The following is a 230,686-nucleotide window of genomic DNA, read 5'->3' on the forward strand; positions in this document are numbered from 1 at the left end:
GAAATCACCTCGCTGTCCGGCGAATACTTCTTCGAGCTGGACGAGCAGGCGACCGCGCGACTCACCGCACTCGCCGCCTCGCTCGGCGTCACGCCGAATACCGTGCTGCAGGTCGCCTGGGGCATTTTGATCGGCCGGATGACCAGCCGTGACGATGTGCTGTTCGGTACCACCGTGTCCGGCCGTCCGGCACAGCTGTCCGGCGTCGAGTCGATGGTCGGCCTGTTCATCAATACCGTTCCGGTGCGGGTGCGCTTCGATCCGTCGGAATCGGTGGAGCAGTTGCTCACCCGGACCCAGGGCGAGCAGGCGGATCTGCTCGATCACCACTATGTCGGCCTGGCCGACATCCAGTCCGCCGCCGGCATCGGCGGTCTGTTCGACACCCTGGTGGTATTCGAGTCCTACCCGGTCGATGCCGAGGGCATCCGGGCGCAGGCCGCCGATATCGATGGCATGGCCGTGGTCGATATGCAGGCCGCCGACGCCACGCACTATCCGCTGACGCTGATCGCGCAGCTGGACTCCCAGCTGCGGGTGCGCGCGGGCTACCTGCGCGACCTGTTCGACGAGCAGACGGTGCGCCGCATCGCCGACCGCCTGGTGCGGGTGCTCACCGCGATCACCACCGAACCCGCCGCGGTCGTCGGCGATATCGAACTGCTCGACACCACCGAGCGCGAGCTCGTGGTGTCCGATTGGAACGACACCGCACACGACGTGGACGCTGCCGCAACGCTGGTCTCGATGTTCGAGGCCCAGCTCGCCGCGACTCCCGACGCGACCGCGCTGACGTTCGAGGGGACCAGTCTGACCTACGCCGAGTTCGGCACCCGGGTCTACAGCCTGGCGCGCTGGCTCATCGAACGCGGTGTCGGCCCGGAATCGTATGTGGCCCTCGGCATGCGGCGCTCCATCGATCTGGTGGTCGGCATGTACGCGGTGGCCGTGGCCGGTGGCGCGTACGTGCCGCTGGATCCGGATCATCCGGCCGAGCGCACGGAATACATTCTCGCCACCGCCGATCCGGTCTGCGTGCTGACCTCCGGTGACGATCTGAAGATCGACACCGCCCAGGTGCGCATCGATCTGCTCGACCTGTTCGGGCTCTCGGACCAGCCGGTGACCGAGGCGGAACGGCGTGCGCCGCTGCGCCCGTCGAATACCGCGTACGTGATCTTCACCTCGGGTTCGACCGGTCGTCCGAAGGGTGTGGCGGTCAGCCATGCCGCGATCGTGAACCGGCTGGTGTGGATGCAGTCGGCCTACGGGCTGACCGGCGCCGACGCTGTACTGCAGAAGACGCCCGCCACCTTCGACGTTTCGGTGTGGGAGTTCTTCTGGCCGTTGCAGATCGGTGCGCGGCTGGTCATCGCGAAGCCGGACGGGCACCGCGACCCGGCCTACCTCGCCGAGATCATTACCGCGGAGCGGGTCACCGTCACCCACTTCGTGCCGTCCATGCTGTCGGTCTTCGTGGCCGATGCGGCGGCGGCGCGGTGTGATTCGCTGCGACTGGTATTCGCCTCCGGTGAGGCGCTGCCGCCCAAGCCCGCGCATCGCCTGCGCGAGCTGACCGGTGCGGCGCTGCACAACCTGTACGGCCCGACCGAGGCCGCGGTCGACGTCACCTTCCACGAGGTGGTCGCGACCGATACCGACACCGTGCCGATCGGTGCGCCGGTCTTCAATACCCAGGTCTACGTGCTCGATTCGCGGCTGCGTCCGGTGCCGGTCGGTGTCGCGGGTGAGCTGTACCTCGCGGGCACTCAGTTGGCGCGCGGCTATGTCGCGCGTCCGGATCTGACCAGCGATCGGTTCGTCGCGAACCCGTTCGCCGCCGATGGCGCGCGCATGTACCGCACCGGCGACCTGGTGGCCTGGACCGCCGACGGTGAGCTGGATTACCTGGGCCGCACCGACTTCCAGGTGAAGCTGCGCGGTCTGCGCATCGAACTCGGCGAGATCGAGCAGGCGCTCACCGCGCTGGACGAGGTCGCCCAGGCCGTCGTCGTGGTGCGCGGCGATCAGCACACCGGCGACCAGCTCGTCGCGTATGTCATCGCGACGCCGAACCTGCGGCTGGATATCGAGACGGTGCGCGAGGACCTGGCGCGGCAGTTGCCCGCGTACATGGTCCCGTCCGTGGTCATCGTGCTCGACGCCTTCCCGCTCAACGCCTCCGGCAAGCTGGATCGAAAGGCACTGCCCGCACCGGTGTTCGAGGCCGCGGTATTCCGCGCGCCGACCACGCCGATCGAGGAGATCATCGCGGCCACCTACGCCGATGTGCTCGGCCTGGAACGCGTCGGCCTCGACGACGATTTCTTCGCACTCGGCGGCAACTCGCTCAGCGCCACCCAGGTCGCCGCCCGGCTCTCGGCCGCACTGGATACCGATCTCGGGGTTCGCGAACTGTTCGAGGCGTCCTCGGTGGCCGCGCTCGCGGCCCGCGCGGAGTCCCGTGCCGGTGCCGGTGCGCGCATGGCCCTGGTGCCGCAGCAGCGCCCCGAGCGGGTGCCGCTGTCGCTGGCCCAGCAGCGCATGTGGTTCCTCAACCGCTTCGATCCGGAATCGGCCGTGGACAATATCCCGGCCGCGGTGCGGCTGTCGGGTCTGCTCGACCGGCAGGCACTGCAGATCGCGGTCGCCGATGTGCTGGCCCGCCACGAATCGCTGCGCACCTTCTACCCGGAGTACGACGGCACCGCCTACCAGCAGACCGTCTCCACCGCCCGGGTGATCCCGGATCTGACGCCCATCGATGTCACCGAAGCCGAACTGCCGCAGCGCGTTGCGGAGGTCATCCTGACCGGCTTCGACGTCACCGCCGAAGTTCCGTTCCGGGCCAAGCTCTTCGAGATCAGCCCGACCGAACATGTGCTCGCCCTGGTGGTGCACCACATTTCGGCCGACGGCTTCTCGATGGGTCCGCTCACCCGTGACGTGATGACGGCCTATGCCGCGCGCGTCGAGGGCGGCGAACCTTCCTGGCGTCCGCTCGACGTGCAGTACGCCGACTTCGCGCTGTGGCAGCGGTCGGTGCTCGGTGCCGAATCCGATCCGGAATCGGTGATCTCGGCGCAGATCGAATTCTGGTCCGAGACTTTGCGCGGCCTGCCCGAACAGCTCGACCTGCCTGCCGACCGGCCGCGTCCGGCGGTGGCATCGGGTCGCGGTGCGACGCACGTCTTCGAGATCGATGCCGAAACCCACGGCAAGCTCGCCGAACTCGCGCGCACCAGGGGCACGACGCTGTTCATGGTCGCGCACACCGCGCTGGCCGTGCTGCTGTCGCGTTTGTCCGGCGAGGAAGACATCGCGATCGGTACGCCGATCGCGGGACGTGGTGAGCGCGCGCTCGACGATCTGATCGGCATGTTCGTCAACACCCTGGTGTTGCGGACCCCGATCGACGGCGCGGCCACCTTCACCGAACTACTGCGCACCGTGCGCGCCATCGATATCGGCGCGTTCGGCCATGCCGACCTGCCGTTCGAGCGGCTGGTGGAGATCCTGAACCCCGCCCGTTCGCAGGCGCGGCACCCGCTGTTCCAGGTGATGCTGTCGTTCCAGAACACCGGCCAGAACAGCCTGGAACTGCCCGGACTCACCGTCAGCGGCGTCGAACTGCCGATCGATGTGGCCAAGTTCGATCTGCAGCTGGTGCTCTCGGAGCAGACCGCGACCCCGATCAGTACCTCGAACGGTGCGGGCGCCACCATGGTCGCGCCTTCGGGCATCGCGGGCGAATTGATCTACGCCACCGATCTTTTCGACGCCGACACCATGGCGGCGTTCGGACAGCGGTTCAACCGGCTGCTGCAAGCCGTCGCGGCCGAACCGGATCGGGCCATCGGCGATATCGACCTGCTCGATGCGTCCGAAGCCGAACTGGCACTGCGTGGCTGCAACGACACCGAGCGTGATCTCGGTACGGTCGGCACGCTGGTCGACGAATTCGCGGCGCAGGCGGCGGCGACGCCGGATGCGGTCGCGATCGTGGACCCGACCGGTGCCGCACTGACTTACGCCGAATTCGGTGCCCGCGTGCACCGGTTGGCGCGTCGCCTCATCGCGGACGGTGTCGGCCCGGAGAGCCTGGTGGCCCTCGGTCTTCGGCGTTCCGTCGACCTCGTGGTCGCGGCCTACGCCGTGCAGGAGGCCGGTGGCGGTTATGTGCCGCTCGACCTCGATCAGCCCGCGGAGCGGATCGGGTATGTGCTCGATTCGGCCGCGCCGGTTTGTGTGCTGACCACCGCGCGTGACGACTTCGACGGCACCGGTCTGCCCACGATCGTCATCGATGACCTGGATCTGTCCGAGTACTCGGACGAGCCGGTCACCGATGCGGAGCGGATCGCGCCGCTGCGGCCGAGCAACCCGGCGTACGTCATCTTCACCTCCGGTTCGACCGGTCGGCCGAAGGGTGTGGCCGTGCCGCACGCGGCTGTCGTCAAGCAGATCCGTTGGATCACCGGTCAATACGGCATCGGTGTCGATGATGTCGTGCTGTTCAAGACCCCTGCCACCTTCGACGTGTCGGTGTGGGAACTGTTCGGCCCGCTGAGCACCGGTGGCCGGATCGTGGTGGCCGGCCCGGACGGCCATCGCGACCCGCAGTACTTGGCCGATGTGATCGCGGCCGAGCGGGTCACCATGACCTCGTTCGTGCCTTCGATGCTGAGCGTCTTCGCGAGCAGCGTCGACGCGGCGGTCGGTAGCGACGCGCTTGCATCGCTGCGCGCACTGCTCATCGCCGGTGAGGCATTCACCGCCGATGCCGCGAACGCCATCCGACGGGTCAGCTCGGCCGAGCTCTACAACCTGTACGGCCCGACCGAATTCACCGTCCACGCGACCCACGGCCCGGTGGCCGACAAGGTCGAGGGCGCGGTGCCGATCGGCCTGCCGGTGTGGAATTCGCAGGCATACGTACTGGATTCGCGCCTGCACCCGGTCGCACCGGGTGTCGCGGGTGAGTTGTATCTGGCCGGTGCGCAGTTGGCGCGCGGCTACTTCGGCCGCACGGATCTGACCGCGGATCGCTTCGTGGCCAACCCGTTCGGCGCACCGGGCGCTCGCATGTACCGCACCGGTGACCTGGTGACCCGGGCCGCCGACGGTTCGATCGTCTACCTCGGCCGCACCGACTTCCAGGTGAAGCTGCGCGGTCTGCGCATCGAGCTCGGTGAGATCGAAACCGCCCTCACCGCACACGATTCGGTGGCACAGGCCGTGGCGCTGGTGCGTTCGGATGCCAGGACCGGCGATCAGCTGGTCGGCTATGTGGTACCCGCGAACGGCGCCACCGTCGACATCGACGCGCTGCGCACCCACCTGACCGCGCAGCTGCCGTCGTACATGGTTCCCGCGGCGCTCATGGTGCTCGAAGCCATGCCGCTCAACCCCAACGGCAAGCTCGACCGCCGCGCGCTGCCCGAACCCGCCTTCGAGGCCAAGGAATTCCGCGCTCCGTCGACCCCGATCGAAGAGATCGTGGCCGACACCTTCGCCGAGGTGCTCGGTCTGTCGACCGCGGACGGCGCGCGCCCGGTCGGCCTGGACGACGACTTCTTCGACCTCGGCGGTAACTCGCTGATCGCCACCCAGGTGGTCGCTCGCCTGGGCGCGGCACTCGACACCCGCATTCCGGTGCGGCTGCTGTTCGAGGCGCCGAATGTCGCCGCGCTCGCCGCCCGGATGGAGGGGCAGCAGGGCAACGGCGGACGCCGGGAACTGACGGCCGGACCGCGGCCGGAACAGATTCCGCTCTCGCTGGCCCAGCAGCGGATGTGGTTCCTCAACCGCTTCGACAACCAGACCGCGGTCAACAACATCCCGCTGGCGGTCCGGCTCACCGGCGCACTCGACACCGATGCGCTGCGCATGGCCGTCGCCGACGTGATGGACCGGCACGAGGTGCTGCGCACCGTCTACCCGGAGACCGCCGACGGTCACGGTGTGCAGGTCGTGCTGCCAACCGGTCAGGTCCACCTCGACCTGACCCCGCTGGTGGTGTCCGAGACCGATATTCGTGACCGCATCAGCGAACTGGTGCTGACCGGCTTCGACGTGACCGCCGAAGTTCCGGTGCGCGCCAAGCTGTTCCGGCTCGAGTCGCCGATGGACGGCTCGCTGCCCGATACCCACGTGCTGGTCTTCGTGGTGCATCACATCTCCGGTGACGGCTGGTCGGTGCGTCCGCTGGCCCGCGATGTGATGGTCGCCTACGCGGCCCGCACCCGCGGCGAATCGCCCGCCTGGGCGCCGCTGGCGGTGCAGTACGCCGACTTCGCGCTCTGGCAGCGCGACACCCTCGGCTCCGAGGACGATCCGGAATCGCTGATCGCCCAGCAGGTCGCCTACTGGTCGCGGAATCTGGCCGGACTGCCCGATCAGCTGGATCTGCCGTCGGATCGTTCGCGCCCTGCCGTCGCGTCCAACCGCGGTGACGTCTACGAATTCGGCATCGACGCGCAGTTGCTGACCGAGCTCAACGCACTGGCCCGCGCGAACGGCGCGAGCCTGTTCATGGTGGTGCACGCGGCCTTCGCGGCACTGCTCGCACGCCTGTCCGGCAGCGACGATATCGCCATCGGCACCGCGGTCGCGGGTCGTGGTGAGGCCGTGCTCGACGACGCGATCGGCATGTTCGTCAATACGCTCGTGCTGCGCACGCCGGTCGATTCCGGCGCGTCCTTCGCCGACTTGGTCGCGCGGGCACGCGAAACCGATCTGGCCGCCTTCGGCCACGCCGACCTGCCGTTCGAGCGGCTGGTCGACATCCTCAACCCGGCCCGTTCGCAGGCGCGGCATCCGCTGTTCCAGGTGATGCTGTCGTTCCAGAACACCGGTGAGGCATCGTTCGAACTGCCCGGTCTCGAGGTGGCAGGTGTGCCGCTCGACGTGGTGACCGCGAAGTTCGATCTGCACCTGAACCTGGCCGACCGTATCGACGCGGCCGGGAACGCGGACGGCATGACCGCCGAATTCGCCTACGCGACGGATATGTTCGACGCGAAGACAATCGCCGGTGTCGCCACGCGCCTCATCCGCCTGCTGCAGGCAGTGGTCGCGGATCCGGCGGTCGCGGTCGGTGACGTCGATCTGCTCGATGCCGCCGAGCGCGCCAAGGTGCTCGAAAAGTGGAACGAGACGGCCTATGTCGTCGATGCCCAGGCCACCTTGGTCTCGATGTTCGAGGAGCAGGCGGTCCGGAGCCCGAAGTCGACCGCGCTGACGTTCGAGGGGACGAGTCTGTCCTACGGGGAGTTCACCGCCCGGGTGAATCGCCTTGCCCGGTACCTGGTTTCGCTGGGTGTCGGACCCGATTCGATGGTCGCGCTCGGCATGCGCCGATCCTTCGAGCTGGTGATCGGCATGTACGCGGTGAGCGTGGCCGGTGGCGCGTATGTGCCGCTGGATCCGGATCATCCGGCCGACCGCACCCGGTATGTGCTCGACACCGCGCAGCCGGTCTGCGTGCTGACCACCGCGGCCGACGAGTTCGACGCGGGCTCGACGCCGACGCTCGAGATCGAGGCACTGGATCTATCGGCATACTCCGACGAACCGCTGATCGATGCGGAACGCCTTGCGCCGCTGCGGCCTTCGAATACCGCGTACGTGATCTTCACCTCGGGTTCGACCGGTCGTCCGAAGGGTGTGGCGGTCAGCCATGCCGCGATCGTCAACCGTTTGGTCTGGATGCAGGCCGAATACGGGCTGGATCGCGGCGATGTGGTGCTGCAGAAGACGCCCGCCACCTTCGACGTATCGGTATGGGAATTCTGGTGGCCGCTGCAGGTCGGCGCGCGGCTGGTCATCGCGAAGCCGGACGGCCATCGCGATCCGGCCTACCTGGTCCAGACGATTGCCGAGGAGCAGGTCACCACGGTGCACTTCGTGCCGTCCATGCTGTCGGTCTTCGTGGCCGACGACCGGGCGGGCGAATGCTTCGACCTGCGCAATGTCTTCGCCTCCGGTGAGGCGCTGCCCGCGGTCACCGCACAGCGGTTGCGCGAGCTGACCGGTGTCTGGTTGCACAACCTGTACGGCCCGACCGAGGCCGCCGTCGACGTCACCTATCACGAGGTCACCGATGCCGATACGGTGTCGGTCCCGATCGGTGCGCCGGTCTTCAACACCCAGGTATATGTGCTGGATTCGCGCCTGCACCCGGTTCCGGTCGGTGTCGCCGGTGAGCTGTACCTCGCGGGCGAGCAGCTGGCGCGCGGCTATGTGGCGCGTCCGGATCTGACCGCGGATCGCTTCGTGGCCAACCCGTTCGGCACCGGCGCGCGCATGTACCGCACCGGTGACCTGGTCACCTGGACCGCCGACGGTGAGCTGGAATACCTGGGCCGCACCGACTTCCAGGTGAAGCTGCGCGGTCTGCGCATCGAGCTCGGCGAGATCGAATCGGCGCTCACCGCGCTGGGGACGATCGCGCAGGCGGCCGTGGTGGTCCGCTCCGACGACCGCCTCGGTGATCAGCTGGTCGCGTATGTGATCGCGGCGGCGGATCGTTCGATCGATATCGACCAGGTGCGCGCCGAACTCGCGGGCGAGCTGCCCGCGTACATGGTGCCGACCGCCTTCGTCGTACTGGATGCGTTCCCGCTCAACGCTTCCGGCAAGCTGGATCGCAAGGCGCTGCCCGCGCCGGTATTCGAAACGAAGGTCTTCCGCGCACCGTCCACCCCGATCGAGGAGATCGTGGCGGGCGTTTACTGCGACGTGCTGGGGTTGGCGCGTGCCGGCCTGGACGACGATTTCTTCGAACTCGGCGGCAACTCGCTGCTGGCCACCCAGGTGACCGCGCGCATCGGCGCGGCACTGGATACCCAACTCGCGGTCCGCGATCTGTTCGAGGCCTCGACGGTCGCCGCGCTGGCGGCCAAGGCCGAACACAATGCCGGATCCGGCCGCACCCGGCCGCGGCTGGTCGCGGGGGAGCGCCCGGCCCGGGTGCCGCTCTCGCCCGCACAGCAGCGGTACTGGTTCCTCAACCAGTTCGATACCACCACCTCGGCCGTGGACAACATCCCGCTCGCGGTGCGGTTGTCCGGTGCGCTGGATGTGGCGGCGCTGGAGACGGCGCTCGGCGATGTGTTCGCCCGGCACGAGGTACTGCGCACCACCTACCCGAGTTCGGCCAGTGGCCCGCATCAGGTGATCCTGCCCGCCGATCAGGCCGTGCCGGAGCTGACCGTCACCGATATCTCGGAATCGGACCTGGTCGGCGCGGTGATCGAATTCGCGCTCACCACCTTCGACGTCACCGTGCAGGTGCCGCTGAAGGTGGGCCTGTTCCGGCTCGCCGAACAGGAACACGTGCTGGCGTTCACGGTGCACCATGTCGCGGCCGACGGTTCGTCGATGGGTCCGCTGGCCCGCGACGTCATGGCGGCGTATGTGGCACGGGCCCAGGGGGAGATCCCGCAGTGGCAGCCGCTGCCGGTGCAGTACGCCGACTACGCGCTGTGGCAGCGTGCGGTGCTCGGCTCCGAAGAGGATCCGGAATCGCTTGCGGCACAGCAGGTCGCCTACTGGCAGTCCGCGCTCGCGGGCATGCCCGATCAGCTGGAGTTGCCAGCCGACCGGCCGCGCCCGCGCGCGCAGTCGTTCCAGGGCAAGGCGATTCGCTTCGAGATCGCACCGGACAAGCACGCCAAATTGCACGAGCTGGCGCGGGCCAACAACGCCTCACTGTTCATGGTCACGCATGCGGCGCTGGCCGTACTGCTCTCGCGACTGTCGGGTACCGACGACATCGCGGTCGGCACCCCGATCGCGGGTCGCGGTGAACGCGAACTCGACGATCTGATCGGTATGTTCGTCAACACCTTGGTGTTCCGGACCATCATCGAGCCCGGTGACACCTTCGCCGACCTGCTCGCCGATGTGCGCGAACGGGACCTCGAGGCATTCGCGAATGCCGATGTGCCGTTCGAGCGGCTGGTCGAGGTGCTCAACCCGGAGCGTTCGACGGCGCGCAATCCGCTGTTCCAGGTCGGACTCTCGTTCCAGAACCTCGCCGAGACCACCTTCACGCTGCCCGGCCTTTCGGTCAGCGCGGTGAACTTCGATTCGCAGCTGGCCAAGACCGATCTGCACGTCACGCTGTACGACCGCTACGCCGAGGACGGCACGCCCGCCCAGATCGTCGCCGAATTCGGTTACGCCACCGACCTGTTCGACGAGTCGACGGTGCAGGGCTTCGCCGACCGCTTCGTGCTGGTGCTCGATGCCGTATTGGCTGATGCCGGTGTGCGGGTCGGCGAGATCGATCTGCTCTCGCCCACCGAGAACGCGCGAATTCTGCGTGCCTGGAACGACACCGCGCACTCGCTCGACATCGACGCCTCGACCACGTTGGTGTCGCTGCTGGACGCCACGGTGGCGGCGAGCCCGGATGCGGTGGCGCTGCTGGCCGAGGACGCGACGCTCACCTACGCCGAGTTGGACGGCCGGGCCAACCGCCTGGCGCGTCACCTGATCACGCTCGGTGTCGGCGCGGAGGACCGAGTGGCGCTGGCCATTCGGCGCTCGGTGGATCTCGTGGTCGCGATGTACGCGGTGGCGAAGTCGGGTGCGGCGTATGTGCCGATCGATCCCGATCAGCCCGCCGAGCGCACCGACTACATCCTGAGCACCGCGGCACCGGTCTGCGTGCTGACCACCGGCCGCGATGGTTTCGACAGCACCGTGACCGATGTGGTGTCGATCGACGAGCTGGATCTATCCGGCGTCGCGGACGCTCCGATCTCCGACGGCGACCGGCTGCGGCCGCTGGCGGCGGCGAATACCGCGTATGTGATCTTCACGTCGGGCTCCACCGGCCAGCCGAAGGGCGTGGCGGTGCCGCATGCGGCGATCGTCAACCAGTTGCTGTGGAAGACAGCCGAATTCGGCCTCGCCGCCGATGACGCGGTGCTGCTCAAGACCGCGGCGACCTTCGACCTGTCGGTCTGGGAATTCTGGTCGGCCGCCGTCTGCGGTGGCCGGTTGGTCATCGCCGATGCCGATGGTCACCGCGATCCCGCGTACCTCAACGAGTTGATGCGCTCCACCGGCGTCACGACACTGCACGTGGTGCCGTCGATGCTGGACGCGCTGCTCACCGAATCCGGTCGCCGCCTGCCGCAGTCGCTGCGGCGGGTGCTGGCGATCGGTGAGGCGTTGCCCGCGACGACCGCGCAGCGGTTCCGGCGGGACAACGCGGCCGAGCTGTTCAACCTCTACGGCCCCACCGAGGCCGCGGTGTCGATCACCGCGCACACCGTCACCGATGCCGACAACGTGTCGGTGCCGATCGGTGCTCCGGAGTGGAACAGCCAGGTGTACGTGCTGGATTCGCGGCTGCGTCCGGTACCGGTCGGTGTCTCCGGTGAGCTGTATCTGGCCGGTGCGCAGTTGGCGCGCGGCTACTTCGGGCGCGTCGACCTGACCGCGGATCGCTTCGTGGCCAACCCGTTCGGCGCAGGCGAGCGCATGTACCGCACCGGTGACCTGGTGGCCTGGAACAGCGAGGGCGGGCTGGAGTATCGCGGCCGCACCGACTTCCAGGTGAAGATCCGCGGTTTCCGGATCGAGCTCGGTGAGATCGAGGCGGCCCTGCTGCGCCAGCCCGAGGTCGCGGCCACCGCGGTGCTCGCACACACCGACCCGAACCTGGGCGACCGGCTGGTCGCTTACGTGGTGCCCGAAGCCGATGAGCTCGACAACACGCGGCTGCAATCGGCGTTGGCCGCCGAGCTGCCGTCCTACATGGTGCCGTCGGTCTTCCTCACCCTCGATGCGCTGCCGTTGAACGCGAACGGCAAGCTGGATCGAAAGGCATTGCCGGAGCCCACCTTCGAGAAGGCGGTCTTCCGCGCGCCGGTCACCCCGATCGAGGAGATCGTCGCGAACACCTTCGCCGAGGTGCTGCACCTCGGTTCCGGAGCGCAGGCGCAGCGGCTCGGCCTGGATGACGACTTCTTCGCGTGGGGCGGCAACTCGCTGCTCGCGACACAGGTCGCGGCGCGCCTCGGCGCGGCGCTGAACACCCGCGTCCCGGTGCGACTGCTGTTCGAGGCGCCGACCGTCGGCGCACTCGCCATCCGGGTCGAACAGCAGGCCGACGGGCGCGGACGGCACGCCCTGGTCGCCGGTCCGCGGCCGGAACATATTCCGCTGTCGCTGGCGCAGCAGCGGATGTGGTTCCTCAACCGCTTCGATACCCAGTCCGCCGCCTACAACGTCCCGATCGCGGTGCGGCTGACCGGCGCGCTCGACGTGGACGCACTGCGCGCCGCGATCGCGGATCTGGTGCGCAGGCACGAGGTCCTGCGCACCATCTACCCGGAGACCGAGTCGGGTGCGGTGCAACTGATTCTGCCGGTGGGACAGGCGATTCCGGAGCTGGACGTCCGGACGGTCACACCGGATCAGGTCGAAACCGCTGTGGTCGAGTTGATTTCGGCGCCGTTCGACGTGACCGCCGAGGTGCCGGTGCGAGTGCGGTTGTTCGAGATCGACACCGAAAGTTCGGCTCCCGAATACGTGATCGCGATGGTCGTGCACCATATCGCCGGTGACGGCTCCTCGATGGGACCGCTGACGCGTGATCTGATGACCGCGTACGCGGCGCGCTCGGCGGGTGTCGCACCCAACTGGGCGCCGCTGGAGGTCCAGTACGCGGACTACAGCATCTGGCAGCGCGAACTGCTCGGCAGCGAGGACGATCCGGAATCGCTGATGTCCAAGCAGGTCGCCTACTGGCGAACCGCGCTGGCCGATCTGCCGGAGCAGCTGGACCTGCCCGCGGATCGTCCGCGGCCCGCGGTGCAGTCCTTCGCGGGTGGCACCGTCGAGGTGCGCATCGACGCCGACACCCACCGCGGTCTCGGCGGGGTGGCGCAGGCCGAGGGCGCGACGCTGTTCATGATCGTGCACACGGCGCTGGCCGTCCTGTTGTCCAGGCTGTCCGGCACGGACGACATCGCGATCGGTACGCCGATGGCGGGCCGCGGTGAGGCGGCGCTGAACGACCTGATCGGTACGTTCATCAATACCTTGGTGTTCCGTACCCGGCTGGATCCGGCCGAGCCGTTCGCGGATCTGCTCGGGCGGCAGCGGGAAACCGACATCCAGGCGTTCGCCAATGCCGATGTGCCGTTCGAGCGGTTGGTCGAGGTGCTGAACCCGGCGCGGTCGCAGGCGCGGCATCCGCTGTTCCAGGTGGGTCTGTCGTTCCAGAACCTGGCCCAGACCACCCTGGAATTGCCGGATCTCACGGTCTCGGGCGTGGACTTCGACACCCGCATCTCCCAGTTCGATCTGCATCTGATTCTCAGCGACCTGTACGACGAGTCCGGGGCTCCCGCGGGCATCGCAGGCATATTCACCTACGCCACCGATCTTTTCGACCGGAGCACGGTCGAAGGGTTCGCGGACCGGTTCACCAGGCTGCTCGGCGAGATCATCAACGCGCCGCGCGCGGCGGTGGGCGATCTCGAGCTGCTCACGTCGGTGGAGCGGGAACGGATGCTCGACGGCTGGAACGCCACCGCGCATCCGGTGCAGCCCGAACTGCTGCTCGACGGATACCGGCGCGCCGTCGCGGCGCACCCGGATGCCGTCGCGGTGGTGTTCGAGGGCGCCGAACTTACCTACCGGGAATTCGACGAGCGGGTGAACAAGCTTGCCCGCCTGTTGATTTCGCAAGGTGTCGGTGCCGAGTCGCTGGTCGGCCTCGCCGTTCGACGGTCGCTGGATCTGGTCGTCGGCATGTACGCGATCGTGACGGCCGGTGGCGCGTATGTGCCGTTGGATCCGGATCATCCGGCGGAGCGGATCGCACACATCCTGGACACCGCCCAGCCCGCGTGCGTGGTCACTACCGCGGCCGACGCGGTGCCGGTCCCCGCGGACATCCCGGTGCTCGAACTGGATTCGCTGGAGCTGGACGGGTTCTCCTCCGCTCCGATCGAACCCGGTGAGCTGCTGCGCCCGGTCACCCGGGACAACCCGGCTTACGTCATCTTCACCTCGGGTTCGACCGGTCGTCCGAAGGGCGTCGCGGTATCGCACGAGGCGATCAACAACCAGATCGAGTGGATGCTCGCCGAGTACCCGCTCGGCTCGGCCGACGTGTACTTCCAGAAGACCGCCACCACGTTCGACGTGTCGCTGTGGGGCTACTTCATGCCACTGCGCGCGGGCGCGAAACTGGTGGTCGCCACCCACGACGGCCATCGTGACCCGGCCTACGTGGCGGAAGCGATTGCCGCGCACGGGGTTACCGTCACCGACTTCGTGCCGTCCATGCTGACGGTGTTCGCCGCACAGTTGGCGGCGGGCTCGCTGCCGACGCTGCGGGACGTGTTCGTGATCGGTGAGGCGCTGCCGCCGGAAACTGTGACGGCGTGGCGGTCCGTTTCGGACGCGGTACTGCACAACCTGTACGGGCCGACGGAGGCCGCGGTATCGGTGACCTACTGGCCCGCGCGCGAGACGGATGTGCGGACCGTGCCGATCGGCTTGCCGCAGTGGAACACCCAGGTATTCGTGCTGGATTCGCGGCTGCGGCCGGTGCCCGCCGGCGTGGCCGGTGAGCTGTACCTCGCCGGTGATCAGCTGGCCCGCGGTTACGTGGCGCGGCCGGATCTGACCTCGGATCGCTTCGTGGCCAACCCGTTCGCGCCCGGTGCGCGGATGTACCGCACCGGCGACCTCGTGGTCTGGCGCGAACCTGCGGATGCGGGCTATCGCCTCGAATACCTGGGTCGCACCGACTTCCAGGTGAAGTTCCGCGGCCAGCGGATCGAGCTCGGCGAGATCGAGACGGCGCTGCTCGCCCATGCCGCGGTGAGCCAGGCGGTGGCGCTGGTGGCCGCGTCGGCGCTGGGCGACCAGTTGGTCGCCTACGTGGTTCCCGCGCCGGGTCAGTCCATCGACCAGCCGACACTGCTGGCCGAGGTCTCGGATGTGCTTCCGGCCTACATGGTTCCGGCCGCCATCGTGGTGCTCGATGCCTTCCCGCTGAATTCCAGCGGCAAGCTCGACCGCAAGGCACTGCCCGAACCGACCTTCACCACGCGCGAATTCCGTGCCCCGGCAACGCCGGTGGAGGAGATCGTGGCGGGCGTCTTCAGTGACGTGCTCGGTATCGAGCGCGTGGGCGCCGACGACGACTTCTTCGCACTCGGCGGCAACTCGCTGGTCGCCACCCAGGTGGTCGGGCGCCTGAGCGCCGCGATCGGCGGCAGGGTGCCGGTGCGCGCGCTGTTCGAGGCGCCGACCGTGGCGGCCCTGGCGGTGAAGCTGGAGCAGCTGTCCGGGGTGGGCGAGCGGCGGCCGCTGGTCGCCGGTCCGCGACCGGATCCGGTGCCGTTGTCGCTGGCCCAGCAGCGCATGTGGTTCCTGAACCGCTTCGACACCGAGTCGGCGGCCTACAACCTGCCCATCGCGGTCCGGTTGACCGGTGCGCTGGATGTCGACGCGCTGCGCGCGGCCATGGCGGATCTGGTCGGCAGGCACGAGATTCTGCGGACGGTGTACCCGGAGACCGCGGGCGCCCCGGCACAGGTGATTCTGCCGGTGGCGCAGGCTGTTCCGGCATTGGAGCTGCGGCCGATCGCGGCCGCGGAACTCGAATCCACGGTGATCGCCGTGATGGCGGCGCCGTTCGACGTCACCGCCGAGGTGCCGGTCCGTATCGAGCTGTTCCAGGTGACCGACGCCCCGGGCGCTGTGTCGTCGGATCGCTCCGCAGGCTCCGCTCCTGCCCTGAACGAGTTCGTGCTGGTGCTCGTGGTGCACCACATCGCGGGTGACGGTTCGTCGATGGGCCCGCTGACCCGGGATCTGATGACGGCGTACGCCGCCCGCTCGGTCGGCGAATCGCCCACGTGGACGCCGCTGCCGGTGCAGTACGCGGACTACTCCATCTGGCAGCGCGAGCTGCTTGGCAGCGAGGATGATCCGGAGTCGTTGGCGGCCAAGCAGATCGCCTACTGGCAGTCGGCGTTGGCGGATGTGCCGGATCAGCTGGATCTGCCGTCGGATCGCCCGCGTCCCGCGGTGCAGTCCTTCACCGGCGGCAAGGTCGAGCTGAGCATCGACGCCGAAACGCATCGTGCGCTGGTCGGTCTGGCCAGGGCCGAGGGTGCGACGCTGTTCATGGTGGTGCACACCGCCTTCGCGGTAATGCTCTCGCGGCTCTCCGGAACCGATGACATCGCGATCGGCACACCGATGGCAGGCCGCGGTGAGGCCGTGCTCGACGACCTGATCGGCATGTTCGTCAACACCCTGGTGTTCCGTACCCAGCTGGAGCGCGGCGAGGCGTTCACCGATCTGCTCGGGCGTCAGCGCGAAACGGATATCCAGGCGTTCGCGCATGCGGATGTGCCGTTCGAGCGGTTGGTCGAGGTGCTGAACCCGGTGCGGTCGCAGGCGCGTCATCCGCTGTTCCAGGTGGGCCTGTCGTTCCAGAACCTGGCGCGGACCACGCTGGAACTGCCCGGGCTCACGGTGGCCGGATTCGATATCGACACCCAGCTCTCGCAGTTCGATCTGCATCTGATCGTGGCGGACAGCTACGACGAGGACGGGACTCCCTCGGGTATCGGCGGGTACTTCACCTACGCCACCGATCTGTTCGACGCGGATACCGTCCGTGGCTTCGCCGATCGCTTCGCACGTGTGCTCGCCGAGATCATCGCGGCGCCGCGCTCGGCTGTCGGCGATCTCGAGATCATGGCCGCGGACGAACGCCGCGAACTGGTCTCCGACCGCAATGCCACAGCGCACCAGGTGGATTCGTCCGCGACGCTGGCCTCGCTGCTGGATCGGACCGTGGCAGCCACGCCGGATGCGGTGGCGCTGGTCGGCGACGACGGTACCGCCGTTACCTACGGCGAGCTCGGCTCCCGGGTGAATCGTCTTGCGCGGCACCTGATTTCGCTGGGCGTCGGGCCGGAGGCGCGGGTGGCGCTCGCGCTGCGCCGCTCGGTGGACCTGGTGGTCGCGATGTACGCGGTGACCCAGGCCGGTGGCGCGTACGTGCCGCTGGATCCGGATCAGGCGGGTGAGCGGACCGACTACATTCTCGAAACCGCTCGGCCGCTGTGTGTGGTGACCAACGCCGACACCGATTTCCAGACCTCGGTGACCGATGTCGTCCGGATGGACGCACTCGCGGACGTCACGGACGCGCCGATCGCCGACGCGGAGCGGATCGCGCCATTGCGCGCGGCGAATACGGCGTACGTGATCTTCACGTCGGGTTCGACAGGTCGCCCCAAGGGTGTCGCGGTGCCGCATGCGGCGATCGTCAACCAGTTGCTCTGGAAGACGGCCGAATTCGGCCTCGGCGCCGAGGATGCGGTGCTGCTCAAGACGGCCGCGACCTTCGACCTCTCGGTGTGGGAGTTCTGGTCTGCGGCGGTTTCCGGTGGCCGACTGGTCATCGCGTCCGCAGACGGACATCGCGATCCGTCCTACCTCAACACGCTGATGCGCGATACCGCCGTCACCACCCTGCATGTGGTGCCGTCGATGTTGGATGCCCTGCTGATCGAATCGGACGGACAGCTGCCCGAGTCGTTGCGCCGGGTGCTCGCCATCGGTGAGGCGCTGCCCGCCGCGACGGCGCAGCGGTTCCGGGAGTCGAACGCGGCCGGTCTGTTCAACCTCTACGGTCCGACCGAGGCCGCGGTCTCGATCACCAACCACGAGGTGACAGATGCGGACACCGTCTCGGTGTCGATCGGTGCGCCGGAGTGGAACAGTCGTGTCTACGTGCTGGATTCGCGGTTGCGTCCGGTGCCGGTGGGTGTGTCGGGTGAGTTGTATTTGGCCGGTGCGCAATTGGCGCGTGGCTACTTCGGTCGGGTCGATCTGACCGCGGAGCGGTTCGTGGCCGATCCGTTCGAATCCGGCGCTCGGATGTACCGCACCGGTGACCTGGTGGCCTGGAATGCGCATGGTGAGCTGGAGTACCGCGGCCGCACCGACTTCCAGGTGAAGATCCGCGGTTTCCGTATCGAGCTCGGCGAGATCGAGGCGGCGCTGCTGCGCCAGACCGCGATCGCGTCGGCCGCGGTGCTCGCGCATACCGATCCGGCACTGGGTGACCGCTTGGTCGCCTATGTGGTTCCGACAACCGGCGAATTCGACAAGAGTGCGGTGCAGTCGGCGTTGGCCGCCGAGTTGCCGTCGTACATGGTGCCGAGCGCCTTCTTGGCGCTGGACGCCCTGCCGCTCAATGCGAACGGCAAGCTGGATCGAAACGCCTTGCCGCAGCCCACCTTCGAACATGCCGCCTTCCGCGCGCCGGTTTCCCCGGTCGAGCAGATCGTGGCCGGTGTGTTCGCCGATGTGCTCGGCATCGAACGGATCGGCGCCGACGACGACTTCTTCGCACTCGGCGGTAACAGCATCCTGTCGATCCAGCTGGTATCGCGGGCGAAGGCGCAGGGCGTGGTGTTCTCCGTGCGCGACGTCTTCGACCAGCGCAGCGTCGCCGGACTCGCCGCGATCGCGTCCTCGGCCGCGGATCTGCGGCAGGCGACCATGGCCGAGTTGCCCGGTGGTGGGATCGGCGAGATCCCGCTGCTGCCCGGTATCGCGGCGGTATTGGCGAACGACACTGCGTACCAGCGCTTCTCCTACGAGGCGGCGGTGGCATTGCCGAGCGAACTCGACGGGGACCGGCTGCGTGCGGCGATCGCCGCCCTGGTCGACCGGCACGATGCGCTGCGCACTCGGTTGCGCAGGGTCGACGAGGCCTGGGAGTTCGAAGCGCTCGAGCGCGGTGCCATCGATATCGATGCGCTGGTGCACGAGGTCGCCTTCGATGCCGCCCTCGACGACGACTACGGCTATGACGAACTCATGCGCCTGGCCGACAACGAACGCGCCGCCGCCGCGGATCGCCTCGATCCGGCCAACGGTGTGATGGCGCAGTTCGTGCGCTGCACCGCCGACCGGCTCGACGGCGGCAACTTCATGCTCGTCGTGGTGCACGGCTTCGCGGCCGATCCGAAGTCCCTCGGCATCCTGACCGGCGATCTGCTCGATCTGATCGCCGACGACCAGGTCGCCCTGCCCGAGGTCGGTACCTCGCTGCGGCGTTGGGCCTACGGCCTGACCGAGCAGACGAGCGACCGCGCCGCCGAACTGCCGTTCTGGCAGGAGGTTTCGGCCACACCCGATCCGCTGCTCGGCGCGCGGGCCTTCGATTCGGCGTTGGATACCGTCGCCACCACGCGACGGGTCCGCATCGAGGTGCCGACGGAGATCTCCGAGGTCCTGCTCACCACGGTCCCGGCGCGGTTCCACGGCGGCGTGCCGGACGGGCTGCTGTCGGCATTGGCCATGGCGCTGGTGCGCTGGCGCGGTGCGGAGCACGGATCGGATGTACTGATCCGGCTCGACGGAGACGGCCGGGCGACGGTCGACGGTGCCGAATTGTCGCGCACCGTGGGCGCTTTCACCGCCGTCTATCCGGCCCGGCTCGCGCTGAGCGGGATCGACCTGGCCGATGCGTTCGACGGCGGCGCTGCCGCCGGTTCGATCATCAAGTCGGTGAAGGAACAGCTGCTCGCGGTGCCCGATCAGGGCGTCGGCCACGGGCTGCTGAATCTGCCGCAGGCCGGTCAGGTCGGCTTCCGATACCAGGAAGCGGCGATCAAGACCGAGCGGGATGCCACCATGCCCGCGAACGGTGCGCTCGATATCGCCGTCACCGTCGGCGACGAGGACGACGGTCCGCGGTTGCTCGCCACCTTCGAGTTCCCGGTCGGGCTGCTGTCCCCGGAGCAGGTGCAGGAGTTGGCGGAGCTGTGGGTTGCCGCGCTGACCGCGCTGGCGAAGCACGCGCAGCGACCGGATGCCGGTGGTCATACGCCGTCGGATCTGCCGCTGGTGCAGGTCGGCCAGGCCGATATCGATCTGTGGGAGCAGACCTACCCGGGCCTCGACGATGTCTGGCCGGTCTCGCCGCTGCAGTCCGGTCTGCTCTTCCACGCGCTGATGACCACGGCCACCGTGGACGTCTACACCATGCAGGCCGTGGTGCAGCTGGCCGGAGCGGTCGATGTGGCGCGGTTGCACGCGGCGGCGCAGGCGATCCTGGACCGATACCCGAACCTGCGCACCGCATTCGTCACCGATTCCACCGGTCAGGTCCGCCAGGTCGTGCTCGATCGGATCGAAGTGCCCTGGCGCATCGAGGATCTCACCGATGTGCCGGAGGCGGAGCGGGCCGACGAACTGCGTCGCCGGATCGATGCCGACCATGCGGACCGCTTCGACATGTCCAGCCCGCCGCTGGTGCGCTACACGCTGTTGCGCACCGCGGCCGAGGAATGGACGCTGGCGATCACCACGCACCACGTGCTGATCGACGGCTGGTCGATGCCGCTGCTGATGCGGGATCTGCTGGTGCTCTATGCGACGCGTGGTGATCAGTCGGCACTGCCGCAGGTCTCCTCCTACCGCGACTTCCTGGACTGGCTCGCCACTCGCGATCAGGACGCGTCGCTGCGGGTCTGGGCCGATGCCTTCGACGGTGCGACCGAACCGACCGAATTGGCGCCGCCGGCGCGGACGGCCGAGACCTACGAGACCGCGAAACTGATCACCGAGATCGACGCCGACCGCACCCGTCAGCTGACCAAGCACTGCGCCGAACTGGGCATCACGGTCAACACCCTGGTGCAGGCGGCGTGGGGCATCCTGCTCGGCAGGCTCACCGGCCGCGCCGATGTGGTCTTCGGCGCCACGGTATCGGGTCGGCCCGCCGAGCTGCCCGGCGTGGAATCGATGGTCGGTCTGTTCATCAACACGCTCCCGGTCCGGGTGCGCATCGATGACCGCGCGACCATCGACGATCAGCTCGAGCGGTTGCAGCGCGACCAGACCGAGCTACTCGACCACCACTACGTCGGCCTGTCCGATATCCAGCGGGCCGCCGGAATCGCCTCGCACTTCGACACCCTGCTGGTGTTCGAGTCCTACCCGATCGATCGGGAGGCGATCGCCGCGGCGAGTTCGATCGACGGCATGTCGGTGACCGGTGTCGGCATGGAAAGTGCGACGCACTATCCGCTCACCCTGCAGGTGACCGCGGAGTCCACCCTCGAATTCACCTTCGAGTACCTGCTCAGCCGGTTCACCGCCGAAGAGGTGGAAACCTTGTCCACCAGGCTGCTCCGGGTGCTGGACGCACTGCTCGGCGATCCGGCCGGACTGGTCGGCGATATCGATATCCTCGATGCCGGTGAGCGGGCCCGCCTGCTCGTCGAATCCGGTATCGCGGCAACGGCACCCGCACCGGAACCGGTGGGCCGGGTCGGTGCGCGCACGGTGTCGCGGGTGCTCGCCGAGGTGGTCGAGGCCGATCCCGAGGCGCCCGCGCTGCTGGTGGACGGCGACGAAATCGCCTACCACGTCCTGGATCGCCGTTCCTCGCAGCTGGCCCGGGTGCTCATCGCACACGGCGCCGGACCCGGCGATGTGGTGGCACTTGCGCTGCCGCGTTCGGTGGATGCGGTGGTCGCGGTCTGGGCCATCCAGAAGGCCGGCGCTGCCTGCCTGTTCGCCGGTGATCTGTCCGCCGCCGAAATGGCCACCGCCGGAGCCGGTTTCGGTATCACGCTGGAACCGACCGACGGCCCGATCAACTGGCTGGTCCCGAGCGATCCGGCGGTCCAGGCCGAACTGGTCGCCGCCCCATCGCACCCGGTCTCCTACGCCGATCGGGTCCGCCCGCTCGCCGAGGAACACCCGGCCTTCGTAGTCCTCACAGCCGACGGCGCCGTACGCGCCTTCAGCCAGACCGAGGCACTCGAACAGGCCGAGCAGGTCCGCTCGGAGTACGACATCGATTACGAGTCGACGACCTTCACCACCGCCATCTCGGGTCGAGCCGCACTCCTCGAATCCCTGGCCGCGGCAACCGCCGGCGCCCTCTCGGTGCTCCCCAGCGCGGACGATATCGCCGATGATCTGGCCGACGGCGAGGTCACCCACTGGTTCGTCACGGTGGGCGAGGAGACAGACGCGGCGGACGAGGATGTGCGAATCGTGATCGTCGAATAGCCGAGACCGCCCCGCGCGGTAAGCGAAGCAAGAGCCCCGCACCTCGAAAGATGACGGTGCGGGGCTCTTGCCTTTCCGCTTCTACAGTTGGCCAGTTCCGTCTCGATGCACAGCTGTTGTCAGCTTCGAGGAAATCCGAGGTCGGATTCTCCTAGGAACGTGTACTCGCCTCCGTCGGCCTCGAGCAGACGACCGGCGAAGACCATTGCCTCGATCAGGGCCTGTACCGCATCCACCCCGAAGATGGCCCGGGTCAACGGCTCCGCCTCCATGCCTTCGATCCGAACGGTGCATGAGTAGGAACCGCTCTCGGACGGCTCCGGCTTCCCGAACGTGACGACCACTGGATCGTCACCCTTGCGGAGTTCGCGGGTCGCGATCGGCTCCCCGAGCTCCCAGGTCATTGCCATCGCCGCATCCTATCCAGCTGCGCCGAGCGCGGCAGGCGTGTCTGGTCCGTAGTTCTCCGGTCGGATGGGATCCGACACACATCCGCACGGCGGCGGGACCTTCCCGGTGAGACAGTCCGCATACCACTGGTTCGCAGCTCGCATGCAGACGGCCGACTTGCGCTTATTGCATTCCGGCACAAGGTAGTTGTAGTAATGGGCGTCGCAGGCGGCTTTGTCTACGCCGTCGACCTGCACGACACCATTTGTGCAGTGGGGCACCGTGAGCGGTGCAGCGGGCGCGCTCGGAGTGGAGAGCAGACCGGCCGATAGGCCGATACCGAGAATGACCAAGGACCGGATAACTGATTCGGGTCGAGGCACGTTCCTTGTGTCCGGTCGCCCGATCGCAGACCGTGAGACGCTGGGCCAGATGACGATGGAGACCTACGAAACCGCTATCGAGGTTCCGAAGGCAGAAAGGACGTTCTACGGTGCAACTGCTTCGCGACAATCCGTGGCCTGACCTATTCGGGCGGTGCCAACGGGAAGCGTTTCACCTCGAGGTCAGAGACACCTACGCGGTTCCCAACGAGTCGGAAGCGTTACGCCGGTTTCTCGATGGAGAGCCGGACGACAATGCTTGGTTCGAGCCTTGGGGAGAGTTGGTACGAGCTACGGTCGGCCGTGGTGTGGCTGTGACCCGGGTCCGGGTTGTGTCAGTGCCCCATGTCGATTATCAAAGGTGGTTACTCGCGCTTACGGCACTGAATGCCGAAGCGGGCGAGGACATTCGGTACTTGCCCCGGCAAATCGCTAGAGACGTGCCCGCCGATGATTTCTGGCTGTTGGATGACGAACGGGTGGTGTTCAACCTCGTCGACGAGAACGGACGTGCGGCCGCGGCGTCGGCTCTGACCACCGACCCGCGGATTGTCGACCTGTGCCGACAGGTGAAAGAGCGCGTGTGGCAGCTAGCTACGCCGTACGCCGAGTACGCGGTAGACATCCGGAGGTGAGTAACGGCATTCATGAGGCCCGGCAGGCGCTCGGGCAGCGGCTTCGGGAGATCCGACGAAGGTCGGGAATCTCAGGTCGTGAGCTTGCGCGCCTGTCTGGCTGGCATGAAACGAAGGTCTCCAAGATCGAGTACGGCAGAGTAAAGCCGTCAGACGCGGATATTCGTGCCTACTGCGCTCATACCGGCGCAGGTGACCAACTCGAAGATCTGTTGGCCACAGTCCACAACATCGATGCTGCGTACATGGAATACCGGCGGCAGCACGCAGCGGGACTCAAACGGGGACAGCAGAAGTCGGTCAGGCTCGCTGAGCGCTCGAAACTGATGAGGATCTATCAGCCGGTCGTTATTCCCGGCATTCTTCAGACTGCCGAGTACGCCGAAGCCATCTTGAGGCATTCAGTCGATTTCTATCGGCTACCCGACGACATAGACGAAGCGGTATCGAAGCGGCTCGAACGTCAGCAATACCTGTACAGAGGCGAACGGCGCTTTCACATCCTGATCGCCGAACAAGCTTTGTACACCTCGGTCGGCACCGACGCGGTAATGATTGGGCAGTTGGACCGGCTCATGGCCGTGATCGGCCTGTCTCGGGTTCGGCTTGGCATCATTCCGGCGCAAGCTGGCCCGCCGATGCAAACGACGAACTTCGTAATGTTCGATTCGCGCATGGTCACGGTCGAAGGCATCACAGCCGAGCTGACGATTACCCAACCGCGAGAGGTTGCGATCTACGGCCGGGCGTTCGATGTGCTGGCCGGCCAATCGGTTGTTGGTGAGGCAGCCCGGAAACTCGTCCGGAAGGCGCTCGAAAGCCGGGCTGAATAGCCGTCTGACGGACTTTCGGCCTATCCAGCTGGCCGTGGCAACGGCTATCGCTCGCTTGCGGATCAGGCGGTGGTCGAGACCCGGTTGAATATCCGCCCCGCCATATCTGCGCCCACGATCCGGCCGCGTTCGTCGCGGGTGAAGAAACCGCGCTGACCTTGCAGACCGCCACTGGTGACAATGTATTCGTCGCGGTTGCCGGGTAGCAGCCCGAGACCGGCCGCCGGAAGGTTCGGGGGGAGTTCGATTTCCGAGGCCGCGCGGACCTCTGGTTTGATCCCGCAGGCGACCGTCAGCCCGGTCTCGTCGGTGCCGATCGTGAGTGTCATGGCGTCGATTTCGTAGTCGCCGATGATCTTCTCGGCCCGCGCCGGGTCGAAGGGGAGCGGTTCGGGATCCTGATCGATCAGCCCGAGGTAATGCTCCAGCGCCCACCGCACCACGGCCTGGTTGAATTGGATGCCGTCGTCGGGGCCCGCATTGCACATGACGGTGATGGCGAAATTCCGTTCCGGCACGGTAACGAGTTCGCCGAATTGGCCGTTCGAAGAGCCGCCGTGGCTCACGACTCGCACACCGTCCGCATCGCGCAGGAACCAGCAGATACCGAAGGCATGGCCGAGGGAGCTGCCACGCAACTCGACGGTTTGCTCCTTCATCCGCACCAGCACCTCGGCGGGCAATACCCGTTCACCGCTTTCGGCCCGGCCGTCACCGAGTTGGAAACGCGCCCAACGCAACTGGTCGGCCACCGAAGATACGATGCCGCCACCTGGATTGTTGGCCCGCGTGTCCTTCCACTCGCGTGCCACCGTCAGCGCACCGTCGGCACCGCGATTGTGTCCGACCGCGAAGCGCCGAGTCATGATCTCGCTCGACAGATAACGACTGCGCGACAGCCCGATCGGGTCGAGCAGCAACTGAGCGACCGCCTTCTCGAAGGTCAGCCCCGTCACCTTCTTGATGACCCGCCGGAGCAGGTTGTACCCCGCCTGCGAGTAGGACGCGCGAGCACCGACCGGCCCGATCAGGTCCAACTCGTTTAGTCGCGCCACGTACTCGGCCAGCGCGTCGTCCCCGTCCCCGGTCTCGACGATCAGCCGAATCCCCAGCCCCGCAGTGTGATTGAGCAGATTCAACACCGTCATCTCCGCAGCGGCCGCCTCGTCGCCGAGCGCCAACTCCGGCACATACCGCCGCACGGGTGCATCCAACTCGACCTTGCCCTCCGCGACCAGCCGCATCACCGCCGTCGCGGTAAACGTCTTACTCACCGACCCCAACACGAACATCGTGTCCCGATCCACCGGCACCGGATTCTCGATACTCGTCACCCCATGCGCCGCGAAAACCTCCCGCCCATCAACCCAAACCCCCACCGCAGCCCCCGGCACCCCGAACTTCGCCGCCATCTCCGCAACGAATCCCCCCAGCTCAACCTCAGACATGGCCCAACCCTTTCCGTACTGTCCGCCACCCGGGGACGTCCCCCGTGCGGCCTGCCGGAACCATGCCCACCCCCACTGACACGCCGCTGACATGAGCTGCTCGGGCTAGACTCGGACGGACTGAGCGGACGTCGTTCGCTTCCGTTCGACGAGGTTGGAGGTGGTTCCAATGGCAATGCCCGCTCCTCGGTCCGATCATTGGACGGCCGCGGACCTCGATCACATTCCTGAAGACGGATTACGGTACGAGGTGCTGAATGGCCAGCTCGTCGTGAACGCTGCTCCCAAGCCACGGCATCAGTGGCTCATCAAATGGTTGACGCGCGCTCTCGACGACGTACTGCCTCCTGGATACGTCGTGCTAGAAGGCGTGGGCGTGCTGATCGGCGACGACGAGCCCATTCCCGACCTGATGGTGGCGGTCGGCCCGATCGACTGGGACAACCGCGGGGTTCCTGCTGAACAGGTGGAACTCGTAGTCGAAGTTGTCTCCAAATCGACGACGATGCAGGACCGCATGGTCAAGCCCGTGCTCTACGCCGCCGCCAAAATCCCCAACTACTGGCGCGTCGAGATCAACCCGTTCAAAGGCCAGCTCGCCGACGAAAAGTTGCCGGTCCTGTTCGCGCACGCCCTTGGGTCGGAAGACGCCTACGAACGGACGCACCGGGTGGCGGCCGGAGACACCGCCACCCTGCGCAGTCCCTTCGAATTCACCGTGGATCCGGCGTCATTGATGCCCTGAGCCGGACTTATCGCGGGTAGGCACGTGGGCGAGCAGTTCATCGACCGACCATTGGTCATCGGCGTGCACCCCGAGTTTGCCGGCGAGCACACGTCCGTCCGGCGCGATGAGGAAGTCGCCGGGGAGCCCTAGGCGCCCGCCTTCGGGTTCCGCTGGGGGAGCGGGCTTTTCCTTGCGGAGGACGGCCATGGTCGCGGTGGTGACGCCGCGGATTATGGTGGGCCAGGCGCGGGGGTCGAGGAGTGCGCGGGGCTTGGCTTCGATGCCGAATTCGCGGTAGAGGGTTCGGGTCGGGTCGGCGATGAGGTCGAAGGGGAGGTCGCCTTCGTATTTGCGCAATTCGGCTGCGTTGGAATGGAATACGACGACCTCGCGGATATCGGCGGCGCGGATTTCGGCGTGCCGCACCGCGAACGAGCGCAGGTGCAGGTTGCAGATCGGGCAGCCGGCGAAGCGGCGGAACTGTAGGTGGATCAGGCAATCCGGGTCCGGAATCCGAATTGTGCTGTCGGCGATGGTGACCAGTTCTCGGGCGGGCACCGTGGTCGGCATTGACATGGAAACTCCCTTCGTAGGTGTACGACGTACGCCTACGACAAGTATGCGCGTACCTTGTACGCTGTCAACCCGTGCCCCGCCCTCGCTCGCTGACCGGCCCCGCCATCGCGGCGGCCGCCGTCGCGGTGCTCGACCGCGACGGTCTGTCCGGCCTCACCATGCGCGCGGTCGCGAAGGAACTCCGCATCGCCACCATGGGCCTTTACCGCTACGTCGCCGACCGCGACGAACTCGAGCTGCTGGTCGTCGACCATCTCCTGGCCGATATCGACCTCACGCCACCGACCGACCCGGACTGGCGCGACCGCATCGCGGCCCTACTCGACCGCATGCGCACGACGGTATCCACCCACCCGGCCACGATCCCGCTGGTCGTGCGCCACCGTCAGTCCGCACCCAACAGCCTGCGCTGGATCGAGGCGATGCTGACCATCCTCACCGATGCGGGCTTTACCGGCATCGGCCGAGTCCTGGCCCAACGCACCCTGATGGCCTTCCTGCTCGGCCACCTCCAGAACGAGCACTACGGCCCACTCTCCGGCGCGGGCACCGCCGCGATGACCCGACTCGCCCCGGCCGACTATCCGGTACTCGTCGAAACCGCCACCGACGCCCGAAATGTCGATGCCGAGACGGAATTCCGCCTCGGCATCGAAATCGTCTTGCGCGGCTTGGTCCCGTAACTAGTCGGTAAGCCCCGGAATGGACATGGTCTCACCCATGATGCGGTGACCCGCATCGTTCAAATGCAGACCGTCACCGCTGTCCAGATCGGGTCGGATGAAGTCGGGATCATTCGGATCCTCGACGGCGGCAGCCACATCGAATACGGCATCGAAAATGGTTGTGGTGCGGAGCCATTCGTTGACATCACGGCGCACCACCCGGCCTTCGGCGACATTGAGATCTGGATAGATGACACCGGCGAACGGCCCGATGGTGTTGGCGTACACCGCAAGTCCCGCCGCACGGGCACGTCCGGCCAATTCGGTGAAACCGGTGATGAGCGCCTCGGCAGACGATGTGCTGTTGTCGAGGATCAGATCGTTGATACCGAAGTTCAGGACAACATGGGTGACGCCGGGAACTTCGAGCACATCGCGGTCGAAACGGGCCAGTCCGTGTTCGCCGATCTGGTCGGTCAGCAATCGGGTCCCGCCGATGCCCTGATTGACAACCCAACCGCTGGTGAGACGTTCGTTGAGGACGTCGACAGAGCGATGGTTCGCGCCGAGGGTGGACCCGACGCCTTCGAACCAGGAGTCACCGAACGCGACAACGATCGGGCCATTCGTCGAGGTGAGCACGTCGACACCGGTCACATAGAAGCGCGAGGTGGTCTCCTCGGCTTCGGATAGCGCGATCGCGGCGACCTGATCACCGGCGGCCACGAAACTGGATTCCACCGGCAGATGCGAGAAGGGTGCCAGGCCAGTCTCTTTCGGCAAGTAGATACTCAGCACCAGATCCGTACCCGCCGTCGACGCGAAATCGACCGGGTCGCTGACGATATCGCCCCCCGCCGGAATGATCACTTGCGCCCGGCCGTCGAAACGCAGCTCGGTATCGGTCTCCGCGACGATCTCCGCCCCGGCCTTGCGCACCGCGATCCGTGCCGCGCCGATGGTCACCGGCGTCGCACCATAGCGGTTCGTCAGCCGCACCCGCAGCTGCTCGCCGCCCCCGACCAGGTGCAACACCTGACGCACCGTCTCATCGACGAAGCCGCGCGGCTCGGCCAAACGGATCCGCTCGGTGGGGTCGACCAGTGTGGAACGGAAGCCCGCGACCCAGCGCGAAGAGGTAGTCATCGAAATCTCCATTTAGTTGCGGTGAGGAATATTGCGCTGACAACAATCTAGCGCATATGTTCCGCATGTCAACTATCCGCATAGCAAGTATCTCGGCTAAGCTCGCCACCGTGGACGCAGAACTCTTCGACGATCCCAGGCTCACCACCATGGGCCTGCTCTACGAGGCGTACGACGGCCTGACCCGAAAACTGGAACCGACCTGGAAGAAGCACGGTCTGTCCGGCCTCGACGTCAACGCGCTGATGCGCCTGAGCCGTTCACCGGAGTGTCGCCTGCGTATGACCGATCTCGCCGCCCAGACCAGCCTGTCCACCAGCGGCGTCACCCGACTGGTCGACCGCCTGCAGCGCAACGGCTTCGTGCGCCGCGAGCTCGACTCGGTCGACCGCCGCAGCTCCTACGCGGTCCTCACCGCCGCCGGCGCGACCCGCTTGGCCCGCGTACTCCCGGATTACCTGGAGGTCATCGAGCGCTGGTTCACCGGCCTGTTGCCCCCCGACCAACTCGATGCCTTCGTCGGCGGTCTGCGCACGATTCGCGATCAGGTGAGTCCGGAAGCCACTGCGCGCGAACCCGACTGAGCACCACCCGCCGTGTGACCGCTACTCGATCGCTGTGGTAAGGCGATTTGTGAGTTCGCGGACGTGTGCGATCAGTTCGGGGGGTTCGTGGATTCGGCAGTCGAAGCCGAAAGTCGCTATGTAGACGGCGAGTTCGTCCAGGGAGTTGGAACCGGTGCGGAGTAGGCAGGTCCGATCATCGATGGCCTCGATGACGCCCACGGTCGGGGCGATGCGTTCTGCGGCGACCTGGGCGGGTACGTGCAGGGTGACGCGGGCGACATAGCGGTAGGGGGAAGTCGTCGTGCCGCTGGTGATGTAGTGGGCTAGGTCGGTTTCGGGTGGCTCGCGCGGGGTGAAGCGAGGGCCGGTCGGAATGCGGGGGTGCAGGCGGTCGACGCGATAGGTACGCCAGTCCGCGCGGTCGATATCCCAGCCGATGAGGTACCAGTGTCGACCGGTGTGTGCCAGGCGATGCGGTTCGGCGGTGCGCAATGATGTTGTGCCGCTGTGGGTTCGGTAGTCGAAGCGCAGACGGTGATTGTCGCGGATGGCACCGGCGAGGGCGGTCAGCACATCGGGATCGACGGTGGGGCCTGCGGAAGGCACTGTGACAGTGACCGATTGGAGCAGGCTGACGCGATGCCGCAGCCTCGACGGCAGCACCTGCTCGAGTTTGGTGAGCGCGCGCAAAGAGCTGTCCGCGATGCCCGCGATGGTGCCGCCCGCCGCGGTGCGCAGCCCGACGGCAACGGCCACCGCCTCATCGTCGTCGAGCAGCAGCGGCGGCAGTTTCGCCCCCGCCCCGAGGCGGTACCCCGCCACACCGGCGGTCGCGTCGACCGGATAGCCGAGGTTGCGCAACTTATCGATATCGCGGCGCACCGTGCGCACATCGACGTCGAGGCGTTCGGCGAGTTCGGTGCCGGTCCAGTCGCGAGGAGTCTGCAACAGTGACAGCAATCGCAGCAGGCGCGCGGAGGTCTCCAACATGGCTGAAAGTCTGCCGCAAACCTAGGGCCGAAGCTGTCCTAGGTGGCCAATAGTGTGGTTTTCATGAGCACAGAAATCACCCCGTTCCGCATCGAAATCCCCCAGCAGCAGCTCGATGACCTGCGCAATCGTCTCGACCACGCGCGCTGGCCCGCCCCGCTGCCCGGCGATGGCTGGGACACCGGCGTGCCGACCACCTGGCTGCGCGAACTGGTCGACTACTGGCGCACCGGCTACGACTGGCGCGCCGCCGAGGCCCAGCTCAACACCTATCCGCAATTCACCACCGAGATCGACGGACAGCGCATCCACTTCCTGCACGTCCGTTCGCCCGAGCCCGATGCCCTCCCGCTGATGTTGACGCACGGCTGGCCCGGTTCGGTCGTCGAATTCCTCGACGTCATCGGACCGCTCACCGACCCGCGCGCCCACGGCGGCGATCCCGCCGACGCCTTCCACCTGGTCATTCCATCGCTGCCGGGATTCGGCTTCTCCGGACCTGTCAGCGACGACGGCTGGACCTTCGAGCGGATCGGCGCGGCATGGGTCGAACTCATGCGCAGGCTGGGCTACGAACGCTACGGCACTCAGGGCGGCGATCTCGGCGCATCCGTCAGCCCGCAGGTGGGACGCACCGCGCCGGACCGTGTTGTCGGAGTGCATTGCAATGGTGGCCCCGCCCCGATCCCACCGACACATCAACTGTCCGAAGAAGAGTTGGCGAGCATGACCGATCTCGAACGCGACCGGATCCGGCGCATACAGGCGTTCATGCGGGAGGAGTTCGGCTACATCGCCATCCAGTCCACTCGACCGCAGACTCTGGCGTACGGACTGGTGGATTCGCCGATCGGCCAGCTCGCCTGGATTATGGACAAGTTCCGCGAGTGGACCTATCCGCGAAATGTGGACCCGGACAAGGTCATCGACCGAGATCGGCTACTGACCAATGTGATGCTGTACTGGCTCAACGGCACCGCGGGCTCGGCTGCCTACGTCGGTTATGCACAGCGCGGCGGCTGGGGCACGACCAACGCGAACTCCGGTGTGCCGACCGCGGCCCTGGTTTTCGCCCACGACATCGTCATTCGTCGTTACTCCGAGACCGAGAACACCATCACCCGCTGGACCGATGTGGATCGCGGCGGACACTTCGCGGCGCTGGAGGAACCGGTACTGCTGACCGGCGATATTCGCGAATTCTTCCGCGAACTGCGCTGAAAACATGGGCCTGTTCCGGCATGTCGCGGCCGGAGCAGGCTCACAATCAATGGCAGCACGACGGTGGCAATGCAGAGGTGAGCGCCATGAGTGAGCCGAGACGGATTACTCAGCAACATCGGGAAGACTTCTGGCGGAGCTGCGGCTGGTCACCGGGTCTGCCGGAGGCCGAACGACACCATATCGAGGAACTCTGGGATGACGAGTCCATCGATATGGCAGAGCTCTTCGGCTGGTAATGCGATCAGGCGGTGAGTTCACCGGCCTGCCGCCAGGAGTCGCGTTCGGCGGCAAAGGCTTCGGCCTGTACCGCGCGGAATTCGTCTATGGATTCGGCATTGTCGGCCAGGAACTCGCGATAGTCGGCGAGCGCGAACTCACCGTCCTCGGCCCGCACCTGGACCTTGCCCGCCGCGAAATCGGCGCGCAGGTCGAGGAGCTCATCGGCCTCGACCGGATACCAGTGGATCCGGTCGAAATAGCGCAGCAGCCAGGGGGATTCGTCGCTCACGGTGCCGGGGTGACGGTGGTTCCAGACTTGGGTCGTGCGGCCCACGAATTGGTAGCCGCCGGGACCTTCCATCCCGTAGATGCACAGATAAGCACCGCCGATGCCGACGGCATTCTCAGGAGTCCAGGTGCGGGCCGGGTTGTACTTCGTGGTGACGAGCCGGTGGCGTGGGTCGGTCGGGGTGGCGACCGGTGCGCCGAGATAGACGTCGCCGAGACCGAGGACCAGATATTCGGCCCCGAAGACGGTGTCGTAGACCTCCTGTACCGACGCCAATCCGTTCATGCGCCGGATGAATTCGATATTCCACGGGCACCAGGGTGCGTCCGCGCGCACGCCGTGCATATAGCGGGTGATCGCCTCCCGCGTGGCCGGATCGTCCCAGGACAGCGGCAGGTGCACGGTGCGGCTCGGCACCACGAGCTGGTCGGAACCTGGGATGTGCTGTTCGGCCTCGGTGAGCAGATCGAGCAGCGTGGAGACCGGCATGACCGCCGGATCGACTCGGATCTGCAGAGAACGGACACCCGGCGTCAGCTCCGTCACGCCGCGCACACCGACCTCGAGCAGGTGCTGGTGCAAGGCGTGCACGCGGGCGCGCAGACCGAGATCCAGTGTCATGGAGCCGTATTCGACGAGTACGCCGTCGTCTCCCTGACGGCGGTAGGTCACCCCGGTCTCGTCGTCGGCATCGGTGCGGCGCAGTACACCGTCATCGCCGTCGCCGCCGGGGGAGAGCACCGTGGGCCACGCGGCGCGCCGGGCCGGGCCGAGTTCGCGCACCGAGGCGGCGCGATCGCTGCGGATCGGGACGAAGCGCACGGCATCGCCCGGCGCGAGCTGACCGAGTTTCCATCGGTCGGCGGCGACCACCGTCACCGGGCAGACGAAGCCGCCGAGGCTGGGTCCGTCGGGGCCGAGCAGGATCGGCGTATCACCGGTGAAGTCGAGCGCCCCAACCGAATACGGGGTGTCGTGGATATTGGACGGGTGCAGTCCGGCTTCGCCGCCATCGGTCCTGGCCCATTCGGGTTTCGGGCCGATCAGTCGTACGCCGGTGCGATCGGAATTGAAATGCACCTCGTAGTCGGTGCCGACGATCGTGTCGAAGTCATCGCGGGTGAAGAACTCCGGTGCGCCGTGCGGACCTTCGGTGACGGCCAATTCCCACCGCCGGGTGAGGACGGGCTGCTCCTCCATCGGCACCGCCGCCGCCACCCGGCCCTGATGCGTGCCCAGCGGCAGCATTTCACCGGCACGCAGCGCATTGCCCGCGCTGCCGCCGAATTTGCCGAGCGTGAATGTGGCTGTGCTGCCCAGATATCCGGGTAGTTGAATACCGCCTGCGATCAGCACATAGCAGCGCATGCCCGGTCCGCGCACCGGACCGATATCGAGCGTTCCATCCGCTGGAACCAACACCGTTCGCCACTGCTGTACACGGATACCGTTCACGGTGACATCGGTCGGCGCACCGGTGACGCACACCCAGGTCGGCGCGGAAAACTTCAGCGCGGGACCGCCGAGGGTGCACTCGAGGCCCGCGGCGCCCTCGGAGTTGCCGAGTACGCGGTTGCCGAGCCGGAACGACAGATCATCCATCGGTCCCGAAGGCGGAACTCCGATATGCCAGTATCCGATCCGTCCCGGCCAATCCTGCACGGTCGTCAGCATCCCCGGCCGCAGCACTTCGATCCGCGACGTGGTGTCGCCGATAACTTCGAGGTCGCTCCGGCCGACCGAATCGGCCGATTCCAGCCTGCCGTTCGTGTTGTCGTCGGCGGATCCCGCAGCGGCGGAGATGATCTCAGACGCGTCGGCCGTGTCGACGCTGATGTTCGCCCGGAACTGTCCAGGTGTGCCATCCGCGACGATCGAATGCTCGTCGATCGGCAGGGTCGACGACCCGGCCGGCTTCGCAGCACCGGTCGCGGACAAGCCGGTCGCGATCATCGGGTCACCACCATCCGCACGGGCGTGGGATCGAAGCCGTTGCAGGGGTTATTGATCTGCGGGCAATTCGACACCAGCACCAACGTGTCGATCTCGGCGCGCAGCGTGACTTTCTTTCCCGGAGCCGACAATCCGTCGACAATGCCGAGGGTGCCGTCGGCCTCGACCGGAACATTCATGAACCAGTTGATATTCGACACCAGATCACGTTTGCCCAGTCCCCATTTCAGTGCCTCGGTGAGGAAGTTCTCGACACAGGCGTGCTGGTGGCGGGTGTGATGGCCGTAGCGCAGCGTATTGGACTCCTGGGAGCAGGCCCCCGCGATGGTGTCGTGGTTGCCGACGTCGTCGGCGAGCACGGTCATGAGCGCGGTGCCCGCATCGGTGCGCAGCACACTGCCCGTCCCGATGAAGATATTGCGCTGTGCGGTGATGGTGGCCTGCGCGCTGTAGCGGTCGGTGTGGTCGGCCGCCGAGTACAGCAGGCAGTCCACCGCCTGATTGCCGTGCAGGTCGATGATTTCGAGCTGGTCACCCGTGCGGACCACGGTCGACCATGGCGCGCAGGCGGGCACGGTTTCGTCGCGCACAATGGTGCGGGTCGGTGCCGAGATCATGCTCCTACCTCCAGAGTCGCGGCCGTCCAGGCCTGTTCGGTGTTCTGCACGGCCCGCAGATACTCCGGATCGGAATTGTGCTGCACGGCAAGCTCTTCCGGTGCGGACCAGGCGACGATGTCGAGATCCGTCGCCGGCCGGTCGTCCAGCGGGTGTGCGGTGTCGGCGACGAGCAGCACCACCGGCAGGTGGATGAGCAGGTCGACCGAGGAGCCCGCGCCCGCACTACCGGTGGCGGTCAGCGCACCATCGGATTCGACGCGGACGCCGCGGAAGAAGGAAACGGTCGGCCCGATATCCCGTGGTTGGAGTCCTTGCTTCGCACCCGCGAGCCGCAGCAGCGCGCGGCCTTCGGGAGTCGGGCCGCACAGGGTGTCGTGCCGACCTGACGTGTCGGCGACCACGGTGGCCAGCACCCGCCCCTGATCCGAGAGCAGTGGATGTCCGGCACTCAGATATGCCTGCCACGGCACCTTCACGGTATCGGCGACATTGAGCCGCTCCCACGGTGCGTCGGCCCGCAGCAGCAAGAGGTGCGCGCATGCGGCACCGGCGGGGTCGCGCAAGCGCAGCCTGGTCCCGCGACCGAGTACGGCACTTGCATATCCACCGGCCGGAATACGTTGGGCGTAAGTGATTTTCGATGCGGCGACACCGTCCGGCAACTGCGGCCCCGAGATGGTTGCTGCGGCCGCTTGCGACCTCGCATGTGCGCGCGCTCCGGTAGTGGAGGCTGTGCTGGTCATCGTTGTCCCTTTCGGTGCGGGTGCGTTCGTGCTACCGAACTCTTGTGCCGCGAAAGTGCTCCGCGAGTGCTCGATACGTTTCGAGGACCGGGTTCGGCGCGATCGGCTGCTGTTGGGCGAGTCCGTGTGTGCAACTCGGTCGGATGCTGCGCGGTGGCGGTCGTCGAGGCCGCCACCGCGCACCCGGTCAGGCCGGCTGGGCAGCGGGTTCGAGACTTTCGGTACTCGGACCGGCATTGACGATGCGATGCACGACAACTCCGACAGCGACCACGATCACCACGAAAAGCGGTGCGGCCCAGAGCATCCACCAGCCGCCGCCATTCGGCGTGTAGACTTCGGCACGCGGCCAGGCCAGATTCACCGCCATCGCGACGCCCCAGACGACGGCGAGTGCGTTGATCGGAATTCCGAAGCGCCCCAGGCTGAACAGTCCGACAGCGCCACTGTCCCAACCCCGGATCCGCCGCATCAGCAGCGGCACCGTGACCAGCAGATACGCCAGATAGAGCGTCACGATGCAGACACTGGCCAGGGTGGCGAAGATCGCCGCATTGCCGAGATTGAGCACCAGCAGCCCGATGCCGAGCACGCCGATGATCACCGCGGGTAGCACTGGTGTGCCGAAGCGCGGATGCACCACGGCCAGGCGACGGGCGAAGGGCAACTTGCCGTCTCGCGCCATCGAGAACATCAGCCGTGACCCTGCGGTCTGAATTGCCAAGGTGCACACCGTAATCGCCACCGCGACGCAGCCGAGTAGTACCTTGCCGGCCGGGCTGTCCAGCTTCGAGGTGAGCACATAGGCCAGGCCCTCGGTGCCCAACGAACCGTCATCCAGACTCGGCGCCGCCATCAACGCACCGAGCAGCAGCAGTCCACCGCCGAGTGCGGAGACCGAGAGCGCGGTCAGAATGGTGCGCGGCGCGACCCGGCGTGGATTCTTGGTCTCCTCGGAAAGCTCTCCGGCGGAATCGAATCCGACCATCACATAGGCTGCCATCAGACCGGAGACGAGGAATGCCGCCCAATACGGCCCGGGTGCGGCCTGATCGGTTTGCAGTACCACGCCCGGTCCACGCTCGGTGTGGGTGAAGAACAGCGCGATTATCGCCAGCACGCCGATGATCTCCACGGTGACGCCGATCGAATTGATCCGCGCCATCAGATCGATGCCGATCACATTGATCACCGTGGTGAGCACCAGCAGGATGCTGCCGAGCAGTACCGCATTGGTGGCGCCGGAGGTCGAGGTGAGCGCGGTGTCGTCGCCGACGATCTGGAATCCGCTCCAGATCGATGGCAGCACCACCTGTAGCGCGATCGCGGCGGCAGCGGCCGTGACGATCTGCGCGATGACCATCATCCACCCGGCGAACCAGCCGACGACCTCGCCGCCGAGTCGACGCGACCACTGGTAGATACAGCCCGAAATCGGGTAGCGCGCAGCCAGTTCGGCGAAGTTCAGCGCGACCAGGAACTGTCCGGCGAACACGATCGGCCAGGTCCAGAAGAATGCGGCACCACCGAACGAATAGCCGAAGCCGAAGAACTGGAAGATCGTGGTGAGAATCGAGACGAAGGAGAATCCGGCCGCGAATGAGGCGTACCGGCCGAGTTTGCGGTGTAGCACCGGCTGATAACCGAAGCCGGCCAGGTCGGCATTGTCCTGGTCGGCGGGCGGTGGGAGGACGGGGGCGGGGGAATCGACTCTGGTGGCCATGGGGGTTCCTTCGCGAGCGGCCAATACCTATCGCATGACAGTTTTGCGGTCGCGATCGCGCTTTCGGTGTCCCTCGTGTATCGCTTCCGGGAACGCCGGTAACTTCTGCGTTGCCTGGATTTCTATCGAGTGACAGAAATCTCACAACTGGGCAATCGTGCTGGAAACATCAGACCGGTCCGATCGCTATGGCGGCGGTCGGCCGGATCGGACGCGGTGTCAGAATGGCGTCGTGGCAAATCTCGGTCCCGGCCGTCCCCGTCTCGACCAGCGCCCCCGGCGTGGTCGGACGCCACGCGCGGAGATCCTCGACGCCGCCGGAGAATTGTTCACCACCAATGGTTACGCCAATACCTCGACGCGGACGGTCGCCGATGCGGTCGGTATCCGGCAGGCCTCGCTCTACCACCACTTCGCGTCCAAAGACGACATCCTCGACGCACTGCTCGCCGAAACCATCGCAGGCCCCTTGGATCTCGCCGAACGCATACGTGAGGTGCCGGAGCCTTCGCACACCCGGTTGTACGCGCTGGCCTGGTTCGACGTGCGCCAGCTGTGCGCGTCGCATTGGAATCTCGGTGCGCTCTACCTACTTCCGGAATTACGCACCGAACGCTTCGCCGCCTTTCGATTGCGCCGCGACGAATTGCGCAGGCACTACGAAACTTTGGCCGCGGCAGTCGCTGCCGAGGCGGACGTGCCTGGGGCCGAGGCCCTGCCGTTCCGGCTCGTGGAGACGGTGATCAACATCCGCTCCGACGAGGGCAGCGCACCCGCCCACGCCGAACGCACCATTCCCGACGCGATCATGCGCATGCTCGGCTGGCGCGGCGATCTGGACGGCCTCCGCGCCGATGCCACCGAACTCATCCAGCGTTTGGCCTGAACCGCCTGCACGCCACGACTTTCCCTCGACGGCCACCCATTCCATCCCTCAGTCCTAGACCAGGTCGACGCTCTGGTCGAGGAAGATCGACGGGTCGGTCGGCCGCGGCAGGCGGCCCTAGCCTTTACCGCGTGTGGCTTTGAATTCGAAACCCCAGTTGTACATCCGCGCGATTTCGCGCACACCGCCGCCCGGATGCCCCGAGGGCGGCCGGACGAAGGTGCCGTCGCGACGAACGATCAACTCGCCGTTGATATTCTCGATATGGGCGAGGATCACATCGCGCGAGTTGTCCTGGCAGCCGCCGATGATCATTTCGATCGGCGGCGAGTTCAGCGGATACAGCGTCGCGGTGGACTGCACGCCCTGGAAGTTGTTCGCACCCTCGTAGATCGAGGCGAAGACCAGAATCCGGCGGAACTGCGCGGTGTAGTCGAGATTGATATCGAGATTCTCACCGGTCGCGCTGCTGCCGGTCCGGTCGTCCTGATCGAGCCGGATGAACGGCGGGCGATCCAGCGCGCCGAACGAACGGTCCAGGGCACGAACGGATCCGATCCGGCCGTCGGCCAGTTCGAAGAAACAGCACAGATCGAGGTCGAGGGCGTTGGCGCGCTTGCGGCCGAACAGACCACCGCCGCCGGTCTGCGCGGTGACCCAATTCAGGTTGACCCGCATGGTGCCCGAGGTCGCACCATGCTTGGTCAGCGAGACCGTCGGCGCGTCCTTCGTCAGCGAAACCTTGCTGAGATCGACCGGCGCGCCGGCAGTTGGGGCGAATTGGTTGGATGCGGTCGGCGGCGCATAGGGCTGCGATGGTTGGTTCGGCGGCGCATAAGGCTGCGGTTGCTGGTCGGGCGGCGCATAGGGCTGCGGCGTTTGGTTCGGTGGAAAAGGGTTCTGCGCGTATGGCTGCGGCGTCGGGCTCGCCGGATACGGCTGCGCCGGATTCGGCGGATATCCGGGCGGTGCCGCGGGCGGATACTGCGGATACTGCGGAGACGTCGCGGACTGCTGCGCCGGCGAAGGCGTGTGCTGTTGTGACGCGGGCGTGTGCTGCTGCGTCGGAGGCGTCGGGTGAGCCGGTTGCGCCTGACCCGCAGACGCCTGCCCAGCCCCAGGATCATCAACCGAAATCCCGAAATCGGTAGCCAGCCCGGCCAACCCGGTCGCATACCCCTGACCGACCGCCCGGAACTTCCACGCCCCCTGCCGTCGATACAACTCCCCGAGCACGAACGCGGTCTCGGTGCTCGCCCCCGTGCTGTCGAATCGCGCCGCCTCCGCGCCGCTCACCGCATCGAGCACCCGCACATAAAGCCCTTGGAACTGCCCGAATGTGCCACCATCCGCGGATGCCGCGATCACAATCGTGTCGATCTGCGATTCGACCTGTGCCAGATTCACCGACAACGTGTCGATGACCGTCGGTCCCGGTCGCTTCCCTTCGTGCCGCACCGCGCCGGACGGATGACTCGGCTGGTTGTAGAAGACGAAGTCGTTATCCGACCGCACCTTCCCGGAGACGAGTAACAGCGCGGACGCATCGGCATCCGGAACCCCTGGACCTGACTGCCACCCCAGCTCGACGCGGACTGAAGACATCGGCACCGCAACATTGGCGCCCTTCATCATCGACACATCTGCCAAGGTATACGACCTGGGCGCGCCCTGTCTCGGTCACCGCGGGCCTCGGCTATCAGCGGGTGGGCGGCGCGATCTGCCAATGTTGTTGCAGCGCACCGGCGATCTCCGGCAGCACGGTGACCGGCACGCGCTTGCGTCGCAACATGGCCCGAATCTCGTTGACCTGCTCGCGTTTGCGCATGTCGTACGCCCCGGCGACGGGCCGCCGCACCGGCGGGATGGACAGCAGCACCAGTTCGCCGTGCCGCTCGTCGCCGCCGATCAGATCCAGTGCCAGCGACCAGCGGGCCCGCTCGTCGAGTGCGAACCGTCCGGCCACCACTCGCTCCCAGTCGATACTGGATTCCCGCCACGGCGTGCGCTGGTAGATCGCCCCTTCGGTGAGCACGACGACGTCTCGCCCGAACAGCGCTACCAGCAGCGCGATTCCGGCGACCGCACCGGCCAGCAGACCGGTGAAGATCCGGTTGGCCCCGAATCCGGTCACGATCGCACCGCAAACCAGCACGGTGACCGCGATCCCGAGTATCCCGTACAGCATTGCCCGCCCGGTCGGAACCACACCCGCGCGCACCATCGTCATCTCGACCTCCTGCATACCGCACCCCAACCTAGCCGGTCGGTTTGCTGCCGGCTTCCCGATGCGGGCGGGTCCCAGATATCAGGACGCCAGTGCGACGGCCGCCTCGCCGGTGTAGACGAGGAACTGCAGACTCTGCTGGAAGTAGAGCTGCACCGATTGCGCGTCATGGGTCTGGTAGCCGATGGACAGGTCCTGGCCCAGTTGCAGATCGAAATCGCCGCCGCGCGTGGTCAGTACGAAAGCACCATCGATGGCCGGGGCCCAGATGATCTCGCCCTCCGGGATGAGGCGTTCGATATGGGTGCGGATCGGGTGGCCGTGATCGGAGGTCTCGCTGACCGCCGTGTACAGGTCAGCGCTCAACAGCACCGAATACGGACCGTCGACGCCCGCCAACCGTAGCGCGCTCAGCGCCTGCGCGACGGACTCCGGCACCAGTCGCGGATCGCTGGGCAGCGTAATCGGCGCATTGGACGAACTCGCCCGAATACCGGTGATATTCGCCGCCTGATAGCCCTCGAAGATGGCCCGGTCCTCGGCGAACGCGATCTTGCGCGCGGCCTCTTTCACCGCATCCAGATCGGTGTCCTGCGCGCCGCGCTCGACATCGTCGAGCTCCTCGCGCGACAACGTGAACGGCACCCGCAATTCGACCAGCGGCGCGACCACTCGCTGCCGAGCCTGCACCCCCTCATCCGGTGCGGTGATGACGGTGGTGCGGCCGAGGCCGACCGCGGAGTAGTCGGTGCCGTGCGGCCCGGACAGGTCGACCACCCGGCGACCGGCGATATGACGTTTGAAGGTACGCGTGGCCTCTTGCTCGATGGCTGTCCATGCCTCGGCGGTGATCGGCGCGAGTTCGCGATGGAGGTTGTTCATGATTGCATGCTCCTTTTCAACGTGCCGATACCCAGAGAACCGTTACCGCCAACACGATTCGGCGATAAAGATTCCGCGAGCGCTGTCGTGGCGACCTCGGGTGCGTCGGGGAGGTCGTCGAAGAAGTCGAGGGGCGGTGCGAAGAACAGCGTGCCGGTCACCGCGATGGAGAAGTCCAGGATCCGGTCATAGGCCGCCTCCTCGGTTCCGATGAACATTCGGGTGAGCATGGTTTCGGTGATGCTCGGCGTGGCCGCGTAGGCGACGTAATAGGTGCCGAATTCGCCGTCCTTGACGCTGCCGAAGGGCATATTGGCGCGCAGGATCTTTCGCTCGGTGCCGTCGTCGTCGGTGACGGTGTTCACCGCGACATGCGAATTCGCGGGCTTGTCCGCATCGGAGAGCTCGAAATCGTCGAGTTTGGTGCGTCCGATCACCCGCTCCTGCTCCTCGATCGACAGCGCCCGCCACTCGGCCATGGGGTGCAGGTACTTCTGCACGATGACATAACTGCCGCCCGTGAAGTCCGGATCCTCATCGCCGACGAAGGCCGCGCTGAAGGCCGCTGAGCCTTCCGGGTTCTCCGTGCCGTCCACGAAGCCGAGCAGATCGCGCTGTTCGAAGTACCGGAACCCGACGGTCTGATCGACGATGGTGACCGCGCCGTCGAGCCGGTCACCGATCGTCATCGCCAATTCGAAGCAGGCGTCCTGGAATTCGGATTTGATGTGGAAGAGCAGATCGCCCGGCGTGGTCGGCGCGCTGTGGTGCTCGCCGACGAATTCGGGCAGCACATGCAGTTCGGCCGGTCGTGGGCCCGCGAAGAGGCGATCCCACGCCTCGGACCCGATCGATGCGACGCAGGTCAGCCCGGCGCCGGGCAGCCGGAAGCCGACCGAACGACGTAACCCGGGGAGATCGGCGAGCAGGTCGCGCACCGCCGCTTCGCCACCTTCGTCGATTGTGGCGACGAGGAAGATGGCGGCCGGTGTGAGCGGTTCGAGGATCGGCTGCGGCTCACCCATGCGCTCCACCCTAGAGGGCGGCTCCGACAAACCGGCCACGCGGTGCGGCCCCGTCGGCTCCTACTTGGCCACTGTCAGCAGGAATGCGACATCGTCCACGGCCTTGACGCTGTGCCGTGCCTTGGGCACGACCAGCAGGTCGCCGGCCGACCCCTTCCACTCGTTGGTGCCGCTGATCAAGGTCAGTGTGCCGCTGAGCACCAGCAGCGTGGACTCGCCTGCATTATCGTGTTCGGCCAGGCTCTGTCCCGCCGACAGACCGACCACGGTCTGCCGCAGTGCATTGGCATGACCGCCGTAGATGGTTTGCGAACTGCGCCCGCTCGTGGCGGTGCTGGCCAACTTGAGCTGTTGGCGCGCGACCGCAGTCAGCGATTTCTTGTCCATGGACCACCTTCCGCAGATGCAATCAGCCGGATCAGGGCTGGTGACACGGGCTGATATCCAGGAGTATGCCCGAATGGCGGGTGATGTGTGTCCGGTTTGGTCGCCGTGGCGGTATGCGGCGTGTTCGCTGCCGATCGGTGCTCGAAAGTCGAACTACTTGCGGGTGTAGCGACGAATCCGGAAGCGCAGGCCGGTCTTCGATTCGTGCCACGGGTCGGTGTCGTCGGCGTGCCATTCGGGGCCGATGGTGGGTGCGTAGGCGTCGCCGTCGACGGCGGTGTCCACCTCGGTGACGAGCAGGTCGGTCGCGAAATCCATTGCGGCTCGGTAGATTTCGCCGCCGCCGATGATCCAGACGTCCTCCGGCGCGGTCACGCCCATAGCTTCGGACAGCGATGCGGCGCGTTCGGCACCCGTCCCCGACCAGTCCGGCTGCCTGGTCACCACGATATTGCGGCGACCGTCGAGCGGGCGGAATCGAGGCGGCAGGGAATCCCAGGTGCGCCGGCCCATGATGACCGGATGACCCATGGTGACGGCCTTGAAATTCGCCATATCCTCGGGCACACGCCAGGGGATGGTGTTCTCGAAGCCGATCACCCCGTCCGGAGTCTGCGCCCAGATCAGACCGATGGTGCGCTCGCGCCCTGCTGTCGCCCGACCACCACCCCCCACCGAATCGCTATGCGATGCTGCGCTCATACCGCAACCGGCGCCTTGATCGCCGGATGGTGTTGGTAGCCGACCACTTCCACATCTTCGTAGACGTAATCGAACAGTGTGGGTGCCGGCCGCAGGTTCAATGTGGGGAACGGGTAGGGCTGCCTGGTCAGCTGCTCGGTGACCTGCGCGACATGGTTGTCGTAGATATGGCAGTCGCCGCCGGTCCAGATGAATTCACCGGGTTCCAGCTCGGTCTGCTGCGCGACCATGTGCGTGAGCAGGGCATAGCTGGCGATATTGAACGGCACGCCGAGGAAAAGGTCCGCGCTGCGCTGGTAGAGCTGGCAGGACAGCTTGCCGTCGGCCACATAGAACTGGAAGAACGCGTGGCACGGCGCCAATGCCATCTTGTCGAGGTCGGCCACATTCCAGGCCGAGACGACGATGCGCCGGGAATCCGGATTGGTGCGCAGGGTGTGCAGTACTTCGGCGATCTGGTCGATGTGGGTGCCGTTGGGAGTGGGCCATGATCGCCACTGCACGCCATAGACCGGACCGAGTTCGCCGTGGCGATCCGCCCACTCGTCCCAGATGGAGACGCCGTGTTCGTGCAGCCAGGCCACATTCGAATCGCCGCGCAGGAACCACAGCAATTCGTAGACGATCGACTTCAGATGCACCTTTTTGGTGGTGATCAGCGGAAAGCCCGCGGCGAGGTCGTAACGCAGCTGATGGCCGAAGACGCTGCGGGTGCCGGTGCCGGTGCGATCCGCCTTCGCGGTGCCGGACTCCAGGACCAAGCGAAGCAGGTCCTCGTACTGGGTATCAGCATTGTTGGCCACGCCTGGCGAGCTTACCCATGTCGTGCCTGGCAAGCTCGAGCCATGCGCAAGCTCTACGTGATCGGCATCGGTGCCGGGGATCCGGACCAGGTGACGGTCCAGGCGATCAAGGCAATGCGGCAGGTCGAGGTGTTCTTCGTGATCGGCAAGGGGGCCGAGAAACAGGAACTGGTCGACGTGCGCACGTCGATCCTCACCGAACACCTCGATCACCCGTATCGCATCGTGGAGATCGCCGATCCGCCGCGTGACCGGAATCCCGCCGACTATCAGGGCGTCGTCGCGGATTGGCACGATCGCCGTTCGGCGCTGCTGGAGCATGAGTTCGCGCAGGTCGCCGGTGTCGGCGGCATCCTCGTCTGGGGCGATCCCTCGCTCTACGACAGCACGCTGCGCATGATCGAGCGGGTGCTCGCTCGCGGTGCCGAGAGCTTCGATTACGAGGTGATTCCTGGCGTCACCAGCGTGCAGGCCTTGGCCGCTCGGCATCGGATGGTGCTGCATCGCATCGGCGAGCCGGTGCACATCACCACCGGGCGTCGGTTGCGCGAGGACGGACTCAGCGGCTCGACCCTGGTGATGCTGGACGGTGACTGTTCGTTCACGGAGGTGCCCGGCGACGACGTGCACATCTGGTGGGGCGCGTATCTGGGGATGCCCGACGAGACGCTGATCGAAGGACCGCTGCGTGCGGTCGAGCGGGAGATCGTCGAGCGGCGCACTCGGTTACGTGCCGAAAAGGATTGGATCATGGACGTTTACCTCCTGCGTCCGGGCTCCTGATGCGAGACGGCCTTCACGGTGGCGAGCACGGGTGTGGTCTCCAAGGTGTGAATGGCCTCGAATGCGCCGAGGCGTTGGATGAGGTAGTGGTGTAAGGCCTCGGGGTCCGAGCACATGGCTTGGGCGACAAGGTTTGTCGGGCCGGTCGTGGCGGCGACGAAAGCGAGTTCTTCGTGCTCGGCGAGCGCGGTCGCGATGCGGTCGAGCTGGGATGGTGCCACCGACATCCACAGCAGCGCTTGGGTGGTGGCGCCGAAGCGCGTGTCGTCGAGTTCGACATCGAAGAAGATCGCCTGTGCCGCTTGTAGTTCCGTGAGCCGTCGCGTGACGGTGGCCGGTGACCAGCCGGTCGCCGTGGCGAGCTGGGACAAGGTAGCTCGGCCGTCTTGTTGCAGGGCGTTCAGTAGCGCGGCATCGGTGTCTGCGAGGCCACGCCGGGGTGTGGACCCGGATCGTTTCGGCTCCAGTTGTTTTCGTTGTTGTTCGCTCAGTGCGGTGATGTGGCCGCGCCATGCGGTAGGTCCGCCGAGATAGGTGTGCAGAACGTAGTGCGCGGAGACGGCGGTAATGCCCGCGGCACGGGGGAGGTCCCGCAGCAGTATCGAGCGCGCGGCGTCACCGCGCGGAATATTCACTACCAGAAGGATTTCCGTGCCGCCGGAGATGAGTTTGACCCATGACGTGTCGGGGCGGCGAGCCAGCGAGTTCGCGAGGTTCTGGCCGCTGGCCGTGGTAGTGGTGAGGCGCACCAGCCACTGGGTATGTGCGGTGTGGCTCGGATCCGCGAGGCCGACCACCCGCAGTCCGGCGGTGGCGCGTAAGCGTTGGTAGCGGCGGGTGACGGTCTGGGTCGAGACGTCCAGGACCGCCGCGATCTTGCTGAACGGTGCGCGGCCATCGATGTGCATGGCATGGATCAGGCCGCGGTCAACGTCATCGAGCATGGAAATATCTTTCACATTTGCGCTTGATATGGAAGGTATTCGCTGATCCTCGTCGGTTGATGGTGCACTTCGGCGCGTCTGCCGAAGGTGGACTTTGCCCCGGGCTGCTCGGCCCGGCAGACGAAGGAGAAGTCGATGATTCTGGTGACCGGAGCGACCGGAACCGTAGGCCGCGAGTTGGTCGGTCAGTTGCTCGCGCAGGGCGTTCCGATGCGGGCGGTGACCCGGCGGCCCGAACTCGCCGGCCTGCCCGACAGCATCGAGGTGGTACGCGCGGACCTGGGCGATCCCGACAGCCTCACCGATGCGTTGTGTGGTGTCGATCGGGTGTTCTTGTTGTCCAGCGGCCCCGAAATCCCAACGCACGACGCGAATCTCGCGCAAGCCGCAGCCCGTGCGGGCGTTGGGCACATCGTCAAGATGTCATCCGGCCGCACCGGTGACGACACCGCGACCGATCCGATTCCCACCTGGCACCGCGCCGGAGAACAGGCGGTCCGCGACAGCGGAGTCCCGTGGACCATGGTGCGCCCCTTGGGATTCATGGCCAACGCGCTGCACTGGGCCGGTTCGATTCGCGATCACGGAGCGGTCTACGCCCCGTTCGGCCAGGGGCGTATCGCCGTCGTCGACCCGCACGATATCGCCGCCGTCGTCGCGAAGGCACTCACCACCGACGGCCGCGAGGGCGAGATCTACACGCTGAGCGGCCCGCAGCCGCTGTCCCCCGGCGAGCAGACCGAAATCCTCGCCGACGTCTTGGGCCGCCCGCTGCGATATATCGAAGTGGAACCCGCCGCCGCCCGCCAGTCCATCATCGACCACGGCGTCCCCGACGAGATGGCCGAGGCGATCATGGCCCTACGCGCCACCGCCTTGGAGGCCTTCACCTCGGTCGTACACCCCACCGTCGAGCGCATCACCGGAACCCCACCCCGGACTTTCCGCACCTGGGCCGAACAGCACCGCGCCCACTTTGCCCCAGCGGATGCCTATCGCCCGCCCTCGCGCGCAGACTAGCCCCCACTCCGGGTGCTCGCCGAGCGTAGTCATATGCCGGTCGAGTTCGGCGTGGGCGACCACCATTCGACCTTCGACGGAACTACCCGAGCCCAAGGCTCGAGACGGCAGAAGCTATTTGCACGCGGCCCTAGCGTTCCCGTTCCCGTTCCCGTTCCCGTTCCCGTTCCCGTTCCCGTTCCCGCTGCCGCTGCCGCTGCCTGGCGGCCGCTGCTGGCTGCGTCGGGCGCTCCGCGATCAAGATCAGGTGGAATCTGTGCAGGCATCGCCCGAGAAGCCCCCGCCACCAGTGCCACCTGATCTTGATCCACTTGCGTGCGTGAAACTGCGCTGATGTCGGTGGGTCCGGGTAGCCTGAGGATCGTGCCTGAGCTACCGGAAGTGGAGGCGTTGGCGCAGTTCCTGCGGGAGCACGCGGTCGGCGCTGTAGTGGGGCGTGTCGATGTGGCGGCCTTGAGTGCGGTCAAGACGTTTGATCCGCCGGTTACGGCACTGTCCGGGCGCGATGTGACCGGGGCGGGCCGGTGGGGGAAATTTCTCGGGCTGGAGTGCGACGGGCTCTGGTTGATCACCCATCTGTCGCGCGGCGGGTGGTTGCGGTGGATCGATGAGCCGAGCCAGACGCCACCCAAACCGGGCGGCAAGAGCCCGCTCGCGCTGCGGGTGCACTTCTTCACCCCGGAGGGCATGACGCCCGCTTTCGACCTGACCGAGGCGGGCACCAAGAAACGGCTTGCGGTGTATATCGTCGACGATCCGAAACTCGTGCCCGGCATCTCGCGCCTCGGCCCGGACGCACTCGAGGTGACCGAAGAGCAATTCGGCGAAATCCTGCACGCCGCATCGCAACGCATCAAGACCGCGATCGTCGACCAGTCCCTGCTCGCCGGAATCGGCAATGCCTACTCCGACGAGATTCTGCACACCGCGAAGATCTCACCCTTCGCTAACACCAAAACCATGTCGGTGGAGACCATTTCGGTGCTGTACGAGGCCATGCGTTCGGTGCTTACCGACGCTGTGCAGCGCTCGGTCGGCCAGGACGCGGCCCGCCTCAAGGGTGAAAAGCGTTCCGGTATGCGGGTACACGCCCGCACCGGCATGCCGTGCCCGGTGTGCGGCGACACCGTCCGCGAGGTCTCCTACGCCGAGCGCTCCTTCCAGTACTGCCCGACGTGCCAGACCGGTGGAAAGGTACTCGCGGACCGCCGCATGTCGCGCCTACTGAAGTAGTTCAGATCAATGTCGGCACCCGGATCCCTTGCCAGGCAATACGTTTGGCTTTGTCCGGATCATTCTCCAACCGGGTGATCTCGTCGATGATCAGCGTTGTCCGCCGGTCTTCGGTATAGGCGGGCCACGAGGGCAGTGGTCGCCCGGTCCGCGCGAATGCCAGCCAATTGTCCTGGAACTGTCGAGTGACCGCCTGCATCCCGCGCCGCCCGCCCGCCGCGGTGAAGGCCCGGCCGATCGGCGAATTGGCGGCACCGAATACCGGAATCAGCTCCGTGGCATGGGTCGCGCCGATCCCCGCCAGACGCAGTGCACGCGGGGCGAAGTCGTAACGGTAAGCATAAGTCGGTGCATAGCGGCTGTGGCCCGCCGCCACGGTGACAGACGGCCGCCAGAAAACATAATCCCCACCGGCACGAACGGCGATCTTCGCATCCGGATAGCCCGGATAGGCTGCTACGACGCGGGATTCGAGTTCCGCGCCACCGTCACGAGTAAGCAGAGCATGCAGGCGTCCCGGAGTGGTCGGCAGTTCATCGGCGAACTTCGCGAACAATGTGCCTTCATCGCGATTGGTGCCGATGATGAGCGGAACCTTGTGTGCGGCACCGCTGGTGATCGCATCGATCGGTGACTGCGGCAGGTAGTCGCCGTCCACGATCGGCGCGATCGGGAAAAGTCCGCGACGCTCCCGCAGCACCTTATTGCTGGTCTTGTCGACCGCGTGCCGAATGTCGTTGGCACCGGCCGTGATCAGCGCCTTCGCGGCGGTATCGGGTGTGGCGCCGAGCGCGTCTATACATCGTCGGGCGAACGCGCGCCCATCCTCGGCGCTCATACCCCAATCCGCGGGCGGACTCTGTGCGATGCCGCGATGGAACAGTCCCTCGGCGGCCGGTGTGGCCATTAGCGCGAGTACCGCATGGGCACCAGCGGATTCGCCGAAAATGGTGACATTGCCGGGATCTCCGCCGAACGCCGCGATATTGCGCTGCACCCACTCCAGCGCCGCGACCTGATCGCGCAGCCCCAGGTTGCTTGCGAAAGGTCGCTCAGGCGTGCTGAATTCACCGAAATCGACATAGCCGAACGCGCCGAGCCGGTAGTTCAGCGACACCACGATCACATCGCCGCCGACCACCAGTCGCGCACCGGAATACAGGCCGAGCGCCGAGGTGCCGGTCAGATATCCGCCGCCGTGAATAAACACCATGACCGGCCGGGGTGTCGACGATGGTTCGATCGGTGCGACGACATTGAGTGTCAGAGCGTCTTCACTGGTCGGCTGATACCGGCGCGGCCCGATCCTGGCACCGGACCGATGCTGCATCGCGGCGAACCCGAATGCGGTGGCCTCGCGGACACCGGTCCATGGCCGCACCGGCTGCGGTGCGCGAAATCGCAGGTCGCCGACCGGTGGGGCGGCATAGGGCAGGGAGCGCCAGCGCAGGACGCGACGGCCGCGGTAACCGCGGACAACTCCGTCGGCGGTCGTGATATCGGACATCTTTCCGATGGTAACTACGAGCGGTGGGCCTCCAACAGACGCAACCAGAGCTCGCTCACCGTCGGATAGGCTGGCACTGCGTGCCATAGCGTCGCCAGTGGCACCTTGCCGACCACGGCGACGGTCGCCGCGTGGATCAGCTCGCCGACCTCCGGCCCGACGAAAGTGGCCCCGAGCAGCGTGTCGGTGGCGGTATCGATAACGATCTTCGCCCGCCCCGCGTAATCGTCGCGTGCCAGCGCGGATCCGGCGACCGCGATATCGAGCTCCACGGTTTCCACCGCATAGCCCGCTTTACGCGCCGCCGCCTCGGTCTGCCCGACCGACGCGACTTCCGGGGCGGTGAATACCACCTGCGGCACCTGCCCGTGGTCGGCCGTCGCCGCGTATCGCGCATCCGCCAGCGCGCGCCCCTCGGCCCGCGCGGCAATGACATCACCACACACCCTGGCGTGGTACTTCCCCATATGTGTAAGCGCCGCGCGGTGATTCACATCGCCGACCGCATAGAGCCAGTCGCCGTCGACGCCGCGCACCGTCAACCGGTCGTCCACCTCGACATAGCCGTCCGCCAGCCCGACCGAGCCCAGTCCGAGCTCCGCCGTCGCCGGTCCGCGCCCGGCGGCGACCAAGATCTCGTCGGCCTCGATCTCGCCTTCGTCGGTCTCGACGGTCACCACACCGCCGTGAATCCAGCCCTCGCCGGAGTCCTTCGCATCGGCGCGCACCACCCGTGTGGGTTGGGTGCCGAACAGAACCCGAACACCGGCATCGGACAGCGCAGCAGCAACGCGTTCCCCCGCGAACGGTTCGGTATTGCCCAGCAACGCATTGCCGCGGACAAGCATGGTGATCTCACTCGCGCCGAGCGCGGCAAGCCAGGTAGCAGCCTCACACGCGACCACACCACCGCCGATGATCACCACCCGGCGCGGAATTTCGTGCAGATTGGTCGCATCCCGGGAAATCCACGGCAGCGCATCGCGCAATCCGGGCACATCGGGAACCGCGGCCTTGGTGCCCGTGGCCAGCACCACCGCGTGGCGGGCACGCAGCCGTCGGCCGCCGACCTCGACCAGTCGCTCGCCCGCGAGCCGTCCCGTCCCGCGGACCACCTCGATGCGATTGTCGTTGGCCCAATCGACCTGCGAACTGTCGTCGTGCTTGTGCGTGAAGGAATCGCGCCGCTTCAAGACCGCGTCGACATCGAGCCCGCTCGCGGTGATTCCGGCCATCGCCTCGGCGCCGGACAGCACGTGAGCCGGTCGCAGCAGCGCCTTACTCGGCATACATGCCCAATACGAACATTCACCGCCGACAAGTTCCCGTTCCACGATCACGGCGGTGCGCTCGCTGCCCGCGATGGCGTAGGCGGCGGCGTTCTCGCCCGCCGGCCCACCACCGATCACGATGACGTCGTATTCGGCGGCGGAATCGGAGGTCACTGGAGATAACCCTCGACCTGACGGGCCGGATTCTCCTGCGCCTCCTCGGGCGTGGCCCCGGCGTCGATGCGCGCGCGGCGCTGCCGCAGCAGATCCCAGGCCTGATCGAGCATTACTTCGAGTGCGGCGAGCTGCTGCCGCTCGGTTACCGGATCGACCGCACCCGCCGTCGCCCTGGACCGCAAATCATGCTCGCGATCGACCAGATTTTTGATACGCGCCAGGATGTCCTGTTCGGTCATGGGGACCATGCTACGACCGCGTCGGCGCGGTCACGGTCCTTCGGGAATCGGCCCGGGGCTGATTCGGCGCCGGAGCGGCGGGTTCCGCGACATATTTCTTGCTCGCGACGGCGTCCAACGCGGCGTGCTGGATCGTCAGAAGCCCTACGGTACGTCGCCACGTCCACGTCACGCTCGAAGTACATGGCTCCGGTCAAGTCGCGATCGCCCAACTGTGCCATGCCGCGCGTTGCGGTGCGGTGTCGTCCGCGGCCGACGGCTCCCACTTCGTGCCATATCGCCACCACCGCCGACGGATTCGACCGCCCGGGTCGGGAGGTGGTTCATCGACTGCACGGGCGCGATCGCCGCCATCGAAGACGGACTTGGCCGGGCATGCAACGCGGAGTATTCCAGCAGTTCGGGGTGGAGCAGGTTCATGCAAAAGTCGTTGGTCGACGATCCCCGGGTTCGCGATGAGACGCCCGGCGGCGACTGCTTGTGGTTCGCGCCGAGGACGCACGGATCACCAGATGGCCAGGTATGCGGCGTTGGGCGCTAGGGCTGCGTAAGGCATTCTCCAGCAATCGGGATCGCGGTACGCAGTTCGGTCCAGCTCAGTGCCGTGTAGCCGAGGGCGATGCCGAAGGTGTGTGGACCGACCGCCGATGCGAGTGGATGTTGTTGCGCCACAAGGTGATGGCGGGACAGTCCGTCCAGCGCCACACCGCGTGTTCGGCCCACGGCCACGGCACGGCGTTCGGCTTCGGCCGAATTCAGTGGCACTACTACGTGTGAACCGGCATCGTCGCCGAGTACTTCGAGTCCGCGGCGGCGAAGCTCGTCCACCACCAGGGTTCGGCGTGGGGGTACTGCGCGGCGCAGGCGGCGCAGGTGTCTGGCGAGGTCGCCGTGCTCCGCGAATGCGGCGAGTACTCGCTGCCCCGCGGGGCTCGGGCCGGTACCGGTTCGTTCGCGGTGCGCGACAACGGCTTCGGTGATATCCGGGGCAGCGACGAGCCAGCCGATCCCCAAAGTCGGCGAGAGGATCTTGCTCGTGGTGCCGAGATGGATGACGACGTCCGGAGCCATTGCGGCCAGCAGCGGCAAAGGAGCAGTGTCGTAACGTAATTCGCCGTCGTAGTCGTCCTCGATGATGAGTAGGCCGGCGCGCCTGGCGAATTCGACGAGTTGGACGCGCCGTGCGGCTTGCATGCGCGTGCCGAGTGGGAATTGATGTGCCGGAGTGCAATACACGGCCTTGATGCCGTGGGGCAGTCGGTCGACTCGCAGGCCGTCGGTATCGATCGGCACCGGTAGTACCCGGACACCGGCGGCGACGAATGCGCCCGCGGCACGCTGATAGCCCGGATCTTCCATGGCAATGGCGTCGCCGGGCCGCAGTAGAGCGGCCGCGAGTTCGCCTACGGCCGAACTGGTTCCGGCCGTAGCGAGCACCACGGACTTGCTGCCCGCACCGAGGCCGCGGTGGCGCAGCAGGTGTTCGGCGATGGCCGCGCGGTATTCCGGTTCGCCGCCGCGATTCTTGCGGATGATGGGGGAGTCGTCGGCGGCCGCGCGCCAGGCTCGTCGCCAGGCTGCCTGGTCGAGGGCCTCGATGCAGGGCGCACCTGGCCCGAGATCTAGGAGGTCCGGCGCGTGCTCGGCGGTGCTGTGCGTGCTCGGTCGTGCGGGCGGTTCGGCTGGGGCGGTGGTCAGGTAGGTGCCCGAGCCGCGCCGGCCCGCGATCCAGCCCTCGGCGTGCAATTGGTCGTAGGCCGCGGCGACCACCGTGCGGCTCACGCCGAGGCGCTGGGCCAGCGCTCGCGACGAGGGAAGTCGATCGTCCGCGCGCAGGAGTCCGTTGCTCGCCGCGGCGCGCAAGCCCTCCGCGACTTGAACCGATAATGGCTGCTCAGCCTCGCGGTCGAGGACGAGCGGAAGTTCATCCAGCATCGCGCACCTCCCGAATTGGACTGTTCGAATTTCCATGAATTGGCTATTTCAGAATGCCACTTCCGGTTCCACGCTAGAGGCATGACGAACTCTCGGCCGCCGCTTTCGCCTACCCCACGTACCACCTTGACACGTTCCAAGGAGCGTGGCCGGACCGACCGTGCCGAACTGGACGCGGTCCTCGACGCGGGCCTGGTCTGCCACCTCGGCGTGCTGCTCGGCGACAGTCCGGTGGTGCTCCCGACCGTCTACGGCCGCGACGGCGACGCGCTGTACCTGCACGGCTCGACCGGAGCCGGAAACCTGCGGGCAGCACTGACCGGCGATATCTCCATCGCCGTCACCCTGGTCGACGGCATCGTCTACGCCCGCTCGGCCATGCACTTCTCTGCCAACTTCCGCTCGGCCGTAGTGCGCGGCCGCGCCGTCGAACTCACCGATCCCGATGAGCGCATGCACGCGCTGCGGGTCATCGTCGAACACTCCGCCCCGGGTGCGTGGGATCGCGTGCGGCAGCCGAACAAAAAGGAAATGGCCGCCACCATGGTCCTCTCGCTCGACCTGACCGAGGCGTCGGTGAAGGTCCGAACCGGCGGCCCCAAGGACGATGCCGCCGATATCGAAACCGGCGGAGTCTGGGCAGGTGTCCTGCCCATGCGTCGGGTTTGGGACGCTCCGATCTCCTCGGACGATCTGGAGCCGGGCATCGAGGTACCACAGGACGTACTCGATCGAACCGATATCGTCCCCGCCCGCTGACCCGACCGGCGCAGCGAAGTCGGCGCGAACCGGAATTGACGATGAACGTGAGATCGATTGTCGGACAGTCGGTTACCACGATTCGATCAGCGGGACGTCGGGCTTGTGCCGCTGCCATTCCTGGGTGAGGCGACCGAGTCGATCCGGGGCGGCGATGCCGCGCACGCCTGCGATCTTGTCGTCACGAATCTCCAGGATCACGACGCCCAGAACCCGGTCGTCGAGGGTGGCGAGCATGGCAGGGCAGCCGTTGACCACGACGGCATGGATCGAGGGCGAGCCACCGGCGAGTCTCCGCTTGGCCGGAGACGGTTTGAAGCCGGCCCGCACCGCGCTCGCGATCCGCTCCGGGGTCGAGTACCGGATCAGCTTCTCGGCCAGTCCCAGTCCGGCGCCGTCGGAGATGCCGGTCGCATCGTCGGTCAGCAGCGCCACGAGCCGTTCGGTCCGGCCAGAGGAGGCGGCATCGACGAACGCCTCGACGATTCGACGCGCCGAGGCACGGTCGATGTCATTGCCGTTGCCGGCGGCGGCAATTCGACGCCGCGCGCGGTGGATGTGTTGCTGACTCCCGGACTCGGTGATGCCGAGAATCTCGGCGATCTCGGCGTGGCTGTACGCAAAGGCCTCGCGCAGCACGTAAGCGGCCCGTTCGACCGGCGACAGCCGCTCCATGAGGGTCAGCACCGCCAGCGTCACCGATTCGCGCTGCTCGACGGTATCGGCCGGGCCGAGCATCGGATCGCCGTCGAGGAGCGGTTCGGGCATCCAGGTGCCGACCGCGCGTTCGCGCCGCACCTTCGCTGAACGGAGCCGGTCGAGCGCCAGGTTGGTGACGATCTTGGTCAGCCATGCCTCGGGCACCTCGACGTACCCCCGGTCGGCGGCCTGCCACCGCAGGAACGCGTCCTGCACCGTGTCCTCGGCATCGGCGGCCGAGCCGAGCAGACGGTATGCGAGCGAGGCCAGTCGATTCCGGCTGGCCTCGAAACGCGCCACGGTGGCAGTGTCCATGAGCGCGACTCTATGCGGCGACCACGTCGCGCGAACGCTCTCCGGTGGTGGCCGAGCGGTACCTGTGACTCGGCATTCCGAAGGTCGGGTGGCTCAGGCTCCAAGCGGAAGTGTCCAGGATTGCCTTCTTGACGCGCGCGGCCGTGCGGCCACACAGGGCCCACGACTTCGATCGCGCGTCACCGTCGACCAGTTGGAAGATCGCGTCCTTGCGGCCGAGGCTGATGTGGTTGCCGACATACGACAGCGACGTCGTCGAGATCTTGCGCCCGGTCAGGTCTCCGATGATCGCGGCAGTCGCCTGCATGCTGGTGAATCCCGCGGAAGCACACGACATCGGCAATGGCCGGCCGTTCTCGCCGATGACGAAGGCGCTGTCACCGGCAACGTAGACATCCGGGTGCGAGACCGACCGCATCTGACGGTCGACCGTGATCTGGCCGTTGGCTTCCACCTCGAGGCCGCTGGCGGCGGCAATCGGATGGACCGCGAAGCCGGCGGCCCACACGGTCGCGTCGGCGGCGAAAACGGTGCCGTCGGCGGCGAGTGCCGCTGCCTGCTCGACGCGCTCGATGGTGGTGTGCTCATGGACCGTGATACCGAACCGGTCGAAGGTACGCAGCAGGTGACGGCGGGCCTTCGTGCCCAGCCAGCCGCCCAGTTCGCCGCTGGTGGCGAGGCTGACCCGAAGTCCTGGACGGGATTCGGCGAGCTCGGTGGCGGCCTCGATCGCGGTCAGATTGCCCCCGACTACCAGCACCTGCCCGTCCTCGCCCAGCTCGTCCAGGCGTGCGCGCAGGCGCAGCGCGGACGGCCGCGCGGCCACGTGGAAGGCATGCTTTTCGACGCCCGGGACGCCGTGGTCGGCGGCGGTGCTGCCGAGCGCGTAGAGCAGGGTGTCGTATTCGAGCCGGTCGATGCCCTCGCCGTCGGCGAGTGTGACAGTCCGGTGCTCGGCGTCCACGTTGGTCACCCGCGCCAGCCGTAACCGGATGCCGGTGCCCGCGAACACCTCCGCCAGCGGCCGGTGGCGCAGATCCTGCCCGGCGGCGAGCTGATGCAGGCGCAGCCGCTCGACGAAATCGGATTCGGCGTTGACGACGGTGATCTCGAAGTCGTCGCGGTGGAGTTGGCGCGCCAGGTATCCAGCGGAGAAGGCTCCGGCGTATCCGGCCCCGAGGACGACGATGCGGTGCTTCATGATTCGCTCCTGTCTGGTTCGCGTGCTTCCTGAACGAGACAGCCCCCGAATTCCTGACAGCATTGTTCAGTGACGTGGATCACCGATGCCCACGGTGGCGCAGGCGCCGTCCACGGCCGCGCGCCGGAGTTCGTCCTTTGGCACGTCGGCGAACTGGATCGTGCAGTCCTGGAGGCCGCCGAAGGCGATCACGGCGCGGGTGGCCTGCTCCAGTGTGGGTTCGGGGCCGCACAACAGCTTCACCAGCCGCCCGCGCCAGGCCCGCACCAAGTCGATCAGGCCGAGGTCGGCGAGGGTGGTCAGCTCGGCGAGCATGAGCACGATGTCTTTGCGGTGGCGGTAGTGGAAGTCGAAATAGCCCTCCAGCAGGGCGCGGGGCTCGACATCGGTCAGCGCCTCCTGTCCCGCCAGGAACGCCTCTTCCTCGTCGATGATCGGCTGCACGATGCTGCGGACCAGTTCCTCGCGTGAGGAGAAGTGGTAGTAGAGCGCCGGTTTGGTGATGCCGAGCCGGTCGGCGATCTCCTGCAGGCCGGTCCGATGCACACCCTGCTGCGCGAAGAGCTCGCGGGCGACATCTTGGATCCGCTGCTTGGTGTCGGAGGGACGAGGCATGCCGCGAGCGTATCTTACTTAACGATAGGTAAGTAATAATGCTACGCTTACTTATCGTTAAGTAAGGAGAAATGCTCATGCGAATTCTCATCTCCGGCGCCAGCGTCGCCGGTCCGGTGCTGGCGTACTGGCTCACCAGGCACGGCTTCTCCGTCACCGTTGTCGAGCGTGCGTCGGCTCTGCGCAAGACCGGCGGTCACGCGGTCGACCTGTTCCGGCCCGCGATGGACATCTCGGAGAAGATGGGCGTGCTCTCACGCGTCGAGGAGCGGGCCACCGGCACGAAACGGATGACCCTCTACCCGGAGGGCGCACGGCGTCCCGTCGGGGTGGACCTCTCCAAGATCTTCGGCGCAACCTCCGACCGGCACGTCGAGATCATGCGTGACGACCTCAGCGAGATCTACTACGAAGCCGCGCGCGATGACGTCGAGTACCTCTTCGGCGACTCGATCACCGCGATCTCACCCGAGGGCGAGGTGCGGTTCGAGAACGCCGCGCCGCGCCGCTTCGACCTCGTCGTCGGCGCGGACGGGCTGCACTCCAACGTGCGCCGCCTCGTGTTCGGTGACGAGTCCCGCTTCAGCGCCTTCATCGGGGCCTACCTAGGGGTGCTGACCCTGCCCAACGGTTTCGGTCTCGACGGCGAGCTGCGCATCCACGTCGGCGTCGGCCGTACTGCCGGCATGTACGGCGCGCGGCACCTCGGTGAAGCGCGGGCTTTGTTCCTGTTCCGCAGCGACCGCGAGCTCGAGTACCACCACCGTGACGTGCCGCGGCAGAAGGACTTGCTGCGCAATGCGTTCGGCGGCATGCACGCCGACGTGGACCGCTGGCTCGACGAGCTCGACCGCACCCCGGCCTTCTACTTCGACTCGATCACCCAACTGCGCATGGACACCTGGTCGCGGGGGCGGGTGACACTCGTCGGCGACGCGGGCTACTGCCCCGGCCCGGCCGTTGGCGGCAGCACCACGCTGGCCGTCGTCGGCGCGTACGTCCTCGCCGGAGAGTTGGCGCGGGCGGGCCGCAACCACGAGCGCGCCTTCCCCGCCTACGAGCGAGCGATGGCGGAACACATACGCGGCAGCCACGCGGTCGCGCTGAGCGCGGCCAAGACCCTGATCCCCACATCCCGCCTCGGCGTGTCGGGACTGGTCCAGGGCAGCCGCCTGATTTCCGCCCTGCCCCCGGGGCTCAGCCGCGCTTTCATCCGCCTCACCACCAAGAGCGCCCGCCTCTACAACTCGATGACCGTCGAGGACTACCGAGGGCCGGCGGTCACCAGAGTGTGATCGGGAGGCCGAGGGCGGTTGCGGTTTCGTGTGCCAGGGTGCGGAGGGTTTCGGGGGTGTCGATGTGGGCGGGGGCGAGGCTGACGACGGCGAGGGTGTAGTTGTCCGCGATGCGGCAGAGATAGCCGGATAGTCGGGTGCGGGGGAGACGGTCGGCGGTAAGGCCAGGGTGGATGGCGCGGGCTGCGACGCCGGTGCAGCGATGTGGGCCGAGGGTGAGCAGGGAGTCGGGGAGCGTTCCGATGTTGGAGCACAGGATGTCTCGTTCACCGGCGCCCCTGGACAAGGCGTAGGCCCAGCGATCCGGAATCACCTGCAGCAGTTCCTCCGGCATCCCGCCGGGGCTGGACATGCGCCGCTCGTAGGCGATTCGGGCTTTCTCGCGAATGGCGGCCGGAGTATCGCTGCGCTCGATGGTGATCTCGGTCATCGCGAGGTCGTTGTCGACGCGCGGCTCGTCGCGGGTGTCGACCGGAAGGCTGGCATCGATCGTCTCACCGGGAAATCCACTGGCCCACAACATCTTCGCGATCAGCGCGATGAATAAGCTATTGGCCGTACCGCGCTGCGCCACAGCCGCTGCCTCCCAGTCGGCAGCGGGACACCGCAGTACGACGCTGAGTGTCGGCACGCTGTAAACCCCGCGTCCAGTGATCGACCCGCGTTCACGGGTAGATAGCCCGTGTTCGCGAATCGACCGGCCGGGACGTTCGGGGATTCCGTGGCGAAGCGCACGAAACGTGCCGCGCACAACAATCGACCACTGCCGCCGAGCATCGGACCAATCCGATGCCGGACCGGGGGTTTCCCGGCGCAGCGAGGCATTCACTCGCGCGCCGGACCGGTCTGCTTCTCCTGCAGTGGATGCCGGCTGGTCGTTCCCGTCGCAGCGATTTGCTTCTGGCGCAGCGGATGTCGCCTCGAGAGCGGTAGGCGTCATCGGCTCGCTCGTGCTCGACCGCCCCGGTGTGCCTGCGACCATTCGTATCGTGTCCGAGTAATTCGCCTCTGGCGCAGCAGAGTTCGTTGCTGGCGTGCTGATAGCACCGTCTGTCGACAGCGTCGACCTCATGCCCGACCCAGTATCCGGGGAACGCATTGCCTGCGCCGAGGATGTGACCAGGCACGGGCCGCCCAGCGCATCATCGACCGCGAGCACAAGCGCTCTCCCGTCGGCAAGCGCATGCGAACAGGTCAGCGACACGATCGATCCGCCGTCATCCAGGGCGGCGGTCGACAATCGCCAACCCGGACCGTATTCGGGATCGAGGTTCGCGCCCTGCTCATCGGCCCACTCGAGCAGGTCCCGGGTAGCGATGGTGCCGTCGGTGAACTCGAGCCGATACGCCCGAGTGTTCCCCCGCCAACTGCGACGCGCACCCGGAACCGAAGGCCGAATCACTCTGCGCCCCAACGGCCCGACCCGCAGCGCCGCGTGCACCTGCCGCAGTAGCTCAGGATCGACGCGATCGGCCGTGCGCCACAAACCCTGGAGCGCGATCGGGGTGCCGAGTCCGCGATGCGTGCGCAGGAAGATCTCGTCGACGACGCTCAACCGTTGGGCGGCGGCCATTGTCAGGAGCGCGCTCCGTGACGGCCCGCACCGGCGGCGAACCGTTGCGCGCCGTCCAGGGCTCCGTCGGCCAGCGCCTTCAGGCCGTGTCGGTACTCGTTGAGCAGTGCGGCCTCTTCGTCCATACCGTCCTGCTCCAGCAGGGACATGCGGTCCGAGCGCAGGCAGGTCTGCGGCAGTGCGGCTAGTTCGGCGGCGAGTTGTTCTGCGGCACTGCGGGATTCGCCATTCGGCACCACCCGATTGATCAGCCCGATCTGCAATGCCTCCGTCGCGGCGACGGCACGACCGGTGAGCACCATATCCATCGCGCGCCCGGTGCCGATGATGCGCGGCAACCGAATCGTGCCGCCATCGATCAGCGGCACACCCCAGCGGCGACAGAACACGCCGAAGGTGCTGTCCTGCTCGGCAACTCGCATATCGCACCACAGCGCCAACTCCAGTCCGCCCGCGACCGCGTATCCGGAAATCGCGGCGATCACCGGTTTGGACAGCCGCATTCGGGTCGGACCCATCGGACCGTCACCGTCCTCGGTGACCCGATTGGAGCGCTCGGTGCCGAGCGCCTTCAGGTCCGCGCCCGCGCAGAAGGTGCCGCCGTCGCCCCACAGCACGGCGACCGCCGCATCCGGATCGGCATCGAATTCGCGGAATGCGTCGACCAGGGCCGCGGCGGTCGGACCGTCGACGGCGTTGCGTGCCTGGGGGCGGTGCAGGATCACGGTGGTCACGGGCCCGTTGCGTTCGATTCGCACAGTCACGAGGACGACCATACGCCGTCGGAAGTACCCTTGTGTGAAGAAATGAATTTGTGCTTCACTTCTTGTATGGCCTACCGCAGAACCCCTGCCGTGCAGGCCCGCCTCGATGCCCAGGCGGGCCTGATCGTGCAGGCAGCGACCAAGGTGCTGTCCCACGCGGGCTATGCCGGACTGTCCATGGCGGCCGTCGCCGCCGAGGCGGGCGTGGCCACCGGAACGGTCTACAAGAACTTCGGCGGCAAGGCCGACCTGGTGAGCGCGGTGTTCCGGAAGGTGGTCGCGCACGAAGTGGCCGCAGTGGTTACCGCAAGCGCCTCGGGAACGGCCGTCGAGCGGGTGACCGCGGCAGTGGAAACCTTCGCGGGCCGGGCGCTGAAGAATCCGAAACTCGCCTACGTCCTGCTCGTCGAACCCGTCGATACCGTGGTCGATGCCGAGCGTCTGCGCTTCCGTCGCGCGTTTGCCGAGGCCTTCGAATCCGCTGTCGCGGAGGGTGTTTCGCGCGGCGAATTGCCCGCGCAGGATGCCAAGACCAGCGCGGCCGCGCTGGTCGGCGCGATCGGCGAGGTCCTGGTCGGCCCACTGGCCGATGCCCCGCACGGCGAATCCGTTGTGCCCGAACTCATCAGTTTCGCGTTACGCGCACTCGGTGTGCGCGATGAATCCGACTCAGGAGTATCCGATGCCGACGCATGAAGTCTTCAACCAGGTTCCCGACATCGTGCCCTTCGATGTCGCGCAGAACCCGGCCCTGCTCGAGGGACTGCACCGCGAGGGCGCGAGCTGGGCCGAACCCGAAGTGCGTGAACTCGGCAGGCTCGCAGGCGGATTCGAAGCGCAGGAGTGGGGCCGCCTCGCCAACGAATACCCGCCCGTCCTGCATACGCACGACCGCTACGGCAACCGCATCGATGAGGTCGAATTCCATCCGTACTGGCACGAGCTGATGAAAGTCGCTGTCGCGCACGGACTCCACGGCTCGCCCTGGCTTGACGACCGGCCCGGCGCCCATACCGCCCGGGCGGCCAAGTTCTACACCTGGGGTGTCGCCGACCCCGGGCATATGTGTCCGATCTCGATGACCTACGCCGTCGTGCCCGCGTTGCGCCACAATGCGGAACTCGCGGCCCGATACGAACCGCTACTCGGTTCCCGCACTTACGATTTCGGCCTGCGCGAACCGTCGACCAAGGCCGGTCTCATCGCGGGCATGTCGATGACCGAGAAGCAGGGCGGCTCCGATGTCCGCGCCAACACCACCACCGCCACAGCGCAACCCGACGGCAGCTACCGCATCGTCGGCCATAAGTGGTTCACCTCGGCGCCCATGTCGGATATGTTCCTCACCCTGGCCCAGGCGCCCGGCGGTCTGTCCTGCTTCCTGCTGCCGCGCGTCCTTCCGGACGACACCCGCAACCCCATCCGGATCCAACGCCTCAAGGACAAGCTCGGCAACAAGTCGAACGCGTCCTCGGAGATCGAATACGAGAACGCCACCGGCTGGCTGGTCGGCGCGGAAGGGGCCGGCGTCAAAACCATCATCGAAATGGTCAATATGACCCGCCTGGACTGCGTCGTCGGCTCCGCCACCGGCATGCGCGTCGGCGCCGTCTACGCCGCGCATCACGCGCGGCACCGAGAAGCGTTCGGGGCCAAGCTGATCGACCAACCCGCGATGCGCAATGTGCTCGCCGACCTGGTGATCGAATCCGATGCCGCCACCACGGTCATGATGCGCCTGGCCGGTGCGACCGACCGTGCGAGCACCGACCCCGCTGAGGCCGCGCTGCGCCGAATCGCCTTGGCGGTCACCAAGTATTGGGTCTGCAAGCGTGCTCCCGCGCATGCGGCCGAGGCCCTGGAATGCTTCGGCGGCAACGGTTATGCCGAGGAATCCGGTATGCCGCGCCTCTACCGTGAGGCCCCGCTCATGTCCATCTGGGAAGGCTCCGGCAATGTGGCGGCGCTGGATGCCTTGCGCGCCATGGGCCGCCAGCCCGAAACGGTGGAGGCCTTCTTCAACGAAGTCTCGCTGGCCTCTGGTGCCGACCCCCGACTCGACGATGCCATCGCCCGCCTCGGCAAGGAACTGTCCGACCTCGACGAAATCGAATACCGCGCCCGCCGCGTCGTCGAACTCATGGCCCTGGTCCTACAGGGCGCGCAACTCGTCCGGCACGGCCACCCCGCTGTCGCCGACGCCTTCTGCGCCACCCGCCTCGGCGACGACTGGGGCATCGCGTTCGGCACCCTCCCCACCGGCGTGAACACCACCGACATCATCGCCCGCGCCCTCACCTGACCCGGTTGTTCGCGGGCATCCCGTGTCGGCGCCGACGAGGGGTTTTGTGCAGGCACCCAGTTCAGCGCGCTACGGCTGCACGCGCCCACCTCGGCGCGCCGTGCGTGCTCGGGTCCCTTGCGTCAGCGCGCGAGCGAATCAGGTTGGGCGCGCCACTGTCGAGGTGAAAGATCGTTGTTGCGCCGGAATAAGCGTGTGAAGTAGCCCGCGTCCGGGATCCCGACCCGCCGGGCGATCTCACCGACCGGCAGATCCGTCTCGGCCAGCAACCGCCGCGCCTCGGTCATTCGACGCTCGGTGATCCACGCCTGCACCGTGCGTCCGGTGCGGCGTCGCACCACGGTGGTCAGATGTCCCGGCGTCATGCCGACCGCATCTGCTACATCGCGTAGCGACAGCGGTGCGGTGTGCCGCTGGTCGATCAGGTCGAACACCTCGGCGAGCAGCGGTTCGCCGCTGCGCCGCAGATCGCCCACCACATCGGCGGCCAGCCGCGCGAGGTCGATGAGCAGCAGTGTCAGATGTGCCGACGCCGCCTGCCGATATCCCTCCTGCCGCTGCGTCAGCTCGGCATCGATGGCGGCAATCGCATTGTCCCACAACGGTCTTCGTTCAACTGGGACAGTCAACTCCAGCACCCCACCCGAATGCTCGTGCAGGAATGGAAACAGCAACGGATGCGCCCGCCACGCGGGCCATGGCGCGCGTCCGGCATCGCCGAGTGTCGCGGGATCGAAGAACACCCCGACCGCGCCTTCGAACTCATGCGGTGGTGCCGCCTCGATCACCTGACCTGCCGCGACGACGTACACCACACCGGCGGACCGGACGTAGAGCAATACCGGAAAGTTGTGAATATGCGGGCGGTGCCCGAGTTCGGCATGACGATCGAAGCGCAGCAGCGACACCGGCGGCGTCACCTGATCACTGCGATAGTCGTACACCGGAACACCACGACGGTGCCGCACCACCCGGGTAGCCTCGGTCATGACACCGAAAATAGTCCAAATTCGGCCGATAATCACCCAATTATCGAGCTGGATCTGCGAGCACCATAAGAATCATGACCAAAGATCATCCACATTCGGTACTCAGAGCCATGGGCAACCAGCACGACTACCTGCCCGCAGCTGGTCGCGACGCACTGCTGCCCGCCTACGATCTGCTCACCCGCCTGCTCGGCATGTACAAACTCCACGAAACCCTCGTCGCGCAAGCCGAACTCGAACCCGGTCAGCAGATACTGGAAATCGGCTGTGGCACAGGAAATCTCACCTTGCGGGCCAAGCGAACCCAACCTGCGGCAGAAGTTATCGGCTCCGATCCCGACCCGCTCGCACTCGCCCGTGCTGAGCGAAAGGCGAACGGCCTGAGCGGAATCCGCTTCGAACGCGCCTACGCGCAGGAATTGCCCTATCCGGACAAAGAATTCGACCGCATCCTGTCATCGATGATGCTGCACCACCTCGAAACCGACATCAAAACCGCCGCACTGGCCGAGGCGCTGCGCGTCCTGCGCCCCGGCGGCAGCCTGCACATCCTCGATATCGGCGGCGAGGTGACCCCGGACGATGGCCTGATGGCCCGGCTGCTGCTGCACAACCACCATGCCCATGACAACCTCGGCGACGGCATCCCCCAACTCCTGCGCACCGTCGGCTTCGACTGCACCGTGGTGGCCTCCCAGCGCCACCGTCGCCTCGGTCGTGTCACCTTCTATCGCGGTACCCGCCCGAACTAGCCGACGCGCTGTAGCACCCGCTCGACCAGTGCCGTATCGCAATGCTCGATCACCTCGGTGAGCCGACCATGCGCGATCCGGAAGATGAAACAGTAGGTCTGCTCGTAAGGCTCGCCGCCGGTGGTGATGCCGTGGCCGCGGACCTGGGCGACGACGCGGTCGTCTTCGGCGATCACGAAGTCGGCCACGCTGCGGTAATCGGCGAACTGGGTCATCAGCGGCCGCAGGAGTTCGTCCAGCACAACCGTTTTCGGTTCCCAGGTGCGCGACCACGACCAGTTCCCCGGAAAGATCCAGCGGAAGTCCTCGGCCATGGCCTCGCCCATCGCTCGAGTATTGCCCTGGGACATCTGCTCGAAGATGTCCTCGATCAGTTTCTTGTTCGCTGCTGCACTCATACATCCGACGCTAGGTATCGCCGAGATATGCGACAAGCGAGAGTCACGCATATTTGATATGAGTAATCAGCATGGGTGAGTTCACGATCGTCGGATTGCGCGTAGTTCGGGAGGCCGCACGCAGCGGTTCGTTCTCGACGGCCGCGGAGAATCTGGGCTATACGCAGTCGGCGGTGTCCCGGCAGATCGCCCTGATGGAGCAGGCGGCGGGCCGGGCATTGTTCGAACGGCACGCGCGCGGCGTACAGACCACCGAGGCGGGACGGATTGTGCTGCGGCATGCCGAAACGGTGCTCGGCGGGCTCGGCTCCGCGCGGCAAGAACTCGACGAACTCACCGTGCGCCCGCCCGCCACACTCCGAGTCGGCGCATTCTCGACTGCCATGGCCGCACTGGTGCCAAGGGCCATTGCCGCCACCGCATCCCGACTCGCGCGAGTACCGCTACGCGAAGGGACCAGTCCGCGATTGGTATCCGCCGTCGCACGCGGTCGGCTGGATCTGGCGGTGGTGACCGAGACGCGGAACCTGCCCGCGGATACCGCGATCGAGCCACTACTGGACGACCCGCTGCTCATCGCCGTCCCGCCGGACCATGCGCTCGCGGGCCACGCCAGCGTCACGCCCGCGCAGCTGCGCGGGGAACGCTGGATCGCCGGCAGCACCGAGGTGAGCAGCACCCTGCTCGGCGCATGGCGCGACGCCACCTGGGAACCGGAGATCGCCTTCGTCGCCCGCGACTGGTTCGCCAAGCTCGGTCTGGTCGCGGCGGGTATGGGTAGCACCGTGGTACCCGGAATCGCGGTGCCGGTCCTGCCGCCGGGCATCGCACTGGTCCGCGTCGACCATCCCGCAGCGGTTCGCACGACGTGCGTCGTCTATCGAAGTGGTGACTCCCCGAGACAGATCTTCATCGAGGCACTGCGCGACGTCGCCGCCGACCTCGCCACCGAAGTCCGGCAGCGACTTCGATAGCCGACTTGTATAGCCACGCGCCCAAATTCGCAGCGGACCGACTCATGCTGAGTACTGTGATTTTGATGACACGGACTTCCGTCGAAATGCCGTTGCGCTCGCTGGTCGAGCACCTTCGGATCCGGGCGGCGGGGTGCGACCGACGGTACGTGCTCGGCATCGCCGGTCCGCCGGGTGCGGGTAAATCCACGCTCTCCAAGGCCATTCGCGACGATCTGAACAACCGGTCCGGTGCCCGAATCGCCGAGATCGCGCCGATGGACGGTTTCCACCTGCCCAACGCCGTACTGCGCGCGACGGCCAATCTGGAGCGCAAGGGCGAACCGCACACCTTCGACGTGGCCGCCTTCGTGGAAACCCTGCGCCGCCTGCGCGATACCCCACTCGGCGAGCCGGTGCCGTGGCCGACCTTCGACCGGGCCATCGAGGAACCGACTCCGGCCGGTGTCGTCTTCGATCGGCACGAGATCGCCATCACCGAGGGCAACTACCTGCTGCTGTCCGAGGGCGCCTGGTCGGGCGTCCGCGAATTCCTCGACGAGGTCTGGTACCTGGACGTGGCCCGCGAGGTGCTCGAACAACGCCTGCTGCGCCGCCACATTCGCGGCGGCCGCACCCCTGACGCCGCGAAAATCAAGGTGTACGACAGCGATCTACCCAATGCCGATCTGATCGCCGATACCAGGCACGGAGCCGACCTCGTTCTGCGTCAGCGCGGCGGCCGCTACTACGCCGCCGAGGGGTGATGTGCGCCCCGTCGCCGAATCACGCTGGAGGTGACATGATCTCGCTCGACAAATCGTGTCGAGGCAGCCGGGAGCAAGCGGAATGTGGGAGTACGAATACAGCGCGGAGACTGCGGTCGCGCCGGAGGCGCTGTGGCGGTGCTGGTCGGATGTGGAGTCCTGGCCCGAATGGAACGAGGGGCTCGACGAGATCGAAATCGACGGCCCGTTCGAGGTCGGCACTTCGTTCACCATGACGCTCCCCGGCGGCGATGCCGTGCGCATGCGCCTGGTGGAGATCGAAGCCGGCGAACTGTTCACCGATGAAATGGACGGTGGCGATTTCACCGTCGTCACCGAGCACCGCCTGGAGCCGGTGGGCGAGGGGTGGACCCGCGTCGTCTACCGGACCGAGATCATCGGCGACGCCGCCGATACCGTCGGCCCCGAAATCGGTCCGGAGATCACCGCCGACTTCCCGGATGTCGTCGCCGCCCTGATCAAGACGGCGCAGGCGCTGGGCTGAGGCTCAGCGGTTGTCGCGATACCAGCCGATCAGGGCGTCGGTGGACGAGTCCCCTTGCGACTGCGGCTCTTCCGGAGACGTCAGCAAGGGGGCCAGCGCGAGCGCCTGCTGCTTGCCGAGTTCCACACCCCACTGGTCGAAGCTGTCGATGCCCCAGATGGTGCCCTCGACGAATACCTGATGCTCGTAGAGCGCGATCAACTGGCCGACCACCGAGGGGGTGAGCTGCGGCGCGAGAATGGTGGTGCTCGGCCGATTGCCCGGCATCACCTTGTGCGGCACCACCTTCGGATCGGTGCCCTCGGCCGCGATCTCGTCGGCAGTCTTGCCGAAGGCGAGCACCTTGGTCTGCGCGAACAGGTTGCTCATCAGGATGTCGTGCATGCTGCCGGTGCCGTCGATGGTTGGCAGATCGGCGGTGGGCTGGGCGAATCCGATGAAATCGGCCGGGATCAGCCGGGTGCCCTGGTGCAGCAGCTGGTAGAAGGCGTGCTGGCCGTTGGTTCCCGGTTCGCCCCAGAAGATTTCGCCGGTCGAGGTGGTCACCGGGGTGCCGTCGGCGCGCACCGATTTGCCGTTGGACTCCATGGTCAGCTGCTGCAGATAGGCCGGAAAGCGCGACAGATCGTTCGAATAGGGCAGCACCGCACGCGATTCCGCGCCGAAGAAGTTCGAGTACCAGACGCCGAGCAGGCCGAGCAGTACCGGACCGTTGCGGTCCAGCGGCTCGGTCGCGAAATGCCGGTCGACGGCGTGCATTCCGGCCAGGAATTCGGCGAAGCGCTCCTTGCCGATCGTCGCCATCACCGAAAGACCGATGGCCGAATCCACCGAATACCGACCGCCGACCCAATCCCAGAAGCCGAACATATTCGCGGTGTCGATGCCGAATTCGGCGACCCGCTCGGCATTCGTCGAGACGGCCACGAAATGCTTCGCGACGGCATCCTCGCCGAGCGCGGCGACCAGCCAGCGCCGGGCGGCGGTGGCATTGGTCAGCGTCTCCAGCGTCGAAAACGTCTTGGAGGCAACAATGAACAGCGTGCCGGCCGGATCGAGTCCGTCGAGTTTCGCGAGCAGATCGGCCGGGTCGACATTCGAGACGAATCGGGCGCCGATCCCGGCATCGGCATAGTGCCGCAGCGCGCGGTGCACCATATCCGGGCCGAGATCCGAACCGCCGATGCCGATATTCACCACGGTCTTGATGCGCTCGCCGGTCGCGCCGCGCCACGCACCCGAGCGCACCGCGTCGGTGAATTCGCCCATCCGCCGCAGCACCTCGTGCACCTCGGCACCCGCATCCACGCCGTCCACGATGACCGATTCGCCCTCGGGCAGGCGCAGCGCGATATGTTCGACCGCCCGGTCCTCCGAGGTGTTGATGTGGTCGCCGCGGAACATCGCGTCGCGCCGTTGGGCCACCCCGGCCTCATCCGCCAATTCGACCAGCAGATGCAGGGTTTCCCGAGTGACGCGGTGCTTGCTGTAGTCGATGTGCAGGTCCCCGACCTGGACGATCAGCTCGCGGCCGCGGTCGGGATCCTCGACGAAGTATTCACGCAGGTGTCGTCCGGCGACGGCGCCATGGTGCTCGTGCAGTTTCCGCCAGGCCGCCGATGCGGTGATGTCGCTGCTCACGTCCGCGAGGTTACAAGCACTCGATCGGACGCGCAGGGAGGGACCGCATACTTTCGCCGATGTTGTCCTGACGGCTACCCCGTGGCGATCAGTCGCGTGTCGCTCGGACGGGGGTGCAGCCGCTCGCATAGGCCGGCGAATTTCGGATCGATGAGTCGAGGGTGATGCGCGAGCGCGCGGCTTAGGCTGGGGTACATGGTGTCCGAACGCGAAGTACTCCAATCCGTGCCGACGCAGCTGTGGATCGGCGGTCCCGTCGACGCCACCGGGGGCGGCACCTTCCCCGTGCACAATCCGGCCGACGGGCAGGTGCTGGCCGAAGTCGCCGACGCCACGCCGGAAGATGCCGTGCGCGCGCTCGACGCGGCCGTCGCGGTGCAGGCCGAATGGGCGGCGACACCGTCGCGGGAGCGCGGCGAGATCCTGCGCCGGGTTTTCGACCAGCTGACCGCGCGCGCCGAGGAATTCGCGCTGCTGATGACGCTGGAGATGGGCAAGGCGCTGCCGGAAAGCCGCAACGAGGTGCGCTACGGCGCCGAATTCTTCCGCTGGTTCAGTGAGGAGGCGGTGCGGGCGCACGGACGCTACTTGCACGCGCCGTCCGGCACCGGACGGATCATGGTGCACAAGCAGCCGGTCGGGCCGTGTCTGGCCATCACGCCGTGGAACTTCCCGCTCGCCATGGGCACCCGCAAGATCGGACCAGCGCTGGCCGCGGGCTGCACGATGATCGTCAAGCCCGCATCGGCAACCCCGCTGACCATGCTGGCGCTGGCCGAATTGTGCAGTGCGGCGGGGTTGCCGGACGGGGTGCTCTCGGTGATCACCTCCAGCCGTTCCGGCGCTGTCACCCAGCCGCTGCTCGACGATCCACGCCTGCGCAAGCTCACCTTCACCGGGTCCACCGAGGTCGGCAAGAAGCTGGTGGAGAAGTCGGCGAACGGGCTGCTGCGCACCTCGATGGAGCTCGGCGGCAACGCACCGTTCGTGGTTTTCGACGATGCCGATATCGACGCCGCCGTACAGGGCGCGATGCTGGCCAAACTGCGCAATGGCGGCGAGGCGTGCACCGCGGCCAACCGCTTCCACGTGCAGAACGGCGTGCTCGAGGAGTTCACCACCAAACTCGTCGAGGCGATGTCGAATACGGTCACCCTCGGGCCGGGCACCGATCCGAACACCACACTCGGCCCGCTGATCAACGAGGAGCAGCTCGATACCGTCAGCGAACTTGTCGATGACGCGGTGGCGGTCGGTGCGCAGGTCCGCCTCGGTGGCAAGGCGCCCGGCGGCCCCGGCTGGTTCTATCCCGCGACCATCCTCAGCGAGGTACCCGCGAATGCTCGGATCTTGCGCGAGGAGGTCTTCGGCCCCGTCGCCCCCATCGTCGGCTTCGACACCGAGGAGGAGGGCCTCGCCGCCGCCAACAACACCGAATTCGGCCTGGTGAGCTACGTCTACACCCGCGATCTCGACCGTGCCCTGCGCATCGCCGAGGGCATCGAATCCGGCATGGTCGGCATCAACCGCGGCGTAATTTCCGATCCCGCAGCACCTTTCGGTGGCGTCAAGGCCTCCGGCTTCGGCCGCGAAGGCGGTATCGAGGGTATCGAGGAGTACTTGTCCACCAAGTACATCGCGCTGACCTGACCCGCAGACATGAAACGACCGCCCCGGGGTGAAATACACCCGGGGCGGCCTTGTGGAAGGCGGCGATCTCGCGAACGCCGCGTGGTCCGATCGGTCCGCTTTTGGCGGCCGGAGACTGTCAGTGGCCGAGTCGGCCGCGACCGAGGCGCAGCAGCAGCATGGCGAGAGTGTGGCCCTCCTGGCCGAGTTCGCTGAAGCGCTCGAGCACCTTCATCTCACGACTGTGTACGAGGCGGGGGCCGCCGGAGGCCATGCGCGTGCGACCGATGATCCGGGAGATCTCGGAGCGGCGCTTGACGGCGGCCAGGATTTCCGCGTCGAGCTGGTCGATCTCCTTGCGGAGCTTGTCGATCTCGGCCTCGGTGTGGGGCAGAGCCGAATCGGACCCGGTCGTGGCGGGGGTGCTCATCATTCATCTCCTCGTGTCAGAACATGGATCGGCCGGTGAGCCGAGCTCGTTACCGATCGGTTCTTTCACCGTGTAAAACAAACCTGGTAGGTCTTGCAATCCTCCCCCAGGCAGCGCGCTCAGGTACAAAGCCCGCGATCACGATATCCGGCCGTCAGCCGAATCGGATACTTCGCGGCGGGAGCGCAGGTCATGTGGGCCAGTGTGCCACGGGGCCGAAGCAATGCAAAACACCTCATTTTGTGAATCTCCCGAGTAAGGCTTGCACGTTGCGACGCCCGTGTCGACCCGGGGCGGTTCACCTGCCGTTCGCTGAATGGACACCGATGTCGACGGGGACTTCATCTCTGTCGGTGCCCGCCGGTAGCGTGGATGGGCGATGGACATCACGGTGGCTCCCAAGACGCAGGCCGGGCGGACTCGGCACCAGGATTCAGCCCAGAAACCGCAGGTCGACGCTGCTCGCACCGAGGAGATGGGCGAGTCCGCCGTGCCCACCGCTACGGGGGTCCCGCATCCGGCCGTCGATGATGCGTCGCGGCGTGTCGTGGACGACAAGCACCGTGTCGAACAAGAAAAGCGTCGCGCCGAACGTGAGCAACGTCGCGCGGAGGAGGCCGAGCGGCTGCTCGACGGTCTCAATCCGCAGCAGCGCGCCGCGGTCGTGCACACCGGTGCGCCGCTGCTGATCGTCGCGGGCGCGGGTTCGGGCAAGACCGCCGTGCTCACCCGGCGCATCGCCTACTTGCTGGCTGCTCGTGGCGTAACCCCTGGTCAGGTCCTGGCCATCACCTTCACCAATAAGGCCGCCGCCGAAATGCGCGAGCGGGTGAGCGGGCTGGTCGGCCCGCGCGCGAACAACATGTGGGTCTCGACCTTCCACTCCAGCTGCGTCCGCATCCTGCGCATGCAGGCCGCGCTGCTGCCCGGCCTGAATTCCAATTTCTCCATCTACGACGCCGACGATTCCCGGCGGTTGCTCACCATGATCAGCCGCGACTTCGATATCGACGTCAAGAAATATTCGGCGCGGCTGCTGGCCACTGCCATCTCGAATTTGAAGAACGAGCTCATCGGGCCGGAGCAGGCCACCGCCGATGCCGAAACCGACGAAACCGAACTGCCCGGACTCGTCGCCCGCGTGTACACCGAATATCAGCGCCGGTTGCGTTCGGCGAACGCACTCGACTTCGACGATCTGATCGGTGAAACGGTGGCGCTGCTGCAGAACCATCCGCAGGTCGCCGAGTACTACCGTCGCCGGTTCCGGCATGTGCTGGTCGACGAGTACCAGGACACCAACCACGCCCAATACATCCTGGTTCGCGAGTTGGTCGGGCATCACGCGCAAGAGCAGGCCGAAGACGCGGTCGAGCCGAGCGAACTGTGCGTTGTCGGCGACGCGGACCAGTCCATCTACGCCTTCCGCGGCGCGACCATCCGCAATATCGAGGAATTCGAACGCGACTTCCCGGATGCGGAAACCATTCTGCTCGAACAGAACTACCGCTCCACCCAGAACATTCTGTCTGCCGCCAACGCGGTGATATCGCGCAATGAGAAGCGCCGGGACAAGCGGCTGTGGACCGATTCCGGTGAGGGCGATCTGCTCACCGGCTACGTCGCCGACAACGAGCACGACGAGGCCTCGTTCGTGGCGCGCGAGATCGACCGGCTGGTGGACGCGGGCGATGCCAACTACAGCGATGTCGCGGTCTTCTACCGCACCAACAACAACTCCCGCGCGTTGGAAGAAATCTTCATTCGCATGGGACTGCCCTACAAGGTGGTCGGCGGCGTGCGCTTCTACGAGCGCAAGGAGGTGCGCGATATCGTCGCGTATCTGCGCGTGCTCGACAATCCGGAGGACACGGTGAGCCTGCGCCGCATCCTCAACACCCCGCGCCGCGGCATCGGCGACCGGGCCGAGGCCTGCGTGGCAGTGCATGCCGAACAGCGCGGCCTCGGTTTCGCCGAGGCACTGCGCGATGCGGCCGATGGCAAAGTGGCACTGCTCAATACGCGGGCGCAGCGCGCGATCGCCGGATTCCTCGACCTGCTCGAAGAGGTGCGGGCGGCCGGTGCACAGCCGGATCAGGACTTCCCCGACCTCGGCAACATGGTCGAGGCGGTACTCGACCGCACCGGCTACCGGGCCGAGTTGGAGGGTTCCGACGATCCCCAGGACGGTGCCCGGCTCGACAACCTCAACGAATTGGTGAGCGTCGCACGGGAATTCAGCTCCGAGGCCTACAACAACGCCGAAGCCGCCCGGGAAGAGGGACTGGTGCCCGAGGTGGCCGAGGGGGAACCAGACCCTGGCTCGCTCGCCGCCTTCCTCGAACGCGTATCGCTGGTGGCCGATAGCGATCAGCTGCCCGAGGAGGGCACCGGCGTGGTCACCATGATGACGCTGCACACCGCCAAGGGCCTGGAATTCCCGGTGGTCTTCGTGACCGGTTGGGAGGACGGGCAGTTCCCGCATATGCGCGCCCTCGGCGATCCGACCGAACTGGCCGAGGAACGCCGCCTCGCCTACGTCGGCATCACCCGGGCGCGGCAACGGCTCTATGTCACCCGCGCGGTGGTGCGCTCCGGCTGGGGGCAGCCGGTCTCGAATCCGGAATCCCGATTCCTGCAAGAGATTCCGGCCCACCTCGTCGACTGGCAGCGGTTGGAGCCGAAGGGTTCGCCACTCACTCGCGGCATCCGCCGCCGCGGCGACGACGACGGCCTGGAACACGACTGGACCCGCGACGGCTGGAATCAGCCGCGACCGGGCGTCAGCGACCGCGCCCCACGCCGCCCCGCACCCGGCGGTGCAAGCCGCAACAATGCCAATCTCGTACTGGCGGTTGGCGATCGAGTCAGCGACGACAAGTACGGCCTCGGCCGAGTGGTCGCCGCCGAAGGCTTCGGCCCCTTGGCGACCGTCACCATCGACTTCGGCACCGCGGGCAAGATCCGCCTCATCCCGCAATACAGCCGCACCCTGGTCAAGCTCTGATAGGGGCCTTGGACCCCTGATCTATCGACGATGCTGTCGGTAGCGTGCGCGACATGGAAACCGTCGCGCAATACCTGCTGTGGTTGCTTCCGATGCTGTGGCTCGGCATGGTGCTGGCCATCTCGTTCCTGGAAGCGCCGCTGAAGTTCCGGGCGCCGGGCATCACCGTGCCACTCGGCCTCGGCATCGGACGGCTGGTATTCCGGGCGCTGAATATCGTGGAGACCGTCCTCGCCGCCCTGTTGATCGTGGCGAGCTTGGTCGTCGCACCCAGCGGTGCCGTTCGGATCTGGCTCGGCATCGCCGCCGCGATCCTCGCAATCCAACTCCTCGCGGTCCGGCCACTGCTGACCCGCCGCTCGGACCGCGTGCTCGCGGGCGCAGAGGTCCCGCGCTCGCACGCTCACTATTGGTATGTGGGGTTGGAGGTAGTCAAGGTCGTGGGTTTGATCGGACTGGCAATCGCTGCCGCGCCGTAGGCCTGACTTCAGTGCCGGCTCGTTCTGCGTCGGAGCGGGCAGATAGGTGGGTGGTGTCGGGCGGGGATACGAGGTGACTGCCGTTGGTGGCATCGAAGCACAGCCTTTGGCTGGACCACTCCGGGTCGCCTAAACCAGCGGCGACTACCACGCCAACGAGCACCAAAATGCGACAGCGCCAACACCCCCATCGCCACAGCGCCTCCTCCACCAGCTGGTCAGATGTTCACTATGCGCTGGTGGAGTGGTCTCTCGACCGATGCCGCCCTCAGCGCATGGTGAACATCTGACCAATGCCAGATCTGGGTCTCGAGGGGGGCCAGCGGGAGTGGGGGCACAATGCTGGGTGGACCGGCCATCTCATCGAGGGGGCTCGGCGCTTGCTGGTGAGTCTCTGGGGTGAGGGGTTCGGGGCTGTTGGTGCGGGGTCAGTCGCGTTCTTGGCCGAGGCTGATGCCGCGGGTGGCGAGCCAGGGGAGGGGGTCGATGCGGTCGGTGCCGTTGAGCCAGACTTCGAAGTGGCAGTGTGGGCCGGTGGATTCGCCGCGGTTGCCGACAGTGGCGATCTCGTCGCCCGCGATGACGTGCTCGCCCACCGAGACCAGTGCGGTATTGATGTGGCCGTACACCGTGACGGTGCCGTCGTCGCCGCGCATCCGTACCCACATGCCGAAACCCGCTGCCGGGCCGGCGTCGATAACGGTGCCGTCCTCGACCGCGTAGATCGGTGTGCCGATGGGTGCGGCGACGTCGACACCGGGATGCAGCACGCCCCAGCGCTCGCCGTATCCGGAAGTGAATGTGCCCGAAGCGAACTTCGTGAACAGCGGCCGCAGCTTCGCCTCCACCTCCGCCGCCAAGTCCTGCGCGAACTTATCGCCGTTCTCCAGCACATCGGAGAACTGCCCGAGGTTCGTCGGAGTGGCCGTGTCGAGCAACTCCGGTGTCGTCGGCAGGTCACCGCTCACCGGCTCCAACGCCTGCTGCTGCCCGACGGCCTCCAATTCCGCTGTCTGCGGCGACTTTTCACTACCCGCCGCCAAATTCTGCCCCGCAGCCACAATCGCCCCCGCCGCCACCGCGATAACGGCCGCTCGCCCCTTCAACGCCCGCGGCGGCGCGGGCACCCGATGCGCACCACCCCGCCGCTTCCGCCGCCCGGCCGAATCGGCAGGAGCACCCGCCCGCCCCTCGACATCCCGAGCACCGCCCACACCCCCGAAATCGCTACCACCCCGAGCCCCACCGCGATTCCGCAAAGCGTCGTCGCGCCGAGCGCCATCGCGATGCTGGAGCGCGATCCCATCCCGGTCCACGCCCTCATCGAGGCCGCCATCGAATCCGCGCCAGTCTGCGTTGCCCGCACTGTAAAGCAGACTGGCGCCGTAATCGTGGTTTGCGTCGTAGTACTGGTCTGCATCGTGTTCTTGGCGGACGCCGGCACTCAGGCTTGTCTCCTGACTCCCGCCTACGCCTTCGCCCTGGCTTTCGCCGTGGTGCTGGATAGCGCGGCCGTTCCAGTCCAGGCTCTTATCGCGGTCGCCGTGGAGCTGGTGCCAGCCGCGATTACCCACGCCGTGGTCCAGGCTGTTGCCGTACTCCGGGCTTGGGTCGCACTCGCTCGTGCCGTGTTCCTGGCGTGTGCTGTGGTCTTGGCGTGTGCTGTGATGTTGGCGTGCGCTGTGGTGTTGGCTTGTGCCGTCGCTCTGGCTTGTGCCGTCGCCGATCCAGTTCAAGCCCTGATCGTGGTCGCCGACGGGCTCGCGCCAGCCGCCGTTGCCCATGCCGTTGTCCAGGCTGGTGCCGTGGTACTGGCCTACGTGACCCGGACTTGCGCTGTGATCTTGGCCTGCCCCGTAATTCCGGTAGGCGCCACCGTTCCAGGTCAAATTCTGATCGTGGCCGTCGCCGAGCTCGTGCCAGCTGCCGTTGCCCGTGCTGTAGATCAGGCTGTCGCTGTAATCCTGGTTGGTGCCGTAGCCCTGGCTTGTGGCGTAATCCTGGATAGCGGCGCCGGGCCAGTCGATGCTTTCATCGGGGTCCTCGCCGAACACACGCCCGCCGACGCCCGCGCTGTGGCCATACTCCTGGCTTGCGCCGTAGCCCTGGCGCATGCGCTCGCTCTGGCTTTTGCCGGGGTCCTCGGTCGCGCGGCCGTACCAGCCCAGACCTTGTTCGCCGTCGCCGGGGAACCCGTGCCAGTCGGCATTGCCCGTGCTGTAGATCAGGCTGTCGCCGTAATCGTGGCCTGCGTTGTAGTCCTGCCCTGCGGCGTGATCCTGGCTTGCGCGGTATTCCTGGACAGCGCCGTGATCCTGTATGGCGTCGTCGTTCCAGTCCAGGTTTTCATCGCGGCCGTCGCCGAACTGGTGCCGGCTTCCGTTGCTCGTGCTGTAGATCAGGCTGTCGCCGTAATCGTGGTTTGCGTCGTAGTTCTGGCCTGCGTTGTGGTTCGGCCTTGTGCCGTCGCTCTGGCTTGCGTCGTGATCCTGTATGGCGTCGCGGTTCCAGTCCAGGTTTTCATCGCGGCCGTCGCCGAACTGGTGCCGACTTCCGTTGCCCGCGCTGTAAAGCGGGCTATCACCATAATTTTGGTTTGTGTCGTTGATCTGGCCGACGCCCTGATCCTGGTCTGTGCTGTAGTCCTGCCCAGCGTGATACTGGCTGCCGCTGTAGCTCTGCCACGCGCGGTCCTGCCACGCGGCGGAGTTCCGTCCCCCGCTGTAGCTCTGAATAACACTGTCGAACGCTGAATCCGCTTGCGACCATTGATCATTCAGCTGCCAGGATTCGACGTCGTTCGACTGCCCTGAGGATTGCCAAGAATTATCTAGATAATGCTGAACCGGTACTCTTCGCTCATCGGAGCCCGATAGCCACTCTCGCGTCATCGCGGTAACCGCATCACATCACTGGCGCGCCCGAATTGTCCTGAATGCGAGAAAGGTTCGAAAGTTCCTGGTCTTCGGGTGTCGTGGACAGCGCTCGGGGTGTTGGTAACGCGCATGGAGATGTCTATCCTCCGGTCACAACTACGGAAGGGAAACGGGTCCATCGACGGTAACGAATCGATAGCGGTACCGCAACCAGTCGTTCGATGAATCCTATTGCTGCACTTTGAATTCGGCTCCGAGCGCGCAGGGATACACCGACTCCGAAGAGAGTCCCTTGCCCGGAAAATGAATCAGTCGCGCTGCGGGCCCAAGCTGATGCCGCGTGTCGCCAACCACGGCAGCGGATCGACCTTGTCGACACCGTTCAACCACACTTCGAAATGGCAGTGCGGGCCGGTGGAGAAACCACGGTTGCCGATGGTGGCGATCTGATCACCGGCCAGCACGCGCTGACCCTGCGACACCGTCGCGGTGTCGATGTGGCCGTAGATGGTGACGGTGCCGTCATCGTGCAGCAGTCGCACCCACATACCGAATCCGGATGCCGGACCTGCCTCGATCACGGTGGCGTCGGCGACGGCGTAGATCGGCGTGCCGATCGGGCCCGCGATATCGACGCCGAGATGCTGTACCCCCCAGCGGGCGCCGAATCCGGAGGTGAAATTGCCTGCCGCGAATTTGGTGAACAGCGGGCGGAGTTTCGAGGCCTCCTGCGCCGCCAGATCGTCGGCGAACTTCTGCCCCTTTTGCAGCATGTCGCCGAACTGACCGAGATTGGTCGGCGCCGAAACACTGAGCACCTGAGGCGAATCCGGCGAAGTATTCGGATCGGCCACGCTGACCGACTGCGCCGCGATTTCGTGAATCTGTCCGGCGGCCTCGTAATCGACGGCCTGCGAAGGCTGTTCGGGCGAGGCAAAGGCGGCCTGTCCGGCGGCGACCACCGCACCCGCGGCGACGGCGACGACCGCGGCGCGGCCCTTGAGCGAGGTCGGGGGCGCGGGCATCCGATGCGCGCCACCATTACCGCGGTTCGCCCGGCGGCCCGGGATCACAGTGGGCCGGGCCGACCCTTCCGGATCCTCGGATTCCCAGGAAGAGTCGCTGCCATCCCACGATTCGCCATCCCAGGACTCGTCGGCGTCCCAGGCCCCGTCCGCCTCCGGCGTCCATGATGCCTCGGAGTCGGCGTGCCAGGTCTCGTTGTCCTCGGGAGTCCAGGAATCTTCGGACGCCCACGCACCGCCATCGGCCCAGGAATCGCCCTGCGTCCAAGCCTGCGACTGTCCCCACGAATCGACTTGTGGCGACGCGGCCTGCGCCTGCCCCCAAGCGGAATCGGATTGTGCCCAAGAATCGTTCGCACTCAACGAGCTGTCCTCGTGTCCGCCGGTCGCATATCGATGCCCACCGGCACGCCGCGACGAAGTCCCGAAGGGATCTATCGCAGCATTGGAATGTCCACCGAATCCCTCGTCGTCATCGGATCGGTAACGATGTCCGGAGCGAGCGCGATTTTCGGTTGCGAAGGTCGAGCGATGGTTCATCGGTGGTGCCACATCATCATCATCGAGCGAGAGATCACGGTGTCGAACTGCCTGGTCATAGGCGTTAAGGAACGGCTCTCCGTCTGCGGAGTGCTGTGCTGCGTCAAGCTTGCCGTCCTCCTAGTCGTGACCGTGTTGTGACATCGACCGCATTGACGGTAACGAAACGATTGCGCGGTCCGCAAGCGCTACGTGCGATCCGTCCAAACATGTGAGATTGATCACGGTAACGCACCGGAATATCTCACTGCGATCGGGGCACGCGGGTGAGGCAGCGCGACGACGAGCCGTAGTAGAAGGCCGCCGGTCAACCGGTTCGGCGGCTCTACCTGCCGCGCCATCAGCAACCTACTGGCGAGTAGCCTTGGCCAGGCGTTTTCCCGCCCTGGGCAGCACCCCGTGACCTGCGCCACTTAGGATGAACGTGGCCGTTTGGCCCTCCATGTGACTGGTTAAAGTCCGACCCGACCCGCTTCCGACGTCGGGCCGCCAACAAAGACGTTGTCATCACAACGCAGACGAGACGGTGAGTACATGGATCTCTTCGAATATCAGGCGAAGGAGCTCTTCGTTAAGCACGGAGTGCCTTCGTCCGAGGGCCGCGTCACGGACACGGCCGAGGACGCCCGCGCCATCGCGGCGGAAATCGGCAAGCCGGTGATGATCAAGGCCCAGGTGAAGGCCGGTGGCCGCGGCAAGGCGGGTGGCGTCAAGTTCGCCGCCACTCCGGACGACGCGCTCACGCACGCGCAGAACATCATCGGCCTGGATATCAAGGGCCACATCACCAAGAAGATCCTTGTCGCCGAAGCCAAGGACATCGCGGAGGAGTACTACATCTCCTTCCTCCTGGACCGCTCCAACCGCACCTACCTGGCCATGTGCTCGGTCGAAGGCGGTATGGAGATCGAAGAGGTCGCCGCGACCAAGCCCGAGCGCCTCGCCAAGGTGCCCGTCGACGCCGTCAAGGGTGTCGACCTCGCGTTCGCCCGCTCGATCGCCGAGCAGGGCCACCTGCCCGCCGACGTGCTCGACGCCGCGGCCGTGACCATCCAGAAGCTCTGGGAGGTGTTCATCGGCGAGGACGCCACCCTGGTAGAGGTCAACCCGCTGGTGCGGACCCCCGACAACGAGATCCTCGCGCTCGACGGCAAGGTCACCCTGGACGAGAACGCCGAATTCCGCCACGCGGACCACGAGGCCTTCGCGGACAAGGATGCGACCGATCCGCTGGAGCTCAAGGCCAAGGAGAACGACCTCAACTACGTCAAGCTCGACGGTGAAGTCGGCATCATCGGCAACGGTGCGGGTCTGGTCATGTCCACCCTCGACGTGGTCGCCTACGCCGGCGAGAACCACAGCGGCGTCAAGCCCGCCAACTTCCTCGACATCGGTGGTGGCGCCTCGGCCGAGGTCATGGCCGCCGGCCTCGATGTCATCCTGGGTGATGCCCAGGTCAAGAGCGTGTTCGTCAATGTTTTCGGTGGTATCACCGCCTGTGACGCGGTCGCCAACGGCATCGTGAAGGCGCTGGAAATCCTTGGTGCCGAGGCGAACAAGCCGCTGGTCGTCCGTCTCGACGGCAACAAGGTGGACGAGGGTCGCAAGATTCTCGTCGATGCCGCGCATCCGCTGATCACACTTGCGCAGACAATGGACGAAGGCGCCGACAAGGCCGCCGAACTGGCAGCGGCCAAGTAAGGAAACCGGAAATGTCTATCTTCCTCAACAAGGATTCCAAGGTCATCGTCCAGGGCATCACCGGCGGTGAGGGCACCAAGCACACCGCCCTGATGCTCAAGGCCGGCACCCAGGTCGTGGGCGGCGTCAACGCGCGCAAGGCGGGCACCACCGTCGCGCACACCGACAAGGACGGCAACGCGGTCGAGCTGCCGGTGTTCGGCACTGTCGAAGAGGCCATCAAGGCGACCGGCGCTGACGTGTCCATCGCCTTCGTGCCGCCGAAGTTCTCGAAGGACGCCATCATCGAGGCCATCGACGCGGAGATCCCGCTGCTCGTGGTCATCACCGAGGGCATTCCGGTGCAGGACACCGCGTACGCGTGGGCCTACAACGTGGAGAAGGGCAACAAGACCCGGATCATCGGCCCGAACTGCCCGGGCATCATCACTCCCGGCGAGTCGTTGGTCGGCATCACCCCGGCCAACATCACCGGCAAGGGCCCGGTCGGCCTGGTGTCGAAGTCCGGCACCCTGACCTACCAGATGATGTACGAGCTGCGTGACTTCGGCTTCTCCACCGCCATCGGCATCGGCGGCGACCCGGTCATCGGCACCACCCACATCGACGCCATCGAGGCGTTCGAGAAGGATCCCGAGACCAAGCTGATCGTGATGATCGGTGAGATCGGCGGCGACGCCGAGGAGCGGGCCGCGGCCTACATCAAGGCCAATGTCACCAAGCCGGTCGTCGGCTACGTCGCGGGCTTCACCGCTCCCGAGGGCAAGACCATGGGCCACGCGGGCGCCATCGTGTCCGGTTCGGCCGGTACCGCCCAGGCGAAGAAGGATGCGCTCGAGGCCGCCGGTGTGAAGGTCGGCAAGACGCCGTCCGAGACCGCCGCGCTGGCGCGGGAGATCCTGGAGAAGGCAAGCGTCACCGCCTGATTCGCTGATCGAACGAAGGCCGCCATCCCGATTGGGGTGGCGGCCTTCGGCGTTGTATCAGAAGAAGTGGACTACCGAAGCGATTCCGAAAACGAGGCTGTACGCCGCGAACGGCAACAGTGAATTCGATTTGAAGTAGCGCTCCAGGAAGCGGACCGCCAGATACGCCGCGCCGCCCGCGACGATTGATCCGACCAGTACCTGGCCGAGGATTCCGTCGCCCTGCGGACCGGCCAGCGTCGGCAGCTTCAGTACGCCGGCCGCCAGAATGACCGGAGTGGCAAGCAGGAAGGCGAATTTCGCCGCGTCCTCGTGGTCCAAACCGCGCAGCAGGCCGCCGACCATTGTCATGCCGGAGCGGCTGATGCCCGCGAACAGTGCGCCTGCCTGCGAGACACCGATGATCAACGCGTCCTTGACCGATAGATCGCCGAGGCCGGTCGGCTCCTCCGCCGTCGCGACGAAATATCCCTCTTCGATGGCCTTGGCCCGTGCCTCGGACTCGGCGAAGCGGCGGCCGTAGTCGGACAGCGTCGGCTGGCTGCGGCGACGCATCACCTCACCGGTGACCAGCACGACTCCGTTCAACGTCAGAAATAGGCCCGCCGCAAGGGGTTTCGCGAACAACGTGCGCAACGGATGTTCCAGCAGCAACCCGAGAACGCCGACCGGCACGGTCGCCAGGGCCACCAGCCACGCCAGGCGCTGTGTCGAGGTTTCGATCCGGCGGGTGCGCAGTGTGGTCAGGAAGCCGGCCACGATCTCGACCCAGTCGCGCCAATAGAACACCAGCAGCGCGATCGCGGTCGCCACGTGCAGTCCGACCACGAAGGCGAGATACGGTGTGCCGGAATCGGAATCGCCCTGGGTGACCAGATCGCTCCAGGACCCACCCAGCCACGCGGGCACCAAAACGGAATGACCCAGGCTGGAAATCGGGAACAGTTCGGTTATGCCTTGCAGTGCGCCGATCACAACGGCTTGGGTGTAGGTGAGCATCGCCTGACAGCTTGGCACGCCCGACCCACCACGACACCGCCCTGAAACAGACCTGTGTCCGTTTTGGAATGCTTGTCGCCGTTGGGATCTCACGGCCTATACAGCGATCGAGCAGTGCCCGGGCGACCGGGTGTGCGCGGACAAAGCGGCGCTGCCATGCTGTGAGGCGTGGACGTGCTGGTGCTGGGCCCAGTGCAGTTGTGGGCGGGCGAGGAGAGTGTCGGCATCGATCGGCCGTTGGAGCGGGCCGTGCTGGTGCGGTTGGCGTTGGCGAACGGCGTGCCGGTTCCGGATGGGCGGCTGGCCGAGGATCTGTGGGGTGCGGACGTCGAGCGGCCGGTGCAGCGGTTGCGGGTGGTGGTTTCGCGGCTGCGGACGGCGCTCGGGGCACATGCGGAGGTCATCGGACGGACGCCTGCCGGATATCACGCGAGCACGAGGGCATCGGATCTGGTGGCCGCGGAGGCGGCGGGGCAGCGGCTATATGCCGCGCGTCGGGCTGGTGACCATGCCGTTGTCGCGGCGGCCGCGCGAGAGGCGCTGGGGTTGTGGCGTGGCGCCGCGCTGGCCGATCTGCGCAGTGTTCCGTATGCGGCGGCCGAGGGGGACCGGCTCGACGATTGGCGGCTGTCGCTGACCGTGGCGGGGCTGGAGGCCAATCTGGAATTGGGCGCGGCCGGGGAGGTCGTCACCGAACTGACCGGCCTTGTGGCGCGTTATCCGCTGCATGAGCCGCTCTCGGGTCTGCTGGCATTGGCGCTGTATCGCACAGGGCGACAAGCGGACGCACTCGACCGCCTGGCCCGCCTGCGCCGGAATCTCGCCGAGGAACTCGGCGTCGACCCGGCACCGGAGACGGCAGCGCTGGAGCTGCGCATCCTCGACCACGATCCGACCCTGCGTCCCGCGAATGCCGCGCCGATCCCCACACGCGCCGTCGCCACCGACCCGGTAACCGCCGTACCCCACCCCGACCCGGTCGTCTCGGCCCCGGCGACCAGTTTCATCGGCCGCGGCCGCGAATTCGACACCCTCGGCACCCGCCTCACCGAACCCGGCCTGACCACCCTGGTGGGCGTAGCAGGCAGCGGAAAGTCCCGCCTCGCAGCCGAACTCGCCCGCGCTGCCGCCAACACCGGACGCCTGGTCGCCTTCGTCGAACTGGCACCCCTGGCCAGAGCCGAGGACGTGCTGCCCGCAGTCCTCGCAGTACTCGAGACAAATGGCCTGACCGAAGACATCCCGATCGACCCCGACAACCTATTGCCGGGAATCGTTGCGGCGCTGGGTACTTCGGGAGCCACAGATGATTCCAGTGCTCGCGGGGATACAGCCGCGCCAGTCTTGTTGATCCTCGACAATGCCGAGCATCTGATCGAACCCGTTGCTGAATTGGCCACTGCCGCAGCCGGTTCCAGCATCTTGATCACTTCGCAGCGAGCGCTGGGAGTGGCCGGCGAGTCGGTCTATCCGCTGGGTCCGCTGGAACGTGGCAATGGTGTCGCACTGTTCACCGAACGTGCCGGATTGCACGGTTTGGTCACTGTCGATGAGCGAGCGGAACTGGTACGGATCTGCGCTGGGGTGGATTGGCTGCCACTGGGGATCGAGTTGGCCGCAGGTCTCACTCGCACGCTCACGATTTCGCAACTCGCGCAGCGTATCGATGACCGGGTGCGGCTGTTGGTCGGCGGGGCGCGCGATGCCGGGGCAGGGCGGCATACGAGTCTGCGGCTGGCCCTGGACTGGAGTTATGAACTGCTGGCCGAGCGGGAGCGGGCGGTCCTGCGCAGGCTCGGGGTATTCGCGGGTGGGTGCACGCTGGAGGCGGCCGAAGCTGTCACGCCCGCAGCGGATCTCGAAGGCGGCGATATCGCGCCCGCGCTCGCGGACCTGGTCAACCGAAGCTTGGTGACGGTTCAGAACTACGGTGCGACAAGACGATTCGTACTCTTGGAGACGGTCCGCGACTACGCACTCGCACAACTGGCGCGAACCGACGAGACCGATCCGCTGCGCGCCCGGCACGTGGCCTGGTGTCTCGATCTGGTGCGCGCCATCGGCGAGCCCGACGATTTCGCAACGGCCGAATCCGTGTCCGCGGTCTTCGCCGAATGGCCGAATATTCTCGCCGCACTCGAAAACGCATCCGGAACACCGAGAGCCGCCGCGGGTTTACGACTCGCCATCGCAATGCACGTCCCCTGGCTGGCCAGGGCCTGGTTCCGCGAGGCGCGACGCCACTACGGCGCACTGATCGAGTCACTGCCCGCCGGCACTTCGCAGGCCGAATTGGCGCAGGCGCTGAGCCATTACGGCTTCCACACCCTGATGACCGGCGACTTCGATTCCGCCGCAGCACAATTGGCCAGAGCAAGTGAACTCGCCGCGCCGCTCGACGACATCGAACTCGCCCAGACCGTGCGCTACTACCAGGGCATCGTCGATATCGAACGCGCCAGACTCCCGGAGGCGGTGCAGCGCCTGCGCGATGGGGAGCGGCTGGCGGTGCGCGTCACGCAGGCCTCATCCTTCGCCGACGCACTCGGCACCGCGCTGTTGTATTCGGGTGACGCGGCAGGCGCTCTCGCCGCCTACCAGCGCTCCACCGAGGTCGACCGCGCCAATGACGATGAGCACAGCCTGTCTCGCGGCCTGAGCAATCAGGCCAAGGCACTGCTCGATCTGGGCCGCACCGAGGACGCATTGGCGATGGTCGAAGAATCCGACCGCTATGCCCGCCGCCTCGACGATCGACAGATCCTGCCGCTCAACGACCTCACCCGTGCCGCGGTCGCGTTGGCTGCCGGACAACTCGACGCGGCCGAATCCTATTGCCGCGCCGCCCTGGCCCACGAAGAGGAGGCCGGTCTGGCCCGGCTCGAACTCGCCGACGTCCTCATCGCCAAGGGCGAATTCGACGAGGCCGCAGGACTGCTCGCGGAGCACGACGCGGCGGCGCCCGGCGGTGTCCCGGCACTCGCGGCCCGCGCGATCGAAGTCGCGCTGCGGCGCGGCCGAGGCGACCCGGACGGCGAGTTGGCCGAGCGCACCCGGTCCGCCTACCTGGCCAGTGGCTTCGGGTGGCAGCGCTACCTCAAAAGACTCGAAAAACCGAGCACTACCTCGTGAAATGCGGATGAAATCGCGCTGAGACGGCGGCACTGGACTCTGGTCATCGCCAACGAGACCAACCAGAGACAAGGCGCAGACAATGACCACCAATCGCATCCGCCCCGCCCGCATCGCGGCCGTCGCCGCCCTCACCGTCGCCGGCTTCATCGGCGGCATCGCCCCCGCCGTCGCAGGCCCGTTCGGCACCGGGTCGGCCCAGGCCCAACCGGGCAACCTCGGCCCTTTCGAATACGAACACCAGTGCCTCGCCCGCGGCAACGAGGGCATTCGGACCGGCGAATGGCAGGACTTCGACTGCGTCGGCAGTTACGGCGCCTGGTACGTCGTGCCCCGCTAGTCACTTGGGGCGCACTGGAGGGGATTCGGCCCGGAGCAGCTTGCTCCTGGCCGAAGTGCGTTCCCATCGGAGGTGGTAGCGCAGAATTGTTATCGGTCGGCGCAGATCTACAAAGGACCAGCGTATACGCCGTTTTCAGGTCGCCCGGCCAGTTGGTGAAGGGTGACCCGGACAGGCGAGTGCAGTAGCGTCAGGTAGAGATCCAGCCGTTCAGACGACGTACGACTCGACCTAGGAGACGACCACCATGTCATACCCGACCGGGGGCTCCGGGTACAACGCACCCGCGACGCCGCCCGCACCTTCCAGCTCTGGCCAATCGGCTGGTACCGGCACCGAGTCCACCGCGAAGGGCCTGCCGTACTTCTTGGTGGTCGGCGTCGCCGCGCTCGGTGTGATCAACTTCCTGCTCGGCTTCCTCCCGTTCTTCGGTCAGAAGCCGCGGGAAGTGCGAGGTGTGACGGTCGAAGGTAATGACACGCTCAGCCTCTTCCAGTACTTCGGCGCGGCGGGACTGCTGGCCATCCTGCTGCTCGGCGGCCTGCTCGCCGGACTTTCGTTGCTGCCCAAGCAGAATTGGACCGGCGCCGCGGCCGCGGCATCGGCCGCCGGTTTCCTCGGCACGCTGTTCCTGTCCTTCACCACGCCCGACGATCTGAACGTCGAGCTGAAGTGGGGCGCGTACGTGCTGCTATTCCTCGCGCTCGTGCAGACGGCCGTCGCCGTCGTCGCCGTGCTCTTCGAATCCGGCGTCCTGACCCCGCCCGCACCCAAGCCCGCCACCCCGCAGGCCCCGCCGAGCGGTTTCGGCTCCGGCGGTTACGGGCAGCAGGGAGCGTTCGGACAGGGGCAGCCCTCGGCCTTCGGGCAGGGGCAGCCGAGCCAGTATGGTCAGGGGCAGCCTGGGCAGTTCGGCCAGAGTCAGCCGGGTCAGTTCGGCCAGGGCGCCCCGCAGTACCAGTCGCAGCAGCCCTACGGTCAGAGTCAGCCGAGCCAGCCGACCTACGGTCAGGGCCAGCAGCCGTCCTACGGCCAGCAGCCGCCCGCCTATGGCCAGCAGCCCGGATACGGTGCGGCGCAGCAGGGTTCGCCCTACGGTTCGTCGCCCGCCGCGCAGCCGCGCCCGGATGAGAGTGCCACCCAGCACTTCGGGACCCCGCAGTCCGGACAGCAGTACGGCACACCGGGTTTCGGTCAGGGCCAGCAGGGACAGCAGGGGCAGCAGAACCAGCCGTTCGGCGGTGAATCCGGTTCGGACCCGTCCTCGGACGCCACCCACGCATTCCGTCCGGACGAGAACAAGTAGTTCGTCGGCTCTCCCGGCGCGCGCCACAGAACGGGTCGGCGCGCCTGACCCGTTCGCGCCGGGGGAGCTGCCACGCTGAATTTCCATGAGCTCCTCGAGATCTTCTCTTGTTCGCCGGACCGCCGAGTCCCGCGGCGCGCCGGAACGTTCGGCGCGGAGCAACCGATCGACGCCGCGCACCTCCGCCGACGTTTTCGACGAGGCCGGATTTCTATCGTTGACCCCCGAGCGTGCCCGCGTGCTGCTCCTGGTCGCGGCCCGGCCGACGACCTACGCGCTCGTCGCCGTCGTCGTCCTGATGCTGGCCGCCCTACTGTCCTCGGGCAGTAACCTGGCCGGCACCTCGGGTGCGATCGCCGCGGGTTGGCTTGCGGCACACCAGGTTCCGCTGGTGATCGGCAAAACCTCACTCGAACTCCTACCGCTGCTGCCGACCGGACTGCTGGTCTGGGCGACCGGTCGCGATTGCGCCCGCGCGGTCGAGCCGGACAGTTCGCGCGCGGATCTCGGCTGGATCGTCGGTGCGGCGCTGTCCGGACCGCTGCTGGTCACCGCCGTCTGTCTGGCGGTCGCCGAGGACGCCTCCGGTGTCGTGGCATTGCAGCCGCCGAATACGCTGGCCGCCTTCGGCTGGGTCGGCGCCGTGCATCTGATCGCCGCGGTCGGTGGCATCGCGAGCCGCAGTCGGCGTCGGCTGTTCACCCTGCTGCGGTTGCCGGACTGGGCTGTCGCGGGCGCATTCGGCGCGGGTCGAACAGTCCTGCGCCTGCTGACCTGCGCCACCGCGGTCGTCATCGTGTCCTTCCTCGCGCACTGGTCGCGTATCGGTGACACCTTTCACACCGCGGGCAATGCGGCGGGTGTGCTCGGGCTGATCCTGCTCTCGCTGGCATATCTGCCGAATGTGGTGATCGCGACGGTCGGTGTGCTCGTCGGCTCCGGCGCGCAGTTCGGGGATGCGTCGATCGGTGTGTTTTCCGTTGTCGGCGGCCCGATTCCGGCCGTTCCGCTCATGGCGGCGGTGCCGACCGGTCCCGCCGAAGGCTGGTGGCCGGTGCTGCTGTTGCTTCCGGCCGCGGTGGGTGTGCTCGGCGGGCTCGATATCGGCCGGACCTCCCACGACCGCGCGGCCGCGCCGTGGGCGACGCTGACCTCAGCCGGGGTGGCGACCGTGACGTTGGTACTGCTCGGCGTGGTGGCGGGCGGCGATCTCGGAACGTTCGGGCAGTTCGGGCTCGACCTGCCGATCTTCGCGGTGGTGGCCTTCGGCTGGTTGGCGGTAACCGGATATGTGGGTCTGGTGTTCGCGCGTTGGGTCGTCGTTCCCATCGGCGCGCCGGTGACCGGGTACGACGACGAGTACACGGATTACGAAGACGACTACTACGACGACGACTACTACGAAGACCGCGATCACTACGACGATCATTACGAGGACGAGCACTACGACGAATACGACGACTACGACGACGAATACGCCGGTCCCGAGTTCGAAGTGGAACTCGACGGCGAGTTGGTCGACGAGCAGCCCGCCATCGCCACGTCGGGCGCCGCGGGCAGCAATACCTTCCCCGACATCGTCGATGCCGAAGTGGTCGAGGCGGACCTGCCGGAAAGTGACCGGATGGACGGTCGTTAGGCTCTACCTGGCGATGTAACACCGCCTCCGCCCTTTCGACCGACATGCAGGAGTAGACCGCTGAGCTTGCCCACCCCGCCGGCTCCGCCGGCTGCCGACCCCCAGCCGTCCTCGAATGCCCCGTGGGTGCCATCAGCGACCCCGGCAACCGTCGTCGTGCTGGCCTCTGGCACCGGTTCCCTGCTGCGCGCCCTGATCGAGGCCGCCGCCGCTCCGGAGTATCCGGCGACCGTCGTCGCCGTCGGCGTGGACCGTGTCTGCCAGGCCACCGAACACGCGGCCGCCGCGGGGATTCCGGCCTTCCGGATGGCCGTGCAGGATTTCCCGGATCGCGCCGCCTGGGATGTCGCGCTGGCCGATGCGGTCGCCGCCTATGAACCCGATCTGGTGGTCTCGGCCGGATTCATGAAGATCCTCGGCCCGGTCTTCCTGGCTCGCTACGGCGGCCGGATCATCAATACCCACCCCGCGCTGCTGCCCGCATTCCCGGGCGCGCACGGGGTCCGCGACGCACTCGCCTACGGGGTGAAGGTCACCGGTTCGACCGTGCACCTGGTCGATTCCGGCATCGATACCGGGCCGATCCTGGCCCAGGAGGCGGTGCCGGTGCTCGACGATGACGACGAGGCCACGCTGCACGAGCGCATCAAGGTTGTCGAGCGACGGTTGCTGGCGGAGGTTGTCGCCGCCGTCGCCACCAGAGGCATTGTCTCCGACGGACGAAAGGCAGTAATTCCAGATGAGCGGGTACTTCGGTGAGTGAGCGTAAGGGGATTCACAGGGCGCTGATCAGCGTCTACGACAAGACGGGGCTGATCGAGCTCGCGACCGGACTGAACGCCGCCGGTATCGAACTGGTTTCGACCGGTTCGACGGCGGGCAAGATCGCCGACGCCGGCATCCCGGTGACCAAGGTCGAGGATCTGACCGGGTTCCCGGAGACCCTGGACGGCCGGGTCAAGACCCTGCACCCGCGGGTGCACGCGGGCATCCTCGCCGATACCCGCAAGGCCGAACACGTCGACCAGTTGGTCGAGCTCGGCGTCGAGGCCTTCCAGCTCGTGGTGGTGAATCTGTACCCGTTCACTCAGACCGTGGCCAGCGGTGCGAGCAATGACGAATGCGTCGAGCAGATCGATATCGGCGGTCCGTCCATGGTGCGCGCGGCCGCCAAGAACCATCCGTCGGTCGCTGTGGTCGTCGACAGTGGCGACTACGACGACGTACTCGCCGCGGTGCAGGCGGGCGGCTTCACACTGCCCGAGCGGACCGCGTTGGCGGCCAAGGCTTTCCAGCACACCGCAAGCTATGACGTCGCGGTCGCGAGCTGGATGACCAGCGTGCTCGCCCCGGCTGGCGAATCGAATGATGCTGCCGCACAGCAGTTCCCGAGCTGGATCGGCGGATCCTGGGAGCGCGCCTCGGTGCTGCGCTACGGCGAGAACCCGCATCAGGCCGCCGCGCTGTACACCCAGAACGACGGCAGCAGGGGCCTCGCGCAGGCAAAGCAGTTGCACGGCAAGGAAATGTCGTACAACAACTACACCGATGCCGACGCCGCTTGGCGCGCCGCCTACGACCATTCGGCACCGGCGGTCGCGATCATCAAGCACGCCAACCCCTGTGGCATCGCGATCGGCGCGGATCTCGCCGAGGCGCACCGCAAGGCACACGCGTGCGATCCGGTGAGCGCCTACGGCGGTGTGATCGCGGCCAACGGTGAGATCACCGTGGAGATGGCCGAACAGGTCGCCGATATCTTCACCGAGGTGATCGTCGCGCCGTCGTATGCCGACGGCGCCGTGGAGGTGTTGCAGCGCAAGAAGAACGTGCGCATCCTGGTCGCCGAGCCGCCGCGGCGCGCCGGTGCGGAACTGCGCCCGATCAGCGGCGGCGCCCTGCTGCAGAGCCGCGACATCCTCGACGCCCCCGGCGACAACCCGCAGAACTGGACCCTGGTGGCGGGTGCAGCGGCCGATGCGGAAACCCTCGCCGATCTCGAATTCGCCTGGCGCGCCTGCCGTGCCGTGAAGTCCAATGCGATCCTGCTCGCCCACGACGGCGCCTCGGTCGGCGTCGGCATGGGCCAGGTGAACCGGGTCGATGCGGTGGGTCTCGCCGTGCAGCGCGCCGGTGACCGCGCAAAGGGTTCGGTTGCCGCATCGGATGCGTTCTTCCCGTTCTCCGACGGCCCGCAGCAGCTCATCCAGGCCGGTATCCGGGCCATCGTGCAGCCCGGCGGCTCGGTCCGCGACCAGGACACCATCGACCTGGCCCGTGAAGCGGGAGTCACCCTCTACCTGACGGGGTCTCGCCACTTCGCGCATTGAGTTATCTCTGAAGAGGGCGGGAGCCACCGGCTCCCGCCCTCTTTGCGTGTCTAGCGGCAATGATGTTGTGGCACAGTCGGGTTCGTCCGGCGGGCCGGCCGCCATCGGCAATGTTCCCGCACCACCGGCCTACGAGTTCTGGGAACCAACACTTTTCGTGGACGGCACCGGCTGACTCCGGACCAGAATGCGAGCAATCTCGGCTCCGGTCTGTACGTATGGTGCGACGACCCGACCGCGCAAACTCCGGCCCGGGCGTCATGGCGCAAAAGACCTGGGGTCCAGCCAAACCCGCAACCTACCTGGAATTCGCCGCCCTCGCGGACGTAGTCGCCGAACCCGGCTAGACCGCGCTGAGAACCTGTCGGCTGCCGAGTGGAGCCTGCAACGGCACCTCGAGGGTACCGAAAACCGCGATCATGGTGCACATTCGGCCGACGGCATCGGCGCGCGTACCGGAGCGCAGTTCCACGGTGACCGTCGAATCGGTCTCGGTTACCCCGGCATCCACGCCGTAGCACTCCGGCGACCCGGTCTCGAAGTTGACCGCGATCCGATCATCGGCCACCCGTGACCAGGATGTGAACGGAATCGGATGTGCGCCGACGATCGTCGGATCGGCGACGAACATCCGGCCCGCGTCGGCGGGTGTACCTTCGGTCGGCGTACTCTTCGCCGCACTCGTTGTCGTTGTCTTCCCTTGTGTCCCACCGTTATCGGAGCCACCGCATGCGGTGACGGCGAGGCCGACGAACAATGCGACGGCGACTGCGGCGGGCCGAACTCGCGACATCCGATACATACCGACCACCCTAATCCACGCGTCGAAGCATCGAGACGAACCGGTCCAGCAAACCAGGAGAACGATTGTGTCAGTTTGTGCGACAAGATGATAGAGCGATGAAGCCCACACAGTGAACATTCGGCTAAGCCTGCGCGTAATACCTCCGCGCCGCTCGCGGGCACAGTACATTCGGGGGCCGATGCGCGCCCACCAGCACGCATCGAGTCGGAATGCTTGGCACAGTAAACCTTCGAAAGGAAGAACGTGGGCGACACGCTGCGCGTAGGTGAAGAACTCGGGCTCGGCCAGACTCTGGTCGGCGGTGCGTACACCCTGACCCTGCAGCCCGATGGCAATCTGGTGCTGTCGGAACCGGATGGAAATGTCGTGTGGTCCACCCTGACTCACGATCAAGGTGTCGAGCGGGCCGTCCTGCAGGACGACGGCAACTTCGTGCTCTACAAGGGGGACGGCGCCGCCTGGGCCACCGAAACCAATGGCCGGGAAGCGGATCGGCTGACCGTGCAGGCCGACCGCAATGTGGTGCTGTACGGCACGGATGGCAGCGCGCTGTGGGCGTCGGACACCCAGACCGACAACCCGCTGCCCGCCCCGGAGCCGGAGCCGGTCGCCGAGCAGGCTGTCGCGCCCGCCGCCGAAGAGGTCGCGCCCCCGCCGCCTGCCGCCCAGACCTACACGGTCGAGCCGGGCGACACCCTGTGGGCGATCGCCGAGCGCTTCTACGGCGACGGCAATCGCTACCAGGAGATCGCCGACGCCAGCGGCATCGACAACCCGGATGCCATCAACCCCGGCCAGGTGCTCACCATCCCGTGACGTGCTGACGACGAAGGGCCCCGGCTTCGGCTTCGGGGCCCTTCCACGTCGGTGTCTACCGACTGGTGAACGGCAGAAGTGCCATCTCGCGTGCGTTCTTCACCGCGACGGCGACTTGGCGTTGCTGCTGCGGTGTGAGCCCGGTGACCCGGCGGCTGCGGATCTTGCCCCGGTCGGAGATGAAGGTGCGCAGCAGGTTGATGTCCTTGTAATCGACCGTCTCGACGCCCGCCGCGATCAGCGGGTTCTTCTTCGGGCGACGGGCCTGCTCGGCGCGAACCTTCTTCGAGGGTGCTCGCTTGACTGCCATGTGACGGTTTCCTTCTCGAGATCAGTGGTTGTCTACCAGCTCGATTTGTGCACACCGGGGAGTTCACCCCGATGGGCCATCTCGCGTACACGTACGCGGGAGAGTCCGAACTTCCGGAGATGACCGCGCGGTCGTCCGTCCGCGGCGTCCCGATTGCGCAATCGTACCGGACTGGCATCGCGGGGCAGCCGCTGTAGCGCCGACTGTGCCGCTGCGCGGGCTTCCTCGGAGGTAGTCGGCTTGCGGATCAGTTGCTTGAGCTCAGCGCGCCGCACCGCATGGCGGGCGACGATCTGCTTGCGCTGTTCGTTGCGGGCGATCTTCGACTTCTTGGCCATCAGCGCTCCTCGCGGAACTCGACGTGGCCGCGCACCACCGGATCGTATTTGCGCAACACCATGCGGTCCGGATCGTTGCGCCGGTTCTTTCGCGTGACGTACGTATATCCCGTTCCCGCAGTGGATTTCAACTTGATGATCGGCCGGATCTCGGTCGATTTCGAGGCCATGGTGCTCCTGTCAGATCTTGTCGCCGCGGGCTCGGCTGTGTCTTTTCGACCGCTTCGCTTCGCTCCCGCGGATGCGGGCGACGACCGCCTCGATCCCGTCCCGGTCGATGGTCTTGATGCCCTTGGCGGAGACGTTCAGCGTGATGCGCCGGTCCTCGCTGGGCAGGTAGTAGGTCTTGCGCTGGATATTGGGGTTCCAGCGCCGGCTGGTCCGCTTGTGCGAGTGCGATACGGACTTGCCGAATCCCGGCTTGCGCCCGGTGACCTGGCAGTGGGTCGACATGCGGACTCCTTCCAGTATTTGACAATCATTTTCGACAACGACTGTTAGACAATGTACCGTTGCCTGACAGCAAATGAAAATCGTTATCGAAAGGAGTGCTGCGTGGAACCCGCCCTACTCCCACCCGGGAGGCAGTCCGACCGGAGAACGCCCGTCGTTGTGCTCGCCGGATGCTCCGGCGCGGCCGCGGCGGGTCTGGCACGACTGGCCACCGCCCTGCGTGAGACACCGGGCACCGTCACCATCCGCCACGACCTGAGCGGACTCGGCGAGGGCATCGTGCATCGCACGGTGCGCGTCGGCGAGCAGGAGACCTCGACCGTGCTCGAATTGGCGCACGGCTGCATCTCCTGCACCCTGCGCGTCGATCTGCTGCCGCTGCTGTGCGCGCTCGCCGCCCGTGAATCGGTGGATCGTATTGTGCTGGAACTGGATCCGGCCTTCGAGGCGGAAGCGGTGTGTCAGGCGATCGAGAATATCGTCGTCACCGGCGTGGTCGGACGTGTCGACGGCCCGGCCGGCCGCGACGTGCGAGTCGAGGCCGTGCTCACCTGTGTGGACGCGCGAACCTGGTTGGCCGATGCCACCGGCGAGGACACCCTCGCCGAGCGCGGAACGGCGACCGCCGACGACGACCGGACCGTGGCCCAGGTGGCGGTCGGTCAGGTCGATTTCGCGGATGCCGTTGTGGCACAGGGCAGTACCGGCGATCCAATCGATCGGGCGCGGCTCGCCGCGGTGCTGTCCCGGCTCGTGCCCGATGCGCCGGTGGCCTGGATCGACGATATCGATCTGCTCGACTCCGCCGATGTCGAGGCATTGCTCGCACGTATTCCGGCCCATTCGCGGCGCGGCCGCGTCTTCGATGCCCATGCGCCGCTGTTGCGCGGCCAGCCGCCGCTCGGCGCCGAATACGGTGTCGCCCTTGTCGAATTCGCCGCGAGCCGCCCGTTCCATCCGGCCCGCCTGCACGAAGCCCTCGACGTACTCTTCGACGGCGTCGTGACCGCACGTGGACGGATCTGGCTGGCCACCCAGCCCAACGAGGTGGTGTGGCTGGAATCGGCGGGCGGCGGATTGCGCGTCGGCGGCGCGGGACCGTGGCTGGCCGCCATGAGTCCGAGCGAGCTGGAACAGGCCGATCCCATGCGCCGGGCCATGGCCGCGCTGCGCTGGGACGAGCAGTTCGGCGACCGCGATATTTCGCTGGTCATCCTGGTCCATGACGCGGACCCGGCCGAGATCCGGCAGGCCCTGCACTGGGCGCTGGTCGAGGACGACGAACTGCGCCTGGTCGAACGCGCACCCGAGCGGGTCGCGCGGTGGGAGGACCCCTTCGGCGAATGGCATGCCGACCCCTGCGAACCTACCGGCCTGCCGATCGACGGCCAGGCGAAAAGCCCGAGAGGAGAGGCGAAATGAAGACCGGCATACATCCGGACTACCACCCTGTGGTGTTCGAGGATTCGAGTACCGGAAAGCGGTTCCTGACCAGGTCCACCGCCATCAGCGCGCGCACCGTCGAGTGGGAAGACGGCAACACCTACCCGCTGCTGGTCGTGGACGTCACCTCCGACTCGCACCCGTTCTGGACCGGCGCGCACCGTGTGCTGGATACCCAGGGCCGGGTGGAGAAGTTCGAGCGCAAATACGGCAGGCGGGCCTCGTCCCGGCCCTCACGAGGGGAGGGCTGATATGGCGGTGCCCAAGCGCAGGATGTCGCGGTCGAATACCCGCAGCCGTCGCTCGCGGTGGAAGGCGACCCCGCCGGACCTGGTGCCGGTCAGTGTCGGCGGGGTCGTACACCAGGTGCCGCGCCGTTTGGTGCAGGCGGTGCGGCGTGGGCTCATCGATCCGGAACGGATCTGATCCACGTTTACGGTCATGCGAACTCCTTCGCACGAACCGGTATGTGCAAGCTGACGATAACTCGCATGCTGCTGGCACGGCACGGGTCGATGGTCGATCGACCGGAATGGCTCGATGTCGGTCTCGGATCGGAACCACTCGAGAATTTGGCAATCCAATAGCTACTCGAGTCGATCATGTCACCTGGAAGTTTTCCCTGTCTATGATTGCGACGCGGTAGCTCATTGATCAATTACGTACTGTGAGTTGGTTTTTCGTGTCCGTAAAAGTCCTGGCGCAGTGATGATTTCGTGCTCTCGCGCCGGTACCCTCATCCGAGAGGGCGGGTTCTCGGAACCCCCGGTTCACCGGATCTCCGGGAACCCGCTCATCGCCAAACTTCCGGCCTCTCTGCCGATTTCCCCACTTCCCGGCCACCGGGCAGACCTGGCAAGTCCGGCAGTAGGGACTCCAGCCGGGCCAGTTGCTCACCCACGAAGTCGGCCGGACCCTCGATCAGCGAGAGCGGCCACGGCCAATGCGGACCGTCCAACCGCTTCACCTCTTCCACCAGATCAGCTGTGGTGGCTTCGAGTTCGCTGATCTCCGTGCGCAATTCGCCGACTTGCGTACGCAAATCGGCGGATTCGTCCTCCAGCTCCTTGATCCGCTGTAGGGCCGCTGCCACACCGTCCACCAGCGTGCGATAGCGGCCCTCCGCATCGGTACCGAGTTGCGGCCAACCGGACAGCTCCGGACCACGCAGCTGGATCTGGATATCGCGCAGCACTGCCTCTTGTTCCGGCGTCACGTCCGGTTCCTCCTGTACGAAGTCCCACTGACCGAAATCGATTGTCTCGGCTTCGTTTACATCGCAGAGCACGCCACCGACGACCACCTGCCGCAATGTCTGATGGATATTGCGCCTGGTCTCCACATTGGTGCCCGACCAGGCATCGGTCTGCCACGACCAAGCCGCGACGCCCGCGTCCAACGCCCGGCTGATCGACCAGAACCCGCCGTAGATACCCACATTCGCGGCGCCGAGCACGGTGGCCGCGCCTTCGAGATAGGCGTTGATCGCCACCTGATCCTGCGGTGTCGAATCGAAATCCGCGGAGAAGTAGATCGGCCGATCCGACCGCCCGCCACAGCGCAGCACCTGCGCCAAACCCGAACGGGCATCGACGATTCCGGCGCTGTAGCCGTCCAGCATCCTGGCCGCCGTGGTCTCCCAGTTCGACACGATGGAGATGCCGTTCGCCCGCAGGTCGTCGGCCTCGACCGGGGTCAACTGCTTGCCGGGCAGGGTCGGACCGCCCTCCGAGAGGTAGCGCACGACGAAATCGAAACCGGCCGCTCGTATGGCCGCGCCGCCGGGACGGCCCGCCGCGTAGTCCAGCCCCAAACGCATATCTCTCACTGTAGGGGGTGTCGTGGGCCGAAATCGGCGGCATTGCCGAACCCGCCGTCGATGCCGGGCATGCCATCGGTCTGGACCACCTACTTCGCGGTCACCGACGCCGATGCCACCGCGGCGAAGATGCGGGCGGGCGGTGAGGTGATCGTGCCGAGCCCCCGCCTGCAGAACCGAGGGCGTCGGTGGCATAGCCGACGAGTCGGGGAGATGCCCTCACCCAAGGCCTGACCAGCGAGCTCGAATCGCCTCAGCGCACCGACTGGAGGTCGGACCGGAGCCGGTCCGACCGCAGCTCGGACCGGCGCTTGGCCTCGAGTGCCGCCGCCGTCTCGCGCCGGTCCGGTGCGATGAGCACCGCGCTGATCGGGACCGTCAGCGCGAGCGATCCGACGACGAACATCGGGAAGACGAATTCGAACAGCGTGAGTCCGTCCGGAGCCTTCGCGGTGGTATCGATGTTCGGGTCGATGGCCGCGACCCCGGCGTAATACATGCCCGCCACACCGACGGCGAACAGCAGCACTGTGGCCGCCCGCGCGAGCAGACCGTGCAGCGCTTGGAAGGACCACAGCGTGGCGACACCGGTGAGCACCGCGACCGCCATCGCGACCGCCGCGAGCCACGGGGAGATATCGATCGAACCCTGGATGCGAATGGACCCGAGCCCCAGATACAGGGTGAGACCGATGCCGAATCCCATGACCAGCCCGCCCGGGATGAGCCGGGCCAGTTGCAGCCGACGGCCGATGATGATCAGCGCGACGAATACCGCGACGAACGAGGTCACCATCGCCGCGACTATCTTGCCGCCGTCGAAGCGCGCCGCGGTACCCGAAATGTCCAGGCCGAGCAGCGCGACCGAGGTCGACAACCAGACCCCGACGCCGCCGAGCGCCACTGCGGCCGAGGTCACCCACGCCAACCGGAACCGCGACGATCGCGCCGCGTGTAGTACGCAGGCCAGCCCGACCACGGCGCCGAGCACCGAAACACCGAAGGAGAGTGCGGCGACCCAGTACCCCATGGCGAACTGGTCCACCACTGCGCCGTTGTCCGCCGCGGCGAACAACCGGACGTCATGCATGTCGAGCGGATCCTTCCAATTCGAGCGCCTTCAGTTGGGCGATCGCGTATTCGGTGACGGCCGCCAGCGCCTGGCGGACCTCCATGGCATTGCGCGCGTCGATATCCACGATGGGCACTCCCTCACGCACCGAAAGCGCCTCGCGCAGTTCGGCGATCGGGAAGCGGGGTGCGTCCGGGAAGCGGTTGACCGCGATCAGGAACGGCAGCTTGCGCGCCTCGAAGAAGTCGACGGCGGCGAAGCTGTCTTCCAGCCGTCGGGTGTCGATGAGCACCACCGCGCCGATGGCGCCGCGGATCAGGTCGTCCCACATGAACCAGAAGCGGCGCTGGCCCGGCGTGCCGAACAGGTAGAGCACCAGGTTGCCCGGCAGGATGATGCGGCCGAAATCCATTGCGACCGTGGTGGTTTCCTTGTCCGGGGTATCGGCGAGATCGTCGATGCCGTCGGAAAAGCGGGTCACCATGGCCTCGGTGCGTAGGGGAACGATCTCCGATACCGCGCCGACGAAGGTCGTCTTACCCGCCCCGAAGCCGCCCGCGACCACGATCTTGGTCGAGGCGACGCGGGTGTCGGCATCGGCGGGTCCGGTATTGCCGGATCCGGAGTTGCCGGGCTGCCCGTAATTTCCGCCTTGCCTATAGGGCACGGAGTCCACGCAAAGTCCTCTCCATAAGGGAACGGCGCTCGTCGAAGCTCGCCTCGTCGGTCAGTGTCGAATGCACGCGCAGCGCGCCGTCGACGACGAGGTCACCGACCATGACCCGGACCATGCCGAGCGGTCGATCCAGGTGGGCGGCGATCTCGGCGACCGACAGCCGGTGCGTACCCAGCCGCAGGATCTCGGTGCGCAGATCGCCCGCCGGCCAATCGAGATGCGCAGTGTACGACAGGGTTTCGATAACCGCTTCGAGCGGTAGGTCGACCGCGGGTTCGGTACGCCCGGAGGTCAGGGCATACGGTCTGACGCGGGTGGTCGGCCGGTTCGGTCCGTGGCCGAATGGACTCGACATCGTTGGATCAGACGGCTGTCCGGGCGGTGGCCGTGACCACCGTGCCCACACGGTCGACCAGCAGGGCCATTTCGTAGCCGATCCGACCGATATCGTGCGACTTGTTGGCGAGCACGGCCAGGTGCGACCCGTTGCCGACGCTCATCACCAACAGGTAGCCGCGCTGCATCTCCACGATCGACTGCATCACCTTGCCGCCGTCGAACAGCGATGCCGCTCCGGTGGCGAGGCTCGCCAGACCCGCGGTGACCGCGGAGAGCTGTTCGGCGCGGTCCGCGGGTAGATTCGGGCTGGTCGCCTGCAGCAGGCCGTCCGCCGTCACCAGCACCGCGTGCGACACTCCGGGCACATCTTTGGTGAAGCGGGCAACCAGCCAGTTGAGGTTCTCGTCCGTGGTGCTGTTCGGGTTGGTCATACAAGCCCTCCGTCGTTGTACTGCGCTTCGGCCCGCCCGCTGCGGACCCCACTGAGATGCCTGGTCAAGTTGTTCCGGATCTCCTCCGGATCGCGAACGCCGGGTTCCTCGACCGGCGCGAGGCCGCCGGGCACCAATTGCGCTCCGGGCCTGCGGATCGGCAGTCCGCCGACGGTGCGCGCCTCGGCGGTCGGATGGCTGGCCTGCTCGGCGGCCGTCCAGCCCGCATCGGCAGGGGAGGTCCATGCCGAGGGTGATGGTTGTGCCGTGGCAGGCTCGACCAACCACTCCGAGACCATCCGCTGATAGATCGGGGTGGGCGATTCGCCCTGCACCGGCTGTAGTCGGGTCGAGGTGTTGGTCGCGGCGTCGGCCGAGACCGGCTGTAGTCGGGTCGAGGTCGACTCGGGTTCCGTTGCGGCGGTGGGCGTTCTGGTCGGCAGCGGCGGCCGCAGGACGGCGGTCTGATATGGCTCGGCAGGCTCGCGGGTGACGATCGGGTGCGATCCGGTGTCCACCGGCTCGTCGGGATGTTCGGCCCACAGATCGGTGACCGCACCGAGGGGCACCTGCGGTTCCACGTCGACGACCGAATTCGGCCCGGTGACAGGCTCATCCGTCGGGGTCGGCGGCCCGAACGGCGCGATGCGGGACCGGTCTTCCTCGCCGCGGCGGCTGCTCGGACTCTCCGCGAATACGTCGACCGAGGTTTCGGTGTGATCATCGCCGGGTATCGGTACATCAGGCGCGTCGGCGACGCGCATGGTCGGACGACGTTGTGGCAGACCGGAACTGGTGACCGCGAACCGCGACGGTTCACGCTGTGGCAGGCTCGGCACCGGTACCAAAGTGCGCGGCGGCTGTTGTTGTGAGGGCGCGGGCAACGCGGCCATGACCTGCGCTTCGATGGCCCGCTGGTTCGGATCGGTCGCATCGAGCGGGGGCGCGACCAGTGCACCGGGCAGGTGCACGCTCGCGGTGATGCCGGGCTGCTGCGCCATGGTCGAGGTGCGGCGCAGGCTCACCGTGATGGTGTGCCGCTTGGCGAGGCGGCCGACGACGAAAAGGCCCATGCGGCGGGCGGTTTCGACGGTGACCTCACCACCGGAGGCCAGCCGGTCGTTGGTGAGCTGCAGATCCTCGAGTGACATGCCGAGGCCGCGGTCGGTGATCTCGATCAGGTAGCCGCCGTCGACCGCGCGCGCCACCATCACCGCGACCGGTGTGGTCGGCGGGGAGTACCGAAGCGCGTTATCGATCAGCTCGGCCAGCAGATGTTCGATATCGACAGCGGGTTCACCAGCGACGATGCCGTCGGGCACCGCGCCGATCTCGACCCGCTGGTAGTCCTCCACCTGGGAGACCGCACTCCAGAGCATGTCCGATAGCGGCACCGGATGTAGTTGACCGCGGCGCAGCGCGGTACCGGCGAGCACCAGCAGGTTGTCGCCGTTGCGGCGCATGCGGGTGGCGAGGTGGTCGAGGCGGAACAGGCTCTGTAGCCGCTCGGCATTGTCCTCGTCGTGTTCGAGATCCTCGATCAGCGACAACTGCTGTTCGACGAGGGATTGACTACGGCGGGAAAGGGTTTCGAACATATTCCCGATCTGCAGTCGCAGTCGGGCCTGATCGGCGGCGAGATTGAGCGCCTGCTCGTGGATTTCGTCGACGGCGCGGGCCAGCTGGCCGACCTCGTCGGTGGTGTGCACGCCGACCGGGGTGATCTCCGGGGTAGCGCCACCGCTGCGCACCACCGCGAGTTCGTCGGGCAGCTTGACGTGCGCGACCTCGAGCGCGTCGCGGCGCAGCCTGCGCACCGGGACGACCAGGGTGCGCGCGACGGCGAGGGCCAGCGCAAGGCCGGCCAGCAGCATGCCGATGACGATCGTGGTCTCGCGCAGCGCACCGGTCTGTGCCTCGGTGGTCCGATGCGCCAGCGCCTTATCGATGGTGTCGGCGAGGGAATTGGTGGTCTTCTCGTAGGTGTCCGAGCTGACCTGTAGTGAATCCAGTACGGCCGGATTCGTTGTCGGATCCCCGCCGTTCTGACTGAACGCGCCGAGGCGGACGCCGACCGCGTCCAGCAGTGGCCGCATATTCGGCGCATTGTCCAGCAGGATGATGCCGTAGGTATTGACCATGGTCATCTCGGCGCCGGCCGAGATGAGCACCTTCGCGCGCACGCTCGGATTGCGGCCGGCATCGGGGGAGCCGATCATCATGCGCTGCTGGGTGAGTACCCGCCGGGCGTTCTGGATCGCGCCGATCTGCAGGAAGTAGCGCTGGATGATGAGGTCCTCGACCGAGGGCGACAGCGCAAACGCATTGCCGATGCGAACCGCGATCTCGTCGGCCTGCTCACCGACCATCATCGGCGATCCGTTGCGCAGGCTATTGCGCATGGTGGTGCCGGTGGCGACGGCAGAGGCCAATTCGGAGGTGACCCGGGTACTCACCTTGGTGGTGCGCATTCCGGCCTCGAGATCGGCGAGCGCCTGATCGAATTTCGTCAATGCCGCGTCGGTCGCCGGATCCGCGGTGTTACCCCAGGAGGCGGTCGCCGCGACCGCGAGTTGTTCGGTGGCCGTGCCGAACTTGACGATCGGGCGAATGATGATGACCTGTTCGGTCGCCGCGTCCAACTGGGACATGGTGCGCAGTTCGTTGTTGATGCGGAGCACGGCGAAGACGGTGGCCAGCAGCACGGGCAGGACCAGCACGATGCCAACCTTGCGAGTGACCGACCAGTTGGACAGACTGAATTGCCAGGACCGCGGTGCAGCTTCCATCCGCTTCCGTTGCCTCCGCTTCACGAGCTTGCACGTGTGCCCCCGGATGGCGCGTGGCTGTTCGGTTTTGATTCAACCCGCTGAGAACCAACTAGAGGTCTTCTTTTTACCGCAGGGAACATACCGCGCAGAGTGACTAACGGCAATCTGGGGCAGTCACTCTGTAATTCACTCGAATATGGCTACTCAGAACGGCTTTCGTCGCCCAAAACGGTTGCCGGATTCCGTCGAGATCTGTACGTGATCACAAACCTGCTGGTCGCTCGTCCAGCCCCTAGTGGGCGGCATCGATGCTGGCGCGGCGTGTCGGGTGGCGCCCTCTCAGTCGACTCTCAGTCGATGCGGTCAAACTGGGGGCATGCGCATTCTGGTAGTCGACGACGATCGTGCCGTCCGGGAATCGCTGCGCCGGTCACTGACCTTCAACGGCTACTCCGTCGATCTCGCGGTCGATGGAGTGGACGCACTGGAGAAAGCAACTGTGCAGCGACCGGACGCACTCGTGCTCGATGTGATGATGCCCCGGATGGATGGGCTCGAAGTTTGCCGACGCTTGCGCAGCACCGGAGACGATCTGCCGATTCTGGTTTTGACGGCGCGGGATTCGGTTTCCGAACGGGTAGCCGGACTCGATGCCGGTGCCGATGACTATTTGCCGAAACCTTTCGCACTAGAGGAATTGCTGGCCCGATTGCGCGCGTTGCTGCGTCGCCGGGCCACCGATCCCGGCGAGGTTTCCGAGACCATGACGTTTGCCGATCTGTCGCTGGATCCGGTGACCCGCGAGGTGACCCGAGGCGACCGCTCGATCAGCCTGACCCGCACCGAGTTCTCACTGCTGGAAATGCTGATGGCCAATCCGCGCCGGGTGCTGACCCGCAGCCGCATTCTCGAGGAAGTCTGGGGCTACGACTTCCCGACCTCCGGTAATGCGCTCGAGGTCTATATCGGCTACCTGCGCCGCAAGACCGAGGCCGAGGGCGAGGCCCGGCTCATCCACACGGTGCGCGGTGTCGGCTACGTGCTGCGCGAAACACCCCCGTAGGCGAGTCGACACCCCATGGCCAGAACCAATCCCAAGCGGCAGGTGGTCGCCGCGCTCGGCGCATATCCCTCGGAACCGCCGGATATGCGCCCGCCCATGCCCCTGACCAGGTCGGTCTCCCTGCGCTGGCGGGTCACCCTGCTCGCCGCCTCGGTGGTCGCCATCGCCGTGGCCGTCACCTCCATCGCCGCCTATGCCATGGTGGCCCGCGCACTGAACGCCGATGTGGACGCACAGCTCCGGGCGCGCGCGAACACCATGATCAACAATAATTTCGACAGTTTGGGTTTCCAGTCGATCGTGCTGGCCGGCCTGTACTCCAATGATGTCGGAGTGGCGTTGATATACGCGAAAGACAAGGCGTATATGCCGCCGCAGCAAACGATTCCGCCGGTCGGCGCCCAGGAACTCGCGGTCGCGAACGGTGAGCTGCCCTCGTCACTGCGCACCGTGAGTAATCAGCGGGTGCTCGCCATGCCGACGCATTCCGGCGCGACGCTGGTCATCTCGCAGCGACTGCAACCGACCCGCGAGGTATTGGACCGGCTCGCTTGGTTGCTGTTCGTCGTGGGCGGTTGTGGTGTTGTGCTGGCAGCGGCAGCGGGCACCGCGGTCGGTCGCACCGGGCTGCGCCCGATCGGACGGCTCACCGCGGCGACCGAACGGGTCGCCCGCACCGATGATCTGACACCGATTCCGGTAACGGGTGACGATGAACTCGCCAGGCTCACAGAGAGCTTCAACACAATGTTGCGCGCGCTCGCCGAATCGCGCGATAGGCAACGCCGATTGGTCGCCGACGCCGGACATGAATTGCGCACGCCGCTGACTTCGCTGCGCACCAATATGGAATTGCTGATCGCCTCCAGTCGCCCTGGCGCACCGCAGATTCCGGAACAGGACATGGCCGAACTGCGCGCGGATGTGATGGCTCAGATCGAAGAATTGTCGACGTTGGTCGGCGATCTCGTCGATCTGGCCCGCGAGGACGCACCCGAAACCGTTTACGAGCGAGTGGATCTCGGCGAGGTGGCCGAGCGCGCGCTCGAGCGGGCCCGGCGTCGCCGCGGTTCCATCGAGTTCGCCGCGCAGCTGCAGCCCTGGTTCGTATACGGCCACGAGGCGGGCCTGGAGCGGGCGATTCTGAATGTCCTCGACAATGCCGCGAAGTGGAGTCCGGCGGGCGTGCAGGTGAAGGTCACCATGCGGGAGACCGGTCGCGGCTTGCTCGAGCTCGATGTCGACGACGCCGGACCGGGGATCCCCGCCGCCGAGCGCGAGCTGGTGTTCGACCGTTTCTATCGGACCACGGCGTCGCGTTCCATGCCGGGCTCGGGGCTCGGCCTGGCGATCGTCAAACAGGTGGTGACCAAGCACGGCGGCACGATCACCATCGAGACCTCCGAGCGCGGCGGTGCCTTGGTCCGGATCGTGCTGCCGGGTGCGGCGAGCATGCTCGACGGCGTGGTCGACTCCGTAACCGATTGACGCCGTTGGAGACTAAGGTGATAGCTGGGCCTTACCTGGTCCGTCCGCAATACTCGGAAAACTGAAAGCAGCGTCTCAGTCCGCTCTCAGTCGTCGTCGCCAAGCTGGTCGAAGACGTAAGGAGAAAAATGACCGAGGATTCCAAGGAAGGCTTGACGCCGCAGCCGGATAACGCCGCGTCCGGTCCGCATCCGACCCAGGAGATCCCGGTCGCACCACCGGGCCAGACCTACGCGCAACCCGGATACGGGTCTCCGGCACCGTCACCGCGTCCGACGATCTGGCAGCAACGCATGCCGCCCAACCCGACTCAGCAATTCCCCGGTCCCGAAGCGGGTCCGGAATACGCTCAGCAATTCCCGGGTCCCGAGGCGGGGCCGGAATACGCTCAGCCGCCCTACGCCCCGCCCATCCCGCCCGGCGGGCCGTATCCCGGCGCCGTATTCGCCGCCGAGCCGCAGCCCGAACCGGCACGCCGCCCGGTCCGCACCGGTCTCGTCGTCGGCGCGGTCGCGCTCGCACTCGTCAGCGGTGGTGTCGGTGGCGCGGTCGGCTCGCTGGTCACCCGCTCCGATAACGGCCACGCCACGGTCACCAATGCCCTGGACGCGCCCAAGCCCAATGTCAGCAATGTCGCCAACGCACCGGCCGGCTCCACCCAGGCGGTGGCGCAGAAGGTGCTGCCGAGCGTGGTGATGATCAAGGTCGCCAGCAATCGCGCACAGGGCGAGGGCTCCGGCGTGGTGCTGTCCTCGGACGGTCTGATCCTCACCAATAACCATGTCGCCTCCGGCGGTGGCGCCAACGCCAAGATGGAGGTCGCCTTCGCCGACGGCACCACCGCACCGGCCACCCTGGTCGGCGCCGATCCGGTCTCCGATCTGGCCGTGATCAAGGTGCAGGGCAAGGACGGACTGACCCCGATCGAACTGGGCAGCTCGTCGAATCTCGCGGTGGGCCAGCCGGTCATCGCCATCGGCTCGCCGCTCGGGCTGGCGGGCACGGTGACCACGGGCATCGTCTCGGCGCTCAACCGTCCGGTCTCCACCAACGGTGAGGGCACCCCGAGCCAGGTGCAGCCGGTCATCGATGCGATCCAGACCGACGCCGCGATCAACCCGGGCAACTCCGGTGGCGCGCTGGTCGACGCCAACGGCAAGCTCATCGGCATCAATACCGCCATCGCCAGCCTCGGCGGCAGCGAGGCGACCGGTCAGCAGAGCGGTTCCATCGGCCTGGGCTTCGCCATCCCGGTCGATCAGGCCCGCCGGGTCGCCGACGAACTCATCAAGACCGGTCACGCCACCTACGCCCAGATCGGCATCAAACTGCGCCCGCAGGACACCGCCGCACGGGTGCTCGAGGCGACCCCGGACGGTCCGGCCGCCAAGGCGGGTATTCCGGCCAGCGCCATCATCACCAAGGTCGACAGCCGGACCATCGACTCGGGCGACGCACTCATCGCCGCCGTCCGTTCCCATCAGCCAGGAGACAAGGTGAAGGTCACCTACACCGATGAACAAGGCAACAACCCCAAGACAGTCGACGTGACGCTGTCCGGTGCGGCCGCCGACGGTGGCCGATGATGCGGGTCCTGCCCGGCGGATTGTCGGCACGACCGGGAGCCGACGCCCACCTCGTCGATCTGGACGCTACGGTTACCAACATGGAAATCGATGCTCCTGTCGCGGGGCGTGCTCTGGTGGTGGTCGTCGACGATCGAACGGCGCATGGAGGTGTGGATTCGCTCGGGCCGCTGGTCACCGAGCTGCTCACCGAGGCGGGTTTCCTGGTGGACGCTTCGGTATCGGTGCAGGCCGACGAGGTCGAGATCCGCAATGCGCTCAACACCGCGGTGATCGGCGGTGTCGACCTGGTCATCTCCGTCGGCGGCACCGGCATGTCCCCGCGCGATGTCACGCCCGAGGCCACCTCGCAGGTGCTCGACCGGGAATTGACCGGGATCAGCGAGGCGCTGCGTTCCTCGGGCCGGGTCGCCGGTTCGCTCGACGCCGGTCTCTCGCGCGGTCTGGCCGGCATCTCGGGCAGCACATTGGTGGTGAACCTGCCGGGCAGCCGGGCCGCGGTCCGCGATGGCATGGCAACCCTCGGTCCGCTCGCCAGCCGAGTGATCGGCGAGCTGTCCGGATTGGCGGAATAAATTACCGCCGCGGACTCCTCCGACGACCCTCGTCCGGCGACACGCCGGGCGAGGGACGCGGCGCGTCTGGCAAAAATTTTCGGTGAGGTCCTCCCGGAGACAACCGGCGATGAGCGCGGCGACGAGACCGAATCGTTATCCGACGACTGGCTCCGGTCGCAGGTTCCTCCCCATCACGGCTCGTGACTCATCTACGGTCCAGCCACGTACCATCGCTCGCGATCGCGCCTTCATCCATTGCGAATTCCTCACGCTGAAGTTTGCTTGACCTTCAAGTACGATGCTGTCCCGTAGTTACCATCGGCATCGTTGCGACTGCGGCCACCCTTTGTGGTCGTTTGGGTGGCGCTTATTTCCTGTTTATGCACGTCAAGCAATATGAGCATTTGAGACGGTGTGATCTAGATCACGTTGATCTTAATGAAAACTTACGTTGCCAGACCGTTACTGGTCGGTTTAATCTCGCCACGAGCCACCCACGCTGCTGGACCTCGCGGGCCCGGGTGCGGCACGTACGTTTGTCGACTCGGCGGAACCCGGCTCGGTTCCGATGCCAGCACTGACCGTTGCGCCGAAATAACAGTCGGTTACATACCGGCAACAATCGGGGCACAAACTGAGCTGGGCCTGAGAGGACCAACGTCCAGCCTCGATGGTCGAGGTTGACTGTTAGAACCTGATGAGGGGAAGTATGAGCGAGAACCGCACCAACGGTCTGCGCCGCGGTGCCCGGATCGCGGGCGTCGGCGCTGCCGCGGCCGTGGCCATGGGCCTGCTTTCGACCGGTGCTGCCAATGCCGATACCTTCGTGCCGTTGCCGGACGGCCAGAAGGGCGGCCCCGATGTGACGCTCACCCGTACTGGTGAGCATGCCCTGATTTCGCCTTCGTTGGCGGCCAACGGTGCCGGCCGTGTGGTCTGGGTTTCGGGCAACGCCGTTGCGGATGTGAACGTTACGCCGGAAGGCACTGTCGGCCCGAACAACGGCGCCTCGGGCGCCCCGGGCACCAACAACTCCTCGACCCATGGCGCATCGCAGCTGAGCACCGGCTACATCGTCGGCTGCCAGGTCAGCATCGCCAGCGACGCCATCTCGGCCGGTCTCTCCGGCGGTATCAACCTCTCGGGCGGTTCGCTCGGCGGTTCGATCGGCCTCAACCTCGGCCCCGGCGAGGTCAAGTTCGTGCAGATCGACTACAAGGACATTCTGAAGCCGGGTCGTTACTCGGTCGAGTACCAGGATGCCGAGATCGAGATCCAGGGCTGCGCTGGCTACGCCCAGGCGCGTGCCTACACCGTCGTCGAGATCATCGGTGACCACTACTCGAAGACCACCCTCTACGGGCAGCCGTTCAGCATCGGCTGACGTCGGTCAATCCACGAATATTCTTCTCGCTCAAGCGAATCAACCCTCGAGGGATTATCAGCATGATCAACCGTAAGAACGTGGCACGGGTGGCCGGTGTCGGCGCCGCTGCCACTGTCGCTCTTGGCCTGTTCTCCACCGGCGCCGCGAACGCCGATACCTTTGTGCCGCTGCCGGGTGGCTCGATCACCAAGACGCTGTCCGACGGCACCGTGGTCACCATCAGCCTGACCGGCGAATCCGCCAACATCAACCCGTCCATGGGCTCGACCCCGCTGCACCGCAACGCGTGGGTTTCGGGTAGCGCTCAGGTCTCCGTATCCGGTGACGGCGGCGGCTCTATCTTCCCGGGCTACACCGTCGGCTGCCAGGTGAACATCTCCGGTGGCGGCGCCACCGGTGGTGTCGAGGGCACCGCGGACTGGAGCGGCGACACCGTCACCGGTGGTGTCGGCGCGACCAGCGGCGCCAACCTCACCCTTGGCCCCGGCCAGTCGCAGTCGTTCTACGTGCTCGACCTCGAGCAGGCCGACGACTTCGGCAACGAGGCGCACAAGAAGCGCAACAAGTTCAAGAACGGCAGCGGCTCGGTCACCTGGGCCGATGAGACCATCGGTCTGACCGGCTGCGCCGGTTACGCCCAGGCTCGTGCCTTCGTCAGCGTCGAGGTGGAGACCGACAACGTCATCACCTGGACCACGCTGTGGGGCCAGCCGTTCAGCCTCGGCTGATCGACAGGGGCAGCGCACCCTGAAAACGCAAGCGGGCTCGTCGCATTCGCGGCGGGCCCGTTTTCGTTGCGAAACCCCCTGGTGCCCAGCCAAATTCGCAGATCGTAGCGGATCGAGCGGTAACATGTGCGAAATCTCACAGGAATACGGCGCAAACAACTAATATTGGGCGCACCCAAGATCGTCCACCGACGAGATTGTCGGCAAACCGCTTGATGGCCAATGTCTTTCCAGCGAGCGGTGTCCGCATGAAAGGGTTTTCGTCCTCGGTACCCCGAGGCCGACCGCTAGAATCCGATGAGGGGAAGTATGAGCAAGAACCGCACCAGCGGTCTGCGTCGAGGTGTCCGCGTCGCGGGTGCCGTTGTCGCCGCCGCTGCTGGGATGGGCCTGCTTTCGACCGGCGCTGCCAACGCCGACGTTTTTGTGCCGTTGCCGGACGGCCAGAAGCTGGGCCCGGGCGTGACCGTCAGCCGGACGGGTGAACACGCCTTGATTTCACCATCGTTGGCCGCGAATGGCGCGGGCCGAGTCGTGTGGGTCTCGGGTAACGCCAATGCCGATGTTTCCGTCACACCCGAGGGCACCATCGGCCCGAACAACGGCGCCTCCGGGGCGCCGGGTACCAATAACTCCTCGACGCACGGCGCTTCGCAGCTGAGCACCGGCTATATCGTCGGCTGCCAGGTGAGCATCGCCGATAACGCGATCTCGGCCGGGGTTTCCGGCGGTATCAACCTCTCGGGCGGTTCGCTCGGCGGTTCGATCGGCCTGAACCTCGGCCCGGGCGATGTCAAGTTCGTTCAGATCGATTACAAGGACATTCTGAAGCCGGGTCGCTACTCGGTCGAGTATCAGGATGCGGAGATCGAGATCCAGGGCTGCGCGGGCTACGCCCAGGCGCGTGCCTACACCGTCGTCGAGATCATCGGCGACAACTACTCCAAGGTCACCCTGTACGGAGCGCCGTTCAGCATCGGCTGACCGCGGTGGGATCTGTCGAATCTCTACTCGCCGAATCGAATTCATCGAACTCAATCGCTAGGGGTAGTACCAATCATGATCGATCGTAAGTTTGTGGCGCGCGTGGCCGGGCTCGGCGGCGCCGCCGCGCTGGCTCTCGGCCTGTTGTCCACCGGTGCGGCGAATGCCGACACCTTCATTCCGTTACCGGGCGGTCAAATCGTCAAAACGCTTTCCGACGGAACGGTTCTCACCATTCGGCTGGTGGGCGAATCGGCCAATATCAGTCCGTCCATGGGCGCGACACCTGTGCACCGCAATGCGTGGGTGTCAGGTAGCGCGCAGGTCGATGTGACCGACGGCTGGAACGGCGCGATCTTCCCGGGCTATATCGTTGCCTGCCAAGTGAATATCGACGGCGGCGGCGTCGACGGCGGCGTCACCGGTGGTCTGGACTGGAGCGACAGCCAGAACGTCAAGCCGAAGGTGAGCGCCAATAGCGGTGCCAACCTGAGTCTCGGTCCCGGCCAAGCGCAGTCGTTCTACGTGCTCGACCTCGAGCAGGCCGACGACTTCGGCAACGAGGCGCACAAGAAGCGCAACAAGTTCAAGGGCGGCAGCGGCTCGGTCACCTGGGCCGATGAGACCATCGGTCTCAGCGGTTGTGGTGGCTACGCGCAGGCGCGTGCCTTTGTCAGCGTCGAGGTGGAGACGGACAACGTCATCACCTGGACGACGTTGTGGGGTCAGCCGTTCAGTCTCGGCTGAGTCTCCGCTCGAAATGTGAACGGGCCCGTCGCATGTGCGACGGGCCCGTTTGCCTTGTGGCGCAGGCAATTACCGTATGTGATTGTGGCGCAATCGAATTCCTGACCATGTTGTCGGGCAGGGGGAATCGATTCAGAATTCGTGGCGTCCACCTGCGCTGCGCTGGCTGTCGGAGAGCAGGTCGCGGATCTCGATCAGCACCTCGGAATCGCTGAGCTTGGTGTCCGGGGTGGTGCCGAACCGCTTCTTCGCATGCAGTGCGGGCAGCACCAGCACGAAGTACAGCACCGCCGCGATGACCACGAAGTTGATGGCCGCGGTGATCAGCGGACCCACCTGCACGAAGGTCGCCGGTTTGTCGGCAATCAACTGGAAACCGAGGCCGAGGTCGTCCCGTTCGCCAAAGATGGCGAGAATCGGGTTGATGATGCCATTGGTGAAGGCGGTGACGATCGCGACGAACGCGGTACCGATCACCACGGCTACTGCCAGGTCGACGACGTTTCCGCGGAGTAGGAAATCCTTGAAACCCTTGAGCATTGCCGATATCTCCTCTTCGGGTGGGAGCTGACTCGTTGTGCTCGGCGGTTCGGGCTGCCGTACCGACCGATGCTAGTTGACCTTGATGGCAAATTCTCGGCGAACTGCGGTCAATGAAAAACCACGGTCAGCGCGGTGCGCAGCGAGGCGGCAGCAACCGCGGTGGCGTGCTCGGCGTCCATCGCGACCAGCACCACGCGCTCGGGCGCGCCGCGCCGGTCACCGGGACCGGATACCAGTACGACCGCCGCGTCGATTGCGAGCAGCCGGGCCGGCCGGGTGCCGGGACCGCTCTGCTCCTCGGCCCCGATGACATCCACCCGGTCACCCGCCCGCAGGATCTCCGCGACCGCGGAATCGGCTGGCCGGATGGGCACGATGCGGGCATCGCCCGCGCCGGTGGCGACCGCCGCCAGTCGCGGTCCGACGATGCGCAGATCGGTAAATACCTCGCCGGTGCGCATCCCGCCGGTCAGCGTCGCGCCGACCAAAACGGCGATATCGGCGACCGCGCCCGCGGGCAGTGCGGCGGATTCGCGAGGTGTCGAGCGCAGATCGGTCGGCTCGAGCAGATGGCCCGGTGGCAGATCGCGTCCGGCGACCACGACCTCGGTGCGTGCATTGCTGGGATCGCCGCGCAGGAAAAGGATGATCGCGAGTGCGGTGAGTGCTGCCGCCAGCAGACGTCGGGCGAGTAGCGCATCCGCCCAGGGGGGTCTGTTCCAACTCGCGCTATTCCAGATCGCCGAACGCAACGAGTCGCCGCGACCGAGGTCGGCGAAGGATCGGGTCTTGCCCGACGGAATGATGCCCAGGGGAGCCATGCCCGGAGCCTATGGTCACCGGTACTGCGACTCGCCCGGGAAAGGCGTGCCCTGTGGATAACGACAGCCCTGGGGATAACTCCCACAGGGCTGCTTCTATCAGGGCGAACTCAGCTGGCGACGGCCGTGCTGGTCGTGCTGGTGCTGCTGGACGAACCGGAATCCGAACTCGACGCCGAGCTGCCCGCACCGCTGTCCGACTTCGCGGGCTCGCTGGCGGTCGAGGAGCCGCCGCGGCTGTCGGTGCGGTAGAAACCGCTGCCCTTGAACACGATGCCGACCGAGTTGAAGAGCTTGCGCAGCTTGCCCGAGCACTCCGAGCAGACGCTCAGCGCCTCATCGGTGAAGGACTGAACGATGTCGAAGCGGTTGTCACACTGGGTGCACGCATATGAATAAGTTGGCACAGCATCCTCCGCAGGGTTCGTCAATCTGGCACTCTACAGCCGACAGTGCCAACACCGCTAATCGGCATTTCATTCCGCATCCTCATCGCCACCCAATCGATGCAGTCCGCCGTGCGGGGTGAGGGCCCAGCCCATGCGCAGATCGTGCGGTTCCTCGGGGAGCCGGTCGAGCAGTTCGTCGTCGCGGACCACTGCGATCAGCCGCGCCGTCGACCGGGCCGCGGGCAAGGTCCGGTCGTAGTACCCGGCGCCGCGGCCGAGCCGAACACCGCGTCGGTCCACCGCCAGCGCGGGAACCAGGATCAGCTCCGCCAGCGCGATCGCGTCGGTGAGCACCTCGCCGACGGGTTCCAGCAGTCCGAATCCGGCGCGCCGCAGGTCATCGATGCCGGTGAACTCGGCCCATTGCAGCGGTCCCGGCGGTCCGGTGACCGGCAGCAGCACCCGCGCGCCTGCCGTACGCAGCGCCGTCAGCATCGCCGTCGATCCGGGTTCCCCGCGTACCGGCACATACGCGCACACCCATTCGGGGACGTCCAGCTCGGCGACACTGTGGGCCAGCTCACGCGCCTCGTTTTCCCGGTCGGCGCCGGTCATCGCGGCCCGTCGCGCACCTATTTCGGCCCGCCAGGCATGTTTGTCGCGCTCGCCGGGCATCTCCACGGTGATCACCTTAAGCTCACCGGGACCCGAGTCGGCGTGATGGCCGCTTCGGGCCGGTGACGGATGGATAGGGTAGGCGTATGACAGCAAAGGCCGGACAATCCGCGAATGGCGCGGTCGTGTCGTGTTTCCGCACGGCCGTCGTGCCCGCGGCCGGACTCGGGACGCGGTTCCTGCCCGCGACCAAGACCGTGCCCAAGGAGTTGCTGCCGGTGGTGGACACCCCTGGCATCGAACTGGTCGCCTCGGAAGCCGCCGATTCCGGTGCGGAGCGGCTGGTCATCGTGACCTCGCCGGGTAAAGACGGCGTGGTCGCACACTTCGTCGAGGACTTGGTGCTGGAGGGCACGCTCGCCGAGCGCGGCAAGTTCCAGCTGTTGGAGAAGGTGCGCAAGGCGCCCGCGCTGCTGGATGTCACCTCGGTGGTCCAGGATGAGCCGCTCGGCCTCGGCCACGCCGTCGCCCAGGCCGAGGGCGCCCTCGATGACGACGAGGACGCCATCGCCGTACTCCTGCCCGACGATCTGGTGCTGCCGTGCGGCGTGCTCGATGTGATGAGCCGGGTCCGGCGCAAGCGCGGCGGAACTGTGTTGTGCGCCATCGACGTTCCCAAGGATCAGGTCAGCGCCTACGGTGTCTTCGACGTCGCGCCGGTCCCCGATGCGGTGAACCCGAATGTGCTGCGGGTCAACGGAATGGTGGAGAAACCCGCGCTCGCCGACGCGCCGTCGACCTACGCGGCCGCGGGCCGATATCTGTTGGACCGCGCCATCTTCGACGCACTGCGCCGGATCGAACCGGGCACCGGCGGCGAGCTACAACTCACCGACGCGATCGCACTGCTCATCGAGGAGGGCCATCCGGTCCATGTGGTGGTCCACCGTGGGTCGCGCCACGATTTGGGCAACCCGGGCGGTTATCTTCGTGCTGCGGTCGATTTCGCATTGGAACGAGAGGAATACGGCCCGGCCCTGCGGGAGTGGCTGCAGCATCGGCTCAGTGCGGACTGGGACCCACAGCTGACGACCTACGACTGATAGGCGCGGGCGTCGGGTTTCGCCGATAGTGGACCGTCGGGTACGAATGATGGTTCATCTGCGGTGTGAGCGACGGCTCGGAGGCGGCAGCTTGCGTAACCTCGCAGAGCCGCCGGAACACCGCGGATCGGGCAGAGCCGCGCGGGTTCGCTTGCGCGGTCGCGGAATCGGGTCGGTGCGGAGAGATCAGGAAGGGCTGGATGCGCTCGGTTGAGGATCAGCAGATCAAGGTGACGGCTGCGGCGGTCGCGCCCCGGCCGGTCCGGGTCGCGATCTCCGAGGCGCAAGGCCTGCTGTGTGCCGAGGATGTGGTCACCGAGCGGCCGCTGCCCGGCTTCGATCAGGCCGCGATCGACGGATATGCGGTGCGCAGCGTCGATGTGTCCGCCGCGGGCACCGATATCCGCGACGAGGACGGCGAACTCGTCGATCTGACGCTGCCGGTGGTCGGCGAGGTGGTCGCGGGTTCCAAGCAGCCGATCCGATTGCAGCCGCGCCAGACCGTGCGGGTCGACACCGGTGCGCCGCTGCCGACGCTGGCCGATGCCGTGCTGCCCTTGGATTTCACCGATGGTGGCCGGGCCCGGATCAAGGTGTACGAGCCGGTGCGCTCCGGTGACTATGTCCGGCGCATCGGTGACGATGTGCAGCCCGGCGATGTCGCGGTGCGTGCGGGCACCATCATCGGTGCGCCGCAGGTCGGCCTGCTCGCCGCGGTCGGCCAGGACAAGGTGCTGGTGCATCCGCGCCCGCGGCTGTCGGTGATCTCGGTGGGTGGCGAGTTGATCGACATCGACCGGACACCGGGGCCGGGACAGGTCTACGACGTGAATTCCTATGCGCTGGCCGCCGCCGCGCGCGACGCGGGCGCGGATGTGAACCGGGTCGGCATCGTGAGTTCGGATCCGCGGCGGCTGCGCGATGTTGTGGAGGGCCAGCTGGTTCGCTCCGAGGTCGTGGTGATCGCGGGCGCCATCGGCGGGTGGGCATCGGAGCAGGTCCGCGAGGCGCTCGAGGGGCTCGGTGAACTCGAAATCGCAAGGGTCGCCATGCATCCCGGCTCCGTGCAGGGTTTCGGTCGGCTCGGGCGCGATGAGGTACCGACTTTTTTGCTGCCGTCGAATCCCGTTGGCGCACTGGTGGTTTTCGAGGTCATGGTGCGACCGTTGATCCGAATCGCGTTGGGGCGCAGACATCCCATGCGCCGGATTATCCGAGCCAGAACGATCACCCCGATCACTTCCATGGCCGGACGCAAGGGCTATTTGCGCGCGCAACTCATGCGCGACGAGGCCACCGGCGACTACCTGGTGCAGCCGCTGGGCGGCGGCACGGGCGGTTCGTCGCATCTGCTCGCCACGCTGGCCGAGGCGAACAGTCTGATCGTGATCGACCCGGACGACACCGAGATCAGGACCGGTGACGAGGTCCGGGTCGCATTTCTCGCACAGCGTGGCTGAGGCGTGGAGACGATGAATGTGTTCCGGGTCACGCAGCATCCCGGCTGGCCCGCGCATCTGGGACCGCTGCACGTCGCGGCCGGGGAGGTGACATTGCGTCCGGTGCGGTTGCGCGATGCGGCGGCATGGAGCCGGATCCGGTTGCGCGACAGGGCGCATCTGGAGCCGTGGGAGCCGACCGGGCGCGGTGCCTGGGAGGCACGCAACCACGTGTCGAACTGGCCGTCGCTGTGGTCGAGTCTGAAGGCCGAGGCCAGGCGCGGTGCGATGATTCCGCTCGTGATCGAGGTCGACGGTGCGTTCAGCGGTCAGTTGACCGTCGGCAATATCGTGCGCGGTGCATTGCGTTCGGCGTGGATCGGCTATTGGGTGGCCAAGGATTTGGGCGGTCAGGGTGTGGCGACGGCCGCGTTGGCGCTCGGGCTCGACCACTGCTTCGGGCCGGTCGGATTACATCGGGTCGAGGCGACCGTGCGGCCGGAAAACCTGGCCAGTCAAGCGGTTCTGCGCAATGTGGGGTTCCGCGAGGAGGGGCTGCTGAAGCGGTACCTCGATGTGGACGGGGCCTGGCGCGATCACCTACTGGTCGGCATCACCGTCGAGGAGGTGGCGGGGACCGTCGTCGATCGACTGGTGCGCGATGGCCGGGCCACACTGCCCTGAAATACCGGTACGTCCGTGCTGTTTTCGACGCGCCCGGCCGACCTCGGCGCGCGGCGAAAATGGTGGAACTGTGACAGGTGTGGCGTATGTGCACGGCGCGCCTGACCGAACTTGGTGCGCCACGGAATTAACCTACGGACGTCGGAGGTGCGTCCCGCGCCACCGGCAAATCAGCCTGTGAGGCAGTGCCGAATACGCCTCACGGCGACCGGACGTTCCGTCCGTCCGAGGCGTTTTGCGGCGAGCGAACGCACCGCGACGGGGCGCGGTGCGACCCGGTCGAAAGGCCGAGCGGACGATGCGGCGGGGACGGAGGTGCAGAGGCGAGATGCCGAATTCGATCCTATGGATCGGCCTGGTCGTGCTCTGGGTCTTTGTGCTGTTCCCGATCCTCGCCGACCGGCACCCCAGGATCAGGCAGACGACCGACGCGGCGTTGGCGACCCGCGTATTGCACCGCGGAGGTTCCAAGCGGCGCACGAAGAGTGGCCCGGCCGCGGGACATGACAGTGATCCGGATTACCGCCCGACCCGAGTGCAGAGAAAGCTTTCCCACAGCGATGATGCGGAGGACCGGATGACCCCACCGGCCGACGAGCAGGTCACCGAGGACGACAATCCCGCGGACAGCCCGCCCGAAGCCGAGTCGGCGGTATCCGATGCCGAAATCGAGGACACGGACGACGAATTCGACGGTGCGGATAGTGAATTCGAGGACGAAGCCGACGAACTCGACGCCGCCGATTCCGATGATGCCGAAATCGCAACGGCCCGAACGGCTGCGAAGCAACCGGCGACCGCCGATGATGACCGGGTGGCTTTAGCGCACACCGAATCGACCGGTGCCCGAATCCCCCCGGCCCGGACGGCGGCGCCCGCCCGATTCGATGAATCCGACTCCGACGACTCGGATTTCGTGCCGACCCGGCGCGGCCGCGGCGGCTTCGACCCGGAGGCCGACGCCATCGCGCGCGCGGCCCGCTACACCTTCCGTCAGCGCGCGGTGCTCGGCCTCGTCCTGGCCGCCCTCGCCTTCGGTGGACTCTCGGTGGCGCTGAGCCCGATGTTCTGGTGGGGCTGCGGCGGCTCCGCGCTAGTCCTGGTGACCTACCTGGCGTACCTGCGCAAGCAGGTCCGCATGGAGGAGGAAATCCGCCGCCGTCGGCTGGCCCGCCTGGCCCGCAGCCGCGGCGAGCACATCGAGGCCGAACGCGAGGCCGAGCAGCGCGCCCAACAGCGCGTCATGGACCGCGACACCGCCCGCGCTCTGCGCCGCCGCTCCGCCCTCATCGAGGTGGACGACGAGGACCCCTCGTTCGACCACCTGGAGGCCTTCGACCCCGCCACCGCCCGCGCCCTGCGCCGCGGCACCGGCGACATGCGCCGCGCCGCAGGCGCCTGACCCATCCGCCCAGGTCACCTACACGATTCGGAGTCTGCCCACCCCGCCTGATACAGTGTCACAGCGCGGTTCCCCGGAGCCGCACGGGGCTATAGCGCAGTTGGTAGCGCGTCTCGTTCGCATCGAGAAGGTCAGGGGTTCGATTCCCCTTAGCTCCACAATTTGATATGAATAGTGCTGTTGACCAGGGGTTTTGGCATTCCTGTTCATGAGGACAACTACGGTCGGCTTCGAATATCTCCTGGTCAGCGCCTTTTTCCTGTTCTAGTTGGCCCGCCAAGGTGTGTTTCGTTCCCACTCGGTGTTGATTAAGTCGGAAGGCACTCTTTCATTACCGCGCCGGCGAGCCATGCTCGTCGCGAGTGGGTCTCACTGGGTGGTCATGGATTGAGGTCAGAGCCGAGCCTGCCCGTGTGTGTCGCGGGTGCGGACGCCATATTCGCGCAGCCGGTTCAACACGGTGGTCGGGTCGACGGCAAAGTGTTTCCCGACTCGTGCCAGGGACCAACCGGAACGGTAGAGGTGGATCGCCTCGTCGGTCTGGTCGGGGGATAGGCCGCATCGGCACGTCGTGCCGATGCAGGATGGCGCTGATGGTGCGGCGGTCGACACCGAACTGGTTGCTTAGTTCGTAAGTCGTTGCGCCAGAGACATAGTCGTGTATCAGCATTTGGATGTGGTCCTGATCGAGTTGTCGTGCCCACTTCGGCGTGGAGCGGCGGGCTGGCGAGGGTGAACTCTCGCCACCGATCGCGGTGCGGTCGTCATGACGACGTGGCTTGTCGGCCATCTGTTCTCGCGCCAGTTCGACGAGCACCTTCGCGATCTTGCGGGCATCGGGCGGATCATGACGGACTCCATGAACCGCAAGTTCGCCCCGCCCGGTAAGGGAAGTACAGGCGCAGGTCCGAGCTGCAGTGCACGCGGGAGGTTCCCGAGAACCTGCCGAGGTAGGCGGCTGAGGCCAGCCGCAACACGAGGTCGTCACCGGCGAAGGCGACGTCGATGTCTGCTGAAGTACTCATGCATAACGATGCCTTCCAGAACCACGATGTCCGCCAAGGACCGCCAGTATCCGCCCAGGGCGGGGCATTTCAGTGCGTGTGTCGACGGGATCAGTTCGAATCCGAGGGCCAGCTCTGGCCAGAACACAGCGCACATTCGGTCCCCACGGCGCGGTGAAGATTCTTTCGACCGCGGCGATGAGTTTTCCGGACCGCCCTCGTCCTTACTGGTGAACGCGCCACCAACCCGGCGCTACCGACCCAGAAGGAACAAGAAAATGACCGCCATCACCGCCACCCAGACCACCGCCGCCGTCCGCCCCGGCAAGATTCGCAACCGCGTCCTGTGGACCCTGCAGATCGTGCTCGGCCTGTTCTTCATTATCGCCTCCGGCGGCCCGAAGCTCGTCATCCCGCAGACTCTGATGGAAAACAACGCCACTGCCTTCTCGATCCCGTTGGCGCTGCTGGTCTTCATCGGTCTCGCCGAGGTCGCGGGCGGCATCGGACTGATGGTGCCGCGCCTGGCCGCGGCCGCCGCAATCGGTCTGGCGATCGTCACCTTCCTCGCCGCGGGCTTCAACGCCTTCTTGGCCGGCACCCCGGAGTTGGCTCCCTTCCCGCTGGCGCTCACCGCGATCTTCGCCTGGATCGCCTACGAGCGTCGGGCCTCGATCACCGCCCGCCGCGCGCTGATCAAGCGATGACCTGCGCATGACGTCCGGCTACCGGCGGCACCGAGCCGCCGGTAGCCGCGTTGTGCGTTACGGGGACGGTTAGGTCGGGTTGGTCGGGCTGTCTCATCGGAGTCGCGGGGCGGGCTGTACCGGGTCGGGCCGCCCGCCCCGCGTCCCTCCGAGTCATGTGATGACAGTGTTCTTTCCCCGGCGGACGGTTTGGTGCCCCAGTCCGACGCGCGGGCCTGTGTCGTGCCCAGGCGAATCTTCTTATCGCGCGTCCCGCACGCTCATGTGAGCCAATACAGGATGTTCAGCGCGGCAGTCGATCTCGCGTCTGTTCGACCGATATGCGGCATTATCGTGCTCCTCTGCCGTACCGTCACCGCCTGGCCCTCGCAGAGGGGTGAAGTTGCCGGACGTGGCCTGCGCTCGCTCAGGTGACCCGTGCGGCCACCAGGGTCTCGAAGGTGTAGGGCCGCAGGCCATCGGTACGGCCGGCGAAGTACCGCTGCTGGAGGTCTGCACGTGCGGGATGGTCCACGACCTTCAGCCCGCACCGGCTGATCAGCCTCTCGATCTCGGATACCGGCCAGCCAGGTTGAAGAGGCTCGCCGACAGAAGCCGCGATCGGCGTGTAGATACGGGCGAATTCCGTCCCCACGTCGTCGAGCGCACAGTCCTCGGCCCGGTAGGAGAACACCACCTCGGACCCGGGAGCAGCCGCCGCGATCGTGCGCAACCCCGACTCGATCGCCGGTGCCGTCAGATAGGGGGCGACGCCCGTCCAGCAGAACATCGCTGGCCGCGCCCAGTCGAACCCGGCCGGGCCCAGAGCATCCTGAACCGGTCCGGCCTCGAAATCAGCCGGCACGAATACCTGCGAGTCGCTGAGCGGCAGGCCGAGCTCCTCGACCCGCTCGAGCTTCCATGCCTGGGAGGCAGGGTGATCAACCTCGAACACCTTGAGCGAGCCGAGCAGATCCGGCCGCCGCCACGCGAACGAGTCAAGCCCCGCGCCAAGAATCACGTACTGCGTGAAGGCGCCAGCGGCCAGCCGGTCCTCGGCGTACCGGCTGCGGGTGCAGACAGCCGCGCGGGATTCGCGACGGACCGGGCCGGGGAACAGCGGATCGAACTGGTCTCGCAGCTGCTGCCATACCGGGCCGACAAGCGCCAGGGCCAGCACATCGTCCAGTACCCACGGCGACGCCGTCTCCAGGCGAAACAATCCACGCGACACGGCCGCAAACATCGCCGTCCTGCTCGGCGCGCTTTCCATGCATTCCTCCTCGCCGGCCAGAACCCAGCATGCCGACCACGCTCGTCCACTCTGCGCACTTCACAGGATGCGCCTGAAGCGCCCTGACGGCCATAGCCAGATCGCCTGGCCGCCACGATCTCTCACCATCGGGATACTCCAAAACGGCCATGCACGCCAGCATCACAACCGCCTGCACACCACCACATCCGGGACGCCACCAGGACCCCCGAGGCCCTCCGACTCGACCCCGCATGAATAAACAGACATAACGCGACTATGCCGCCTCGAGGCCAGCCCGCATAGAACGCTGGATTGCTGCCAGCGATCCGATCACCGGAAGCGAGACGCCCGCTCCTGGGCAGAAGCGGACCTTCATGACCGCGCGATAGGCGGCATTACCGACATCGTCCCGGCTGCTCCCTACAGGTCTGTTTACATCGAGGTTGCAGCGGCGCGACCCCCGTTTGCCAGGGAACCGTACATCGCGGTTGTTAGATCAGCTCTTGCGGAAGCGCCAAGGACGGGACAAGTGTGGTGCTGCCGCCGCGGCCAGCCCCACAGATTGGCAAGAAGCCAGCACGACGAGCGATACATCCGCGTGGCGGACAAGCTCCATGAAGCCTGCCGCGGAGAGGGTGCCGTCATTGGTGTGGATCGCGCCCGCCGAATCAATGTTTGGCGCCGTCAGTTGGACGATGTCGAACTTCTGATTGAGCAAGCCTTCTCGGATGCCTTGGGCAGAAGCTGATCTTGTGGTGATGGAGCTTCGAGGGAAATTATCCGTGACGATCCGCGCGTCCTCTGCGAGGAAGCGAGAATCGAAGCTGGAGATGAAGAACCCAGGTCGGCCAATTCGCTGAAACACCTCGATTTGTTGTGAGTCTCTCGGTGCGCTGCTGGGTGGGTCCTGCGGTGCAGTTTGACCGTGCCCATAGAGCGAGTGGGGCCGCCAGATCGCCATTCCGGCGACCAATAGCACCAAGAACAGAACCAGCGCAACCATGCCGATGACAACGAAGGTTCGATCAGCACCATCGGTCGATCCGGCTACAACCGCAAGGATGCCTTCAACTGCAAGGATGACCAGCGCAAAGAATCCCAAAGGTGTGCGCACGGCGTTGATGATCCCAGCGCGACCATCTCGGTAGTCGGCGGAAGGTATAGCAGACGTATCCGCTGGGGGCATAGTGCAACCCCTACGTTCCGTCCTTGAATCTTGTTGTGCCTTAGTGATGCCGATGAAATTCTGCACCATTATCGGCAAAGGCGGATGTCTCGCGTAGCAAGCGGTCTCGGCCGCGGGCCAGTCGGGCCGTTGCCCGGGCTCCCGTCCAGCGGCGTTGCGGCGTGCCAGCGGTCGGTCGAATTCTTCTCGATGCTGTTGTGCAGGATCAGATTTGGAGTGTCGGTCCGAAGGCCGACGCACTGTTCGCGCATCGTGGGACAGTCCGCCGACTAGACTTCGCCGTGTGCCACGCTGCCGTTCGCTCCTCCGTGCCGGCATCACATGAGAGCCGTTGTGTATGACCGCTACGGCGGTCCCGAGATGCTGTCGATCGCGGAAATCCCGGTGCCTTCCCCTGGGCCGAAACAGGTGCTCGTCCAGGTGCACGCGACGTCGATCAACCTCTCCGATTGGGAGACGCTGTTGGGGACGCCGCTGTATTCGCGTATCGGCGGGCTCCGGGCACCCAGACGCCCGGTTCTCGGATCCGATATCGCCGGACGGGTCGAGGCCGTCGGCTCCCAGGTCACTCTGTTCGCGCCGGGTGACGAGGTCTACGGCGACAATCTCACGCTCAAAGGCGGTTTCGCGGAATATGCCGTGGCTCCCGAATCAGCGCTGGCCCGCAAACCGGCGTCGCTGAGCTTCACCGAGGCATCGGCCCTGCCACAGGCGGGGGCGATCGCACTGCAGGGCACGGCCGATATCACCGCCGGTATGTCGGTGTTGATCAACGGTGCGGGCGGGGGCTCGGGAGCGTTCGCGATCCAGTTGGCCAAGAGCGCGGGAGCGCACGTGACCGGGGTGGACAACGCAGCCAAACTGGCGTTCATGCGCACGCTCGGTGCCGACGAGGTCATCGACTATCGCACCGAGGACTTCACCCGGACCGGACCGTACGACCGGGTATTGGACCTCGTCGCCCACCGATCGGTCTTCGCCTATCGCAGGTCGGTCGCACGCGGCGGCCGCTACCGCTGCGTCGGCGGCACCACCCGCGCGTTGCTGCGGATGACGACGGTCGGCGTGGTCGCCGGGATGGTGACCGGCCGCAGGCTCGGGGTCCTCGCGGTGAAGGAAGGGCCCGCGCACTTCACCCCCCTCGCGGAGTCGTGTGTCGCGGGCCGGATCGATATCCACATCGACCGCAGTTTCCCTCTCGACGAGACGGCGGCCGCGCTGGCCCATGTCGGTGCGGGGCGTGCCCTCGGCAAAGTGGTGGTCGAGATCCGCTAATCGGCATGAGCGTGCGTGCGAGGAAGCGGTGGAGGCCCGCTGGGGTGATTCCCTGCCGTCACGTTTCGTGAACACCTCCGAACCGGTGTAGGTGACGACACGCCAGCAGGATTGACGAACAACCTGACGTCACAGTTCGCGGACGAAGTCACCCATGTTTTGTGTCCTGCCGAAGGTGCGTACCTGTGACGCTCGACTTACGCCCGCGGTCGTCCTTGGGCATCCCTCGTAGAGATCCCACGTTCGCGGAGCTTGTTCAGGACGGTCATGCCGTCTACACCCAGGTGCCGACCGACTCGGGTAAGCGACCATCCCTGACCGTAGAGGTGGATGGCATCATCAATTTGGTCGGTGGTCAGGCCACGGCGGCGCATCGGTACGTGATGCCGATGAAGGATCTCGCCGACCGTTCGCCGCTCGATACCGAACTGGGTACCCAATTCATACACCGTCGCTCCAATCTCGTAGCCAGCGATCAACTTCCGAATCTGGGCAGCGTCGAGCTGGCGTGCCCGCTTAGGTTTGGACCGGGCAGGAGTCGACGGCATGGGCGCACTGGGATCCGGAAGTTTCCGGACCAGCGACTGCAACGCTTTTACCTGGCGTTTCGTGTTGTAGTAGCTTCCCCCAAGCTCCACCGAGTTCGCCATTGTGTACACCCAGAGGCGGACAGTTTCCCTATGCCGGATCCCTAGCATCGCCGCGACCACACCCCTGGCGACGCAGGCCTTCGACGAGCACTCCGACACGAGTTCGGCATGCTGCTCGATCACCTGCGGGTCATCCGGCGGTACGCACAACCGAATTCGGTGGCGTTGATCGATGAAAGGGGCGCGCTGACCTACCGCGAGCTCGACGACCAGTCGAACGCGCTGGCCTCCGCTTTGACCGCGACCGGCGCTAGCGGCGCCGGTAGGGTTCCTGCCTCGAGCCCTTTCGCTCGACAACCCACGCCGCGACTTGCGCTCGCGATACGAATCCGAGTTTGGTTAGCACGACAGTTGTATTTCGTTGTGCTGCATGGTGGTTGATTCTGCGACAGCTTTGTCGCTGATGTTGGATGATGTTGTGGCCGAGGACGTTTCGGTGTGGCGGGCGGGTTTCGATGAGGTGTTCGCGAGGGTGGCGGGGGTGTTCTATCGTGCGGACCCTGCTCGCGCGCCGAAGCCTCGACGATCCCTCCATCACTGCTCCCGCGATGCTAAGCGTTCACCAGTCGGCGAACCGCGGCAGCGACTTGCTCGGGTCGCTCGGCGGGGATGATGTGCTCGGAGGCGGCGTCCTCGTATTGCCCGCCGACCTGTTCGGCGTATCTGTGCTGGTATTCGCGCATGAGGTCGAGATTGCGAGCCTGGTAGCGGGCGGCATGGATCGCCGAGATGACGATGACGCCGGATTTCGGCGGTTCTGGTGGGCGGCGGCGGAATTCGTCGATCGCTTCCGGTGTCGGGTCGAGGAGGACGAGCCCAGCTGGCGACAGCGTTTCGGCGGCGCGACGGACGATCAGCCCACCCATGCTGTGGCCTACCAGGATCACCCGCCCCGGCGTGAGCGCCTGGACCAATGCCACCAGGGTGGCCGCCATGTCGTCGTTGTTCTGCGGTTCGGCGGCGCTGGCACTGCGGCCGCGACCGGCCCTGTCGTAGGCGACGGTGTGCGCGATGTCCCCAATCTCTGGTCCATCGGCCGTCAGGGTGTTCGGGTTGTGAAGCGTTGGGCCCACAAACGAAAGGCGAGTGCTCGGGTAGAGCACTCGCCTTTTTGATTTTGTGACGACTCGTAGGGGCCTACGCGGCGACGGTAGCGAGGCGGAGGTGATCCTCGATATCGGCGGGTGAGCCGGTGTAGTGGAGAGTGCGCAGACCGAGGCGGGCGGCGGCTTGGCAGTTGTCGGCACGGTCGTCGACGAACAGGACGCGGCCGGGATCGCGAACTCCGGTCGCGGCGAGTGCGTTTCGGTAGGTGTCGGGGTGGGGTTTGTTCATGCCGAGCCGGGCCGAGTAGAGGGCTTCGGTCATCAGCGGGCGCCAGTCGGAGGCGTCGAGGGCGTCGCCGACCGGATGGGGTGCGTTGGAGAGCAGCACCATCGGCAGATCTGCCCGCCGGACATGGTGGAGCAGTGCGACGACGCGGTCGTCGGTCCTGGTCCACATCGCGGTATCGACGCCACGCAACCGGGTGAGCAGTTCCGGGTCCGGGCGATGGCCGAGCACGACGGTCCAGAAGTCCGCGTCGTCGAACTCGCCGGAATCGTAGGGTTCGCGGGCGCTCCAGAAGGCAGTTTGGAAAAGCCCGAGCTGGTCCGCGTGCCATCCGGCGAGTTCGGCGAGCCCGCTCCACATAGGAACAGTGGGCTGCAGGCCGATGACTCCGTTGTAGTCGAAGATGATCGCGTCGAGTTCCACGGGCTGGTGAGGTAGTGCAGTTACCACCGGTTCTCCAAGGCTTGATGGGACGGGACAGCCACGCCCGCGATGAGCAGGGGTGGGCAGCATGAGGAGGGCGGTGTCGTCGCGGTGCGATGAGTGAAAGCTCTATCGCTGCCGCCGACGACCTCGCCGTAGCGAGTGGCCGCGAATCGGCTGCGTGGGTGTGATGATTCCCGCCTGCTTCCATGACGAAAGAGGCGCACAAACTGTGGATCGAAGGAAGGTTTCGCGAGTCGAAGGCTGGAGGTGAGGCGCGACGTTGCGCGAACAAGCCAAAACCTACCAAGGGGTACGGCGCGGTACCACTCGGAGCGGGTCTTGGTGATCCGCTCCACAAAGTGATGTCCGAAGGTCTCACCGGCGTCGTAGCCGAGATCACCGGCAGCCGTATGTCGATTCGCTCGGCGCCGGAGAAGTGCTGTTGCTCATGGATTTACGCTGCTGCTCCGACGCACCGAGCTGTCGGTCGCCGCTGCTGACCGCGGGCATCAGCAGCGGGCCCCGATGGGCGCGGACTGGCTTCGGCGAGGATCAGCCCAGTCGGGCGCACAGCAGCCAGGCGGGTACCGACTTGCGGCCACTGGGTTCGTCGCGGATGCCCTCGAATCGGAACCTCGGGCCGTCGGCCGGGCCGAAGTCGCCGACCGGCAGGTTGCCATGGATTCGTGCCGGCCTGATCTCATCGACCACCCAGTACTTCTCCACTGCCTCGCGGAGCTCGTCGGCGGTGACCGGCGCCGGCCCTGGCACGGGTACTTCGGGCAGGGCGGTCCGGTCGAACACCAGCGCGAAGTAAGACGCGCCCGGCGCGGCGGCGCGCACGATCGACTGCTGGTAGCCCGCCCGCGCCTCGACCGGGATCGAGTGGAACAGCGTGCTGTCGACGATCGTGTCGAAGCGACCGTCGTAGCCGGTGAAGGAGGTGACGTCGGCGACCTCGAAGGCGGCGTTGGCCAGGCCGCGCCTGGTCGCCTCGGCGCGGGCCAGCTCGATCGCGGTCGGCGACAGATCCAGCCCCACGGTGGTGTAGCCCCGCTCGGCCAGATACAGCGAGATCGCCGCCTCCCCGCATCCGACATCGAGGACATCGCCATGGAATTTGCCCTGCTCGATCAGCGTGGCGAGTTCCGGCTGGGGCTCCCCGATACTCCACGGCGGTTTGACGCCCGGCCCGAACGGGCCACCCGTGCCTCGGTAGACGGCTTCGAACTCGAAATCATCCGGCCCAGTCATAGCATATGAGTATCAGTGACCTTGCTGTCTGTCAATGTCGTCTATGACTGCGCCACTACCAACGCCCTACTCGAAATGCTGGGCTGCCGAGTTCATCGGCATGCCAGCGCATGAGCACCGCTCACCAATTTCGTACCTGACAGAATGCGTTCATGAACGATGCGTCCTCGGCTGCTCCGACGATTGTCTGCGGAGGACGGGTGCGCGCCCAGTCCGAGGCGCATCACGCGCTGGATGTCTTGCGTCGGCATTCGTTTCGAATGGGATTGCGCGTGGTGATCGCGTCGCGGTGATGTTGCGCAACGACATCGAGTTTCTCGAAGTCTCTCTTGCAATTGCTGCCTGTGGGGCCAATCCTGTTCCCATCAATACCGGCTGGCGGGCCGGCGAGGTTGCGCATGTCCTCGAAGACAGCGGTGCTCGCGTCGTTCTCGCGCATACCGAGTTCATCGGCATCATCGAGAAGGCTTGTGCGGCAGCCGGGGTGGGGCCGGTGATTGTCGAGGTCGCTATGCCGACTGAAATGCTCGAGGAAGCTGGGCTCGATGCGGGGTCGGCGCAGCCCACCGGTCGGTACAGCACGTGCAACGGTGTAGCGGCGACGGCTCCCGACCGATCATTCGGTCGAGAGCCGCAGCCGTGTGTTTACACCAATTCGGGGACGCGGAGGTGGGCGATGGCCAACTCGCACTCGCACATGTCGACCACCTGCATACCGGCTTGGCGGGTGATTCGCTCGCGCAGGGCGGTTGCGTCTTCGCGGTTGCGTTCCATGGCGTCGGCGGTATCGAAGGTGACGCAGGAGACGCCACGGCCGGATGCGCGCTCGACGAGGAGGCTCGCGCTGCAGAACCCCTCGAGGGATTCCATTTCGGGTAGGGCCTGGGATTTGTAGGTCTCGATCGCAGCGTCCTGTCGATCCGGGTTCGTCTTGATCCAGACAACGCGGGCGCAGGCGCCCTGCTGTGCGCGGTGGTCACGATGTAGGGCGGCGATTTCCCATTGCTCGATCTGGGTGCCACCGCTGCCGAATGCCGCGGCCGCGCGATCTCGGATGGGGCGAACGCGGTCGGCGCTGCCGGTCATCGCATCCTCGGTTTCCCATGAGGTAGTGACGATGCACCGGCCGGACTGGCGATCGACCAGCAACGATAGTCCGACACACCCGCGTATGTCTTCCAAAGCCGGCATTACCTCGTCACGTACGTGCGCAATCCCGGCATCGATAGCGGAGGGTTGCGCCTGAATAGTGGTAGAACGTGCATACACGAGCGACTCCCTCGGTGTTCAGGGCAGCGCCCCGGTGGCGCCACCGACATGTTCACACTGCCCCGCTGCGGCGCTCATGGCAATAGGCTCAGCACACTTCGCGCAACGTTTGTTGAGGCCCGGAGACCGCCGCTGTGGCTTCCGGAGTTTGCGGTGGCTGGATGGGGGGTACTTCCGGCGCTGAACGAATTCCGGGCAATCGGCGGCCGTGGCAGTCAGTGAAACTGTCCGGCAAGAGGAATTATTATGCGGGACAAGCAGTTCGACCACATCACCACGCATCGACAGTTCGAGAGCGACGAATGGGGCAGTGGCACAGTCGCTTTCGCTGAGATCGCGGATAACCTGGTGCGAAGTCTGCTCGATACCGGACTACAGCTCAACAAGATCGGTATCGAATTCGACCGGGAGCCGGCCGCATCCGCGCAGGCGGATCGGACCCGCGATGCGATCAGCGACATCATCGACGACCTCGACCGCATCATCCGCGATGCCGGTCGGGCCGTTATCGCGGTGACTTCGACGCTGCCGAGGACGGATGTCTCGCGGTACAGATGAACAACGTCGGCCTCGGCTGGTACAAGACGGCGTGTAGCCGATCCCGCTCACCGTCGCGGCATGTCGACGACCCTTTGTCTCGCGGCTGCTGCTCCGCGTCGCGGGCCTTGTCGGCATCGGCGGAGATCACGCGGCAGTTGTTCGGGCCGAACGGGCAAATCTGGCGCAGGCCTATCAGTTACCGCCGGTGCCGCACCCCGCCATGCCGGACCCCGGTCTAGCCGGAATACTCGCCGAGCCGCAGGCGATCACCGGGACAATCTGTACGCCCTGGCGATGATTTTCTCGATGACCGTGCGTGGCAATAGGCGACGCAGCGCGAACATGGCGGGTGCGTTGCTGCCGACCGCATACAGCGGCCGCGGTCGCCGGTCCTCGACGGCGGAGACGATGGTGGCGGCAACCCGTTGTGGCGTAATACCTTTGGCCTGCTGCTGGTCGAGAGCGGTCATGAAACGGGTGAAATCCGCTGTGTGCGGGGAATTCTCGTCGATGTACCTGGTGCGCCGCTCACGCAGCCCGGTATCGATCTGGCCCGGTTCGACGGCGGTGATCCACACGCCGAACGGCGATTCCTCGAAGCGGGCCGCCGTGGCGAATCCCCGCACGGCTGCCTTGGTTGCGACGTAAGAGGACCGGTACGGCATCGGAAAGCTGGCGAGCATGGAGCCGACCATGACCACCCGCCCGTATCCACGGCTCCGCATTCCGGGTAGCACCGCCTGGGTGAGTGCGACCGGCCCGAGCACATTGAGCTGGAAGAGCCGCTCGACCGCCGCGGTCGGTAGTTCGGCCAGCGGGCCGGCCTGGCTTTCGCCTGCGTTGTTGATCAACACATCGACGCCATCCAGCCCGTCGACGAATGCGCGGATCGAGTCGGCATCGGTCAGATCGAGCGCGCGATAGTCGACATCCGCCACTCGGTCGGCCGCCGGGATCGATTCCGGATTCCGGCTCGTCCCGATCACTCGGAAGCCGCGCGCCACCAGGGCTGCGGCAGTTGCCTTTCCGATGCCGGACGACGCACCGGTCACGACTGCCAGTCGACTCATGGTTCTCCTCGGTTCGGCCAACGGTCGCATTATCCAGGTATGGGCGCGGAAGCGGCAGTGGCATAGGCTACTTCGTATCTGCCGCGAGTTCGATCAGGCGGGCGCGGACGAGTTCGGGGCGTTCGTCGGCGACGAAATGTCCACAGCCGGTTACCGGTTCGAAGGTGTAGTCGTCGGCGCCGCGGGCGGTTTCGGCGGCGGCTAGGGAGCGGTGCACAGCGGGGTCGTCGACGCCGAAGAGGACGCGGATCGGGATGGTGATACGGCGGCGTTCGGGATGACGTGCGGCATCCGGGATTTCGCGCAGCCAGAAGGTGCGGTAGGTGTCGGTGGCGGCCCGGGCGCAGACCGGATCGCGGAAGCGGTCGGCGAAGACGCGGATCACCTCGGGACTGACCGTGCTGCGGTCGGTGATCGCCCCGCTGATGAGCCATTCGAGGAAGCGGGTGCGCTGCTGCAGCGGTACGCCCACCGTGGCGACCAGCGGCTGGTAGGTGAGGAAGCGCCAGATCTGTCGCATGACCGTGGTCGGCGGGACCCACGGATGGGCCATATTCAGTACCAGGTAGCCGTCGAAGCGGTCGGCTTCGCGCAGCACCATGCGATAGCCGATGTAGCCACCCCAGTCGTGGCCGACGAGCAGCACGCGTTCCAGTCCGAGCGCATCGAGGAGCGCAAATACATCGGAGGCGACTTCCTCCTTCGACCAGCGGTGCGGCGCGGGACCCGACCAGCCGTATCCGGGCAGGTCGGGGGCGATGATCCGGAGTCCTTCGGGCGGGTCGGCGAGGAGATCTCGGTAGGCGTAGTGGTGCTGTGGCCAGCCGTGCAGCAGCACGACCGGGCGACCGTCCTCGGGTCCGGATTCGGTGACGTGGAACCGGACATCGCGAGCTGTCACAAACGAACGGCGCACACCGGGTATGACTGGCGGTTCGGTACCGTCGGTAACAGGCATACGCTCACGATAGTTCGCCGACCGTCTGCCGAACCACCTTCTCGAGTCGGATTCGGGCCACCGCCTGTGGTCGGATAGCGCGTCGGCGGACCGACGATCACACTGGAGGTGTGTTCCAGCGGATCGTGGTGGGATACGACGACTCACCCGGTGCCAGGGAAGCTCTGCGGATGGCACTCGAGTTGGCCGCCGCGAATAAGTCCGTGCTCACCGTGGTCGCGGTGGAGGAGCACCGGCCGCACTACGGACCAGTGATCGGGGAAATCGAGGAGGAGTTCTCGGTCGAGGAGGTGGCCAGCCGCCGCTGGCTCGCCGCGGCTGCCGAGACGGCCGCCGAGCGCGGCGTAGCCATTGAAGCCGAAATCCGAGCCGGGCACCCCGCGCATGAACTCGCCGTCGCCGCCACACACCACGAGGCGGATCTGCTGGTCCTGGGCCGCGGTGGCCATTCGGCGATCTGGGGCCGATTCATCGGCGCGACCGCCGAGAAGGCCGCCCGGCACGCCGACTGCTCGGTCCTCATCGCTCAGGACGGCCACAAGTGAATCCAATGTGTTCGGCGCGCAATGTATTACGGCGCTACGGGCGGAGGCTCAGCGTATGTTCCAGCTCGGTACCTGGTGGACTCGACCGGCCACGACGAACGCACCCGCGTCGACTGTCCTGATCCGCCTGTTCGTCGGCGTGATCTTCCTGTCCGAAGGCATCCAGAAGTTCGTCTATCCCGACACCCTCGGCGTCGGCCGATTCGACAAGGTCGACATCCCGGCACCCGGATTCGTCGCACCGGTCGACGGTGTCTTCGAAACCGCCTGCGGAGCATTGATCCTCGTCGGACTGCTGACACGGGCTGCGGCAGTCCCGATGATCGTCGACATGATCGGTGCTCTGCTGATCACCAAACTGCCGCTGCTCTGGGGCGATGCGGCACTGTTCCCGGGCAAGTCCGGATGGTGGGCCTTCCTGCACGAGTCCCGCACCGATCTCGCGCAACTGTGTGGGAGCGCATTCCTACTCATCGTCGGTGCTGGAACATTTTCCTTGGACGCCGAGCTCGTTCGGGTCAACGAGCGACACGCCGAACCCGCCCGGCGGTAAAACCAGGTGAATCCGGTGCTACCGACAGGGTAGGAATGCCTCATGCCGACTGAATTCGCCCCGGGTTTGTTCGCCGGACAGGACCTCGCCGCGCGGGTCGAGCACGCCGAACGCACGCTGATCGAGGAGGGCGCTCGCGCGGCCGCCCGCCGCGACCCGCAGCAGCGAGTACTGGTGCGCCCCATCGGCGGTGGCCTTGCGGTGTGGGCGGGCCCGGGTTCACCGCTCGACAAGGTGGTCGGCATCGGCATGAACGGCGCTGCCTTCGATGACGCCGAGTTGGAAGCGGTCGAACAGGCCTTCGCCGAGCGGGAGGCACCGGTCCAGGTCGAGGTCTGCACGCTGGCCGATCCGGCCGTTGTCGAACGCCTGACGCGCCGCGGCTACGTGCTGTTCGGTTTCGAGAACGTACTGGGCCTACGGCTCGAGCCGGGGCGGCAGGCGCAGCTGGCCGAGGGCATCGAGATCCGCGATGTCGGGCACGACGAATTCGAGACCTGGGTGAACGTCGTCGTCGACGGCTTCGCCACGCCGGACACCCAGGGCGTCGCCTCGCACGAGGAATTCCCGCGCGAGGCCATCGAGCGCGCCGAGCGCGACCTCACCGCGACGAGCGGTTTCGTCGGCTCGCTCGCCATGATCGACGGTAAGCCCGCCGGCGGCGCGAGCCTGCGCCTCAGCGACGGCGTTGCCCAATTATGCGGTGCGGCAACCCTTCCCGAATTCCGCCGCCGCGGCGTGCAGGGCGCACTGCTATCGATGCGCCTCGCCGCCGCGGCGGCCGCGGGTTGTGACCTCGCGGTGGTTACGACACTGCCGGGTTCGAAGTCACAGCAGAACGTGCAGAAGCTCGGTTTCCAGCTGCTCTATCCGCGTGCCATTCTCGTTCGCTAGTACCGGCCGAAGGCGAGCGCGACATTGTGCCCGCCGAAACCGAACGAGTTGTTGATCGCGTACTCGATCTCCTGGTTGCGCGCCTCGCCGTGCACCACATCCAGATCGATCTCCGGATCCTGGTTCTCCAGGTTCAGCGTCGGCGGCACGACACCGTCGCGGATGCTGAGCACGGTCAGAATCGATTCCAGTGCGCCCACCGCGCCGATCGAATGTCCCAGTGCCGACTTCGGCGCGTACACCGACGCGTGGTTGCCCACGGCCTTGTTGATCGCGTTCGCCTCGGCGGTGTCGCCGACGGAAGTCGCGGTGGCGTGCGCGTTGACGTGGGTGATGTCCTTCGGGGTGAGGCCTGCGAGCTGCATGGCCCTGGTCATCGCGCGTGCCGCGCCGTCGCCATCGGGGGCGGGAGCGACCAAATGGTAACCGTCGGAAGTGATTCCGGCGCCGAGCAGGCGCGCGTGGATCGTCGCGCCACGAGCCTTGGCGTGCTCCTCGGTCTCGAGGACCATCAGCGCACCGGCCTCACCGAAGACGAAACCGTCACGATCCTTGTCGAACGGACGCGAGGCGCCCTTCGGGTCGTCGTTGCGGGTACTCATCGCGCGCATCATGGTGAAGGCCGCGATCGGGAGTACATCGATGTATCCCTCGACGCCGCCGGTGACGACCATATCGGCGTCACCCATCGCAATCATGCGCCACGCGTTGACAATCGCTTCCGACCCGGACGAGCACGCCGAAACCGGCGTGATCACACCTGCCTTGGCCTTCAATTCGAGACCGACGACCGCCGACGGGCCGTTCGGCATGATCATCTGCACGGCCAGTGGCGAAATCTTGCGGTAGCCACCGTTCTTCAGCTTGTTGTTCGCATCGGTGATCGCATCGGCGCCGCCGAGCCCGGTACCGATCGCCACACCCAGACGCTCCGGATCCACCTCCGGACTGCCCGCATTGCGCCATACCTCGCGTCCGAGAACCGTCGCGAGCTGTTCTACGTAGGCCATCCGACGCTGTTCGACCCGCGTCAGCAGGGTTTCGGGGCGAACCTTCAGGTGACCGCCGATGCGGACGGGGAGGTCGTACTCCTCGACGAAGGGATCCTCCAGCACGTCGATTCCGCTCTCGCCGTTGAGGAGTCCCTTCCAGGTCGCGTCGACATCACCCGCGATGGAGGTGGTCGCCGCGAGGCTCGTCACGACGACATTCGGGAATCGCCCGTCGGCGGCAAAGAGGTTTCGCACGAGAATCGCTCCTGGTTTCTCTTCCGATAACGCGGTTTTCGGTGTCCTGGCGAGTGCCTTAGCTGAAGTGGACAGGCGTTCGACAGGCTACGGCGGCCGGACATCGTTGTCGTGCGGCATCGTCGCAGGCGTTCTACTATGCCGCCGCATGCACCGAAATGCACTGCTGAGCTGGTATTTTCGCTGGACATCGTTCCCGGAAGAGCATACCGGCGCGGATTGATCACGGTATGCCCGTCGTTACGAACCTTCGGCCCGGCGCTTGTGGGAAACCTCCAAACTCGCAGGAACCGCGTGCATCCGCGGGCCGTCCGGGCGTAGCTTGCTGGTCCATTGGCCGGTTCTCTCCGGCCCATTCTGTCGCCTTACCGGCGCATCTATGCAATCTTGTTATTGCACAACGGCATTGAAAGGGTCGCCCCAGCGGCACCGGTGAAGGGGTGTGGCGAGAGCATGGTGTCGTCGAACACAGCCGAGTCCGGCGGCAATGCCGCCGCGTTGCACGTCAGCAGGCGCGTGAGTCGCTCGGCCGATCCGCTGTGGCCGGGCATGCTGCCGCCCGGACCCGCACCACGTGTCCTCCCGCCGACGCGCCCACACCGTCGGAAGCGGCGTCCGCCGCGTCGGCCATGGCTGGTCGGCAGTGCCGCGATCTTCGGGACGCTGGCGGCGGTGGCATTGGTGCTCGTGTACACGGCCGAGGCGAGTAATACCAGGCAGTCGACGGCCACGATCACCGATCGAGTGCTCGGCGGCGGACCGAACTGCGAGCCGACGCGCACCGAACAGCTGGTGCGCGGCAACGGAACCGGGTCGACCGAATCCGGGCCGGATGTGATCCTGGCCTTCCAATATGCCTACTACGTGACCCGCTCGGCCTCGGATGCCCGGGCACTGACCACAGCGGATGCGGCGGTGTCCTCGGTCGCATTGATCGACGCGGGCATCAAATCGATTCCGCCCGGCACCCAGCATTGCGTCATGATCACCCCGATGCTCGACGGTCGCTTCGACGTCGTCATCACCGAGTTCCGACTGGATGCGACCGTGCGCACCTATCGGCAGTTCGTCACCGTCGCGCCCCACGAGGGCGGCACCGTCATTACCAAGATCACCGCGCCGTCCTGAGTCCAGCGCTCAGCTCCGGCGGCCGGGAAGACCCGCAGCGGTCGCCGCGGCGGCCAGCACCGTTTCGAGCATGTCGGGAGTGAGCCGACCGGTGAAGGTGTTCTGCTGGCTGACGTGGTAGCAGCCGAACAGGTGCAGCGGCGCATGATCATCGACGGTCGGCGGCAGCACAACGTGAGCGCCGTGCCCGAATTTGGGGCGCGGACGCGGCACGGTCCAGCCGGCGGCGGCAAGTACCGGAAGCAGTGCCTGCCAGCCGAACGCGCCGAGTACGACCACCGCCCGCAATGTCGGGGTGAGCAGGCCCAATTCGGTCTTCAACCAGTGACTGCAGCGGTCCCGCTCGGCGGGCGTCGGTTTATTGTCGGGCGGCGCGCAGTGCACCGGCGCGGTGACCCGAGCGCCGATCAGCCGCAGTCCGTCATCGCGGTGCACCGCCTTGGGTTGATTGGTCAACCCGACGTTGTACATGGCGGCGTAGAGGAAATCACCGCTGCGGTCGCCGGTGAACATTCGCCCGGTCCTGTTGCCGCCGTGGGCGGCTGGGGCGAGCCCGACGATCAGCAGCCGGGCGTCATCCGGACCGTAGCCGGGGACCGCCCTGCCCCAATAGGTTTCGTCACGGTACGCGGCGCGCTTCTCCCTGGCCGCCCGTTCTCGCCAGGCGACCAGCCGCGGGCAGGCGAAGCAATCCGCGACCGCGGCATCGAGTTCGGCGATGGTCTCGCACACGATCACATGGTGCCGCAGGTCATTGCGGCGCGAGCAGGCCGGTCAGGTGGTCCTGGGCGACGTGCGCGTGCAATCGCACGCCGGTGACCAGTGGGCCGTCGTCGGCATAGAAGTGCGGATTGTGATTCATCGCCATACCGCGGCCACCCGGAATCGGCACGGGCATCCCCGTTTTCGCATCGATTTCCGAATCCTGCACACCGAGGGTCACATAGAGACCACCGTACTTGTTGACGAATTCGGAGACATCGTCATAGCCGAGCGTCGGGATCGTCGGGGTGACCTTATCGGCCCCGGCGACGCGCTGGAATGTCGGCAGCGCGGCGGTGATCCACTCCTCGGTGTTGTGCACGGCGGGCACGTCCTGCAGGTATTCGACTGTCGCCGAACAGTTGTAGGCCTGCGCCGAATGCGCGGCGAGGGTGTCAAGGCGCTTCTGGATGTCGCCCATATCGGTCTCGACCGCGCAGCGGATGGTGCCCCACAGCGTCACGGTCTGCCCGATGATATTGAACCGGCCCACATCCTCCACGTGGCCGATGCTGACGGTGCACGGATCAAATGCGCTGACCTGCCGATACAACTGGCCGATGCCGGTGATGACGGCGCCCGCGGCGGGCATCGGGTCCACGCCCATCCACGGTGTGGACCCGTGTACCTGCTGTCCGGTGATGGTGATCTTCGCCAGACAGGAGGCGCCGAACTGATTGCCGATCCGATATCCGATGTAGCCCTTGGGATATGGCGTGACATGGAAGCCGAACGCCATGGTCGGCGACGGATCGTCCAGCGCGCCCTCGTCGATCATCTGCTTCGCACCGCCCTTTTCGCCGATCGGCGGGCCCTCCTCGGCGGGCTGGAAGACGAAGAGCACGGTGCCCGGCAGCCGGTCGCGCACGCCGGTCAGTACCGAGGCGGCACCCAGCAGCATCGCGGTGTGGCAGTCGTGGCCGCAGGCGTGCGAGACCGGGAACGGTCCGCCGGGATAGTCGTTGTCCACGACCTTCGACGCGAAATCGGCACCGCACAGGTCGGGTACCGGCAATGCGTCGATATCGGCGCGCAGTGCGATCGTCCGGTCGCCGCCCATGCCGCCGCGCAGCACGCCGACGATGCCGTTTCCGGCGATGCCGGTGCGCACCTCGTCCAGATTCAGCGAGCGCAGATGATCGGCGATGAGTGCGGCGGTATTCGACTCCCGGTTGGACAACTCGGGATGCAGGTGCAGATGGTGCCGCCACTCGATGACCTGATCGGCCACTTGTGCCGCGCGCCTGTCCAATTCGTCATACATCGCGCCTGCGGTCATCTGAACTCCGTTCGTCGTGTCGGGATGCCACACGCTCAGCGATAGACGAAGCGATCCTGTCCACTATGCATCGATAGCCACTGATTTGCCTACAGGTCGCACGACCAGTTCGAGGTGGCGGGGAGGTGTACGCAACGACCCGGACATGTGAGCCGGACCACGCGGTCGAGTTGATAGCATGGCCTTTCTGGCCGACCGGATGCGGGCAACGCCCCCGGGTTCACCTCGAAAGAGTCTTTCCATGCAGTTTGAAATCATCGAGCGAGACGAGACGTGGGTTGCCGGGCTCCCGGTGCGCAGCCCGAAACGTGCGCTCGGGGAACTGCGGGACCACGACCTGGAGGCCGCGTGGGCGGCGGTACTGCATCAGGAACTCGGCGGTCAACTGGCCAGCGCCTACACCGACTACTCCGGTGAACTCGGCACCTACAACACTCAGATCGTCGGCTATGAGTGCGCATCCTTCGGCGAGGTCACCCGCGGCCACCTGGTGGCGCGGCTGCCGCGCGGCACCTATGCCAGGTTCTCCTCGGTCGGTAACTTTCCGCAGGTGATGACGGACCTGTGGACGCAGATCGCCTATGCCGAGGAACACAACCAGATAAAACGCACGTATACAGGCGATTTCGAGTGTTATCCGCACGCCTACAAGATCGATCTCTACCTGGCGGTCGAGGCGCGATGACATACGCGATCGTGGTGCGCCGCGAGGCCATCTACGGCGGTCTGGTGGTGCCGCGGGTACGTCCGAGCTTCAAGGTCAGCAATAGCGACCTGATCGAATTCCTCAAGGATCGGCTGCGTGACCGCGCGGGCGCCGACCAGCCGATGTACACGGTGTACGTGCCGGATCCGGCCGGAAACTACAACGCCGTCGTGTGTTTCGAGTACTCCGATCCGAGTGCGGTTCCGGTCGGTGACGTACTCGTCAAGGTGCCCAAGGGTGTCTACGCTCGGTTCGAGCCGAACGGGGATTACCACGATCCGGTCGAGGATGTGTGGGCCCAGGTCGACGATGCGACGGCATCTGCCGAGATCACCCGTGCGTACCGGGAGGAAATCGAGATCTGGCGTGGGCCGGAGTCGGTCGAACTGTTCATCTCCATCCTGGTTTGAGATTGCCGCACATTAGCTGCGTCAGTACCGACTGGTCTCCATGATCTATTCGATGGCATGTTCGAGTGGTCTGACCTGCGGTAATTTCGGGACAGGCAACCAGTTTTCGGAAGATTAACCAGATATCTGGTCAATTCTTGTCGTATGACGGATACTGCCCTAGGCAAACTCAACCGATCGGCGAGTCGTCTGGCGAGTCGGTCAGGCCGGCTCGATGACCGTGCAGATGTGCGGTAGCAAACGGAGTAGGAACACCATGGCTGTCGAAACAATCGCAGTCGGCCCGGGGGGCACGCGCGATGCCGAGGTGTTGCGGTTTCGCGACATGCATTCCGGATATGTCTTTCAGGTCGCCACTCCGCAGGCTCATCCTGATCTGTGGCGTCGTTACCTGCGCGGTGCGCTGCAGGTTTACCGACATTACGGTGTTGATCACGCTTTGGAATACGACAGCGTTGTCGACGGCCGTTCGACGTCGTTGTTCTTCGCCGCCGTCGATCCGTCCGGCGTGGTCGTCGCGGGATTGCGGGCGCAGGGGCCCTACGGTGCGGCCGACGAGGTGCACGCACTGCGCGCCTGGGCTGGTCGACCCGGTGCCGCCGAGTTGCGTGAGATGGTTGCCGATCGGATACCAGACGGTGTGGTCGAGGTGAAAGCCGTCTGGGTCTCCCGAGCGGCCGAGCATCGTGCCGCGCTCGCGGCAGCGGTCTCCCGCTGTGTCGTGCACGCCGCCCGGCTGCTCGATGCCAGATTCGCTTTCGTCACCACTGCCACGCGAAATATCGGTCTGTACCGCACGAGTGGTGGGTATGTCGCCGATCGGATACCGGCGGTGCCCTATCCTGACGACCGCTATCGGACCATTCCGATGTGGTGGGATTCCCGGACATATCGGTCATTAGCCACCAAATTGCAGAGTTCGTTGACTGCGCTGGAGCGTGCGGCACTCGATGCCTGGCTGTCGCCGCACGGTCGAGCGCCCTCGGGTGGATCAGGGATCGGAGGATTGGCGCAGGCATGAACGGTGAGCTCGCCGCGGACCACCGCCCGCTGATTCTCGATGAAAATGCCACAGACGACGCACGGGTCCTCGTGCAATTACGGAAATCGCCGCAGGTCCGCATTCTCGACCTGCGTGATGTGCTGCGCTCCGAACTCGTCAAGGTGCGTCGGCCGCCTGCGGATCTCGGCGGGCCAGAAACCGACCGATGGGTCTATTATCCGTGGCGGCGCACACTCGTCGGATTGCCCGGTGAAAAGACATTTCGGGCAATTCGCTTGGACCGCAACCAGAACAAGCTCACCCGCGCCGAACAGGAACGTTGCGCCGGTCTCGCGATCGGGGTCGTCGGACAGAGCGTCGGGCACGCGGTTGCTTACACATTGGCACTGGAAGGCACCTGTGGCCTATTGCGCCTGGCCGATTTCGACGATATCGAGCTGTCGAATCTGAATCGGGTGCCCGGCGGGATCTTCGATATCGGTGTGAACAAATCCATCGTGACCGCCCGCCGGATCGCCGAACTCGATCCGTATCTGCCGGTCGAGGTCGCCACGGCGGGCGTGGACGACGACACCGTCGACGCGTTCCTGCACGGGCTGTCGCTGGTTGTCGAGGAATGCGATTCGCTCGATATCAAGTTCGCCGTCCGGGAAGGTGCACGCCGACACCGCCTTCCGCTGTTGATGGATACCAGCGATCGCGGCCTGCTCGATGTCGAGCGCTATGACCTGGAACCGGACCGCCCGACGTTCCACGGTCTGCTCGGCGCGACCGTCGGCGCGGATCTGCGCGGGTTGTCCACCAAAGACAAGGCGCCGCACGTCATGCGGATTCTCGACCCCAAGGAGCTATCGGCGCGGATGGCGGCGAGTCTGGTCGAGATCGACCAAACCGTGACGACCTGGCCGCAACTCGGCGGTGACGTACAGCTTGGCGCGGCCATCGTGGCGGCGGCGGTGCGCCGGGTCGGGCTCGGACAGAAGCTGTCCTCGGGCCGGACCCGGTTCGATCTGGAGCGTGGTCTCGACGAGCTGGCCGAACCGGAGCCGGTGTGTGAGAAGGTGTCCGACGAGTTTCCGGTGCCCGAAGTCGGTGTACCGGATCCGGACGGGTCCGCGGTCGAGAAGGTCCTCGAATCCGCGCAACGGGCGCCGTCGGGCGGCAATACCCAACCGTGGTGCCTGCGCGTCGATGGCGACGAGCTACGCATCGATCTCGTCCGAACCCGCTCGTCCGCAATGGATATCGGCTATCGCGCCAGCGCGGTATCGATCGGCGCGGCGCTGTACAACGCCCGTGCCGCGGCCGCCGCGCACGGCATACTCGGCGCGCACGAGTTCGTCGAGAACGACTCCACCGCGTTTTCCGCGGTGCTACACCTCGGCAACGGCACCGATTCCGCCCTGGCCGCGGACTATCCGGCCACGCTGACCCGCGAGACGAATCGACACCTCGGCGCGGGCATGCCGCTGGCCGATCATGTCCTGCCTGCCCTGGACGCGGCCGCCACCGATGCGGTGGTCCATGCCATCACCGCACCCGATGAGCTCGCCGCCGCGGCCGCCCTACTCGGCGAATCCGATCGCATTCGCTATCTGACCCCGCGCCTGCATCAGGAGATGTTCGGTGAACTGCGCTGGCCCGGCGAGGATCCGCGCACCGGGATCGATATCCGGAGTATGGAATTGGCCGCCGACGAGCAGGCCAAGATCCGGATCGGAGAGCGCTCGGATGTCATGGATCGGCTGCGCGAATGGTCCGGCGGGACCGCGCTCGGCGAGTACAGCCGCGATCGCGTGCTGTCGAGTTCGGCGCTGGTCGCGATAACTTTTCCGCGTCGATCCGGAGCAGAGTCGGTATCACTTGCCGACTACGCCCGCGGCGGCGCGGCCGTGCAGCGGGTCTGGATCGCGGCGCAACGGCTCGGTCTTGCGGTGCAACCGGTCTCGCCCCTGTTCCTTTATGCGCGGCACCCCGACGAGCTGAAAGGGATTTCACCGGATTTCGCGGATACACTTACGACACTTCAGGGCCGTTTCCTGGACCTGCTGGGAGTGCCTGGGCATGAGATCATGGCATTGGTGCTTCGCCTGAGCTATGCGGCAGCAGCCACGGTCCGCAGCAGGCGGCTTCCAGTGCCGGGCGCGGGCAACCGCAGCTAGCGCGATCGGAGATAGGGTGCCTCGGCGAACGCTCGACTCATTGGTGACCCAGGTCGCCTCCGAGTTGATGGGCGTCGACGCCACAACGATGGTGGCGGCGAGTGAACGCGTGCTGGCCAGGCTGGTCGAGCATTTCGATGTCGACTTCAGCTACCTACGCCATACCGATAGAGAGCAGCGGGCGACCGTGCTCATCGCGGAGTGGCCGCACCGTGGTGACATACCGGATCCGGACCCGCTGAAGATCGTGCATTTCGAGCACGCCGACTCGGTATTCCGGGAATTGGAACACGCCACCGAGCCGATCATTGTGCGGCCGTCCCAGCAATCCGCCGATTATCAGGAGACGATCCGGCGTTCGTCGGGTATTCCGCAGGTCGCGATGGCCGCGGTGCCGCTGTTGTCGCGTGGCGAGTCGACCGGCGTGCTGGGATTCATCAAGCAGGGCGATCGCGACTGGAGCACCCGGGAACTGAACGTGCTCAAGGCGATCGCCGCACTCTTCGCCCAGTTGCAGGCGCGCGTCGTGGCCGAGGAACGATTACGATATATCGCCCTGCACGACGATCTGACCGGGTTGGCCAACCGGCGGGCGCTGCTCGAACATATGGAGGAGCGGCTCAGACAGGGCAGTCCCGGCCCGGTGGCCGCCTTCTTCCTCGATCTCGACCGGCTCAAAGCGCTCAACGATTTTCTCGGACATACCGCGGGGGACAACTTCATTCGCACGCTCTCCTCGCGACTGCGGGAGAATCTCGATCCCAATGACATGATCGCCCGACTCGGTGGCGACGAATTCGTCATCGTGCCGGCCAAACCGATGGATGCGGTGGCGGCCGAATTGGAGGCGACGCGGATTCAGCAGCTTATCGGACGGCGGGTGACCGTCGGCGGGGAATCGGTCAGCCGCGGCGCCAGCGTCGGTGTCGCGGTGGGTATTCCGGGGGAGACCACGGTCGCGGACGTGCTGCGCCGGGCCGATCACGCACTGCTGTCGGCGAAATCGGGCGGCGGCAACGGTGTCGCGGTATTCACCGACGCCATGCGCGCTCAGTTCGAACTGCAGGACGATGTGGAGCTGAATCTGCGCGGCGCGGTTTCGGACGGCTCGCTGCTGCTGCACTATCAGCCCGAGGTCGATCTGCGCACCGGCCGGGTGGTGGCGCTGGAGGCACTGGTGCGCTGGTTGCATCCGACCAGGGGGCTGCTGCCGCCCGGTGCGTTCGTCACGGTCGCCGAGGCCACCAATCTCGCGGGTGAGCTGGGGCGCTGGGTGATTCGCTCGGCGTGTGCGCAATTCGCCGAATGGCGCAGGCGGGGGCTGGCGGCGAATGTGGTGATGCGGATCAATGTTTCGCCAGTTCAGCTGGTCAGCCTGGATTTCGTGGAGCGGATCGAGGATATTCTGCGGCTGTTCGGGATCGATGGCAGTTCGGTCTGCCTGGAGATCACCGAACATGTGGTCGTGCAGGATCTGGCGCGCACCCAGGTCACGCTGCGCGGACTCAAGCGAATGGGTGTGCAGATCGCCATCGACGATTTCGGCACCGGATACAGCTCACTTTCGCATCTGAAGGCGCTTCCGGTCGACGCGGTGAAGATCGACCGCGGCTTCGTGCAGCGCCTCGGCGCGAGCACCGACGATCTGGCGATCGTGAAATCCATTATCGGGTTGGCCGGGTCGTTCGGGCTCGGTGTGGTCGGGGAAGGCGTCGAGACGCCGGTGGCCGCGCGGACCCTGGTCGGGCTGGGTTGCTATCGGGCGCAAGGGTTTCTGATCGCGCGGCCGATGCCCGCCGACGAGGTCGAGGCGCACCTGGCTGTCGGGCGCATCCCGCTGGATCTCGATCTGCCCAGGGCGGGCCGGGGTACCACGCGCGCGTGACCGGCGTCGGTCCCGCGTGTCGGACTGCTGCGCCGTCGCACCCGTTAGCAGGTTCTTTCACGGGTGTTCATGCGGTGTTGGGCGCACCGGTTCCGGGGGGAACCCGATTCGCTGCACGATCGGCGATGTGCGCATCGTGCAGCTGGCGAACTTCTACGGTCCGCGGTCGGGTGGGCTGCGCACCGCTTTGCACCACCTGGGCGAGGGGTACGTGGCCGCCGGGCACGAGGTGGTGCTGATCGTGCCCGGACCGCGCCGGGCCGAGGAGATCCTGCCGACCGGTGCGGTGCGGATCACCCTGCCCGCTTTGGCGATTCCATGGACCGGCGGTTATCGGGCGGCGGATCCGCGCCGGGTGGCGGATGTGCTGGCAGGGTTGCGGCCGGACGTGCTCGAGGTGTCGGACCGGCTGACGCTGCGCGGATTCGGACGCTGGGCCCGCACCCGCGACGTGGCGAGCGTAATGATCTCGCATGAGCGCCTGGACCGACTGCTCGGCCAGGTCATGCCCGGCCCGGTGGCGCGCCGGTGCGCCGATATCGCCAATCGGCGCACCGCGCACGACTACGACATCGTGGTCTGCACAACGGAATTCGCGCGCGCGGAGTTCCTGCGCATCGACGCGCCCAATGTCGAACTGGTGCCGCTCGGGGTGGATCTGGAGCTGTTCAGCCCGCGCCGCCGTGACTACCGCCTGCGCGCCGATCTCGGCGTGCCTGGTCATCCGCTGCTTGTGCACTGCGGCAGATTGTCGGTGGAGAAGCGGGTGGATCGCAGCATCGAAGCCATCGGCGCACTGCGCAAGGCGGGGATCGAGGCCCGGCTGGTCGTGGCGGGGGAGGGGCCGCGGCGCGAAGCCCTGGAGCGTCGGGCCCGTTCCTTGCCGACGTTGACCGGCGGTCTGCCTGCGGTGCATTTCACCGGATTCATCACCGACCGGGCAATGGTGGCGAAACTACTGGCCACCGCCGATGTTTCGCTGGCACCGGGACCGCACGAAACCTTCGGGCTCGCCGCATTGGAGGCATTGGCCGCAGGTACGCCGGTCGTCGCCAGCCGATCCTCGGCGCTCGCCGATATCGTCACCGCCGAATGCGGCGCCGTCGCCGACGATCGCCCCTCCGCCTTCGCCCAGGCCGTCACCGATGTGCTCGCGATGCCCACCGCCGGTCGTCGGAAGGCGGCACGCAGCCGGGCTGAGCAGTTCAGCTGGCCGCAGGCGGTGGCAGGGATGCTTGCGGTACTCGGGCGGTAACCTGCCGTCCCGATTCGAACTCCGCGACCCGCTCCGGCCGTATGAACGTTGGAACGTGACCGTTGCCGCGTACCCTGCGTGCAACCGATTGGGGATATTCGAGATGGGATCCGGTGTGCTTGGCTTTGGGCGCAGGAAGACAGTGCGGGATGCGAAGGTGCTGGTCACCGGGGCGGCGAGCGGGATAGGCCGGGCGACCGCCCTGGCGTGCGCGGCCGGGGGTGCCGAACTGGTGCTGACCGATATCAATGCCGAGGGCCTCGAGGATACGGTTCGCACCATCAAGGAGGCGGGCGGCACCGTGCTCACCGCGCGTGCCCTGGATATCACCGACTACGACGCGGTCACCGCCTTCGCCACCGACGTGCACGCCGAATTCGGCAGCCTCGATATCGTCATGAATATCGCGGGCACCTCCACCTGGGGCACCGTCGAGAACCTCGAGCACCGGCATTGGCGCAAGATGGTGGAGGTCAACCTGATGGGCCCCATCCATGTGATCGAGAATTTCGTGCCGCCGATGGTTCGGGCGAAACGCGGTGGGGCACTGGTGAATGTCTCCTCGGCGGCCGGAATCCTCGCGCTGCCGTGGCATGCCGCCTACAGTGCGGGCAAATTCGGCATCCGCGGCGTTTCCGAGGTGCTGCGATTCGACTTACGGCACCACGACATTTCGGTACATCTGGTAGTGCCCGGCGCGGTGAACACACCATTGGTGCATGGCGTCGAGCTGGTCGGCGTGGACAAGGAAAACCCGAGGATCAAGCGACTCACCACCGCGTTCACCAAGCATGCCGCCTCGCCGGAACATGTTGCGGCGGCGATCCTGCGCGGTATCGAGCGCAATCGGTTCCTCGTCTACACCTCCTTCGATATCCGCTTCGGCTATTGGTGGGCGCGCAAATTCGCCTACCCCTATGAATTCGTGATTCGCCGCACCAGCGATCGGTTCAACAGGCTGCTGGCTTCGATGGGCAGTTGAGCGTCACATCGAGTACGCGGGCGCCCGGCCCCTGTTCGCCGAGGCGGTCGTGTTCGTTGACCAGTCGGCAGCTGCCGAGCGACAGGCAGCCGCAGCCGATGCAGCCGGTCAGGTTGTCGCGCAGGCGAGTCAGCTGGGTGATGCGGTCGTCGAGGTCGGCCTGCCACGCGGTGGACAGGGTCTCCCAGTCGCGCCGGGTCGGCGTACGGCCTTCGGGGAGTTTGTCCAGGGCGGCGCGGATTTCGCTCAGTGGAATGCCGACCCGCTGGGAGATGCGGATGAAGGCGACGCGGCGCAGCGTTTCGCGGGCGTATCTGCGTTGATTTCCACTTGTGCGACGACTCGAAATGAGACCCTCGCGTTCGTAGAAGTGCAACGCGGAGACCGCTACTCCGCTACGCTCGGACAGCTGCCCGGGGGTCAGCTCCTTCGCTCGCCAATCGGTTGTCGACATCACGCTCCTCCATTCACCTAAACCATACTTCAGGTTAGGGTGTGCTGGGGTCGGAATCGGAGACACCCAATTGCGTGCTCTTACGCCCTCGGCGAACTACGGTCGGATCATGGGAGCAGACGCGGTGCCGGCGGGGCACGATGGCGGTGCGGACGATGAGTTGGACGGTGTCGGCGATCCGGGCGGTCGGCTGGCGGTCAGCTCGGAGGTCGGGACCCTGCGCACGGTGCTGCTGCACCGGCCGGGCGACGAATTGCGGCGGCTGACCCCGCGCAATAACGATCAATTGCTCTTCGACGGCATTCCCTGGGTCGAGCGGGCCCAGCAGGAGCACGACATATTCTCCGGGGTGCTGCGCGAACGCGGCGTCGAGGTGCTGCTGCTCGCCGATCTGCTCGCCGAAACCCTCTCGGTCAGCGGGGCGGCCCGCATCCAGGGCATCTCCGGCGCGGTCGACGCACGCAAACTCGGACATATGCTGGCCGACGAGCTCGCGGCCTTCCTGCGCGGCGTCCGGGCCAGGGATCTGGCCAACATCCTGATGGCCGGGATGACCTTCGACGAACTGCCCTTCGAGGGCGACAACACCTCGCTGGTGCGGCGCATGCACCACGGTGCGGATTTCGTCATCGATCCGCTGCCGAATCTGCTGTTCACCAGGGATTCGTCATTCTGGGTCGGTCCGAGGGTGGCGATCACCTCGCTCGCCCTGCCCGCCCGGATTCGCGAGACCTCGCTGACCGATCTCATCTACGCATTCCATCCGCGTTTCCTCGGCGTGCGGCGGGCCTACGAATCGCATACCGCGCCGATCGAGGGCGGTGACGTGCTGTTGCTCGCGCCCGGCGTGGTCGCGGTCGGGGTCGGCGAGCGCACCTCGCCCGCGGGCGCGGAAGCGTTGGCGCGCAGCCTGTTCGACGACGACCTGGCCCACACGGTGCTGGTCGTCCCGATCGCCCAGAGTCGCGCGACCATGCACCTGGACACGGTGTGCACCATGGTCGACACCGATGCCGTCGTGATGTATCCGGCGGTCCGGGATTCGCTGTGCGCGTTCACGATTCATCGCGAGGACGATTACGGCGGACGCAACGATCAAGCCCGGGTGAGCATGCGCGGCCCCGATCCGTTCCTGCCCGCCGCCGCGGATGCGATGGGCATCGGCAAGCTGCGGGTCATCGATACCGGACTCGATGTGGTCACCGCCGAACGCGAGCAGTGGGACGACGGCAACAACACGCTGGCGCTCGCGCCCGGCGTGGTCGTCGCATACGAGCGCAACGATATGACCAATGCGCGGCTCGAGGATGCGGGCATCGAGGTGCTGCGCATCCCGGGCTCCGAATTGGGTTCCGGCCGTGGCGGACCGCGGTGCATGTCCTGCCCGCTGTCCCGAGATGACGTGTGAGCGTGCGATGTTCACCATTACCGTGACCCATGATTCGTCGATTCCGCCCTACGAGCAGCTGCGGCTGGGTGTCATCGCACAGGTGCGCTCGGGGGAGTTGACCGCGGGAACGAAGATCCCGACGGTGCGAGCGCTGGCCGCGCAACTGGGGCTGGCGCCGAATACGGTCGCTCGTGCCTATCGGGAACTCGAGGCCGACGGGGTCGTCGAAACCCGGGGCAGGCAAGGATCTTTCATCGCGTCCTCGGGTGACCCGACCAAGGATCTGGCAGGGCGCGCCGCGACCGAGTACGTCGCCACCATTCGACGGCTCGGTCTCGATGACGAGGCGGCCCTGAAGTACGTCAAGGCGGCGCTGGAGAGTTAGTCCTCAGCGCCAACTGGGCAGCCAGAGATGGTCGTGCCAGTTGCCGGGCGTAATCGGCAGCGCGGTCAGAATCGGCCAGAGCCAGATGAAATTGGCGATCACCAGGCCGAGGTAGATGCAGACCGCGAGCAGTCCGAGGCTGCGCCGTTCACTGGGCACCGCGGGCAGATAGGTGCCTGCCGGACTTCGCGGTATGTGCACCGATCTGGCCGGCCCGAGAATATCGCCGCACACCAGCGCGATCCCCATCACCAGGAACGGGGCCAGCGGCACGGCGTAAAAGTAGTACATCTGCCGATCGAGGGTGAAGAACCAGGGAATGAGTCCGGCGCCGTATCCGGTCAGCACCGCCGCATAGCGCCAGTCCCGACGGACCACAGTGCGCCACAGCATCCAGCCCAGCACCGGGAATGCGATCCACCAGATCGCCGGGGTGCCGATCAGCATCACGGCCTTCACGCACTGCGTTTGACCGCACCCGGTGACACCGCTGTCGGCGTAGTAGTAGAGCATCGGCCGCAGCCCCATCGGCCAGGTCCACGGCTTGGATTCCCAGGGGTGATGGTTACCGGCCGAATTGGTCAGGCCCTCGTGGAACCGCAGCGTTTCGCCGCTGTAATACCACAGGGAGCGCAGCGCATTCGGCAGCCAGGACCACGGACCGTCGCGACCGACCTGATTGCCGACCGCATAGCGGAACACACCGTCCTCACTGGCGAACCAGGCCCAGTAGCTGGCCAGATATACCCCGAGCGGGATCAGCACCAACGAGTACAGCGCGGGCCCGACATCACGCACGGCCGTGCCGACCCAGGGTCGCCGCACACCGTAGGCGCGCCGCGCGGACACGTCGAAATAGACGCTCATGAGCCCGAACGCGAGGATGAAGTACATCCCGGACCACTTTGTGCCGCAGGAGAGACCGAGCAGTACGCCGGCGCCGAAGCGCCACCAGCGCACTCCTAGCCGCGGACCCCATTCGCTCGCACCGATCCGACCTTCGTAGTCCGCCTTGGCGATTCGGGCGCGCACCTCGTCACGGTCCACGATCAGACCGCCGAATGCGGCGGTGACCAGCACCCCCATGAAGATATCGAGCATGCCGATGCGCGAGGAGACGAAAGTGAGTCCGTCGGCGATCAGCAGAATCCCCGCGATCGCGCCGACCATGGTGGACCGCGCCATCCGGCGCACGATCCGGATGACCAGCAGCACCAGAATTGTGCCCGCCAGTGCCGCACTGAATCGCCAGCCCCAGCCGTTGTAGCCGAACATCCACTCGCCCACCGCGATCAGCTGTTTGCCGATCGGGGGATGCACCACCAACCCGTATGCGGGATTGTCCTCGACGCCGCCGCCGGTGAGGATCTGCCAGGCCTGTGGCGCGTAATGCTTCTCGTCGAAGACCGGGGTGTAGGCGTCGGTCGGATAGTCCAGCAGGATGAACCGCGTCAACGCCGCGATCACGGTGAGTACCGCGGTGACCACCCACCCCTGGAGCTTGTCGAGCGGCCCGAAGTCGGGCGATGGACGCAGCGGCGCGGGGCTCGACCACGAGGGCACGGCCCCGGCTACGGTCGCGCGCTGGTCGGTCACCTGGGTCACGCCCCGATCGTATGCTGTGCGCGCCACCGTGACCCGCACCGGTGAGCGCGCCGCCGCGCGAATCACACCCTGAGCTGCATTCACGGATTTTTCCATGAGTGCCGCCATGCGATGCGGAGATCCACGGGGTGCGGCGCGGATAGGGATTGTACGGCGGTGGCAGTCCGCGGCGTGGTCGGCGGCATCGGGCCGATACGCTGCCTTGGGACTACGCGGTCGAGGGAAAGGAGCGCGGTGGCGGACCAGGTGGGGCGATTGGTGCTCGCGGCGACGCCGATGGGCGAGATCGGCGACGCCTCGCAGCGGCTACGCGAGGCGCTCGGATCCGCGGAGATCATCGCGGCCGAGGACACCCGGCGCACCCGCTCCCTCGCCAAGGCTTTGGAGGTGGAGATCACCGGGCGGGTTCTGCGGTTCGACGACCATGTGGAATCCGCCAAGATTCCTGCGCTGCTCGATGAGATCGAGGGTGGCAGCACGGTGCTGCTGGTGACCGATGCGGGCATGCCGTCGGTGAGTGATCCGGGCTATCGCATGGTGGTGGCCTGCGTCGAGCGTCAGCTGCCGGTCACCTGCCTGCCGGGACCGTCTGCGGTGACCACCGCACTGGCACTGTCCGCGCTCCCGGTGGAGCGCTTCTGTTTCGACGGATTCGCGCCGCGCAAATCCGGCCAGCGTCGACAGTGGTTGCGCACCTTGCTTACCGAGCCGCGCGCCTGCGTGTTCTTCGAGGCGCCGCACCGGCTCGCCGACTGCTTGGCCGACGCGGTCGAGGTGCTCGGTCCCGACCGGCGGGCCGCGGTCTGCCGGGAACTGACCAAGACCTACGAGGAGGTCGTGCGCGGCAACCTCGGCGAACTAGCCGCCTGGGCGGTCGATGGGGCGCGCGGTGAAATCACCGTCGTCCTCGAGGGCGCACAACCCGTCGCGGCCGATCCCGCCGATCTGGTCGACGAGGTCGAATCGCTGACCGCCGAAGGTATTCGCCTCAAGGACGCCTGCGCCCAGGTGGCCGCCGAGACCGGCGTTTCCCGCCGCGAACTGTACGACGCGGTGCTGACGGCACGCCGCAACGGCGGTGACAGTTCCTAGCGCGACTCGCCATCGCCGACACTCCCGGGCGGCCCGATGGGGAGTGTCATAGTGCTATCGATCACGGGCGCGACGATGATCGGTGTCATGACCTCTTTGGAAAGCAAGGCGAAGGCGTTTCTCGAATTGCATGTCCCGGGCGATCCCGGTGTCTTTCCGACGGTGTGGGATGCGTGGTCGGCGAATGTCGCTGTCGCGGCGGGGTTTTCGGCGCTCACCCTCGGTAGTCATCCGGTCGCCGATTCGGTCGGGCGCAGCGATAAGGAAGGGATGACATTCGCGGAACTGTTGACCCGCGTCCGGCAGATCACCGGCGCGGTCGATGTGCCGGTCTCCGTCGATATCGAATCCGGTTACGGCCTCGGGCCCGCGCAGTTGATCGAGGGACTGCTGGAAGCGGGCGCGATCGGCCTCAATGTCGAGGACACGGTGCACAGCGAGGGCGGCCGGTTGCGCACGCCTGAGGAGCATGCCGATTTCGTGCATGGTTTGCGGCAATTCGCCGACGCGGCCGGCGTACATGTGGTCATCAATGCGCGCACCGACCTGTTCATGCGCGAGGACGGTGACGCGAGCGATCGCGTCGACCGCGCCATCGCGCGCCTGCGGCTGGCCGCCGCGGCGGGTGCGGATTCGCTGTTCCCGGCGGGCCGGCACTCCGATACCGATATGCGCAGGCTGACCAGCGAATTGCCGCTGCCCATCAGCGCTGTCGGCCTGCCCGATAAGTCGGATAAGGCCGTCTTCGCCGAGCAGGGCGTCGGCCGCATCACCTTCGGCCCCTTGCTGCAGTGGGCGCTGACCGCCGAGATCAATCGGCTGCTCGACCGCTGGAAGTGAGACGATCGAGCCCCCGAGCTGCTGCCGATGTTCGGGGGCTCGATCGGTACTACTTCTTCGGCTCTACGTAGCGCGGGTAGACCGCTTCGGGCTCCGGGAGCGGGGTGCCGGGGACCAGCGGGGTCGCGATATCGGCGAATGCACGGTTCTGGCTTGCCAGCAGATCGAGGATCTTGCCGGCGGATTCGGGCATCACGGGTTGTACCAGAATCGCCACTATGCGCAGCAGTTCGATGGTCACGTACAGCACCGTCGCCTCGCGGGCCAGCGACTCCTCCGTGCCGGTCTTGGCCAGCGCCCACGGCGCCTCCGCGGAGAAGTAACGGTTGGCCTCACCGAGCGTCAGCCAGATCGCCTCGAGTGCCAAATGCATTTGCTGGGTATCGAATTCGGTGCGGCACCGCTCCAGCAGACCGTTGGCGCGGTCGAGCAGGGCGCGGTCGGCCTCGGTGAATTCGCCCGGCGTCGGCACCACACCGCCGCAGTCGCGGGCGACCAGCTTCAGGCTGCGCTGCACCAGATTGCCGAATTCATTGGCCAGATCGGTATTGATCCGCCCGACGATCGCCTCGTGGCTGTAGCTGCCGTCCTGGCCGTAGGAGATCTCGCGCAGCAGGAAGAAGCGAACAGCGTCCACGCCGTACTCGTCGACCAGCGCGAGCGGGTCGACCACATTGCCGACCGACTTGGACATCTTCTCGCCCTTGTTGTACAGGAACCCGTGCACGAAAACGCGTTTCGGCAATTCGATCCCGGCCGACATCAGGAACGCGGGCCAGTACACGGTGTGGAACCGGGTGATGTCCTTACCGATGATGTGCACGTCAGCGGGCCAGAACCGCTGGAACGCAACGGATTCCGTATCCGGGAAGCCGACGCCGGTGAGGTAGTTGGTGAGCGCGTCCACCCATACGTACATCACATGATCGGGATGGCCGGGCACCGGAACGCCCCAGTCGAAGGTGGTGCGTGAAATGGACAAGTCCTTCAGACCCGCCTTCACATAACTCACCATCTCGTTGCGAGCCGTTGCGGGCGCGATGAATTCGGGATGTTCGTCGTAGAGCGCGAGCAGCTTGTCCTGGTAGTTCGACAGCCGGAAGAAGTAGTTCGACTCCTCGGTCCAGGTGACCGGCGTCTTCGATTCGGTCGAGATCCGGGTGCCGTCCTCGAGCAGCGTCGTTTCTTCCTCGGTGTAGAACGCCTCGTCGCGCACCGAGTACCAACCCGAGTAGTTGTCCAGGTAGATATCGCCGTTGGCGAGCATCCGCTCCCAGATCGCCGCGCTGGCCACCTGGTGGTCGTCATCGGTGGTGCGGATGAAGCGGTCGTAGGAGATGTCGAGCGTCTTGTCCATCGCCTCGAACACATCCGAGTTGCGCGCGGCGAGTTCCTCCACCGGCACCCCCTCGGCGACCGCGGTCTGCTGCATTTTCTGCCCGTGCTCATCGGTACCGGTCATGAAGAAGACGTCATAACCGTCGAGCCGCTTGAAGCGGGCGAGGGCGTCGGACGAGATGTACTCGTACGCATGCCCGATGTGCGGCGCACCGTTCGGGTATGCGATGGCCGTTGTGATGTAGAAGGCGGGGCGGTCGGCTTCGCTCATGCCTGCGCCTCGCTGACGCTCGGCTCCGGCACGAGCGAATGCTCGGCTGTGTTGATGATTCGCTCGCTTCGCTCACTCATGGTGCATCTACTGTAATGCGCGTGGATTCCGACGCTCACGTGAATATCCCTGGAGGCGATTACCGCCGTCACGCGCCCGTGTTCGGTGCGGCCGGAGTTCGCCGATGAGCGCCAAGCGGGCCGCGCCCGAGCTGCCGGAACCGCTCGCGCCGCTGGTCGACGCGCATACGCATCTGGATGCCTGCGGGGCGACCGACGCGGAGTCGACGGCGATGATCGTGGATCGCGCGGCCTCGGTCGGGGTCGGCCAGGTGGTCACCGTCGCCGACGACCTGGCCGCGGCGCAGTGGGCCGTACAGGCCGCGAACTGGGATCGGCGGGTGTTCGGCGCCGTGGCGCTGCATCCGACGCGGGCGAATGCGCTCGACGATGCGGCCAAGGCCGAACTGGAGCGATTGGCCGCCGACCCGCGCGTGGTCGCGATCGGCGAAACCGGCCTGGATTACTACTGGCCGGGCAAATTGGAGGGCTGCGCCGATATCGAGGATCAGGTCGAGGGCTTCCGCTGGCATATCGACCTGGCCAAACGTCTGCGTAAACCGCTGATGATCCACAACCGCGAGGCCGACCACGATCTGCTGACGGTATTGCTGGACGAGGGCGCGCCGGAAACCGTGATCTTCCATTGCTTTTCCTCGGACACCAACATGGCGATGTCGTGTGTGGCCGAGGGGTACATCCTCAGCTTCTCCGGCACGGTGAGTTTCAAGAACGCGCACGAATTGCGCGAGGCCGCCAAGGTGGTGCCCGATGACCAGATCTTGGTCGAAACAGATGCGCCATATCTCACGCCGCATCCATTCCGTGGCGCACCCAACGAATCGTATTGCCTTCCCTACACCGTGCGCGCCCTAGCTGAATTGCGCGACCAGGATCCGGCGGCCCTCGCCGAAATCACCACCGCCAACGCCCGCCGTATCTACGGCATCTGAATTCGAGATCAGGCGGAATCGCGAGTGGCTCGCGATTTAACCTGATCTTGTTTCACATTTGGGCGGCTAAGTGTGTCCTAGGTCACTTTGGTCGGCACGTTTTGTGATTTACCTGCGGCGTCGATATTCGTTTGTGATATTGATACCCGCGGCTCGTAACACTACGGTTGTAGACCGCTGACCCCTTCGTTATCGTACTGTGACCATGTCTCCATTCACGAGGATCAACCAGTCCCGCTCGCCGCTGCTGTACGCGGCGGTTGCGGCGTTGCTGGTGACGCTGATCGTCGGTGCCGCGATGGCAATCGTGAACCGTAAGACGGTCACCGTCGTCGTGGACGGTGAGCAGATGACCCAGACCACCATGTCGCGCAACGTCAGCGGGGTGTTGAAGGCCGCGGGGTTCGACGTGAACGACCGCGACCTGGTCCGGCCCGCGCTGGCCACGACGATCGCCGATGGCGCGACCATCACCTACAACCGGGCACGCGAGGTCGCGATATCGCTGGACGGCAAGCCCGAGAAGGTGTGGTCGACCGGTCTGACCGCGGGCGATGTGGTGGACCAACTGCACCTGCCCCGCGAGGTATTCGTTTCCCCGGCCCGCAACGAGAAGCTGCCGCTCGAGGGCGCCGCGCTGCAGATCGCCAGCCCGCGTGCGGTATCGCTGCTCGACGGCATCGGCAATCCGGTCGATGTTCGACTGGCCGCGCCGACCGTCGGTGAGTTCCTCACCGCGGCGGGCATTCCGCTGATCGAGCAGGACACGGTCGAGCCTGCGGCGACCACGCCGCTCACCGATGGGCTGCGGATCGTGGTGACCCGCCAGCGCGTCGAGAACAAGGTCGAGACGGTGCCGCTGGATCCGCCGGAGAATGTGATCGAGGATCCGACCCTGAATATGAGCCGGACCGTGGTGGAGAGTCAGGGTGCGCCCGGCGTGCAGGACGTGACGTTCGCGGTCACCATGGTCAACGGCCAGGAGGTCAGTCGGCGGCCGATCGCTTCCAATGTGAAGGTGACGGCTCAGCCGAAGACCGTCCGCAAGGGGGCCAAGCCCGGTACCGAGGTGCCGCCGGTGCGCGACGGCGATATCTGGGATGCGCTGGCCCGCTGCGAGTCCACCGGTAACTGGGGCATCAATACCGGCAACGGCTACTACGGCGGCATCCAATTCGACCAGGGCACTTGGGAACGTCAGGGCGGTCTCAAGTACGCTCCGCGCGCCGACCTGGCCACCCGCGAAGAACAGATCGCCATCGCCGAGGTCACCCGCGCCCGCCAGGGTTGGGGTGCCTGGCCGGCCTGCACCAGTCGCCTGGGCATCGGCTGATCCCAGCGGGCGGGTTGATACGTTGTCGGACGTGTCCGAACCCGATATTTCCGCCCGTGGGAGTGCTGCGCTGCTCGGGCCCGCCGAGGTGCGGGCACTGGCCGAGCGACTCGGCGTGCGGCCGACCAAGCAGCTCGGACAGAACTTCGTGCACGACGCCAATACGGTGCGGCGGATTGTCGCGGCGGCCGGGGTCGGGCGCGGGGATGCGGTGCTCGAGGTCGGGCCGGGGCTCGGTTCGCTGACCTTGGCGCTGCTCGATGTGGTGGATTCGGTCATCGCCGTCGAGATCGATCCCGTACTGGCGAAATATCTTCCGGTGACCGTCGCCGATCGCGCGCCGGAACTGGCCCGGCAGTTGACCGTCGTGGAAGCCGATGCGCTGCGGGTTCGGGCGGACAGACTGCCTGCGGCGCCGTCGGCGCTGGTGGCGAATCTGCCCTACAACGTCGCCGTGCCGGTGCTGCTGCACCTGCTCGCCGAATTGCCCAGTATCACAACCTCATTGGTGATGGTGCAGGCCGAGGTCGCGGACCGTCTCGCCGCCGAGCCCGGCAGTCGTGTCTACGGCGTCCCGAGCGTCAAGGCGGGCTTCTTCGGCACGGTGCGCCGCGCGGGCGCGGTGGGCACCCAGGTGTTCTGGCCGGTGCCCAGGGTCGATTCCGGCCTGGTCCGCATCGAGCGCTACGCCGAACCGCCGTGGCCGATGGACGAAGCGCACCGCCGCCGCGTCTTCGCGGTAGTCGACGCCGCCTTCGCCCAGCGCCGCAAAACCCTCCGCGCCGCCCTCGGCAACTGGGCCGGTTCCCCCGCCGAAGCCGAACGCCGCCTCGTCGCCGCCGGAATCGATCCGACCGCCCGCGGCGAAACCCTGGACACCGCAGCCTTCGTCCGCCTCGCCGCCCAGGCGTGAGCCCGCATCCCGGTGTCGCCTGACTGCTATCGGACTGGACCCGCTGCGGTGGCATCGCCGACACTGCGGCTATCGTCCGCTCTGCCCAGACGTGGCCCGAAGCGCGCGTGATGGTTCAACCCGCGTGTATCTCGTTGCGGGTGAAGGTGATCGGTTGGATGCGTAGGCCGCGCAGGACGGGGCCGGCCATGCGCTCGGGCGCTCCGGCCGGGACGATATCGGCGCCATGGCGAACGACTGCCGGACCGGTCGGTTTCTGTGGCGGGTGAGGCGAGATCATGCACCGCGTTATTCACTCGGTTCGCTTGCTGGGGCGTCGCCGCGAGCGAAATGGATTGTGGATAACCAACCTTTGCCTTGGTGGTCGCGGAACCGGATTCATGTGCTGCGGCAATTAATTCAAGCGTGTCGCCACACTCCGCGTGCCGCGGGGAAAGCGCAGGTCATCGCCTCGAATGCAAGGTCGAGCATGCGGTGGTCGGCGCATGCGGTCAGGGGTGACCGCCACCCGAATGGTGTCCACCATCGGATGTGGATGGCGCTGTGGATGATTCGACGCGCGCGGTGAACTCGGCGGTATGTACGACACCGCCGTGGGAGAAGTCTAGATACAACCGAAATACGCCCGCACTCGGGGTCTGGGCATGGAAGCCGACCTCCGGACCGGCTGGGGTGCGGCCGATTTCACCCTGTGGATGGACGTGCAGGTAGGCAAGGTCGTTGGCGCGCAAGACCACCAGATGCGCGTACGCGCCGAGATACGGCTCGAGGTCTGTCACCGGCGCGCCGTCGCGCGTCACGGTGAAACGAAGTTCGCTGCCCGCGGTACTCGGATCCCCCGCCATGCGCACTTGGTAACCGTCCACCGTTGCCGACCGGGCCTCGGGTGGAAGTGGTTGGAGTTCAGCCGGTCCCGCGACCGTGACAGTGCGGCTCAGGACCAGATCGCCGGGCCCCTGCTCGGGTACGAAATCGGCGAAGACGCGATAGGTGCCGGGCGCTGTCCAATTCCAATCGATCGACCAGGTGCCCGTGTCGTCCATTGTCGGGTGCACGTGCCGATATCCGGTGGTATCCGAGCGGACCACGATCAGGTGCAGCTTCTTGTCGTGCTGGGTGGTGAATCGGGTGACCGGAGCTCCGTCCGGTCCGGTGATCCGAAAACGCAGGGCCCCGGCTCGATTCGGGTCAGCGGGTGCGCTCAGGTCGGTCAGGGTGTAGCCGGATCGCGAATCCGACAGCCCGGTGTCCTGTTCGGTGTGCGCCATCGCGCCGTGGTCCGGTGCCGACCCGGTCGGATCGCCCACCAGGGCGCCGATTCCGATTGCGACACCGAACAGCGTGACGAGACCGCCGCCGACCGCGGCGAATCTCAGCCGGGCCTGCATCAGACGGCGACCTCGTACCCCGCCTCGTCGACGGCGGCGACGATATCGGCGTCGGCGAGCGGTGCGGTGCTGTCCACCCGGACCGCACCGCTGGCGAGGTCGACGTCCACGCTGGTCACGCCATCGATCTTGCCGATCTCCGTCTTGACCGAGCTGACGCAGTGTCCGCAGGTCATCCCCGTGACGGTATAGGTGCTCGTGGCCATCTCCGACTCCTTCGCTCACATTCGATCATACGGTGCGGGGGTATCCCCGACGCAAATCCAACATACCCCCGGAGGGTATCGAGCGCAAGGGTGAGTTACACCGAGGTTCCGTCGATTAGTCGCCGCAGAGGTCCGGATAGTTCCCGAATCAAACGGCGGAAGACCAACCGTGCATGGCCATTTCGGCAACCCGCTCCAGTTCCGCGGCGCTCGCGCCATCCCGGGCCGCCTGCGACATGCCCTGCATAACGGTGCCGACATATCGCGCGAGCGTGGCCGCATCGACCGCCGGCGGCAATGAACCCGCATCGATATCCGCCTGGATGCGCGCAGCGAAGGCCGCCACATTCCGATTGCGAAGCGCGCGCAGCATGTCGGCGATCTCGGTGCTGGTGGTATTGAGTCCCGCGCTGATCACCAGGCAGCCGTGCGGGCAATCGGGCCGGGTGTACTCCGTCGCCGCCTCGCGCAGGATGCGGCGAACCGTCGCCTCGGCGGTCGGCTCCTCGGCGAGTGCGCGCGGGATGAAGCTGCCGTAGCGCGTGCCGAAGACCTGCACCACCTCGTTGAACAGCGTCGCCTTATCGCCGAATGCGGCGTACAGGCTCGGCGCGCCGATGCCCATCGCCGCGGTCAGATCGCCGATCGAGGTCGCCTCGTAACCGCGCGCCCAGAACAGTCGCAGCGCCTTTTCCAGCGCGGCGTCCCGATCGAACGAGCGGGGACGTCCCCTGGTCGGTGCACTCATGTCTGCATTTTATAGCGCTCGCTAGAGAATGTGCTAACGTCCTTTCTGTAGTGACCGCTAGAGAAAGGGGCCCGTCATGGGCGCACTGCTGCAAACCGGCCGGCTCGATGGCAAGACCGCGCTGGTCACCGGCGCGAGCCGCGGCATCGGCCGGGCCATCGCGGAGCGGCTCGGCCGGGACGGGGCGCGGGTCGCCGTGCACTACAACGGCAATGAGCAGGCGGCCAAGGAAACCGTCGTCGCCATCGAGGCTGCGGGCGGTGCGGCCTTCGCGATCAAGGCCGAACTCGGTGTGCCCGGAGATGCTGCGGCGCTGTGGGCCGCATTCGACGCACAGGCCGACGGCGTGGACGTCATCGTCAACAACGCGGGCATCGATGGCATCCGCGAACCGATCGGCGGCACCGATGAGGCCGCCTTCGATCGAGTCTTCGCCGTCAATGCGAAGGCGCCGTTCTTCGTCACCAAGCTGGGGCTGGATCGGCTGCGCGACGGCGGCCGCATCGTCAATGTCTCCACCGGCCTCACGCACGGAGCGAGAATGCCGCAGCTGATCGCCTACGCGATGACCAAGGGCGCGATCGATACGTTCACTCAAACGCTGGCAAAGGAACTCGGCACCCGCGGCATCACCGTGAATGCCGTCGCGCCGGGCGTGATCGATACCGATATGAACGCGAACTGGTTGCGCAATGCCGAGACCGAGGCGTTGGTGGCCGGAATGTCGCCGCTGAATCGAATCGGCCGGGCCGGTGATGTCGCGGATATCACCGCGTTCCTCGCCTCGGACGATTCGCGATGGATCACCGGGCAGTGGATCGATGCCACCGGCGGGGCGCTGCTGTAACCGTCCGACACATGGGCGGTGAATGTCTCATCTCGAGCTGAGCACCTGTCGTACCCACGGGATAGGCTTGAGCACCGTGTTGTCAGTTGTGCCAAGTCCCGTCGTCGTGCGCGCGCCGTCCAAGGTGAACCTCCACCTAGGCGTCGGTGACGTGCGCGCCGACGGCTATCACGATCTGACCACGGTGTTCCAAGCCCTCTCGCTCAGCGACGATCTGGAACTCGCACCGGCCGCCTCGCTCGCCGTGCGGGTCAGCGGCGAGGGCGCCGACGATGTGCCGACCGATCGCACCAATCTGGTGTGGAAGGCCGCCGTGCGCGTCGCCCATCTGGCCGGGCGCGCACCGCTGGTGGAAATCGCCATCAACAAGGGCATTCCGGTGGCCGGTGGCATGGCGGGCGGCAGTGCGGATGCCGCCGCGGCGCTGGTCGGCCTGAACGAACTCTGGGATGTCGGGCTGACCCGCGACGAATTGTTCGCGGTAGCAGCCGAACTCGGCAGCGATGTGCCGTTCGCGCTGCACGGCGGAACGGCGCTCGGCACCGGCCGCGGTGAGCGGCTGCTTCCGGTGTTGTCCCGCAATACCTTTCACTGGGTACTCGCGCTGGCCAAGGGGGGATTGTCCACGCCCGCGGTCTTTACCGAACTCGACCGACTACGCGAGAACGGCACCCCGCCCCGGCTCGGCGAGCCGCAGGCGCTGATGCAGGCACTGGCCTCCGGTGACCCGAAACAGCTTGCACCCCTGCTGGGTAACGATCTGCAGGCGGCCGCGCTGTCGCTGAAGCCCGAGTTGCGACGGACGTTGCGTGCGGGCGTCGGGGCCGGGGCGCTCGCCGGGCTGGTCTCGGGCTCCGGCCCGACCTGCGCGTTCCTGTGTGACAGTGCGGACGGCGCGGTTGCGGTCGCAGCCGAGCTCGCCGGTGCCGGTGTATGCCGCAGCGTGCGCACGGCCAGCGGACCGGTGCCCGGCGCTCGCGTCATCAGCAGCGACGCGCCGGGCAAGCGCTGACGGTCTCGCCGGCTATGCGATGACGTCGGCGAGGCGGTCCACTTGGTCGGCGTCGCGGCCGTAGCAGTAGAGCATGACCTCATCCGCGCCGAGGTCCTCGAATTGGCTGATGGCCGTGCGGATCTCGTCGGGTGTAGTGAGCATTCCGGCGAGCATGAACTCGGCGCGACCGCTGAATTCGTAGTAGGCGCCCATCGAGGCGCGGGCGTCTTCGATCAGGTCGGGTGCGCCGAGCGCGACATTGACCTGGGCGACAATGCGGGGCTCGCCGTCGCGTCCGTGTTCCTTCCATGAACGGCGGGCGGTGTCGAACAGGCCACCGGCCCACGACGGTGCGGCGGCGGCGAGAAAGCCGCCACCCCAACGGCCGACGCGATCGATGGCGGCGGGCTGGAAACCACCGAAGAGCAGTTCGGGCCCTTCGGGACGCAGCGGCGCGGGACCGATCGGTCCGCAGTCGGTGCCGTACGGCCGGCCGGACCACAGGCGGCGCATGATCTCGAGTTGTTCGTCCATGCGACGGCCGCGGGAGCGCAGCTCGGTGCCGGAGGCGATGTGATCATCCTCGCGACCGCCGACGCCGAGGCCGAGCACCAGGCGGCCGCCGGACATGCGATCGAGGGTGGCGGCCTGCTTGGCGAGCAGCGACGGCTCGCGCAGCGGTGCGATGAGCACCTCGGTCTGCACCTTGATGCGGCTGGTGGCGCCGGCGATCATGCCGAGGGCGACCAGTGGTTCGGGATTGTCGTAGACGAGCCGGTCGAGCAGAGCGAGCGTCGAGAACGGACCCGCATCGGCGCGGCGGGCCCAGTCGAGCAGCGCGGCGGGATCGGAAATGGGCAGACCGAGTCCGACGTGCATGAGGAACCTCCAGGGGGTAGTTGAAACCGTGCCGCCCACTCACCTCGATCGCGAGGCGGGGCTCCCATTCTGCGGCTGTGTCTCAGGAGCGCCCTAACACCGTTCGTAACGAACGTTGTTCGCTACGGCTGACTCTAAACGAACGCCGTTCGCCGCGCAAGTCTCCGAATCCCGGCAGGGTCGCACCTTTGCCGACTGCGCTGATCAGGATCGGACGAGACCGTCGGGGCGCAGAGCACGGGGTGTGGCGTGCAATGGTCCCGGGCCGTGGCACCTCGATGGACGCTCGGGCGTTCGGCGGGGCGGCGGCTGGTTCGGGATGCTCGGTACGCTTGCGCGGGGCGAGTACTCGCCCGGCGCATGACTCGGAAGGATCCATGTCCAACCTGATCAATCTCGAACAGGTCTCCAAGAGCTTCGGTATCAAACCACTCCTGGACAACGTTTCGCTCGGCATTCACGCGGGCGAGCGGATCGGAGTCGTCGGCCTGAACGGCGGCGGCAAGACCACCCTGTTGGAGGTGCTGACCGGTCTCGAGCCGCCCGACAGCGGCCGGGTGAGCCGGGTCGGCGGGCTGCGCATGGCGGTGGTGACCCAGCGCGGTGTACTTCCCGTGGGCGCGACCGTCGGATCCGTGGTGTTGGCGGGACTGGCCGATGACGCGATGACCGACAATATGGCCGAACATGAGTGGGCTTCGAATCCGCGCATCCGTTCGGTGATGGCGGGCATCGGGATCGAGGGCCTCGGCCTGGATACTTCGGTCGACAATCTCTCCGGTGGCGAGCGCCGCCGCGTCGCACTGGCCGCTGCGCTGGTTCGCGACCTCGATCTGCTCGTCCTGGACGAGCCGACCAACCACCTCGATGTCGAGGGTGTGCAGTGGCTGGCGCAACATCTGCTGGAGCGTCGCAGCGCGCTGGTGGTCGTGACCCACGATCGCTGGTTCCTCGACACCGTGGCCACCGACACCTGGGAGGTCGTCGGCGGCAAGGTCGAAAGCTACGAAGGCGGTTACGGCGACTGGATTTTCGCGCGCGCCGAGCGGGCGCGGCAGGCCGATGCCTCCGAGGCCAGGCGCGCGAATCTGGCGCGCAAGGAGTTGGCCTGGTTGCGGCGCGGCGCGAAGGCCCGCACCTCCAAGCCGCGCTACCGGGTGGAGGCGGCCGAGGCGCTGATCGCCGATGTGCCGCCGCCGCGCGACAGCGTCTCGCTGGCCGCATTCGCGCGAAAGCGCCTGGGCCGCGTCGTCATCGAACTCGAGGACACCACCCTCACCACCCCGGACGGCCGCGAGTTGGTGCGCGACTTGACCTGGCGCTTGGCGCCGGGGGAGCGGGTCGGCCTGGTCGGTGTGAACGGCTCAGGCAAGACGACCCTGCTACGCACGCTGGCCGGTGCCGTCGAACCCGCTGCGGGCAAACGCATTCAAGGTCAGACGGTCCAGATCGGCTGGCTACGTCAGGAACTCGACGACCTACCGACCGACCTGCGGGTGCTCGAGGCAGTGCAGCAGATCGCGCAGCGAATCATGCTGGGCGATAAGGAAATCTCCGCCGGCCAGCTGGCCGAGCGCCTCGGCTTCACCCCGGCCCGTCAGCGCACCCCGGTCGGTGACCTATCCGGTGGTGAGCGCCGCAGGCTACAACTGACCCGGATCCTGATGTCCGAACCGAATGTCCTACTGCTCGACGAGCCGACCAACGACCTGGACATCGACACCCTGCAACAACTGGAAGACCTGCTCGACAACTGGGCGGGCACGCTGGTCGTGATCAGCCACGACCGCTATCTGATCGAGCGCATCTGTGACTCCACCTGGGCCCTGTTCGGCGATGGAAAGCTCACAAATCTGCCCGGCGGCATCGACGAATACCTGAAAAAGCGCGCCGCATCGAGCTCGGCCGCAACACGATCCGCCGACGCCAAGCCCGCCGAAACCCCTGCGACCGACTCCGCCGCTTACCGCGCCGCGCGCAAGGAGCTGGCCAAACTAGAGCGCGCCATCGACAAGCTCACCGAACGCGAGCAACGTCTGCACACCGCCCTCGCCGATGCGGCCACCGATCCGGACAAACTGATCACCCTGGGCACAGAGCTGAAACAGGTCCTTGCCGAAAAAGAAACCGCCGAGGAGCGCTGGCTGGAGTTGGCCGACGGCGCCTGACCCCGCCCCGGTAGTCGAATGGCGGTTCACCTCGCCGAAGGTAGTTTCATGGTGGCTTTACATCCCACCTGCGACCATCATTCGACTACCGTCGGCGGCGGACTAACTTGTGCCGGATACGCGCCCGTCTTGGACGACGACCGGCAGGCAGGTCTGTACGAAGTCCGCGCCGAAGCCCGTGAGGGCGATGCTGCGGTAATAGACCTTCGTACCGAAACCGGAGCGCTTCAGCACTTCTCGGACGGGTGATTGGGCTTCGAGGAGTTGGTAGCGGTTCGGATTGCCCACCGGTTCCTTGACGAATTCGATCAGTCCGAGGCGACGCAGGTTCGGCAGGTACTGCTGGATGCGGTTGGGGAAGCGCAGACCCGCGTGCTCACCGATCAGGTTGAGTCCGGAGATGATTCGCTCGACACCGATGCCGCGCGGTCGTCCGGCGCGAATATCGATCGAGGGCTGTGGGCCGTCGAGGTGCAGGAAGCGCAGGATGCGCGCCTCATCGGGGGTCAGCTCCTCGAGCATGCGCGCGAAGGCCGGGTGGGTTTCGTGGTGTTCGCCCTGCGTGCTCGCCGACAGCCGCAGCAGCGCGGCCCCCTGCTCACGCAAAGTGGGAACGGCATCGGTCGTGGGCTGTTCGGGCGTAGCGGGCAGACGCAACGCGCGCCGCACCGCGTCGCGAACCTCGGCCTCCGCCTCGGCGAGTACCTCGCGCGGGGGAGTTCCCGCGATACTGCCGCGCACCACGGTGGCCCCGACGCCGAGGGCGGTGTCGATGCCCCACGCGGTCACCTCGGCGGCCGCGCTCACCGCGACCCTGGCGACCCCGGTGGTCGCGCGAACGGTCTTGCGCACCGAGCTGACCTGCCGCTTCGGCTCGACCGCGCCAACGGGCAGGCGCGCGATCTCCGTCGATTGCCCGGATGTCGACGACTCGGAAGTTCTTGGGGTTTCGGCCACTTCGGACTGCTCGGTTCGCTCGGAGCCCTGCCCGGCGGCCCGCAGATCGTCGCCGCCAGCTTCCGTCATAGCCATGTTGTCGCCACTCCCGTTCCGAAGATCAGGATGTGAGCGTATCCGGCGAAGAGCCCCAACACGCCGCCATGCAGAAAAAGGAGCCATTCGTCCTGTTTGATGGCCGATCGCAGCATATCCACGAAGTCGGGGGGCGATAGCGCCGACATCTGTTTGGCGATGTAGTCGTTGATTTGCCTGCCCTGCTGGACGTTGAAGTCCGGATCCGCGAAGGCGATCGGCGCGATGGACATCGCCTCGGTGGTCAGCGTCGACTGCAGCGAGTCGTACTCCCGGCTGCCGAGCATGAACTTCACCGCGGGCCGCGCCGGTCCGAGCGCCCGGTCCGCGGCCGGGCGCAGCGTGTCCTCGAGCATCTGCATGGTCCGGTCCGAGCGCGGGCCGTTCAGCAACTCATCACCGATGTTGGCGACGGTCATCACCTGACTGGAGACCAATTCCGCGTAGCCGTCGGTGATTTCGAGCTGCCGCTTGATCAGCAGACCCTGCCGCCACGGGCACCACCACTTCGGGTACGCGGGCGCGAAGATCATATTCAGGCCGATCCAGTTGACGACCCAGCCGATGATGACACCGCCGATCGGCAGCACCACCAGTGACGACCAGCCGGTCACATGTAAAACGGCGACCAGCACCACACCCATCGGCGCGCCGAAGTAGAAACCGAAGTTCTGCATGAACCGCAGTTCCTTGGCGCCGAGCACCTGGAAAAGGGTGTTGAGCAGATGCGGACGCGCCTGGAAATAACGGATGACCATCTGCTTGACGTCGAGCAGCTGATCGATATTGGCGCCCAATTCCTCGGTCAGCTCGCGCAGAATATCAGGCAGCTGCTGGCGGACCCGCGCGTGAATCATCTCGCGCACACCGGTCGGCAGGTTGTACCAGAGTTGCGGATGTTCGCGGCGCAGGATTTCTTCGACTATGTCTTTGATCTGCGCGTCGGCGATAGTGGCGAGATGTTCGGCGAGCTTGTCCGGCTCCAGCTCGCGATAGAAGTCGGCGACGCTACCGAGTTTCGCCAGCCCCTTGTCGACCGCGATGCTCGCCATTTTGTCCGCGCGCGAGGGCACAATGCCCTGCCAGCCCATTCGGCCGTCGTAGCTCAGCAGCGGCAGCACCTGAATTCGCTTGGGCAGGAAGGGAAACAGTGCGCGCAATCCGGGTAAACGAATACCGTGGAAGGCAACCGGCTTGAACAACATCAGGATGCCGGTCCAGTTGGTGATGTATCCGATGATGCCAGTGAAAAGGGGGATAGTCACTAACTCCAGGAGGACCGTCGGGTGCACCCCGAAAACACTCTCCAACACGACACCCTCCTGCCGATATACCGGTGACCGCCGCCTCACCGGCAACCCAAACTAGCACCCAGTCGGCAGACGGACCCTACTGTGAGGTCTAGACGCCGGTCCATCGCGAGTGTCCCGGGCCACAGCAGATTGTCTGAGACATCAGTCACACTGTGTGTCCAGAATGTCGTAGTGTCAACCGGCGGCGGAGACAATGGCGACAATCACGCGTCCGACAGCAGGGGTCGGCGTGTTTGCTGGCCCACTCGGCTCCCGGTAAGGCATACCTGGAAGGCTGGCGGGCAATAATCTGTGGGCGTATTCGTTCACTTGGCAATACATCGGAGAGAACGTGACAGACGACAGGACCGGACAGGACATAGCCCGGGCCGGTTCCCGCTCGGTGGAGCGCAGCTCGGATGTCGAACAGCGGCAGATCAGCAATGAGGCGCGGCTGATTCGCGGTGTGTTCCGAGCGGCGGGGCTCGCGGCGGGCACCGTGGTGCGCGGCAGTCAGTGGGCCGTCGAGACGACCTACGAGGTGACCAAGGAGATCACCCAGGCCGCCCTCGACGGCGAGTCGTCTGCGGATATCGCCGAGCGCACCGGAAATGCGTTGCGCTCCATCGCGCGCAGCGCGCTCGGCGTCACCGAGGGGTCGGTGCGCGAAATCGTCAGCTACGTACCGACTTCCAATGGCACGCCGCAGCCTGCGGCGATCGGCATCGGTGCGCCGCTGCACTCGGCCAGTAGCGAAGAGTTGCGTCGCCGCGGCGATGCGCTGCTCGCCCGCTCGGCCGATGTCTACTTCACCGAGGACGTGCACCCGGCCTATGACCGGATCCTCGACGAGCTGGCTCCGGACGAGGCGCGCATTCTGCGATTCATGGCATTGAACGGTCCGCAGCCGTCGGTCGATGTGCGCACCAACCGTCCGCTCGGCATCGGTTCGGAGTTGGTGACCGGTGATCTCACCTCGGTTCCGGAACAGGCCGGTGTCCGTTATCCGGACCGCGCCCGTACCTATCTGATCAATCTCAACCGTCTCGGCCTGACCCAGGTTTCCGATGATCCGGTGGTGCTCAGCCGCTACATGGTGCTCGAGGTGCAGCCGGTGGTCGAGGCGGCGCTGAAGAAGGCCGGGCGCGCCCCCAAGATCGTGCGCAAGAGTCTGCGGCTGACCGAATTCGGCAGCGATTTCTGCAACACCTGCTTCACCATCGGGAACTGACCCGCCCGGTAGACCGCCGGTTTCGGCTCGAAGTGATAGCAATCTGATACAAATCTCCCAATCTCCGTAGCGCGGCGACTTCGAATGGGATTGTTGAGTTATGGACCAGGATGCTGTGTCAGCGATCAGTCGCCTGAAGTTCAGGTATCTGCGCACCCTCGACACCAAGTCGTGGGACGAATTCGCGGACACCATGATCCCGGAGGCGACCGCGACCTACAGCGAATACCTGCAGTTCGAGTCGCGGGATGCGTTCCTGGCGTTCATGCGCAACACGCTCGGTCCGCACGTCATCACCGAGCACCGATGCGACCATCCGGAGATCGATGTCGACGGCGATAACGCTACCGGCACTTGGTATCTCGCCGATACCGTACTGATACCGGCGCACAACATGCTGTTGCGCGGCGCGGCTTTCTACACCGATCGCTACGTCCGCTGCAATGACGGTCGCTGGCGCATCGCGCATACCGGATACGAGCGCACCTATGAGGTGGTGCTCTCGCTCAGCGATCTGCCGAGCCTGCGCCTGACATCGAGTCGATGGGGGCTGATCACGCGCGAGGACGGCATCGCGTCGGTCGAGCGCGAGCCCGGCGCCACCCCGCTGCGCCGCGAGCCCGCACCGGAGGCTGCCGAGCCCGAGGCCGGATGAACGGCAATCCCTAATCCGCCGCCGCGACCAGCGGCTCGAGCGTGAGCTTCGGATGCTCCTTCTCGATGTACTGCAACCGCCACTTATCGCTGAACAGCGCCAGCAGCGCCCCGTCGGAGCGGGTGAACACCTCGACCCCGCGCTGTCGATCGAGTTCGGCCATCGACTCGGCATCGGTGCGCCGGGCCAGCGTGTAGGGCAGATGCTCCATATGCGTTTCGACATTGAACTCCGCGAGCATCCGCGCCGTGACCACCTCGAACTGCATCGGACCGACCGCCGCGAGCACGGGTGCGGCATCGCCGCGCGCGTCATTGCGCAGCACCTGCACGACGCCTTCGGAATCGAGCTGGTCGATGGCCTTGCGGAACTGCTTGTACTTACCCGCACTCTGCGCCCGCAGCACCGCGAAATGTTCCGGCGCGAAAGACGGGATCGGCGGGAACTCGACTTTCTTGTCCACGAACAGCGTGTGCCCCGGTGCCAGCGCGGTGGCGTTCACGAGGCCGACCACGTCACCCGGGTAGGCGGTGTCGACGGTCGAGCGTTCCCGTCCGAAAACGGTGAGCGCGTATTTGGTCGCGAACGGCCGACCGGTCTGCGCGTGCGTGACGACCATCCCGCGCTCGAATTCGCCGGAGACGATCCGCATGAAGGCGAGCCGATCCCGGTGTGCCGCATCCATTCCGGCCTGCACCTTGAATACGACGGCGCTGAACGGATCGGTGGTGTTGCGCGGCGTGCCGCCGATATCGGCGCGCGAACCGGGTGGGGGCGCCAGCGCGATCAGCGTCTCCAACAGTTGCCGCACACCGAAATTCAGCATCGCGGAGGCGTAGATGACGGGGGAGGTCTGCCCGGCCAGGAACATTTCCTGATCGTGGTCCTGCCCGGTGGCCGAGAGCAGTTCGCTCTCCTCGGCGGCGGTCGTCCACGCCTCACCCTCGCGGGTCGCGGCCGATTCCGGATCTATCGATTCCTCCGGCGCGATGGTCGCGCCACCCGCGGTCCGCGTGAAGTGGATGTATTCGACGGCCGCACCCTCGGGACCGCGACGTAGCAGACCGCGGAAGTCGCCGGCGATGCCGACCGGCAGGAACAGCGGCGTCGGGGTGAGGCCGATCCGCTCGCTGAACTCGTCGAGCAGTTCCAGCGGCGCGCGGCCCGGGCGGTCCCACTTGTTGATCACGGTGACGACCGGGATGCCGCGATGGCGACACACCTGGAACAACTTCAGTGTCTGCGGCTCGAGACCCTTGGCGGCGTCGATGAGCATGACGGCGGCGTCGACGGCGGTGAGCACGCGGTAGGTGTCCTCGGAGAAGTCCGAGTGGCCGGGGGTGTCGACCAGGTTGATGACGTTATCGATATCGGAGCCCGCGGCGCGGTAGTTGAATTGCAGCGCGGTCGAACTCACCGAGATGCCGCGCGCCTTCTCCATCTCCATCCAGTCCGACACGGTGGATTTGCGTCCGGCCTTGCCGTGGATCGCGCCCGCCTCGGAGATCATCCTGGCGTGCAACGCCAGCGCCTCGGTGAGCGTCGACTTGCCCGCGTCGGGATGGGAGATCACCGCGAATGTGCGTCGCCGGGCGACCTCGGTGGGCAACCCACGCGGGGCGGGCGTGACGACACCCTCAGTGGAGGCGGTCAACTGCAACAACCTTTCTTCGCGGCCGATCGGCAACCGCTCCAGCGTACGCGACCGGGGTGAGGACAATCCGGCCAGTCCGACCACCCGATTCAGCTGGACATAAACACTTGCGCTATGGTGTTCGGGTTGTCTCGGCGAGGGTGACCGCAGACGTAATGCGTTCACCGTGATCGACGCGGCTCGGCTCTCGGCCGTCCTCGTTCGGTCTTCGCCCGACGAGTAGACCAACCATTTGCCAGGGGGGAAACAGTCCCTGGCGCACTGTTGACAGCCCGGAAGAGCCGTAGGGAGTAGATCCAGTCATGTCCGACGCCAACGTTCTCGAAGCCGCCGTCCGCACGGAGTTCGGCAAGGGCGCCGCCCGCCGCACCCGTCGCGCGGGCAACGTTCCCGCCGTGCTGTACGGCCACGCCGCCGACCCGCAGCACCTCTCGCTCAACGCCCAGGCCTTCGCCGCCATCCTGCGCGAGCACGGCACCAATGCGGTGCTGAACCTCCTCATCGACGGCAAGAAGCAGCTCGCGCTGACCAAATCCGTTGTGGTGCACCCGATTCGCCGTTACATCGAGCATGCCGACCTGCTGATCGTCAAGCGCGGCGAGAAGGTCACCGCCGATGTGAACATCGCGCTGATCGGCGAGGCCGGCCCGGCCACCCTGGTCACCCAGGACGTCACCACGCTGTCCATCGAGGCCGACGCGCTGAGCATTCCGGAATCCATCGAGGTCTCGATCGAGGGCATCGCGGCGGGCACACAGATCACCGCGGGCGAGATCGAGCTGCCGAAGGGTGTCACACTGGCCGGTGACCCGGAGGCCCTGATCGTCAACATCATCGCGGCCCCGGCTTCCGCGCAGGAGACCGAAGAGGCTGCCGCGGCCGCAGCCGAGGCCGAGAGCGCCGAGTAAGAACTCCCCGGATCGGTTATCCGAATGACCGAATCCTCGACCGGGCCCGCGCTCGTGGTCGGACTTGGCAACCCAGGTTCGGAGTACGAGCGCACCCGGCACAATATCGGCTTTCTGGTCGCCGACGTGCTCGCGCAGCGCGTCGGCGGCCGTTTTGCTGTGCACAAGAAGTCCGGTGCGGATCTATTGCAGGCCAGGCTGGACGGGCGTCAGGTATTGATCGCCAAGCCGCGCTCGTTCATGAATCTGTCCGGGCGCTCGGTCGCGGCGCTGGCGAAATTCTTCTCGGTGCCGCCGACCGAGGTGATCGTCGTGCACGACGAATTGGATCTGCCGTTCGGTCAGGTCCGGCTCAAGCGCGGCGGCGGTGAGGGCGGGCACAACGGATTGCGGTCGGTCTCCAGTGCTCTGACCACCAAGGACTATCTGCGCACCCGCATCGGCATCGGCCGCCCGCCGGGTCGCCAGGACCCGGCGGACTACGTGCTCAAACCGTTTTCGTCGGTGGAGCGCAAGGAAGTACCGGTGATCGTCGAACAGGCCGCCGACGCGGTCGAACTGCTACTGCGGGTCGGGCTCGAACCGGCCCAGAACCAACTGCACTAGGCCGAATTCGACTGCGGCTCAGCGCAGATGGATCGCGGTGGCGGAGCGGCGCAGCTTGCCCGAGGAGGTTTTCGGGAGGGCGCCGGGGCCGAGCACTGCGACGGTGCGCGGGCGGGCACCGACTTCGGAGAACACCGCGTGCACGATTTCGCGTTCGATGCGCTTGACCTCATCGGCATTCTGGTGGTCATTGCTTTCCACCACGACGGCGAAGCTTTCGCGTTTCTCACCAGCGTCCAGGCGGACCGCGACGGCGTTGCCGGGGCGCACCCCCGCCACGCGCATGGCGGCACGCTCGATATCGGTCGGGTAGATATTGCGACCGCCCATGATGATGACGTCCTTGATCCGGCCGCACACCACGATCAGGCCCTCATCGGTGAAGTAGCCGATATCGCCGGTGTCGAGCCAGCCGTCGGCATCCTGTGCCGGGCGGAACCCGTTGACCGTGACATAGCCGGAAGTGACTGCGGGACCGCGGAGTTCGATCTCGCCGACGGAACGCGTCGGCAGCGGCTGACGCTCCGCATCGACGACCCGACCCTCGAGATTGTCGACAAGATAACCGAGTGTGGGCATGCGGCGGACATTGCCGTGGTGATCGTGGGCAGGCACGGCCTTGCCCAGCGCCTCGAGCAGATCGGCATCGATGATGTCGAGGACCTGTCCGTGTCCGGGATCCGGAACAGATACGGCGAGTGTGGTTTCGGCCATGCCGTAGACCGGGGTGAGCGCCATCGGATTGAGCCGGAAGCGTTTGCCGGCCGCGGCGAGGTTCTCCATGGTGTCCGGATCGACGGGTTCGGCGCCGTTCCACATGTATCGGACGCTGCTGAGATCGTAGGCGCCGTCCTCGGCCTGCTTGAGCCGGCGAGCCAGCAGTGAGTACGCGAAATTCGGTGCTGCCGTGACGGTGCCGCGATACTTGTCGATCAGCTCGGCCCACAGCAGCGGACGCATCAGGAAGTCGATCGGCGTCACGCAGACCACTTCGGCGCCGAATTGCATGGGGACACTGAGGAATCCGACCATCCCCATATCGTGGAACAGGGGCAGCCAGCTGATCATCACATCCTCGTCGAGCTGGAACTTCACCCGATCGAACATGGCGTAGGCGTTGGTATAGAAGTTCCCGTGCGTGATCCGCACCGCCTTCGGCGATCCGGTCGAACCGGATGTCAACTGCTGTAACGCGATATCGGTCTCGACGGTCGGTACCGGATCGGTCTCCGGGCACTCGCGCAGCTGATCGATGCGTACCACGGTGATGCCGCGCTCGCGCAGCAGTGGTTCGGCGGCCTCGAACGGCGCGCCGAGCACCACCGCGCGCGCCTCGATCATCGACAGCACGGTCTCGGTATCGCGGGCCCAGACCACCAGATCCGTACGCGGCGTCGGCTGGTGCAACATGGTGATCGAAGCGCCGCGCATCCAGATGCCCTGACAGACCGGCGCGATATCGACCGGCATCCCGGCCAGCACGCCTACCGCGTCACCGTGTCCGATGCCGGATTCGGCGAGTCCGCCCGCCATCCGTCGTGCGATTCGATGGATCTCACCCCAGGTCTGCCGAAACGGCGCGTTGGGCTCCCCGGTCACCAATCCGCGACTCGAGGTTTGTGCCGTTGCGTACATCTCGTCGGTGAACCTGCTCAAAGTCCAACTCCCTTGTCACCCCGGTGCGGTGGCCGGACATGGGTGAACCGGCCTGCTCCCCAACTATCCCGCCAATTCGTCCCCGCGTTAACCATTCCGAGGACACGCCTGTGTCGGGGTGGCGTTATGGGCGATTCGAGAAAGTCGCCGCGTAGCGATCGACGTAGTCCCGGCCGGATCGAGCGGCCAATTCCCGCATCAGTTCGTCGGTCGCGGCGCGGACCTGAGTGGTGTCCGGTGCCGGGTGGTTCGGGGTGGGCTGCGGGTAATAGCGCGGCGTGCCGAAGCTGATGTGCACCTTGCCGAAGCGCGGCAGCCGGTGGCCGCGCGGATTCACCTTGTCGGTGCCCGACAGCACGGCCGGGATGACCGGAGCGCCGGTGGCCATGGCGACGCGCAGTGCGCCGGTGCGGCCGCGGTAGATGCAGCCGTCCGGGGAGCGGGTGCCCTCCGGATGGATGGCCCAGACGTCGCCGGATTCGAGGATTTTCGTCGCGGCGGTCAGTGCGTCCGCGGCGGCGGTGCCGCCGGTGCGGTTCACCGGGACCTGACCCGCGACGGTGAAGAACCAGCGTTGGAACCGGCCCTTCAATCCGGTCCCGGTGAAGTACTCCTGCTTGGCCAGGAAGGTGACCCGGCGCGGCAGGGCCAGCGCGAGATACATCGAGTCGAGCATCGCGACATGGTTGGCCGCGATGATTACCGGTCCGGTGCGGGGTACGTGCCGCAGTCCTTCCACCTCGGGGCGGCCGAGCAGCCGCAGCAGGGGGCCGACCAGGACGTACTTGAACAACCGGTACCACACATGAGCCTCCGAGAGGGTTGTCGTAGACACTGTCTACAGCACGAGTGTAGACAGTGTCTATGATTGTCGAAAGGGTATTTCGTCCTCTGTGACGCAGTCGACCAGGAGGAAATCGATGAGCGCGGTAGACAATGTCTCCACCGGTGCGAGCGAGCCGTTGCGGGAACGACTCGTCGGCGCCGGGGTCGACATGCTCGAGGAGGTCGGCGCGGCCCAGCTGGGTCTGCGTGCGATCACCCGCGCGGCCGGGGTCTCCCACGGTGCGCCGCGCAGGCACTTTCCGACGCACCGCGCACTCCTGGCCGCCATCGCCGCGCGCGGTTTCGCCGATCTCATCGAGCGGTTCGCGAAGGCGGCGGCGGGGGCGACCACGCCGCGCGAGCAGCTGCAGGTCATGGCGGCCGAATACGTCGAATTCGCGGGGGAGCGCCCGGAGATGTTCACCCTGATGTTCCGCCACGACCTGCTCGAGGGTTCCGGCGAGAATCTGCGCGCGATCACCCTGCCGTTGTTCGAACGCTTTGCCGCGCTGGTCGCCGCGGCCGCACCGACCGCCGACGACCAGCGGGCCGTCGCTATCGCACTGTGGACCAACCTGCATGGCATCGCCGCCCTCCAGGCGAACCGCAGTCTGCGCCTTGTTGTCCCGGCAACCGATAATCGCGTTCTCGTCGCCCAAGTCCTCGCTTTGCACCTGGCCTGACGGCGATATGGGCAGCGGGGTGTCGGTCCAGGCACGCGTGCGATCTGCTCGTCCGCGCGACTCGGGGCTAACGGCGTTGCGGGAGTGGGATTCTCGCGAGATCGGTCGCGACCACGATCTCGCCGGTGAAGTAGGCGGCCGCCTCGGCGAGGTGTGCGTCGAGGTCGCGGTAGCGCTGGGAGAAGTGGGTCAGGACCAGGGTGCGCACACCGGCTTCGGCGGCGACTCGGGCGGCTTGGCCCGCGGTCAGGTGGCCGTACTCCTCGGCGAGTTGCACATCGACGTCCAGGAAGGTTGCCTCGATCACCAGCATGTCCACGCCCGAGGCGAGGGACAGCACGCCCGGGCACAGACGGGTGTCCATCACGAATGCGAAGCTCTGGCCCGGCCTCGGCTCGCTGACATCGGCCAGCGTGATTGTGCGCCCGTCGAATTCGATACTGCCCGTGCGCTGTAGTTGTCCGACCGCCGGGCCGCGCAGGCCGAATACGGCGAGCCGCTCCGGCAGGATGCGCACACCGCTCGGTTCGGTGAGCCGGTAGCCGAAGGTGTCGACCGGATGCGATAGCGCGACCGCCTCGAGGGCGAACGGTGCACCGGGCGCGTCCAGCGCACCCGGATCGGCGATCGGATGCGCCCGGAGCTCGACGGTCCGATAGAACGAGCTGGCATTGCTCAGGCGATCGAAGAACGGCTCACCCGAGGCGGGGTAGTACACATCGACCGGATGGGCGACCTTGTCCAGATTGATCCGCTGGATGATGCCGGGTAGTCCGAGGCAGTGGTCGCCGTGGAAATGCGTCACCGCGACCCGGGTGATATCGGTGACCGAAACGCCCGCGTACGTCATCTGTCGCTGGGTGCCCTCGCCCGGATCGAAGAGGATGCCCTCCTCGCCCCAGCGCAGCAGATACCCATTGTGGTTGCGCTGCTTGGTCGGTACCTGACTCGCGGTGCCGAGGACGACCAGTTCGCGAGGTGACATCAGAGTGCCGCGACCGCGCCGACGAACCGGTCCAGCTCCTCGAAACTCACGAAGCAGTGCGGCGAGGCACGCACCACCGAATCCAGGCCACGGGCGGTCATATCCAGCAGCGTAGAGCTGGCATGGCTCGCGGTCACCGTAATATTCTGCGCCGCAAGGCGATCGCGCACCTCGACGGCGGATTTCCCGTCGACGGTGAACGAAACGATGCCGCTGTGCCGAATCCCGATGTCGCGCACCGTGACTCCGTCGATTTCCGGCAGCGATTTGCGCAGATGTTCCGCGCGGACCGCGATCGCGTCGTAGACGTCCTCGGGCCCGAGCTCGAGCAGATACCGCACAGCCGCACCGAGTCCGAGTCGCGCCGCGACATCGCATTCCCAGAATTCGAAGCGACTCGCATCGGGCACCACGGCGTACTCCTGCGGAGCAGTCCACTGCGCGCTGTGCAGGTCCAGCCGCTGCGGCTCCATCGAGGCGGCCAATTCCGGTCGCACATAAAGGAATCCGGTGCCGCGCGGCCCGCGCAGCCATTTGCGGCCGGTCACCGAGAGGGCGTCGACATCGAGTTCGGCCACGTCGATCGGCAGCTGCCCCGCCGACTGGCAGGCATCGAGCAGTACCAGCGCGCCGACCGAATGCGCGATCCGGGTGGCGTCGGCGGCCGGGTTGACCAGACCGCCATTGGTCGGGGCGTGCAACACCGACACCAGCTTGACCCGTTCGTCGACCATGCCGGCCAGTGCGTCGAGGTCGATCTGGCCGCTGCCGTCGCTGGGAATCCGTTCGACCACCGCGCCCGTCGCCTTGGCCCGCTGCAGCGCCGCGATGGCATTGCTCGCATAGTCGGCGCCGGAGATGAGGATGCGATCGCCGGGCGCGAGTGGGACCGAGTAGAAGAAGTCGGCCCAGGCGCGGGTCGCGCTGTCGCTGAGCGCGATGCCGGTCGGATCGGCGTTGACGAGTCGGCCGATATCGGTTTTCACCGCGGCGAGATCGTCGAGTCGCTCGTTCGCCGCGCGGTAGCCGCCGATTTCGGCCTCGCGTCGCAGATGTGCCACAGCGGTATCGACGACGACTCGGGGTGGTAACGAAGAGCCCGCGCTGTCGAGGAAGACCAGATCGGATCCGGCGCCGTAGGCCGGGATGTCGGCGCGTACGCGATTCTCGTCGAGCATGGCCTCGACAGTATCGCCGAAATCGGGGCATTGGGCCGTCGCACGAGTCGACGCAGGTCCGGGCCACCGTGCGCGAGTCCGCCGCTGTGCATGGCGACGAATTCAGATTCTTGTCACATTTCGTGTCGGTGCCCCTCGCTACCCTGGTTTGGGTCGGGGCACTGGAATACGACCGGCGTCCGAGGCGATACAGAACTACCTGAACAACTGTCGGCAGCGCAGACGCAGCACAGCCACGGTTACCTGGTTTCACATGGTGGAGGTTGGTATGGCAGTCACGCTCGAGCATCCGAAGCGCGTCATCGCGCTGGAAAATGGCGAGCTCTCGTCGCGGGCCGCAGCCGAGGCCTATCTCGAAAAAATCTGTTTCAAGCTGGGGCCACCGACGCTCATCGGCGCCGAACTGGAATGGCTCACCGTGCAGGGTGAGTGTTCGCCGTCCGGCCCGTCGGCCGCCCCCCGCCCGCAACTGGCTGCATTCGCAGATGCACTCGGACCCTATACACCGCGGTCCATCGCCCCCGATTCGCCGGCACTTCCGTTGCCAGGGGGCAGCCGGGTCACCATCGAACCCGGCGGTCAGATCGAACTCTCCAGTGCCCCGTTCGCCGCTGCCGCGCAGCTGTGCGAGGGTTTGCACGCCGATGCTCGGATGCTGCGGGATCTACTCGGATCCCGATCCATCCGCACCGTCTCCGCCGCCGCCGATGCGGACCGCCGCCCGAAACGGGTCCTGCGGTTACCGCGCTATCGCGCCATGGAAGAGTCCTTCAGCGGCATCGGCCCGTTCGGCAAATTGATGATGTGCAATACCGCCGCGACGCAGGTCAGCGTCGATGCCGGTGCGGACCGCACCGAGGTCACCGCGCGGTGGAATGCGCTGTACGCGATCGGTCCCGCGTTACTCGCCGCCTTCGCCTGCTCGCCCGAATTACACGGGGCGCCGGTGGGTGCCTGGGCATCCCAGCGCATGCGGACCTGGTTGCGTCTGGACCACGCGCGCACCCGTCCCGCGGTGGAATCCTGGCCGGACCCGATCGCCGGCTATGCGCGCTGGGCCCTGGATGTCCCGCTGCTGTGCGTTCGCCGGCCCGATGGCGTATCCGGCAACGGCGGCGACATCGGTTGGTCAGCGCCGCCGGAGGCGACCTTTGCGGACTGGTTGTCCGGTGCGCTGGACGACGAGATCGGTCGGCGTCCCGATGTCGGGGATCTCGACTATCACCTGACCACGCTGTTCCCGCCGGTACGGGCCTCCGGACACCTCGAGGTCCGCTATCTGGACGCTCAGCCCCATAACGACTGGACCGTCCCGATCCATCTCTTCGACGCCCTGCTTTCGGCTCCGTCGGTTGTCGCCGAGGCGACGGCACTCGCCGCGCCACTCGCGGGCCGCTGGCTCGACGCAGCGCGCTGCGGGTTGGCCGATCCGGAGATCCGTGGCGTCGCGGTCGATTTGCTGACCCTGGCGGCGGCACACGCGGCGAGTCCGGTGGCGGCCCGCGAGATCGAATCCGCCGCCGAACGATGTCGCAGCGGTCGCACCCCGACCGATGAACTCGTTTCGCGCAGTGCGGATCAGCCCGAGGACCATCCATGACTCGCCGCGCCGCACCTCGAATCGCCGACCACAACGAGTTCGGGAGATACCCATCGTGACCATTCCGCACCCCGCAACGGACAATTCCGGCACCGAACAATTGCGTGACCGGATCGCCGAAGTGCTTACCCGCGCAAGGGATCGCACCATCGGCCTCACCACCCTCGATGAAGCAGAGCTGGTCGCCCAGCATTCGCGACTGATGAGCCCGCTCGTCTGGGACCTCGCCCACATCGGCAATCAGGAAGAGCTCTGGCTGGTTCGCGATGTCGGCCGCCGCGACGCGGTACGCGCTGATATCGACGAGCTGTACGACGCCTTCAAACACGCTCGCGCCAATCGCCCCGAATTGCCGCTGCTCGACCCCGCCCAGGCCCGCGGCTACGTCGGCACCGTGCGCGACAAGGTGTGGGATGTATTGGAAACCAGCGCTTTACACGGTGATCCGCTGGTCGACGGTGGCTTCGCATTCGGCATGATCGCCCAGCACGAGCAGCAGCACGACGAAACCATGCTCGCTACCCATCAATTGCGCACCGGCCCCGCGGTGCTGTCCGCGCAGGCCGCACCGACGGCGGCTGCTCCGGTCGGTGGCGAAGTCGTCATTCCCGCAGGCGAATTCGTCATGGGCACCTCGACCGACCCGTGGGCGCTGGACAATGAGCGTCCCGCGCATCCGGTGCACGTGCCCGCCTTCGCCATCGATGTCGCACCGATCACCAATGCCCAGTACCAGGCCTTCATCGCCGATGGCGGCTACGAGCGGCCCGAGCTGTGGTCCGAACACGGTTGGGCGCACCGGCAGCAGGCGGGCCTGGTGGCGCCGCAGTTCTGGGAGTGCGATCCGGCCGGGCACTGGTGGCGTCGGGGATTCGGCGTGATGACGCCGGTGCGTCCGCAGCAGCCGGTGGTGCACGTCTGCTGGTTCGAGGCCGAGGCGTATGCCGCCTGGGCAGGCAAGCGTCTGCCCACCGAGGCCGAATGGGAGAAGGCGGCGCGCTTCGATCCGGAGACCGGCACGTCCCGCCGCTACCCGTGGGGTGATGCCGAACCCGATTCCGCCACCGCGAATCTCGGCCAGCGGCACCTGGAACCCGCCGAGGTCGGTGCGTATCCGGCCGGTGCCTCCCCGGCCGGTGTGCATCAGCTCATCGGCGACGTATGGGAGTGGACCGCATCGGGTTTCGAGGCTTATCCGGGCTTCCGCGCCTTCCCCTACGCCGAATACTCCGATGTGTTCTTCGGCGGCGATTATCGAGTCCTGCGCGGCGGCTCCTTCGGCACCGATCCGGTCGCTTGCCGCGGCACCTTCCGCAACTGGGACCACCCCATCCGCCGCCAGATCTTCTCCGGCTTCCGCCTGGCCCGCGACCTGCGAAAAGGCGAGGGCGAGTGAGGGTATCGACGGCGAAAGGGCGGCGCTGATGTGTCGTCAACTCGGATATGTCGGCCCGCCGGTGCGCGTGGGCGCCATGTTGACGCTCGGTTCGCATTCCCTGCGGACCCAGGCGTGGGCGCCCAAGGATATGCGCGGGGGCGGGACGATCAATGCGGATGGGTTCGGAGTGGCCTGGTGGCGTGACGACGACGGCGTGACCGTCGGCCGGTATCGCAACTCAGCGCCCATCTGGACCGATCCGGCGGTGGAAGAGGTTCTGCCGCAACTGGAGTCGTGGTCGGTCTTGGCGGCGGTTCGCTCGGCGACCGTGGGTATGCCGGTCGAGCGGAATGCCTGTGCACCGTTCACGCACGGTCGGTGGGCATTCAGCCATAACGGCATGGTGCCGGATTGGCGGCGGGCCCTCAGCGCGGTCGCCGCAGAATTCGGCTCCACCGCAACCGAACTCGGTGCGGGGCCGCTGTTCGAGCCGGTGCAGTTGCTGGAGGCCGAATCCGCGACCGATGCGGCGACGCTCTGGGTGATCCTGCGCAGTCTGCTCTCGACCGACACTCCCGACGGTTCGTGGGCGGCGGCGCCTGCGGCATTGGGTCTGCTGGTCTCGGCCGTACTGGCTCAATCCCCCGGCGCCCGACTGAATTTCCTGCTCGGTGATGGCAGGCAGCTGTGGGCGACCACCGTCTACCACTCGCTATCCGCTCTGGTGACCGATGATTTCGCCATCCTGTCCTCGGAGCCCTTCGACGACGATCCGCGCTGGCAGCCGATTCCGGATCGCCAGCTGGTCAGCGCTCGCCCCGGCGCGCTGTCCGTCACGCCGCTTTTAGATGTGCCAAGCACGAAAGGCTCGCTCCTATGACCGCACCCACGCTGGAGATCTACCTATCCGATGACGACCTCACCTCGGCGTTGCGCGCGGATGCCATGGTCGGCCTCACCGCGGACCCGAAGTGGTTGCCACCCAAGTGGTTCTACGACGCCCGAGGCAGTGAACTGTTCGAGAAGATCACCGAACTGCCCGAGTACTACCCGACCCGCACCGAACGCGCACTACTGGAGCGGGTAGTCGGCGAGATCGCCCGCACCGCGCAGGCCGAGGTCCTGGTCGAACTCGGCTCGGGTTCGGCCGCCAAGACGCGGCTGCTGCTTTCCGCTTCGACCGCCGAGGGGCCGCTGAAAACCTATGTTCCGCAGGATGTCTCGTCCTCGGCGCTGCGGGCGGCCGCCGCGGAGATCGCTGCCGAGTTCCCGGGCCTCGCGGTGCACGGTGTGGTCAGCGATTTCACCGACACCCTGCACAATCTGCCGCGCGGCGGCCGCCGCATGATCGCCTTCCTCGGCGGCACCATCGGCAACCTGGTCCCCGCCGAACGGGCCGAATTCCTGTCCAGCATCCACGAGGTGCTGGAGCCGGGCGAGCAGCTGCTGCTCGGCGCGGGCCTGGTGATCGACCCCGCCGTACTGGTCCCCGCCTATGACGACGCGGCCGGCGTCACCGCAGAATTCAACCGAAATGTCTTGCATGTCTTGAACAGTCGCCTCGACGCCGACTTCGAGCCGGACAAGTTCGCCCACGTCGCCGTCTGGGATACCGAAGACGAGTGGATCGAAATGCGACTGGAGGCCACCGAAGATATGACCGTGCAGGTGCGCGAACTGGACCTCACTGTCCAGTTCGCGCGCGGCGAGCAGATGCGCACCGAAATCTCGGCCAAATTCCGTATCGACGGATTGGACGCCGAACTGGCCGCAGCGGGATTCGAGACCGAACAGGTCTGGACCGATCCGGACAATCGCTTCGCCCTCGTCCTCGCCGCTCGCCGTTAGGTCCGAGCGGGCGCACCACTGACCACCGCGCCCAGCCAGTCGATGAAGGGCCGCATCGTCTCCCAGGCGGTGCGGACCTCCTTCGCGGCGCGGGGTTTGTCCAGCCACGCCGGTGCGCCGTATTCCTTACTGCAGGTCAGCGATTTGTGCCGCAGCAGATCGATGCGCGGATGGTCGGCGTCGTACCCCTTCGGCTTGGTCTTGAGCTGCTCGCCGCCGATGGTGAATCCGGCCTTGGTGAGCTTCGCCAGGATGGCCTCCAGCTCCGGGCCGCGGACCTCGTCATCGATGGTTGTGCGCAACTGGGCGATCTGCGCGGGCGAGCCCGCATAGAATCCGCCACCGACGAAGAGTCCCGCCGCGCTGATCTGCACATACCAGCCCGTACCCGGCGCGACGCTGACCACCGCGCCCTGCGCCGTCTTGTAGGGCACCTTGTCCTTGGAGAAGCGCACGTCGCGGTACGGCCGGAAAATCTTGGCGGTCCCGAAGTCCGCCTCCAACTCCGCGGTCAGCGCGACCATCGGCGCCTTGACCGACTCCTCGTAGACATCCTTGTGCGCGGTCCAGAAGGCCTTCGAGTTATCGGCTTCCAAATCCTCGTAGAAGTCCAGCCCCGCGAGTGGGAACCCACCGAATCGACTCATGGCGACAACGCTAGCCCTAACCAGTCCAGCGCACGGTCAGTCGGAGTCCGGGATCATGCTGCCGCTGAAGACGGCATAGATCAGGATGAGCCCGATGACCAGGGAAATGGCGGATACGAAGGCGGCCCATTTGCCGAGGGATTCGCCCTTTTTGTGGCCGATGATGCCGAGAATGATGCCGACCGGGCCGAATAGGTAGGGGCAGAACAGCAATGAGATGCCGGCACAGACGAACCCGATGATCGACAGGGTCTGCGAACCCGATCGCGGTCCCGGCGTGGTGTGCGGCCGCGGGGCATAGGGGGGATTGCCACCGTTCGGGGTGTCCGGTGTGGCGTCGTTGATCGGCGGATAGACGGTGCCGGGCTGGTCCTGGTCGTACCGTGCCGCGGCGTTGTCATTCCACGGTTCCGGTTGCGCGGGGTCACTCGACGGCTGTGGTTGTGCGGGATCAGGCGCGGTGTCGGCGGCCGCCCGCTCGGCAGGTGTCTGCGCGGCGGGTTCGACGGGTTGCGAGGATTCGAGCGGCTCGGATTCGCCGGCCGGTTTCTCGGGCGACGAATCGCCGCGCTCAGGTCCCTGCTGCGGCGTGCTCATCGAACTCTCCTGTCGGCGGGGAGCGGGCTATAGGTCGGTATCGTCGACGATCTCCATCGCGGCGACCTCGGCCGGGCGCTCGTCCTCCTCGGCGAGTTCGGCTGCCTTACGATGACGGGTCCACTCCTGTTCGAGTTCATCGCCGATGCCGAGTCGGCCGTCATCCTCACTTTCGTGATAGCGAATGCGTAGGTCATCAGGCGGATCCTCGACATTTCGCCGGTATGCGCGGATCTCGTCTTCCTGGTCGTCGTCCCCCATGTCCATATCGAGCGGGTCACGGTCCATACCCCCAGTATCCCCCTCGACATCGGGGGCAAACGGGATCGGACCCGTACGAATCCGTCAGCTGAGGGCCCCGAGGAACCCGATGAAGGCGATGGCCAGGACGACCGCGATCGCCAGCACCGCGCCGTTGGCGATGGCCGCCCATTTGCCGAGCGATTCGCCCTTGCTGTGGCCGATGACGCCCAGGACGATGCCCGCCGGTCCGGTGATCACGATGGGCAGGCCACAGAGAATCACCACCGACAGTGCGGTCGCCGCCAGGCAGGAGAAGCTGATGATCGAGAAGATCGGGACATCGGATTGCCGAGGTGGCGTATATGGCTGGTACGGGTAACCGGGGTACGGGCCGGTCGTTTGCGGATAGCCGGGTGGTCCGACGTACGGACCGGCTTGCGGGTAGTTCGGTGGATACGGTGGCGGCGGATAGGCGGTGGGCTGCTGATAACCCGCGGGCGGGGTGTACGGTGGGGCGGTTTCCGGCGGAAACTGTTGTCCCGGTTGATAAGCCGTCGTCGGATCGAGACCCGCCTCCGGTGACCACACCTTGGTCGCGTCCACGTTGTCCTGAGGCGGGTCCTGCGACTTCTCGAGATTGATATGCGGTTCCGAATCCGACATGGCGCCCCCCGTTGGTCATCCTTTAACCGCCATGGGTACCACGCCGAAGCGGGTCTTACAAACAGCAACGTCGCGGCCCGGACCTGGGTCCGAGCCGCGACGAAGTGTGAAACTATGCGTTGCCGTTGAAAAGTCCGGTGACCGAACCGTTCTCGAAGACCTCGCGAATCGTGCGAGCCAGCAGCGGCGCGATCGACAGCACGGTCAGCTGCGGGAACTTCTTCTCCTCGTCGATCGGCAGCGTATTGGTGACCACGACCTCCTTGGCGCCACAGGTGGCCAGGCGCTCGGCGGCCGGATCGCTCAACACGCCGTGCGTCGCGGCGATGACCACATCACCGGCACCCGCCGCCTCGAGCACCTTGACCGCGCCGGCGATGGTGCCACCGGTGTCGATCATGTCGTCGATCAGAATGCAGGTGCGGCCCTCGACCTCACCGACCACGCGGTTGGCCTTGATCTGGTTCGGCACCAGCGGGTCGCGGGTCTTGTGGATGAACGCCAGCGGCGAGCCGCCCAGCGAGTCGGCCCACTTCTCCGCGACGCGCACGCGACCGGAATCGGGGGAGACCACGGTGATGTGCTCGAGGCTGTAGTTGTTGCGCACGTACTCGGCCAGCTGCAGCTGGGCGTGCATGTGATCGACCGGGCCGTCGAAGAAGCCCTGGATCTGATCGGTGTGCAGGTCGACGGTGATGATGCGGTCCGCGCCCGCGGTCTTGAGCAGGTCGGCGACCAGGCGGGCGGAGATGGGCTCGCGGCCGCGGTGCTTCTTGTCCTGACGGGCGTACGGATAGAACGGCAGCACCGCGGTGATCCGCTTGGCCGAACCGCGCTTGAGCGCGTCGATCATGATGAGCTGTTCCATCAGCCACTGGTTCAGCGGAGCCGGAAAGCTCTGCAGCACAAAGGCATCCGAGCCGCGCACGGACTCCTCGAACCGGACGAAGATCTCGCCGTTGGCGAAGTCGCGCGCGGTCTGCGGGGTGACGTGGACGTCGAGTTCCTTGGCCACCTGCTCGGCCAGCTCAGGATGAGCGCGTCCCGAGAAGAGCATCAGGTTCTTCTGGTTGTCGATCCATGACGCGGTCACTGCTGTTTGCCATCCTTTTGCTCGATTGCCTGACCCGACATCTCTTTGGTCGCGATGGCTTCCGCCGCCGCCCGTGCCGCGTCCGTGCCAGGACGGTTGCGCTGCACCCAGCCCTCAATGTTTTTCTGTGGACCACCTGAAACCGCGAGTGCCCCCGGCGGAACGCTTCTACGCAGCACAGTACCCGCCGCCGTATAAGCGCCGTCACCCACCGTCACCGGTGCGACGAACATGGTGTCGCTGCCGGTCCGCACATGCGAGCCCACCACGGTGTGGTGCTTTTTCACACCGTCGTAATTGACGAAAACGCTGGAGGCGCCAATGTTGCTGTGCTCACCGATGGTGGCGTCGCCGACATAAGTGAGGTGCGGCACTTTGGAGTGCGCGCCGATCGATGCGTTCTTGGTTTCGACGAATGCGCCGAGCTTTCCGGAATCGCCGACAACGGTGCCCGGGCGCAGATAGCTGAACGGTCCGATATTCGCACCGGGACCGATCACGGCCTGATCACCGTGGGTGCGAACGACGTGCGCGGCGTTGCCGACAATGACATCGGTGAGCGTGCAATCCGGTCCGATCACGGCGTCCTCACCGATGACGGTGCCGCCGAGTAACTGCACACCCGGCCGGATTTCGGCGTCCCTGGCGATTTTCACGTTCGCGTCCACCCAGGTGGTCGCGGGGTCGATGATCGTGACTCCCGCGCGCATATGCCGTTCGAGGATGTATCGGTTGAGGGTGCGTGCGGCCTGCGACATCTGCACCCGGTCGTTGACGCCGGTGACCTTGGCCGAGTCGAGCAGCCGTGCGCCGTGCACCGGATGTCCGGCCTCGCGAGCCAGCCGCAGCACATCGGTCAGGTACAGCTCGTGCTGGGCATTGGCGGTGGAAAGACGTCCGATCATGGTGCGCAGCACGGTCGCGTCGAAGGTGTAGACACCGGAGTTGACCTCGGTGATCGCCGATTGCGCCGGGGTGGCGTCGGCATGTTCGACGATTTCGGTGACCTGGCCGTCGGCATTGCGGACGATGCGGCCGTAGCCGTTCGGGTCGTCGGGTTCGAAGGTCAGCACCGTGACCGCCGAACGTTCGGCGTAGCTGCGGTGTTCGTCGAGCAGCGCGGACAGGGTGTGCCCGTCCAGCAGCGGCACGTCGGCGGAGGTGACCAGTAGGTCACCGGTGAAATCCTCGGGAACCGCCGCGAGCGCGCACTGCACCGCGTGGCCGGTTCCGAGCTGTTCTTCCTGAATGGCGGTGGTGATGTCGCGGCCGAGGTCGGCGGCGACCGCGGCGACCGCGGCGCCGACTTGTTCCCGATCGTGTCCTACCACGGTGATGAGGAACGCGGGGTCGATCTCGTTGGCCGCATGCAGCGCGTGCGCGAGCATGCTTCGACCGGCCAGCGAATGCAGCACTTTAGGAGTCTTCGACCGCATTCGCGTCCCGGCACCGGCTGCGAGAACGACGACGGCGGTCTGCTGTGGCATGGATCTCCCTCGGCTGCCTGTCATCGTGCTTGGGGCTGTCGTCGTGCTTGGTCAGCGCTGTCGTCGTGCTTGTTCAGCGATGTGCGCGGCCAACGATAAGCCATCGTGCCGGTGTGCTCCGCCGCCAGGACTCGAACCTGAACTATCTGAACCAAAATCAGAGGTGCTGCCATTACACTACGGCGGATTGTCACACCGGCGGATCTGCGAAACCCGCCACTGCGCCAGCGGCACGGCATGAATCCTCGCATGAAGACCTCCGGTTAGTCGAACTGCTTCGCGGAATTCGTGGGTACCCGTTGCCGCGACGAGTTCACACCGGTCGCGTTATCTGGGCGAACGCCGAAATCGGCCCCTCGATTGCCGTCTTCGGCGGGGCGACGCGCGCGCGGGCGGGGCTGTCTGGAACAGTTGTCGGCAAAAGTTCGGGTCATGCGCAGGGAGGCGGGGCGTTGTCTTCGGGTGAACCGCAACGAGTGTCCCGGCCACGGATGACGGGTACTCAGCGGCGGCAGCAGTTGATCGAGATCGGTCGCGCAATATTCGCCGAGCGCGGCTACGACGCGACCTCGATCGAGGAGATCGCACAGCGGGCGCAAGTCTCCAAACCCGTGGTGTACGAACACTTCGGCGGCAAGGAGGGGCTCTACGCCGTGGTCGTGGACCGCGAGATGTCGATGCTGCTGGACATGATCACCTCCTCGCTCACCCAGAATCGGTCCAGAATTCGGCTCGAACAGGTCGCGCTGGCACTGCTGACCTATATCGAGGAACGCACCGACGGATTCCGAATCCTGGTGCGCGACCAGCCCGCAGCTACCGCGGAGGGCCGCTACTCGAGCCTGCTCAACGAGGCCACCAATCAGGTCGCGCATATTCTCGCCGGCGATTTCGAGCGCCGCGGTTTCGATACCAGTCTGACCGGTTTGTATGCGCAGGCACTGGTGGGCATGGTCTCGACCGCCGCGACCTGGTGGCTGGACGAGCGCAAACCGTCGAAAGAGGTTGTCGCGGCACATCTGGTGAACCTGTGCTGGAACGGCCTCAGTCATTTGGAAGCCCGACCGCAGCTGAGCTCGGAATGGCGTGCCGGTACGGGAGATTGACCGCATTGGTAGCCAGCAAATTGCGCAGTATGCCCGTCCGAATGCTCGAATTCGCTGGCGCGCGCTCACCTGGTGGTACGGTTCACCCATCCTCAGGGTGCTGTTCGAGCGGTAAGTCGGTCTACTTCGGGATGTCGGTCTACTTCAGGATGGCTGGTTTAAGGATGACAGGCGGATCTGATGGCTAGGCAAGCGCGTGCGGAGATCACCCGCGATTCCGTCCTGGCGGGCGCTGCCGATGTCTTTCTGCGCTTGGGATATGCGAATGCGAGCCTGAGCGAGATCATCGCGCAGTCGAACGTGACCAAGGGCGCCTTGTACTTTCACTTCGGATCGAAGGAAGAGCTAGCGCGCGCCGTGGTCGACCAGGGCAATGAGCGTCTGGTCAGTTCGTGCCAGGGTTTCTTCGATCCGAGGGTGCCCGCGCTCGAGGCATGTATCGGGATAACCTATGTCGTCGCGGACCTATCCATGAACGATCCGATGGTCGGCGCGATGCTCAAGCTGACCCATCAGATCGGCGACTACCGCGGCGCACAAGGCGACAATATCGCCAAGACCTGGGGCGATACCTACCGTGTGCTATCCGAGCGGGCCATCGCCCAGGGCGACCTCGAGGCCGATCTGGACGCCGAGGTGATCGGGCTGCTACTGCAGGAAATGACCGCGGGCGTGCATATCACGGCGGTCGGCACCGATTCGATCGATCAGATGGCGACCAGGATGGAACGGGCCTGGTACTTCCTGCTCCCGGCGATCGTGCCCCCGGAGAAGCTCTCGTACTTCCGGGAATTCGCCGCCCGCCGCCTACGCCGCTACGTGCCGTAAAGGTGTCACAGCGCGTTGGTAGGTTGTGACGTGTCGACTGATTTCGTGAGCACATAGGTAACTCATCCCGGCAAAGGCTGGGGGAGTCGGGGGAGCCTAGACTCGGTTGGCCGTCCTAAAAACCTCGCCTGAGCTCAGGAGCGTTCGATGTCCACCCACCGTCCACCTCTTGCCGGACTGGCCGCGGTGGCCGGGGCCGATTCGGCCTTGCGGACCGTCGCTGACCTGGTCGGGAAGTCGCCGGTCGAGTTGGTCGGGCCCTCGGCGGTGCGGCCGTTCGTCGCGGCGACGATCGCGGCCCAGCGGCCGCTGGTGGTGGTGACGGCGACCGGGCGCGAAGCCGACGATCTGACGGTCGAGCTGGAGGAAATCCTCGGCGCGGCGATCGCACAGTTCCCGTCCTGGGAGACGCTGCCGCATGAGCGGCTGTCGCCGGGTGCCGACACCGTGGGGCGCAGGTTAGAAGTGCTGCGGCGGCTGGCGCATCCGGAGGATCCGGTGTTTCCGGAACCGCTGCGGGTCGTGGTGACGACCGTTCGCTCCCTGATGCAGCCGATGGCCGCGAGCCTCGGTGATATCGAACCGATCGTGCTGCGTGTCGGCGCGGAGTTCGATTTCGACGAATTGCTCCTGCGCCTGATCGAATTCGCCTACACCCGCGTCGATATGGTCGGCAAGCGCGGTGAGTTCGCCGTGCGCGGCGGCATCCTCGATCTGTTCCCGCCCACCGCCGATCATCCGGTGCGCGTGGAGTTCTGGGGCGACGAGGTGACCGAGCTGCGGCCCTTCGCGGTCGCCGACCAGCGCTCGCTGACCGATCTGACGGTGGATGTGGTCGTCGCGCCGCCGTGTCGGGAACTGTTGCTCACCCAGGCTGTACGCGCGCGCGCCGCCGAGGTCGCGGTGGCGAATGCCGCCGATGCGGCGCTGGTAGAGATGTTGGAGAAGCTTTCCGAAGGTATTCCGGTCGAGGGCATGGAGGCACTGCTGCCGGTGCTGCAGCCCGGCGAATTGCGGCTGCTCACCGAGGTTTTGCCGGAGGGCACCCAGCTGCTGCTGTGCGATCCGGAGAAGATCCGCACGCGCGCAGCCGATCTGGTGCGCACCGGTGAGGAGTTCCTGGAGGCATCGTGGACCGCCGCCTCGTTCGGCGGTGCCGCGCCGTTGGGTGGGCACGGACTCGATCTGGCCGCCTCCGGTTACCGCGCGCTGCCCGAAATCCATGACAGCGCAAACGCACACGGTCTGCCGTGGTGGAGTCTGAGCCCGCTGACCTCCGGTGATCCCGCCGAGGTTGTGCTGCCGGTGCTGGCCGGGCCCGCGGCGCGCGGATCCGACGAATTGGTGGCGACGATCTTCGCGTCGCTGCGCGCGCATGTGCTGACCGGTGGACGCGCGGTCGTGGTCGTGGCGGGTCACGGTACGGCGCAACGCATTCTGGAACGGCTCTCGGATGCCGACGTGCCCGCGGCTGCTTTGACAGCCGGTGCCGAGCCGACGCCCGGAGTGGTCGGTGTGCTGTGCGGTTCGCTGCACGACGGGTTGGTCTTCGATGACGCCCGTCTGGTTGTCGTCGCCGAATCCGACCTCACCGGCAACCGGGTCACCGCACCGGCGGAGGGGAAGCGGCTACCGGCCAAGCGCCGCAATCAAGTCGACCCGCTGGCGCTGAACGCCGGCGATATGGTGGTGCACGATCAGCATGGCATCGGCCGGTTCGTCGAGATGATCGAACGCACCGTCGGCGGGGCGCGGCGGGAATACCTGGTCATCGAATATGCGCCCGGTAAGCGCGGGCAGCCCGGTGATCGGCTGTTCGTGCCGATGGAATCGCTGGATCAGCTCTCGCGCTATGTCGGCGGTGAGATGCCGAGTCTGTCCAAGCTCGGCGGATCCGACTGGGCGAATACGAAACGCAAGGCGCGCAAGGCGGTTCGCGAGATCGCCGGTGAGCTGGTGCAGCTTTACGCCGCGCGCCAGGCCGCGCCCGGACATGCGTTCGGACCGGACAGTCCGTGGCAGAAGGAGATGGAGGACGCGTTCGCGTTCACCGAGACCGTCGACCAGATGACCGCCATCGCCGAGGTGAAGGCGGATATGGAGAAGGCGGTCCCGATGGACCGCGTGGTCTGTGGTGATGTCGGCTACGGCAAGACCGAGATCGCCGTGCGCGCCGCTTTCAAGGCGGTGCAGGACGGCAAGCAGGTCGTCGTGCTGGTGCCGACAACCTTGCTGGCGCAACAGCATCTGCAGACCTTCACCGAACGCGTCGGTGGATTCCCGGTGACCGTGAAGGGCCTGTCCCGCTTCACCGATCCGGCCGAATCCCGCGTAGTGCTCGAGGGGATGGCGGACGGCACCGTCGATATCGTGGTCGGTACGCACCGGCTGCTGCAGACCGGCGTGCGGTGGAAGGATCTCGGCCTGGTGGTCGTGGACGAGGAACAGCGTTTCGGTGTCGAGCACAAGGAGCACATCAAGGCGCTGCGCACGCACGTCGACGTGTTGACCATGTCCGCGACGCCGATTCCGCGCACCCTGGAGATGAGCCTGGCGGGCATTCGCGAGATGTCGACCATCCTCACCCCGCCCGAGGAGCGGCATCCGGTGCTCACCTATGTCGGTGGGTACAACGACAAGCAGGTCACCGCGGCCATTCGGCGTGAGCTGCTGCGCGACGGCCAGGTCTTCTATGTGCACAACCGGGTTTCATCGATCGACAAGGCCGCCAAGCGGATTCGGGATCTGGTGCCGGAGGCGCGGGTGGTGGTCGCGCACGGTCAGATGAACGAGGACATGCTCGAACAGACCGTGCAGGGATTCTGGGAGCGTGAATTCGATGTGCTGGTCTGTACCACCATCATCGAGACCGGGCTCGATATTTCCAATGCGAATACGTTGATCGTGGAACGCGCGGACGCTCTCGGTCTTTCGCAGCTGCATCAGTTGCGTGGGCGCGTCGGCCGCAGTCGTGAACGCGGATACGCCTACTTCCTCTACCCGCCGGAGAAGCCGCTCACCGAGACGGCCTACGACCGGCTCGCCACCATTTCGCAGAACTCGGATCTCGGCGCGGGTATGGCGGTCGCCATGAAGGACCTCGAAATCCGTGGCGCCGGAAATGTGCTGGGCGCCGAGCAGTCCGGGCATGTGGCCGGTGTCGGCTTCGATCTGTATGTGCGGCTGGTCGGTGAGGCGGTGGAGGCTTATCGGGCCGCCGCTGACGGAAAGCCGATCACGACCGAGGAGGTCAAGGAGGTCCGCATCGACCTCCCGGTGGACGCGCACATTCCGCCCGACTACATCACCAGCGATCGGCTCCGGTTGGAGGCCTACCGCAAACTTGCTGCGGCGCAAGATGCTCCGGGGTTGGAGTCGGTTGTCGAGGAGCTCGTCGACCGGTACGGGCCGCTGCCCGTCGAGGTCGGCAGGTTGGTGTCGGTGGCGAAACTGCGTCTGCTGGCTCGCGAATACGATGTCACCGAAATCGCTGTCACCGGAACCACATTGAAGGTTTCGCCGATGAGCCTGCCCGATTCCAAGCAGATGCGATTGAAGCGCCTGTACCCGAGCGCGGGCTATCGCGCGGCGAGCGGGGTGGTGCAGTTGCCGCTGCCCCGGGTGCAGGACAGTGTCGGCGCCGACCGGGTGCGCGATGTCGTCCTGTTGCAATTCGTTGCCGACCTGTTGCTGCAGTTGGATGGCAAGCCGAAGGGCTTCGTAGAGCTGCGGGTCGCCACCGAAGCCACGGCGGCTCGATGAGTTCGGACCGCGACGAAGCCGTTCTGCGGGCCGCCCGACATGCGGCGGCGGAGGCGGGACGGGCCAATGGTGCCCATGAGCACGCGGTCCCGGAAGCGATCGCCGATGATCCTCAGCGGGCGGCGGCCGAATCCGGCCGAACCGATGCCGCCCTGGTGGCGGCGGGGTTAGGCGACGCCGTCGAGGTGATGGACCGGCTGTGGAACTTCGGCGGCTGGGAAGTGACGCAAACCCACGACTCGCTGCGCCCCTACCTGCTCGAGGAAACCTACGAACTACTCGACGCCATCCAGCACAACGACGCCGAAACCATCAAGGAAGAACTCGGCGACCTGCTGCTGCAGGTCCTGTTCCACTCCCGAATCGCCCAGGCCGCAGGCGAATTCACCGTCGATGATGTCGCCGCCGCACTGGTCGCCAAACTCGTCAACCGCAGCCCGCACCTCGCCGACGAACCGATCGACCCGTCGGCCACCGTCGCGGAAAAGATCGCCGCTCAGGAAAAAGCCTGGGAGGAACGCAAATCCGCCGAAAAATCCCGCCGTTCCTGCCTCGACGGCATAGCCCTGGCCCAACCCGCCTTGGCTCTGGCCGAGAAGATCCGCTCCCGCAGCCTCAAAGCAGGGCTGCCCGAAGACCTGATCCCCGATACCCTGCGCGCCGTCGCGCTGGGCGGCGAAGACAGCGCAGAAGAACGCCTCCGCAAAGCCACCTTGTCCTTCGCATCGGAAGTCCGCGCCACCGAGGATGCCGCCGAAGCCGCCCGCGGCGAGCGCGTCCCGCTATCCGCCGCCGATTGGCGCAAGTACTGGCCGTAGACGCTACCCACTGACGCACTTCGCGACCCCCTCTGTTCACCACCGCAGATGCTCGATCGCGCGTGTGCACTGAGAAAGCGCTTGTGCGGTCGCTCGATGACGTGCCATCGCCTCACCGCTCTCGGCGAGGTCGGGGTAGTGGTCGGAGGGTGCGGCGGCCGCGTAGCGTTTGGGTACGGAGTCGGCTGTCGGGCGGCGGTGTGGGTGCTTCGGCGGTGCCCGCGATCGGGAGGTGGCAGATGCTGAGTGTGTTTTCTTCGCCGGGGCATTATGTGCAGGGGCGGGATGCGACGGGGGCGCTCGGGGCGGAGATGACGCGGTTGGGGATCGCGGGGCCGGTGATGATTGTGGCGGGGGCCAGTGCGCATCGGTTGTTGGCACAGACGTGGCAGGAGTCGCTTACCGAGGCGAAGATCGAGTATTCGGTGCATCGGTCCGGGGGTGAGTGCAGTCGGGCGGAGATCGGGCGGGTGACCGCAGCCGTGCAGGAAAGAGCGAGCACGGTGGTGTTGGGCGCCGGTGGGGGCAAGGTGCTCGATACGGCTCGGGCGGTGGCCGATGATCTGGAACTGCCGATGATCAGTTGTCCTACGACGGCGTCCAGTGACGCGCCGTGCAGCGCGTTGTCGGTGATCTATACCGATGCTGGGGAATTCGAGGCTTATCAGCTGGTTCGACGGAATCCGGCATTGGTCCTGGTCGATACGTCCGCGATCGCGCAGGCTCCGGCGCGGCTGCTCATCGCTGGTATGGGCGATGCGCTCGCGACCTGGTTCGAGGCGCGGACCTGCAGTGCCGCGCGGGTCCGGAATATGCGTGGCGGCGCGTCCACCCGCAGCGCTACCGCATTGGCCGAACTCTGCTACCGGACCCTGCTCGCCGACGGCACCCACGCGCTCGCCGCGGTCCGCAACCACACCGTCACCCCGGCGCTCGAGCGCATCGTCGAAGCCAACACCCTGCTCTCCGGCCTCGGCTTCGAATCCTCCGGCCTCGCCGCCGCCCACGCGATCCACAACGGCCTCACCGCCGCCCCGCAAACCCACCCATACCTACACGGCGAAAAGGTGGCCTTCGGCGTCCTCACCCAGCTGGTGCTGGAAGGCGCTCCCACTGCAGAGATTTCAACGGTCCTCGAATTCTGTACCTCGGTCGGTCTCCCGACCACCTTCGCCGCGCTGGGCCTGACCGACCCCGATAACCGAACCCTGACCGCCATCGCCGAACGCGCCACCGCCCCCGGCGAAACCATCCACAACGAACCCTTCACCGTCGATACCCCCATGGTCCTGGACGCCCTCCGCACCGCCGACACCCTCGGCAGCTAGCGTCCGCATATCTTCCTTTGCGCCACAGCCGTTCTCGGAGCGGGCGCCGTGGTGGAGGTCATCGATGCCGACGGCACCGGTCGGCGCGATGACACCGAACTCTCACCTACCCGCAAGCATGTCGTCACCCTGCGGAGGGCAGTCTGTCAATAGGTCTTCGCTATCCTGGCGATGGAACCCGAAGCCAATGGCGGGCGAATCCGCCGGGGAGGACGTTCGGTCCGGTGCCCACCAGCAGAGTCGCGGAGCACCCGCGACCGAATCATGTGCTGTTCCATTTCAGCGATACCCATTTGATCGCCGGCGACGGCGAGTTGTACGGCGATGTGGACGCGGATCTGCGTCTTCGACAGTTGCTCGACCAGGCCGCGGCCAGCCGCATCCGCCCGACGGCGATCATCTTCACCGGTGACCTCACCGATCGGGGCGAGCCTGATGCGTACGAGAAACTCCGCGCCATCGTGGAACCGTTCGCGCGCCGATTGCGCGCGCCGGTCGTATGGGTCACCGGCAATCACGACGATCGCGGTGAACTGCGCCGGACCCTGCTCGGCGAGCGCCCGTCGACCAAGCCGCTGGATCGGGTGCACATGATCGACGGCCTACGCATCATCGCCCTGGACACCAGCGTCCCCGGCCACCACTACGGCGAAATCCGCGACGAACAGCTGGCCTGGCTGCGATCGGTACTCGCCGAACCCGCACCGTTCGGCACGATTCTGGCGATGCACCACCCGCCGGTGCCGTGCGTGCTCGATTTGGCGGTCACTGTCGAACTGCGTGATCAGCGCAGGCTGGCCGATGTGCTCGACGGCACCGACGTGCGCGCGATTCTTGCTGGGCACCTGCACTTTTCGACCAGTGCCACCTTCGCGGGCATCCCGGTCTCGGTCGCCTCGGCGACCTGCTACAGCCAGGATCTGGCCGTCGCCGAGGGCGGCCTGCGCGGCCGCGACGGCGCGCAGGCCTTCAATTACGTGCACATCTATCCGGACACCATCGTTCACTCGGTGGTCCCGATCGATCGCGGCCCGACCGTCGGCTCCCCGTCCACTCCGGAAGAAGCGGCGCGCAAGCTGGCCGAGGAGGGCATCGTGATCCCGCCCGCCGCGCGCATCCCGCGGGTCATGCGGCGCCGGGCGCAGACTCCGGAAGACGACGAGGCCGTGCACTGACCCGCTCCCACGGCGCGGGGGCTGGGAAATAGGTGGACAGGAATTCCGACACCGCCCGCACCCGGTCGGCCTCCGGGACCTCCGGAAAACTGCCGTCGTTGAGGCAGAAGAAGTCGACATCACGGTTTGCCGCCAGTGTGTCGAGCAGTGCGAGCCCGCGTCGGCTCGTGGTGTCGACATAGCGCATCCGCGCCATCTCCTGCGGCACCGCGCGCCCGGTGAGCATGGCGTAGTAGTGGTACAGCGAATTCGTCACCGAAATATCGGTGGCCGCACGGAATCTGCTCGCCCTGGTCCGCGCGAAGTCGGTCGCGAATTCCCGCTCCATCTCGAGTAATACGCTGCGCCGCAACGGAACCGGGGTGTGTTCCAGGTGCCGGGTGATGACATGTCCGAACCGTCCGGCCAGCAATTCCCGGTTTTTCCGTGCCGCATTCTCGAAACCACTGCGCCGCTCGTTGTTTCGGCCCGGCCCGATCCGGGTGCCTGCCTCGATGAACCGGCTAACCCCGGCCGGGCTGAAGAACATCGACGGACGCACCGGCCGGGCGAAGAACATATCGTCGTTCGAGTACAGGAAATGCTCACTGAGCCCGTCGATATGCTGCAGTTGGCATTCCACCGCATGGGAATTGAAGGTGGGCAGCCCGCTGGTATCGCTGAAGTGATCGACCGCGCGCACCACCGTCACCCGAGGATGTTCGTCGAGCCATCCCGGCACCGCGGAATCGGTCGCGATGAAGATCCGCCGAATCCACGGCGCGTTCTTGTACACCGAGCGCAGTGCGTACTTCAGTTCGTCGATCTGGCGGATCCGAGCATCCGCGTCATCGCCCTCGCCGACCACGACCTGGGCCAGCATTCCCGCACGGCGGGCACGGAATTCGGGATCTGTGCCATCGACCCAGGAGAACACCAGATCGATATCGAAGCCGACATCGGTCGGCTGTGGCGCGAACATATCCGTCAATGTCGGCCAATTGCGGTCGAACAGGCGAACTTCCGTGCGCTCGACATCGGCGAGGTCGAAGACATTGCGGGTGAAGACATTCGGCCGCGGGCATTCGACGGTGTCGCCGTGGTACTCCCACAGCTCCAGATCCACGTAATGCGCCGGATCGGCATCGCGACCGAGCCGGAAGACATTGTGCTGCACCTCGGCACACGCGAATCCCGCGGCAATCGCGGTGGCCGTCACCCGACGCACCATCGTCCGGTGCGCGGCATCCGCGGCCAGTGCCAGCCGATGTCCGCCATCACGAATCAGCAGGAACGGCACCTCCGCGGCCGCCAACTCGCCGCGCAGATAGCTCAGGTCGTCCAGCATCGCGGGCGAGACGACGAGATTGCCCGCCGTCGGCCACGCCACCATATCGACCGCGCCGGAATTCCTTGCCCCCATATCAACCATGTGTCTGCTCCCCACGTCCGTGTGTGTGCCGAAATGTCCCGTGGTAGCCGCTACAGCCCGGGCACCGCCGCGGACGACGTCGACGGACGTCGTCTGCGGTTGCCGTGCCCGGCGCGGCCGAATTCAGAAATTCGGGACGATGCCGTAGTGCAGGAACGAAGTGATCAGCCGGGTCTCAGACGATCGGTACACCATGTCGTTCTCACCTCACTCACGGCCGGACGCCAACGCGTCTTCTTGGGTAATGCTGTCGGTGCGGGCAAGGCGCGGCGGCCGAGCGGTACCGAGAGCAGCACGCGGGCCGGACAGACATCGGCCGGCGAATGGAGAAGCCCTGCTGAACAGGGTCTGTCAGCAATGATGCATCGACTGTGCCGACCCGTCAATCCGGACGCCCGAGAGGTGTCCCGGACAGAGGGCTGGGCCCGGTTGCCCCATTGAAAATAGGGTAGCCTCACCGCATAATCCCGCGCGAGGAGATGGCCCGCCACTGAGCCAGGGCGCTGCCCATCACCCGGCGGCGGCGTATCAGTGTCCTGAGAGGTGCCTGTGAGCACTTCGGACAAAGGTCGCAGCGCCAGCGAATAAGGGCCACAGCACCTTAGACTTGCAGGCAACGTGGCACAGCCCGCCGCGTGGCAGCGATCAAGAGGTGACGAACATGGCAGCCGGAGCGAGCCCCGTGCAACGTCAAGACCACTCTACGGCCGATCATCCTGAACTGGACGTACTTCCGGAATGGCCCCAGGAGACGATCGCGGTGCTGGTCACCACCGACCCAGCGCCGCATGCGATTCCGGTGTCCTGGCCGGTGCGCGCGGATGATCGGCGGATTCTGCTCAGCCTGAAATTCGATCGCGGTTCGCTGGCGCGCTTGCGCGAACGGCCCGATGTCGCACTGCTGATTCTCGGCGGTGGCAATGTCGCGCTGTGCGCGCGCGGGCAGGCGCGGGTTATCGCCGAGGAAATGCCCGGTGCGACAGACTATGTCGCGGTCCAGATCGATGTCGAAGTCATCGATGACCACCGGCAGTCGGCCTTCGCGGTGGCGCACGGAATCGAGCGCACTGTCCTGGACGCGAGCGAATTGCATGCGCTCGAAGGGCGCGTGCAGACACTGCGCGCGTGGAGCCGCTAGCGACTGCTTGCAGGTCGCTCGAGAAGATCGGCATCGAGAACTGAACCGGCACAAGGTGTCCGGTACAGAGTAATAATCGTGATGAAAGGCGGCGCGAACGCGTCGAACGGAAGGGGATCATGAGCGTCACATTGGCCAAAGGCGGAAATGTCTCGCTGTCGAAGCAGGCCGCCAACCTCACCAAGGTTGCGGTGGGGCTCGGTTGGGATGTGCGAACGACCACCGGGGCCGATTACGACCTCGATGCGAGTGCGCTCGCCACCGGGCCGAATCAGCGTGTGCTGTCCGATCAGCACTTCGTGTTCTACAACAATCTGCGCTCGCCCGAGGGCACGATCGAACATACCGGTGACAATCTCACCGGTGAGGGCGAAGGCGATGACGAGGTGATCAATGTCGATCTGGCGGCGACCCCGCCGACGATCACCAATATCTTCTTCCCGGTCTCCATCCACGATGCCGATGCGCGCGGACAGTCGTTCGGCCAGATCCGCAACGCCTACATCCGCGTGGTCGACGCGACCACCGGCGCCGAGTTGGCCCGGTATGACCTCACCGAGGATGCGTCCACCGAGACCGCCATGGTGTTCGGGGAGTTGTACCGGTACGGCAACGAATGGAAGTTCCGCGCCATAGGTCAGGGCTATGCCTCCGGGCTCGCGGGTATCGCCCGCGATTACGGCGTCAACGTCTGATGGGCGTGCGGGTGGTCGGGATCGGACCCGGCCGCCCGCTCCGCCTCGTATACCGCGATCGCGGCACGCGTCTTGCGCTTGATCGCTTGCAGCACATCGAGATCCGGCAGGTCCGCGAACTGCTCACCCAGCACCTCGGGCAGATCGGAGTAGTGCAGCACGCATTCGTCGACGCCGAGGTTCGCGCAGGCCGCGAGCAGGTCCGGATGCAGATAGCCCGCGACCGCGGTCCGCACGCCCGCGGCGGCGGCCACCATGGTGACGCGCTCGATCGCGCGCAGCAGCGGCGGAACCGGGCGAACGGGGCGTAGGCTGGCGCGCGCCTGGCCGAGCAGCAGCGAGGACAGATCGTTGCAGCCGATCACCACCCGGGACACCCCGGTGGTCACGACCCGGTCGACCTCGAGCAGCAGCGACGGGATCTCGATCATGGTGGCGACCGGGCAGTCGCCGATCACGGCCCTGGTCTGCTCGATGGCCCACTGCAATTCGTCGACATAGGTGACGAAGGGGAAAAGCACGCCGATGTCCGCGCCCTCGTCGCGCACCTGTGCAATGCCCTCGAGTTCGGCGACGAATGCGTCGGGAAAACGACGCGCTCGGCGAATACCGCGCAGGCCGAGCAGTTTATGCGGCTCGTCGATGATCTCTTCGACGCCGTCGAGGATATTGCATTCGGCGGTATCGGCTTCCATGGTGCGATACCAGATCGTCGTTCCGCTCGCCCGCTTCGCAATATGTCGCAGATACGGCACGAGATAGCTCGAAACCGATTCGGGTGTCGGATATTTCCCGGCCGCGCGGAACACGTACTCGCCGCGCACCATCCCGACCCCGTCGAAGTGGTCGAGCAGTTCAGCGGAGATCCGCTCACAACTCAATGCCAGGCTCTGCCGCATTCCCCGCACGCTATCAGGTTGCTGCACAATACTTTCCGCCGCCCGTTAGGTCCGGATTTCACGAGGCCGGGAAGGGTTGGGTAGGGATTGCGGGAGAGGGTGTGGGTGGGTGGAAGCGGCGGTGTCGAGCAGAGCGAAGTAGCGGCGGAGCATGAGGGCGGCCGTGCCGGCCAGACCCGCGGTCAGACCCCACCAGACGCCCGCGGCGCCGAGGCCGACCGGGAAGGCCAGCAGCAGGGCCGTGGGCAGGCCGATGAGCCAGTAGCCGACCAGGGACAGGCGGAAGCCCGCCTTGGTTTCCTTCAGACCGCGCAGCAGGCCGGTGCCGATGTTCTGTGCGGCATCGAAGAATTGGAGCACGATGCCGATGAGCAGCAGCGAGCGGGCCAGTTCGATCGTCGCGGTGTCGCCGGGTTCGAGGAAGGGGCTCAGCACGACTTTCGGCGCGGCGATATAGACCACGCCGGTGACCGCGGCGACGATGCCCGCATGCTGTAGCGCCAACCAGGCCAGCGCACGGGCGTGGCCGTATTCGTCACGCGCGACGGCATGGCTGACCAGGATGGACGCACCGTGCGACAGGCCGATCGCGATCTGGAAGACGATGTAGATGATCTGGTAGACCACATTGTGCGCGGCCAGCGCGGCCGGTCCGATACTGCCCATCACCAGGGCGAGCACGGAGAACATGCCCGCTTCCGAACCGTAGGTGAGCGCGATCGGCGCACCGAGTTCGATCTCGGCCCAGATGGTCGGCACGTGCACCGGCCACGGACGCAGCGGCAGGGTGGCGCCGAGTGCCGCATCGGCGCGCACCATCGCGAAGAAGACGCCGAAGGTGATCAGGAAGACCAGGGAGGTCGCGACGCCGATGCCGGTCAATCCCAGTGCGGGCAGTCCGACCCAGCCGTGCATGAAGGTAAGGGCCAGTACGAGGTTCAGCGCCACCGAGCCGAGAGTGACCAGCAGCAGGGCCTGCGGACGCTGCATACCGACGGTGTACTGCCGCAGTACTTGGAACCACAGGCAGGGCAGCAGTCCGGGCGCGAGCGCGAGCATGAGCGGTCGCGCGTCGGCGAGTACGCCCGCGTCCTGGCCGAGCCATTGCAGCGCCCAGCCGAGTCCGATCAGCACGGCGCCGCCGAGGATTCCGGCGAAGGTAGCGATCAGGAAACTCGAGCGGACGATATCGCGGACCTCCCCGTCCGCGGATTCACCACGCTTATCCGCCGCACTCGTCGAAGACGCGATCTGATTCCCGGTCCCGGTGATCAGACCGACGCACATCGTGCGAATCTGGTTGAACAGCACCATCGCCAGCCCGCCTGCGGCGACCTCGCGCACACCGAGCGTGCCCATCAGTGCGATATTGGTTGTCGATACCGCGATCTGTGCGAGTTGGGTGAGTGCGATCGGTGCCGCCAGCGCGGTGAGCTGTCGCCCATCGGCACGGAAGGTGGACAGATTCAGCATCGCACCTCCACCGGTCGAATCCCGAAATCGATCGCCATGCGCCTCGTCCCAACTCGCCGCTGAGCTTCATTTTGGTTAGGTAACCCTAACAAGGTGATCATTTCAGACGTGGGCGGTGTCGCGCAACGGTGATCGAAAGCGCGCGTGTGCTTCATCGCGCCTCGACAAGTTGGGCATGGCGGACGGGAGCGTAGCGGTCGAGCATGGCGCGCACATCGCGTTCGGTGGCGGCGTCGAGAAGATCGCGTTCGCGCATCCACTCGTCGTCGAAGACCGTGTCGAGATATTTCTCGCCGCCGTCGCAGACGATGGTGACCACGGTCGAGCCGGGCGGGAACTCCTCGAGGCGGGTGAGCGCGGCGTGTACCGAGCCGCCCGCAGAGCCGCCGATCATCAGGCCCAGCTCGGCCGCGACCGCGCGAGCGGTGGCGAAGGCCGCGACATCGGAAACCTTGACGCCCTCGTCGAGCAGCGAATAGTCCACGGCGGTGCCGATGGTGGCGCCGGGTGGGGTGCCGGTACCGGACTGCCAGTACGGCCCGCCCGGTCCGCCGAAGGCGATCGATCCGACCGGCTCCACGCCGATCACCCGTGGTGTGCAGCCGAGTTGGCGCAGTCGGGTCGCGGTGCCGAACAGCGAACCGCCGGTGCCCACCGCGGAGAGCAGGATATCGACGCGCTCCACGTCTTCTAGCAATTCTTCGGCCACGGCGTAGTAGCCGACCGCGTTCGCGTCGTTGTTGTGCTGTTCGGTGAAGTACGCGTCGGACTGTCCGGCCGCCATCGCCTCGGCCAGGTCCTCCCGCGCCGAGGTGGCCAGGTTGTCGTCACCGTCATCGGCGACGAACACCAATTCCGCACCCATTGCTCGCATCGCGCGCAGCTTGTCCTTACACGCGTGGTGATCGACCACTGCGGTGAAGCGATACCCACGTTCGGCAGCTACTACCGCGAGGCCGAGCCCGGTATTCCCGGATGTCGACTCGATAATATGCCCGCCATCACCCAGCAAACCTCGACGCTCCGCATCGTCGATCATCGCGCGCGCCATCCTGATCTTGGCCGCACCCGTCGGATTGAACTGCTCGAGTTTGAGCAGCAGCCGGGTGCCGGTCGCGGTGGTCGCCAGTTCGAATAGCGGGGTGCGACCGATCAGATCCGTCACGCGCGTGACGAGCGGCATGGAGGTCTCCTCGTTCGGGGCCGTAAGGGTATTGGTCGATTGGGGGTGCCGGGTCATCCGGCGTCGAGCGTCCAGCGGAGTCGATCGCCGGTGTCGTGCAGCACCACCTTCGGCGGAATCGGCAGTTCGTGAAAGGCCGATTCATTCGAATCCATTTGGTAGCCAGCGGTATTCGGATAGATCAGCAGATCGCCGACCTCGGCTCGTCTCGGTAACGGGACGCGCCGCCAGCTGAGCATGTCGGACTCCAGACAGCTGGCCGCGCCGACGCAGGTCGGGGTGAGCTCGCCGGGGCGCGGCGGCCACAGTATCGGATCGGGAAGGTATTCACTGTCGAACCACTGCTCGGACAGGCTCAGGCTGGTGCCGTCCACGGTGAGCAGCTGGTAGGGGTGACCTTCGACGTGGCGGGTCTTGCTGCCCTGCACCCGGAAGACGCTGGATCCGGCGCGGTCGAGCAGTGCCCGGCCGGGTTCGACAGCGAGCCGGATATCGTTGTCGCGCAACCGTTGCGCGAGTGCGTTGTGCTCGAGGACGGCGGTGAGCATGGCCGGGCCGGGCGCCGGGAAGTGGTACGGATAATACGAATCGAACGACTTCCCCGCGTGGAACCACTGACCGTTCGCGTGATCGGTGAACTCCGACCAGGCGCGCGCGGGCACATAATCGACGCCGAATCCACCGCCGATGGAGATGGTGCGGGCCGGGTGGCCCAGTGTGCGCGCATCCAGGCAGCGGGTGATCAATTCGCCGGCCTGTTCGGCGCGTGCGACGGCATCGTAGCCGGACAGGTGGAAGCTGAAGCCCTGCAGGCGAATCGATTCGTGGCCGATGGTGCCGGACGCACCGATAACCGAAATCGCGCGGTCCAATTCCGCCGCGGTCATGCCGAATCGGCTCGCGGATCCATTGGGCAGCACGCGAAGTAGTACGCGGGCCGCGGCGGCGGGGGTGCTGAATGCGGCCAACCGGTCGAGCTCGTCGAGACTGTCCACGGCGATCAATGCGCGGTGCCGCACGGCAAGCCACAGCAGATCGTCGGATTTGGCGGGGCCGGTGACCATCAGCTCGTCACCGCGAACCCCCTGTGACAGCGCGGCATTCAGCTCACCCACACTGGAAACGTCAATGCCCGCGCCATATTCGGCGCAAGCACGGGCAACACAGGCCGCCTTGTTGGCCTTCTTGCCGAAGTAGACGACCCCGTCCACACCGGCCTGCTCGAATACCTGCTGAAATCCGTTGATATTCACCGCGACTCGTGACGGATACATCACATGGAACGGCCCGCCGATCGCAAAGGCGATATCGCCGAGCAGATTCGGATCGGCGAGCAGCCTGCGCTCCCAGTCGTCGGTGTGTGCGGGCAGGGCGGGTGCGCAGATGCTCAGCAGGCCCCGCACAGCCGCCACTACGGCGGGATCGGGGGCAGTCTCGGTGCCCGACCGATCATCGCCGAGTTTGACCTTGTCGCGGGTCGAGCCGTCGTCGAACAGCAGCGTGCCGTCGGGTTCGGCGGTGCCGGGGGTGCGCACCTTCTTGTCGAACTCGACGGCGCCGATGTCTAGTCCCACAGGGGCACCTCCGTGCCGCGGCCCTCGGCAATGGCTCGTTCGGCGAGTGCGTGTGCGACGGCGATATCGGTCAGCACCAACCCGCTGTTGTAGACGAAGATCCGCTCGTCGTCGGAGCGCCGGGCGATCGCGCGACGGCTCAGGATCTGTGGCAGTTCGGCATCGACGGTGCGCAATCTGCCGTCGGGGCCGGCCATATCGGTGCCGGTCAGCGCCATTTGCTCGGCACTGGTGGCGATTACGCGATCGGCGTCGACCAGCGTGGACGGCGCCAAACCGTAGCCGACGAGAACCACGGTGGATCCCGGTGCGAGATCCTCGGATTCGATCCCGACCTCGGTGCCCGGTCCGGCCGTCGCCAGCACCACATCGGCGGTACCGGCGGCCGCGCGCGGATCCTCGACGGTCTCCAGCAACGCGTGCGGGTTGTATTCGGCGAGGTAATCGCGCACCGCCGCCAGACCCTCCGGATGGGTGCCGTAGAGCATCAGCTTGCGCAGCTGCGGATTGGCGGCCAGCAAGTGTGGCAGGGCATTTCGGCCCTGGGTGCCGGTGCCGATAAGCAGCACGCTCTCCGCGCCGCGGCGTGCGGTCTCACGCACCAGCAGGGCTGACACCGCCGGGGTGCGCAGTGCGCCGACCCTGGCGCAGTCCATCATGGCGATCGGCGCACCGGTGCTGTCGTCGTAGAGCGTGATGGTCGTGTAGTAGCGCTTGGTGCTGCGGTCGTGGCCGGGATCGAATTTGTAGGAGGTCTTCATCGCGACCACCCGGCGCCGGCCGTCGCGCCCGAGCATGGCGTAGGCCACCGACCAGCCGTCCGGATTCGCGACGCTGAGTTTGCGCGGATTATCCGAATCACCCGCGGCGAAGGCGAGATACGCTTCCTCCACGGCGCGCACCACATCGGCGGGCGTGATGGGCACGTCGGCGAGATCGCTGCGGCTCAGCACACGCAGTGGTGTGCTCCGGTCACGAGTGCTCAACGGTTCCTCGATCATGTTGTGTCGTATCCAGCCTTACTGCGGTCCGGGTGGTAGCCCGGGCCGGTACACCGTCGATCGCGAGCGGGTTGCCTGCCGCTCGGAACGGGGCGACGATCCGTTGCCCATAACCATTTTCGTCGGCCTCGGCGGCCCGCCGTCGGCGTTCGGGCAGGCGGACATTGACGCGCTTGAGCCAGCGGTCGGTGCCGTCGTAGCGCGCGGTGAACGGTACTCGGCCGTGCACGGCGACGTCATTGTCCACCAGCAATAGCTCGCCGGGGGTCAGCGCGGCGGTGATGCAGACGCGTTCGAGCTCCGCGGTGAGGCGCGCGTAGGCCAGCCGGAATTCGGTATCGGCATCGTCGAGCGGGGTGTATGCCGGATCGTAGCGAAGCGTCAAATTCGCTGTGTCGTCGACTGATTCGGCGCTCCACAGCGTCGGCAACGGAAGTGCTGAGTAGCGTTCGTGACCGGTGCCGTAGGAGACGTCGGGCAGGATCGGCAGGGTCGGCGTGCCAAGTAGTCGGCGCTCGTCATCGGAGAGCTCGGTCCGGCGCACCGAGGAGACGGTGGTGCCGACGCCGTCCGGATTGCGCAGACACGCGAGCATCAACAGGTTTGCCCGGTCCGGGTGGAAGGCGTCCTCGGTGTGCGGGCTGAGCAAGGTTTTGCTACTCGCGCCTGACTGTTCGTGTTCGTGACCGGGCGAGGGCACGATGTTGTTGACCAGCCGCCCGCCCTGCTGGCCCTGCCAGCCGAACGGTTCACCCGCGCTGCGGGCGAGCAGCAGCATCGCGATATCGAGTTCGAATGAGCTTGCGCGGCGGTCGGTTTCGCTACTCCAGCGGGCCGCTTCGACCCAGCTCGGCGGGGTCGGGCCGCATTCGGCATCGGTCAACGGCAGTTTGCCGACGATGGTGGCACCGGCCGCGGTGGCGGGCGGTCGCAGAGCGACACGTACCGCATCGGGCAACTCGCCGACACGCGCATCGATTTGCTCGAGCAGTGCCGGATCGGTCAACGTGCGCGCGAGGTCGGTGGTGCCATCGGGCCAGGAGTCGACTGTGATGCATATCTCGCGAGCGAGAGCCCGCACCGCATGTCCGGCGGTGGTCGGCAGCTCGCGCCGTTCGATATCTAGTGGGTGAAGCGTCTTACGTTCGGAGAGAACGCCTTTCACCAGTGATCCCTTCTTCGCATCGGGTCGAAAAGCGGGGGTATGACGATTCGATCTGCGAAGCTAGTGGGTCCGGCCGTGTTAAGCAAGCCTTACCTAAGCGAGTCGTAAAATGACGAACGCCTATGGCTGAGGGCGAAGCCTGCCGCAGCTAGGTGTAGCAAATTTGCGGCATTGTCTTCGGGGCGGTGACTGGTAGCTGTGGTGCGGCAAAGCTCAACGGCCGGAACCCTATTAGGCTAGCCTGTCCTAGCTGGATTCGCCAGGGTTTGCGGGTCGCGCGCGGGTAACTCGTTGAGGTTCGAGGAGGCAGCACCATGGAATGGAATCGACGACAGCTCCTGCGATCGGGACTCGGTGTCGGCGCGGTGCTGTTGGCCGCCGCATGTTCGGACGGCGGCAATTCGGACGGCCCCGCGCGGCGCGGTGGCACCCTGCGAGTCGGTGCGCTCGGCAGCGCGGCGCGAATCGAACGTGATCCGCATGCGAATCTCAGCAATGACAGCGACTTCCTCATCACCTCGCTGGTGTACGACGCGCTCACGGTACCGGGCGCGAACCCGAATGTTGCTGCGCGCCTTTCCAGTCGGTGGGAAGCCGACGCGCAGCGGCGCCGCTGGAGTTTCACCATCGCCGACGGCGCGACCTTCCACGACGGAACCCCGGTCACCTCCGATGATGTGGTGTGGTCGCTGCGTCGACTGCGAACCGTCGGCGGCGCGTCGAAAATGCCTGCCGCCGTTGAGGACATCACCGCGGACGGCCCGAATCGGGTGGTCATCGCACTGCCCGAACCGAATTCGCAACTGCCGCTACTGGTTCGGTTGATGACCTTCACCGTCAAGAAGGACACCACCGATTTCACCAAGGCCATCGGCACCGGGCCGTTCCGGTTGGAGTCCTATCAGGGTGGCAATGCCCGGCTGGTGCGCAACGACCGGTGGTACGGCACGGCGCCACTGCTGGATGCCATCGAGGTCACCATGTTCGACAGCGTGACGGCACTGGGCAATGCGGTGCTCGGCGAACAGATCGATCTGGCCTCGAATGTCGGTGCGATCGCCGGACGCATCGCCGAGGGCCGCGGTGATCTGCGGGTGGTGCGGCGGTCGAACGACACCATGGTCGGGGTCGCGATGCGGACCTCCGACGGCCCCTTCGCCGATGCTCGGGTGCGCGAGGCGATCCGGTTGGGCGTCGATCGCAAGGCGCTGGTGAATCAGGTGCATTCGGGGTACGGCACCGTCGCGAATGACATTCTCGGTACCGGTGATCCGTTGTACGACAACACCATTGCGCAGCGCAGCCGCGATGTGGACCGGGCCAAGATGCTGCTGCGCGATGCCGGATTCGATACCGGGCGCAGCTACCAGTTCCTCACCAAGGCCGAGGCCCCTGGCGAGGTCGAATCGGCGAAGGTGATCGCCACCCAGCTGGCCGATATCGGGCTGCGCCTCGATGTCGTGACGCAGGAGTCGAACACTTTCTACGACCAGACCTGGCTGAAGGCGCCGCTTTACACGGTCTCCTGGGGCACCAATGACTCCACACTGTTCTTCGCGACCAAGCTGATGTCCTCGACATCCAATCGCAACGAAACCGCCTTCAAGGATGCCGAATTCGATCTGGCCACCGCGAAAGCACTTGCCGCGCCCGATGACTCGGAATACGCGGCGGCCTCCCGTGACGTGCAGCGGATCCAATATGCCCGCGGCGGCTATCTGGTGTGGGGCATGGCCGACGGCATCGATATCGCGACTTCCCGGGTGCGCGATGTGCCGACCCTGGGCGGCTTCGCCAGGGTGCAGTTGGAACGGGCCTGGCTCGCGCAGTGATGTCCTTCGCCCGACTCCTCATCCGGCGCGTCCTGCTGTTGGTCGCGCTGCTGGCGACGGTGTTCGCGGCCGTCGATCTGCTGCCGGGCAATTCCGCCCGCGCGGTGCTCGGCCGCGACGCCACCGCGGAGCAGATCGCGGCGAAGGCACACGAACTCGGCCTGGACCGACCGCTGCCGGTGCGGTTCGTCGAGTGGATATCCGGTGTGGCGACCGGTGATTTCGGTCGCACCGCGCGCGGGCGATCGATCAATGAGCTGCTGGCCGACAAGTTCCCGCCGACGCTCTTGCTCGGCGGACTCGCCTTCCTGGTGACCGTGGTCGCGTCGCTGTTGCTCGGCGGCTGGTGGGCGACGCGGCGGGGCGCGGCCACCCGGTTCCTGCAGCCGACTACCACAGCGGCGGCCGCGATTCCGGAGTTCGTCATCGCGACCTTGTTGATCCTGGTGTTCTCCTTGGGCGCCGGTTGGTTGCCTGCCGTCACGATCACTGGGCGTTCCGGATTTCCGGCCAGTCCGGACATGCTTGTGCTGCCGGTGCTCGCACTGGCGATACCGCAGACCGGCTGGAACACCCGGGTGGTGCGCGCGGCCCTGCTCGACTCCGCGCGCTCGCCACATGTGGAAAGTGCGGTACTGGACGGGCTTTCGACCACCACCGTGCTGACCAGGCATGTGCTGCCGTTCGCGCTGCCGACGATTGTGGCGAGTTTCGCGACCACGGTCGGCATGCTGCTCGGTGGTGCGCTGGTGGTGGAGACCATCTTCAACTACCCGGGACTCGGTGCGGTGCTCGCGGGGTCGGTCGCCGATCGGGACACCTCGCTGATCGCCGCGGTGGTCGCGCTGACCGGGATCGTCATCATGGCGATGCTAGCCATCGCAGACGGGATTCGGGCCTGGGCATTGCGAGGGCGGATATGACCGGCGCGCAGCGGATTCCGGTGGCACGGATCGGGAGGTCGCAGGTGCAGAGATTCCTCACCGCATTGCCCGCACTGGTGGTGGTTATCGCGGCTGCGCTCGGGCCGAGCCTGGCTACTCGGCCCGCCGAGCAGGCCGTCGGGATACCATTCGGGCGGCCGGGTGCGGACACCTTATTGGGCACGGACCGACTCGGGCGGGATGTGCTGGCGCAACTGCTCTACGGTGGTTGGGGCCTGCTGTTGCTGGCGGGTGTGATCGCGGCCGCGGTGACCGGGTTGTCGTGCGTGCTCGGTGCGGTCGCGGCACTGCGTCCTCGGGTCGGTGCGTTGATCGAGGGCGTTGCCGATTTCGCGATCCTGCTTCCGGCGGTTCTCGGAATCTTGCTGGTACTGACGGCCTGGCCGGATGCGGGCGGCTACGGATTGGTCGTGGTGGCTCTGCTCTTCGGCACTCCGTACTGTGCAAGAGTTTCCGCGGCCGCTGCGGCGGGAGTCGCTGCCAGCGGCTATGTCGAGGCCGCTCGAGCGAGCGGTGAAACTCTGCCGCACTTGGTATTTCGTGAGGTCATTCCGAATCTGCGCGAGGTCTTGGCCGCCCAACTCGGTCTTCGCTTCGTGGAGGGCGTGTATGTGGTGAGCACCGCATCGTTCCTCCAACTGCCGACCACGCTCGGCGCGAGCAACTGGGCGGTCATGGTGCGCGAGAACTCTTCCGGCATGCTGCTGAACCCCTGGTCCGTGCTGGCGCCGAGCCTGGCGATCGCGGTGGTCGCGGTCAGTGTGAATCTCGCGGTCACCTCGTTCGATCAGCACCGGCCACGGCGATGGGCACGCGGTTGCGAGTCGCTGGGGCCGACCGGGGCGGAGTCACCGGTCGCAGGCAATGCGTTGGAGGAGCGGGGATGAATGCGTCTGTCGTCGTCGATGCGCTGACCGTGTGCGGATCGAATGGTCAGGAGTTGTTCGAGCCCACCAGTTTCAGCGTCGCGGCGGGTAAGGTCACCGCCCTGACCGGTCCGTCGGGATCGGGCAAGACCACGTTGATGCGGGCACTGCTCGGGCATCTGCCAACGGGAGCCCGGCGATCCGCGGGATCGGCCGTGGTCGCGGGGCAGGACGTATTCGCATTGAATCCTGCTGCACTGCAAAGGTTCCGGCGTGACCGCATCGCCTATGTCGGGCAGGATCCCGGTTCAGCCCTCAATCCGTTGATGCGTGTGCGTTCCCTGCTCGACGAGGTTCGCCACCCCGCTGCCGCGGTGGCCGAGACGCTGGAGTTGGTCGGTCTGTCCGACGAACACCTGCGCCGCAGGCCCGGCGAACTTTCCGGCGGTCAGCAGCGCAGAGTGGCCCTTGCGCGTGCGCTGGTTCGCCACACCGGAATTCTCGTTCTCGACGAGCCCCTCGCCGGCCTGCACGGTTCCCTGCGCACCGAAATCGCCCGTCTGCTGGCCGATATCGCCACTCAGCGCTCTGCCGCGATCTTGCTGTCCGGGCACGACACCGCGACCATTCATACGATCGCGGATGACGTGGTCGAGTTGGGTGCGGTGCCCATCGATGTAATCGGCCGCACACCCGTGCCGGCTCGTTCGGGTATATCGGATTCACCGCAATCGAACGGGGGTGCCGCATCGGTCGTGCGCGTGGCGGTGGTTCCGGAGCCGCGACTCGGTCGAGAGGCCGACACCGGGGACGCGGCTCCGCGGCCCAGCGAAGGACAGGGTGCGGTAGCTGTGCGCTCCAGGACAGTCGAGTTGGTTGCCGAACCCGTCCTGCGCGGTCAGGACATCGGGGCCTCGATCGACGGGCAGGAGGTATTGGCGGGCATCGATTTCGTGCTGCCGGGCGGCGCGGCACTGGCCATCGTCGGGGCGTCAGGAGCTGGAAAGACCACTCTCGCGCGGGTTGTCGCCGGTCTGCACCGGGAAGCGACCGGATCGCTCGAACTTCGAAGTGCGTCGATCCCGATCGGCCGCAGTCGACGAGCTCGCAACGGCCGCAATGGTATTCAGCTGGTCACGCAGAACCCGCGGTCCGCGCTCAATCCCCGTCGTACCGTCGCCCAGACGCTCGGCCGTCCGCTGCGCCGAATCGGCGGGGTATCGAAACGAGCACTGGCGCGGCGCATAACCGACTTACTCGACTCGGTCGAACTCGCACCGGAGCTCGCCACCCGCTACCCGTACGAACTCTCCGGCGGTCAACGTCAGCGGGTGGCGCTCGCCAGAGCGCTCGCGGCCGAACCCGCCGTGCTGGTCTGTGACGAGATCACCTCGGCCCTGGACCACAACACCGCCGTCTCGATCATGAACCTGCTGGACCGCATCCGTGCCGAACACGACACCGGCCTGCTCGTCATCACCCACGACATGACACTGGTCACCGGACACTGCTCCCACCTCGTCGTCCTCGACCACGGCCGCATTGTCGAATCCGGCTCGGCGACAGCGGTCCTCACCGCCCCGGCGCACACCGCGACCCGCGAACTCCTCGGATAGGCGTTTCCCGCGCACAGCGTGTGCGCGATGCGCGGTAGTTCTGCGACGACGAATCGGCGGCTGCGTTATCGGCGATCTGCTCGGTAATCTCGGATCACGGAGCGCGTGACCACCGGGCATGCGGGGTCTGCAGGGGAGGGGTACATGGCGCTTGGCTTGCCGCGACGCGTGCATCGCGGGGATTGTCGTTCGGATCCGGATGATGGAGGAATGCTCGCGAAGCTGATCGGCGTGTTGGTCGCCGCAATGGTGATCCTTGTACTCGCCGGTTGCGGCGCCGAACGCAATCTTCCGCCCATTCCCGAGGGCATCCCGCCCGGTCCCGGTACGCCGCTGCCACTGATCGATCTGGATGCGCCCGGCCGCACCGCCGTGCAGTTACGCGACTGGGCCGACGAGCAGTCCGACAAACTCGGCATTCCGAGCGTCTCGCTGGAGGCGTACGGCTATGCCGCGGCGATCATGGGCCGGTCCCGGCCGGACTGCGGGATCGCCTGGACCACCATCGCGGGGATCGCCAGTGTGGAGAGTAAGCACGGCACCCATCGCGGTTCGGAGGTCGATGCGGATGGCACGGTGCGCCCGCCGATCATCGGCATACCGCTGGACGGTGCGCCGGGTGTGGCACTGGTCAAGGACACTGACGGCGGCAAGCTCGACGGCGACCCGGAGTTCGACAGGGCGCTGGGCCCACTGCAATTCATCCCGGAGACCTGGAAGCGCTGGGGTGTCGACGCCAATGGCGACGGTGTCGCCGATCCGCAGAATATCGATGACGCCGCCCTCACCGCGGCCCGCTACCTGTGCGCGAGCGGCGGCGATCTGACCTCCGAGCGCGGCTGGCAGCAGGCTCTGCTGACCTACAACCAGTCGAATGCCTATCTGTTGACCGTCCGCGATCGCGCCGCCGCGTACAGCGTCGGGCGCCGGGCATGAGCACCCCTTGGCGGAAACGACGGGTGCTTATCGCGACAGTGCGAAGGGATTCGTCGGAGTGCCGGTTACTGCGCAATGCGCGAGGACGCTAGGCTCGCAAGCGCACGGCCCTTCCCGTCAGACCTACCGTGCCAACAGCCGAAGGAGTGTCGTTTTCGTGGCCATCATCGAACAGGTCGGAGCTCGCGAGATCCTGGATTCCCGCGGAAACCCCACTGTCGAGGTCGAGATCGCCCTCGACGACGGCACCCTGACCCGGGCTGCCGTGCCCTCCGGTGCCTCCACCGGTGAGCACGAGGCCGTCGAACTGCGCGACGGCGGCGAGCGCTACGGCGGCAAGGGTGTGCAGAAGGCCGTCGAGGGTGTGCTCGACGAGATCGCGCCCGCCGTCATCGGCCTGGACGCGGTCGAGCAGCGCACCGTCGACCAGGTCCTGCTGGATCTGGACGGCACCCCGGACAAGTCCCGCCTCGGTGCGAACGCCCTGCTCGGCGTTTCGCTCGCGGTGGCCCGCGCCGCCGCCGAATCCTCGGGCCTCGAGCTGTTCCGCTACCTGGGCGGCCCGAACGCGCACGTGCTCCCGGTGCCGATGATGAACATCCTCAACGGCGGCGCACACGCGGACAGCGGCGTCGACGTCCAGGAGTTCATGGTCGCCCCGATCGGCGCGACCACCTTCAAGGAGTCGCTGCGCTGGGGTGCCGAGGTGTACCACGCGCTGAAGTCGGTGCTGAAGTCCAAGGGCCTGTCCACCGGTCTCGGTGACGAGGGTGGTTTCGCGCCGTCCGTCGCGGGCACCAAGGAAGCGCTCGACCTGATCGGTGTCGCGATCGCGAAGACCGGCCTGAAGCTGGGTACCGATGTCGCGCTCGCGCTCGATGTCGCCGCCACCGAGTTCTACACCGCGGGCAGCGGTTACAAGTTCGAAGGCAGTGTCCGCTCGGCCGCCGACATGGCGCAGTTCTACGCCGAACTGCTCACCGCCTACCCGCTGGTCTCCATCGAGGACCCGCTGTCGGAGGACGACTGGGACGGCTGGGTCGCGCTGACCGACCAGATCGGTGACAAGGTGCAGCTGGTCGGCGACGACCTGTTCGTCACCAACCCGGAGCGCCTGGAGGAGGGCATCACCAAGGGCGCGGCCAATGCGCTGCTGGTGAAGGTCAACCAGATCGGCACGCTCACCGAGACTTTGGATGCCGTCGAGCTCGCGCACCGCAACGGCTACAAGACGATGATGAGCCACCGCTCCGGCGAGACCGAGGACACCACGATCGCCGACCTGGCCGTAGCGGTCGGCAGCGGTCAGATCAAGACCGGCGCCCCGGCGCGCAGCGAGCGTGTCGCCAAGTACAACCAGCTGCTGCGCATCGAGGATGCGCTCGGCGATTCCGCACGGTACGCGGGTGACGTCGCGTTCCCGCGGTTCGCGTTCGAAGGCTAGTCAGCGCGCGGTGCGAGCGACGGGCCCGGAGGCGGTAGCGAGCGTAACCACGAAGGGCCCCGGGAGCACCGCAAATTAGATACAGAGAGCGGTATGACAGAGCGACGTGCGCGTGGATCCAGTCCGGCTGGACGCGGGAACCGCCGCACGTCGCGCTCTGCCAGATCGCGCCCGTCCGCCGAATCGCCGGCGGCCGCACCGAAGCGGACGACCCGCAGGCGGTCCGAATCCGCCGACAAGGCCAAGCCGCAGAAGATAGGGCTGCGCTCCGGCGGGCACGAGGACAAGCACGATCGCACCATCCTCGGGCTGTCCACCGGTAAGGCGGTCATCCTGGCCGTCGTCGTGTGCGCACTCGCGCTGACCTTGGCCGTTCCACTGCGCACCTATTTCGCCCAGCGCGCCGAGGCAGCGCAGCTGGCGCAGGAGCGCATCGAACTCGAGGCCGATCTCGCCAAGTTGCGGGATCGCCGTGCGCAGCAACAGGATCCGGCCTACGTGCGTTCCGAGGCCAGGGACCGGTTGCGGCTGGTCATGCCGGGGGAGACGCCCTATATCGTCCAGGTGCCGGGTATCGAAGCGCCCGCGCCGCCCGCCGCACCGACCCGGTCGAAGGCGCCCGAGCCCTGGTACACCGACCTGTGGCGCAGTATTTCGCAACCGCAGCAGGCCCCGGCGCCCGTGGCCGCACCGGCCGGGCCGCCCGCGCCGCAGCCAGCACCGGAAGGACCCAGGTGACCGCACCGAACGACCGCGATCTCGAGATCATCGCCAAGCAGCTCGGACGCGAACCGCGCGGCGTACTCGCCGTCGCCTACCGCACCCCGGACGGGCTGCCCGCGGTGGTCAAGACCGCGCCGCGGCTGCCCGACGGCACTCCCTTCCCGACCCTCTACTACCTGACTGATCCCCGCCTCACCGCAGAGGCGAGCAGGCAGGAATCCGCGGGCGTCATGCGGGAAATGACCGAACGCCTCGCCACCGACCCGGAATTGGCCGCCGCCTACCGCGCTGCCCACGAGAGCTATCTGGCCGAGCGCGATGAAATCGAATCGCTCGGTACCGATTTCACCGGCGGCGGCATGCCCGAACGAGTGAAATGCCTGCACGTCCTGATCGCCCACGCGCTTGCCAAGGGCCCAGGCGTCAACCCCTTCGGCGACGAAGCAGTAGCCATGGCCGCCGACCACGGCCTCCGCGGCACCGCTATCCCCGCCGACTGGCCGAAATACGAGCCGCCACACACCCCGACCGACGGGCGATGACGTGCGCGCGGCGCTTGAACTGACTACGGGCGCTGGAGAGATTGTGCGCGCTGTGCTCAGCGCGGGCGCTGTGATGAGCGCACGCGCCGAGGCGGGCGGTGCGCGAACTTGGATGACTGGACGCGCCGTTGCGCGTGTGTGGGAAATTGGCCGGGGCTGAAATGAGCGGAGCTGAGCAATGAGCGATCGGGTAGCGGCAGTCGACTGTGGGACGAATTCGATTCGACTATTGATCGCCGAGGTGCTCGGCGATGGGCGGTTGGCGGATGTGCACCGGGAGATGCGCATTGTGCGGCTGGGACAGGGGGTGGATGCGACAGGGGCGCTTGCGCCGGAGGCGATCGAGCGCACCAGGGTCGCGCTCGCCGATTATGCCGCGCTGATGCGGGCGGCAGGGGTCGGCCGGGTGCGGATGGTCGCGACCTCCGCGACGCGCGATGCCGCCAACCGCGAGGACTTCTTCGCCATGGCCCGTGCCGAACTCGGCACCGTGGTGGCGGGTGCTGAGGCGGAGGTGATCACCGGTGACGAGGAGGCGCGGCTTTCCTTCACCGGTGCGGTCGGCGAATTGGCGAGCGAGGCAGGGCCTTTCGTTGTCGTCGATCTCGGCGGCGGTTCCACCGAACTCGTCGTCGGCGACAGCGATGGTGTCCGTGCCGCGTTCTCCGCCGATATCGGCTGTGTCCGCATTACCGAGCGATGCCTGCCGGGTAACCCGCCGACCGCCGAACAGGTCGCCGCCGCACGGGAATTCGCCACCGAACGACTGGATGAGGCCTTCGCCAAGGTCCCCGTCGAGGGCGCGCACACCTGGGTCGGCGTTGCGGGCACCATGACCACGATCGCCGCCGTGGCCCTCGATCTGCCCGAATACGATTCGGAGCGAGTCCATCTCACCAGCCTCACCCTGGACCAGGTGCGCGAGGTCTGCGATCGCCTGATCGGCATGAACCACGACGAGCGAGCCGCCCTCGGCCCCATGCATCCCGGCCGCGTCGATGTGATCGGCGGCGGCGCCGTCATCACCGAGGTGCTCGCCTACGAGCTGTCCCGCCGCGCCGACATTTCCGCCCTCATCGTCAGCGAACACGACATTCTCGACGGCATCGCCCTGTCCATCGCTTGAGGCTGGATCACTCCACCTCGTCGAGCGCGGCAGCCCAGGTATTGCACGATGACGTCGAGGCGCTGCGGTAACCGGATTCGACCCAGCGCCGGCTGTTCACGCCGGTGCCGTGGGTCGGATCCTCCTCGGTATCGGATTGGATATCGATCAAATCGACGGCCTCGGCCGGGGTCAGCATGCCACCGGCCTGAGCTGCCGCCAGCATCACACCGGCCAGGCACTGGGCCTGCAGTTCGATGCGTCGGCTGAGTTCCAGGCCGAGCGGTGACTTCTCGCCCGCCGAATCGATATCCCGATCGGCGCTGCGCAGGATGCCGGCGGAGGACTGCAGGTGGTGCCCGTATTCGTGCATCACGACGAACATCAGGTATTGCCCGAGTTGTGAACCCCATCCCCGATGGATGGGATCGTCGGTCGGCCAGTACACAGTGCCGCCGCAATAGAACGCGGGATCGGTGGACTGGACCTGTTTCGAGCAGCCGGTCGTCAGGTTGTCGACCACCACGAGTTGCGGCGGCGCGAGGCCCATGCCCGCGGCGCGCAGGGCCGGATCCCAGGCCTTCGTCAAGCAGTCCAGCTCGGTCTGCACGAATTGCCGCTGGCCCGCCGCGCTCATCTCGATCGGCGGCAGCTGACACCGCAGCGCGGGCAAGCGCAGCTCGGCGTGCAGCGTATTGGCTGTCAGCGGAGGTTCCGGCAGCGCGCCGACGACGGGCTCGGCATCCACCGCGGATACCGACGCGCATCCGGTGCCGAGCAGCGACACCAGCGCGCCGATCACGGCGAGCAGCGGCGCCGCATGGGCGCTCGAGCGCTTCATCAGGTTCCCCCGTCCAGCCAACAAACGAGGTTTCCCCGTCCAGCGAGGCGAACTTTACCGGGAAATTCTCCGGTTTTCTTGGCGAGTGCTGGGCGTCACCGAGCACGGCCGACGAATATTCGACATTGCCCCGAATTCGCTGAAAAGGCGTGCTGGAGCGGTATTTCCAAGATGGACGTACCGGTTGGCGGATTGCTGCGGCGGCAGTTCTGGCTTGCCCGGCCATATCGGCGGTGAGCAGGGAAACTTTGTTCAGGATGCCGGAAATTCCCTACCCATATGGGAGGGTCTGAGCATGTCCGACGCAGCAATGGCCGAGCAACCAGTTGGGGAGCGGACCCTGTTCGGCCACCCCATCGGGTTGGCCAATCTCTTCGGAGTCGAACTCTGGGAGCGCTTCTCGTTCTACGGAATGCTCACCATCCTCGGGTACTACCTGTACTACTCGACGACCGAGGGCGGGCTCGGTCTGTCGCAGAGCACCGGCGTCGGGATCGTCGGCGCGTACGGCGGGCTGGTGTATCTGTCCACGGTGCTCGGCGGGTGGATCGCCGACCGGTTGATCGGCATGGAGCGCACCGTCTTCTACGGCGGCATCGTGGTGGTGGCCGGGCATATCGCGCTGGCGATTCTGCCCGGACTGAGCGGTGTCGGAGTCGGCCTGGTGCTGGTCGCGCTCGGCAGCGGCGGACTGAAGGCCAACGCGTCCTCGCTGCTCGGTACCCTCTACCGGCCGGGTGATCCGCGCTTCGACGGCGGCTTCACGCTGTTCTATCTGGGCATCAACCTGGGGGCGTTCGTCGGTCCGCTGCTCACCGGTCTGCTGCAACGGAATTGGGGTTTTCACTACGGTTTCGGTGCGGCCGCCGTCGGCATGGCGTTGGGCCTGACGCAGTACGTGGTGTTCCGGCGCAACCTCGGCACCGCCGGTAGGCATGTGCCCAACCCGTTGCCGCGCAACGCCGTCGGGCCGATCCTCGGCATCGTGGCCGGTACGGCCATCGTGGTCGCGCTCGCATTGATCACCGGGCTGGTGAGCCTGGACAACCTCTCCGAGGTCACCACCGGCGTCATCATCGCGGCCTCGCTCGCCTATTTCGTACTCATGCTGACCAGCGCCAAGGTGACGCCCGTCGAGCGCAGCCGGGTCCGCGCCTTCATTCCACTGTTCATCGCGAATGCGGTCTTCTGGTCGCTGTTCCAGCAGATCTTCACGGTCCTCGCGGTGTACTCCGATGAGCGGATGAAGTGGGCCATCTTCGGCTGGACCGCACCGTCGAACTGGATCGGTTCGGTCGAGCCGGTGTGGATCATCTGCCTGTCGCCGCTGTTCGCGCTGATGTGGACCAAGCTGGGCAATCGGGCGCCGAGTACGCCGCGCAAATTCGCCCTCGGCGTGATCGGTATGGGGCTGGCGTTCTGGTTGTTCGTGCTGTTCTCGGGGAGCAGCGGCAAATCGGTGCCTGCGCTGGCGGTACTGCTCATCATGGGCGCTTTCGCGGTCTCCGAGCTGCTGCTTTCCCCGATCGGCCTCTCGGTCACCACGCAGCTGGCGCCCGAGGCGTTCCGGGCCCAGATGATGGCGCTGTACTTCTTCTCCGTTGGCATCGGAACCTCGATGTCCGGTACTTTGGCTCGGTTCTATGACGCGGACCACGAATTCGCGTACTTCGGCATCACCGGAGCAGTAGCGATCTGTGCCGGTCTGATCGTCGCCGCACTCACACCATGGGTGAGCCGACATATGGCCGGTGTGCATTAGGGAAATCAGCACAGCGGCGTGAGCGACGGGCACGGAGGCGGTAGCTTGCGTGACCACGGAGGGCCCCGGGAGCGCCGCGAATTCAACACAGCACCCGTTGACGACAGCAAGGAGACACTGTTGGCGACCCCAGGAACTCGATGGGGCGGTCTGTTCCGCACCAAATCGGTCGAGCAGTCCATCCGGGACACCGACGAACCCGATTCGAAACTGCGCAAGGATCTGACCGCCTGGGACCTCACCGTCTTCGGTGTCGCCGTGGTCGTCGGCGCCGGCATCTTCACGCTCACCGCGCGGACCGCGGGCAATGTCGCCGGACCGTCGGTTTCCCTCGCCTTCATCTTCGCCGCTATCGCCTGCGGGTTGACCGCGCTGTGCTACGCCGAATTCGCCTCCACGGTCCCGGTTGCCGGCAGCGCGTACACGTTCTCCTACGCCACCTTCGGCGAGCTCGTCGCATGGATCATCGGCTGGGATCTGATCCTGGAGTTCGCGCTCGCGGTTTCGGTGGTCGCCAAGGGGTGGTCGCAGTACCTCGGTGAGGTGATGGGATCGCATTCGCCGATCGTGCATCTGGGGCCGATCGACTTCGACTGGGGTGCGGTACTTCTCATCTCGGTCCTGGGTGTGCTGCTGGCGGTCGGCACCAAGGTGTCGTCGCGGGTTTCGGCGGTGGCCGTCGCCATCAAGCTGAGCGTGATTGCGGTGGTTATCGTTGTCGGCGCCACCTACTTCGACAAGTCGAACCTGACGCCCTACATCCCGCCGTCGCAGTCCGGCGCGGGAGGGGAGGGGCTGCACCAGTCGCTGTTCTCCTACTTCACCGGAGCCGGACACAGCACCTTCGGCTGGTACGGCCTGCTCGCCGCGGCCAGTCTGGTGTTCTTCGCGTTCATCGGTTTCGATGTCGTCGCGACCACGGCGGAGGAGACGAAGAATCCGCAGCGCTCGGTGCCGCGCGGCATTCTCGGCTCGCTGGTGATCGTCACGATTCTCTATGTCGCGGTATCGCTGATCCTCACCGGAATGGTGCCCTACACCGCGCTGTCCGGTGACCGCGCAACGCTCGCAACGGCTTTCGCGCAGCACGGCGCCACCTGGACCAAGAACATCATCTCCATCGGCGCGCTCGCCGGACTCACCACGGTCGTCATGGTGATGTTCCTCGGACAGACCCGCGTGCTGTTCGCCATGTCGCGCGACGGACTGATGCCGCGTCAGCTCGCACACACCGGCAAGAACGGCACTCCGGTCCGGCTGACCATCGTGGTCGGCGTCGTCTGCGCCGCGCTCGCCGGTTTCGTGGACTTCGGCACCCTCGAGGAGATGGTCAATATCGGCACCCTCTTCGCCTTCGTCCTGGTCGCCATCGGCGTCCTCATCCTGCGCCGCACCCGTCCTGACCTCCCGCGCGGCTTCCGCGTGCCCTTGGTCCCGCTCATCCCGATCCTCGCCGTACTCGCCTGTCTGTGGCTGATGCTCAACCTCTCGGTCGAAACCTGGCTGCGCTTCCTCGTCTGGATGGCCGTCGGCCTGATCGTCTACTTCGCCTACGGCCGCCGCCACTCCGTCCTCGCCGACCCGCCGGATGCGAATTCCGCTGACGGCACCGCATCGGTAGGCGCCCACGACGGCACATGACCGCGAAACGGCGGCATTACTCTGGCCACCACCGGAGATGCACTAGCCTGCAGAACAGAATTCCGGTACGGCAGTACGAGTCGGTACGCTGACCGGGCGCCCCTATAGCCCAATTGGCAGAGGCAGCAGACTTAAAATCTGCAAAGTGTCGGTTCGAGTCCGACTGGGGGCACGTAGAGCCGCACGACTGGAAGCTCGCGGCCGCGGTGCAGCGCATCCGGTGAACTGCTCGACACCTACGAAAACGAGCGTCGACCCGTCGCCGCCCGCGTCTTGCACAACACCCGCGCCCAGACGGCACTGTCCCGCGCCGGCGTGCACGTCTAGCAGGTAGGTCCCATTCCGCGGGCCAGGCCGGGGTGGACCCCGGGTGCGAGGCCGGCGCCGACGGCGACCTTGTTCAGCAGTGCGCGCAGAGTGGCTCGTTCGCCGGGATCGAGTGGCTCGAGCAGGCTTGCGTCTTGCTTTTCCACCAGCGGTTCGGTCTTCGCCAGTAGTTCGTAGGCCCCGGGCAGCAGGTGTATCGCATAGGCGCGGCGGTCGGCAGGATGGCGGCGCCGCTCCACCAGGCCGCGTTTTTCGAGGTCGTCGACCAGGCCGACCATCGCATTGCGGTGGATGCGCAGGGTGTCCGACAACTGCTGTTGGGTCTGCCCGTCGCGCGCGTGCAGCAATCGCAGCATCCCGTACTGTCGCGGCCCGATTCCCAATGGCGCCAGCGCATCCGTGAACTGGAATCCGACATGGAACCCCAGTTGCCCAACGAGAAATGCCGTGCGCTCGGAGAGCGGCACGAACGACGAATCAACCTCGGTCACGCTAGCAGCATACTCCCAGTTTGCGAACCTATCGTGATTGCACAACTGCGTGATAAACACCGTTAGTGATTGCCATATTGCGGGATAAGCACACTAGGTGCATAGTTTGTGATGTCGCTTTCGTTCACCGCCCGAAACGAGGTCTCCCATGGCCATCTCCCAACCGACCCCGGACTCACCCCCGCTCGACCCGCGCCGCTGGATCGCCTTCGGCGTGGTGCTCGCCGCCGGGTTCATGGATCTGCTCGACGCCACGATCGTCAACGTGGCGCTGCCGAGCATCCAGACCGACCTGAAGGCCCAGTACTCCCAGCTCGAATGGATCGTCGCGGCGTACGTGCTCTCGTTCGCGGCGGTCATGATCACCGGTGGCCGCCTCGGTGACATTTACGGCCGCAAACAGGTCTTCCTCGTCGGCATGGCCGGATTCACCCTGGCCTCGCTGGCGTGCGGCGTCAGCACCAGCCCGGCGATGCTGATCGGATCCCGCTTCATCCAGGGTGTCTTCGCCGCGCTGATGGTGCCCCAGATCCTGGCCACCATTCGGGTGACGTTCCCGAGGAACGAACGCGCCAAGGCGATCGCGCTCTACGGCGGTGTGGGCGGCTCGGCCTCGGCGGTCGGCCTGTCCCTGGGCGGCCTGCTGGTCCAGGCCGATCTTTTCGGTCTCACCTGGCGCCCGATCTTTCTGGTGAACGTGCCGGTCGGCATCCTCGCGCTGCTCGCGGCGGCCGCGGTCATGCGGGACTCGCGCTCGACGGCCACGCCGCGGCTGGATGTGCTCGGCATGGTGCTCGCGATCGGTGCGGTGCTACTGCTCGTCTACCCGCTCACCGAGGGCCGCCGACTCGACTGGCCCGCTTGGACTTTCGTGATGATGGCGGCCGCCGCCGTGGTGTTCGCGGTGTGCGTCGCCTACGAATGGCGGCGGGCGCGGGTGGCCGGTTCGGCGCTGATCGACCTCGCGCTGTTCCGCTCGCGGCCGTTCGCGGTGGGGCTCGTGGCCTGGCTGCTGTTCTGGATCGGATTCGGCGGATTCTTCCTGGTGTGGACGCTGTTCATGCAGGTCGGGATGGGCTGGACGCCCATGCGGGCCGGTCTGACCGCGGTGTTCTTCGCCGTGGGCGCGGGCATCGGCGCGGGCACGTCGGTCAATGCGCTCGCCCCTCGATTCGGACGGCGCGTGCTCATCGGAGGCGGTCTCGTCACCGCGGCGGGCCTCATGCTCTACGGCTGGACGGCCGCGCACTACGAGAGCGATTTCGCCTCGTGGCAGATGATTTTTCCGCTGCTCATCACCGGCATCGGGTTCGGAGCGGTGGTCGCGCCGACGATCGACCTGCTGATCGGCCAGGTGCCCACGCACGCGGCGGGCAGTGCCTCCGGGCTGCTCAACACCGGCCAGCAGCTGGGCATGGCGCTGGGTGTCGCGCTGGTCGGCGTCGTGTTCTTCACCCAGCTGGATCATGATTCGGCCCGTGGCGTGAACGCCGTGACCCCGCAGGCCCAGGCCGAACTGGCCGCGCAGCATCTGCCCGGTCCCGTACAGGCGACGATTCTCGCGAACTTCCGTGCCTGCGTACGGGATCGGTCGGCGCAGGTGGATCCGACCGCGATTCCGGACAGCTGCCGCACCGACCAGGACATGGCCTCTCCCGCTGTAACACAGACTCTTTCGAGCGCGGGCACCCAGGCCAACGCGGTGAACTTCGCGCACACCTTCGGCTACACCCTGTGGTTCGGAATGGCGCTGATGGTGCTGGTCAGCCTGGGATTCCTGGCGCTGCCCAAGCAGGCCCGTCTCGAACACCACGAATCGGAATCCATCGACGGCGAATTGGTCGGGGCGTGAGTGCCATGCAGGACGAGACGAGAACGACCATCGGCGCCGATCTGCCCAGGACCGATGCGGCGCGTTTAGATGATGATGACGCCGTCGGCTGTACCGACATGCTGCCGATTCCAGGTCTGTGCGCGGTGCGGCTGTAGCAGTCGCGGCACGGGCGGGTCGTCCGGTGAACCTGCGGCTTCGGTCGGCGGTCCTGGCCGCTGCCGCTGAACTTCTCGTCGAACACGGCTACGACTCGGTCACGATGGAGGCCATCGCCGCGCGGGCGGGCGCGGCCAAGCAGACGCTGTACCGGGTGTGGGGCTCCAAGGCCGAAGTTGTGGCCGACGCGGTCTTGCAGGGCGTCTTCGTGATGACCGCCAGTCCGGTGCCGAATACCGGTGATCTGCGCCGAGACCTCGCCGCGTGGCTCGACGGCATCGCAGACTACCTGCGACAGCCCGGCGTCGGCTCGGTCGTTCGCGCGCTGGCCACCGCATCGACCGCCGCCCCTGACCAAAGCGACGCATTCGATCGCATTCTTACCGAACCGGTCAATAAGCTGATCATCGAACGTCTGCACGCCGCGCAGAGCGCTGGTGATCTGGCTGTGCGCGTATCGACAGGGACGATCGTCGATCTGATCGTGGGCTACCTCACCCTGGCTTCGATCGGGCGAGCGCCCCTGGATGAAAAACGTATTCGCGAACTCGTTGCGGTGCTCATACCCTGAATTCACGGCGAACCGACAACGCAATTGCCGTCATGTGCGGCGGAAAGGATGCTTTGCTCGCAAATGCGGCAAATCGGTCGTGATGTCGGATGACAACGGCGAATCGTCGCATTGTGCAGGTAAGTTGCTTGTTGGTTGCTAGTACGCACGGGCAGGTTCGTCTGAAGGAATCCTTATCCGCGAATTAGATCGAGTCTGATGCAATCGGTTGACGTGTCCGTTGCGAATCCCTGAGGACAGTTGATTTCGAGTAGAGGTGTCCGGTATGTCCACAGTCGGTATATCGGTGGTTCGGGGGGTTGTTCCGGCGGCGGGGCCGCCGGGGATTGTTTTGCATTCGGTACAGCGACCGCTGTGCGGAGCGCTGTGATTACTGGTGTCCTGGATGGTGTGGCCGACGAGTCGGGTAACGATGCCGGAGGCGGCGACGATGCCATCGAGTACCGGATGGTATCCGAGCGGCGGGCGACCGTATCGTCGCGGGCGGCGGTGAAGTGCACGTCGTCTTCGCAGGTCTCGGATCATTTGGCGCTGGCTGCGCTGGCCAGGGAGCAACGCGGGCTCGACACGATCGAGACCGCGCGCGTGTTGGAGATCGTGTACGGCCAGACCTTGTTCGTGCTCGTCGGTCCGGCGCGCGACACCGTATCGGCAGCCGGTGCTCGCGCTTATTGAGTTCCTGAATGAACGATATAAGCGGAGGTCTAAATGGACCAGTCGAAGAGTGGTATGGATGGCAGTCCGAACCGGTCTGAATCATGGCGAACCGGCTCATTCCGCTCTTCCGGAAACCTGGATTCGGGTAACGGTTCCGGCACGATTTCCAACGGCGATGGATACGCGCGACCGTCGTCATCCGGCGTTCTTCCACTGACTGCTGCACAGCGGGGAATATGGTTTGCTCAGCATCTTGCGGAGTCGTCGCCGATATCTGTGGCCCAATACGTCGAGATCGCGGGCGAGTTGGACGTGGAATTGCTTGCCGAGGCATGTAGAACCGCCGGTCGCGAGTTCGGATCCGGACATATGCGCCTGATCGAGGTCGACGCAGAGCCATGCCAGTTCGTCGACCGGGAACATGGAGCTCAGGTGTCGGTCATGGACTTGCGCCGACATTCCGATCCGGTTGCGACTGCGCACCGAATTATGGCTCAGGATTATTCTGCTCCGCTGGACTTGCTGCACGACGACCTCATGACGAGCATTGTGTTCCAGGTCGGCGCGGACCACTACCTGTGGTATCAGCGCGCGCACCATATCGCGCTCGACGGATTTGCCGCCGTGACGATGCTGCACCGGATCACCGAGTTGTACAACGCTTGGGTGAAGTTCGAGGAGGCGGCCCCCTGCGCGGCGCAGGACCTGGGAGCCGTCGTCGAGCAGGATCTGGCGTACCGGGGCTCGGAACGTCTCGACAACGACCGCAGATACTGGCTGGAGCACTTGGCAGGCGCGCCTCCCGTCGTCAGCCTGGCCGGGCGCGTGGGCAAACCCACCATTCATCCGGCGCTGGTCAGCGCAGAGCTGCCGGACGCCACCGCACAGCTGCTGGAAAGCGTCGCGGTCGAACACGGTCCGAGCGCGACTCCGACCATCGTCGCGGCATTCGCCGCGTATCTCGCGCGGATGACCGGAAGCGATGAAGTATTGCTGAGCCTGCCGGTCTCGGGTCGGCACTCTGCCGTGCTGCGCCGTTCCGGGGGGATGGTGGCAAACGTGGTCCCGCTGCGAGTGCGGGTCGCGGGCCGCACCGTCGGTGAACTGGTCGCCGCTGTGCTGGGCGAGCTGACGAGTGCTCTGCGGCGGCAGCGCTACCGCCAAGAGGACATATTCCGCGATATGGGGATTGCGCGCGACGAGGCGGCATCCTTCGGACCGGCCGTGAACCTCATGATGATCGAGAACGAGGTTGTGCTGGGCGATACGACAGGCCGTCTGCACGTTCTCACCTCGGGTCCTACCGCCGACCTTTTCGTCAATATCTACTCGGGCGCGGGCAAGAACAGTACACACATCGACTTCCAGGGGAATCCGAATTCCTACAGCCCTGAGGAACTCGCCGGTCACCACCGTCGGTTCCTCATGTTCCTGCACGAGTTCCTCGCCGGGGGAGCGCAATGTCCGGTAAGCAGACTGCCGCTGCTCGAAGTACAGGAACGGTCTGCGCTGCTGCCGGTGCGGGGGCCGAGCGGGGTCGAAACACGGCTGCTTCCGGAGCTGCTGAGCGAGAGCGCGCACCGGAATCGAAGTGCATGCGCGATCGCCTCGGCCGGGCAGACGATGACCTATGGCGAGCTCGACACCAGATCTTCGCAGCTGGCCCGGCATCTCATAGCTCTGGGTTGTGGGCCGGACACGGCGGTCGCGATCATGCTGCGACGCTCGGTCGAATCGGTCGTGGCCACGTGGGCGGTCGCGAAATGCGGGGCCGCGTTCGTCCAGTTGGCTCCCGAGTACCCGTCGAAGCGGATCGCGCACATGGTCGCCGACAGCGGTGCAGCCGTGGCGATCACGGTCGATGCCCTGCGCGGGCGGCTCCCGCAGGAGATACACCATGTGGTTCTCGACGACCCCGTGACCTGGTGGGAATCCGACACCGCGGGCGGCCCGATTTCCGACGATGACCGTATCCGGCCACTACGGCCTTCTCATGTCGCCTATATGACGTATACCTCGGGATCCACCGGAACCCCGAAAGGCGTCCAGGTCACCCATACCGGCCTCGCGAATCTCGTTGCCGACCGCGCCGCGACGTACGGCATCGACACGACATCCCGCGTGTCCTATGCCCTCTCGCCCAGTTTCGACGCCTCCCTCGAGCAGTTTCTGACCTGCTTCTCGACCGGATCGACGCTGGTGATCGTGCCGCCCGAGGTGACCGGCGGTGAGCCGCTCACGCAACTTCTGGCCGACGAGCACGTGACCCACCTGACGCTGACGCCCGCGATGTTGGCAACCGTGGACCCGGGTGCGACGACCGACTTGCGGGTGGTCGTGGTCGGTGGTGACGTGTGTCCACCGCACGTCATCGAGCGGTGGACCGCATTGTCCATGTACAACGAATACGGTCCCACCGAAACCACCGTGACCGCCGTCGGCGCCATGCTGCGCCCCGGCCGCGCGCACACGGTCGGTGGCCCGATCCGTGGCTTCTCGGCGATGGTGCTGGACCGAACGCTGCAACCGGTGCCCAAGGGCAGCGCGGGCGAGTTGTATCTCGCCGGGCCGGGATTGGCCCGTGGATACCGCCATCTGTCCGGCGAAACCGCCGCCCGGTTCGTCGCCGATCCGTACGGCGACGTCGGCGAGCGGATGTACCGCACCGGCGACATCGCTCGCTGGACCGGCGAAGACGGCGAAATGACGCTGGAAATGCTGGGGCGCAGCGACTTCCAGGTCAAGATCCGCGGATACCGGATCGAGCCGGGTGAAATCGATGCCGCGCTCGCCACCCACGAGGACGTGGATCTGTGCGTCACGGTGCCGGTGCAGAACAATGCCGGTACGACCGTGCTGGCATCCTATGTCGTCCCCGTCAGCGGCCGTCGGATCGATCCGCCCGAACTCCAGCGCTTCGCCCGCGCTTCACTGCCGCCGCATCTGGTCCCGGCGGTGATCCTCGCGTTGGACAGCCTCCCGGTGAACGCCTTCGGCAAGGTCGATCGCCGCGCTCTGCCGAAGCCCGAATTCGGGACCGCGCCGGTTGGCCGGGCGCCGGCAACCGGCCGGGAGAACACGATCGCAAGGCTGTTCGCCGAGGTGCTCGGCGTGCCTCGGGTCGGGGCGGACGACAGCTTCTTCGCCCTCGGCGGCGACAGCATTCTGTCGATCCGGCTGGTGGCGCGGGCCAAGGCCGAGGGACTGAGTTTCTCCACACAGGATGTGTTCGTGCACAAGACCGTCGCGGGCCTGGCGGCCACGGCGACCGAAGCCGGCGATATCCCCGAGCTGGCCGAGTTGCCCGGTGACGGCGTCGGACCGATGCCGTTGTCGCCGATCATGCACGCAATGCTCGATCGGGGTCATTACGACCGATTCGCGCAGGCCGCGCTCGTGCAGCTGCCCGAGGGGGTCGATCGAGCGGGTCTCGTGCGCGCATTGGGATCCCTGCTGGACCGCCACGACATGCTGCGCGCGGTACTGCGCGGAGGCGATTCGGTTGATCGGTACGTAGAGGTACTCGATCGGGAAGCGGTCGACCCGGACGCCGCGCTCGTCGATGTTCGGCTCGACCGACGTGTGGCCGCCGAAGTCGACCGGCACCTGCACAAAGCCGCGGATCGCCTGGACCCGGGCAACGGTGTGCTCGTTCAGGCCGTCTGGATTCAGGATCGCAAAGGCTCGGGACCCGACCTGATGTGGCTGGTGATCCACCATCTCGCCGTCGACGCGGTGTCGTGGCGCATCATCCTCGCCGACCTCGCGCAGGCCTGGTCGCAGGTTTCCGGCGGCGGTGAACCGCATTTCGGCGCGGTCACCACCTCTTTCCGGCGATGGGTGCACGGCTTGGTCGAGCAGACGCCGGGCAGGCGCTCGACGGAACTCGACCTGTGGAAAGACGTACTCGAGCGCGGCGACCAGCTACTCGGATCGCGCCGTCTGATCCCGGATCGTGATGTCGGGGCCACCGCGGGGCGGGTACGTCAGCGCATCCCGGCAGCCGTTGCCGAGGCGGTTCTCACCACCATTCCGGACCGTTTCCACTGCAGTGCCAACGATCCGCTGCTGGCGGCCCTGGTTCTGGCACTCGGTGAGTGGCGGCGCAGGCGCGGTACGGCGGCGGCCGACGGAGAATTGATCTCGCTGGAGGGACACGGCCGTGAGGAGCGGGCCGTACCCGGCGCCGATCTCAGCGCCACCGTGGGTTGGTTCACCACCCGCTGTCCGGTCCGGATCGAATGCGGGAATATCGACCTCGATGATGCGCTGACCGGCGGCAAGAGTGCGGGACTTGCGATAAAGCTGGTGAAGGAACAACTGCGCGCGGTGCCCGGCAACGGCATCGGGTATCAGATGCTGCGCCATCTCGATTCCCGGGGCAGCGCCGAGCTCGCAGACCTGCCCGAACCGCAGATCAGTTTCAACTACCTCGGGCGGGTGGGCGCCGGTGAACGCTCGGGGCCCTGGGCACCCACCACCGAATTCACCGCACTGACCGCGACCAGCGATCCGGATATGGCGCTGTCCGCCGTGCTCGATATCAATGCGATCGCCGAGCAAGGTCGCGACGGGCTCGAAATCGTCGCGACCTGGGAGTTCGCCTCACGAGTATTGAGTGGCGACGAGGTCGACGAACTCGCCGGGCTGTGGGCGCGAGCCCTGGGGGCGCTGGCCGAACATGTCCGATCCGACACCACACCCGGCTTCACTCCATCCGACTTCCCGCTCACCGCGGTATCGCAGGACGATATCGACCACTGGTTGCGGGAATACCCGTCGATGAGCGATGTGTGGCCACTCACCGCCCTGCAGTCCGGGCTGCTGTTCCACACGGTCTACGACCGGGACGGCGACGACGGCTACATCGTGCAGGCGGCGCTGACGTTCGCCGGGCAGGTGGACGGGGAGCGGATGCGGCGGTCCGCGCAGGCGCTCATCGACCGGCACGACAGCTTGCGGACCGCGTTCGTCGAGAGTGCCGATGGGCCACGTCAGATCGTATTGCGCGACACCGAGGTCGACTGGGACGAGTCGAGTATCACCGATGTCGACCAGCAGGCGGCAGCACTTCGTCTACTCGCGACGGCGGCTGCGGCTCCGTTCGACCCGGCGCGACCGCCGCTGGTGCGTTTCCACCTCGTGCGCACCGGCGTCGACATGTTCCAACTGCTGGTGACCAACCACCACCTCGTGCTGGACGGCTGGTCGATGCCCCTGCTGATCCACGAATTGCTCGCGCTGTACACATCCGATTGCGATACCGCCGAGCTCGCGCCTGCTCGTTCGTACCGGGAGTATCTGCAGTGGCTACAGGCTCAGGATCGCGACGCCGCAAACGCCGCGTGGCGCGAGATGCTCGCGGGAATCGACAGTCCGACGCGGGTCACCAGCGGACCGGATCGGACCGTCACCGCGCAGGCCGGGGAAGTCGGCTTGAACCTGGACGCCGCGACCAGCGCTGCGATTCTCGATCTGGGCCGCTCACACGGCATCACCGCCAACACGGCCCTGCAGGTGGCGTGGGCATTGCTGGTGGCCGTCCTGACCGGACGGTCGGACGTGGTGTTCGGCAATACGCTCTCGCACCGCCCGCCGCAGATTCCGGATATCGAGCGCATGGTCGGGCTCCTCGTCAACACGCTGCCCGTCCGAGTCCGGCTCGAGCCCGACGAAACCGTTGGCGACCTGCTCGTCCGCGTGCAATCCGAGCAGGCCGCAATGCTGGATCACCAGCACATCGGTTTGGCGGAGCTGCAACGGGCCACCGGCATCACCGATATGTTCGACACCGCGACGGTGCTCGAGTCTTATCCGCTCGACCGGGAACTGTTGGCGCGCAATCTATCCGACGCCGGACTGCGGCTCGTCGAGATCGACGCACACGATGCCACGCCGTATCCGCTGAGTTTGCAAGTGACCCCGCCGCGGTCGAGTCGCGACGGACGACCGGACGCCGACGAGACCTACACGGTGACGCTGAAATTCGCCACCGCCCGATTCGATTCCGACGAGGCCCGCACGCTGCTCGAACGATTCGAGTTGCTGCTCGTGCAGATCGTCCGCGATCCCGCCCGGAAGGTCGCCGCGATCTCCTGCTGCTGGGATTCCGAACGCGCGGAACTGCTTTCGGCCGTCAGCACGGAGCCGGCCGCGCAGCTCGTGCTGCGCGACATCCTGTCGGGGACCGCGCGCAGGTATCCGGATGCCGTGGCTATCCGGTGCGGTGACACCACGTGGACCTACCGTGAGCTGGACCGTCGCGCCGACGGGTTCGCTCGCCTGCTGGCCGGCCATGGTGTGCGCGCCGAGTCGATCGTCGCATTGGCCGTTCCCCGTTCGGCCGAACTGGTCATCGCGATCTGGGCGGTAGCGAAAACAGGTGCCGCCTTTCTGCCTTTGGATCCCAGCAATCCCGCCGCGCGGATCGGGGAGCTGCTGTCCGACTCGCGGATCACGCTGGGCGTGACTACCAGCGCTGTGGCACCGCGGCTTCCGGATACTGTCGACTGGTTGCTGCTGGACGCTTCGGCTTCGGACGCTCATGCCGGTGTACCTCGTCCGGCCGGGGCCGAGAAGCTGTCGGCCGACAATGCGGCATACGTGATCTACACGTCCGGATCGACCGGCAAACCGAAGGCGGTCCACCTCAGCCATCGAGGTCTTGCCGACCTGGTCGCGGCGCAGGTCGACGCGTTCGGTGTGGGTCCGGATTCGGTGGTGTTGCAGGTCGCGTCGCCGGGATTCGACGCTTGCCTGTCGGAGCTGCTGTTGGCGCACAGTAGCGGCGCGTGTCTGGTGGTGGCGCCACCGGAGGTGTACGCGGGGACCGATCTTGAGGAATTGCTTCGGTCGCAGCAGGTTTCGCACGCGATCATCACCCCGTCCGTGCTGAACACCATGGATCCGTCCCGGACGCCGTCGTTGACGTCGCTCGCGGTCGTCGGCGAAGCGACCGGGCCGGACACCGTGCAACGGTGGGGCCGGGGGCGACGGCTGATGAATCATTACGGACCGACCGAGTGCACGATCTGGGCGACGGGGTCGGATGCCC

Annotated in this window: 198 protein-coding genes, 3 tRNA genes and 1 pseudogene (2 of these 202 cut by a window edge); 111 read left to right on the forward strand and 91 right to left on the reverse strand. The window is 66.3% G+C overall.

All coding sequences use genetic code 11. From position 1 onward, the window contains the following. Window positions 1-22,101: the 3' portion of a non-ribosomal peptide synthase/polyketide synthase gene (locus tag ACQPYR_RS05530; RefSeq protein WP_433635020.1), read on the forward strand. 21,669 nt of this gene lie to the left of the window's left edge; only the last 22,101 of its 43,770 coding nucleotides appear in the window; its start codon lies beyond the left edge, outside the window; its stop codon occupies window positions 22,099-22,101. A 119-nt stretch (window positions 22,102-22,220) separates the two neighbouring features. Here ACQPYR_RS05530 and ACQPYR_RS05535 read toward each other — a convergent pair whose 3' ends face one another. Continuing rightward, window positions 22,221-22,511 carry a DUF6968 family protein gene (locus ACQPYR_RS05535; protein WP_433628367.1) on the reverse strand — a complete coding sequence of 97 codons (291 nt, stop codon included), beginning with the start codon at window positions 22,509-22,511 and terminating at the stop codon, window positions 22,221-22,223. 473 nt (window positions 22,512-22,984) lie between these two features. Here ACQPYR_RS05535 and ACQPYR_RS05540 point away from each other — a divergent pair, with 473 nt between their 5' ends. Continuing rightward, on the forward strand, window positions 22,985-23,509 hold the full coding sequence (locus ACQPYR_RS05540; RefSeq protein ID WP_433628370.1) for a DUF6879 family protein: 525 nt from the start codon (window positions 22,985-22,987) through the stop codon (window positions 23,507-23,509). After that, window positions 23,506-24,342: a helix-turn-helix domain-containing protein gene (locus ACQPYR_RS05545; protein WP_433628372.1), complete on the forward strand. Its 837-nt coding sequence runs from the start codon at window positions 23,506-23,508 to the stop codon at window positions 24,340-24,342. Before ACQPYR_RS05540 ends, ACQPYR_RS05545 begins: the two co-directional genes overlap by 4 nt. A 62-nt stretch (window positions 24,343-24,404) precedes the next feature. Here ACQPYR_RS05545 and ACQPYR_RS05550 read toward each other — a convergent pair whose 3' ends face one another. Further along, window positions 24,405-25,790, reverse strand: a complete 1,386-nt coding sequence (locus ACQPYR_RS05550) for a serine hydrolase domain-containing protein (protein WP_433628375.1) — start codon at window positions 25,788-25,790, stop codon at window positions 24,405-24,407. Between the two features lie 169 nt (window positions 25,791-25,959). On the opposite strand from ACQPYR_RS05550, the gene ACQPYR_RS05555 reads away from it, so the two are divergent. Then, entirely contained in the window at window positions 25,960-26,535 is a 576-nt protein-coding gene (locus tag ACQPYR_RS05555) for a Uma2 family endonuclease (RefSeq protein WP_433628378.1), read from the forward strand. On the opposite strand, the gene ACQPYR_RS05560 is transcribed toward ACQPYR_RS05555, so the two are convergent. Continuing rightward, on the reverse strand, window positions 26,521-27,093 hold the full coding sequence (locus ACQPYR_RS05560; RefSeq protein ID WP_433628380.1) for a peroxiredoxin-like family protein: 573 nt from the start codon (window positions 27,091-27,093) through the stop codon (window positions 26,521-26,523). The genes ACQPYR_RS05555 and ACQPYR_RS05560 overlap by 15 nt on opposite strands. A gap of 71 nt (window positions 27,094-27,164) precedes the next feature. Between ACQPYR_RS05560 and ACQPYR_RS05565 the strand changes: the two genes are divergently transcribed. Continuing rightward, the gene (locus tag ACQPYR_RS05565) at window positions 27,165-27,776 is read left to right on the forward strand and encodes a TetR/AcrR family transcriptional regulator (protein WP_433628383.1); all 612 of its coding nucleotides are present in this window, start codon (window positions 27,165-27,167) and stop codon (window positions 27,774-27,776) included. Here ACQPYR_RS05565 and ACQPYR_RS05570 read toward each other — a convergent pair whose 3' ends face one another. Next, window positions 27,777-28,904, reverse strand: a complete 1,128-nt coding sequence (locus tag ACQPYR_RS05570) for a GDSL-type esterase/lipase family protein (RefSeq protein WP_433628386.1) — start codon at window positions 28,902-28,904, stop codon at window positions 27,777-27,779. It abuts the gene before it with no gap. A 110-nt stretch (window positions 28,905-29,014) separates the two neighbouring features. On the opposite strand from ACQPYR_RS05570, the gene ACQPYR_RS05575 reads away from it, so the two are divergent. Then, a complete protein-coding gene (locus ACQPYR_RS05575) occupies window positions 29,015-29,488 on the forward strand; it encodes a MarR family winged helix-turn-helix transcriptional regulator (RefSeq protein ID WP_433628389.1) in 474 nt (157 codons plus the stop codon). Between the two features lie 21 nt (window positions 29,489-29,509). Here the strand turns inward: ACQPYR_RS05575 and ACQPYR_RS05580 are convergent, their stop codons facing one another. Beyond that, window positions 29,510-30,460 carry a helix-turn-helix transcriptional regulator gene (locus ACQPYR_RS05580; RefSeq protein WP_433628392.1) on the reverse strand — a complete coding sequence of 317 codons (951 nt, stop codon included), beginning with the start codon at window positions 30,458-30,460 and terminating at the stop codon, window positions 29,510-29,512. A 63-nt stretch (window positions 30,461-30,523) separates the two neighbouring features. Here ACQPYR_RS05580 and ACQPYR_RS05585 point away from each other — a divergent pair, with 63 nt between their 5' ends. Together ACQPYR_RS05585 and ACQPYR_RS05590 are read left to right on the forward strand one after the other, a co-directional pair. Continuing rightward, window positions 30,524-31,681 carry an epoxide hydrolase family protein gene (locus tag ACQPYR_RS05585; protein WP_433628395.1) on the forward strand — a complete coding sequence of 386 codons (1,158 nt, stop codon included), beginning with the start codon at window positions 30,524-30,526 and terminating at the stop codon, window positions 31,679-31,681. An 86-nt stretch (window positions 31,682-31,767) separates the two neighbouring features. Further along, window positions 31,768-31,920 (forward strand): hypothetical protein, encoded by a 153-nt coding sequence (locus ACQPYR_RS05590; protein WP_433628397.1) that lies wholly within the window; start codon window positions 31,768-31,770, stop codon window positions 31,918-31,920. 5 nt (window positions 31,921-31,925) lie between these two features. Here the strand turns inward: ACQPYR_RS05590 and ACQPYR_RS05595 are convergent, their stop codons facing one another. The 4 genes from ACQPYR_RS05595 to ACQPYR_RS05610 form a co-directional block, all read right to left on the reverse strand. Further along, a complete protein-coding gene (locus ACQPYR_RS05595; protein ID WP_433628399.1) occupies window positions 31,926-34,145 on the reverse strand; it encodes a 5-oxoprolinase/urea amidolyase family protein in 2,220 nt (739 codons plus the stop codon). Beyond that, the gene (locus ACQPYR_RS05600; protein ID WP_433628401.1) at window positions 34,142-34,762 is read right to left on the reverse strand and encodes an urea amidolyase associated protein UAAP2; all 621 of its coding nucleotides are present in this window, start codon (window positions 34,760-34,762) and stop codon (window positions 34,142-34,144) included. Before ACQPYR_RS05600 ends, ACQPYR_RS05595 begins: the two co-directional genes overlap by 4 nt. Next, window positions 34,759-35,508, reverse strand: coding sequence for a DUF1989 domain-containing protein (locus ACQPYR_RS05605; RefSeq protein ID WP_433628403.1), 750 nt, complete (start codon window positions 35,506-35,508; stop codon window positions 34,759-34,761). The genes ACQPYR_RS05600 and ACQPYR_RS05605 overlap by 4 nt, the downstream gene beginning before the upstream one ends. A 187-nt stretch (window positions 35,509-35,695) precedes the next feature. Beyond that, window positions 35,696-37,231, reverse strand: a complete 1,536-nt coding sequence (locus ACQPYR_RS05610) for an amino acid permease (RefSeq protein WP_433628406.1) — start codon at window positions 37,229-37,231, stop codon at window positions 35,696-35,698. A gap of 232 nt (window positions 37,232-37,463) precedes the next feature. On the opposite strand from ACQPYR_RS05610, the gene ACQPYR_RS05615 reads away from it, so the two are divergent. Then, on the forward strand, window positions 37,464-38,117 hold the full coding sequence (locus ACQPYR_RS05615) for a TetR/AcrR family transcriptional regulator (RefSeq protein WP_433628409.1): 654 nt from the start codon (window positions 37,464-37,466) through the stop codon (window positions 38,115-38,117). A 117-nt stretch (window positions 38,118-38,234) separates the two neighbouring features. Here ACQPYR_RS05615 and ACQPYR_RS05620 read toward each other — a convergent pair whose 3' ends face one another. The 7 genes from ACQPYR_RS05620 to ACQPYR_RS05650 form a co-directional block, all read right to left on the reverse strand. Beyond that, window positions 38,235-39,752: a TerD family protein gene (locus ACQPYR_RS05620; RefSeq protein ID WP_433635021.1), complete on the reverse strand. Its 1,518-nt coding sequence runs from the start codon at window positions 39,750-39,752 to the stop codon at window positions 38,235-38,237. Window positions 39,753-39,816: 64 nt separating this feature from the next. Further along, window positions 39,817-40,347, reverse strand: a complete 531-nt coding sequence (locus tag ACQPYR_RS05625) for a hypothetical protein (RefSeq protein WP_433628411.1) — start codon at window positions 40,345-40,347, stop codon at window positions 39,817-39,819. 78 nt (window positions 40,348-40,425) lie between these two features. Then, entirely contained in the window at window positions 40,426-41,226 is an 801-nt protein-coding gene (locus tag ACQPYR_RS05630) for a family 1 encapsulin nanocompartment shell protein (protein WP_433628414.1), read from the reverse strand. After that, the gene (locus tag ACQPYR_RS05635) at window positions 41,223-42,251 is read right to left on the reverse strand and encodes a Dyp-type peroxidase (protein WP_433601269.1); all 1,029 of its coding nucleotides are present in this window, start codon (window positions 42,249-42,251) and stop codon (window positions 41,223-41,225) included. Before ACQPYR_RS05635 ends, ACQPYR_RS05630 begins: the two co-directional genes overlap by 4 nt. Before the next feature lie 60 nt (window positions 42,252-42,311). Further along, window positions 42,312-42,638, reverse strand: a complete 327-nt coding sequence (locus ACQPYR_RS05640) for a cupin domain-containing protein (RefSeq protein ID WP_040695490.1) — start codon at window positions 42,636-42,638, stop codon at window positions 42,312-42,314. Window positions 42,639-42,791: 153 nt separating this feature from the next. Next, on the reverse strand, window positions 42,792-43,340 hold the full coding sequence (locus ACQPYR_RS05645; RefSeq protein WP_433628417.1) for a dihydrofolate reductase: 549 nt from the start codon (window positions 43,338-43,340) through the stop codon (window positions 42,792-42,794). After that, on the reverse strand, window positions 43,337-44,143 hold the full coding sequence (locus ACQPYR_RS05650) for a thymidylate synthase (protein ID WP_433628419.1): 807 nt from the start codon (window positions 44,141-44,143) through the stop codon (window positions 43,337-43,339). Before ACQPYR_RS05650 ends, ACQPYR_RS05645 begins: the two co-directional genes overlap by 4 nt. A gap of 42 nt (window positions 44,144-44,185) precedes the next feature. Between ACQPYR_RS05650 and cobF the strand changes: the two genes are divergently transcribed. Next, the gene (gene cobF / locus ACQPYR_RS05655; protein WP_433628422.1) at window positions 44,186-44,926 is read left to right on the forward strand and encodes a precorrin-6A synthase (deacetylating); all 741 of its coding nucleotides are present in this window, start codon (window positions 44,186-44,188) and stop codon (window positions 44,924-44,926) included. Here cobF and ACQPYR_RS05660 read toward each other — a convergent pair. Then, window positions 44,902-45,870 carry an Lrp/AsnC family transcriptional regulator gene (locus ACQPYR_RS05660; RefSeq protein ID WP_433628425.1) on the reverse strand — a complete coding sequence of 323 codons (969 nt, stop codon included), beginning with the start codon at window positions 45,868-45,870 and terminating at the stop codon, window positions 44,902-44,904. The two genes, cobF and ACQPYR_RS05660, sit on opposite strands and share 25 nt — an antisense overlap. A 135-nt stretch (window positions 45,871-46,005) precedes the next feature. Here ACQPYR_RS05660 and ACQPYR_RS05665 point away from each other — a divergent pair, with 135 nt between their 5' ends. Together ACQPYR_RS05665 and ACQPYR_RS05670 are read left to right on the forward strand one after the other, a co-directional pair. Then, a complete protein-coding gene (locus tag ACQPYR_RS05665; protein WP_433628427.1) occupies window positions 46,006-46,890 on the forward strand; it encodes an NAD(P)H-binding protein in 885 nt (294 codons plus the stop codon). Window positions 46,891-47,253: 363 nt separating this feature from the next. Then, a complete protein-coding gene (locus ACQPYR_RS05670; RefSeq protein WP_433628429.1) occupies window positions 47,254-48,123 on the forward strand; it encodes an Fpg/Nei family DNA glycosylase in 870 nt (289 codons plus the stop codon). A gap of 1 nt (window position 48,124) precedes the next feature. Here ACQPYR_RS05670 and ACQPYR_RS05675 read toward each other — a convergent pair whose 3' ends face one another. From ACQPYR_RS05675 to ACQPYR_RS05690, 4 genes are all read right to left on the reverse strand, one after another. Continuing rightward, window positions 48,125-49,630 carry a carboxylesterase/lipase family protein gene (locus tag ACQPYR_RS05675; RefSeq protein WP_433628432.1) on the reverse strand — a complete coding sequence of 502 codons (1,506 nt, stop codon included), beginning with the start codon at window positions 49,628-49,630 and terminating at the stop codon, window positions 48,125-48,127. Between the two features lie 14 nt (window positions 49,631-49,644). After that, complete coding sequence (locus tag ACQPYR_RS05680; protein ID WP_433628435.1) at window positions 49,645-51,075, reverse strand: dihydrolipoyl dehydrogenase family protein; 1,431 nt, start codon at window positions 51,073-51,075, stop codon at window positions 49,645-49,647. Beyond that, window positions 51,072-51,317, reverse strand: coding sequence for a DUF2630 family protein (locus tag ACQPYR_RS05685; RefSeq protein ID WP_063036928.1), 246 nt, complete (start codon window positions 51,315-51,317; stop codon window positions 51,072-51,074). Before ACQPYR_RS05685 ends, ACQPYR_RS05680 begins: the two co-directional genes overlap by 4 nt. Before the next feature lie 537 nt (window positions 51,318-51,854). Continuing rightward, on the reverse strand, window positions 51,855-53,252 hold the full coding sequence (locus tag ACQPYR_RS05690) for a PLP-dependent aminotransferase family protein (RefSeq protein ID WP_433628439.1): 1,398 nt from the start codon (window positions 53,250-53,252) through the stop codon (window positions 51,855-51,857). A 126-nt stretch (window positions 53,253-53,378) separates the two neighbouring features. On the opposite strand from ACQPYR_RS05690, the gene ACQPYR_RS05695 reads away from it, so the two are divergent. Next, window positions 53,379-54,011 (forward strand): pyridoxamine 5'-phosphate oxidase family protein, encoded by a 633-nt coding sequence (locus ACQPYR_RS05695; RefSeq protein ID WP_433628442.1) that lies wholly within the window; start codon window positions 53,379-53,381, stop codon window positions 54,009-54,011. A gap of 72 nt (window positions 54,012-54,083) precedes the next feature. Here the strand turns inward: ACQPYR_RS05695 and ACQPYR_RS05700 are convergent, their stop codons facing one another. The 3 genes from ACQPYR_RS05700 to ACQPYR_RS05710 form a co-directional block, all read right to left on the reverse strand. Further along, window positions 54,084-55,025, reverse strand: coding sequence for a sigma-70 family RNA polymerase sigma factor (locus ACQPYR_RS05700; protein ID WP_433628444.1), 942 nt, complete (start codon window positions 55,023-55,025; stop codon window positions 54,084-54,086). A gap of 10 nt (window positions 55,026-55,035) precedes the next feature. Continuing rightward, complete coding sequence (locus ACQPYR_RS05705; protein WP_433628447.1) at window positions 55,036-56,226, reverse strand: NAD(P)/FAD-dependent oxidoreductase; 1,191 nt, start codon at window positions 56,224-56,226, stop codon at window positions 55,036-55,038. A gap of 66 nt (window positions 56,227-56,292) precedes the next feature. After that, the gene (locus tag ACQPYR_RS05710; protein WP_433628449.1) at window positions 56,293-56,841 is read right to left on the reverse strand and encodes a TetR/AcrR family transcriptional regulator; all 549 of its coding nucleotides are present in this window, start codon (window positions 56,839-56,841) and stop codon (window positions 56,293-56,295) included. Window positions 56,842-56,918: 77 nt separating this feature from the next. Here ACQPYR_RS05710 and ACQPYR_RS05715 point away from each other — a divergent pair, with 77 nt between their 5' ends. Then, complete coding sequence (locus ACQPYR_RS05715; protein ID WP_433628452.1) at window positions 56,919-58,136, forward strand: FAD-dependent monooxygenase; 1,218 nt, start codon at window positions 56,919-56,921, stop codon at window positions 58,134-58,136. On the opposite strand, the gene ACQPYR_RS05720 is transcribed toward ACQPYR_RS05715, so the two are convergent. Then, window positions 58,123-59,709, reverse strand: a complete 1,587-nt coding sequence (locus tag ACQPYR_RS05720) for a hypothetical protein (RefSeq protein WP_433628454.1) — start codon at window positions 59,707-59,709, stop codon at window positions 58,123-58,125. The two genes, ACQPYR_RS05715 and ACQPYR_RS05720, sit on opposite strands and share 14 nt — an antisense overlap. Window positions 59,710-59,711: 2 nt before the next feature. Next, window positions 59,712-60,485, reverse strand: coding sequence for a crotonase/enoyl-CoA hydratase family protein (locus ACQPYR_RS05725; protein WP_218024791.1), 774 nt, complete (start codon window positions 60,483-60,485; stop codon window positions 59,712-59,714). Window positions 60,486-60,539: 54 nt separating this feature from the next. Between ACQPYR_RS05725 and ACQPYR_RS05730 the strand changes: the two genes are divergently transcribed. Both ACQPYR_RS05730 and ACQPYR_RS05735 read left to right on the forward strand, forming a co-directional pair. Continuing rightward, window positions 60,540-61,169: a TetR/AcrR family transcriptional regulator gene (locus ACQPYR_RS05730; protein WP_433628457.1), complete on the forward strand. Its 630-nt coding sequence runs from the start codon at window positions 60,540-60,542 to the stop codon at window positions 61,167-61,169. Then, the gene (locus tag ACQPYR_RS05735; RefSeq protein ID WP_433628459.1) at window positions 61,156-62,775 is read left to right on the forward strand and encodes an acyl-CoA dehydrogenase family protein; all 1,620 of its coding nucleotides are present in this window, start codon (window positions 61,156-61,158) and stop codon (window positions 62,773-62,775) included. The genes ACQPYR_RS05730 and ACQPYR_RS05735 overlap by 14 nt, the downstream gene beginning before the upstream one ends. 122 nt (window positions 62,776-62,897) lie before the next feature. On the opposite strand, the gene ACQPYR_RS05740 is transcribed toward ACQPYR_RS05735, so the two are convergent. Further along, window positions 62,898-63,764 carry a helix-turn-helix transcriptional regulator gene (locus ACQPYR_RS05740; RefSeq protein WP_433628462.1) on the reverse strand — a complete coding sequence of 289 codons (867 nt, stop codon included), beginning with the start codon at window positions 63,762-63,764 and terminating at the stop codon, window positions 62,898-62,900. Window positions 63,765-63,838: 74 nt separating this feature from the next. Here ACQPYR_RS05740 and ACQPYR_RS05745 point away from each other — a divergent pair, with 74 nt between their 5' ends. After that, window positions 63,839-64,516 (forward strand): class I SAM-dependent methyltransferase, encoded by a 678-nt coding sequence (locus tag ACQPYR_RS05745; RefSeq protein WP_433628464.1) that lies wholly within the window; start codon window positions 63,839-63,841, stop codon window positions 64,514-64,516. Here the strand turns inward: ACQPYR_RS05745 and ACQPYR_RS05750 are convergent. Further along, window positions 64,513-64,914 (reverse strand): nuclear transport factor 2 family protein, encoded by a 402-nt coding sequence (locus tag ACQPYR_RS05750; protein ID WP_433628467.1) that lies wholly within the window; start codon window positions 64,912-64,914, stop codon window positions 64,513-64,515. The two genes, ACQPYR_RS05745 and ACQPYR_RS05750, sit on opposite strands and share 4 nt — an antisense overlap. 71 nt (window positions 64,915-64,985) lie before the next feature. Here ACQPYR_RS05750 and ACQPYR_RS05755 point away from each other — a divergent pair, with 71 nt between their 5' ends. The 3 genes from ACQPYR_RS05755 to ACQPYR_RS05765 all read left to right on the forward strand — a co-directional run bounded on the left by ACQPYR_RS05755 (window position 64,986) and on the right by ACQPYR_RS05765 (window position 67,139). Further along, a complete protein-coding gene (locus ACQPYR_RS05755; protein ID WP_433628470.1) occupies window positions 64,986-65,888 on the forward strand; it encodes a LysR family transcriptional regulator in 903 nt (300 codons plus the stop codon). A 65-nt stretch (window positions 65,889-65,953) separates the two neighbouring features. Continuing rightward, window positions 65,954-66,634, forward strand: coding sequence for a nucleoside/nucleotide kinase family protein (locus ACQPYR_RS05760; protein WP_433628473.1), 681 nt, complete (start codon window positions 65,954-65,956; stop codon window positions 66,632-66,634). Window positions 66,635-66,716: 82 nt separating this feature from the next. Beyond that, entirely contained in the window at window positions 66,717-67,139 is a 423-nt protein-coding gene (locus ACQPYR_RS05765) for an SRPBCC family protein (RefSeq protein ID WP_433628476.1), read from the forward strand. Window positions 67,140-67,142: 3 nt separating this feature from the next. On the opposite strand, the gene pgi is transcribed toward ACQPYR_RS05765, so the two are convergent. Continuing rightward, on the reverse strand, window positions 67,143-68,780 hold the full coding sequence (gene pgi / locus ACQPYR_RS05770) for a glucose-6-phosphate isomerase (protein ID WP_433628479.1): 1,638 nt from the start codon (window positions 68,778-68,780) through the stop codon (window positions 67,143-67,145). 195 nt (window positions 68,781-68,975) lie between these two features. Between pgi and ACQPYR_RS05775 the strand changes: the two genes are divergently transcribed. Next, complete coding sequence (locus ACQPYR_RS05775; RefSeq protein WP_433628482.1) at window positions 68,976-70,430, forward strand: NAD-dependent succinate-semialdehyde dehydrogenase; 1,455 nt, start codon at window positions 68,976-68,978, stop codon at window positions 70,428-70,430. A 118-nt stretch (window positions 70,431-70,548) separates the two neighbouring features. Here the strand turns inward: ACQPYR_RS05775 and ACQPYR_RS05780 are convergent, their stop codons facing one another. Then, window positions 70,549-70,839, reverse strand: a complete 291-nt coding sequence (locus tag ACQPYR_RS05780; protein WP_063036882.1) for a chorismate mutase — start codon at window positions 70,837-70,839, stop codon at window positions 70,549-70,551. 379 nt (window positions 70,840-71,218) lie between these two features. On the opposite strand from ACQPYR_RS05780, the gene pcrA reads away from it, so the two are divergent. After that, window positions 71,219-73,846: a DNA helicase PcrA gene (gene pcrA, locus ACQPYR_RS05785; protein ID WP_433628485.1), complete on the forward strand. Its 2,628-nt coding sequence runs from the start codon at window positions 71,219-71,221 to the stop codon at window positions 73,844-73,846. Between the two features lie 53 nt (window positions 73,847-73,899). Continuing rightward, on the forward strand, window positions 73,900-74,325 hold the full coding sequence (locus ACQPYR_RS05790) for a hypothetical protein (protein ID WP_433628487.1): 426 nt from the start codon (window positions 73,900-73,902) through the stop codon (window positions 74,323-74,325). Between the two features lie 428 nt (window positions 74,326-74,753). Here the strand turns inward: ACQPYR_RS05790 and ACQPYR_RS05795 are convergent, their stop codons facing one another. Together ACQPYR_RS05795 and ACQPYR_RS05800 are read right to left on the reverse strand one after the other, a co-directional pair. Continuing rightward, entirely contained in the window at window positions 74,754-75,584 is an 831-nt protein-coding gene (locus tag ACQPYR_RS05795) for a M23 family metallopeptidase (protein WP_433635022.1), read from the reverse strand. 1,925 nt (window positions 75,585-77,509) lie between these two features. Continuing rightward, complete coding sequence (locus ACQPYR_RS05800) at window positions 77,510-78,589, reverse strand: peptidoglycan DD-metalloendopeptidase family protein (RefSeq protein WP_433628490.1); 1,080 nt, start codon at window positions 78,587-78,589, stop codon at window positions 77,510-77,512. A 12-nt stretch (window positions 78,590-78,601) separates the two neighbouring features. Between ACQPYR_RS05800 and ACQPYR_RS05805 the strand changes: the two genes are divergently transcribed. From ACQPYR_RS05805 to sucD, 3 genes are all read left to right on the forward strand, one after another. Further along, entirely contained in the window at window positions 78,602-78,907 is a 306-nt protein-coding gene (locus tag ACQPYR_RS05805) for a hypothetical protein (protein ID WP_433628492.1), read from the forward strand. 393 nt (window positions 78,908-79,300) lie between these two features. Continuing rightward, the gene (gene sucC, locus ACQPYR_RS05810) at window positions 79,301-80,467 is read left to right on the forward strand and encodes an ADP-forming succinate--CoA ligase subunit beta (RefSeq protein ID WP_433628495.1); all 1,167 of its coding nucleotides are present in this window, start codon (window positions 79,301-79,303) and stop codon (window positions 80,465-80,467) included. Between the two features lie 11 nt (window positions 80,468-80,478). Further along, the gene (gene sucD / locus ACQPYR_RS05815) at window positions 80,479-81,393 is read left to right on the forward strand and encodes a succinate--CoA ligase subunit alpha (RefSeq protein ID WP_433628498.1); all 915 of its coding nucleotides are present in this window, start codon (window positions 80,479-80,481) and stop codon (window positions 81,391-81,393) included. A 57-nt stretch (window positions 81,394-81,450) separates the two neighbouring features. Here sucD and ACQPYR_RS05820 read toward each other — a convergent pair whose 3' ends face one another. Further along, a complete protein-coding gene (locus ACQPYR_RS05820) occupies window positions 81,451-82,392 on the reverse strand; it encodes an undecaprenyl-diphosphate phosphatase (protein WP_433635023.1) in 942 nt (313 codons plus the stop codon). Window positions 82,393-82,560: 168 nt separating this feature from the next. Here ACQPYR_RS05820 and ACQPYR_RS05825 point away from each other — a divergent pair, with 168 nt between their 5' ends. From ACQPYR_RS05825 to ACQPYR_RS05855, 7 genes are all read left to right on the forward strand, one after another. After that, window positions 82,561-85,524, forward strand: a complete 2,964-nt coding sequence (locus tag ACQPYR_RS05825) for an AfsR/SARP family transcriptional regulator (RefSeq protein ID WP_433628500.1) — start codon at window positions 82,561-82,563, stop codon at window positions 85,522-85,524. An 82-nt stretch (window positions 85,525-85,606) separates the two neighbouring features. Next, window positions 85,607-85,864, forward strand: coding sequence for a hypothetical protein (locus ACQPYR_RS05830; RefSeq protein ID WP_433628503.1), 258 nt, complete (start codon window positions 85,607-85,609; stop codon window positions 85,862-85,864). Between the two features lie 247 nt (window positions 85,865-86,111). Next, on the forward strand, window positions 86,112-87,170 hold the full coding sequence (locus tag ACQPYR_RS05835; RefSeq protein ID WP_433628506.1) for a DUF5336 domain-containing protein: 1,059 nt from the start codon (window positions 86,112-86,114) through the stop codon (window positions 87,168-87,170). Between the two features lie 85 nt (window positions 87,171-87,255). Further along, entirely contained in the window at window positions 87,256-88,809 is a 1,554-nt protein-coding gene (locus tag ACQPYR_RS05840) for a cell division protein PerM (protein ID WP_433628508.1), read from the forward strand. A gap of 126 nt (window positions 88,810-88,935) precedes the next feature. Beyond that, window positions 88,936-89,568 carry a phosphoribosylglycinamide formyltransferase gene (gene purN / locus ACQPYR_RS05845; protein WP_433628511.1) on the forward strand — a complete coding sequence of 211 codons (633 nt, stop codon included), beginning with the start codon at window positions 88,936-88,938 and terminating at the stop codon, window positions 89,566-89,568. Further along, a complete protein-coding gene (gene purH, locus ACQPYR_RS05850) occupies window positions 89,565-91,139 on the forward strand; it encodes a bifunctional phosphoribosylaminoimidazolecarboxamide formyltransferase/IMP cyclohydrolase (protein ID WP_433628513.1) in 1,575 nt (524 codons plus the stop codon). Before purN ends, purH begins: the two co-directional genes overlap by 4 nt. Before the next feature lie 46 nt (window positions 91,140-91,185). Further along, entirely contained in the window at window positions 91,186-91,314 is a 129-nt protein-coding gene (locus tag ACQPYR_RS05855) for a hypothetical protein (RefSeq protein ID WP_433628515.1), read from the forward strand. A gap of 168 nt (window positions 91,315-91,482) precedes the next feature. Here the strand turns inward: ACQPYR_RS05855 and ACQPYR_RS05860 are convergent, their stop codons facing one another. Further along, the gene (locus ACQPYR_RS05860) at window positions 91,483-91,941 is read right to left on the reverse strand and encodes a hypothetical protein (RefSeq protein WP_433628516.1); all 459 of its coding nucleotides are present in this window, start codon (window positions 91,939-91,941) and stop codon (window positions 91,483-91,485) included. Between the two features lie 246 nt (window positions 91,942-92,187). On the opposite strand from ACQPYR_RS05860, the gene ACQPYR_RS05865 reads away from it, so the two are divergent. Continuing rightward, complete coding sequence (locus tag ACQPYR_RS05865) at window positions 92,188-92,760, forward strand: LysM peptidoglycan-binding domain-containing protein (RefSeq protein ID WP_433628517.1); 573 nt, start codon at window positions 92,188-92,190, stop codon at window positions 92,758-92,760. A 55-nt stretch (window positions 92,761-92,815) separates the two neighbouring features. Here ACQPYR_RS05865 and rpsR read toward each other — a convergent pair whose 3' ends face one another. Genes rpsR through rpmB form a run of 4 tightly spaced genes read right to left on the reverse strand, consistent with a single transcriptional unit; the run spans window position 92,816 to window position 93,861 of the window. Continuing rightward, window positions 92,816-93,070, reverse strand: a complete 255-nt coding sequence (rpsR, locus tag ACQPYR_RS05870; protein ID WP_355176510.1) for a 30S ribosomal protein S18 — start codon at window positions 93,068-93,070, stop codon at window positions 92,816-92,818. 32 nt (window positions 93,071-93,102) lie between these two features. Beyond that, window positions 93,103-93,408: a 30S ribosomal protein S14 gene (gene rpsN / locus ACQPYR_RS05875; protein ID WP_433628519.1), complete on the reverse strand. Its 306-nt coding sequence runs from the start codon at window positions 93,406-93,408 to the stop codon at window positions 93,103-93,105. After that, window positions 93,408-93,578, reverse strand: a complete 171-nt coding sequence (gene rpmG, locus ACQPYR_RS05880) for a 50S ribosomal protein L33 (protein WP_433628522.1) — start codon at window positions 93,576-93,578, stop codon at window positions 93,408-93,410. Before rpmG ends, rpsN begins: the two co-directional genes overlap by 1 nt. Before the next feature lie 10 nt (window positions 93,579-93,588). Then, window positions 93,589-93,861, reverse strand: coding sequence for a 50S ribosomal protein L28 (gene rpmB, locus ACQPYR_RS05885; RefSeq protein ID WP_433628524.1), 273 nt, complete (start codon window positions 93,859-93,861; stop codon window positions 93,589-93,591). A gap of 102 nt (window positions 93,862-93,963) precedes the next feature. Here rpmB and mrf point away from each other — a divergent pair, with 102 nt between their 5' ends. Genes mrf through rpmF form a run of 3 tightly spaced genes read left to right on the forward strand, consistent with a single transcriptional unit; the run spans window position 93,964 to window position 95,730 of the window. Further along, window positions 93,964-95,283: a ribosome hibernation factor-recruiting GTPase MRF gene (gene mrf / locus ACQPYR_RS05890; RefSeq protein WP_433628526.1), complete on the forward strand. Its 1,320-nt coding sequence runs from the start codon at window positions 93,964-93,966 to the stop codon at window positions 95,281-95,283. Further along, window positions 95,280-95,555, forward strand: a complete 276-nt coding sequence (locus ACQPYR_RS05895) for a type B 50S ribosomal protein L31 (protein WP_433628529.1) — start codon at window positions 95,280-95,282, stop codon at window positions 95,553-95,555. Before mrf ends, ACQPYR_RS05895 begins: the two co-directional genes overlap by 4 nt. Before the next feature lies 1 nt (window position 95,556). Further along, a complete protein-coding gene (gene rpmF / locus ACQPYR_RS05900; protein WP_433628532.1) occupies window positions 95,557-95,730 on the forward strand; it encodes a 50S ribosomal protein L32 in 174 nt (57 codons plus the stop codon). Window positions 95,731-96,097: 367 nt separating this feature from the next. Here the strand turns inward: rpmF and ACQPYR_RS05905 are convergent, their stop codons facing one another. Beyond that, window positions 96,098-97,123, reverse strand: coding sequence for a glycoside hydrolase domain-containing protein (locus tag ACQPYR_RS05905; protein WP_433628534.1), 1,026 nt, complete (start codon window positions 97,121-97,123; stop codon window positions 96,098-96,100). 69 nt (window positions 97,124-97,192) lie between these two features. Here ACQPYR_RS05905 and ACQPYR_RS05910 point away from each other — a divergent pair, with 69 nt between their 5' ends. Next, window positions 97,193-97,357, forward strand: a complete 165-nt coding sequence (locus tag ACQPYR_RS05910) for a hypothetical protein (RefSeq protein WP_433628536.1) — start codon at window positions 97,193-97,195, stop codon at window positions 97,355-97,357. Between the two features lie 19 nt (window positions 97,358-97,376). Here the strand turns inward: ACQPYR_RS05910 and ACQPYR_RS05915 are convergent, their stop codons facing one another. From ACQPYR_RS05915 to ACQPYR_RS05935, 5 genes are all read right to left on the reverse strand, one after another. Beyond that, window positions 97,377-98,213, reverse strand: coding sequence for an MHYT domain-containing protein (locus ACQPYR_RS05915; protein ID WP_433628539.1), 837 nt, complete (start codon window positions 98,211-98,213; stop codon window positions 97,377-97,379). Continuing rightward, window positions 98,206-98,763 (reverse strand): GTP-binding protein, encoded by a 558-nt coding sequence (locus tag ACQPYR_RS05920; protein ID WP_433635024.1) that lies wholly within the window; start codon window positions 98,761-98,763, stop codon window positions 98,206-98,208. The genes ACQPYR_RS05915 and ACQPYR_RS05920 overlap by 8 nt, the downstream gene beginning before the upstream one ends. Before the next feature lie 88 nt (window positions 98,764-98,851). Next, window positions 98,852-99,226, reverse strand: coding sequence for a DUF742 domain-containing protein (locus tag ACQPYR_RS05925; RefSeq protein ID WP_040695427.1), 375 nt, complete (start codon window positions 99,224-99,226; stop codon window positions 98,852-98,854). Between the two features lie 7 nt (window positions 99,227-99,233). Further along, on the reverse strand, window positions 99,234-99,641 hold the full coding sequence (locus ACQPYR_RS05930) for a roadblock/LC7 domain-containing protein (protein ID WP_040695425.1): 408 nt from the start codon (window positions 99,639-99,641) through the stop codon (window positions 99,234-99,236). After that, window positions 99,638-102,430, reverse strand: coding sequence for an ATP-binding protein (locus ACQPYR_RS05935; protein WP_433628542.1), 2,793 nt, complete (start codon window positions 102,428-102,430; stop codon window positions 99,638-99,640). Before ACQPYR_RS05935 ends, ACQPYR_RS05930 begins: the two co-directional genes overlap by 4 nt. A 358-nt stretch (window positions 102,431-102,788) precedes the next feature. Between ACQPYR_RS05935 and ACQPYR_RS05940 the strand changes: the two genes are divergently transcribed. The 9 genes from ACQPYR_RS05940 to ACQPYR_RS05980 all read left to right on the forward strand — a co-directional run bounded on the left by ACQPYR_RS05940 (window position 102,789) and on the right by ACQPYR_RS05980 (window position 110,952). After that, window positions 102,789-103,475, forward strand: coding sequence for a response regulator transcription factor (locus ACQPYR_RS05940; RefSeq protein ID WP_433628545.1), 687 nt, complete (start codon window positions 102,789-102,791; stop codon window positions 103,473-103,475). A gap of 15 nt (window positions 103,476-103,490) precedes the next feature. Next, entirely contained in the window at window positions 103,491-104,963 is a 1,473-nt protein-coding gene (locus tag ACQPYR_RS05945) for an ATP-binding protein (RefSeq protein WP_433628548.1), read from the forward strand. Window positions 104,964-105,091: 128 nt separating this feature from the next. Beyond that, window positions 105,092-106,549: a trypsin-like peptidase domain-containing protein gene (locus ACQPYR_RS05950; RefSeq protein ID WP_433628551.1), complete on the forward strand. Its 1,458-nt coding sequence runs from the start codon at window positions 105,092-105,094 to the stop codon at window positions 106,547-106,549. An 80-nt stretch (window positions 106,550-106,629) separates the two neighbouring features. Further along, on the forward strand, window positions 106,630-107,124 hold the full coding sequence (locus tag ACQPYR_RS05955) for a MogA/MoaB family molybdenum cofactor biosynthesis protein (RefSeq protein WP_433601315.1): 495 nt from the start codon (window positions 106,630-106,632) through the stop codon (window positions 107,122-107,124). Next, on the forward strand, window positions 107,125-107,310 hold the full coding sequence (locus tag ACQPYR_RS05960) for a hypothetical protein (protein ID WP_083898204.1): 186 nt from the start codon (window positions 107,125-107,127) through the stop codon (window positions 107,308-107,310). It abuts the gene before it with no gap. A 505-nt stretch (window positions 107,311-107,815) separates the two neighbouring features. Then, window positions 107,816-108,490: an MspA family porin gene (locus tag ACQPYR_RS05965; protein WP_357467544.1), complete on the forward strand. Its 675-nt coding sequence runs from the start codon at window positions 107,816-107,818 to the stop codon at window positions 108,488-108,490. 62 nt (window positions 108,491-108,552) lie between these two features. After that, window positions 108,553-109,221, forward strand: a complete 669-nt coding sequence (locus ACQPYR_RS05970; RefSeq protein ID WP_062986512.1) for an MspA family porin — start codon at window positions 108,553-108,555, stop codon at window positions 109,219-109,221. Window positions 109,222-109,530: 309 nt separating this feature from the next. Next, the gene (locus tag ACQPYR_RS05975) at window positions 109,531-110,205 is read left to right on the forward strand and encodes an MspA family porin (protein ID WP_433628555.1); all 675 of its coding nucleotides are present in this window, start codon (window positions 109,531-109,533) and stop codon (window positions 110,203-110,205) included. Between the two features lie 75 nt (window positions 110,206-110,280). Next, window positions 110,281-110,952 carry an MspA family porin gene (locus ACQPYR_RS05980; RefSeq protein WP_433628558.1) on the forward strand — a complete coding sequence of 224 codons (672 nt, stop codon included), beginning with the start codon at window positions 110,281-110,283 and terminating at the stop codon, window positions 110,950-110,952. A 132-nt stretch (window positions 110,953-111,084) separates the two neighbouring features. On the opposite strand, the gene mscL is transcribed toward ACQPYR_RS05980, so the two are convergent. From mscL to ACQPYR_RS06000, 4 genes are all read right to left on the reverse strand, one after another. Further along, complete coding sequence (mscL, locus tag ACQPYR_RS05985; RefSeq protein ID WP_387293433.1) at window positions 111,085-111,492, reverse strand: large conductance mechanosensitive channel protein MscL; 408 nt, start codon at window positions 111,490-111,492, stop codon at window positions 111,085-111,087. A gap of 110 nt (window positions 111,493-111,602) precedes the next feature. Next, complete coding sequence (locus ACQPYR_RS05990) at window positions 111,603-112,316, reverse strand: SAF domain-containing protein (RefSeq protein ID WP_433628560.1); 714 nt, start codon at window positions 112,314-112,316, stop codon at window positions 111,603-111,605. A gap of 110 nt (window positions 112,317-112,426) precedes the next feature. Continuing rightward, window positions 112,427-112,723: an FmdB family zinc ribbon protein gene (locus ACQPYR_RS05995; protein WP_387293431.1), complete on the reverse strand. Its 297-nt coding sequence runs from the start codon at window positions 112,721-112,723 to the stop codon at window positions 112,427-112,429. Between the two features lie 69 nt (window positions 112,724-112,792). Further along, window positions 112,793-113,380: a 5-formyltetrahydrofolate cyclo-ligase gene (locus ACQPYR_RS06000; protein WP_433635026.1), complete on the reverse strand. Its 588-nt coding sequence runs from the start codon at window positions 113,378-113,380 to the stop codon at window positions 112,793-112,795. 86 nt (window positions 113,381-113,466) lie between these two features. On the opposite strand from ACQPYR_RS06000, the gene ACQPYR_RS06005 reads away from it, so the two are divergent. The 6 genes from ACQPYR_RS06005 (at window position 113,467) to ACQPYR_RS06030 (ending at window position 119,659) form a co-directional block, all read left to right on the forward strand. Beyond that, window positions 113,467-114,423 (forward strand): UTP--glucose-1-phosphate uridylyltransferase, encoded by a 957-nt coding sequence (locus tag ACQPYR_RS06005; RefSeq protein ID WP_387293430.1) that lies wholly within the window; start codon window positions 113,467-113,469, stop codon window positions 114,421-114,423. A 200-nt stretch (window positions 114,424-114,623) separates the two neighbouring features. Continuing rightward, window positions 114,624-115,883 carry a molybdotransferase-like divisome protein Glp gene (glp, locus tag ACQPYR_RS06010; protein WP_387293429.1) on the forward strand — a complete coding sequence of 420 codons (1,260 nt, stop codon included), beginning with the start codon at window positions 114,624-114,626 and terminating at the stop codon, window positions 115,881-115,883. 12 nt (window positions 115,884-115,895) lie between these two features. Next, a complete protein-coding gene (locus tag ACQPYR_RS06015; RefSeq protein WP_433628565.1) occupies window positions 115,896-116,546 on the forward strand; it encodes a GNAT family N-acetyltransferase in 651 nt (216 codons plus the stop codon). A 328-nt stretch (window positions 116,547-116,874) separates the two neighbouring features. Beyond that, a complete protein-coding gene (gene sepX / locus ACQPYR_RS06020) occupies window positions 116,875-117,948 on the forward strand; it encodes a divisome protein SepX/GlpR (protein WP_433628568.1) in 1,074 nt (357 codons plus the stop codon). Window positions 117,949-118,033: 85 nt separating this feature from the next. After that, a tRNA-Ala gene (locus ACQPYR_RS06025) sits at window positions 118,034-118,106 on the forward strand. 1,124 nt (window positions 118,107-119,230) lie between these two features. Beyond that, window positions 119,231-119,659 (forward strand): DoxX family protein, encoded by a 429-nt coding sequence (locus ACQPYR_RS06030; RefSeq protein WP_433628570.1) that lies wholly within the window; start codon window positions 119,231-119,233, stop codon window positions 119,657-119,659. Between the two features lie 406 nt (window positions 119,660-120,065). On the opposite strand, the gene ACQPYR_RS06035 is transcribed toward ACQPYR_RS06030, so the two are convergent. Together ACQPYR_RS06035 and ACQPYR_RS06040 are read right to left on the reverse strand one after the other, a co-directional pair. Then, on the reverse strand, window positions 120,066-120,911 hold the full coding sequence (locus ACQPYR_RS06035; RefSeq protein WP_433628572.1) for a class I SAM-dependent methyltransferase: 846 nt from the start codon (window positions 120,909-120,911) through the stop codon (window positions 120,066-120,068). A gap of 478 nt (window positions 120,912-121,389) precedes the next feature. Further along, on the reverse strand, window positions 121,390-122,007 hold the full coding sequence (locus ACQPYR_RS06040) for a hypothetical protein (RefSeq protein WP_433628575.1): 618 nt from the start codon (window positions 122,005-122,007) through the stop codon (window positions 121,390-121,392). Window positions 122,008-122,400: 393 nt separating this feature from the next. Here ACQPYR_RS06040 and ACQPYR_RS06045 point away from each other — a divergent pair, with 393 nt between their 5' ends. Next, the gene (locus ACQPYR_RS06045; RefSeq protein WP_433628578.1) at window positions 122,401-123,354 is read left to right on the forward strand and encodes an NAD(P)-dependent alcohol dehydrogenase; all 954 of its coding nucleotides are present in this window, start codon (window positions 122,401-122,403) and stop codon (window positions 123,352-123,354) included. 197 nt (window positions 123,355-123,551) lie between these two features. On the opposite strand, the gene ACQPYR_RS06050 is transcribed toward ACQPYR_RS06045, so the two are convergent. The 4 genes from ACQPYR_RS06050 to ACQPYR_RS06065 form a co-directional block, all read right to left on the reverse strand. Further along, the gene (locus ACQPYR_RS06050; protein ID WP_433628580.1) at window positions 123,552-124,127 is read right to left on the reverse strand and encodes a hypothetical protein; all 576 of its coding nucleotides are present in this window, start codon (window positions 124,125-124,127) and stop codon (window positions 123,552-123,554) included. Window positions 124,128-124,555: 428 nt separating this feature from the next. After that, window positions 124,556-125,077: an alpha/beta fold hydrolase gene (locus tag ACQPYR_RS06055; protein WP_433628582.1), complete on the reverse strand. Its 522-nt coding sequence runs from the start codon at window positions 125,075-125,077 to the stop codon at window positions 124,556-124,558. Window positions 125,078-125,141: 64 nt separating this feature from the next. Further along, a complete protein-coding gene (locus tag ACQPYR_RS06060; RefSeq protein ID WP_433628585.1) occupies window positions 125,142-125,786 on the reverse strand; it encodes an HAD family hydrolase in 645 nt (214 codons plus the stop codon). Between the two features lie 528 nt (window positions 125,787-126,314). Next, window positions 126,315-127,016, reverse strand: a complete 702-nt coding sequence (locus tag ACQPYR_RS06065; protein WP_433628588.1) for a class I SAM-dependent methyltransferase — start codon at window positions 127,014-127,016, stop codon at window positions 126,315-126,317. 100 nt (window positions 127,017-127,116) lie between these two features. On the opposite strand from ACQPYR_RS06065, the pseudogene ACQPYR_RS06070 reads away from it, so the two are divergent. Then, window positions 127,117-127,461, forward strand: a pseudogene (locus tag ACQPYR_RS06070) (AMP-binding protein); the annotation flags it as partial. A 200-nt stretch (window positions 127,462-127,661) separates the two neighbouring features. Here the strand turns inward: ACQPYR_RS06070 and ACQPYR_RS06075 are convergent. Continuing rightward, window positions 127,662-128,285, reverse strand: a complete 624-nt coding sequence (locus ACQPYR_RS06075) for an antibiotic biosynthesis monooxygenase (RefSeq protein WP_433628590.1) — start codon at window positions 128,283-128,285, stop codon at window positions 127,662-127,664. 246 nt (window positions 128,286-128,531) lie between these two features. Between ACQPYR_RS06075 and ACQPYR_RS06080 the strand changes: the two genes are divergently transcribed. Then, window positions 128,532-128,843, forward strand: coding sequence for a hypothetical protein (locus tag ACQPYR_RS06080; RefSeq protein ID WP_433628593.1), 312 nt, complete (start codon window positions 128,532-128,534; stop codon window positions 128,841-128,843). A gap of 248 nt (window positions 128,844-129,091) precedes the next feature. Here ACQPYR_RS06080 and ACQPYR_RS06085 read toward each other — a convergent pair whose 3' ends face one another. Beyond that, a complete protein-coding gene (locus ACQPYR_RS06085) occupies window positions 129,092-129,895 on the reverse strand; it encodes an SDR family oxidoreductase (protein WP_433628596.1) in 804 nt (267 codons plus the stop codon). A gap of 67 nt (window positions 129,896-129,962) precedes the next feature. Next, window positions 129,963-130,853 carry an alpha/beta fold hydrolase gene (locus tag ACQPYR_RS06090; RefSeq protein ID WP_433628599.1) on the reverse strand — a complete coding sequence of 297 codons (891 nt, stop codon included), beginning with the start codon at window positions 130,851-130,853 and terminating at the stop codon, window positions 129,963-129,965. Window positions 130,854-130,963: 110 nt separating this feature from the next. On the opposite strand from ACQPYR_RS06090, the gene ACQPYR_RS06095 reads away from it, so the two are divergent. The 3 genes from ACQPYR_RS06095 to ACQPYR_RS06105 all read left to right on the forward strand — a co-directional run bounded on the left by ACQPYR_RS06095 (window position 130,964) and on the right by ACQPYR_RS06105 (window position 132,845). Beyond that, a complete protein-coding gene (locus tag ACQPYR_RS06095; protein WP_433628602.1) occupies window positions 130,964-131,398 on the forward strand; it encodes a universal stress protein in 435 nt (144 codons plus the stop codon). A gap of 55 nt (window positions 131,399-131,453) precedes the next feature. Then, entirely contained in the window at window positions 131,454-131,951 is a 498-nt protein-coding gene (locus ACQPYR_RS06100; protein WP_433628605.1) for a DoxX family protein, read from the forward strand. 66 nt (window positions 131,952-132,017) lie between these two features. Then, window positions 132,018-132,845, forward strand: a complete 828-nt coding sequence (locus ACQPYR_RS06105) for a GNAT family N-acetyltransferase (RefSeq protein ID WP_433635028.1) — start codon at window positions 132,018-132,020, stop codon at window positions 132,843-132,845. Here the strand turns inward: ACQPYR_RS06105 and ACQPYR_RS06110 are convergent. Further along, a complete protein-coding gene (locus ACQPYR_RS06110) occupies window positions 132,842-134,092 on the reverse strand; it encodes a KasA/KasB family beta-ketoacyl-ACP synthase (protein WP_433628608.1) in 1,251 nt (416 codons plus the stop codon). The genes ACQPYR_RS06105 and ACQPYR_RS06110 overlap by 4 nt on opposite strands. A gap of 453 nt (window positions 134,093-134,545) precedes the next feature. Here ACQPYR_RS06110 and ACQPYR_RS06115 point away from each other — a divergent pair, with 453 nt between their 5' ends. Continuing rightward, entirely contained in the window at window positions 134,546-135,220 is a 675-nt protein-coding gene (locus tag ACQPYR_RS06115) for a hypothetical protein (RefSeq protein WP_433628610.1), read from the forward strand. A 9-nt stretch (window positions 135,221-135,229) separates the two neighbouring features. Here ACQPYR_RS06115 and ACQPYR_RS06120 read toward each other — a convergent pair whose 3' ends face one another. Both ACQPYR_RS06120 and ACQPYR_RS06125 read right to left on the reverse strand, forming a co-directional pair. Then, window positions 135,230-135,952 carry a uracil-DNA glycosylase gene (locus ACQPYR_RS06120; RefSeq protein WP_433628612.1) on the reverse strand — a complete coding sequence of 241 codons (723 nt, stop codon included), beginning with the start codon at window positions 135,950-135,952 and terminating at the stop codon, window positions 135,230-135,232. Window positions 135,953-135,971: 19 nt separating this feature from the next. Further along, entirely contained in the window at window positions 135,972-137,261 is a 1,290-nt protein-coding gene (locus tag ACQPYR_RS06125; RefSeq protein WP_433628615.1) for a M20 metallopeptidase family protein, read from the reverse strand. A 241-nt stretch (window positions 137,262-137,502) separates the two neighbouring features. On the opposite strand from ACQPYR_RS06125, the gene ACQPYR_RS06130 reads away from it, so the two are divergent. The 7 genes from ACQPYR_RS06130 (at window position 137,503) to ACQPYR_RS06160 (ending at window position 145,664) form a co-directional block, all read left to right on the forward strand. Next, window positions 137,503-137,946, forward strand: a complete 444-nt coding sequence (locus ACQPYR_RS06130) for a GyrI-like domain-containing protein (RefSeq protein WP_433628618.1) — start codon at window positions 137,503-137,505, stop codon at window positions 137,944-137,946. After that, entirely contained in the window at window positions 137,943-138,377 is a 435-nt protein-coding gene (locus ACQPYR_RS06135; RefSeq protein ID WP_354959785.1) for an effector binding domain-containing protein, read from the forward strand. Before ACQPYR_RS06130 ends, ACQPYR_RS06135 begins: the two co-directional genes overlap by 4 nt. Before the next feature lie 256 nt (window positions 138,378-138,633). Continuing rightward, entirely contained in the window at window positions 138,634-139,398 is a 765-nt protein-coding gene (locus ACQPYR_RS06140; protein ID WP_433628621.1) for a hypothetical protein, read from the forward strand. After that, window positions 139,395-141,542 (forward strand): Rv1355c family protein, encoded by a 2,148-nt coding sequence (locus ACQPYR_RS06145; protein ID WP_433628624.1) that lies wholly within the window; start codon window positions 139,395-139,397, stop codon window positions 141,540-141,542. The genes ACQPYR_RS06140 and ACQPYR_RS06145 overlap by 4 nt, the downstream gene beginning before the upstream one ends. A 67-nt stretch (window positions 141,543-141,609) precedes the next feature. Then, window positions 141,610-143,427 carry a putative bifunctional diguanylate cyclase/phosphodiesterase gene (locus ACQPYR_RS06150; RefSeq protein ID WP_051182549.1) on the forward strand — a complete coding sequence of 606 codons (1,818 nt, stop codon included), beginning with the start codon at window positions 141,610-141,612 and terminating at the stop codon, window positions 143,425-143,427. A gap of 127 nt (window positions 143,428-143,554) precedes the next feature. Then, window positions 143,555-144,682: a glycosyltransferase gene (locus tag ACQPYR_RS06155; protein WP_433628626.1), complete on the forward strand. Its 1,128-nt coding sequence runs from the start codon at window positions 143,555-143,557 to the stop codon at window positions 144,680-144,682. A gap of 103 nt (window positions 144,683-144,785) precedes the next feature. Beyond that, window positions 144,786-145,664 (forward strand): SDR family oxidoreductase, encoded by an 879-nt coding sequence (locus ACQPYR_RS06160; RefSeq protein ID WP_433628629.1) that lies wholly within the window; start codon window positions 144,786-144,788, stop codon window positions 145,662-145,664. Here ACQPYR_RS06160 and soxR read toward each other — a convergent pair. Next, window positions 145,633-146,118 carry a redox-sensitive transcriptional activator SoxR gene (gene soxR / locus ACQPYR_RS06165; protein WP_040695381.1) on the reverse strand — a complete coding sequence of 162 codons (486 nt, stop codon included), beginning with the start codon at window positions 146,116-146,118 and terminating at the stop codon, window positions 145,633-145,635. The two genes, ACQPYR_RS06160 and soxR, sit on opposite strands and share 32 nt — an antisense overlap. A 109-nt stretch (window positions 146,119-146,227) precedes the next feature. On the opposite strand from soxR, the gene arcA reads away from it, so the two are divergent. Further along, window positions 146,228-147,526: an arginine deiminase gene (arcA, locus tag ACQPYR_RS06170; RefSeq protein ID WP_433628632.1), complete on the forward strand. Its 1,299-nt coding sequence runs from the start codon at window positions 146,228-146,230 to the stop codon at window positions 147,524-147,526. 7 nt (window positions 147,527-147,533) lie between these two features. Beyond that, on the forward strand, window positions 147,534-147,893 hold the full coding sequence (locus ACQPYR_RS06175) for a GntR family transcriptional regulator (RefSeq protein WP_433628634.1): 360 nt from the start codon (window positions 147,534-147,536) through the stop codon (window positions 147,891-147,893). 3 nt (window positions 147,894-147,896) lie between these two features. Here the strand turns inward: ACQPYR_RS06175 and ACQPYR_RS06180 are convergent, their stop codons facing one another. Further along, the gene (locus ACQPYR_RS06180) at window positions 147,897-149,498 is read right to left on the reverse strand and encodes a dolichyl-phosphate-mannose--protein mannosyltransferase (protein WP_433628636.1); all 1,602 of its coding nucleotides are present in this window, start codon (window positions 149,496-149,498) and stop codon (window positions 147,897-147,899) included. 234 nt (window positions 149,499-149,732) lie between these two features. Between ACQPYR_RS06180 and rsmI the strand changes: the two genes are divergently transcribed. After that, the gene (gene rsmI / locus ACQPYR_RS06185) at window positions 149,733-150,590 is read left to right on the forward strand and encodes a 16S rRNA (cytidine(1402)-2'-O)-methyltransferase (RefSeq protein ID WP_433628639.1); all 858 of its coding nucleotides are present in this window, start codon (window positions 149,733-149,735) and stop codon (window positions 150,588-150,590) included. An 87-nt stretch (window positions 150,591-150,677) separates the two neighbouring features. Next, window positions 150,678-151,430 carry an isocitrate lyase/PEP mutase family protein gene (locus ACQPYR_RS06190; protein WP_433628641.1) on the forward strand — a complete coding sequence of 251 codons (753 nt, stop codon included), beginning with the start codon at window positions 150,678-150,680 and terminating at the stop codon, window positions 151,428-151,430. Window positions 151,431-151,479: 49 nt separating this feature from the next. On the opposite strand, the gene metG is transcribed toward ACQPYR_RS06190, so the two are convergent. After that, window positions 151,480-153,039 (reverse strand): methionine--tRNA ligase, encoded by a 1,560-nt coding sequence (gene metG, locus ACQPYR_RS06195; RefSeq protein ID WP_433628644.1) that lies wholly within the window; start codon window positions 153,037-153,039, stop codon window positions 151,480-151,482. A 184-nt stretch (window positions 153,040-153,223) separates the two neighbouring features. Here metG and ACQPYR_RS06200 point away from each other — a divergent pair, with 184 nt between their 5' ends. From ACQPYR_RS06200 to rsmA, 3 genes are all read left to right on the forward strand, one after another. After that, entirely contained in the window at window positions 153,224-154,051 is an 828-nt protein-coding gene (locus tag ACQPYR_RS06200) for a TatD family hydrolase (protein ID WP_433628646.1), read from the forward strand. Window positions 154,052-154,256: 205 nt separating this feature from the next. Continuing rightward, window positions 154,257-155,384, forward strand: coding sequence for a transglycosylase family protein (locus tag ACQPYR_RS06205; RefSeq protein WP_433628648.1), 1,128 nt, complete (start codon window positions 154,257-154,259; stop codon window positions 155,382-155,384). 31 nt (window positions 155,385-155,415) lie between these two features. Further along, entirely contained in the window at window positions 155,416-156,297 is an 882-nt protein-coding gene (rsmA, locus tag ACQPYR_RS06210) for a 16S rRNA (adenine(1518)-N(6)/adenine(1519)-N(6))-dimethyltransferase RsmA (protein WP_433628651.1), read from the forward strand. A gap of 115 nt (window positions 156,298-156,412) precedes the next feature. On the opposite strand, the gene ACQPYR_RS06215 is transcribed toward rsmA, so the two are convergent. From ACQPYR_RS06215 to ACQPYR_RS06230, 4 genes are all read right to left on the reverse strand, one after another. Next, the gene (locus tag ACQPYR_RS06215; protein ID WP_433628653.1) at window positions 156,413-156,577 is read right to left on the reverse strand and encodes a hypothetical protein; all 165 of its coding nucleotides are present in this window, start codon (window positions 156,575-156,577) and stop codon (window positions 156,413-156,415) included. A 211-nt stretch (window positions 156,578-156,788) separates the two neighbouring features. After that, window positions 156,789-157,685 carry a hypothetical protein gene (locus ACQPYR_RS06220; protein WP_433628656.1) on the reverse strand — a complete coding sequence of 299 codons (897 nt, stop codon included), beginning with the start codon at window positions 157,683-157,685 and terminating at the stop codon, window positions 156,789-156,791. Next, window positions 157,685-157,891 (reverse strand): heavy-metal-associated domain-containing protein, encoded by a 207-nt coding sequence (locus ACQPYR_RS06225; RefSeq protein ID WP_063036709.1) that lies wholly within the window; start codon window positions 157,889-157,891, stop codon window positions 157,685-157,687. The genes ACQPYR_RS06220 and ACQPYR_RS06225 overlap by 1 nt, the downstream gene beginning before the upstream one ends. A gap of 148 nt (window positions 157,892-158,039) precedes the next feature. Then, window positions 158,040-158,639, reverse strand: a complete 600-nt coding sequence (locus ACQPYR_RS06230; protein ID WP_433628659.1) for a TetR/AcrR family transcriptional regulator — start codon at window positions 158,637-158,639, stop codon at window positions 158,040-158,042. Window positions 158,640-158,715: 76 nt separating this feature from the next. Here ACQPYR_RS06230 and ACQPYR_RS06235 point away from each other — a divergent pair, with 76 nt between their 5' ends. Continuing rightward, a complete protein-coding gene (locus ACQPYR_RS06235) occupies window positions 158,716-159,486 on the forward strand; it encodes an SDR family oxidoreductase (protein WP_433628661.1) in 771 nt (256 codons plus the stop codon). Window positions 159,487-159,562: 76 nt separating this feature from the next. Continuing rightward, window positions 159,563-160,498, forward strand: coding sequence for a 4-(cytidine 5'-diphospho)-2-C-methyl-D-erythritol kinase (locus ACQPYR_RS06240; protein ID WP_433628663.1), 936 nt, complete (start codon window positions 159,563-159,565; stop codon window positions 160,496-160,498). 12 nt (window positions 160,499-160,510) lie between these two features. On the opposite strand, the gene ACQPYR_RS06245 is transcribed toward ACQPYR_RS06240, so the two are convergent. Next, window positions 160,511-161,359, reverse strand: coding sequence for an LLM class flavin-dependent oxidoreductase (locus ACQPYR_RS06245; protein ID WP_433628665.1), 849 nt, complete (start codon window positions 161,357-161,359; stop codon window positions 160,511-160,513). 377 nt (window positions 161,360-161,736) lie between these two features. On the opposite strand from ACQPYR_RS06245, the gene ACQPYR_RS06250 reads away from it, so the two are divergent. Continuing rightward, window positions 161,737-163,527 carry an ABC-F family ATP-binding cassette domain-containing protein gene (locus ACQPYR_RS06250; protein WP_433628668.1) on the forward strand — a complete coding sequence of 597 codons (1,791 nt, stop codon included), beginning with the start codon at window positions 161,737-161,739 and terminating at the stop codon, window positions 163,525-163,527. A 102-nt stretch (window positions 163,528-163,629) separates the two neighbouring features. On the opposite strand, the gene ACQPYR_RS06255 is transcribed toward ACQPYR_RS06250, so the two are convergent. Then, the gene (locus ACQPYR_RS06255) at window positions 163,630-164,553 is read right to left on the reverse strand and encodes an Abi-alpha family protein (RefSeq protein WP_433628671.1); all 924 of its coding nucleotides are present in this window, start codon (window positions 164,551-164,553) and stop codon (window positions 163,630-163,632) included. Beyond that, window positions 164,550-165,872 carry a hypothetical protein gene (locus tag ACQPYR_RS06260; RefSeq protein ID WP_084507966.1) on the reverse strand — a complete coding sequence of 441 codons (1,323 nt, stop codon included), beginning with the start codon at window positions 165,870-165,872 and terminating at the stop codon, window positions 164,550-164,552. The genes ACQPYR_RS06255 and ACQPYR_RS06260 overlap by 4 nt, the downstream gene beginning before the upstream one ends. Window positions 165,873-166,203: 331 nt before the next feature. Here ACQPYR_RS06260 and ACQPYR_RS06265 point away from each other — a divergent pair, with 331 nt between their 5' ends. Together ACQPYR_RS06265 and ACQPYR_RS06270 are read left to right on the forward strand one after the other, a co-directional pair. Further along, window positions 166,204-167,082, forward strand: a complete 879-nt coding sequence (locus ACQPYR_RS06265; RefSeq protein WP_433628675.1) for an Abi-alpha family protein — start codon at window positions 166,204-166,206, stop codon at window positions 167,080-167,082. A gap of 100 nt (window positions 167,083-167,182) precedes the next feature. Continuing rightward, the gene (locus tag ACQPYR_RS06270; protein ID WP_433628678.1) at window positions 167,183-167,737 is read left to right on the forward strand and encodes a nuclear transport factor 2 family protein; all 555 of its coding nucleotides are present in this window, start codon (window positions 167,183-167,185) and stop codon (window positions 167,735-167,737) included. A gap of 10 nt (window positions 167,738-167,747) precedes the next feature. On the opposite strand, the gene ACQPYR_RS06275 is transcribed toward ACQPYR_RS06270, so the two are convergent. Continuing rightward, complete coding sequence (locus ACQPYR_RS06275) at window positions 167,748-169,391, reverse strand: peptide chain release factor 3 (protein WP_433628680.1); 1,644 nt, start codon at window positions 169,389-169,391, stop codon at window positions 167,748-167,750. A 302-nt stretch (window positions 169,392-169,693) separates the two neighbouring features. On the opposite strand from ACQPYR_RS06275, the gene ACQPYR_RS06280 reads away from it, so the two are divergent. Next, window positions 169,694-170,299 (forward strand): 50S ribosomal protein L25/general stress protein Ctc, encoded by a 606-nt coding sequence (locus ACQPYR_RS06280; protein WP_433628683.1) that lies wholly within the window; start codon window positions 169,694-169,696, stop codon window positions 170,297-170,299. A 24-nt stretch (window positions 170,300-170,323) separates the two neighbouring features. Continuing rightward, window positions 170,324-170,905 carry an aminoacyl-tRNA hydrolase gene (pth, locus tag ACQPYR_RS06285; RefSeq protein ID WP_387293381.1) on the forward strand — a complete coding sequence of 194 codons (582 nt, stop codon included), beginning with the start codon at window positions 170,324-170,326 and terminating at the stop codon, window positions 170,903-170,905. A gap of 18 nt (window positions 170,906-170,923) precedes the next feature. Here pth and ACQPYR_RS06290 read toward each other — a convergent pair whose 3' ends face one another. Beyond that, window positions 170,924-172,561 (reverse strand): fatty acyl-AMP ligase, encoded by a 1,638-nt coding sequence (locus ACQPYR_RS06290; RefSeq protein ID WP_433628686.1) that lies wholly within the window; start codon window positions 172,559-172,561, stop codon window positions 170,924-170,926. Window positions 172,562-172,685: 124 nt separating this feature from the next. Next, window positions 172,686-173,396 carry a lysophospholipid acyltransferase family protein gene (locus tag ACQPYR_RS06295; RefSeq protein WP_433628689.1) on the reverse strand — a complete coding sequence of 237 codons (711 nt, stop codon included), beginning with the start codon at window positions 173,394-173,396 and terminating at the stop codon, window positions 172,686-172,688. 85 nt (window positions 173,397-173,481) lie between these two features. Between ACQPYR_RS06295 and ACQPYR_RS06300 the strand changes: the two genes are divergently transcribed. Beyond that, entirely contained in the window at window positions 173,482-174,069 is a 588-nt protein-coding gene (locus ACQPYR_RS06300) for a TetR/AcrR family transcriptional regulator (protein ID WP_433628691.1), read from the forward strand. Window positions 174,070-174,136: 67 nt separating this feature from the next. On the opposite strand, the gene ACQPYR_RS06305 is transcribed toward ACQPYR_RS06300, so the two are convergent. Next, window positions 174,137-175,054: a ribonuclease Z gene (locus tag ACQPYR_RS06305; RefSeq protein WP_433628693.1), complete on the reverse strand. Its 918-nt coding sequence runs from the start codon at window positions 175,052-175,054 to the stop codon at window positions 174,137-174,139. Next, window positions 175,054-176,232: an aminotransferase class V-fold PLP-dependent enzyme gene (locus ACQPYR_RS06310; protein ID WP_433628696.1), complete on the reverse strand. Its 1,179-nt coding sequence runs from the start codon at window positions 176,230-176,232 to the stop codon at window positions 175,054-175,056. Before ACQPYR_RS06310 ends, ACQPYR_RS06305 begins: the two co-directional genes overlap by 1 nt. Before the next feature lie 268 nt (window positions 176,233-176,500). Between ACQPYR_RS06310 and egtA the strand changes: the two genes are divergently transcribed. Genes egtA through egtD form a run of 4 tightly spaced genes read left to right on the forward strand, consistent with a single transcriptional unit; the run spans window position 176,501 to window position 181,058 of the window. Then, complete coding sequence (gene egtA / locus ACQPYR_RS06315; RefSeq protein ID WP_433628699.1) at window positions 176,501-177,832, forward strand: ergothioneine biosynthesis glutamate--cysteine ligase EgtA; 1,332 nt, start codon at window positions 176,501-176,503, stop codon at window positions 177,830-177,832. A 55-nt stretch (window positions 177,833-177,887) separates the two neighbouring features. After that, complete coding sequence (egtB, locus tag ACQPYR_RS06320; RefSeq protein ID WP_433628701.1) at window positions 177,888-179,228, forward strand: ergothioneine biosynthesis protein EgtB; 1,341 nt, start codon at window positions 177,888-177,890, stop codon at window positions 179,226-179,228. 28 nt (window positions 179,229-179,256) lie between these two features. After that, window positions 179,257-180,090 (forward strand): ergothioneine biosynthesis protein EgtC, encoded by an 834-nt coding sequence (gene egtC, locus ACQPYR_RS06325; protein ID WP_433628704.1) that lies wholly within the window; start codon window positions 179,257-179,259, stop codon window positions 180,088-180,090. Beyond that, window positions 180,087-181,058 carry an L-histidine N(alpha)-methyltransferase gene (egtD, locus tag ACQPYR_RS06330; RefSeq protein WP_433628707.1) on the forward strand — a complete coding sequence of 324 codons (972 nt, stop codon included), beginning with the start codon at window positions 180,087-180,089 and terminating at the stop codon, window positions 181,056-181,058. The genes egtC and egtD overlap by 4 nt, the downstream gene beginning before the upstream one ends. Here egtD and ACQPYR_RS06335 read toward each other — a convergent pair. From ACQPYR_RS06335 to ACQPYR_RS06365, 7 genes are all read right to left on the reverse strand, one after another. Further along, a complete protein-coding gene (locus tag ACQPYR_RS06335; RefSeq protein ID WP_433628710.1) occupies window positions 181,055-181,705 on the reverse strand; it encodes a DUF2461 domain-containing protein in 651 nt (216 codons plus the stop codon). The genes egtD and ACQPYR_RS06335 overlap by 4 nt on opposite strands. 36 nt (window positions 181,706-181,741) lie before the next feature. Then, entirely contained in the window at window positions 181,742-182,302 is a 561-nt protein-coding gene (locus ACQPYR_RS06340) for a hypothetical protein (RefSeq protein WP_433628713.1), read from the reverse strand. 27 nt (window positions 182,303-182,329) lie between these two features. Next, on the reverse strand, window positions 182,330-182,590 hold the full coding sequence (locus tag ACQPYR_RS06345) for a hypothetical protein (protein ID WP_063036673.1): 261 nt from the start codon (window positions 182,588-182,590) through the stop codon (window positions 182,330-182,332). Between the two features lie 57 nt (window positions 182,591-182,647). Next, the gene (locus tag ACQPYR_RS06350) at window positions 182,648-183,208 is read right to left on the reverse strand and encodes a hypothetical protein (protein ID WP_433628716.1); all 561 of its coding nucleotides are present in this window, start codon (window positions 183,206-183,208) and stop codon (window positions 182,648-182,650) included. A 112-nt stretch (window positions 183,209-183,320) separates the two neighbouring features. Beyond that, complete coding sequence (locus ACQPYR_RS06355) at window positions 183,321-184,301, reverse strand: ribose-phosphate diphosphokinase (RefSeq protein ID WP_433601377.1); 981 nt, start codon at window positions 184,299-184,301, stop codon at window positions 183,321-183,323. Next, window positions 184,298-185,788 (reverse strand): bifunctional UDP-N-acetylglucosamine diphosphorylase/glucosamine-1-phosphate N-acetyltransferase GlmU, encoded by a 1,491-nt coding sequence (glmU, locus tag ACQPYR_RS06360; RefSeq protein ID WP_433628718.1) that lies wholly within the window; start codon window positions 185,786-185,788, stop codon window positions 184,298-184,300. The genes ACQPYR_RS06355 and glmU overlap by 4 nt, the downstream gene beginning before the upstream one ends. A 116-nt stretch (window positions 185,789-185,904) precedes the next feature. Next, window positions 185,905-185,975, reverse strand: a tRNA-Gln gene (locus ACQPYR_RS06365). Between the two features lie 304 nt (window positions 185,976-186,279). On the opposite strand from ACQPYR_RS06365, the gene ACQPYR_RS06370 reads away from it, so the two are divergent. The 6 genes from ACQPYR_RS06370 (at window position 186,280) to ACQPYR_RS06395 (ending at window position 194,805) form a co-directional block, all read left to right on the forward strand. Further along, window positions 186,280-186,894, forward strand: a complete 615-nt coding sequence (locus ACQPYR_RS06370; protein WP_433628721.1) for a TetR/AcrR family transcriptional regulator — start codon at window positions 186,280-186,282, stop codon at window positions 186,892-186,894. Between the two features lie 180 nt (window positions 186,895-187,074). Then, a complete protein-coding gene (locus ACQPYR_RS06375) occupies window positions 187,075-187,722 on the forward strand; it encodes a TetR/AcrR family transcriptional regulator (RefSeq protein ID WP_040695316.1) in 648 nt (215 codons plus the stop codon). 147 nt (window positions 187,723-187,869) lie between these two features. Continuing rightward, window positions 187,870-191,484: a transcription-repair coupling factor gene (mfd, locus tag ACQPYR_RS06380; RefSeq protein ID WP_433628724.1), complete on the forward strand. Its 3,615-nt coding sequence runs from the start codon at window positions 187,870-187,872 to the stop codon at window positions 191,482-191,484. Then, a complete protein-coding gene (locus tag ACQPYR_RS06385) occupies window positions 191,481-192,302 on the forward strand; it encodes a MazG family protein (RefSeq protein ID WP_433628726.1) in 822 nt (273 codons plus the stop codon). Before mfd ends, ACQPYR_RS06385 begins: the two co-directional genes overlap by 4 nt. Window positions 192,303-192,541: 239 nt before the next feature. After that, window positions 192,542-193,630 carry a glycerol dehydrogenase gene (locus ACQPYR_RS06390; protein WP_433628728.1) on the forward strand — a complete coding sequence of 363 codons (1,089 nt, stop codon included), beginning with the start codon at window positions 192,542-192,544 and terminating at the stop codon, window positions 193,628-193,630. 224 nt (window positions 193,631-193,854) lie between these two features. Next, a complete protein-coding gene (locus ACQPYR_RS06395; RefSeq protein WP_433628730.1) occupies window positions 193,855-194,805 on the forward strand; it encodes a phosphodiesterase in 951 nt (316 codons plus the stop codon). On the opposite strand, the gene ACQPYR_RS06400 is transcribed toward ACQPYR_RS06395, so the two are convergent. Beyond that, on the reverse strand, window positions 194,756-196,207 hold the full coding sequence (locus tag ACQPYR_RS06400) for a stealth family protein (RefSeq protein ID WP_433635030.1): 1,452 nt from the start codon (window positions 196,205-196,207) through the stop codon (window positions 194,756-194,758). The two genes, ACQPYR_RS06395 and ACQPYR_RS06400, sit on opposite strands and share 50 nt — an antisense overlap. 670 nt (window positions 196,208-196,877) lie before the next feature. Between ACQPYR_RS06400 and ACQPYR_RS06405 the strand changes: the two genes are divergently transcribed. Further along, a complete protein-coding gene (locus tag ACQPYR_RS06405) occupies window positions 196,878-197,354 on the forward strand; it encodes a hypothetical protein (protein WP_327093755.1) in 477 nt (158 codons plus the stop codon). A 119-nt stretch (window positions 197,355-197,473) separates the two neighbouring features. Next, a complete protein-coding gene (locus ACQPYR_RS06410) occupies window positions 197,474-198,049 on the forward strand; it encodes a TerD family protein (RefSeq protein ID WP_040695304.1) in 576 nt (191 codons plus the stop codon). On the opposite strand, the gene ACQPYR_RS06415 is transcribed toward ACQPYR_RS06410, so the two are convergent. The 6 genes from ACQPYR_RS06415 to ACQPYR_RS06440 form a co-directional block, all read right to left on the reverse strand. After that, window positions 198,031-198,948, reverse strand: coding sequence for a putative PEP-binding protein (locus tag ACQPYR_RS06415; RefSeq protein WP_433628735.1), 918 nt, complete (start codon window positions 198,946-198,948; stop codon window positions 198,031-198,033). The genes ACQPYR_RS06410 and ACQPYR_RS06415 overlap by 19 nt on opposite strands. 45 nt (window positions 198,949-198,993) lie before the next feature. Continuing rightward, window positions 198,994-200,421 carry an MATE family efflux transporter gene (locus tag ACQPYR_RS06420; RefSeq protein ID WP_433628737.1) on the reverse strand — a complete coding sequence of 476 codons (1,428 nt, stop codon included), beginning with the start codon at window positions 200,419-200,421 and terminating at the stop codon, window positions 198,994-198,996. Between the two features lie 151 nt (window positions 200,422-200,572). Next, window positions 200,573-201,604 carry a PLP-dependent cysteine synthase family protein gene (locus ACQPYR_RS06425; protein WP_433628739.1) on the reverse strand — a complete coding sequence of 344 codons (1,032 nt, stop codon included), beginning with the start codon at window positions 201,602-201,604 and terminating at the stop codon, window positions 200,573-200,575. A gap of 53 nt (window positions 201,605-201,657) precedes the next feature. Then, window positions 201,658-203,016, reverse strand: coding sequence for an alanine racemase (locus ACQPYR_RS06430; protein WP_433635032.1), 1,359 nt, complete (start codon window positions 203,014-203,016; stop codon window positions 201,658-201,660). A 152-nt stretch (window positions 203,017-203,168) separates the two neighbouring features. Continuing rightward, window positions 203,169-204,179, reverse strand: coding sequence for an ornithine cyclodeaminase family protein (locus ACQPYR_RS06435; RefSeq protein ID WP_357467758.1), 1,011 nt, complete (start codon window positions 204,177-204,179; stop codon window positions 203,169-203,171). Further along, window positions 204,151-205,344: a TauD/TfdA family dioxygenase gene (locus ACQPYR_RS06440; protein ID WP_433628741.1), complete on the reverse strand. Its 1,194-nt coding sequence runs from the start codon at window positions 205,342-205,344 to the stop codon at window positions 204,151-204,153. The genes ACQPYR_RS06435 and ACQPYR_RS06440 overlap by 29 nt, the downstream gene beginning before the upstream one ends. Window positions 205,345-205,658: 314 nt before the next feature. Here ACQPYR_RS06440 and ACQPYR_RS06445 point away from each other — a divergent pair, with 314 nt between their 5' ends. The 9 genes from ACQPYR_RS06445 to ACQPYR_RS06485 all read left to right on the forward strand — a co-directional run bounded on the left by ACQPYR_RS06445 (window position 205,659) and on the right by ACQPYR_RS06485 (window position 215,373). Next, window positions 205,659-207,176, forward strand: a complete 1,518-nt coding sequence (locus tag ACQPYR_RS06445; RefSeq protein ID WP_433628744.1) for an ABC transporter substrate-binding protein — start codon at window positions 205,659-205,661, stop codon at window positions 207,174-207,176. Then, window positions 207,176-208,099 carry an ABC transporter permease gene (locus ACQPYR_RS06450; protein ID WP_433635034.1) on the forward strand — a complete coding sequence of 308 codons (924 nt, stop codon included), beginning with the start codon at window positions 207,176-207,178 and terminating at the stop codon, window positions 208,097-208,099. The genes ACQPYR_RS06445 and ACQPYR_RS06450 overlap by 1 nt, the downstream gene beginning before the upstream one ends. Window positions 208,100-208,143: 44 nt before the next feature. Beyond that, window positions 208,144-209,007 (forward strand): ABC transporter permease, encoded by an 864-nt coding sequence (locus ACQPYR_RS06455; protein ID WP_433628747.1) that lies wholly within the window; start codon window positions 208,144-208,146, stop codon window positions 209,005-209,007. Continuing rightward, complete coding sequence (locus ACQPYR_RS06460) at window positions 209,004-210,602, forward strand: ABC transporter ATP-binding protein (protein ID WP_433628750.1); 1,599 nt, start codon at window positions 209,004-209,006, stop codon at window positions 210,600-210,602. The genes ACQPYR_RS06455 and ACQPYR_RS06460 overlap by 4 nt, the downstream gene beginning before the upstream one ends. A gap of 210 nt (window positions 210,603-210,812) precedes the next feature. Beyond that, on the forward strand, window positions 210,813-211,538 hold the full coding sequence (locus ACQPYR_RS06465; RefSeq protein WP_433628753.1) for a lytic transglycosylase domain-containing protein: 726 nt from the start codon (window positions 210,813-210,815) through the stop codon (window positions 211,536-211,538). 157 nt (window positions 211,539-211,695) lie between these two features. After that, the gene (eno, locus tag ACQPYR_RS06470) at window positions 211,696-212,982 is read left to right on the forward strand and encodes a phosphopyruvate hydratase (RefSeq protein ID WP_040690840.1); all 1,287 of its coding nucleotides are present in this window, start codon (window positions 211,696-211,698) and stop codon (window positions 212,980-212,982) included. Window positions 212,983-213,075: 93 nt separating this feature from the next. Continuing rightward, entirely contained in the window at window positions 213,076-213,720 is a 645-nt protein-coding gene (locus ACQPYR_RS06475; RefSeq protein WP_433628757.1) for an FtsB family cell division protein, read from the forward strand. After that, on the forward strand, window positions 213,717-214,247 hold the full coding sequence (locus ACQPYR_RS06480) for a DUF501 domain-containing protein (RefSeq protein WP_433628759.1): 531 nt from the start codon (window positions 213,717-213,719) through the stop codon (window positions 214,245-214,247). Before ACQPYR_RS06475 ends, ACQPYR_RS06480 begins: the two co-directional genes overlap by 4 nt. Before the next feature lie 178 nt (window positions 214,248-214,425). Continuing rightward, on the forward strand, window positions 214,426-215,373 hold the full coding sequence (locus tag ACQPYR_RS06485; RefSeq protein WP_433628761.1) for an exopolyphosphatase: 948 nt from the start codon (window positions 214,426-214,428) through the stop codon (window positions 215,371-215,373). A 7-nt stretch (window positions 215,374-215,380) separates the two neighbouring features. Here the strand turns inward: ACQPYR_RS06485 and ACQPYR_RS06490 are convergent, their stop codons facing one another. Continuing rightward, window positions 215,381-216,193, reverse strand: a complete 813-nt coding sequence (locus ACQPYR_RS06490) for a neutral zinc metallopeptidase (RefSeq protein WP_433628764.1) — start codon at window positions 216,191-216,193, stop codon at window positions 215,381-215,383. A gap of 295 nt (window positions 216,194-216,488) precedes the next feature. On the opposite strand from ACQPYR_RS06490, the gene ACQPYR_RS06495 reads away from it, so the two are divergent. From ACQPYR_RS06495 to ACQPYR_RS06505, 3 genes are all read left to right on the forward strand, one after another. Beyond that, entirely contained in the window at window positions 216,489-217,955 is a 1,467-nt protein-coding gene (locus ACQPYR_RS06495; protein WP_433628767.1) for a peptide MFS transporter, read from the forward strand. Window positions 217,956-218,075: 120 nt separating this feature from the next. After that, window positions 218,076-219,596: an amino acid permease gene (locus ACQPYR_RS06500; RefSeq protein ID WP_433628769.1), complete on the forward strand. Its 1,521-nt coding sequence runs from the start codon at window positions 218,076-218,078 to the stop codon at window positions 219,594-219,596. 98 nt (window positions 219,597-219,694) lie between these two features. Further along, a tRNA-Leu gene (locus tag ACQPYR_RS06505) sits at window positions 219,695-219,768 on the forward strand. Window positions 219,769-219,919: 151 nt separating this feature from the next. Here the strand turns inward: ACQPYR_RS06505 and ACQPYR_RS06510 are convergent. After that, window positions 219,920-220,414, reverse strand: coding sequence for a MarR family winged helix-turn-helix transcriptional regulator (locus ACQPYR_RS06510; RefSeq protein WP_433628772.1), 495 nt, complete (start codon window positions 220,412-220,414; stop codon window positions 219,920-219,922). A gap of 148 nt (window positions 220,415-220,562) precedes the next feature. On the opposite strand from ACQPYR_RS06510, the gene ACQPYR_RS06515 reads away from it, so the two are divergent. The 5 genes from ACQPYR_RS06515 to ACQPYR_RS06535 all read left to right on the forward strand — a co-directional run. Next, window positions 220,563-222,266 (forward strand): MFS transporter, encoded by a 1,704-nt coding sequence (locus tag ACQPYR_RS06515; protein ID WP_433628774.1) that lies wholly within the window; start codon window positions 220,563-220,565, stop codon window positions 222,264-222,266. Continuing rightward, entirely contained in the window at window positions 222,263-222,403 is a 141-nt protein-coding gene (locus ACQPYR_RS06520; RefSeq protein WP_433628777.1) for a hypothetical protein, read from the forward strand. The genes ACQPYR_RS06515 and ACQPYR_RS06520 overlap by 4 nt, the downstream gene beginning before the upstream one ends. 26 nt (window positions 222,404-222,429) lie before the next feature. After that, window positions 222,430-222,975, forward strand: coding sequence for a TetR-like C-terminal domain-containing protein (locus tag ACQPYR_RS06525; RefSeq protein ID WP_433628780.1), 546 nt, complete (start codon window positions 222,430-222,432; stop codon window positions 222,973-222,975). A gap of 390 nt (window positions 222,976-223,365) precedes the next feature. Further along, a complete protein-coding gene (locus ACQPYR_RS06530) occupies window positions 223,366-223,650 on the forward strand; it encodes a hypothetical protein (RefSeq protein ID WP_433628783.1) in 285 nt (94 codons plus the stop codon). A gap of 33 nt (window positions 223,651-223,683) precedes the next feature. Beyond that, window positions 223,684-230,686: the beginning of an amino acid adenylation domain-containing protein gene (locus tag ACQPYR_RS06535; RefSeq protein WP_433628785.1), read on the forward strand. It continues 11,180 nt past the right edge of the window; only the first 7,003 of its 18,183 coding nucleotides appear in the window; it begins with the start codon at window positions 223,684-223,686; its stop codon lies beyond the right edge, outside the window.

Source organism: Nocardia sp. CA-120079 (assembly GCF_050955745.1).
Taxonomy (GTDB): domain Bacteria; phylum Actinomycetota; class Actinomycetes; order Mycobacteriales; family Mycobacteriaceae; genus Nocardia.

Excerpts from the sequence above, each read along its gene's own strand:
- ACQPYR_RS05605 (WP_433628403.1), bottom strand. The coding sequence starts at position 35,508 with ATGACCAGCACAGCCTCCACTACCGGAGCGCGCGCACATGCGAGGTCG.
- mscL (WP_387293433.1), bottom strand. The coding sequence starts at position 111,492 with ATGCTCAAGGGTTTCAAGGATTTCCTACTCCGCGGAAACGTCGTCGAC.
- ACQPYR_RS06215 (WP_433628653.1), bottom strand. The coding sequence starts at position 156,577 with ATGATCTCGCCTCACCCGCCACAGAAACCGACCGGTCCGGCAGTCGTT.
- ACQPYR_RS06400 (WP_433635030.1), bottom strand. The coding sequence starts at position 196,207 with ATGGGGGCAAGGAATTCCGGCGCGGTCGATATGGTGGCGTGGCCGACG.
- ACQPYR_RS06465 (WP_433628753.1), top strand. The coding sequence starts at position 210,813 with ATGCTCGCGAAGCTGATCGGCGTGTTGGTCGCCGCAATGGTGATCCTT.
- ACQPYR_RS06460 (WP_433628750.1), top strand. The coding sequence starts at position 209,004 with ATGAATGCGTCTGTCGTCGTCGATGCGCTGACCGTGTGCGGATCGAAT.
- ACQPYR_RS05560 (WP_433628380.1), bottom strand. The coding sequence starts at position 27,093 with ATGTCAATGCCGACCACGGTGCCCGCCCGAGAACTGGTCACCATCGCC.
- ACQPYR_RS05895 (WP_433628529.1), top strand. The coding sequence starts at position 95,280 with ATGAAGACCGGCATACATCCGGACTACCACCCTGTGGTGTTCGAGGAT.
- ACQPYR_RS06045 (WP_433628578.1), top strand. The coding sequence starts at position 122,401 with ATGAGAGCCGTTGTGTATGACCGCTACGGCGGTCCCGAGATGCTGTCG.
- ACQPYR_RS05945 (WP_433628548.1), top strand. The coding sequence starts at position 103,491 with ATGGCCAGAACCAATCCCAAGCGGCAGGTGGTCGCCGCGCTCGGCGCA.
- egtD (WP_433628707.1), top strand. The coding sequence starts at position 180,087 with ATGACCGCACCCACGCTGGAGATCTACCTATCCGATGACGACCTCACC.
- ACQPYR_RS05755 (WP_433628470.1), top strand. The coding sequence starts at position 64,986 with ATGGGTGAGTTCACGATCGTCGGATTGCGCGTAGTTCGGGAGGCCGCA.
- ACQPYR_RS06145 (WP_433628624.1), top strand. The coding sequence starts at position 139,395 with ATGAACGGTGAGCTCGCCGCGGACCACCGCCCGCTGATTCTCGATGAA.
- ACQPYR_RS06370 (WP_433628721.1), top strand. The coding sequence starts at position 186,280 with ATGACGGGTACTCAGCGGCGGCAGCAGTTGATCGAGATCGGTCGCGCA.
- ACQPYR_RS06420 (WP_433628737.1), bottom strand. The coding sequence starts at position 200,421 with ATGCTGAATCTGTCCACCTTCCGTGCCGATGGGCGACAGCTCACCGCG.
- ACQPYR_RS06435 (WP_357467758.1), bottom strand. The coding sequence starts at position 204,179 with ATGATCGAGGAACCGTTGAGCACTCGTGACCGGAGCACACCACTGCGT.
- ACQPYR_RS05700 (WP_433628444.1), bottom strand. The coding sequence starts at position 55,025 with ATGGACACTGCCACCGTGGCGCGTTTCGAGGCCAGCCGGAATCGACTG.
- ACQPYR_RS05910 (WP_433628536.1), top strand. The coding sequence starts at position 97,193 with ATGCCATCGGTCTGGACCACCTACTTCGCGGTCACCGACGCCGATGCC.
- ACQPYR_RS06495 (WP_433628767.1), top strand. The coding sequence starts at position 216,489 with ATGTCCGACGCAGCAATGGCCGAGCAACCAGTTGGGGAGCGGACCCTG.
- ACQPYR_RS05600 (WP_433628401.1), bottom strand. The coding sequence starts at position 34,762 with ATGATCTCGGCACCGACCCGCACCATTGTGCGCGACGAAACCGTGCCC.
- ACQPYR_RS05940 (WP_433628545.1), top strand. The coding sequence starts at position 102,789 with ATGCGCATTCTGGTAGTCGACGACGATCGTGCCGTCCGGGAATCGCTG.
- ACQPYR_RS05535 (WP_433628367.1), bottom strand. The coding sequence starts at position 22,511 with ATGGCAATGACCTGGGAGCTCGGGGAGCCGATCGCGACCCGCGAACTC.
- ACQPYR_RS05780 (WP_063036882.1), bottom strand. The coding sequence starts at position 70,839 with ATGAGCACCCCCGCCACGACCGGGTCCGATTCGGCTCTGCCCCACACC.
- ACQPYR_RS06245 (WP_433628665.1), bottom strand. The coding sequence starts at position 161,359 with ATGCACGTCGGACTCGGTCTGCCCATTTCCGATCCCGCCGCGCTGCTC.
- ACQPYR_RS06200 (WP_433628646.1), top strand. The coding sequence starts at position 153,224 with ATGAGCGCCAAGCGGGCCGCGCCCGAGCTGCCGGAACCGCTCGCGCCG.
- pcrA (WP_433628485.1), top strand. The coding sequence starts at position 71,219 with ATGGACATCACGGTGGCTCCCAAGACGCAGGCCGGGCGGACTCGGCAC.
- ACQPYR_RS06225 (WP_063036709.1), bottom strand. The coding sequence starts at position 157,891 with ATGGCCACGAGCACCTATACCGTCACGGGGATGACCTGCGGACACTGC.
- ACQPYR_RS05790 (WP_433628487.1), top strand. The coding sequence starts at position 73,900 with ATGGAAACCGTCGCGCAATACCTGCTGTGGTTGCTTCCGATGCTGTGG.
- ACQPYR_RS06345 (WP_063036673.1), bottom strand. The coding sequence starts at position 182,590 with ATGGACCGTGACCCGCTCGATATGGACATGGGGGACGACGACCAGGAA.
- ACQPYR_RS05930 (WP_040695425.1), bottom strand. The coding sequence starts at position 99,641 with ATGACCAACCCGAACAGCACCACGGACGAGAACCTCAACTGGCTGGTT.
- ACQPYR_RS06190 (WP_433628641.1), top strand. The coding sequence starts at position 150,678 with ATGACCTCTTTGGAAAGCAAGGCGAAGGCGTTTCTCGAATTGCATGTC.
- ACQPYR_RS06310 (WP_433628696.1), bottom strand. The coding sequence starts at position 176,232 with ATGCTCGACGAGAATCGCGTACGCGCCGACATCCCGGCCTACGGCGCC.
- ACQPYR_RS06175 (WP_433628634.1), top strand. The coding sequence starts at position 147,534 with ATGTTCACCATTACCGTGACCCATGATTCGTCGATTCCGCCCTACGAG.
- ACQPYR_RS06140 (WP_433628621.1), top strand. The coding sequence starts at position 138,634 with ATGGCTGTCGAAACAATCGCAGTCGGCCCGGGGGGCACGCGCGATGCC.
- ACQPYR_RS05705 (WP_433628447.1), bottom strand. The coding sequence starts at position 56,226 with ATGAAGCACCGCATCGTCGTCCTCGGGGCCGGATACGCCGGAGCCTTC.
- rpmB (WP_433628524.1), bottom strand. The coding sequence starts at position 93,861 with ATGTCGACCCACTGCCAGGTCACCGGGCGCAAGCCGGGATTCGGCAAG.
- ACQPYR_RS06080 (WP_433628593.1), top strand. The coding sequence starts at position 128,532 with ATGCGGGACAAGCAGTTCGACCACATCACCACGCATCGACAGTTCGAG.
- ACQPYR_RS05955 (WP_433601315.1), top strand. The coding sequence starts at position 106,630 with ATGGAAATCGATGCTCCTGTCGCGGGGCGTGCTCTGGTGGTGGTCGTC.
- ACQPYR_RS05820 (WP_433635023.1), bottom strand. The coding sequence starts at position 82,392 with ATGCTCACCTACACCCAAGCCGTTGTGATCGGCGCACTGCAAGGCATA.
- ACQPYR_RS05840 (WP_433628508.1), top strand. The coding sequence starts at position 87,256 with ATGAGCTCCTCGAGATCTTCTCTTGTTCGCCGGACCGCCGAGTCCCGC.
- ACQPYR_RS06390 (WP_433628728.1), top strand. The coding sequence starts at position 192,542 with ATGCTGAGTGTGTTTTCTTCGCCGGGGCATTATGTGCAGGGGCGGGAT.
- ACQPYR_RS05905 (WP_433628534.1), bottom strand. The coding sequence starts at position 97,123 with ATGCGTTTGGGGCTGGACTACGCGGCGGGCCGTCCCGGCGGCGCGGCC.
- ACQPYR_RS06450 (WP_433635034.1), top strand. The coding sequence starts at position 207,176 with ATGTCCTTCGCCCGACTCCTCATCCGGCGCGTCCTGCTGTTGGTCGCG.
- ACQPYR_RS06135 (WP_354959785.1), top strand. The coding sequence starts at position 137,943 with ATGACATACGCGATCGTGGTGCGCCGCGAGGCCATCTACGGCGGTCTG.
- ACQPYR_RS05635 (WP_433601269.1), bottom strand. The coding sequence starts at position 42,251 with ATGGGTGAGCCGCAGCCGATCCTCGAACCGCTCACACCGGCCGCCATC.
- ACQPYR_RS05965 (WP_357467544.1), top strand. The coding sequence starts at position 107,816 with ATGAGCGAGAACCGCACCAACGGTCTGCGCCGCGGTGCCCGGATCGCG.
- ACQPYR_RS05860 (WP_433628516.1), bottom strand. The coding sequence starts at position 91,941 with ATGTATCGGATGTCGCGAGTTCGGCCCGCCGCAGTCGCCGTCGCATTG.
- ACQPYR_RS05555 (WP_433628378.1), top strand. The coding sequence starts at position 25,960 with ATGGCAATGCCCGCTCCTCGGTCCGATCATTGGACGGCCGCGGACCTC.
- ACQPYR_RS06300 (WP_433628691.1), top strand. The coding sequence starts at position 173,482 with ATGAGCGCGGTAGACAATGTCTCCACCGGTGCGAGCGAGCCGTTGCGG.
- ACQPYR_RS05835 (WP_433628506.1), top strand. The coding sequence starts at position 86,112 with ATGTCATACCCGACCGGGGGCTCCGGGTACAACGCACCCGCGACGCCG.
- ACQPYR_RS06160 (WP_433628629.1), top strand. The coding sequence starts at position 144,786 with ATGGGATCCGGTGTGCTTGGCTTTGGGCGCAGGAAGACAGTGCGGGAT.
- sucC (WP_433628495.1), top strand. The coding sequence starts at position 79,301 with ATGGATCTCTTCGAATATCAGGCGAAGGAGCTCTTCGTTAAGCACGGA.
- ACQPYR_RS05570 (WP_433628386.1), bottom strand. The coding sequence starts at position 28,904 with ATGACTACCTCTTCGCGCTGGGTCGCGGGCTTCCGTTCCACACTGGTC.
- ACQPYR_RS06125 (WP_433628615.1), bottom strand. The coding sequence starts at position 137,261 with ATGACCGCAGGCGCGATGTATGACGAATTGGACAGGCGCGCGGCACAA.
- ACQPYR_RS05765 (WP_433628476.1), top strand. The coding sequence starts at position 66,717 with ATGTGGGAGTACGAATACAGCGCGGAGACTGCGGTCGCGCCGGAGGCG.
- ACQPYR_RS05925 (WP_040695427.1), bottom strand. The coding sequence starts at position 99,226 with ATGTCGAGTCCATTCGGCCACGGACCGAACCGGCCGACCACCCGCGTC.
- ACQPYR_RS06000 (WP_433635026.1), bottom strand. The coding sequence starts at position 113,380 with ATGCCCGGCGAGCGCGACAAACATGCCTGGCGGGCCGAAATAGGTGCG.
- rpmG (WP_433628522.1), bottom strand. The coding sequence starts at position 93,578 with ATGGCCTCGAAATCGACCGAGATCCGGCCGATCATCAAGTTGAAATCC.
- ACQPYR_RS05935 (WP_433628542.1), bottom strand. The coding sequence starts at position 102,430 with ATGGAAGCTGCACCGCGGTCCTGGCAATTCAGTCTGTCCAACTGGTCG.
- ACQPYR_RS05980 (WP_433628558.1), top strand. The coding sequence starts at position 110,281 with ATGATCGATCGTAAGTTTGTGGCGCGCGTGGCCGGGCTCGGCGGCGCC.
- soxR (WP_040695381.1), bottom strand. The coding sequence starts at position 146,118 with ATGTCGACAACCGATTGGCGAGCGAAGGAGCTGACCCCCGGGCAGCTG.
- ACQPYR_RS06085 (WP_433628596.1), bottom strand. The coding sequence starts at position 129,895 with ATGAGTCGACTGGCAGTCGTGACCGGTGCGTCGTCCGGCATCGGAAAG.
- ACQPYR_RS06445 (WP_433628744.1), top strand. The coding sequence starts at position 205,659 with ATGGAATGGAATCGACGACAGCTCCTGCGATCGGGACTCGGTGTCGGC.
- ACQPYR_RS06235 (WP_433628661.1), top strand. The coding sequence starts at position 158,716 with ATGGGCGCACTGCTGCAAACCGGCCGGCTCGATGGCAAGACCGCGCTG.
- ACQPYR_RS06375 (WP_040695316.1), top strand. The coding sequence starts at position 187,075 with ATGGCTAGGCAAGCGCGTGCGGAGATCACCCGCGATTCCGTCCTGGCG.
- ACQPYR_RS05730 (WP_433628457.1), top strand. The coding sequence starts at position 60,540 with ATGGCCTACCGCAGAACCCCTGCCGTGCAGGCCCGCCTCGATGCCCAG.
- rpmF (WP_433628532.1), top strand. The coding sequence starts at position 95,557 with ATGGCGGTGCCCAAGCGCAGGATGTCGCGGTCGAATACCCGCAGCCGT.
- ACQPYR_RS05990 (WP_433628560.1), bottom strand. The coding sequence starts at position 112,316 with ATGGCTCCCCTGGGCATCATTCCGTCGGGCAAGACCCGATCCTTCGCC.
- ACQPYR_RS06100 (WP_433628605.1), top strand. The coding sequence starts at position 131,454 with ATGTTCCAGCTCGGTACCTGGTGGACTCGACCGGCCACGACGAACGCA.
- ACQPYR_RS05715 (WP_433628452.1), top strand. The coding sequence starts at position 56,919 with ATGCGAATTCTCATCTCCGGCGCCAGCGTCGCCGGTCCGGTGCTGGCG.
- ACQPYR_RS05675 (WP_433628432.1), bottom strand. The coding sequence starts at position 49,630 with ATGTCCGATATCACGACCGCCGACGGAGTTGTCCGCGGTTACCGCGGC.
- ACQPYR_RS06030 (WP_433628570.1), top strand. The coding sequence starts at position 119,231 with ATGACCGCCATCACCGCCACCCAGACCACCGCCGCCGTCCGCCCCGGC.
- ACQPYR_RS06035 (WP_433628572.1), bottom strand. The coding sequence starts at position 120,911 with ATGGAAAGCGCGCCGAGCAGGACGGCGATGTTTGCGGCCGTGTCGCGT.
- ACQPYR_RS06065 (WP_433628588.1), bottom strand. The coding sequence starts at position 127,016 with ATGACTGGGCCGGATGATTTCGAGTTCGAAGCCGTCTACCGAGGCACG.
- ACQPYR_RS05830 (WP_433628503.1), top strand. The coding sequence starts at position 85,607 with ATGACCACCAATCGCATCCGCCCCGCCCGCATCGCGGCCGTCGCCGCC.
- ACQPYR_RS05580 (WP_433628392.1), bottom strand. The coding sequence starts at position 30,460 with ATGTTGGAGACCTCCGCGCGCCTGCTGCGATTGCTGTCACTGTTGCAG.
- ACQPYR_RS06270 (WP_433628678.1), top strand. The coding sequence starts at position 167,183 with ATGGACCAGGATGCTGTGTCAGCGATCAGTCGCCTGAAGTTCAGGTAT.
- ACQPYR_RS05725 (WP_218024791.1), bottom strand. The coding sequence starts at position 60,485 with ATGGTCGTCCTCGTGACTGTGCGAATCGAACGCAACGGGCCCGTGACC.
- ACQPYR_RS06280 (WP_433628683.1), top strand. The coding sequence starts at position 169,694 with ATGTCCGACGCCAACGTTCTCGAAGCCGCCGTCCGCACGGAGTTCGGC.
- ACQPYR_RS06230 (WP_433628659.1), bottom strand. The coding sequence starts at position 158,639 with ATGAGTGCACCGACCAGGGGACGTCCCCGCTCGTTCGATCGGGACGCC.
- ACQPYR_RS06205 (WP_433628648.1), top strand. The coding sequence starts at position 154,257 with ATGTCTCCATTCACGAGGATCAACCAGTCCCGCTCGCCGCTGCTGTAC.
- ACQPYR_RS06515 (WP_433628774.1), top strand. The coding sequence starts at position 220,563 with ATGGCCATCTCCCAACCGACCCCGGACTCACCCCCGCTCGACCCGCGC.
- ACQPYR_RS05915 (WP_433628539.1), bottom strand. The coding sequence starts at position 98,213 with ATGCATGACGTCCGGTTGTTCGCCGCGGCGGACAACGGCGCAGTGGTG.
- ACQPYR_RS05970 (WP_062986512.1), top strand. The coding sequence starts at position 108,553 with ATGATCAACCGTAAGAACGTGGCACGGGTGGCCGGTGTCGGCGCCGCT.
- ACQPYR_RS06250 (WP_433628668.1), top strand. The coding sequence starts at position 161,737 with ATGTCCAACCTGATCAATCTCGAACAGGTCTCCAAGAGCTTCGGTATC.
- ACQPYR_RS06410 (WP_040695304.1), top strand. The coding sequence starts at position 197,474 with ATGAGCGTCACATTGGCCAAAGGCGGAAATGTCTCGCTGTCGAAGCAG.
- ACQPYR_RS06015 (WP_433628565.1), top strand. The coding sequence starts at position 115,896 with ATGAATGTGTTCCGGGTCACGCAGCATCCCGGCTGGCCCGCGCATCTG.
- ACQPYR_RS06150 (WP_051182549.1), top strand. The coding sequence starts at position 141,610 with ATGGGCGTCGACGCCACAACGATGGTGGCGGCGAGTGAACGCGTGCTG.
- ACQPYR_RS06115 (WP_433628610.1), top strand. The coding sequence starts at position 134,546 with ATGGTGTCGTCGAACACAGCCGAGTCCGGCGGCAATGCCGCCGCGTTG.
- pth (WP_387293381.1), top strand. The coding sequence starts at position 170,324 with ATGACCGAATCCTCGACCGGGCCCGCGCTCGTGGTCGGACTTGGCAAC.
- ACQPYR_RS05550 (WP_433628375.1), bottom strand. The coding sequence starts at position 25,790 with ATGTCTGAGGTTGAGCTGGGGGGATTCGTTGCGGAGATGGCGGCGAAG.
- ACQPYR_RS06350 (WP_433628716.1), bottom strand. The coding sequence starts at position 183,208 with ATGTCGGATTCGGAACCGCATATCAATCTCGAGAAGTCGCAGGACCCG.
- egtC (WP_433628704.1), top strand. The coding sequence starts at position 179,257 with ATGTGTCGTCAACTCGGATATGTCGGCCCGCCGGTGCGCGTGGGCGCC.
- rpsN (WP_433628519.1), bottom strand. The coding sequence starts at position 93,408 with ATGGCCAAGAAGTCGAAGATCGCCCGCAACGAACAGCGCAAGCAGATC.
- ACQPYR_RS06005 (WP_387293430.1), top strand. The coding sequence starts at position 113,467 with ATGACAGCAAAGGCCGGACAATCCGCGAATGGCGCGGTCGTGTCGTGT.
- ACQPYR_RS05760 (WP_433628473.1), top strand. The coding sequence starts at position 65,954 with ATGACACGGACTTCCGTCGAAATGCCGTTGCGCTCGCTGGTCGAGCAC.
- mfd (WP_433628724.1), top strand. The coding sequence starts at position 187,870 with ATGTCCACCCACCGTCCACCTCTTGCCGGACTGGCCGCGGTGGCCGGG.
- ACQPYR_RS05645 (WP_433628417.1), bottom strand. The coding sequence starts at position 43,340 with ATGAGCGCAGCATCGCATAGCGATTCGGTGGGGGGTGGTGGTCGGGCG.
- ACQPYR_RS05610 (WP_433628406.1), bottom strand. The coding sequence starts at position 37,231 with ATGGCCACCAGAGTCGATTCCCCCGCCCCCGTCCTCCCACCGCCCGCC.
- ACQPYR_RS05740 (WP_433628462.1), bottom strand. The coding sequence starts at position 63,764 with ATGACCGAGGCTACCCGGGTGGTGCGGCACCGTCGTGGTGTTCCGGTG.
- glmU (WP_433628718.1), bottom strand. The coding sequence starts at position 185,788 with ATGCCACAGCAGACCGCCGTCGTCGTTCTCGCAGCCGGTGCCGGGACG.
- ACQPYR_RS06385 (WP_433628726.1), top strand. The coding sequence starts at position 191,481 with ATGAGTTCGGACCGCGACGAAGCCGTTCTGCGGGCCGCCCGACATGCG.
- arcA (WP_433628632.1), top strand. The coding sequence starts at position 146,228 with ATGGGAGCAGACGCGGTGCCGGCGGGGCACGATGGCGGTGCGGACGAT.
- ACQPYR_RS05660 (WP_433628425.1), bottom strand. The coding sequence starts at position 45,870 with ATGCTCGATGACGTTGACCGCGGCCTGATCCATGCCATGCACATCGAT.
- sepX (WP_433628568.1), top strand. The coding sequence starts at position 116,875 with ATGCCGAATTCGATCCTATGGATCGGCCTGGTCGTGCTCTGGGTCTTT.
- ACQPYR_RS05750 (WP_433628467.1), bottom strand. The coding sequence starts at position 64,914 with ATGAGTGCAGCAGCGAACAAGAAACTGATCGAGGACATCTTCGAGCAG.
- ACQPYR_RS06090 (WP_433628599.1), bottom strand. The coding sequence starts at position 130,853 with ATGCCTGTTACCGACGGTACCGAACCGCCAGTCATACCCGGTGTGCGC.
- ACQPYR_RS05665 (WP_433628427.1), top strand. The coding sequence starts at position 46,006 with ATGATTCTGGTGACCGGAGCGACCGGAACCGTAGGCCGCGAGTTGGTC.
- ACQPYR_RS06415 (WP_433628735.1), bottom strand. The coding sequence starts at position 198,948 with ATGCGGCAGAGCCTGGCATTGAGTTGTGAGCGGATCTCCGCTGAACTG.
- ACQPYR_RS06425 (WP_433628739.1), bottom strand. The coding sequence starts at position 201,604 with ATGCCGCTCGTCACGCGCGTGACGGATCTGATCGGTCGCACCCCGCTA.
- ACQPYR_RS06305 (WP_433628693.1), bottom strand. The coding sequence starts at position 175,054 with ATGTCACCTCGCGAACTGGTCGTCCTCGGCACCGCGAGTCAGGTACCG.
- ACQPYR_RS06490 (WP_433628764.1), bottom strand. The coding sequence starts at position 216,193 with ATGAAGCGCTCGAGCGCCCATGCGGCGCCGCTGCTCGCCGTGATCGGC.
- ACQPYR_RS06340 (WP_433628713.1), bottom strand. The coding sequence starts at position 182,302 with ATGAGCACGCCGCAGCAGGGACCTGAGCGCGGCGATTCGTCGCCCGAG.
- ACQPYR_RS06405 (WP_327093755.1), top strand. The coding sequence starts at position 196,878 with ATGGCAGCCGGAGCGAGCCCCGTGCAACGTCAAGACCACTCTACGGCC.
- rpsR (WP_355176510.1), bottom strand. The coding sequence starts at position 93,070 with ATGGCAGTCAAGCGAGCACCCTCGAAGAAGGTTCGCGCCGAGCAGGCC.
- ACQPYR_RS05625 (WP_433628411.1), bottom strand. The coding sequence starts at position 40,347 with ATGACGATGGTGCGCGCGGGTGTGGTTCCGACCGGGCGGGCAATGCTG.
- ACQPYR_RS05690 (WP_433628439.1), bottom strand. The coding sequence starts at position 53,252 with ATGCTGGATGAACTTCCGCTCGTCCTCGACCGCGAGGCTGAGCAGCCA.
- ACQPYR_RS06220 (WP_433628656.1), bottom strand. The coding sequence starts at position 157,685 with ATGCAGGCCCGGCTGAGATTCGCCGCGGTCGGCGGCGGTCTCGTCACG.
- cobF (WP_433628422.1), top strand. The coding sequence starts at position 44,186 with ATGCGCAAGCTCTACGTGATCGGCATCGGTGCCGGGGATCCGGACCAG.
- ACQPYR_RS05710 (WP_433628449.1), bottom strand. The coding sequence starts at position 56,841 with ATGCCTCGTCCCTCCGACACCAAGCAGCGGATCCAAGATGTCGCCCGC.
- ACQPYR_RS05975 (WP_433628555.1), top strand. The coding sequence starts at position 109,531 with ATGAGCAAGAACCGCACCAGCGGTCTGCGTCGAGGTGTCCGCGTCGCG.
- egtA (WP_433628699.1), top strand. The coding sequence starts at position 176,501 with ATGGCAGTCACGCTCGAGCATCCGAAGCGCGTCATCGCGCTGGAAAAT.
- ACQPYR_RS05585 (WP_433628395.1), top strand. The coding sequence starts at position 30,524 with ATGAGCACAGAAATCACCCCGTTCCGCATCGAAATCCCCCAGCAGCAG.
- sucD (WP_433628498.1), top strand. The coding sequence starts at position 80,479 with ATGTCTATCTTCCTCAACAAGGATTCCAAGGTCATCGTCCAGGGCATC.
- ACQPYR_RS05735 (WP_433628459.1), top strand. The coding sequence starts at position 61,156 with ATGCCGACGCATGAAGTCTTCAACCAGGTTCCCGACATCGTGCCCTTC.
- metG (WP_433628644.1), bottom strand. The coding sequence starts at position 153,039 with ATGAGCGAAGCCGACCGCCCCGCCTTCTACATCACAACGGCCATCGCA.
- ACQPYR_RS06335 (WP_433628710.1), bottom strand. The coding sequence starts at position 181,705 with ATGAGTCGATTCGGTGGGTTCCCACTCGCGGGGCTGGACTTCTACGAG.
- ACQPYR_RS05640 (WP_040695490.1), bottom strand. The coding sequence starts at position 42,638 with ATGGACAAGAAATCGCTGACTGCGGTCGCGCGCCAACAGCTCAAGTTG.
- ACQPYR_RS06485 (WP_433628761.1), top strand. The coding sequence starts at position 214,426 with ATGAGCGATCGGGTAGCGGCAGTCGACTGTGGGACGAATTCGATTCGA.
- ACQPYR_RS05720 (WP_433628454.1), bottom strand. The coding sequence starts at position 59,709 with ATGGCCGCCGCCCAACGGTTGAGCGTCGTCGACGAGATCTTCCTGCGC.
- ACQPYR_RS06130 (WP_433628618.1), top strand. The coding sequence starts at position 137,503 with ATGCAGTTTGAAATCATCGAGCGAGACGAGACGTGGGTTGCCGGGCTC.
- ACQPYR_RS05590 (WP_433628397.1), top strand. The coding sequence starts at position 31,768 with ATGAGTGAGCCGAGACGGATTACTCAGCAACATCGGGAAGACTTCTGG.
- ACQPYR_RS06475 (WP_433628757.1), top strand. The coding sequence starts at position 213,076 with ATGACAGAGCGACGTGCGCGTGGATCCAGTCCGGCTGGACGCGGGAAC.
- ACQPYR_RS05950 (WP_433628551.1), top strand. The coding sequence starts at position 105,092 with ATGACCGAGGATTCCAAGGAAGGCTTGACGCCGCAGCCGGATAACGCC.
- glp (WP_387293429.1), top strand. The coding sequence starts at position 114,624 with ATGCGCTCGGTTGAGGATCAGCAGATCAAGGTGACGGCTGCGGCGGTC.
- ACQPYR_RS05630 (WP_433628414.1), bottom strand. The coding sequence starts at position 41,226 with ATGAACAACCTCCATCGCGAACTCGCGCCGATCACCGCCGAGGCATGG.
- ACQPYR_RS05745 (WP_433628464.1), top strand. The coding sequence starts at position 63,839 with ATGACCAAAGATCATCCACATTCGGTACTCAGAGCCATGGGCAACCAG.
- ACQPYR_RS05685 (WP_063036928.1), bottom strand. The coding sequence starts at position 51,317 with ATGACCGAACAGGACATCCTGGCGCGTATCAAAAATCTGGTCGATCGC.
- ACQPYR_RS05620 (WP_433635021.1), bottom strand. The coding sequence starts at position 39,752 with ATGATGAAGGGCGCCAATGTTGCGGTGCCGATGTCTTCAGTCCGCGTC.
- ACQPYR_RS05595 (WP_433628399.1), bottom strand. The coding sequence starts at position 34,145 with ATGATCGCGACCGGCTTGTCCGCGACCGGTGCTGCGAAGCCGGCCGGG.
- ACQPYR_RS06255 (WP_433628671.1), bottom strand. The coding sequence starts at position 164,553 with ATGACGGAAGCTGGCGGCGACGATCTGCGGGCCGCCGGGCAGGGCTCC.
- ACQPYR_RS05775 (WP_433628482.1), top strand. The coding sequence starts at position 68,976 with ATGGTGTCCGAACGCGAAGTACTCCAATCCGTGCCGACGCAGCTGTGG.